Annotated in this window: 230 protein-coding genes and 9 tRNA genes (2 of these 239 running past the window's edge); 119 read left to right on the top strand and 120 right to left on the bottom strand. The window is 67.1% G+C overall.

Annotated features, from left to right (window positions below; translation table 11 throughout):
* Positions 1-487: the end of a DNA topoisomerase I gene (locus ACSR87_RS11025; protein ID WP_498530495.1), read on the top strand. Its footprint begins 2,036 nt before the window's first position; the window shows 487 of its 2,523 coding nt (coding positions 2,037-2,523); its start codon lies beyond the left edge, outside the window; its stop codon occupies positions 485-487.
* Here the strand turns inward: ACSR87_RS11025 and ACSR87_RS11020 are convergent.
* Positions 484-1,488: a restriction endonuclease gene (locus ACSR87_RS11020; protein WP_498530494.1), complete on the bottom strand. Its 1,005-nt coding sequence runs from the start codon at positions 1,486-1,488 to the stop codon at positions 484-486. The two genes, ACSR87_RS11025 and ACSR87_RS11020, sit on opposite strands and share 4 nt — an antisense overlap.
* 105 nt (positions 1,489-1,593) lie before the next feature.
* On the opposite strand from ACSR87_RS11020, the gene ACSR87_RS11015 reads away from it, so the two are divergent.
* Entirely contained in the window at positions 1,594-2,316 is a 723-nt protein-coding gene (locus ACSR87_RS11015; RefSeq protein WP_004044255.1) for a phosphoglycerol geranylgeranyltransferase, read from the top strand.
* Between the two features lie 23 nt (positions 2,317-2,339).
* Here the strand turns inward: ACSR87_RS11015 and ACSR87_RS11010 are convergent, their stop codons facing one another.
* Together ACSR87_RS11010 and ACSR87_RS11005 are read right to left on the bottom strand one after the other, a co-directional pair.
* Complete coding sequence (locus ACSR87_RS11010) at positions 2,340-3,107, bottom strand: DUF4013 domain-containing protein (RefSeq protein ID WP_498530493.1); 768 nt, start codon at positions 3,105-3,107, stop codon at positions 2,340-2,342.
* A gap of 76 nt (positions 3,108-3,183) precedes the next feature.
* The gene (locus ACSR87_RS11005) at positions 3,184-3,735 is read right to left on the bottom strand and encodes a cupin domain-containing protein (protein ID WP_498530492.1); all 552 of its coding nucleotides are present in this window, start codon (positions 3,733-3,735) and stop codon (positions 3,184-3,186) included.
* Positions 3,736-3,894: 159 nt separating this feature from the next.
* Here ACSR87_RS11005 and aspS point away from each other — a divergent pair, with 159 nt between their 5' ends.
* From aspS to ACSR87_RS10975, 6 genes are all read left to right on the top strand, one after another.
* Complete coding sequence (gene aspS, locus ACSR87_RS11000; protein WP_498530491.1) at positions 3,895-5,199, top strand: aspartate--tRNA(Asn) ligase; 1,305 nt, start codon at positions 3,895-3,897, stop codon at positions 5,197-5,199.
* 345 nt (positions 5,200-5,544) lie between these two features.
* Positions 5,545-5,994: an SHOCT domain-containing protein gene (locus ACSR87_RS10995; RefSeq protein ID WP_498530490.1), complete on the top strand. Its 450-nt coding sequence runs from the start codon at positions 5,545-5,547 to the stop codon at positions 5,992-5,994.
* A 54-nt stretch (positions 5,995-6,048) separates the two neighbouring features.
* A complete protein-coding gene (locus tag ACSR87_RS10990; RefSeq protein ID WP_498530489.1) occupies positions 6,049-6,882 on the top strand; it encodes a pantoate kinase in 834 nt (277 codons plus the stop codon).
* Between the two features lie 102 nt (positions 6,883-6,984).
* Positions 6,985-7,740, top strand: coding sequence for a 4-phosphopantoate--beta-alanine ligase (locus ACSR87_RS10985; protein WP_498530488.1), 756 nt, complete (start codon positions 6,985-6,987; stop codon positions 7,738-7,740).
* Positions 7,741-7,785: 45 nt separating this feature from the next.
* On the top strand, positions 7,786-8,286 hold the full coding sequence (locus tag ACSR87_RS10980; protein WP_008579589.1) for a hypothetical protein: 501 nt from the start codon (positions 7,786-7,788) through the stop codon (positions 8,284-8,286).
* 57 nt (positions 8,287-8,343) lie between these two features.
* Entirely contained in the window at positions 8,344-8,484 is a 141-nt protein-coding gene (locus ACSR87_RS10975) for a hypothetical protein (protein WP_008577467.1), read from the top strand.
* A gap of 9 nt (positions 8,485-8,493) precedes the next feature.
* On the opposite strand, the gene ACSR87_RS10970 is transcribed toward ACSR87_RS10975, so the two are convergent.
* A complete protein-coding gene (locus ACSR87_RS10970; RefSeq protein WP_498530487.1) occupies positions 8,494-9,567 on the bottom strand; it encodes a molybdopterin-dependent oxidoreductase in 1,074 nt (357 codons plus the stop codon).
* Positions 9,568-9,697: 130 nt separating this feature from the next.
* Entirely contained in the window at positions 9,698-10,678 is a 981-nt protein-coding gene (locus ACSR87_RS10965) for a glutathione S-transferase family protein (RefSeq protein WP_498530486.1), read from the bottom strand.
* A 249-nt stretch (positions 10,679-10,927) separates the two neighbouring features.
* Between ACSR87_RS10965 and ACSR87_RS10960 the strand changes: the two genes are divergently transcribed.
* Genes ACSR87_RS10960 through ACSR87_RS10950 form a run of 3 tightly spaced genes read left to right on the top strand, consistent with a single transcriptional unit; the run spans position 10,928 to position 14,019 of the window.
* Positions 10,928-11,962, top strand: coding sequence for a thiamine pyrophosphate-dependent dehydrogenase E1 component subunit alpha (locus ACSR87_RS10960; RefSeq protein WP_498530485.1), 1,035 nt, complete (start codon positions 10,928-10,930; stop codon positions 11,960-11,962).
* A complete protein-coding gene (locus tag ACSR87_RS10955) occupies positions 11,959-12,969 on the top strand; it encodes an alpha-ketoacid dehydrogenase subunit beta (protein WP_498530484.1) in 1,011 nt (336 codons plus the stop codon). The genes ACSR87_RS10960 and ACSR87_RS10955 overlap by 4 nt, the downstream gene beginning before the upstream one ends.
* On the top strand, positions 12,970-14,019 hold the full coding sequence (locus ACSR87_RS10950; protein ID WP_498530483.1) for an NAD(+)/NADH kinase: 1,050 nt from the start codon (positions 12,970-12,972) through the stop codon (positions 14,017-14,019).
* Positions 14,020-14,070: 51 nt separating this feature from the next.
* On the opposite strand, the gene ACSR87_RS10945 is transcribed toward ACSR87_RS10950, so the two are convergent.
* Positions 14,071-15,585 (bottom strand): dihydrolipoamide acetyltransferase family protein, encoded by a 1,515-nt coding sequence (locus tag ACSR87_RS10945; RefSeq protein WP_498530482.1) that lies wholly within the window; start codon positions 15,583-15,585, stop codon positions 14,071-14,073.
* A gap of 90 nt (positions 15,586-15,675) precedes the next feature.
* On the opposite strand from ACSR87_RS10945, the gene ACSR87_RS10940 reads away from it, so the two are divergent.
* Positions 15,676-16,599, top strand: coding sequence for a sulfide-dependent adenosine diphosphate thiazole synthase (locus ACSR87_RS10940; RefSeq protein WP_498530481.1), 924 nt, complete (start codon positions 15,676-15,678; stop codon positions 16,597-16,599).
* Positions 16,600-16,728: 129 nt separating this feature from the next.
* On the opposite strand, the gene ACSR87_RS10935 is transcribed toward ACSR87_RS10940, so the two are convergent.
* The 4 genes from ACSR87_RS10935 to ACSR87_RS10920 all read right to left on the bottom strand — a co-directional run bounded on the left by ACSR87_RS10935 (position 16,729) and on the right by ACSR87_RS10920 (position 19,818).
* The gene (locus ACSR87_RS10935) at positions 16,729-17,454 is read right to left on the bottom strand and encodes a class I SAM-dependent methyltransferase (protein ID WP_498530480.1); all 726 of its coding nucleotides are present in this window, start codon (positions 17,452-17,454) and stop codon (positions 16,729-16,731) included.
* Between the two features lie 10 nt (positions 17,455-17,464).
* Entirely contained in the window at positions 17,465-18,364 is a 900-nt protein-coding gene (locus ACSR87_RS10930; protein WP_498530479.1) for a thiamine-phosphate synthase family protein, read from the bottom strand.
* A complete protein-coding gene (dcd, locus tag ACSR87_RS10925) occupies positions 18,361-18,948 on the bottom strand; it encodes a dCTP deaminase (RefSeq protein WP_004065038.1) in 588 nt (195 codons plus the stop codon). Before dcd ends, ACSR87_RS10930 begins: the two co-directional genes overlap by 4 nt.
* Positions 18,949-19,077: 129 nt before the next feature.
* Positions 19,078-19,818: a Yip1 family protein gene (locus ACSR87_RS10920; RefSeq protein WP_498530478.1), complete on the bottom strand. Its 741-nt coding sequence runs from the start codon at positions 19,816-19,818 to the stop codon at positions 19,078-19,080.
* Between the two features lie 95 nt (positions 19,819-19,913).
* Between ACSR87_RS10920 and pth2 the strand changes: the two genes are divergently transcribed.
* Positions 19,914-20,252, top strand: coding sequence for a peptidyl-tRNA hydrolase Pth2 (gene pth2, locus ACSR87_RS10915; RefSeq protein WP_498530477.1), 339 nt, complete (start codon positions 19,914-19,916; stop codon positions 20,250-20,252).
* Entirely contained in the window at positions 20,252-21,646 is a 1,395-nt protein-coding gene (gene truD, locus ACSR87_RS10910) for a tRNA pseudouridine(13) synthase TruD (protein ID WP_498530476.1), read from the top strand. The genes pth2 and truD overlap by 1 nt, the downstream gene beginning before the upstream one ends.
* 20 nt (positions 21,647-21,666) lie before the next feature.
* On the opposite strand, the gene ACSR87_RS10905 is transcribed toward truD, so the two are convergent.
* Positions 21,667-22,479: a hypothetical protein gene (locus tag ACSR87_RS10905; protein ID WP_498530475.1), complete on the bottom strand. Its 813-nt coding sequence runs from the start codon at positions 22,477-22,479 to the stop codon at positions 21,667-21,669.
* 125 nt (positions 22,480-22,604) lie between these two features.
* Here ACSR87_RS10905 and ACSR87_RS10900 point away from each other — a divergent pair, with 125 nt between their 5' ends.
* Positions 22,605-23,330 (top strand): DUF2103 domain-containing protein, encoded by a 726-nt coding sequence (locus tag ACSR87_RS10900; protein WP_498530474.1) that lies wholly within the window; start codon positions 22,605-22,607, stop codon positions 23,328-23,330.
* 37 nt (positions 23,331-23,367) lie between these two features.
* On the opposite strand, the gene ACSR87_RS10895 is transcribed toward ACSR87_RS10900, so the two are convergent.
* A complete protein-coding gene (locus tag ACSR87_RS10895; RefSeq protein WP_498530473.1) occupies positions 23,368-24,372 on the bottom strand; it encodes an NAD-dependent epimerase/dehydratase family protein in 1,005 nt (334 codons plus the stop codon).
* A 102-nt stretch (positions 24,373-24,474) separates the two neighbouring features.
* On the opposite strand from ACSR87_RS10895, the gene ACSR87_RS10890 reads away from it, so the two are divergent.
* From ACSR87_RS10890 to ACSR87_RS10865, 6 genes are all read left to right on the top strand, one after another.
* Entirely contained in the window at positions 24,475-24,744 is a 270-nt protein-coding gene (locus tag ACSR87_RS10890; RefSeq protein WP_089779151.1) for an eL43 family ribosomal protein, read from the top strand.
* Between the two features lie 33 nt (positions 24,745-24,777).
* Entirely contained in the window at positions 24,778-24,912 is a 135-nt protein-coding gene (locus tag ACSR87_RS10885) for a DNA-directed RNA polymerase subunit P (RefSeq protein WP_004044283.1), read from the top strand.
* 1 nt (position 24,913) lies between these two features.
* Positions 24,914-25,183 (top strand): KEOPS complex subunit Pcc1, encoded by a 270-nt coding sequence (locus ACSR87_RS10880; RefSeq protein WP_498530472.1) that lies wholly within the window; start codon positions 24,914-24,916, stop codon positions 25,181-25,183.
* A gap of 43 nt (positions 25,184-25,226) precedes the next feature.
* Positions 25,227-25,610, top strand: a complete 384-nt coding sequence (locus ACSR87_RS10875; protein ID WP_008577429.1) for a prefoldin subunit beta — start codon at positions 25,227-25,229, stop codon at positions 25,608-25,610.
* On the top strand, positions 25,611-25,865 hold the full coding sequence (locus ACSR87_RS10870; RefSeq protein WP_006600635.1) for a DUF3194 domain-containing protein: 255 nt from the start codon (positions 25,611-25,613) through the stop codon (positions 25,863-25,865).
* 180 nt (positions 25,866-26,045) lie between these two features.
* Positions 26,046-26,252 (top strand): HVO_0649 family zinc finger protein, encoded by a 207-nt coding sequence (locus ACSR87_RS10865; protein WP_144860029.1) that lies wholly within the window; start codon positions 26,046-26,048, stop codon positions 26,250-26,252.
* A gap of 107 nt (positions 26,253-26,359) precedes the next feature.
* On the opposite strand, the gene ACSR87_RS10860 is transcribed toward ACSR87_RS10865, so the two are convergent.
* The 3 genes from ACSR87_RS10860 to ACSR87_RS10850 all read right to left on the bottom strand — a co-directional run bounded on the left by ACSR87_RS10860 (position 26,360) and on the right by ACSR87_RS10850 (position 29,644).
* On the bottom strand, positions 26,360-28,273 hold the full coding sequence (locus ACSR87_RS10860) for a DUF2070 family protein (protein ID WP_498530471.1): 1,914 nt from the start codon (positions 28,271-28,273) through the stop codon (positions 26,360-26,362).
* A 176-nt stretch (positions 28,274-28,449) separates the two neighbouring features.
* Entirely contained in the window at positions 28,450-29,001 is a 552-nt protein-coding gene (locus ACSR87_RS10855; RefSeq protein WP_008577421.1) for a GMP synthase subunit A, read from the bottom strand.
* 100 nt (positions 29,002-29,101) lie between these two features.
* Positions 29,102-29,644: a DUF7097 family protein gene (locus ACSR87_RS10850; RefSeq protein ID WP_498530470.1), complete on the bottom strand. Its 543-nt coding sequence runs from the start codon at positions 29,642-29,644 to the stop codon at positions 29,102-29,104.
* 102 nt (positions 29,645-29,746) lie between these two features.
* On the opposite strand from ACSR87_RS10850, the gene ACSR87_RS10845 reads away from it, so the two are divergent.
* Positions 29,747-30,094, top strand: a complete 348-nt coding sequence (locus tag ACSR87_RS10845) for a DUF192 domain-containing protein (RefSeq protein ID WP_008577418.1) — start codon at positions 29,747-29,749, stop codon at positions 30,092-30,094.
* A 207-nt stretch (positions 30,095-30,301) separates the two neighbouring features.
* On the top strand, positions 30,302-31,840 hold the full coding sequence (locus tag ACSR87_RS10840; RefSeq protein ID WP_498530469.1) for a (R)-citramalate synthase: 1,539 nt from the start codon (positions 30,302-30,304) through the stop codon (positions 31,838-31,840).
* A 69-nt stretch (positions 31,841-31,909) separates the two neighbouring features.
* On the opposite strand, the gene ACSR87_RS10835 is transcribed toward ACSR87_RS10840, so the two are convergent.
* On the bottom strand, positions 31,910-32,089 hold the full coding sequence (locus ACSR87_RS10835; protein WP_498530468.1) for a hypothetical protein: 180 nt from the start codon (positions 32,087-32,089) through the stop codon (positions 31,910-31,912).
* A 135-nt stretch (positions 32,090-32,224) separates the two neighbouring features.
* Positions 32,225-32,374, bottom strand: a complete 150-nt coding sequence (locus ACSR87_RS10830; protein WP_167344132.1) for a hypothetical protein — start codon at positions 32,372-32,374, stop codon at positions 32,225-32,227.
* Between the two features lie 102 nt (positions 32,375-32,476).
* Between ACSR87_RS10830 and bluB the strand changes: the two genes are divergently transcribed.
* Complete coding sequence (gene bluB, locus ACSR87_RS10825) at positions 32,477-33,154, top strand: 5,6-dimethylbenzimidazole synthase (RefSeq protein WP_498530467.1); 678 nt, start codon at positions 32,477-32,479, stop codon at positions 33,152-33,154.
* A gap of 311 nt (positions 33,155-33,465) precedes the next feature.
* Here bluB and ACSR87_RS10820 read toward each other — a convergent pair.
* A tRNA-Ser gene (locus ACSR87_RS10820) sits at positions 33,466-33,550 on the bottom strand.
* 210 nt (positions 33,551-33,760) lie between these two features.
* On the opposite strand from ACSR87_RS10820, the gene ACSR87_RS10815 reads away from it, so the two are divergent.
* Complete coding sequence (locus ACSR87_RS10815) at positions 33,761-34,711, top strand: AAA family ATPase (RefSeq protein WP_008577408.1); 951 nt, start codon at positions 33,761-33,763, stop codon at positions 34,709-34,711.
* Positions 34,712-34,753: 42 nt separating this feature from the next.
* On the opposite strand, the gene ACSR87_RS10810 is transcribed toward ACSR87_RS10815, so the two are convergent.
* Genes ACSR87_RS10810 through ACSR87_RS10795 form a run of 4 tightly spaced genes read right to left on the bottom strand, consistent with a single transcriptional unit; the run spans position 34,754 to position 38,044 of the window.
* A complete protein-coding gene (locus ACSR87_RS10810) occupies positions 34,754-35,260 on the bottom strand; it encodes a DUF7519 family protein (RefSeq protein WP_498530466.1) in 507 nt (168 codons plus the stop codon).
* The gene (locus ACSR87_RS10805) at positions 35,248-36,516 is read right to left on the bottom strand and encodes a DUF58 domain-containing protein (RefSeq protein WP_498530465.1); all 1,269 of its coding nucleotides are present in this window, start codon (positions 36,514-36,516) and stop codon (positions 35,248-35,250) included. Before ACSR87_RS10805 ends, ACSR87_RS10810 begins: the two co-directional genes overlap by 13 nt.
* A complete protein-coding gene (locus ACSR87_RS10800) occupies positions 36,513-37,085 on the bottom strand; it encodes a DUF7269 family protein (RefSeq protein WP_498530464.1) in 573 nt (190 codons plus the stop codon). The genes ACSR87_RS10805 and ACSR87_RS10800 overlap by 4 nt, the downstream gene beginning before the upstream one ends.
* Positions 37,082-38,044 (bottom strand): DUF4129 domain-containing protein, encoded by a 963-nt coding sequence (locus ACSR87_RS10795; protein WP_498530463.1) that lies wholly within the window; start codon positions 38,042-38,044, stop codon positions 37,082-37,084. The genes ACSR87_RS10800 and ACSR87_RS10795 overlap by 4 nt, the downstream gene beginning before the upstream one ends.
* A 214-nt stretch (positions 38,045-38,258) precedes the next feature.
* Here ACSR87_RS10795 and ACSR87_RS10790 point away from each other — a divergent pair, with 214 nt between their 5' ends.
* The 4 genes from ACSR87_RS10790 (at position 38,259) to ACSR87_RS10775 (ending at position 44,628) form a co-directional block, all read left to right on the top strand.
* Complete coding sequence (locus ACSR87_RS10790; protein ID WP_498530462.1) at positions 38,259-38,534, top strand: hypothetical protein; 276 nt, start codon at positions 38,259-38,261, stop codon at positions 38,532-38,534.
* Between the two features lie 610 nt (positions 38,535-39,144).
* Complete coding sequence (locus tag ACSR87_RS10785) at positions 39,145-40,371, top strand: orc1/cdc6 family replication initiation protein (protein WP_004065096.1); 1,227 nt, start codon at positions 39,145-39,147, stop codon at positions 40,369-40,371.
* A gap of 229 nt (positions 40,372-40,600) precedes the next feature.
* Positions 40,601-42,055, top strand: a complete 1,455-nt coding sequence (locus ACSR87_RS10780) for an ATPase domain-containing protein (protein ID WP_498530461.1) — start codon at positions 40,601-40,603, stop codon at positions 42,053-42,055.
* Complete coding sequence (locus ACSR87_RS10775) at positions 42,052-44,628, top strand: sensor histidine kinase (RefSeq protein WP_498530460.1); 2,577 nt, start codon at positions 42,052-42,054, stop codon at positions 44,626-44,628. The genes ACSR87_RS10780 and ACSR87_RS10775 overlap by 4 nt, the downstream gene beginning before the upstream one ends.
* 23 nt (positions 44,629-44,651) lie before the next feature.
* Here the strand turns inward: ACSR87_RS10775 and ACSR87_RS10770 are convergent, their stop codons facing one another.
* The 5 genes from ACSR87_RS10770 to ACSR87_RS10750 form a co-directional block, all read right to left on the bottom strand.
* Entirely contained in the window at positions 44,652-45,047 is a 396-nt protein-coding gene (locus ACSR87_RS10770; RefSeq protein ID WP_498530459.1) for a DUF7268 family protein, read from the bottom strand.
* 6 nt (positions 45,048-45,053) lie between these two features.
* Complete coding sequence (locus ACSR87_RS10765; RefSeq protein ID WP_004065104.1) at positions 45,054-45,989, bottom strand: ABC transporter permease; 936 nt, start codon at positions 45,987-45,989, stop codon at positions 45,054-45,056.
* Positions 45,986-47,005 carry an ABC transporter permease gene (locus ACSR87_RS10760; RefSeq protein ID WP_405309456.1) on the bottom strand — a complete coding sequence of 340 codons (1,020 nt, stop codon included), beginning with the start codon at positions 47,003-47,005 and terminating at the stop codon, positions 45,986-45,988. The genes ACSR87_RS10765 and ACSR87_RS10760 overlap by 4 nt, the downstream gene beginning before the upstream one ends.
* 25 nt (positions 47,006-47,030) lie before the next feature.
* The gene (locus ACSR87_RS10755) at positions 47,031-48,761 is read right to left on the bottom strand and encodes an ABC transporter substrate-binding protein (protein ID WP_498530458.1); all 1,731 of its coding nucleotides are present in this window, start codon (positions 48,759-48,761) and stop codon (positions 47,031-47,033) included.
* Positions 48,762-48,909: 148 nt separating this feature from the next.
* Positions 48,910-51,612, bottom strand: a complete 2,703-nt coding sequence (locus ACSR87_RS10750; protein ID WP_405309453.1) for an ABC transporter ATP-binding protein — start codon at positions 51,610-51,612, stop codon at positions 48,910-48,912.
* A 168-nt stretch (positions 51,613-51,780) separates the two neighbouring features.
* On the opposite strand from ACSR87_RS10750, the gene ACSR87_RS10745 reads away from it, so the two are divergent.
* Positions 51,781-52,290 (top strand): DUF7529 family protein, encoded by a 510-nt coding sequence (locus ACSR87_RS10745; protein WP_008577387.1) that lies wholly within the window; start codon positions 51,781-51,783, stop codon positions 52,288-52,290.
* A gap of 108 nt (positions 52,291-52,398) precedes the next feature.
* Entirely contained in the window at positions 52,399-52,824 is a 426-nt protein-coding gene (locus ACSR87_RS10740) for an EamA family transporter (protein WP_498530457.1), read from the top strand.
* Positions 52,825-52,859: 35 nt separating this feature from the next.
* Here ACSR87_RS10740 and ACSR87_RS10735 read toward each other — a convergent pair whose 3' ends face one another.
* Entirely contained in the window at positions 52,860-53,357 is a 498-nt protein-coding gene (locus tag ACSR87_RS10735) for a zinc ribbon domain-containing protein (protein ID WP_498530456.1), read from the bottom strand.
* A 99-nt stretch (positions 53,358-53,456) separates the two neighbouring features.
* Entirely contained in the window at positions 53,457-53,867 is a 411-nt protein-coding gene (locus tag ACSR87_RS10730; RefSeq protein WP_008577381.1) for a MoaD/ThiS family protein, read from the bottom strand.
* Positions 53,868-53,993: 126 nt separating this feature from the next.
* Here ACSR87_RS10730 and ACSR87_RS10725 point away from each other — a divergent pair, with 126 nt between their 5' ends.
* From ACSR87_RS10725 to ACSR87_RS10685, 9 genes are all read left to right on the top strand, one after another.
* Positions 53,994-54,887, top strand: coding sequence for a UbiA family prenyltransferase (locus ACSR87_RS10725; RefSeq protein WP_405309447.1), 894 nt, complete (start codon positions 53,994-53,996; stop codon positions 54,885-54,887).
* A 114-nt stretch (positions 54,888-55,001) separates the two neighbouring features.
* Positions 55,002-56,783, top strand: coding sequence for a sensor histidine kinase (locus tag ACSR87_RS10720; RefSeq protein WP_498530455.1), 1,782 nt, complete (start codon positions 55,002-55,004; stop codon positions 56,781-56,783).
* A 221-nt stretch (positions 56,784-57,004) separates the two neighbouring features.
* Positions 57,005-59,371, top strand: coding sequence for a type II/IV secretion system ATPase subunit (locus tag ACSR87_RS10715; RefSeq protein WP_498530454.1), 2,367 nt, complete (start codon positions 57,005-57,007; stop codon positions 59,369-59,371).
* A complete protein-coding gene (locus ACSR87_RS10710) occupies positions 59,368-61,287 on the top strand; it encodes a type II secretion system F family protein (RefSeq protein ID WP_498530453.1) in 1,920 nt (639 codons plus the stop codon). Before ACSR87_RS10715 ends, ACSR87_RS10710 begins: the two co-directional genes overlap by 4 nt.
* Positions 61,284-61,997 carry a DUF7289 family protein gene (locus ACSR87_RS10705; protein ID WP_008577372.1) on the top strand — a complete coding sequence of 238 codons (714 nt, stop codon included), beginning with the start codon at positions 61,284-61,286 and terminating at the stop codon, positions 61,995-61,997. Before ACSR87_RS10710 ends, ACSR87_RS10705 begins: the two co-directional genes overlap by 4 nt.
* Entirely contained in the window at positions 61,990-62,562 is a 573-nt protein-coding gene (locus tag ACSR87_RS10700; protein WP_498530452.1) for a DUF7266 family protein, read from the top strand. The genes ACSR87_RS10705 and ACSR87_RS10700 overlap by 8 nt, the downstream gene beginning before the upstream one ends.
* Positions 62,555-63,250 (top strand): DUF7263 family protein, encoded by a 696-nt coding sequence (locus ACSR87_RS10695; protein WP_498530451.1) that lies wholly within the window; start codon positions 62,555-62,557, stop codon positions 63,248-63,250. Before ACSR87_RS10700 ends, ACSR87_RS10695 begins: the two co-directional genes overlap by 8 nt.
* Positions 63,243-63,716 carry a DUF7262 family protein gene (locus tag ACSR87_RS10690; protein WP_498530450.1) on the top strand — a complete coding sequence of 158 codons (474 nt, stop codon included), beginning with the start codon at positions 63,243-63,245 and terminating at the stop codon, positions 63,714-63,716. Before ACSR87_RS10695 ends, ACSR87_RS10690 begins: the two co-directional genes overlap by 8 nt.
* Positions 63,713-64,255: a DUF7261 family protein gene (locus tag ACSR87_RS10685; protein WP_008577365.1), complete on the top strand. Its 543-nt coding sequence runs from the start codon at positions 63,713-63,715 to the stop codon at positions 64,253-64,255. Before ACSR87_RS10690 ends, ACSR87_RS10685 begins: the two co-directional genes overlap by 4 nt.
* Before the next feature lie 435 nt (positions 64,256-64,690).
* Here the strand turns inward: ACSR87_RS10685 and ACSR87_RS10680 are convergent, their stop codons facing one another.
* From ACSR87_RS10680 to ACSR87_RS10665, 4 genes are all read right to left on the bottom strand, one after another.
* The gene (locus ACSR87_RS10680) at positions 64,691-65,338 is read right to left on the bottom strand and encodes an MBL fold metallo-hydrolase (RefSeq protein WP_498530449.1); all 648 of its coding nucleotides are present in this window, start codon (positions 65,336-65,338) and stop codon (positions 64,691-64,693) included.
* A 134-nt stretch (positions 65,339-65,472) separates the two neighbouring features.
* The gene (locus ACSR87_RS10675; RefSeq protein WP_498530448.1) at positions 65,473-65,904 is read right to left on the bottom strand and encodes a universal stress protein; all 432 of its coding nucleotides are present in this window, start codon (positions 65,902-65,904) and stop codon (positions 65,473-65,475) included.
* A 534-nt stretch (positions 65,905-66,438) separates the two neighbouring features.
* The gene (locus ACSR87_RS10670; protein WP_006600663.1) at positions 66,439-67,926 is read right to left on the bottom strand and encodes a tripartite tricarboxylate transporter permease; all 1,488 of its coding nucleotides are present in this window, start codon (positions 67,924-67,926) and stop codon (positions 66,439-66,441) included.
* Entirely contained in the window at positions 67,926-68,441 is a 516-nt protein-coding gene (locus tag ACSR87_RS10665) for a tripartite tricarboxylate transporter TctB family protein (protein ID WP_008577359.1), read from the bottom strand. Before ACSR87_RS10665 ends, ACSR87_RS10670 begins: the two co-directional genes overlap by 1 nt.
* A 293-nt stretch (positions 68,442-68,734) precedes the next feature.
* Between ACSR87_RS10665 and ACSR87_RS10660 the strand changes: the two genes are divergently transcribed.
* On the top strand, positions 68,735-69,382 hold the full coding sequence (locus ACSR87_RS10660) for an MBL fold metallo-hydrolase (protein WP_008577357.1): 648 nt from the start codon (positions 68,735-68,737) through the stop codon (positions 69,380-69,382).
* Positions 69,383-69,611: 229 nt separating this feature from the next.
* Here ACSR87_RS10660 and ACSR87_RS10655 read toward each other — a convergent pair whose 3' ends face one another.
* On the bottom strand, positions 69,612-70,655 hold the full coding sequence (locus ACSR87_RS10655) for a zinc-dependent alcohol dehydrogenase (RefSeq protein WP_498530447.1): 1,044 nt from the start codon (positions 70,653-70,655) through the stop codon (positions 69,612-69,614).
* A gap of 246 nt (positions 70,656-70,901) precedes the next feature.
* On the opposite strand from ACSR87_RS10655, the gene ACSR87_RS10650 reads away from it, so the two are divergent.
* The 3 genes from ACSR87_RS10650 to ACSR87_RS10640 all read left to right on the top strand — a co-directional run bounded on the left by ACSR87_RS10650 (position 70,902) and on the right by ACSR87_RS10640 (position 73,792).
* A complete protein-coding gene (locus ACSR87_RS10650) occupies positions 70,902-71,912 on the top strand; it encodes a Bug family tripartite tricarboxylate transporter substrate binding protein (protein ID WP_004044327.1) in 1,011 nt (336 codons plus the stop codon).
* 197 nt (positions 71,913-72,109) lie between these two features.
* Entirely contained in the window at positions 72,110-72,799 is a 690-nt protein-coding gene (locus tag ACSR87_RS10645; protein WP_004065137.1) for a 4-carboxy-4-hydroxy-2-oxoadipate aldolase/oxaloacetate decarboxylase, read from the top strand.
* A gap of 219 nt (positions 72,800-73,018) precedes the next feature.
* Positions 73,019-73,792 carry an IclR family transcriptional regulator gene (locus ACSR87_RS10640; RefSeq protein WP_498530446.1) on the top strand — a complete coding sequence of 258 codons (774 nt, stop codon included), beginning with the start codon at positions 73,019-73,021 and terminating at the stop codon, positions 73,790-73,792.
* Between the two features lie 60 nt (positions 73,793-73,852).
* Here ACSR87_RS10640 and ACSR87_RS10635 read toward each other — a convergent pair whose 3' ends face one another.
* A complete protein-coding gene (locus ACSR87_RS10635) occupies positions 73,853-74,749 on the bottom strand; it encodes an NAD-dependent epimerase/dehydratase family protein (RefSeq protein WP_498530445.1) in 897 nt (298 codons plus the stop codon).
* A 328-nt stretch (positions 74,750-75,077) separates the two neighbouring features.
* Between ACSR87_RS10635 and ACSR87_RS10630 the strand changes: the two genes are divergently transcribed.
* Positions 75,078-75,746, top strand: a complete 669-nt coding sequence (locus ACSR87_RS10630) for a type I 3-dehydroquinate dehydratase (RefSeq protein ID WP_498530444.1) — start codon at positions 75,078-75,080, stop codon at positions 75,744-75,746.
* Positions 75,747-76,287: 541 nt separating this feature from the next.
* Complete coding sequence (locus ACSR87_RS10625) at positions 76,288-77,031, top strand: type I 3-dehydroquinate dehydratase (protein WP_498530443.1); 744 nt, start codon at positions 76,288-76,290, stop codon at positions 77,029-77,031.
* An 80-nt stretch (positions 77,032-77,111) separates the two neighbouring features.
* Here the strand turns inward: ACSR87_RS10625 and ACSR87_RS10620 are convergent, their stop codons facing one another.
* Together ACSR87_RS10620 and ACSR87_RS10615 are read right to left on the bottom strand one after the other, a co-directional pair.
* A complete protein-coding gene (locus ACSR87_RS10620) occupies positions 77,112-78,062 on the bottom strand; it encodes a homoserine dehydrogenase (RefSeq protein ID WP_498530442.1) in 951 nt (316 codons plus the stop codon).
* Positions 78,059-78,592: an amino acid-binding protein gene (locus ACSR87_RS10615; RefSeq protein WP_008577349.1), complete on the bottom strand. Its 534-nt coding sequence runs from the start codon at positions 78,590-78,592 to the stop codon at positions 78,059-78,061. Before ACSR87_RS10615 ends, ACSR87_RS10620 begins: the two co-directional genes overlap by 4 nt.
* Before the next feature lie 570 nt (positions 78,593-79,162).
* On the opposite strand from ACSR87_RS10615, the gene ACSR87_RS10610 reads away from it, so the two are divergent.
* Positions 79,163-79,609: an ester cyclase gene (locus ACSR87_RS10610; protein ID WP_498530441.1), complete on the top strand. Its 447-nt coding sequence runs from the start codon at positions 79,163-79,165 to the stop codon at positions 79,607-79,609.
* 240 nt (positions 79,610-79,849) lie between these two features.
* Here ACSR87_RS10610 and ACSR87_RS10605 read toward each other — a convergent pair whose 3' ends face one another.
* The 14 genes from ACSR87_RS10605 to ACSR87_RS10540 form a co-directional block, all read right to left on the bottom strand.
* Entirely contained in the window at positions 79,850-80,581 is a 732-nt protein-coding gene (locus tag ACSR87_RS10605; protein ID WP_498530440.1) for a DUF8116 family protein, read from the bottom strand.
* Between the two features lie 62 nt (positions 80,582-80,643).
* Positions 80,644-81,111 carry an OsmC family protein gene (locus ACSR87_RS10600; protein ID WP_498530439.1) on the bottom strand — a complete coding sequence of 156 codons (468 nt, stop codon included), beginning with the start codon at positions 81,109-81,111 and terminating at the stop codon, positions 80,644-80,646.
* Positions 81,112-81,175: 64 nt separating this feature from the next.
* Positions 81,176-81,760, bottom strand: a complete 585-nt coding sequence (locus ACSR87_RS10595) for a DUF8054 family protein (protein ID WP_498530438.1) — start codon at positions 81,758-81,760, stop codon at positions 81,176-81,178.
* On the bottom strand, positions 81,757-82,530 hold the full coding sequence (locus ACSR87_RS10590) for a nucleotide-binding protein (protein ID WP_498530437.1): 774 nt from the start codon (positions 82,528-82,530) through the stop codon (positions 81,757-81,759). Before ACSR87_RS10590 ends, ACSR87_RS10595 begins: the two co-directional genes overlap by 4 nt.
* Before the next feature lie 379 nt (positions 82,531-82,909).
* Positions 82,910-83,923, bottom strand: a complete 1,014-nt coding sequence (locus ACSR87_RS10585) for a pyridoxal phosphate-dependent aminotransferase (RefSeq protein WP_498530436.1) — start codon at positions 83,921-83,923, stop codon at positions 82,910-82,912.
* A gap of 99 nt (positions 83,924-84,022) precedes the next feature.
* Positions 84,023-84,751, bottom strand: a complete 729-nt coding sequence (locus ACSR87_RS10580; RefSeq protein WP_498530435.1) for an adenosylcobinamide amidohydrolase — start codon at positions 84,749-84,751, stop codon at positions 84,023-84,025.
* Complete coding sequence (gene cobD, locus ACSR87_RS10575; RefSeq protein ID WP_498530434.1) at positions 84,744-85,766, bottom strand: threonine-phosphate decarboxylase CobD; 1,023 nt, start codon at positions 85,764-85,766, stop codon at positions 84,744-84,746. The genes ACSR87_RS10580 and cobD overlap by 8 nt, the downstream gene beginning before the upstream one ends.
* Positions 85,756-86,835 carry a nicotinate-nucleotide--dimethylbenzimidazole phosphoribosyltransferase gene (locus tag ACSR87_RS10570; RefSeq protein WP_498530433.1) on the bottom strand — a complete coding sequence of 360 codons (1,080 nt, stop codon included), beginning with the start codon at positions 86,833-86,835 and terminating at the stop codon, positions 85,756-85,758. The genes cobD and ACSR87_RS10570 overlap by 11 nt, the downstream gene beginning before the upstream one ends.
* Entirely contained in the window at positions 86,826-87,425 is a 600-nt protein-coding gene (locus tag ACSR87_RS10565; protein ID WP_498531057.1) for an NTP transferase domain-containing protein, read from the bottom strand. Before ACSR87_RS10565 ends, ACSR87_RS10570 begins: the two co-directional genes overlap by 10 nt.
* Positions 87,425-88,189 (bottom strand): adenosylcobinamide-GDP ribazoletransferase, encoded by a 765-nt coding sequence (gene cobS / locus ACSR87_RS10560; RefSeq protein WP_498530432.1) that lies wholly within the window; start codon positions 88,187-88,189, stop codon positions 87,425-87,427. Before cobS ends, ACSR87_RS10565 begins: the two co-directional genes overlap by 1 nt.
* Positions 88,180-89,088, bottom strand: coding sequence for a CobD/CbiB family cobalamin biosynthesis protein (locus tag ACSR87_RS10555; protein WP_405309411.1), 909 nt, complete (start codon positions 89,086-89,088; stop codon positions 88,180-88,182). Before ACSR87_RS10555 ends, cobS begins: the two co-directional genes overlap by 10 nt.
* Positions 89,079-89,714 (bottom strand): HAD family hydrolase, encoded by a 636-nt coding sequence (locus tag ACSR87_RS10550; protein WP_008577329.1) that lies wholly within the window; start codon positions 89,712-89,714, stop codon positions 89,079-89,081. Before ACSR87_RS10550 ends, ACSR87_RS10555 begins: the two co-directional genes overlap by 10 nt.
* 64 nt (positions 89,715-89,778) lie before the next feature.
* On the bottom strand, positions 89,779-90,762 hold the full coding sequence (locus tag ACSR87_RS10545) for an aldo/keto reductase (protein WP_008577328.1): 984 nt from the start codon (positions 90,760-90,762) through the stop codon (positions 89,779-89,781).
* Positions 90,763-90,968: 206 nt separating this feature from the next.
* Positions 90,969-91,042, bottom strand: a tRNA-Tyr gene (locus tag ACSR87_RS10540).
* A gap of 112 nt (positions 91,043-91,154) precedes the next feature.
* Between ACSR87_RS10540 and ACSR87_RS10535 the strand changes: the two genes are divergently transcribed.
* The 3 genes from ACSR87_RS10535 to ftsZ all read left to right on the top strand — a co-directional run bounded on the left by ACSR87_RS10535 (position 91,155) and on the right by ftsZ (position 93,351).
* Entirely contained in the window at positions 91,155-91,748 is a 594-nt protein-coding gene (locus tag ACSR87_RS10535) for a double zinc ribbon domain-containing protein (RefSeq protein WP_498530431.1), read from the top strand.
* 212 nt (positions 91,749-91,960) lie between these two features.
* On the top strand, positions 91,961-92,146 hold the full coding sequence (gene cdrS / locus ACSR87_RS10530; protein WP_004973176.1) for a transcriptional regulator CdrS: 186 nt from the start codon (positions 91,961-91,963) through the stop codon (positions 92,144-92,146).
* Positions 92,147-92,148: 2 nt separating this feature from the next.
* Positions 92,149-93,351 (top strand): cell division protein FtsZ, encoded by a 1,203-nt coding sequence (ftsZ, locus tag ACSR87_RS10525; protein WP_004044352.1) that lies wholly within the window; start codon positions 92,149-92,151, stop codon positions 93,349-93,351.
* Between the two features lie 179 nt (positions 93,352-93,530).
* Here ftsZ and ncsA read toward each other — a convergent pair whose 3' ends face one another.
* Positions 93,531-94,496, bottom strand: a complete 966-nt coding sequence (gene ncsA, locus ACSR87_RS10520; RefSeq protein ID WP_498530430.1) for a tRNA 2-thiolation protein NcsA — start codon at positions 94,494-94,496, stop codon at positions 93,531-93,533.
* Positions 94,497-94,636: 140 nt separating this feature from the next.
* Between ncsA and ACSR87_RS10515 the strand changes: the two genes are divergently transcribed.
* Positions 94,637-95,284, top strand: a complete 648-nt coding sequence (locus ACSR87_RS10515) for a DUF7095 family protein (protein ID WP_498530429.1) — start codon at positions 94,637-94,639, stop codon at positions 95,282-95,284.
* Between the two features lie 60 nt (positions 95,285-95,344).
* Here ACSR87_RS10515 and ACSR87_RS10510 read toward each other — a convergent pair whose 3' ends face one another.
* Positions 95,345-95,626: a DUF8143 family protein gene (locus tag ACSR87_RS10510; protein ID WP_498530428.1), complete on the bottom strand. Its 282-nt coding sequence runs from the start codon at positions 95,624-95,626 to the stop codon at positions 95,345-95,347.
* Between the two features lie 75 nt (positions 95,627-95,701).
* Here ACSR87_RS10510 and ACSR87_RS10505 point away from each other — a divergent pair, with 75 nt between their 5' ends.
* Entirely contained in the window at positions 95,702-95,917 is a 216-nt protein-coding gene (locus tag ACSR87_RS10505) for a zinc ribbon domain-containing protein (protein WP_004044356.1), read from the top strand.
* A gap of 18 nt (positions 95,918-95,935) precedes the next feature.
* Here the strand turns inward: ACSR87_RS10505 and ACSR87_RS10500 are convergent, their stop codons facing one another.
* Positions 95,936-96,283, bottom strand: coding sequence for a winged helix-turn-helix transcriptional regulator (locus tag ACSR87_RS10500; protein ID WP_498530427.1), 348 nt, complete (start codon positions 96,281-96,283; stop codon positions 95,936-95,938).
* 150 nt (positions 96,284-96,433) lie between these two features.
* Between ACSR87_RS10500 and ACSR87_RS10495 the strand changes: the two genes are divergently transcribed.
* On the top strand, positions 96,434-97,072 hold the full coding sequence (locus ACSR87_RS10495) for an NAD(P)-dependent oxidoreductase (RefSeq protein WP_008577315.1): 639 nt from the start codon (positions 96,434-96,436) through the stop codon (positions 97,070-97,072).
* Between the two features lie 62 nt (positions 97,073-97,134).
* Here ACSR87_RS10495 and ACSR87_RS10490 read toward each other — a convergent pair whose 3' ends face one another.
* The 3 genes from ACSR87_RS10490 to ACSR87_RS10480 all read right to left on the bottom strand — a co-directional run bounded on the left by ACSR87_RS10490 (position 97,135) and on the right by ACSR87_RS10480 (position 99,790).
* Entirely contained in the window at positions 97,135-97,932 is a 798-nt protein-coding gene (locus tag ACSR87_RS10490; RefSeq protein ID WP_008577313.1) for a class I SAM-dependent methyltransferase, read from the bottom strand.
* A 94-nt stretch (positions 97,933-98,026) separates the two neighbouring features.
* Positions 98,027-98,908: a deoxyribonuclease IV gene (locus ACSR87_RS10485; protein ID WP_008577310.1), complete on the bottom strand. Its 882-nt coding sequence runs from the start codon at positions 98,906-98,908 to the stop codon at positions 98,027-98,029.
* 54 nt (positions 98,909-98,962) lie between these two features.
* Complete coding sequence (locus ACSR87_RS10480) at positions 98,963-99,790, bottom strand: lipoate--protein ligase family protein (RefSeq protein ID WP_008577309.1); 828 nt, start codon at positions 99,788-99,790, stop codon at positions 98,963-98,965.
* A 162-nt stretch (positions 99,791-99,952) separates the two neighbouring features.
* Between ACSR87_RS10480 and ACSR87_RS10475 the strand changes: the two genes are divergently transcribed.
* The 6 genes from ACSR87_RS10475 (at position 99,953) to ACSR87_RS10450 (ending at position 106,793) form a co-directional block, all read left to right on the top strand.
* On the top strand, positions 99,953-100,603 hold the full coding sequence (locus ACSR87_RS10475) for a VOC family protein (RefSeq protein WP_498530426.1): 651 nt from the start codon (positions 99,953-99,955) through the stop codon (positions 100,601-100,603).
* Between the two features lie 48 nt (positions 100,604-100,651).
* Positions 100,652-101,707, top strand: a complete 1,056-nt coding sequence (locus tag ACSR87_RS10470) for a sensor histidine kinase (RefSeq protein ID WP_498530425.1) — start codon at positions 100,652-100,654, stop codon at positions 101,705-101,707.
* Between the two features lie 146 nt (positions 101,708-101,853).
* A complete protein-coding gene (locus tag ACSR87_RS10465) occupies positions 101,854-102,621 on the top strand; it encodes a helix-turn-helix domain-containing protein (RefSeq protein ID WP_498530424.1) in 768 nt (255 codons plus the stop codon).
* A gap of 79 nt (positions 102,622-102,700) precedes the next feature.
* Positions 102,701-103,462, top strand: coding sequence for an MBL fold metallo-hydrolase (locus ACSR87_RS10460; protein ID WP_498530423.1), 762 nt, complete (start codon positions 102,701-102,703; stop codon positions 103,460-103,462).
* Between the two features lie 210 nt (positions 103,463-103,672).
* Positions 103,673-104,581 carry a serine/threonine-protein kinase RIO2 gene (locus tag ACSR87_RS10455; protein WP_498530422.1) on the top strand — a complete coding sequence of 303 codons (909 nt, stop codon included), beginning with the start codon at positions 103,673-103,675 and terminating at the stop codon, positions 104,579-104,581.
* A gap of 955 nt (positions 104,582-105,536) precedes the next feature.
* The gene (locus ACSR87_RS10450) at positions 105,537-106,793 is read left to right on the top strand and encodes an MFS transporter (protein WP_498530421.1); all 1,257 of its coding nucleotides are present in this window, start codon (positions 105,537-105,539) and stop codon (positions 106,791-106,793) included.
* 44 nt (positions 106,794-106,837) lie between these two features.
* Here ACSR87_RS10450 and ACSR87_RS10445 read toward each other — a convergent pair whose 3' ends face one another.
* From ACSR87_RS10445 to ACSR87_RS10435, 3 genes are all read right to left on the bottom strand, one after another.
* Complete coding sequence (locus ACSR87_RS10445; RefSeq protein WP_498530420.1) at positions 106,838-107,695, bottom strand: SAM-dependent methyltransferase; 858 nt, start codon at positions 107,693-107,695, stop codon at positions 106,838-106,840.
* A gap of 151 nt (positions 107,696-107,846) precedes the next feature.
* Positions 107,847-108,917, bottom strand: a complete 1,071-nt coding sequence (locus ACSR87_RS10440) for a TrmB family transcriptional regulator (protein ID WP_498530419.1) — start codon at positions 108,915-108,917, stop codon at positions 107,847-107,849.
* A 5-nt stretch (positions 108,918-108,922) separates the two neighbouring features.
* On the bottom strand, positions 108,923-111,154 hold the full coding sequence (locus ACSR87_RS10435; RefSeq protein ID WP_498530418.1) for an alpha-amylase family glycosyl hydrolase: 2,232 nt from the start codon (positions 111,152-111,154) through the stop codon (positions 108,923-108,925).
* 104 nt (positions 111,155-111,258) lie between these two features.
* On the opposite strand from ACSR87_RS10435, the gene ACSR87_RS10430 reads away from it, so the two are divergent.
* Positions 111,259-113,265: a DUF7997 domain-containing protein gene (locus tag ACSR87_RS10430; RefSeq protein ID WP_498530417.1), complete on the top strand. Its 2,007-nt coding sequence runs from the start codon at positions 111,259-111,261 to the stop codon at positions 113,263-113,265.
* Positions 113,266-113,329: 64 nt separating this feature from the next.
* Here ACSR87_RS10430 and ACSR87_RS10425 read toward each other — a convergent pair whose 3' ends face one another.
* Entirely contained in the window at positions 113,330-114,469 is a 1,140-nt protein-coding gene (locus tag ACSR87_RS10425; RefSeq protein WP_498530416.1) for an ABC transporter ATP-binding protein, read from the bottom strand.
* A gap of 228 nt (positions 114,470-114,697) precedes the next feature.
* Between ACSR87_RS10425 and ACSR87_RS10420 the strand changes: the two genes are divergently transcribed.
* From ACSR87_RS10420 to ACSR87_RS10405, 4 genes are all read left to right on the top strand, one after another.
* Positions 114,698-115,990: a substrate-binding domain-containing protein gene (locus tag ACSR87_RS10420; RefSeq protein ID WP_498530415.1), complete on the top strand. Its 1,293-nt coding sequence runs from the start codon at positions 114,698-114,700 to the stop codon at positions 115,988-115,990.
* 5 nt (positions 115,991-115,995) lie between these two features.
* Positions 115,996-116,931, top strand: a complete 936-nt coding sequence (locus ACSR87_RS10415) for a carbohydrate ABC transporter permease (protein WP_115802184.1) — start codon at positions 115,996-115,998, stop codon at positions 116,929-116,931.
* Positions 116,928-118,004 (top strand): sugar ABC transporter permease, encoded by a 1,077-nt coding sequence (locus ACSR87_RS10410; RefSeq protein ID WP_498530414.1) that lies wholly within the window; start codon positions 116,928-116,930, stop codon positions 118,002-118,004. Before ACSR87_RS10415 ends, ACSR87_RS10410 begins: the two co-directional genes overlap by 4 nt.
* Positions 118,005-118,231: 227 nt before the next feature.
* The gene (locus tag ACSR87_RS10405) at positions 118,232-118,822 is read left to right on the top strand and encodes a 50S ribosomal protein L15e (RefSeq protein WP_498530413.1); all 591 of its coding nucleotides are present in this window, start codon (positions 118,232-118,234) and stop codon (positions 118,820-118,822) included.
* A 30-nt stretch (positions 118,823-118,852) separates the two neighbouring features.
* Here ACSR87_RS10405 and ACSR87_RS10400 read toward each other — a convergent pair whose 3' ends face one another.
* Together ACSR87_RS10400 and ubaB are read right to left on the bottom strand one after the other, a co-directional pair.
* On the bottom strand, positions 118,853-119,440 hold the full coding sequence (locus ACSR87_RS10400; protein ID WP_498530412.1) for a hypothetical protein: 588 nt from the start codon (positions 119,438-119,440) through the stop codon (positions 118,853-118,855).
* A gap of 36 nt (positions 119,441-119,476) precedes the next feature.
* Positions 119,477-119,833 carry a rhodanese-like domain-containing protein UbaB gene (gene ubaB, locus ACSR87_RS10395; RefSeq protein ID WP_498530411.1) on the bottom strand — a complete coding sequence of 119 codons (357 nt, stop codon included), beginning with the start codon at positions 119,831-119,833 and terminating at the stop codon, positions 119,477-119,479.
* Between the two features lie 136 nt (positions 119,834-119,969).
* Here ubaB and ubaA point away from each other — a divergent pair, with 136 nt between their 5' ends.
* Positions 119,970-120,782: an SAMP-activating enzyme E1 gene (ubaA, locus tag ACSR87_RS10390; protein WP_498530410.1), complete on the top strand. Its 813-nt coding sequence runs from the start codon at positions 119,970-119,972 to the stop codon at positions 120,780-120,782.
* A 45-nt stretch (positions 120,783-120,827) separates the two neighbouring features.
* Here ubaA and ACSR87_RS10385 read toward each other — a convergent pair whose 3' ends face one another.
* The 3 genes from ACSR87_RS10385 to ACSR87_RS10375 all read right to left on the bottom strand — a co-directional run bounded on the left by ACSR87_RS10385 (position 120,828) and on the right by ACSR87_RS10375 (position 126,375).
* On the bottom strand, positions 120,828-122,498 hold the full coding sequence (locus tag ACSR87_RS10385) for a methyl-accepting chemotaxis protein (protein WP_498530409.1): 1,671 nt from the start codon (positions 122,496-122,498) through the stop codon (positions 120,828-120,830).
* Between the two features lie 206 nt (positions 122,499-122,704).
* Entirely contained in the window at positions 122,705-125,200 is a 2,496-nt protein-coding gene (locus ACSR87_RS10380) for a methyl-accepting chemotaxis protein (RefSeq protein WP_498530408.1), read from the bottom strand.
* Positions 125,197-126,375, bottom strand: coding sequence for an ABC transporter substrate-binding protein (locus ACSR87_RS10375; protein WP_498531056.1), 1,179 nt, complete (start codon positions 126,373-126,375; stop codon positions 125,197-125,199). Before ACSR87_RS10375 ends, ACSR87_RS10380 begins: the two co-directional genes overlap by 4 nt.
* 284 nt (positions 126,376-126,659) lie before the next feature.
* Here ACSR87_RS10375 and mutS point away from each other — a divergent pair, with 284 nt between their 5' ends.
* The 6 genes from mutS (at position 126,660) to ACSR87_RS10345 (ending at position 135,504) form a co-directional block, all read left to right on the top strand.
* Positions 126,660-129,434 carry a DNA mismatch repair protein MutS gene (gene mutS / locus ACSR87_RS10370; protein ID WP_498530407.1) on the top strand — a complete coding sequence of 925 codons (2,775 nt, stop codon included), beginning with the start codon at positions 126,660-126,662 and terminating at the stop codon, positions 129,432-129,434.
* Positions 129,431-131,659, top strand: coding sequence for a DNA mismatch repair endonuclease MutL (gene mutL, locus ACSR87_RS10365; protein WP_498530406.1), 2,229 nt, complete (start codon positions 129,431-129,433; stop codon positions 131,657-131,659). The genes mutS and mutL overlap by 4 nt, the downstream gene beginning before the upstream one ends.
* Before the next feature lie 117 nt (positions 131,660-131,776).
* The gene (locus ACSR87_RS10360; protein ID WP_004044381.1) at positions 131,777-132,079 is read left to right on the top strand and encodes a hypothetical protein; all 303 of its coding nucleotides are present in this window, start codon (positions 131,777-131,779) and stop codon (positions 132,077-132,079) included.
* Between the two features lie 88 nt (positions 132,080-132,167).
* The gene (kdgK1, locus tag ACSR87_RS10355; RefSeq protein ID WP_498530405.1) at positions 132,168-133,130 is read left to right on the top strand and encodes a bifunctional 2-dehydro-3-deoxygluconokinase/2-dehydro-3-deoxygalactonokinase; all 963 of its coding nucleotides are present in this window, start codon (positions 132,168-132,170) and stop codon (positions 133,128-133,130) included.
* A 107-nt stretch (positions 133,131-133,237) separates the two neighbouring features.
* Entirely contained in the window at positions 133,238-134,719 is a 1,482-nt protein-coding gene (arcD, locus tag ACSR87_RS10350) for an arginine/ornithine antiporter ArcD (protein ID WP_498530404.1), read from the top strand.
* Between the two features lie 140 nt (positions 134,720-134,859).
* On the top strand, positions 134,860-135,504 hold the full coding sequence (locus ACSR87_RS10345) for a DUF6663 family protein (protein WP_498530403.1): 645 nt from the start codon (positions 134,860-134,862) through the stop codon (positions 135,502-135,504).
* Between the two features lie 48 nt (positions 135,505-135,552).
* Here the strand turns inward: ACSR87_RS10345 and ACSR87_RS10340 are convergent, their stop codons facing one another.
* The 3 genes from ACSR87_RS10340 to ACSR87_RS10330 all read right to left on the bottom strand — a co-directional run bounded on the left by ACSR87_RS10340 (position 135,553) and on the right by ACSR87_RS10330 (position 138,048).
* Positions 135,553-135,711 carry a hypothetical protein gene (locus ACSR87_RS10340; RefSeq protein WP_498530402.1) on the bottom strand — a complete coding sequence of 53 codons (159 nt, stop codon included), beginning with the start codon at positions 135,709-135,711 and terminating at the stop codon, positions 135,553-135,555.
* Positions 135,712-135,821: 110 nt separating this feature from the next.
* On the bottom strand, positions 135,822-136,319 hold the full coding sequence (locus ACSR87_RS10335) for a DUF7344 domain-containing protein (RefSeq protein ID WP_498530401.1): 498 nt from the start codon (positions 136,317-136,319) through the stop codon (positions 135,822-135,824).
* A gap of 313 nt (positions 136,320-136,632) precedes the next feature.
* Positions 136,633-138,048: a sugar porter family MFS transporter gene (locus ACSR87_RS10330; protein ID WP_498530400.1), complete on the bottom strand. Its 1,416-nt coding sequence runs from the start codon at positions 138,046-138,048 to the stop codon at positions 136,633-136,635.
* Between the two features lie 252 nt (positions 138,049-138,300).
* Between ACSR87_RS10330 and ACSR87_RS10325 the strand changes: the two genes are divergently transcribed.
* The 7 genes from ACSR87_RS10325 (at position 138,301) to ACSR87_RS10295 (ending at position 144,377) form a co-directional block, all read left to right on the top strand.
* Positions 138,301-138,567, top strand: coding sequence for a glutaredoxin family protein (locus ACSR87_RS10325; RefSeq protein WP_498530399.1), 267 nt, complete (start codon positions 138,301-138,303; stop codon positions 138,565-138,567).
* Between the two features lie 70 nt (positions 138,568-138,637).
* Positions 138,638-139,057, top strand: coding sequence for a DUF7539 family protein (locus ACSR87_RS10320; RefSeq protein ID WP_498530398.1), 420 nt, complete (start codon positions 138,638-138,640; stop codon positions 139,055-139,057).
* Positions 139,058-139,187: 130 nt separating this feature from the next.
* Positions 139,188-141,995 carry an aconitate hydratase gene (locus ACSR87_RS10315; protein WP_498530397.1) on the top strand — a complete coding sequence of 936 codons (2,808 nt, stop codon included), beginning with the start codon at positions 139,188-139,190 and terminating at the stop codon, positions 141,993-141,995.
* Between the two features lie 157 nt (positions 141,996-142,152).
* Complete coding sequence (locus tag ACSR87_RS10310) at positions 142,153-142,602, top strand: DUF6069 family protein (protein ID WP_498530396.1); 450 nt, start codon at positions 142,153-142,155, stop codon at positions 142,600-142,602.
* A 237-nt stretch (positions 142,603-142,839) separates the two neighbouring features.
* Complete coding sequence (locus tag ACSR87_RS10305) at positions 142,840-143,670, top strand: DUF7260 family protein (RefSeq protein ID WP_498530395.1); 831 nt, start codon at positions 142,840-142,842, stop codon at positions 143,668-143,670.
* Positions 143,667-144,101: a metal-dependent transcriptional regulator gene (locus ACSR87_RS10300; RefSeq protein WP_004065233.1), complete on the top strand. Its 435-nt coding sequence runs from the start codon at positions 143,667-143,669 to the stop codon at positions 144,099-144,101. Before ACSR87_RS10305 ends, ACSR87_RS10300 begins: the two co-directional genes overlap by 4 nt.
* A gap of 108 nt (positions 144,102-144,209) precedes the next feature.
* The gene (locus ACSR87_RS10295) at positions 144,210-144,377 is read left to right on the top strand and encodes a hypothetical protein (protein WP_004065234.1); all 168 of its coding nucleotides are present in this window, start codon (positions 144,210-144,212) and stop codon (positions 144,375-144,377) included.
* 132 nt (positions 144,378-144,509) lie between these two features.
* Here ACSR87_RS10295 and dpsA read toward each other — a convergent pair whose 3' ends face one another.
* Positions 144,510-145,040, bottom strand: coding sequence for a DNA starvation/stationary phase protection protein DpsA (gene dpsA, locus ACSR87_RS10290; RefSeq protein WP_498530394.1), 531 nt, complete (start codon positions 145,038-145,040; stop codon positions 144,510-144,512).
* A 466-nt stretch (positions 145,041-145,506) separates the two neighbouring features.
* Here dpsA and ACSR87_RS10285 point away from each other — a divergent pair, with 466 nt between their 5' ends.
* Positions 145,507-146,196, top strand: coding sequence for a hypothetical protein (locus ACSR87_RS10285; protein ID WP_498530393.1), 690 nt, complete (start codon positions 145,507-145,509; stop codon positions 146,194-146,196).
* 45 nt (positions 146,197-146,241) lie between these two features.
* Here the strand turns inward: ACSR87_RS10285 and ACSR87_RS10280 are convergent, their stop codons facing one another.
* From ACSR87_RS10280 to ACSR87_RS10255, 6 genes are all read right to left on the bottom strand, one after another.
* The gene (locus tag ACSR87_RS10280) at positions 146,242-147,393 is read right to left on the bottom strand and encodes an ABC transporter ATP-binding protein (protein WP_498530392.1); all 1,152 of its coding nucleotides are present in this window, start codon (positions 147,391-147,393) and stop codon (positions 146,242-146,244) included.
* Between the two features lie 120 nt (positions 147,394-147,513).
* A complete protein-coding gene (locus ACSR87_RS10275) occupies positions 147,514-148,458 on the bottom strand; it encodes a carbohydrate ABC transporter permease (RefSeq protein ID WP_008577224.1) in 945 nt (314 codons plus the stop codon).
* Entirely contained in the window at positions 148,455-149,498 is a 1,044-nt protein-coding gene (locus ACSR87_RS10270) for a carbohydrate ABC transporter permease (RefSeq protein WP_498530391.1), read from the bottom strand. The genes ACSR87_RS10275 and ACSR87_RS10270 overlap by 4 nt, the downstream gene beginning before the upstream one ends.
* A 31-nt stretch (positions 149,499-149,529) precedes the next feature.
* Positions 149,530-150,687 carry an ABC transporter substrate-binding protein gene (locus ACSR87_RS10265; protein WP_004044400.1) on the bottom strand — a complete coding sequence of 386 codons (1,158 nt, stop codon included), beginning with the start codon at positions 150,685-150,687 and terminating at the stop codon, positions 149,530-149,532.
* A gap of 883 nt (positions 150,688-151,570) precedes the next feature.
* A complete protein-coding gene (locus ACSR87_RS10260; protein WP_498530390.1) occupies positions 151,571-152,623 on the bottom strand; it encodes a tyrosine-type recombinase/integrase in 1,053 nt (350 codons plus the stop codon).
* Entirely contained in the window at positions 152,620-152,742 is a 123-nt protein-coding gene (locus tag ACSR87_RS10255; RefSeq protein WP_498530389.1) for a hypothetical protein, read from the bottom strand. Before ACSR87_RS10255 ends, ACSR87_RS10260 begins: the two co-directional genes overlap by 4 nt.
* Positions 152,743-153,277: 535 nt before the next feature.
* Between ACSR87_RS10255 and ACSR87_RS10250 the strand changes: the two genes are divergently transcribed.
* A complete protein-coding gene (locus ACSR87_RS10250) occupies positions 153,278-153,538 on the top strand; it encodes a winged helix-turn-helix domain-containing protein (RefSeq protein WP_498530388.1) in 261 nt (86 codons plus the stop codon).
* Positions 153,539-153,595: 57 nt separating this feature from the next.
* Here the strand turns inward: ACSR87_RS10250 and ACSR87_RS10245 are convergent, their stop codons facing one another.
* The 11 genes from ACSR87_RS10245 to ACSR87_RS10195 all read right to left on the bottom strand — a co-directional run bounded on the left by ACSR87_RS10245 (position 153,596) and on the right by ACSR87_RS10195 (position 162,600).
* A complete protein-coding gene (locus ACSR87_RS10245; protein ID WP_498530387.1) occupies positions 153,596-154,513 on the bottom strand; it encodes a DUF7961 domain-containing protein in 918 nt (305 codons plus the stop codon).
* A complete protein-coding gene (locus ACSR87_RS10240) occupies positions 154,431-155,423 on the bottom strand; it encodes a hypothetical protein (protein ID WP_498530386.1) in 993 nt (330 codons plus the stop codon). Before ACSR87_RS10240 ends, ACSR87_RS10245 begins: the two co-directional genes overlap by 83 nt.
* On the bottom strand, positions 155,416-156,207 hold the full coding sequence (locus ACSR87_RS10235) for a DUF8125 domain-containing protein (protein WP_498530385.1): 792 nt from the start codon (positions 156,205-156,207) through the stop codon (positions 155,416-155,418). The genes ACSR87_RS10240 and ACSR87_RS10235 overlap by 8 nt, the downstream gene beginning before the upstream one ends.
* A 56-nt stretch (positions 156,208-156,263) precedes the next feature.
* Complete coding sequence (locus tag ACSR87_RS10230) at positions 156,264-156,857, bottom strand: DUF8063 family protein (protein WP_498530384.1); 594 nt, start codon at positions 156,855-156,857, stop codon at positions 156,264-156,266.
* Positions 156,858-156,889: 32 nt separating this feature from the next.
* Positions 156,890-157,063: a hypothetical protein gene (locus ACSR87_RS10225; protein WP_498530383.1), complete on the bottom strand. Its 174-nt coding sequence runs from the start codon at positions 157,061-157,063 to the stop codon at positions 156,890-156,892.
* Between the two features lies 1 nt (position 157,064).
* The gene (locus ACSR87_RS10220) at positions 157,065-158,573 is read right to left on the bottom strand and encodes an Env/VP5 family phage fusion protein (RefSeq protein ID WP_498530382.1); all 1,509 of its coding nucleotides are present in this window, start codon (positions 158,571-158,573) and stop codon (positions 157,065-157,067) included.
* 111 nt (positions 158,574-158,684) lie between these two features.
* Positions 158,685-159,092, bottom strand: a complete 408-nt coding sequence (locus ACSR87_RS10215; RefSeq protein ID WP_498530381.1) for a DUF8023 family protein — start codon at positions 159,090-159,092, stop codon at positions 158,685-158,687.
* Complete coding sequence (locus ACSR87_RS10210; RefSeq protein ID WP_236995487.1) at positions 159,092-159,460, bottom strand: hypothetical protein; 369 nt, start codon at positions 159,458-159,460, stop codon at positions 159,092-159,094. Before ACSR87_RS10210 ends, ACSR87_RS10215 begins: the two co-directional genes overlap by 1 nt.
* A 424-nt stretch (positions 159,461-159,884) precedes the next feature.
* Complete coding sequence (locus ACSR87_RS10205; RefSeq protein ID WP_498530380.1) at positions 159,885-161,564, bottom strand: hypothetical protein; 1,680 nt, start codon at positions 161,562-161,564, stop codon at positions 159,885-159,887.
* 791 nt (positions 161,565-162,355) lie between these two features.
* Positions 162,356-162,430 (bottom strand) — tRNA-Ile (locus ACSR87_RS10200).
* A gap of 97 nt (positions 162,431-162,527) precedes the next feature.
* A tRNA-Asn gene (locus ACSR87_RS10195) sits at positions 162,528-162,600 on the bottom strand.
* A gap of 136 nt (positions 162,601-162,736) precedes the next feature.
* Between ACSR87_RS10195 and cca the strand changes: the two genes are divergently transcribed.
* On the top strand, positions 162,737-164,122 hold the full coding sequence (gene cca, locus ACSR87_RS10190; RefSeq protein ID WP_498530379.1) for a CCA tRNA nucleotidyltransferase: 1,386 nt from the start codon (positions 162,737-162,739) through the stop codon (positions 164,120-164,122).
* Here cca and ACSR87_RS10185 read toward each other — a convergent pair.
* The 4 genes from ACSR87_RS10185 to ACSR87_RS10170 all read right to left on the bottom strand — a co-directional run bounded on the left by ACSR87_RS10185 (position 164,101) and on the right by ACSR87_RS10170 (position 167,919).
* Entirely contained in the window at positions 164,101-165,114 is a 1,014-nt protein-coding gene (locus ACSR87_RS10185; RefSeq protein ID WP_498530378.1) for a histone deacetylase family protein, read from the bottom strand. The genes cca and ACSR87_RS10185 overlap by 22 nt on opposite strands.
* The gene (locus ACSR87_RS10180; RefSeq protein WP_004044404.1) at positions 165,114-165,545 is read right to left on the bottom strand and encodes a histone; all 432 of its coding nucleotides are present in this window, start codon (positions 165,543-165,545) and stop codon (positions 165,114-165,116) included. The genes ACSR87_RS10185 and ACSR87_RS10180 overlap by 1 nt, the downstream gene beginning before the upstream one ends.
* 199 nt (positions 165,546-165,744) lie before the next feature.
* Positions 165,745-167,217 carry a single-stranded DNA binding protein gene (locus tag ACSR87_RS10175; RefSeq protein ID WP_498530377.1) on the bottom strand — a complete coding sequence of 491 codons (1,473 nt, stop codon included), beginning with the start codon at positions 167,215-167,217 and terminating at the stop codon, positions 165,745-165,747.
* Positions 167,218-167,409: 192 nt separating this feature from the next.
* Complete coding sequence (locus tag ACSR87_RS10170) at positions 167,410-167,919, bottom strand: hypothetical protein (RefSeq protein WP_498530376.1); 510 nt, start codon at positions 167,917-167,919, stop codon at positions 167,410-167,412.
* A gap of 147 nt (positions 167,920-168,066) precedes the next feature.
* Here ACSR87_RS10170 and ACSR87_RS10165 point away from each other — a divergent pair.
* Positions 168,067-168,139: transfer RNA gene (locus ACSR87_RS10165), tRNA-Arg, on the top strand.
* A gap of 132 nt (positions 168,140-168,271) precedes the next feature.
* On the opposite strand, the gene ACSR87_RS10160 is transcribed toward ACSR87_RS10165, so the two are convergent.
* Positions 168,272-168,955 carry a rhamnogalacturonan acetylesterase gene (locus ACSR87_RS10160; RefSeq protein ID WP_498530375.1) on the bottom strand — a complete coding sequence of 228 codons (684 nt, stop codon included), beginning with the start codon at positions 168,953-168,955 and terminating at the stop codon, positions 168,272-168,274.
* 164 nt (positions 168,956-169,119) lie between these two features.
* Positions 169,120-169,344: a DUF7564 family protein gene (locus ACSR87_RS10155; protein WP_498530374.1), complete on the bottom strand. Its 225-nt coding sequence runs from the start codon at positions 169,342-169,344 to the stop codon at positions 169,120-169,122.
* Between the two features lie 144 nt (positions 169,345-169,488).
* Here ACSR87_RS10155 and ACSR87_RS10150 point away from each other — a divergent pair, with 144 nt between their 5' ends.
* On the top strand, positions 169,489-170,100 hold the full coding sequence (locus ACSR87_RS10150; protein ID WP_498530373.1) for a DUF309 domain-containing protein: 612 nt from the start codon (positions 169,489-169,491) through the stop codon (positions 170,098-170,100).
* A 43-nt stretch (positions 170,101-170,143) separates the two neighbouring features.
* On the opposite strand, the gene ACSR87_RS10145 is transcribed toward ACSR87_RS10150, so the two are convergent.
* The gene (locus tag ACSR87_RS10145; protein ID WP_405309319.1) at positions 170,144-170,353 is read right to left on the bottom strand and encodes a hypothetical protein; all 210 of its coding nucleotides are present in this window, start codon (positions 170,351-170,353) and stop codon (positions 170,144-170,146) included.
* A gap of 137 nt (positions 170,354-170,490) precedes the next feature.
* Positions 170,491-171,279 carry an NAD-dependent glucose-6-phosphate dehydrogenase gene (gene azf, locus ACSR87_RS10140; protein WP_498530372.1) on the bottom strand — a complete coding sequence of 263 codons (789 nt, stop codon included), beginning with the start codon at positions 171,277-171,279 and terminating at the stop codon, positions 170,491-170,493.
* A 101-nt stretch (positions 171,280-171,380) separates the two neighbouring features.
* Here azf and ACSR87_RS10135 point away from each other — a divergent pair, with 101 nt between their 5' ends.
* The 3 genes from ACSR87_RS10135 to ACSR87_RS10125 all read left to right on the top strand — a co-directional run bounded on the left by ACSR87_RS10135 (position 171,381) and on the right by ACSR87_RS10125 (position 172,718).
* Complete coding sequence (locus tag ACSR87_RS10135) at positions 171,381-171,722, top strand: dihydroneopterin aldolase family protein (protein WP_008577201.1); 342 nt, start codon at positions 171,381-171,383, stop codon at positions 171,720-171,722.
* The gene (locus tag ACSR87_RS10130; protein WP_498530371.1) at positions 171,719-172,189 is read left to right on the top strand and encodes an NUDIX domain-containing protein; all 471 of its coding nucleotides are present in this window, start codon (positions 171,719-171,721) and stop codon (positions 172,187-172,189) included. The genes ACSR87_RS10135 and ACSR87_RS10130 overlap by 4 nt, the downstream gene beginning before the upstream one ends.
* Before the next feature lie 88 nt (positions 172,190-172,277).
* On the top strand, positions 172,278-172,718 hold the full coding sequence (locus tag ACSR87_RS10125) for a DUF5790 family protein (RefSeq protein WP_498530370.1): 441 nt from the start codon (positions 172,278-172,280) through the stop codon (positions 172,716-172,718).
* Between the two features lie 35 nt (positions 172,719-172,753).
* Here the strand turns inward: ACSR87_RS10125 and ACSR87_RS10120 are convergent, their stop codons facing one another.
* From ACSR87_RS10120 to ACSR87_RS10100, 5 genes are all read right to left on the bottom strand, one after another.
* Complete coding sequence (locus ACSR87_RS10120) at positions 172,754-173,476, bottom strand: creatininase family protein (RefSeq protein ID WP_498530369.1); 723 nt, start codon at positions 173,474-173,476, stop codon at positions 172,754-172,756.
* A gap of 44 nt (positions 173,477-173,520) precedes the next feature.
* Positions 173,521-175,458 (bottom strand): ABC transporter ATP-binding protein, encoded by a 1,938-nt coding sequence (locus ACSR87_RS10115; RefSeq protein WP_498530368.1) that lies wholly within the window; start codon positions 175,456-175,458, stop codon positions 173,521-173,523.
* A 62-nt stretch (positions 175,459-175,520) separates the two neighbouring features.
* Entirely contained in the window at positions 175,521-176,405 is an 885-nt protein-coding gene (locus ACSR87_RS10110; RefSeq protein WP_498530367.1) for a NosD domain-containing protein, read from the bottom strand.
* Between the two features lie 128 nt (positions 176,406-176,533).
* Positions 176,534-176,803 (bottom strand): DUF7538 family protein, encoded by a 270-nt coding sequence (locus ACSR87_RS10105; RefSeq protein ID WP_007274880.1) that lies wholly within the window; start codon positions 176,801-176,803, stop codon positions 176,534-176,536.
* Between the two features lie 40 nt (positions 176,804-176,843).
* On the bottom strand, positions 176,844-177,341 hold the full coding sequence (locus ACSR87_RS10100) for a DUF192 domain-containing protein (protein ID WP_498530366.1): 498 nt from the start codon (positions 177,339-177,341) through the stop codon (positions 176,844-176,846).
* Positions 177,342-177,434: 93 nt separating this feature from the next.
* Here ACSR87_RS10100 and ACSR87_RS10095 point away from each other — a divergent pair.
* Positions 177,435-177,508 (top strand) — tRNA-Val (locus tag ACSR87_RS10095).
* Between the two features lie 234 nt (positions 177,509-177,742).
* Here the strand turns inward: ACSR87_RS10095 and ACSR87_RS10090 are convergent.
* The gene (locus ACSR87_RS10090; RefSeq protein WP_004044421.1) at positions 177,743-177,946 is read right to left on the bottom strand and encodes a DUF8141 family membrane protein; all 204 of its coding nucleotides are present in this window, start codon (positions 177,944-177,946) and stop codon (positions 177,743-177,745) included.
* Between the two features lie 104 nt (positions 177,947-178,050).
* On the opposite strand from ACSR87_RS10090, the gene ACSR87_RS10085 reads away from it, so the two are divergent.
* The 7 genes from ACSR87_RS10085 to ACSR87_RS10055 all read left to right on the top strand — a co-directional run bounded on the left by ACSR87_RS10085 (position 178,051) and on the right by ACSR87_RS10055 (position 181,283).
* Entirely contained in the window at positions 178,051-178,449 is a 399-nt protein-coding gene (locus ACSR87_RS10085; RefSeq protein WP_498530365.1) for a VanZ family protein, read from the top strand.
* A 44-nt stretch (positions 178,450-178,493) separates the two neighbouring features.
* A complete protein-coding gene (locus tag ACSR87_RS10080; RefSeq protein WP_498530364.1) occupies positions 178,494-179,162 on the top strand; it encodes a hypothetical protein in 669 nt (222 codons plus the stop codon).
* A 61-nt stretch (positions 179,163-179,223) separates the two neighbouring features.
* Positions 179,224-179,297 (top strand) — tRNA-Phe (locus tag ACSR87_RS10075).
* Between the two features lie 420 nt (positions 179,298-179,717).
* Complete coding sequence (locus tag ACSR87_RS10070; RefSeq protein ID WP_004057907.1) at positions 179,718-179,912, top strand: cold-shock protein; 195 nt, start codon at positions 179,718-179,720, stop codon at positions 179,910-179,912.
* 158 nt (positions 179,913-180,070) lie between these two features.
* A complete protein-coding gene (locus ACSR87_RS10065) occupies positions 180,071-180,265 on the top strand; it encodes a cold-shock protein (RefSeq protein WP_004057909.1) in 195 nt (64 codons plus the stop codon).
* A gap of 169 nt (positions 180,266-180,434) precedes the next feature.
* Entirely contained in the window at positions 180,435-181,160 is a 726-nt protein-coding gene (locus ACSR87_RS10060) for a DUF2270 domain-containing protein (RefSeq protein WP_008577190.1), read from the top strand.
* A gap of 49 nt (positions 181,161-181,209) precedes the next feature.
* Positions 181,210-181,283: transfer RNA gene (locus ACSR87_RS10055), tRNA-Phe, on the top strand.
* 146 nt (positions 181,284-181,429) lie between these two features.
* On the opposite strand, the gene ACSR87_RS10050 is transcribed toward ACSR87_RS10055, so the two are convergent.
* From ACSR87_RS10050 to ACSR87_RS10015, 8 genes are all read right to left on the bottom strand, one after another.
* Positions 181,430-182,239: a DUF7537 family lipoprotein gene (locus ACSR87_RS10050; protein ID WP_498530363.1), complete on the bottom strand. Its 810-nt coding sequence runs from the start codon at positions 182,237-182,239 to the stop codon at positions 181,430-181,432.
* Between the two features lie 117 nt (positions 182,240-182,356).
* Complete coding sequence (locus ACSR87_RS10045) at positions 182,357-182,749, bottom strand: winged helix-turn-helix domain-containing protein (RefSeq protein WP_004044428.1); 393 nt, start codon at positions 182,747-182,749, stop codon at positions 182,357-182,359.
* A 116-nt stretch (positions 182,750-182,865) separates the two neighbouring features.
* Positions 182,866-183,513 (bottom strand): helix-turn-helix domain-containing protein, encoded by a 648-nt coding sequence (locus ACSR87_RS10040; RefSeq protein WP_004044429.1) that lies wholly within the window; start codon positions 183,511-183,513, stop codon positions 182,866-182,868.
* Positions 183,514-183,630: 117 nt separating this feature from the next.
* Complete coding sequence (locus tag ACSR87_RS10035) at positions 183,631-184,092, bottom strand: pyridoxamine 5'-phosphate oxidase family protein (RefSeq protein ID WP_008577183.1); 462 nt, start codon at positions 184,090-184,092, stop codon at positions 183,631-183,633.
* A 117-nt stretch (positions 184,093-184,209) separates the two neighbouring features.
* Entirely contained in the window at positions 184,210-184,356 is a 147-nt protein-coding gene (locus ACSR87_RS10030) for a DUF7560 family zinc ribbon protein (RefSeq protein WP_498530362.1), read from the bottom strand.
* A 124-nt stretch (positions 184,357-184,480) separates the two neighbouring features.
* Positions 184,481-184,642: a DUF7560 family zinc ribbon protein gene (locus tag ACSR87_RS10025; protein ID WP_008577179.1), complete on the bottom strand. Its 162-nt coding sequence runs from the start codon at positions 184,640-184,642 to the stop codon at positions 184,481-184,483.
* Positions 184,643-184,712: 70 nt separating this feature from the next.
* Positions 184,713-185,111, bottom strand: a complete 399-nt coding sequence (locus ACSR87_RS10020) for a winged helix-turn-helix domain-containing protein (RefSeq protein ID WP_004065264.1) — start codon at positions 185,109-185,111, stop codon at positions 184,713-184,715.
* Between the two features lie 128 nt (positions 185,112-185,239).
* Positions 185,240-185,695, bottom strand: a complete 456-nt coding sequence (locus ACSR87_RS10015; RefSeq protein ID WP_498530361.1) for a pyridoxamine 5'-phosphate oxidase family protein — start codon at positions 185,693-185,695, stop codon at positions 185,240-185,242.
* A 122-nt stretch (positions 185,696-185,817) separates the two neighbouring features.
* Between ACSR87_RS10015 and nucS the strand changes: the two genes are divergently transcribed.
* Positions 185,818-186,582, top strand: a complete 765-nt coding sequence (nucS, locus tag ACSR87_RS10010) for an endonuclease NucS (protein WP_498530360.1) — start codon at positions 185,818-185,820, stop codon at positions 186,580-186,582.
* On the opposite strand, the gene ACSR87_RS10005 is transcribed toward nucS, so the two are convergent.
* The gene (locus ACSR87_RS10005; protein WP_498530359.1) at positions 186,583-187,233 is read right to left on the bottom strand and encodes a type 1 glutamine amidotransferase; all 651 of its coding nucleotides are present in this window, start codon (positions 187,231-187,233) and stop codon (positions 186,583-186,585) included.
* Positions 187,234-187,393: 160 nt separating this feature from the next.
* On the opposite strand from ACSR87_RS10005, the gene ACSR87_RS10000 reads away from it, so the two are divergent.
* Together ACSR87_RS10000 and ACSR87_RS09995 are read left to right on the top strand one after the other, a co-directional pair.
* Entirely contained in the window at positions 187,394-187,924 is a 531-nt protein-coding gene (locus ACSR87_RS10000) for a 50S ribosomal protein L16 (RefSeq protein WP_004044437.1), read from the top strand.
* An 85-nt stretch (positions 187,925-188,009) separates the two neighbouring features.
* On the top strand, positions 188,010-188,882 hold the full coding sequence (locus tag ACSR87_RS09995; RefSeq protein WP_498530358.1) for an ATP-grasp domain-containing protein: 873 nt from the start codon (positions 188,010-188,012) through the stop codon (positions 188,880-188,882).
* Between the two features lie 24 nt (positions 188,883-188,906).
* Here the strand turns inward: ACSR87_RS09995 and ACSR87_RS09990 are convergent, their stop codons facing one another.
* Positions 188,907-189,269: an Hsp20/alpha crystallin family protein gene (locus ACSR87_RS09990; protein ID WP_004970480.1), complete on the bottom strand. Its 363-nt coding sequence runs from the start codon at positions 189,267-189,269 to the stop codon at positions 188,907-188,909.
* Positions 189,270-189,536: 267 nt separating this feature from the next.
* Here ACSR87_RS09990 and gap point away from each other — a divergent pair, with 267 nt between their 5' ends.
* Together gap and ACSR87_RS09980 are read left to right on the top strand one after the other, a co-directional pair.
* Entirely contained in the window at positions 189,537-190,589 is a 1,053-nt protein-coding gene (gene gap, locus ACSR87_RS09985; protein ID WP_498530357.1) for a type I glyceraldehyde-3-phosphate dehydrogenase, read from the top strand.
* Between the two features lie 75 nt (positions 190,590-190,664).
* Positions 190,665-191,870, top strand: a complete 1,206-nt coding sequence (locus tag ACSR87_RS09980) for a phosphoglycerate kinase (protein ID WP_498530356.1) — start codon at positions 190,665-190,667, stop codon at positions 191,868-191,870.
* 12 nt (positions 191,871-191,882) lie between these two features.
* Here the strand turns inward: ACSR87_RS09980 and ACSR87_RS09975 are convergent, their stop codons facing one another.
* Positions 191,883-192,197, bottom strand: coding sequence for a hypothetical protein (locus ACSR87_RS09975; protein ID WP_498530355.1), 315 nt, complete (start codon positions 192,195-192,197; stop codon positions 191,883-191,885).
* A 72-nt stretch (positions 192,198-192,269) separates the two neighbouring features.
* Here ACSR87_RS09975 and ACSR87_RS09970 point away from each other — a divergent pair, with 72 nt between their 5' ends.
* Complete coding sequence (locus ACSR87_RS09970) at positions 192,270-192,758, top strand: metallophosphoesterase (protein WP_498530354.1); 489 nt, start codon at positions 192,270-192,272, stop codon at positions 192,756-192,758.
* Positions 192,759-192,833: 75 nt separating this feature from the next.
* Here the strand turns inward: ACSR87_RS09970 and ACSR87_RS09965 are convergent, their stop codons facing one another.
* On the bottom strand, positions 192,834-193,901 hold the full coding sequence (locus ACSR87_RS09965) for a type II glyceraldehyde-3-phosphate dehydrogenase (RefSeq protein WP_115802147.1): 1,068 nt from the start codon (positions 193,899-193,901) through the stop codon (positions 192,834-192,836).
* A gap of 189 nt (positions 193,902-194,090) precedes the next feature.
* Here ACSR87_RS09965 and ACSR87_RS09960 point away from each other — a divergent pair, with 189 nt between their 5' ends.
* The 6 genes from ACSR87_RS09960 (at position 194,091) to ACSR87_RS09935 (ending at position 199,489) form a co-directional block, all read left to right on the top strand.
* Positions 194,091-195,050 (top strand): aminopeptidase, encoded by a 960-nt coding sequence (locus ACSR87_RS09960; protein ID WP_498531055.1) that lies wholly within the window; start codon positions 194,091-194,093, stop codon positions 195,048-195,050.
* Positions 195,051-195,179: 129 nt separating this feature from the next.
* Positions 195,180-195,836 carry an HVO_0476 family zinc finger protein gene (locus ACSR87_RS09955; protein WP_004065274.1) on the top strand — a complete coding sequence of 219 codons (657 nt, stop codon included), beginning with the start codon at positions 195,180-195,182 and terminating at the stop codon, positions 195,834-195,836.
* 96 nt (positions 195,837-195,932) lie between these two features.
* Complete coding sequence (locus ACSR87_RS09950) at positions 195,933-196,871, top strand: class I SAM-dependent methyltransferase (RefSeq protein ID WP_498530353.1); 939 nt, start codon at positions 195,933-195,935, stop codon at positions 196,869-196,871.
* Positions 196,872-196,892: 21 nt separating this feature from the next.
* Positions 196,893-197,627, top strand: a complete 735-nt coding sequence (locus ACSR87_RS09945; protein ID WP_008577155.1) for a protein-L-isoaspartate O-methyltransferase family protein — start codon at positions 196,893-196,895, stop codon at positions 197,625-197,627.
* Between the two features lie 119 nt (positions 197,628-197,746).
* On the top strand, positions 197,747-198,022 hold the full coding sequence (locus ACSR87_RS09940) for a YgaP family membrane protein (protein ID WP_498530352.1): 276 nt from the start codon (positions 197,747-197,749) through the stop codon (positions 198,020-198,022).
* A 126-nt stretch (positions 198,023-198,148) separates the two neighbouring features.
* Entirely contained in the window at positions 198,149-199,489 is a 1,341-nt protein-coding gene (locus tag ACSR87_RS09935) for a phage NrS-1 polymerase family protein (protein WP_498530351.1), read from the top strand.
* 17 nt (positions 199,490-199,506) lie between these two features.
* Here the strand turns inward: ACSR87_RS09935 and ACSR87_RS09930 are convergent, their stop codons facing one another.
* Together ACSR87_RS09930 and ACSR87_RS09925 are read right to left on the bottom strand one after the other, a co-directional pair.
* Positions 199,507-200,610: a pyridoxal-phosphate dependent enzyme gene (locus tag ACSR87_RS09930; protein ID WP_498530350.1), complete on the bottom strand. Its 1,104-nt coding sequence runs from the start codon at positions 200,608-200,610 to the stop codon at positions 199,507-199,509.
* Between the two features lie 78 nt (positions 200,611-200,688).
* A complete protein-coding gene (locus ACSR87_RS09925) occupies positions 200,689-201,645 on the bottom strand; it encodes a succinylglutamate desuccinylase/aspartoacylase family protein (RefSeq protein ID WP_006600716.1) in 957 nt (318 codons plus the stop codon).
* A gap of 70 nt (positions 201,646-201,715) precedes the next feature.
* On the opposite strand from ACSR87_RS09925, the gene ACSR87_RS09920 reads away from it, so the two are divergent.
* Positions 201,716-202,033 carry a DUF7536 family protein gene (locus tag ACSR87_RS09920; RefSeq protein ID WP_498530349.1) on the top strand — a complete coding sequence of 106 codons (318 nt, stop codon included), beginning with the start codon at positions 201,716-201,718 and terminating at the stop codon, positions 202,031-202,033.
* A gap of 50 nt (positions 202,034-202,083) precedes the next feature.
* On the opposite strand, the gene ACSR87_RS09915 is transcribed toward ACSR87_RS09920, so the two are convergent.
* Positions 202,084-203,292 (bottom strand): potassium channel family protein, encoded by a 1,209-nt coding sequence (locus ACSR87_RS09915; protein ID WP_008577144.1) that lies wholly within the window; start codon positions 203,290-203,292, stop codon positions 202,084-202,086.
* A gap of 297 nt (positions 203,293-203,589) precedes the next feature.
* Between ACSR87_RS09915 and citZ the strand changes: the two genes are divergently transcribed.
* On the top strand, positions 203,590-204,729 hold the full coding sequence (gene citZ, locus ACSR87_RS09910; RefSeq protein ID WP_498530348.1) for a citrate synthase: 1,140 nt from the start codon (positions 203,590-203,592) through the stop codon (positions 204,727-204,729).
* 111 nt (positions 204,730-204,840) lie between these two features.
* On the opposite strand, the gene ACSR87_RS09905 is transcribed toward citZ, so the two are convergent.
* Positions 204,841-206,232, bottom strand: coding sequence for an MATE family efflux transporter (locus ACSR87_RS09905; protein ID WP_498530347.1), 1,392 nt, complete (start codon positions 206,230-206,232; stop codon positions 204,841-204,843).
* 356 nt (positions 206,233-206,588) lie between these two features.
* On the opposite strand from ACSR87_RS09905, the gene ilvA reads away from it, so the two are divergent.
* The gene (gene ilvA, locus ACSR87_RS09900) at positions 206,589-207,800 is read left to right on the top strand and encodes a threonine ammonia-lyase (RefSeq protein WP_498530346.1); all 1,212 of its coding nucleotides are present in this window, start codon (positions 206,589-206,591) and stop codon (positions 207,798-207,800) included.
* Positions 207,801-207,845: 45 nt separating this feature from the next.
* Here the strand turns inward: ilvA and ACSR87_RS09895 are convergent, their stop codons facing one another.
* On the bottom strand, positions 207,846-208,052 hold the full coding sequence (locus tag ACSR87_RS09895; protein ID WP_498530345.1) for a hypothetical protein: 207 nt from the start codon (positions 208,050-208,052) through the stop codon (positions 207,846-207,848).
* 352 nt (positions 208,053-208,404) lie between these two features.
* Between ACSR87_RS09895 and ACSR87_RS09890 the strand changes: the two genes are divergently transcribed.
* The 10 genes from ACSR87_RS09890 (at position 208,405) to ACSR87_RS09845 (ending at position 216,122) form a co-directional block, all read left to right on the top strand.
* Positions 208,405-209,829, top strand: a complete 1,425-nt coding sequence (locus ACSR87_RS09890; protein WP_498530344.1) for a cytochrome ubiquinol oxidase subunit I — start codon at positions 208,405-208,407, stop codon at positions 209,827-209,829.
* The gene (locus ACSR87_RS09885; protein ID WP_498530343.1) at positions 209,822-210,820 is read left to right on the top strand and encodes a cytochrome d ubiquinol oxidase subunit II; all 999 of its coding nucleotides are present in this window, start codon (positions 209,822-209,824) and stop codon (positions 210,818-210,820) included. The genes ACSR87_RS09890 and ACSR87_RS09885 overlap by 8 nt, the downstream gene beginning before the upstream one ends.
* 39 nt (positions 210,821-210,859) lie before the next feature.
* Complete coding sequence (locus ACSR87_RS09880; RefSeq protein WP_004044462.1) at positions 210,860-211,066, top strand: hypothetical protein; 207 nt, start codon at positions 210,860-210,862, stop codon at positions 211,064-211,066.
* 84 nt (positions 211,067-211,150) lie between these two features.
* Entirely contained in the window at positions 211,151-211,537 is a 387-nt protein-coding gene (locus ACSR87_RS09875) for a Rid family detoxifying hydrolase (RefSeq protein ID WP_004970500.1), read from the top strand.
* A gap of 1 nt (position 211,538) precedes the next feature.
* Positions 211,539-211,745, top strand: a complete 207-nt coding sequence (locus ACSR87_RS09870) for a DUF7981 family protein (RefSeq protein ID WP_008577134.1) — start codon at positions 211,539-211,541, stop codon at positions 211,743-211,745.
* 29 nt (positions 211,746-211,774) lie between these two features.
* Positions 211,775-211,855, top strand: a tRNA-Ser gene (locus ACSR87_RS09865).
* A 476-nt stretch (positions 211,856-212,331) separates the two neighbouring features.
* Positions 212,332-212,514: a hypothetical protein gene (locus ACSR87_RS09860; RefSeq protein ID WP_498530342.1), complete on the top strand. Its 183-nt coding sequence runs from the start codon at positions 212,332-212,334 to the stop codon at positions 212,512-212,514.
* Between the two features lie 63 nt (positions 212,515-212,577).
* Positions 212,578-212,970 (top strand): DUF7383 domain-containing protein, encoded by a 393-nt coding sequence (locus tag ACSR87_RS09855; protein ID WP_405309274.1) that lies wholly within the window; start codon positions 212,578-212,580, stop codon positions 212,968-212,970.
* 215 nt (positions 212,971-213,185) lie between these two features.
* A complete protein-coding gene (thsB, locus tag ACSR87_RS09850) occupies positions 213,186-214,829 on the top strand; it encodes a thermosome subunit beta (protein WP_008577130.1) in 1,644 nt (547 codons plus the stop codon).
* 297 nt (positions 214,830-215,126) lie between these two features.
* A complete protein-coding gene (locus ACSR87_RS09845; protein WP_498530341.1) occupies positions 215,127-216,122 on the top strand; it encodes an ornithine cyclodeaminase family protein in 996 nt (331 codons plus the stop codon).
* A 57-nt stretch (positions 216,123-216,179) separates the two neighbouring features.
* Here the strand turns inward: ACSR87_RS09845 and ACSR87_RS09840 are convergent, their stop codons facing one another.
* The gene (locus ACSR87_RS09840) at positions 216,180-216,398 is read right to left on the bottom strand and encodes a DUF7535 family protein (RefSeq protein WP_004044470.1); all 219 of its coding nucleotides are present in this window, start codon (positions 216,396-216,398) and stop codon (positions 216,180-216,182) included.
* Positions 216,399-216,521: 123 nt separating this feature from the next.
* On the bottom strand, positions 216,522-218,924 hold the 3' portion of the coding sequence (gene leuS, locus ACSR87_RS09835; protein ID WP_498530340.1) for a leucine--tRNA ligase. 474 nt of this gene lie beyond the right edge of the window; only the last 2,403 of its 2,877 coding nucleotides appear in the window; its start codon lies off the right edge, out of view; it ends in the stop codon at positions 216,522-216,524.

The raw sequence follows: 218,924 nt of genomic DNA, 5'->3' as shown, positions 1-218,924 counted from the left end.
GGCCGAGGAGGCCGACGAGGAAGACGACCTCGTCATCGGGACGTGTCCCGAGTGCGGCGAAGAACACGACGGCGAACTCGCCATCAAGCGCCTCCGCTCCGGCTCCCGACTCGTCGGCTGTATCCGCTACCCCGACTGCGACTACTCGCTGCCGTTACCCCGCCGCGGCGACATCGAGGTCACCGACGAGTCCTGCGAGGAACACGACCTGCCCGAACTCCGGATTACCTACGAGGGCGACCGCGAGCCGTGGGAACTCGGCTGTCCCATCTGCAACTACCGCGAGTACCAAGCCCAGCAGAACGGCGAGGGCGGCTCCGAGTTAGAGAGCATCAATGGTATCGGCGCGAAGACCGCCGAGAAACTGAAAGACGCCGGTATCGAGGACGTGAAGGCGCTGAAGGCGTCCGAACCCGACGACATCGCGGCGAAAGTCGAGGGCGTGGGTGCGGATACGGTTCGGAAGTGGCAGACGGCTGCTGACTAAGTATCGTTCCAAACGTATCGTTTTTCGCGTCCGTTTTCGACCGAGACTTCGGGGAGTCGGGCGAGCCAAACGCCGACCGAACTGCCCCTGCGTTTCGCGCTACTCCGCGATAGCTCCGACTCGGACGCGATGAAGTCGACGAGCACGCCGTGTCCGAATGACCTCTCCTTCGAGAGCGAGTTTACGAGCCGTTCGATTATCTCGGCGTTTCGAATTCCATCGAGAAAGAGGGTTTCGGCCTCGTCGTCGAGGCCCGCCGCTCGATAGGCGACGTACCGAGCGCCGCTTCGGGTGAGCGACCAGCGGCGCTGTCTGTGGGACTCCTCGTCGGGCCACTCTTGGTGAACGAACCCGAGAATCCAGCCCGCAATCGCGTACAGGTCCGCGTGGCGGGCCGAAACACTCGCCGACTCAACGATGTCGTCTTTCGCGCCACGAGTGTCGCCGATAGCCGAGAGAACAGCGTCGAGGGTTTCGAACGAGTTGGCGAGTGGGATTCGCTTCGACGGAATCGGACCCGTCTCGGCGGTGTCCCCGAACAGGCTCCAGAACTCTTCGTCGGGTTCGAACCGAGTACTCTGCCGGCGAACGCCGACGCGAAGGTCGACCATCGAGTCGAACAGTTCGGAACCGTTCACCAAGTGAATCCCAGCTCGTTCGGCGCTCTCAACGGCGGGGTTCGTGAACGAACTCGTCGTGATTACCGTCCCGGTGTCGCACCCCGTGTCGGCCAGCGCGCCCTGAAATCGCTGTATCGCGGGCGAACCGACCGTGTTGCTTGAGCCGTACTGCTTCGCCTGGACCCCGAGCGAAACGTCCAGAAGCGGATTACTGACGCGACCATCGATGTCGATGCCGCCGTCCTGTCGGAACGCGGTTACCGAGAACCGCGCCGGGGGAAGTGACTCCGTGAGCACCGACTCGCAGAGTAGTTCAAACTCCTCCGCGGACAGGGACATCGCTCTGTGTTCGACGTATTCGGTCGCGGCGGCAGCGTCCATCGTACACCGGGTTTGGTGACAGGTGGGTTAAAATTCACTCCCGGCTATGCGTGTGACCCATTCCATCCGCACGCTTTTTACGCCCCCTCAAGCATAGAGCGACCAATGAGCTATCCGTGGGAAGACTGGGATCATATCACCAAAATCGACCCGGACAAGGACCTCGTCGACGGCGAGACGTTCGAAGACGTGTGTGAGACGGGCACCGACGCCCTCGAAATCGGCGGCACGCTCGACATCACAGAGGAGAAGATGGAGCGCGTCATCGAGGCGACCTCGAAGTACGACGTGCCAATCTACCAGGAGCCGTCGAACCCCGGCGTCGTCATCGACGACGACGCGCTGGACGGCTACCTCATCCCGACGGTGTTCAACGCGAGCGACTCGTTTTGGATCACCGGCGCGCACAAGGAGTGGGTCCGCATCGAAGACGGCCTCGACTGGGACCGCACCCACACCGAGGCGTACATCGTGTTGAACCCCGAGTCGTCGGTCGCCGAGTACACCGACGCCGACACCGACCAGTCCGCCGAGGACGTGGCATCGTTCGCCCGCGTCGCCGAGAAGATGTTCGGCCAGAAAATCATCTACGTCGAGTACTCCGGCACCTACGGCGACCCCGAGAAGGTCGGCGCGGCGCACGACGCGCTCGACGACGCGACGCTGTTCTACGGCGGTGGCATCCACGACTACGAGTCGGCCTACGAGATGGGCCAGCACGCGGACGCGGTCGTCGTCGGCAACCTCCTGCACGACGAGGGCGTCGACGCGGTGCGCGAGACGGTCGAGGGCGCGAAGGACGCGACGGCCGAACTCGTCGCAGAGTAATCCCACGGGCGCGGTTTCTGTTTCTACGCCGACGCTACCGACTCCGCTGACTCCACCGACTCCGCGTTCACGCCGTCGGCGTGCGACTCGCGGGTCGCGTCGGCACCGGGCGACGACACAGCCGGTGCGCCGCGACCGAGGAGCGTCGCTGACACGACCAAAAGGAGGAACGACGCGGTCGCGGCGAGAAGGGTTCCGGCGACCGGAACCGCGGCGCAGAGAGCGACGAACAGACGGGCGACGAAGACGACGAGCGCGACGGCCGAGGCGACGCGGACGAACGAGCGGTCGGACGCGAGGTCGCGCGTGGCCGGAATCGCCGCGGCGAGCGACGCTTCGCGGGCGAGAGCGACGGTCGCCACCAGCGAGAGATACGACCCCAAAAGCGAGGCGAGGCCGGCCGCGACGAGGCCGGCGGTGTCGAGCGCGGTGACGCCGAAAGACCCGAGCATCACGGGGTTGGTCGCGTACGAGAGCATCGCAATCGACGGCCTGGAACCCGGAAGGGCGACGGTCGCGAGGCCGACTGCGGGGAGTTGGAGTGCGACAAGCGCGGCCGAGAGACGAGCGCCGTCGACGGCCATACCGGTGAGATCGTCGAACGAGGGGAGCGCGGCCGCCTCGCGGTCGCCGGCGCGAACGAGGCGGACGACGTAGCCCGCAAGCAAGATGCCCGCAAGCGGCGTGGCGAGCGACGCGAGCGTCGAGAGGACGCCGACGAGGGTCGTATCGACCGAGGTGTCTTCGGCGAGCGGGAGTGCGAACGCGGCTTCGAGGTCTGAAACGTCCATGTCCGAGGCGAGATGGTCGCGGGTTCGTATATAAATCTCAGCGTCGGGGCCGTCGCCGCGACCGCGCGCGGCCGGCTCACTCCTCGGTCGTCGGTTCGCCGTCCCAGTAGTCTACGGCGGCGTCCCGCGGGAAGTAACCGTGGAGCGTTCGGGCGGTCTCGTCACCACCGGGCGGCGCGCCGCAGAACACGCCGACTTTGTCGGAGTCGGGATAGACGGTCACGTCGGGGTGGTTCATCGTCGAGAGCGCGAGATACCGGAGCGGTTCGTCGCCGTCGTTCTCGATTTGCCTGGCGTAGTCGGCCCCCGCGGGGAGCGCGACGTAGGTGTCCGGTTCGAGGTCGAGGTCGGCCGCGCCCTCGCGCGTCCGGAGCGTGCCCGACCCCGAAAGGACGTACAGCGCCTCCTCGTTGCCCTCGTGGTAGTGCGTCGGCCACGGGCGCGTTCCGGGCGGCACTTCATAGAGCGAACAGCCGAGGTCGCGGCCGCCGGCGCGGTCCGCGAGTCGCTTCCGGCGGAACGCAAAGCGGTCCCCGCGCCCGCGTTCGGTCCAGTCGAGGTCGGCAGCGCGAACGGCGGTTGGTGCCGGGTCGGGCGTCGATTCTGCGTCGGGTGGGTCGGGAGCCATACCGGAGCGACGTACGCCTCGGACTAAGTACCGCGGTGCCGACTACCACGCGAACTCGTGGCTCGATTTCGCCCCGACGCGCGTGAGACTGGACGGACGAACGCGTCCGAACGAGGCGAAGACACGATGTTTAAGACGAACGGTCGGGAACCACGTCGTATGCGAAACCGAACGTACACGGCCGACGCCGAGCCCGGTGACACGGTCACCGTCGCCGGCTGGGTCCACGAAATCCGTGACCTCGGCGGCATCGCGTTTCTGATTCTCCGGGACACCTCCGGCAAGATTCAGGTCAAGTTCGAGAAAGACGAGATGGACGACGACCTCGTCGAGACGGGGCTTGGCGTCCACCGCGAGAGCGTCATCTCCGTGACCGGCGAGGTCGCAGAAGAGCCGCGCGCGCCGACGGGCGTCGAAGTCACGCCCGAGAGCCTCGACGTCATCGCCGAGGCCGAGGCGCAGCTCCCGCTCGACCCCTCCGGCAAGGTCGACGCCGAGCTCTCGACGCGCCTCGACAACCGCACGCTCGACCTCCGCAAGGACGAAGTGAAGGCAATCTTCGAGATTCGCGCCGAGGTCCAGCGCGCCGTCCGCGACAAGTTCCGAGACCTCCGCGCGACCGAAATCAACACGCCGAAAATCGTCGCCACGGGGACCGAGGGCGGCACCGAGCTGTTCCCCATCACCTACTTCGGCCAGGAAGCGTTCATGAACCAGTCGCCGCAGCTGTTCAAGCAGCTGATGGTCGGCTCCGGACTCGAACGCGTCTTCGAGGTCGGCCCCATCTTCCGCGCCGAAGAGCACAACACGCCCCGCCACCTCAACGAGGCGACTTCCATCGACTTCGAGTCGGCGTTCATCGACCACACGGAAGCGATGGACGTCTGTGAGGCCGTCGTCACGGCCGCCTACGAGGCCGTCGAGGAGAACTGTCAGGACGAACTCGAAGCGCTCGGTCTCGAAGACGAGTTCGAAGCGCCGTCCGGCGAGTTCCCGCGGCTCACCTACGAGGAGGCCATCCAGCGCATCAACGCCACGGGCAAACTCGACGAACAGCTCGTCTGGGGCGACGACCTCCCCACCGAGGGCGAGAAGGCGCTCGGCGAGGACGTCGGCGAGCACTACTTCATCACCGACTGGCCCAGCGAAATCAAGCCGTTCTACATCAAGGACCACGACGACGACGAGACGCTCTCGACGGGCTTCGACATGATGCACCCGAACATGGAGCTCGTCTCGGGCGGCCAGCGTGAACACCGCTTCGACCACCTCGTCGCCGGCTTCGAACAGCAGGGTCTCGACCCCGACGCGTTCGAGTACTACACGAAGATGTTCAAGTACGGCATGCCCCCGCACGCCGGCTTCGGACTCGGCGGCGAGCGACTCATCATGACGATGCTCGGGCTGGAGAACATCCGAGAAGCTGTTCTGTTCCCACGAGACAGACAGCGTCTCTCTCCGTAGAGACGCTCCGAGCGAGCGGGAACACCGAGCAAATCTTCGATTTGCGAGTGGGTTCCCGCGCGACCGCCAGCGCCTGTCGCCCTAGGCGACGGCGCAACACGAGCGCGGGAGCCGGGAGCGGCTTTGCCGCGACCGAGTTCCCGCGCGACCGTCGGCGTCTGAGCCCGTAAGGGCGAAGACCTGGCGAGCCAACGAGACGAGCACACGCGAGTCTCGTCAGCCCGCCAGCGCCTGTCGCTCGAGGCGACGGCGCATCCCGCCGACGCGACTCCATTTTTGCGAAACAGTGGTTATCTTTCGGACACGTTAGCCCACCATGCACGAACGTCGTCGCGGGGAAGACCAATGACCGACGGGAACCGAATCGTCGATGATGCCGTCGAAGACGACGAGGACTCGCCGCTCGAGGAGCTGGTCGCCGGCGTCGTCATGGGGCTCATCTTTCTGGTCGGCTTCGGCCTGCTCGCGCTCGGAGAGTGGTGGTTCTGGATCGTCTTTCCGGTCGGCTTCGCGGGCGTGCTCCCCGCCGCGGTAGCCCTCGTCCGCATCTACGAGTCCCGCCGCGGCGACGACACCGAGGTGTCGGGGACGACCGAGACCGAAGACGCACTCGAAACGCTCCGGCGGCGCTACGCGACCGGCGAACTCTCCGAGGAGGAGTTCGAGGCGAAAGTCGAGCGGCTGTTGGAGACGGAGACGGTCGCGGACGCTCACAAAACGGCGGCGTCGCGGCGGACGGCCCGCGAGGGAGAACCACGCGAGGCGGAGCGGGAGACTGCGGTCGACCGCGACTGATGCGGACGCGACGAAACGCAACACCGTTAACCGACCCCCGTCGTAGAAAGACCGATGAGCGACGACGCGACGGCGTTCGTGCCCGGGCACGTGACGGGGTTTTTCAGCGCCCACCCCGCCGACGACCCGGCGGTCGCCGGCTCTCGCGGGGCGGGGCTGACACTCTCCCACGGCGTCACCGTGACGGTCGAACCGGCGCAGGAGACGACCGTCAGCCTCGACGGCGAGGCGGTCGAGATGCCGCCCGTCGCGGACGTACTTCGGTCGCTCGGCGTGACAGCCGCCGTCGACGCCGAAAGCGACCTCCCGCTCGGCGCGGGGTTCGGCGTCTCGGGGGCGATGGCGCTCGGGACGGCGCTCGCGGCGAACGCGGTGTTCGCCTGCGGCCGGTCGGAAAACGAACTCGTCACGCTCGCGCACGCGGCCGAGGTCCGCGCGGGGACCGGCCTCGGCGACGTGGTCGCGCAGGCCCGCGGCGGGATGCCGATTCGGGTCGACCCCGGCGCGCCGGCCCACGGCCGGATTGACGGCATCCCCGCGCGCCCCGAAATCGAGTACGTGGCGTTCGGCGGTCTCTCGACGGCCGACGTGCTGTCCGGGGACACGACCGCACTCACGGCGGCCGGAGAGACGGCCCTCGAAGCGCTCCGCGCCGAACCGACGCTCGACCGCTTCGTCGCCGAGGCGCGACGGTTCGCCCGCGACGCCGGCCTCCTGACCGACCGGGTCGAGGCCGCCATCGACGACGTGTGCGCGGCCGGCGGCGACGGCGCGATGGCGATGCTCGGCGAGACGGTGTTTGCGGTCGGGACGGGACTGTCTGACGCCGGTTACGACCCAGAGCGCTGCCGCGTCCACCCCGCGGGCGCGACGCTGCTGAGCGACTGACGGCCGCGAGGCCCCCGGAGACCGACCGGGGCGTTTCAGGCACAGGTTCCCGGCCGTCCCGATGAGAAAACGTGTTACTGCCGCGGCGACGACCCACCACCAATGAGCGACATCGAGATTCCCGAGAGCCACCCGAGATACCAGTCGCTTCTCACCCGCCACCGCATCGAGGAGGGCGTCGAGAAGGGTATCACGAGCCGGCAGGGACTCATCGCGCAGGGGCGCGGCGAGGCGTTCGACTACCTGCTCGGTGAGCGGACGATTCCGAGCGCGGACGAGGCGGCGCGGGCGGCCGCGGCGCACCTTCTGCTCGCCGACCAGCCGGTCATCTCGGTCAACGGGAACGTCGCGGCGCTCTGCCCCGACGAAGTCGTCGAACTCGCCGCCGCCGTCGACGCCGACATCGAGGTGAACCTGTTCAACCGCACCGACGAACGCATGCGGGCCATCGTGGCCCACCTGCGCGACCACGGCGCGGACGAGGTGAAGGGGCTCACCGCCGACGGGCGGATTCCGGGCATCGACCACGAGCGCGCGAAGGTCGACGCCGACGGCATCGGGAGCGCCGACGTGGTCGTCGTCCCGCTGGAGGACGGCGACCGGGCCGAGGCGCTCGGCGCGATGGACAAAGTCGAAATCGTCGTCGACCTCAACCCGATGTCGCGGTCGGCGCAGGTCGCCACGGTCCCCATCGTGGACAACATCGTTCGCGCGGTTCCGAACATCGCGGCGCACGCCCGCGACCTACGGGACACCGGCGCGACGCGCGAGGAACTGGAAGCTATCGTCGCTGACTTCGACGCCGACGACGCCCTCGAAGCGGCCGAGCGGGCGATTCGAAGCGGAAGCGACGAGTGAAGACTGGGAGCAAGGTTATTTCTGAGCGATACGAAATATGTCGATATGGACCGTCAGCGAGCCCTCGCAGTCGTGATGGCGGTCGTCGGTTTCGGAGCCGTCGTCGCCGGCATCCATCAGGAACTGCTCCACGTCGCACCCGGATACGACGGGACGATAACGACGGGATGGGGCGGCCGACTCAACCACGAGGAGTACCTGCTGGCGCGGCTCGGGGGCGTCGGCGTCGTCGGGACGCTGGCCGCATTCCGGTGGAAGTACGCCGCGGTCCTTCCTGTCGCGGTCGGCGGGGTCGAAGTCGGCTATTCGCTCGTGGCCGTGTCTCGCTACGTCCGGGAGCCGGGACTCTACACCACGGTCCAGACGTTCGACGGGACGACGCGACTCGTCCTCGGCGCGGAGCCGTTCTTGCTCGTCGCCGGCGGCCTCCTGCTTTTCGGTGCCGGCTTCGTCGCGTGGCGAACTCACGGCGAACGCGCCGCGGCCGTACGAGAGTTCACCGACGCGGGACGCGAACAGCATCTCGCGGGATTCCGCGATGAGTGAGAATCAGCGACCCCGTCCACAGAAAACATTTCCACGTTGACAGGCATAGTGACCAGTATGCCCTCCACCGATTCGAGCGCGCCCGACGAAGGCGAGGCGACGAACGCTTCGACCGACGACACGGCGGACGACGACCACGAAGGAGAAAAGACGATTCTGGACCGCCTCGTCGACGTGCTGTGGATTCTCCCGTGGTGAGGTGAGCCGCTATCCGAACCCGCTCACCAGCACTGCGAGCCACTGCGCCGAGTCGCGTCGCCGCCGCACCTCGACCGTATCGACCCACTTGACCCACTGGAAGCCGCGGCGGTTCGGCGCGACCAGTCGGAGCGGCGCGCCGTGACCGTGCGAGAGCGGGTCGCCGCCGACGTGCGTCGCAAGCAGCATCTCGCGGGCCTCCGCGATGGGAAACGACCACCGAAAGCCCGTCACCGACCGGACCGTCACCCACCGCGCCGACGAGTGAACACCCGCGGAATCGAGCGCGCCGCCGAGTCTGACGCCGGTCCAGTGTTGCTCGGTGTACCATCCGCTCGTGCAGTCCAAGAGGGCCGACCGCGTCTCGTCGGGCGCGAGGTCCGACCGGTCGAGTTCGAGCGGGCGGTCGACCAGTCCCGCGACCGAAAGCGACCACGAGTCGGGGTCGACGGGGTCGGGGTCGTCGGCGACCCAACTCGTCACCGGGAAGGCGTCGTTGCCCTCGCCGGGCGGGAGCGGCCGCGACCCGGTGAACCGACGGCCCACACCCCGGAGCGCCCCGACCGTCTCGGTCGCCCGGTAGGTCGCCGCGCCGAAAACGAGTATCGCGCCGTACTGGAGTGCTCGGCGACGCTCCGCGAAGTCGACCCGGCGGGGCGGCCGGAAGCGCGCCCGGAGGTGGAAAAACAGCACCGGGAGGACGAGCAGGCCGAAGCCGATGTGGACGTTGAGCAGCGTCCAGAAGGCGATTCGGACCTCGACGCCGAGCACCCACGCGACGCCGGTGCCGAGGGCCGCGAGCGCGACGACCGCGAGGAGGACCGAGAGCGTGGTGTGGCGGTCGCGGAGCCGCGCGTCGAGGACGCGGCGGCGGACCCGGTAGAGCTTGAAGCCGACGAGAACGACCAGCGAGAGGCCGGCGACACCGTGGGCGACGAACAGGAGGCCGTTGGCCGGGTGGCCGGCCCCGAGGCTCAGCACGCCCGAGAGCGTCTCGAAGACGACGAGCGCGAAGATGGACCAGTCGACCGCCCGCGGCGGCGGTTCGAACCGCCGGAGCGCGCGGGTCGCGCGGCTTGCCATGAGAAGTGATAGCGTTTCGAACGGGAATAGGGTGTCGAGAGAGACGGCGAGAACGGAGCCGGGCGCGAAACGAAGATGGGGACGGAGACGGGGACGGGGACGAAGACGAGCGCGAAAACCGAGCGGCGGTTCAGTCCTCGGCCGTCAGCGCCGCCGGGAGGTCCGCCGGGAGGCGGTCGCGGTCGTGTGCCGCCTCGAAGTCGAGGTCGGGGCCGACGCCGTAGATGCGCTTGGGGTTGATGTCGCCGTGGCTGACGAAGTAGTGCCGGACGATGTGGTCCATGTTGACCGTCTTTGCGACCCCCGGAAGCTGGTAGAGCTCCTTCGTGTAGTTCCAGAGGTTATCGTACTCGTGGACGGCCTTCTTGTTGCACTTGAAGTGCGTGTGGTAGACGTGGTCGAAGCGAATCAGCGTCGCGAACATCGCGATGTCGGCCTCGGTGAGCACGTCGCCCGCGAGGAACCGCTGGTCGTCGAGCACCTCGTCCCAGTGGTCGAGCGCGTCGAACAGTTCCTCGACGGCCTCCTCGTAGGCCTCTTGGGTGGTTGCGAACCCGGCGCGGTAGACGCCGTTGTTGACCGGCTCGTAAATCTCGTCGATGAGACGGTCGACCTCTTCTTCGTAGCCGTCGGGGTTGAGGTCCACGTCACGCTCGGCGAGGGGGTCGAACGCCTCGTCGAGCATCCGCATAATCTCGCGGGACTCGTTGTTGACGATGGTCTCGCGCTGTTTGTCCCACAGCACGGGAACGGTGACGCGCCCGGTGAACTCGTCGTCGGCGCGGAGGTAGATGTCGCGGAGGAACTCCTCACCGTACAGCGGGTCCGGGAGGTCCTCGGAGAACTCCCAGCCGTCGTCGATGCGGACGGGTTCGACGAGCGACAGCGAAATCGCGTCTTCGAGACCCTTCAGCGCGCGCGTCATCGCGGTACGGTGGGCCCACGGACACGCGCGACAGATGTAGAGGTGGTATCGACCCGACTCGACCGGGAACCGCTCGTCCTCACCGACCCAGTTGCGGAAGTCGGTCGTCTGGCGCTCGAACTCGCCGTCTTCGTTGTTGGCGACGAACTTGTCGGTTCGCCACTCGCCTTCGTAGAGCATGTTCATGCGACCACGACCTGGAGTGCTTGCATAGCCGTCTGTTGGGACGTGACCACCAAAAGTAGGGAGGCGACATCGGTGTAACCGGCCGGCGAACTGGGCCGCCATCGCGCGGTCCGAGGCCGTGTAAGAAATCTATCACAAACGAGACACGGCAGCGTTACTCGATTACACAGTCACAGCCGCGAGACAGACTCGATAACTGCCACGTTGAGAAAAAGTCATCATAGATTATGGCAATTGTTGGTACGTCGCATGGTGGTACTAGACATCGAGACGGAGGATGGACAGCGCGAGGCGCTTCGCCGGATGCTCACGATTCGGGCGTTCGACACGAAGGCGGCCGACCTATTCAGCGACGGCGAGCTCCCCGGGTTCGTCCACCTCTACGTCGGTGAGGAAGCGGTCGGGGTCGGCGCGTGTTCGGCCCTCGAATCGGACGACTACATCACGAGCACCCACAGGGGACACGGCCACTGCATCGCGAAGGGCCTCGACCCGGACCTGATGATGGCCGAACTGTTCGGGAAGGCAAACGGCTACTGCAACGGCAAAGGCGGGTCGATGCACATCGCGGACGTCGACGCGGGGATGCTCGGGGCGAACGGCATCGTCGGCGCGGGACCGCCGCTGGCGACGGGTGCCGCGCTTACCTCGCACCTGAAGGGCGAAGACACCGTCGCGCTGGCGTTCTTCGGCGACGGCGCGGTCGCGCAGGGACAGGTCCACGAAGCCATCAACCTCGCGGCGACGTGGGACCTCCCGGCGGTGTTCCTCGTCGAGAACAACCAGTACGGCGAGGCGACGCCCGTCGAGAAACAGCACAACGTCCAGAACCTCAGCGAGACCGCGGAGGCGTACAACATCCCCGGCTTCACCGTCGACGGGATGGACATCACCGCGGTCTACGAGGCGGTCAAGGAGGCGCGCAAGCGGGCCGCTGACGGCGAGGGACCGACGTTCATCGAGGCGGAGACGTACCGATACCACGGCCACTTCGAGGGCGACCAACAGCCGTATCGAACCGAGGAGGACGTGGCGATTTGGAAGGACCGCGACGCCATCGAGACGTTCAAGCGACGGCTCGTGGACGCGGGAACGATAACCGAAGCCGAGTTCGACGAGATGAAAGCCGAAATCAACCAGCAGATCGAGGACGCCGTCGGGAAGGCGAAAGACGCGGCGTACCCGGACCCCAGCGAGGCGTACGAAGACATGTTCAACGCGGCCGTCCCGGAGATTAGCGACTTCTCCAGCGGGATGCGGGCCGACGGGGGTGAGGACCGATGAGCACCGAGACGAAAAGCGGGACCGGCCCGGACCAGACGAAGGAGATGACCATCCGAGAGGCGATTCGGCTCGCCCTCCGCGAGGAACTCGAACGCGACGACGACGTGTTCGTCATGGGCGAGGACGTCGGCGCGTTCGGCGGCGTCTACGAGGTCACGGGCGACCTCGTCGAGCAGTTCGGCGAGGAGCGCGTCCGCGACACGCCCATCAGCGAGGCCGGCTTCATGGGCGCGGCGGTCGGCGCGGCGGCGACCGGGACGCGGCCGGTCGTCGAAATCATGTTCTCGGACTTCATGGGCGTCTGCTCCGAGCAGATAATCAACCAGATGGCGAAGAACCGCTATATGTTCGGCGGCAAGACGGAGATGCCCGTCACCGTCCGAACGACAGAAGGCGGCGGGAGCGGCGCGGCCAGCCAGCACTCCGGGACGATTCACACGTGGTTCGCCCACTTCCCCGGCGTGATGGCCGTCGCGCCCGCGACGCCGGCGTCCGCAAAGGGCCTCCTGAAGTCGGCCATCCGGTCGGACGACCCGGTCATCGTCTTCGAGAACAAGCAGATATACGAGCAGAAGGGCGAGGTTCCGCTCGACGAGGACTTCACTATCCCAATCGGCACCGCGAGCGTCGAGCGCGAGGGCGAGGACGTGACCGTCGTCGCCACCCAGCGCATGGTCGGTGAGTCGGTCGAACTCGCCGAGGAACTCGCGGGACAGACGAGCGTCGAGGTCATCGACCTCCGGTCGCTCTACCCGATGGACACCGAGACGCTGGTCGAGAGCGTGAAAAAGACCGGCCGCCTCGTCATCGCTGACGAGAGCCCGCTGTCGTACGGGACCCACGCCGAGGTGGCGACGCGCGTCATGGAGAACGCGTTTTACAGCCTCGACGCGCCCATCCAGCGGGTCGGCGTCGCAGACGTTCACATCCCCTTCAGCCCCGCGCTCGAAGAAGAGGTGCTCCCCCACGGCTCCGACGTGGAAGCCGCAATCAACCGCATCGTGTAAGTGACGACCACTATCGGGCTCGTCGTCAACCCCGCCGCCGGCCGCGACATCCGCCGACTCACCGGCGGCGCGAGCGTCAGTAACAACTACGCGAAACGCCGCACCGCAGGCTGCGTCCTCGCGGGGCTGACGCTCGTCGACGACGCGGAGGTGCTCGTCATGCCCGACAACACGGGGCTCGCCGGCCGTATCGTCGACGACGCGCCCGACGGAGTCGGAACCGAGTTCGTGGACATGACGGTCACCGCGTCGGGTCAAGACAGCCGAACGGCCGCGGCCCACTTCGCGGAGCACGCCGACGCCGTCGTCGTCCTCGGCGGCGACGGCACGACGCGGGACGTGGCCCAGACCGTCGACGACGTGCCGGTCGTGAGCATCTCGACGGGGACGAACAACGTCGTCCCGACGCCCGTCGACGGCACCGTCGCGGGCGCGGCCGCCGGGCTCGTCGGGAGCGGAGCCGTCTCCGCAGCGGAGACGACGACGCGACACGGAACCATCGAGGTCGACGTGGTCCGGTCCGAGGAGACGACGGTCATCCGCGGCCTCGCCACCGTCGGCGTCCTCGACCGCCCCTTCGTCGGCACGCGGGCGATTCTCGACCCGAGCGACATCGTCGGCGGCGTCGTCTCGCGCTCGTCGCCCGCGGAAATCGGCCTGTCGGGTATCGCCGGCGGTCTCGTCACGCACCGACCGGACGACCCCGGCGGCGTCGGCTTCCGACTGGCCCGTGACGGGGATGACGGGGGTGACGGGACAGACGCGGCGGGGGCGGGGGACGCGACGACCGGGCCGGCAACGACGGTCAGAGCGATTACCGTCCCCGGACGCCTCTCGGCGGTCGACGTGGCCGAACACCGCGTCCTCGACGACGGCGAGGACTACGCGTTCGAGGTCGACCGCGGGGTCATAAGCGTCGACGGCGAGCGGGAACACGAGGTGCGAAACGGAACCGTCCGCCTCCGTCCGGTAAGCGACGGCCCGCGACTGGTCGACGTCGAGGCGGTCCTCGAACGGGCGGCCGACGACGGGCGCTTCAGGCTCGGGTGAGCCGGCGGGGACGGGCCGGTCGACCCGCCCGACCAGTTCGACCCCCTTTTTTCACCGCCCGCCGGCGGCGATGACGAGCGGCCACGGGTTCTCGACGTGTTCGACGAGCGTGCCGAGCATGCGGGCGGCGTCCGCCCCGTCGACGATGCGGTGGTCGAACGACAGCGAAAACGAGATGACCCGCCGGACGGCCACGTCGCCGTCATCGGTCGGTACGGCCTCCCGGCGAATCGTGTTGACGCCGAGGATGGCGACCTGCGGTGGGTTGATTATCGGGTCGAACGACTCGACGCCGAGGACGCCGAGGTTCGAGACGGTGAACGTCCCCCCCGAGAGGTCGTCCATCGTGAAGTCGCCCGACAGCGCCCGCTGAGTGGTCTCGGCGCGAGTCTCAGCGAGTTCGGCCAGCGACAGCGAGGCCACGTCGCGGACGACCGGTGCGATGAGCCCCTCGTCGACGTCGACCGCGATGCAGATGTTGTGTTCCCCGTGGAGCCGGTGGACGCCGTCTTCGAAGGTCGCGTTGAACTCGGGGTGTTCGTCGAGCGACGCCGAGAGCGCGAGGAGCAGGACATCCGTTATCGACACGTCCGCGCCGAGAGCGTCGTCGGCGGCGTTCGCCGCGGCCAACAGTTCCTCCGCGTCGGCGCGGCGGTCGACCGTGACGTGGACCGCCTCGCGGTAGCTCTCTCCGAGGCGGTCAGCGATGGTGCGGCGCATCCCGGATAGCGGCCGCTCCGTTTCGGCCGGTTCGCTCGCGGCAGTCGTGTCAGTCGCAGCGGTCGTGGCGGCTCCGGCGGCCGCCGAGTCGGTCGCCGCCGCAGTCGCGCCGCCCGCCGCCCGCACGTCGGACTCGGTGATGCGGCCGTTCTGTCCCGTCCCCTCGACGGCCTCGATGTCGACGCCGAGTTCGCGGGCGAGGCGGCGGGCGCTCGGCGGGGCGAACACGCGTTTTTCGGCCGCAGCGGCGGTCGACCCGGCGTCGTCGGCCTCGGCAGGCGTCGCGGATTCGGCCGCGGTTTCCACGTCGCTCTCGGTGATAGCGCCCTGCGGCCCGGTGCCCTCGACGGTCGTGAGGTCGACGCCGAGGTCCTCCGCGAGTCGCTTCGCGCGCGGCGACGCCCGGACCTCGCCGTTCCCCGACGCCCCGTCCGACCCGCGCGAGCGCGACTGCGCGACCGACGAATCGTCCCCGCCGCCGGTCGCCGCCGCCGTCGTCTCGGTCGCCTCGGTCGGGGACGAGTCGTCCGCGGAGTCGTCGGTCGCGGCGGGTTCGCTCCCGCCCTCACCGACGCCCGCGTCAGCTTCCAACCCGGTGATATCCTCGTCCGCGCCGGCGACGATTGCCAGCGCGCCGCCGGGCGCTGTCGACTCGCCTTCCGCGAGAACGACGCGCCGCAGAACGCCGTCTTCCTTGGCGTCGATTTCCGCGGTCGTCTTCTCCGACTCGATTTCAGCGATTGGCTCGCCCTCGGTGACCTCGTCGCCCTCCGCGACGAGCCACGCCGAAAGCTCGCCGGACTTCATCTCTAACCCCAGTTTGGGCATTTTGACTACGTACGCCATGGCAGTAACATACACAATAGAATGTGATATAGCTAGGTCGGCCGAGGCGCGACCACCAGATTTTACTACTAGGTGGTATCACTAGGTAGTATGTCGTTCGACGGCTTCACCGACGCGACGGAAGCACAGGTCACGCGCGCGATTTCGGACTCGTGGATGGAGGAGTTCCGCGAGCGCACCGACACCGAAGTCATCGTCGTCGGCGGCGGCCCCTCCGGGCTCGTCGCGGCCAAGGAACTCGCCGAGCGCGGCGTCGACGTGACAATCGTCGAGAAGAACAACTACCTCGGCGGCGGCTTCTGGCTGGGCGGCTTCCTCATGAACAAGGTGACCGTCCGCGACCCGGCCCAGCGCGTCCTCGACGAACTCGGCGTCCCCTACGAGGAGAGCGACGAGGCCGAGGGGTTGTACGTCGCCGACGGCCCGCACGCCTGTTCCGCGCTCATCAAGGCCGCCTGCGACGCCGGCGCGAAGATACAGAACATGACGGAGTTCACCGACGTCGTCCTCCGCGAGGAGGACCGCGTCGGCGGCATCGTCATGAACTGGACGCCGGTCCACGCGCTCCCGCGCGAACTCACCTGCGTCGACCCCATCGCGGTCGAGTCCGACCTCGTCCTCGACGCGACGGGCCACGACGCGGTCGTCCTCTCGAAGCTCTCCGAGCGCGGCGTCCTCGACGTCAACGGCATCGAACACGCCAAGGAACACAACACGGGCATGGACAAGACCGCCGACGGCGAGTACGGCGCGCCCGGCCACGACTCGCCCGGCCACGACTCGATGTGGGTCTCCGAGAGCGAAGACAGCATCGTGGACGCGACGGGCGTCGTCCACCCCGGCGTCGTCGCCTCCGGCATGGCCGTCGCCACCGCCCACCACCTGCCGCGGATGGGCCCGACGTTCGGTGCCATGCTGCTCTCCGGGCGACAGGCGGCGCAGTCCTGTCTCGACGAACTCGGCCGCGACGCGCCCGACGTGAGCATCTCCGGTCCCGCGCCGGCCGACGACTGACCGCTTCCCGGCGGTCCGATTGTCGGTTCCCCCGACGCCTCTGACACTTGTTCTGGGTCGTTCCCGACCCGTTTTCGTCCGTGTCGCAGACGACCTAGAAGTGACGACAGCGCGGCGCTTCTGAATCAGCTACTCCACGACGCCCGCACGGACCCGCGCGAAGCCGAGGGCGTGGGTCGTCTCGTGGGTCACCCGACACCGCGATTCGAGCGCCCGGTGGGCCGCGACGAGCCGCCGGTTCAGCAGCTTCGTCGGCGACGCGCGCATCGTGCGCGACCCCGGCGGCGCGGTGACGCGGACGAGCGCCCGAAACGCCGGGTTAAGCGGTCGCCAGCGCGGGGCGGTCGTCTCCGCGAGGTCGACGAGACAAAGCCGGCCGCCGGGGCCGACGAGGTCCGCCCACGACGAGACCGCGGCCGCGGGGTCGTCGAACATCCCCGAGACGAACGTGCCGAGGACGGCGTCCGGCGATGCATCGAGGTCGCCCGCGACCGGCGGCCGGGTCGCGTCGGCGCGGACGAGGTGGACCTGCGGGAACTCGCGGGTTCGCTCGCGGGCCACGTCGATGACGCCGGGTGAGAAATCGACGCCGACGACGGTCCCCTCGGAGCCGACGCGCTCCGCGAGATACGGGAGGTTCGCGCCCGTTCCGCAGCCCATCTCGACGACCGTCTCGCCCGGGTCGAGCGCGAGCGCGTCGGCGGCTTCGGTTCTGACGCTCCCGACGCCGGGCGCGCGGCGGGCGAGCGCGTCGTAGAGCGTCGCCCAGCGGGTGTAGAACGACTGGGCGACAGCGGAGGGAGAACGGGAACGGGAGCGAGCGCGAGAACGAGAACCGGACTGTTCGGCTGTCATGGGACGGAGCTCAGAGCAGGGCGCGGACCACGTCGGCGACGGCGGGCGCGTCGGGGCCGAGGATGTACGTGATTGGTTCGATGCCGTAGCCGCCGCTCTGGTAGACGACGAACGTCTCCGGGAGGTCGCGGGCTGTGAGGAGTTCGCGGACCGGGTCGGTCGGCGCGTCGGGGTCGAACTCGATGCACTCGTAGCCCGCGGCTTCGAGGTCCTCGATGACGCCCGCGTCGTAGACGATGTTGAGCGCGGCGTTCACGTCGGCCCCGGCGGCGCGGGCCGAAAGCAGGACGCCGGCGACGTGGCCGCTGACGCCGAACTCGGGTTCGCCGGGGACGGTCGCCTGCCCCTTCACGTCGAAGATGCGGCCGGGGATGGCGGCCACGTCGTCCACGCTGTCGGCGTCCGGCAGCGACTCCACGAGGTTGGAGCCGACGTTCGGGATGAGCCCCGCGAAGCCGGAGGTGTTCGTGAGCATGCGGAGGCCGCGTCGGACCGACGAGCGGACCTGCTCGACGGTTCGGAGCCGCCCCTCGGGGTCGTGGATGCTCCGGAAGCCGTCGTGGGAGGCGAGTTCGGGCATCTCCTCCTCGTGGAGGTCCGAAAGCAGGTCGCCCTCCTCCAGTTGGCGGATGAGAACCTCGGCCTCGACGAGCGCCTGCACGGGCGTCATGTCGCCGGTGGCGAGGCCGTCGCCGACGCGGGAGACGAGGTCGACCACGCGGGGGTCGGTGGCGACCCGCTCGTTCGTGGCGACCTCGCCGTGGGCGTACTTCGAGACGGCACTCTGGCTGATGCCGAGCGCCTCAGCGACCTCCGACTGGGTGAACCCGCGGTCGCGGAGGTCCTCCGCGAGGAGCGCGCGGAACGTCGGGAGGAACGCGTCGACGACGATTTCTTCGATGAACTTCATTCGTCACCACCGAACTCGGGGTCCGAACTGAGCCGCGACGCCTGCGGCCCGCGCTGGCCTTGATACTTCGAGCCGCGTTCGACCCCGTAGGGGCGGTCCGCGGGCGACTTCATCTCCGTGAACACGAGCTGCGAGATGCGCATGCCGGGGGTGAGCGCGACCGGGGCGGTGCCGAGGTTCGACAGTTCAAGCGTGATTTGACCCTCGTAGCCGGGGTCGACGATGCCAGCGGTCGCGTGGATGACGACCGCGAGGCGGCCGAGCGAGGAGCGGCCCTCGACGGTCGCAAGGAGGTCGGCGGGAATCTCCACGCGCTCTTTGGTCGTGCCGAGGACGAAGTCGCCGGGGTGGAGGATGAAGTCGTCGCCCTCCGGGACGTGCGTCTCGCGGACGTACTCCGAAACCTCGCTCTCGCGGTTCGGGTGGATACAGGAGATGTTGGTGCGCTGGAACTCCAGGAATTCGGTGCCGAGACGGAGGTCGACACTCGCGGGCTGGACCTGCATGTCCACGTCGTCTATCGGGTCGACCACGAGGTCACCCTCGGCGAGGCGGGAGAGGATGTCCGAGTCGGAGAGTATCATACTCGAAGGGAGCGCGACGCGGACAAGTAAATCCACCTTTCGACCGGAGACAACACCCCGTCTCGGCGGGGCGACAGCGCCCCCGACGCAACGGAGCGACGCCGGAGCGACGCACCCACCCGACGCGGCTCAGAGGAGTTCGAACAGGAGGCCGACGAGGCTCAGGCCGACGGTGACGACCGCGGCCGACTCCACGTCGAGGTCGCGGGCGCGAGCCATCCCGTAGGTGCGGACGTACGTCGCCCACGCGACCGTGACGACCACGACGGCCCCGCTGACGAGGCCGAAGCCGGACAGCGCCGACTGCATCGCGGCGACCGCGGCGTCGGGCGTCGACGGGAGGTCGATTCGCGGGAGGGCGTAGGCGAGGTAGCCGGCGAGCGCGAGGGCGCGGGCCGCGCTCGGGACCATCCCCCACGCGGCGACCGTCAGCGACTCCGCGAAGCCGCCCTCGCCGCCGACGAGCGACGTGCCGAGGTGGAGCACCGCCCCCTCGAACAGCCAGAACAGCGGCACGCCGAGGAGCATCGCCCACGGGACCCACGAGATTTCCTGCCAGACGAGGTCACCGAGGCGCTCGTCGAGCTGTTCGGGCACCGACGGGTCACAGCCCGCCGGCGCGTCCATGTCGTCGAAGGGACCGCCTTCCTCGTAGTTCTCGCACATGAACTCGGGGGCGTGTTGGGGGTTGTCGACGCTGACCCGCTGGTCGAGCTGTTGGGTGAACGTGACGAGGATAGCGCCGGTGGCGGCCGCGACGACGAGCGTCACGAGCGCGACGACGGCGAGCGCGCGCCGGGTGTCGAGCGGTCGCGGCCGCGACGCGAAGTACTCGCGCGGCTTGCGGAGGGGCGTTCGGGGACCTGCCATCGGTCGCACCACGGAGATGTCTGTGAAATGTTTTTTGCTCGTGCGCGACGCCCGCGATGGGAGGACATTTACCGCGTCGGCGGGGAGTAGCGGGCATGAAACAGGCCATCGTCGCACGCGCCGACCTCGGCATGGGCCGGGGAAAGCTCGCCGCGCAGGTCGCCCACGCCTCGCTGTCCGCCTACGAGGACACCGACTCGCAGACCCGGAAGCGCTGGAAGGGCGGCGGACAGAAGAAGGTCGTCCTCAAGGCCAACGGCGAGTCCGAACTGTTCACGCTCGCGGACAAGGCCGAGCGGGCGGGCATTCCCCACGCCATCATCCGCGACGCGGGACACACGCAGCTCGACCCCGGCACGGTGACGGCGCTCGCCGTCGGCCCCGCCGAGGACGACGACATCGACCGCGTGACCGGCGACCTCTCGCTGTACTGATGCGCGAGGCACACCCGCTTGAGCGCGCGGTCGGCATCGACAGCTACGTGAGCGACGCCGACGGCGTCGGCGGCCGCCTCCGCGTCGCCCCCGAGGATTTCCGCGTGCGCGAACTCGAACTCGACTCGCTGAACGTCCGCCCGCCGGACGCGCCGACCGGCGACTTCCCGAACCTCGTCCTCCGCGTCACGCTCCGCGGCTGGGACACCAACGACTTCGCGGGCCGGCTCTCGGACGAACTCGACGCGAGCAGAGAGCGCGTCTCGTGGGCCGGCACGAAGGACAAACACGCCGTGACCACCCAGCTGTTCACCGTCAACGGCGGAGACGCCGCCGACGTGCCCGAGATTCCGAACGCCGACATCGAGGTCGTCGGCCGCCTCGGCCGGACACTGAACTTCGGTGACCTCGCGGGCAACGGCTTCCGCATCCGCGTCCGCGACCCCGAGACCCCCGACAACGCCGCGGCCGTCACCGACGCCCTCGCCGAGTTCGGCGGCCGCGAGGGCCGTGTGGGCGTTCCGAACTTCTTCGGCCACCAGCGGTTCGGCAGCATCCGCCCCGTCACCCACACAGTCGGCCTGCACGTCGTCCGCGGCGAGTGGCGCGAGGCCGTGTTGGCGTACTGCGGCGGGCCGACCGAGGACGAACCCGAGGAGACACAGGCGGGTCGCGCCGTCGTCGACGAGGAAGCCGCGTCGGCCGACCCCGACTGGCACCGCGCGCTCGACCGGATTCCGGGCTACCTCGGCTACGAGCGCGGGATGCTCCACCGACTCGCGGAGGACGGCGCGGAGACCGACGCGGACTGGCGCAACGCGCTCGAATCGGTCCCGTCGAACCTCCAGCGCCTGTTCGTCAACGCCGCGCAGTCCTACGCGTTCAACCGGATGCTCTCGGAGCGCCTCGACCGCGGCCTCCCGTTCGACGAACCCGTCGAGGGCGACGTGGTCTGCTTCGCTGACCGCGACGCGCCCGAGGGACTGGAACTCCCCGACGTGAGCCGCCTCCAGACCGCGACGGGCCGCCGCGTCGATGTCATGAGCCGCCACATCGAGCGGGGTCGCGCGTTCGTCACGGCCCCGCTCGTCGGCACCGACACCGAACTCGCGGAGGGCGAACAGGGCGACATCGAGCGGGCCGTCCTCGACGACCTCGACCTCGAACCGGGCGACTTCGACCTCCCCGGCAACTTCCGGTCGACCGGGACGCGCCGGGCGATTCTCGTCCGCACCGACCTCGACGTAGAACGCGAGAGCGGCGACGACGACGGCGACGCCGACGGTGCTGAGGGCGCTGGCGACGACCTCGTGTTCGACTTCGCGCTCCCCCACGGCTCGTACGCGACGGCCGTGATGCGCGAGTATCTGAAGGCCGGCCCGCTGGACCTCTGAAAACGAATCGAGACGCGAACTTACTGTTCTACGGCGCTCGCGGCGGGGCTGGCTCCCGCCCGACGCGCCGCGTCCGCGGTGCGCGTGGTCGCGTAGCCGATGGCCGCGAACGGAAGCGAGAGAAGCGTCGCGGCGACCGCAAAGCCGACCGCGAGGCCGACGGTTCCCGGCTGGAAGCCGGCGGCCTCCGCGGCCGGCGGGAAGTACGACCACGCGGGGACGGCGAACGCGAGCGCCGAGACCGCCGCGCCGAGGCGGAGTCGGCCGCGGGCGCTAGCGACGCCGAGCGCGTAGCCGACGGCCAGCGGGAGCGCCAGCGTGGCGGTTCGGGCGACCGCGGCCCCGGCGACGAGGGACGCGACGACGACGGCGACGGCGACGGGAGCCACCGCGTACAGCGACCCGGTGACGACGCCCCTGGCGTTCGAGCGGCCGGCGAAGACGGCTCCCGCGCCGGCGAGGAGCGCGACGCCCGCGCCGGCGACGACGGCCGGCCGGTCGCGGGCGAAGATGGCCACGAGCGGGACGGTCGCCGAGGCGACGAGCGCGAACGCGTGTTCGGCGGTCGTCCGCGTGTCGGAGGGGTCGCGGTGGGCGACGAAGGCGCGGAAGCCCCCGGCGGCGACCCACGCGAGGACGGCGAACAGCGCCGTCGAAAGCGGCGCGGCCCGACCGAGATACGAGGCGACCCCCCGGCCCGTGTCGAGCGCCGACTGGCCAAGTTGCGTGGCGAGACGGACGGTCGTCTCGGGATCGAGCGCGAGCGCGACCAGTCCGGCGAGACCGGCGAGCGCGAGCGGCGACAGCGACGCGAGAAGGGCTCGGCGGCGCATACGAAGTGGAGTCTCGGACACGGGAACGAATATGTTTCGCCGGACGAGTCCGCGGCGGGAGTCGCGGCGCGTCCGCCTCGAACCGTATAAACGGCCTTTTGTACGCGCACGACCGACACGTCGATATGCACTGTCGGCGGTGTGGAAATCCGTTAGAGAAGCCGGGAGACTACTGTCTCACCTGCAACACCGCCAACTGCGACGCCGTCGTGGCCGTCTTCGCGGCCGACCGCGCGACGCTGACGTTCCTCGACGACGAAGACGTGCTCGGCGAGACGACGGTCACGACGATTCCCGAGTCGAACGACGAGACGAAGGTCGTTCAACTCCGTAACTTCGCCGGCCTCGTCGCCGACGAGATTCGGCGCAAGCGCCCCGAGACGGTGTACGCCGCGGGCGAGCGCGCTCCGCTCCGCGAGACGCGTGCCCAACTCCACCACGAGTTCTACCGCGTCTCCGACGACGACCCCGTCCAGCGCGTCCTCGACACTCGCGGCGAGCGGGCGCTGGAGGTCGTCGATATCCCGCCCGCCGAAAAGTTGGGCGGGAGCCACAGCACGCTCATCGGCGGACGACGGGGCCGCCGGGCAATCGGCGTCGTCGCCGGCCACCCGCACGTCAAGAAAGTCATCCCCGGCCCCATCGACGCCGGCGGCACCGGGTCGCGGACGGGCCTCCGGGCGAAAGTCACCCGCGCCGACGGCAACGGGAACGTCAGACTCCTCCTGCGAGACGGGTCGAGCGTCCAAGAGAACCGCATCGTCACGACGGCGATGAACCGCGAGACGGGCGAGCGCGTCCGCGACGACCTGAACGAGGCGCTGCGCGAAGACGGGCTCCAAGACGAGTAGCGGGTGAGCGCGTCGAGGCCGGAATCGAGTGAGCGACTCAGGCCGACTCGGTCGCGCCCTCCGGGGCCGTCTCGATGTGAATCGGCTCCGTCTCGTCGGCCTCGCGCTGTGATTCGAACCACGCGACCGTCTCGGCGATGGCGTCCTCCAGCGGCGTCGGTTCGACCGCGTCACCGAACGCCTCGCGGAACTTCGCGTCGCGGACGACGTACGGCTCCTCGAAGGCGTAGCGCATCTCCGAAAGCTCCTTCAGCGGCGCGCTCAGGTAGCCGCCGAGCGTCAGCGCGACCCCCGGCGCGGCGATGATGTGTGGGAAGCCGGGGTCGATGTCGGCGGCCTCGTAGACGAGGTTGACGAAGCGGCGCGTCGAGACCGTCTCGGGGTTCGGGACGTGCCAGACCTCGCCGAGCGCCTCGTCGCGCTCACCGAGGAGGACGAGCGCCCGCGCGAAGTCGGGGACGTAGGTGTAGGTGTGGGCGAGTCGCGGGTCGCCGAACACCTTCGCGCGCTTGCCGGCGACGGCGGCCCCGAACACCTGCTCGCCGACGACCGACTCGCGGACGCGCGGGCCGAAGAAGTCGCTGGCGCGGCCGATGGTCGCCTCGATGCGACCCGCCTCGTGGGCGTCGAGGACGATATCGGCGCACTCGGCTCTGGCCTGACCTTTCGGGCCGGTGGCGGCGTACGGGAGGTCTTCGGAGAGACGAGCCTGCACCGGGCCGTACATGGAGAGGTTCTCGGCGACGACGAGGCGCGCGCCGGCGGCTTCGACTCCCGCGACGATGCCGCGGGTGAGGTCGGGGAACAGTTCGGGCCACTGGTCGTACGGCGGTTTGGCGCAGTGGTAGACGACATCCGCGTCCGCGAACGCGGCGACGGCGCGGTCGGGATAGAGCACGTCGGCGAGGCGGCTCTCGACGCCCTCGGGGAGAAAGTCGGGTTCGTGGCGGGTCACCGCGACCACGTCCTCCCCGCGTTCTCGGAGCGGTTCCATCACCGCGAGTCCGACGGGACCGGCACCCACCACCACGTGTTGTGTCATAGCCTCCCGTACGCGCGCCGGCGACAAAGCCGTGTCTAGGCCCGTCAGGTCCCGAGACGACTCGTAGGGTTTATCCATACCGGCGAGGTAGTTCGCGGTACTATGGCCGAGAAGAAGGCACGATCCGTCGGTAGTTCCGGGCGCTTCGGCGCACGGTACGGCCGCGTCGCTCGACGCCGCGTCAAGGAAATCGAAGCAGAGATGCGCAACTCCAAGGTCGACGGCGACGACGTCACTCGCGTCGAAACCGGCGTCTGGAAGAACGAGAAGACCGGTGAGGTCTTCACCGGCGGCACCTACCGCCCGCAGACCCCCGCCGGCAAGCAGGTCCGTCGTTCCATCCGCGCCGCGCTCACCGGCGAGGACGAATAACCCACAAGTAGCCTCGACGCTTTACATCTCACAATGAGCTACAAGTGTTCCCGGTGCAAGCGCGATGTCGAACTGGACGAGTTCGGTGGCGTCCGCTGTCCGTACTGCGGGCACCGCGTCCTGCTGAAAGAGCGGTCGCCCAACGTCAAAGAAGTCGCCGTCGAGTAGCGTGCGCCCCGCGCACAGCGCTTCGCTCGAATTCGACTACCCCGACGAGCGGCGCGCTCGTGTCGTCGAGCGGAGCGTCGCCGTCGAGGAAGGCGAGATAGACGACGCCCGGTCCGGCGCGCGCGTCGCCCGCGAGGGACGGACCGTCGTCGTCACCGTCGAGGCCGACGACCTCGTCGCGCTCCGCGCGGGCGTGAACTCGTGGATACGCCTCGTAGAGACCGCAGAGCGCGTCGCTTCGGCGGGGAGCGCGCTGTCGGAGTCCGCGTAGGAGACCGCGGGTGTTTTAGGGCCGGCGTCCCGTCGGTTCGGGTATGCAGGGAAGCCTACCGCCGGAAGCCCAAGAGAAGCTCGAAGAACTGCAGAACCTTCAGGAGACCGCCCAGAACGTCTCCGAGCAGAAGCAGTCCTCCGAGAGCGCGCTCAACGAGGCGCAGACGGCGCTCACGACGCTCGAAGAGATCGACGGTGACTCGAAGATGTACCGCGAGGTCGGCGAACTCCTCATCGAGACCGACTACGAATCGGCCAAGGACGACCTCGAAGAGAAGGTCGAGAGCCTCGAAGTGCGCGTCGAGCAGCTCACGAAGCAGGAGACGCGCGTGCAGGAGAAGTTCGAGAGCCTGCAAGAAGAGCTCCAGCAGATGCTTCAGGGCGGCGCGGGCGGCGCGGGTCCGATGGGCCCCGGCGGCGCGTAAATGTCACAGCCGACGGACGAAGAAGTGGTCGAAACCGCCGCGGAGGCGGCTGAAGGCCTCATCTTCGCCCGCTTCAAGCAGTCGCGCGTCAAGGACTTCGACGTCACCGTGACGTTCGAAGACGGCGTCCTCGACGTTGACGTGTACGTCAACGCGCCCGACGACGCCGACGACGCGGAGGCGGTCGCCGAGGAGGCGGCGCTGACGGCCCAAGAGGCCGTCGACGAACTGTTCGCGGCCGCCGACGAGGAGTAAGGGACGTTCTCGCGGGCACCCCCCGCACTCGATTTTGTCCGGTGAGCGGCGGCGCTGTGCCGGTCGGCGCGCGACCGAACGAGAGAGTCGGACGATTCGTTTCGGATTCCGCAAGTACCACCGCGATTCGGTGCGGAACCGCCCGACACAATTAAACGTGATAGTGGTGTATGGTACCGTATGTCAATCAGAAGGACGCCGAGAGGAACGACCGCGTTGGACCGGTTGCGGGAGCGATACAGCGACGCCGACCTCACCTGTTCGAAATGTGGCTTCACCGACGACGACGGCGAGTGGTCGGCCAAGACGACCGGGTCGAGCGTGTTCTACCGGCGGGTCTGTCCGAGTTGCGGCGCTATCGAGACGCGGACGCTCTCGCTGAAGTAGTGCGGCGGGCAGTTGCTCGTCGCTGGAATCGACTCGCGAGTGGCGACGCCGGAGCCGGAACGAGAGGAAGGAGGGAGCGCCGGGCGGCGACGAGCCGCCGGCGTCGCCTACGCGAGGAAGAACACCAGCAGGCTGACGGCCATCGCCGCGAGGATGAGCGCGAGCGCGAGCGCCCCGCCCATCGAGACGACGACGTTGGCGTGGCTGGCGAGCGTCTCGGTGCGGTCGTTGCCGAAGATGGTCACCTCGGCGCGTTCGGTCGCCATGCCGGCGACGACCGGTTCGGTGTCCGCGAGCGCCTCGTCGACGAGGCGGTCGATGGTCTCGTGGAGTTCGTCGGGGTCGATGGCCGCGCCGACCTGATTTTCCGCCTCGACGGTGTTGACGATGTGGGTGTCCGTCGTCATCACCTCGGCCACGTCGGCTTTCGCGTTCGGCCCGGTCGTGAGCTCCTCGACGATTCGGTCGCGCAGGCCCGGTTCCATGTTGTTGCCGTCGATGAGGACGTACGCGGTCGTCTGGTCGCCGACGGTCGTCGCGGCCACGCGGATGCCCAGCGGGCCGATACCCTCCCGCGGCGTCCAGTCGGTCGGGTCGAACGCCGTTCCCAACGACAGCGACCCGCGCGACGAGGCGGAGAGTTCTTCGCCCGCGAGCCCGGCGGCGGTAATCATGTCGAACGAGCGCTTGCTCCCCGGCGTGACGTGACCGAGGTCGGGGCCCTGAAGCCCGTTGTTGCAGTTGTGGGCGTCGACGAGAAGCACGTCCCGCAGGCCCGTGGTGCGAGCCTCGGCGGACGCCGAGAGGCCGACCGCGTACTCCACGTCGTCGGCGAACTGCGGGGCGTACGTCGAGACGAGGAGCGCGTCGTCACCGAAACGCTGGCCGAGCATCTTCGCGTCGCCGGACTGGACGCGGACGCTTTCGGTCACGTCGGGGCTGTACTCGATGCGCTCGTAGGCGTCGTCGGCCGCGTCGAGGACCACGTCGACCTCGCGTTCGGTCACGAGGTTGAAGTCGTGGCCCGCGGTCGCGTGGGGCGGGAACACGAGGCCCTCCGCCCGGCGGGCGACGCGCTCGGGGAAGTTGCCGCCGCCGATTTCGCCCATCGGACCGGGGTGAATCATCGGCAGGACGAACCGGGCTTTCTCGGTTCCGTCGTCGCGTTCGAACGAGAGCACGGTGACGGGGACGATTGCCTCCTGGCCGAGCTGTTCGAAGAAGTCCTCCAGTTCGCGGGTGCCCTCGGCGATGTGGCCGATGAAGCCGCGGATGAAGTCGAGGACCGACACGCCGAGGCCGCGACGCCACGGGCGGTCGACGATGCGGAGGAAGACGTAGACCCCGAGGGCGTACATCACGCAGGTAATCGCGAGGAGCTGGAAGTGGCTCAGCGCGATGGCCGACAGCTCCGGCGGTGCCCGGTCGGGGCGGGCGAGATACGGCATCAGATAGGCGTCGAGGATGGGACCGCCGACCTCGAAGAATCGGAGCGTGCCGCTGTAAACGAACAGGAGCGCGGCTGACGTGAGCGTCTGGATGCTCGCCGGGACCGCCGCGATGAGCAGCGACGACCGCGAGACGGCCATCACGATGAGCAGGCGGAAGGCGAACACCGACGCGAGAGCGATTACGAGCGCGTCGAAGATGAACGTCTGGCCGAGGCCCGTGAAGACGGAGACGATGGCGGCCCCGGTGAGGAACGTGACGATAATCACCTCGCCGGCGAGCGCGAGGAGCGACGAGCGGTTGTGCGTCAGCTTCCCGCCGACGAACCGGTCGACGCCGGTGGTACCGAACGCCGCGACGACGGTCGGAATCCCGATGAAGAAGATGCCTTCCCAAGCGTCTCTCCCGAGGAAGAAGATGCCCCGCCACGAGCCGGCGAGGTCCCCGGAGTCGAACGCGCCGATACCCGCCATCGCGGCGACGAGCAGGGCGAACCCGAGACTCGTGTACCAGCTGGGCGCGCGGAAGATGAACCGCGAGAGCCCGGCGAGGTCGCTCTGGGTGGAGGTCATTTCCCGAACAGACAGAACGGAGGCCGGTAAATGTCTCGGCTTGCTTCCGAGGAACGACTGTGAGAGACTTCATCGTGTCGCAGGATTGCGGTTTTCCGCCGCGGCGACGGAGAAAAAAGCCAGTCGTCGCGGAGCACCCGGTCGCGGTCGAAGGCGACCGACCGCTCAGCTACCGGTTACCGCTCGCAGACCTCGATGAAGTTCTCGAACACTTCCTCGCCCTCGGCGGTGTGGGCGACCTCGGGATGCCACTGGACGCCGTAGAGGTCGCGGTCGGCGTCGCTCATGGCCTCGATGGTACACACGTCGCTCGTGGCGGTGTGGGTGAAGCCCTCGGGAACCTCCTTGACCTCGTCGGCGTGGCTGGCCCAGACGCGGGTCTCGGGGGCGAGCGAGCCGATAAGGGGGTCGTCCTCGTCGAGGATTTCAACGTCCACGTCGGCGTAGCCGCCGTAGTCGCCGGAACCGACGCGCCCGTCGAGTTCCTCGGCGAGAATCTGCATGCCGAGACAGATGCCCAAGACGGGCACGTCGAGGTCGAGATAGTCGGCACTGCGGCCGATGCGGTCCATGTCGGGGCCGCCGGAGAGGACGATGCCGTCCGCGTCGATGTCCGCGGGGTCGGTGTCGTTGTCGACGAGTTCGGTGTCGACGCCGAGGTCGCGGAGCGCGCGCCGTTCGAGGTGGGTGAACTGCCCGTGGTTGTCGATGACGACGATGCGGGTCATGTGCCGGATTGGACCAGCGTGCCTAAAAGTCAATCGAAGAACGGCCGAGATGCGCGTATCCGTGCATCAGATTGGCGCGTCGGGGCGGTCGAGTCGCGACTCACTCGTCGCCGGCGCGGTCCCGCGCCGTCTGGAACCCGAGTTCGTCGAGTTCCTTCGTCCGGCGGCCCTCCCGCTCGGCAATGGCTTCGACATCCGGGGAGGCGTCGTCGTCGATGCGGGCGAACGACTTGTGGACCTTCGTGTGACACCACCGACACAGCGCGACCGTGATTTCGTGAGAGGGTTCGCTGCCGTCACCGTCGCCATCACCGCCGCGGCCGCCGTACGAGAGGTGGTGTGCTTCGAGTAACGGGCGGGCGGCCGAATCGTGGGCCATGCGGACCTCTTCGAGGCCGCAGCGGACGCACTCGCGGCCGTTCGTCGTCGAGGCGTAGTGCGGGCAGTCGCGGAAGTCACAGCCCTCCGCGGCGGCGACGCACTCGTAATCGGCTCGGGCGCGCTCGCGGGTGAACGCCGGGTCGCGGTCGGCGTACTCGCGGGCGAGGCGACACGCGCCGTCGCTCGTGAGGTGGTCGCAGCGGCCGGCGTGGTCGTAGGGGTCGTCGACTCCCACGGGCGTCCCTGTCGGCGTCCGCTCCATGAGGCGCGTTCGGGGCGGGGCGGGCCTAAACGTTGCTCTCGAGGGCGGACGGCCCGCCGTCCCGGCGGTGGATTCATCACGCCCGCCGTCGAAGCCGGCGTCGTGAGACTCGTTCACCGACAGAACGGAGCCCAATCGACCCTCGCGTCGGACGTCGAGACGGCCGACTCGTTTCTCTCGCAGGCGCGCGGGCTGATGTTCCGCGGCTCCGTCCCGGACGACTACGCCCTCGTCTTCCGGTTCGACGACGCCGACCGCCACAGCCTCCACATGGTGTTCGTCCCGTTCGACATCGACGCGCTCTGGCTCGTCGGCGACGAGGTGACGAAGAAAAAGCGGCTGTCGGCGTGGACGGGCATCGGCTTCGGGATGGCCGACACCGTCGTCGAACTCCCCGCGGGCGCGGCCGACGGCGTCGAACCCGGCGACTTAGTCGAGATTACGGAGTGACTCGACGGTCTCGAAGCAACGCTCGTCCAGCGCGGTCCCCGGAGAGACACCAATTTCTGTCGGAACCATCTCTTTTATCCCTTCATCGACAGTTGTCTTCAACTACTATGTCGGGACCTACCACACCGACGGAGGATAGAGTAAGTCGTCGCGAGACGGCTGGCTGTGAAATTCGACGGTTCTAACCCACAAGGACACGATTCTACCGTGAACGAACGATTCGGGAAGACCCCCGAGCTACGCACTTCTGATTCAGTACAGCTCTTAGACACCACGCTCCGCGACGGCGAGCAGGCCCCCGGCGTCTCGCTGACCCCGGCCGAGAAGGCCGACATCGCCCGCGCGCTCGACCGCGCCGAAGTCGATTACATCGAAGCCGGCAGCGCCTGTACCGGCCCCGGCGAGCGCGAGACGATAAAGCGCGTCACGTCGCTCGGCCTCGACGCGACGGTGACGAGTTTCGCCCGCGGCGTCAAGAACGACGTCGACCTCGCGCTCGACTGCGACGTGGACGGCGTCACGCTCGTCGTGCCGGCGAGCGACCGACACGTCGAGTCGAAAGTCGGGACGACCCGCGAGGATGTCGTCGAGACGACCGACGAGCTCGTCGCCTACGCCAAGGACCACGGCCTCTGGGTCGAGGTCATCGGCGAGGACGGCTCGCGGGCCGCCCCGGAGTTCCTCGAATCGCTCGCGCGCGCCAGCCACGACGCCGGCGCCGACCGCTTCTGTTTCGCCGACACGGTCGGCCACACGAGCCCCGAACACACCTACGAGGTCGTCTCCCGGCTCGCTGAGCTTGGCCCGACCTCGACGCACACCCACGACGACCTCGGCCTCGCGATGGCGAACGTCCACGCCAGCCTCGCCGCGGGCGCGGACCTCGTCCACACCACGGTCAACGGCATCGGCGAGCGCGCCGGCAACGTCGCGCTCGAAGAGGTCGCCATCGCGCTCGACCACTGCTACGACGTGGAGTCGGTGAAGCTCGACGAACTGTACGCGCTCGCCCAGAAGGTCGCGCAGGCCACGGGCGTCGCGCTCCCGCCGAACAAGGCGGTCGTCGGCCAGAACGCCTTCACCCACGAGAGCGGCATCCACACCGACGGGACGCTCAAGGACGACGCGATGTACGAGCCGTACCCGCCGGAGACGGTCGGCCGCGAGCGCCGCCTCGTCCTCGGGAAGCACGCCGGTCGCGCCGGCGTCAAGGCCGCGCTGGACGAACACGGCGTCGACGCCACCGACGAGGAAGTCGCCGCCGTCGTCGAGCGCGTGAAGGAACTCGGCGACCGCGGCAAGCGCGTCACCGACGCCGACCTCCTCGCGTTCGCAGAGGACGTACAGGGCCGCGAGCGCGCCCGACAGGTCGAACTGCTCGACCTCACGGCCGCCTCGGGCGGCGGCACGCCGACCGCGAGCGTCCGCCTCCGCGTCGACGGCGAAGAACGCGTCGCCTCCGGTACCGGGTCCGGCCCGGTCGACGCCGCGGTGAAAGCCGTCCGCGAGGCGCTCGGACCCGACGCCGACGCCCAACTCGACGAGTACCACGTCGACGCCATCACCGGCGGCACCGACGCCGTCGTGACCGTCGAGGTGACGATGTCGCTCGGCGACCGGAGTGTCACCGTCGCGGCGTCGCACGCCGACATCACGCGGGCGAGCGTCCAGGCGATGGTGAACGCGCTGGACCGACTGCTCGCGCCGAATCACACGTCGCCGACGCCCGCGTCGGCCGACGACTGAGAAAACGACCCTGTCGCGTCGCGGCCGCGTTTTTCTCCCGCTCCCGGGGCGACTGAATCCGAACCCGGACTACTGCGTCTCTTTGGCGACGAGGTAGGTCCAGCCGCCGCGGCGCTCGAACCCGATAGCGTCGTCGCCGAGTTCCGTCTCGGCGAAGTCGGCGACGCGGCCGGTCCGGACCGTCGTCACGTCGATGCGTCGCATCCCGTCCCGTTCGCTCGTGTCCGCGCTTGCTGCGTTCGCACTCATACTTGCGCTGACGCGGGCAGGGGATATGTATCGCATCCTAGTAGAGTGAAAGTGAAATCGAGGGACTGCACGGCCCCGTGCGGAAGCCTCACTAATCACGTGTAACGGCGGCACTCGATTCAAATGTCGAAGCGGTTACTCCGGACGAATGACGACGACGATGATAGTAACGATGACGACGAACGCGGCACCAAAGTAGCCGGCCACTCGGTAGCTCTCGATGAGCAGGAGCAAATACAGGAGGGCGATGACCGTGTCGAGTTTGTATTCGAGCGCGGCGTCCATGCAGTCGCCATTCGTGTCTGGTTATTAACTATTTTGGAGACGGAGTCCGCTCCGTCGGGCGTATCAGAACCGATTTGCAAGCCAGTCTGGACTATCGAAACGATGGTTGCCTTCACCGAGCGCGAGCGGTCGGGAGTGTACAAGTCGATATACGCGCGGCGGGATATCAGGCGGTTCGGCGACGACCCGGTGTCCGAAGAGACGCTGGCGCGACTGCTCGACGCCGCGCATCACGCCCCGAGCGTCGGCTTCTCGCAACCGTGGGACTTCGTCGTCGTCGAGGACGACGAGACGAAAGCGGAGATTGCGTCCATCGCGGAGCGGGCGATTGCGGCGGCCCGCGAGGGCTATCGAGAGCCTCGAAAGTCGGAGTTCGGTCGGTTGAAGTTGGAGGGCATCACCGACGCGCCGGTGAACATCTGCGTCACCTGCGACCCGACCCGCGACGCGCCGCACGTCCTCGGGCGCAACACGATGCAGGCGATGGACGCCTACTCGACGTGTCTCGCCGTGCAGAACCTCTGGCTGGCCGCGCGGGCCGAGGGCGTCGGCGTCGGCTGGGTGTCGTTTCTCTACCCGCACGAGCTCCGCGAAGTGCTGGGCATTCCGCACCACGTCGAGCCGATTGCGTATCTCTGCGTCGGCTATCCCGAGGACGGCTTTCCCGAGGAGCCGGTCCTCCAGCAGGAAGGGTGGCGCGAGCGTCTCGACACGAGCGAACTCGTCCATCGGGAGCGGTGGAAGTCCGGGTCGGAGAAGGAAACGGGAATCGAGGAATAAAGCGCGACGAGACGCGCCGCTCGAAATGTTGTGGCCGCAAGAAGCGCCGAGGGTGAGGGTTGAACCTCGCTCGCTCACTGCGTTCGCTCGCTGGTTCAAATCTCGGGTCGTCGCACATCCTCGTCACGCGGGGCGAGAGACACCAACGTCTCTCGCGAGGTGACGTTCGGAAGAAGCGCCGAGGGTGAGATTTGAACCGCAGTCGCTCCCATGCGGTCGCTCCTTGATTCAGATCTCAGGACGTTGCACACGCGGCCACGGAGTCACGACGCGACGAGACGCGCCGCTCAGAACGTTGTGGCCGCGAGAAGCGCCGAGGGTGAGATTTGAACTCACGTGTCCGAATGGACAGTAGATTTCGAATCTACCGCCTTGGCCGGGCTAGGCTACCTCGGCTTCCATCGTTGTCTCTCTCGCGGATAGTTTAATCCGTTTCGATTTCCGAGGGCCGCGGCGGAGAGTCACACGGATGCGGTCGGCGGGTCTACGCCGGAAGGAACGGAGGCGGGTGGGCGAGGTCAGCGACGGACGACGGGCGGCGAGGGACCGGCCGACCCGAATCCCGCCAACCAACGGGCATAAGTCGCACGCAGACGCGGGAAGTGTATGGACATCGACACGGCTAGCGAGACGTGCGCCGAGGTGCTCGACGCCATCTCGGAGGCCGTCATCGCCGACCGAGCCTTCCTCGAAACCGTCCTGACGGGCGTCCTCGCCCGCGGCCACGTCCTCCTCGAAGACGTTCCGGGAACCGGAAAGACACTCACCGCGCGGAGCGTCGCCACCGCGCTCGGGCTGTCGTTTTCCCGCGTGCAGTTCACCCCGGACCTGCTTCCCGCCGACGTGACCGGGACGAACATCTACGACGAACGCGAGCGGACCTTCGAGTTCTCGCCGGGACCAATCTTCGCCAACGTCGTCCTCGCCGACGAAATCAACCGCGCGCCGCCGAAGACGCAGGCCGCCCTCCTCGAAGCGATGGAAGAGGGACAGGTGACCGTCGACGGCGAAACCCACCAGCTTCCGAGCCCCTTCTTCGTCATCGCCACCCAGAACCCCGTCGAACAGGAAGGGACGTTCACTCTCCCCGAGGCGCAGGTCGACCGATTCGTCGTGAAGTCGGCCATCGGCTACCCCGACCTCGACGGCGAGGTCGAACTCCTCCACCGGCGCGCGGGCCGAAGCGATCAGAGCCCGAGCGTCGAGCGCGTCCTCGACCGCGACGCCGTCGCCGCCATCCGCCGCGCGCCCGAGTCGGTCCGCGTCGAGGACGACCTGCTCGAATACATGGCGAAGCTCGCGCGGGAAACGCGCACCGACCGCCGGGTCCGTATCGGCGTCTCCCCCCGCGGGACCCAACGGCTGTTCGAGGCGACTCGCGCCCGCGCCGTCATCGAGGGCCGCGAGTTCGTCACGCCCGACGACGTAAAGCGCGTCGCGCAGTCCGTGCTCGCTCACCGCCTCGTCCTGACGCCGGACGCGCGGGTCGAAGACGTGCGGAAATCGGACGTCGTCGACGACGTGCTCGGTCGAGTGACCGTGCCGACGCTGGAGTAAGGCGGGAGACGTGAGGCGTGAGGCGTGGAGCGGACACGCCGCTCAGCGCGCCACGACCGCCACGAGCGCGACGACGCCGACCAGCAGTAAGACGACGGCCGTGATGGGCTGGCCGCCGGCGGCCGCCCGGTCAGCGCCGTAGACGACGGCCGCGCCGACCGCGAGCACGACGAGCGTCGCCGCCGCGTGGACGAGTTCGATCCGGAGCGTGTCGGTCTCGCGGCCGAGGTGTGCGCCGACGGAACGCGCGTTGTCCGCGAGGTCCCACGCGAGTATCGACCCGACCGCGGCGAGCAGAAGCGCCTCCGTCCCGGCCCCGCTCGCGCCCGCGAAGAGAAGCGAGAGGAAGAACAGCCCGCCCGCGGCGTCGACGATGCGCCGCGAGCCCCGAACCAGTCCGGCAGCGAGCGCGACCGTCGCGGCGAGGCCGCCGACCGCCGCCGTCGAGGTGGTGAAGCCGAGCGCGAGGATGGCGAATCCGGCGGCCGACAGCGCCAGTGCGGTCCCCGTCCGGGTCGGCTGGCGGGTGATTTCGCTCACCGCGACCACCCCGCTTCGGCCCGCGCGAGCGCGACACCGAGGGATTCGTCACCCCAGTCGACGACGCGGACGCCGCTCCCCCGGAGTTCGCGGAGCCGCAGGTCGCGCTCGATGCGCGCGAGTCGCGCGCCGACGGTCGATGTCGTCGTCGGGTCCGGCGAGACGACCGTCACGGCGTGGCCGTAGGCCTCCAAGCGGCGGGCGACCGAGACGCCGTAGTCGTCCACGAGCGGCGAGCAGAAGATGACCTGGGCGTCGCTGGCGAGTCGACGCCGGAGTCGGCGCACGGCCACGGAGGGGAAAAAGGCCCCGTCCGGCGGCGTCGGTGCGAACGCCGGGTGGGTCGCGAACAGCCGGCGGGCGCGGGCGCGGTGGTCGACGCCCGACGAGGGGGCGAGCCAGCACTCGTCGGGGCCGAACGCGGCGACGCCGACGCTGTCGCCGCCGTCGAGGAGTGCTGAGAAGGCGACGCTCGCGGCGTCCACGGAGCGCTCGACCGCGGTCTCCCCCTCGTCGTCGGGGGCGACGTGCGCCTCAGACCGGGTGTCGACGACGAGGACGACGGACGCCGCGCGCTCCTCTCTGAACTCCACCGTGGCGAGTTCGCCCGTGCGGGCGCGGCGGTTCCAGTCGATGCGTCGAATCGGGTCGCCGTGGCGGTACTCGCGGATGGAAGCGAACTCCAGTCCCGACCCCGGCACGTCGGTCTCGACGCGGCCGGCGTACTTCGAGGTGAGGCCCCGAAGCGGCAGGTCGGCGGTCGCGGCGAGTTCGGGCTCACACCGGAGCGTCGTCTCGGCGTCGACCGTCTCGCGGGACTCGACGGCCCCGCTCGGGTCGCGGACGACGACGACCGTCTCGTCCCACGCGTGCTCGCCGCGGACGGCCGTGACCGTGTACGTCGCGGTCGCGGTCGCGCCCGGTCGAAGCGCCGTCCCCAGTCGGGCGGAGCCGTCGGCCACGCCGAGCGCCGGCGGTACGCCGTCGACGACGCGGAGGTCGAACAGCGTGCTGGACCCCTCGTTGGTGACGCGGAGCGTGACTTCGACCTCGTCGTCGGGGTCGGGCGTCGCGTCCGAGAGGTCGCGCTCGATTCGGAGCGACACCTCGGGAATCGCCGCGACCCGGACGTAACCGAGGACGACGACGCCGAGGCCGGCCGCGAGGAGCAGCGACGATTCGCGGGTGAATACGCCCGCGGCGGCCGCCACGAGGACGAGGCCGTCGAGGCCGGTCCAGCGTTCGGTGTCGAACCCGCGGCTCATCGGTGCTCACCCGCGGGGCCGTCGGTAGTGCCGACTCGCTCTATCGCGGCGACGGCTCGTTCGGCGCGGTCGGTGAGCGACGACCGGCCGGACAGAAACAGGCGGACGCGCTGTCGGAGCGGAATCGAGACGGACGCGCCGAGAAAGCGCGCGGCGACCGGGTCGTCGGTCCACCCGCCGGTTTTGAGGAGTGCGGCCGCTTCTTCGGGAGCGTGACCGCCGCGGGCGACGAGCGCCTCCTTGGCCCGCGTTTCGAGGCGGTCGACGACGCGCTCGCGGGCGGCCCAGCGGGTGCCCTGACCCATCGCAGACACGAGGTCGTCGTCGAAGTCGGCTCCGGGCACCGGGACCGAAATCCGCGCTTCCGGGTCGTCGGTGACCGTAGTGTTCGAGGGCGTATCGCGGCGGCGCTGGACGTACCGAAGCCCCTGGAGCGCCGCGAGCGCCGCGACGAGTCCGAGGAAGATATCCGTCAGTTCGAGGCCGAAGGAGACGCCTGCGACGACCGCAAGTCCGGCGGTCGTGGCGACGACGCCGACGAGCAAGAACAGCCGACGCGTCAGCGTCATCGGTCGCCCTCCGGTGAGTCGGCGTAGGCGCGTTCGATGCTCCTGAGCGCGTCGACCGCGCGGCGCTCGCGCTCCGGCGTCGCCTCGAAGCCGCCGTAGCGGACTTCCTCGAACAGCGTCGTCAGGTCGTCCACGTCGTCGCGGTCCATGCCCGCGTCGACGGCCGAGTGGGCGAACTCGGCGGGCGTCGCAGCGCGACGGTTCGGCACGTCGAGGAGCGCGGTCATCTCACCCCACGCGCGGAACACTTCGTTTTCCACGTCGGCGTCGCCGTCTTCGATGCGCTGGGCCGCGGCCCCGGCGGCCCGTCCGACGGCGGCGACGTTCGACCCCTCATCCTCGTCGGCGGGGTTGACTTCGTCGTCGGCCGCGGGCGAGTCGCCGGTCCCGGTGACGAGCATGAAGGCCGCGACGGCGAGGGCGACTGCGAGCAAGAGGCCGAACAGCACCGTGGGCGGTGAGACGCTCTGCGCCGCGTTCCCGCCGTGGCCGAGACTACCACCGCCGCCGGCGGGGAGAAACGACACGTTTCGCGCGGCGGCCGCGGCACGAGACGAAAACGAGAACTCGCGGCGACATCCCGTGAGGAGGGCGAAAAGCAGGACGACCGGCGGCCCGACCGCCGCGAAGATTGCGAGGGGCGGAAGCAGAGAGCCGGTCTCCCGGTAGGCGTACGCGCCGAGGAGGACGAAGACGAGGGCGACGACCGCGAGGACTCCGGGTGAGAGCAACCACGGGAAACACGGCGTCGGGATGCTGAGACTGCCGGACGAATCACCGGACGGTTGGGTGCCGGTCTCGTCCGTGTCTCCAGCGACCGCGCCGCCGGTCTCGCCGCCACCGAAGCCGGCTGGGCCGCCGCTTGAGACGACGGTCGAATCGATGGTGGCGGCGACGACCGAGAGGGCGACGACCGCGAGGAGGGCCAGTGCGAGCGCGCGGAGGGCGGAACGGTCCACGGGAGTAGGTAACAGCATCCGAGGTAAAGACATTTCGAGGGGCGGTGCGGTCGTCGGTGGGGCGAACGGCGTCACCTCGGTACCCGACCGGACCGATGATGCTGCTGAACTCCTCAACCGCTGCTAGCTTGTCGAGGCCGTGCTGAATACAGCGCGCGAGTCGGTCACACACTCGGCCTCGTGATTTATGTTAATTTACCATCACTACTGCAGCATGGAACGATTTTACATATTTAACGCACTCCTGGCGATATACGGTGCAGCCTTCGCAATCGAATCACTCTCCGCTCTCGCCGACGGGAGCACAAGCCTGCCAATCATTTTGGGTAGCATCGCTGGAATAGGACTGGCGAGTGCATCCGTATACGAGATGACTACTGGCTCTCCATCCGACTTCGAGATTGGCGACATAGGGTTCTGGGCTGTCGTTTTGGGTGTTGTGGCACTTCTCTCACTTCAGGTTCTTGAGATCACTCAGATTGTGGGATAGTAACCATTCGAAAGAGACGAGACAGACCATCCCTGCAAGTGAACCAGCCGCGGGTACGGCGGACGAGAGTCGCGGCTCGACACCCACACACCACGTTTGCAAGTGAATTGGCGGTGGGAAGGAGGGGGTGGGGAGACACACAGACACCACCGTTGCACGTGAAGCGTGGTGATGCCGAGAGGGGGTGCCATCGGCGGGCACTCGGAGAGAGTACCGGTGCAAGTGAACCTCGGTCGCGACTCGAACGTCGTCACCCACCACCGTTGCAGGTGATTTCTCCCGAGCTGGACCGTTTACGGGACGTTCACGACAGAAACGTTCGACTGCAAACTGCACCGTGAGCACCGAAACATGTCAACGCTTTAGTTGAACTCGCGCTCTGTTGTTCTACTAGCTACTCTCGTATCCTCCTATTCACTTGCAAAAGTGGTGTGTGTCTGTTCAAACGAGTTCACACGTCCCACGGTATGCGGTACCGAGGGCCAGTTAGAAGGCGACGGTTCCGACCCGAACACGTCGCCCGTCCCCCGATGACGCCGCCGTCGCAATTCACATGAATCAGATGAAATCGGGGTTTTAAATAAGGGGACGCCACAACGGACCGACGCTAATGCGCCGGTTCGAGCGAAAACAAAACGTCTTCACCAACAAGGACGCCCTCGGGGAGTCCTACAAGCCCGAGCGCATCGAGGAGCGCGACGACGAAATTTCGGAGTACATGGACGCGCTCCAACCGGTCGTCGACGGCTGGGAGCCGAACAACGTCTTCCTGTACGGAAACACCGGCGTGGGGAAGACCGCGGTCACCGAGTTCCTCCTCGAGATGCTCCTCGAAGACGTCTCGCAGTACGACGACGTTGACCTCAGCGTCATCTCCATCAACTGCAAGACGCTCAACTCCTCGTACCAGGTGGCGGTCGAACTCGTCAACGAGCTTCGGCCGCCGGGCGCGGAGATTAGCTCGACCGGCTACCCCCAACAGACCGTCTTCAAGAAGCTGTTTCAGGAGTTGGACGACGTGGGCGGGACGGTGCTCATCGTCCTCGACGAGGTGGACTCCATCGGCGACCGCGACGAACTCCTCTACGAACTCCCGCGGGCCCGCTCGAACGGCAAGCTCGAAGACGCCAAGGTCGGCCTCATCGGCATCTCGAACGACTTCAAGTTCCACGACCAACTCGACCCGCGCGTACAGGACACCCTCTGCGAGCGCGAACTTCACTTCCCGCCGTACCAAGCGCCCGAACTCCAGAACATCCTCGAATCGCGCGCTGAGGTCGCCATCGCAGAAGACGCCTGCGAGGAGGGCGTGCTCAACCTCTGTGCGGCGCTCGCCGCCCGCGACAGCGGGAGCGCGAGACAGGCGCTCGACCTCCTGCGGCTGGCGGGCGAACACGCCGAGAACAAAGACGACGAGCGAATCACGCTCGACCACGTCGATATCGCCCGGCAGAAACTCGAACAGGAACGCGTCGTCGAGGGGATGCGCGAACTCACCGAGAACGGCCACTTCGCCCTCCTCGCGGTCGTCTCGAAGGCCGCCCACGACGAGACGCCGTGTCGGATGCGCGACCTCTATCAGGAGTACCTCCGGCTGTGTAACTCCGCCGGCATCGACCCGCTCGCCCAGCGGTCGGTCCACAACCACCTCTCGGACCTCCGGATGCTCGGCATCCTCTCGGCCGAGGAGAACCGAACCGGCTCGCGCGGGAACTATTACAGCTACGCGCTCGACGTGCCGTTCTCCAGCGCGATGGAGGCGCTGTCCGACGTGCTCGCCCTCGACTCGGTCCTCGACGAGATTCGGAAGACCGCGACGCAGGCCGAGGCCGCCTGACCCCACGACGACGCGGTTCCTTCCAAATCGGCGTTCCGAGGTGGTGTGTCACGGGATGTGATACACCGGGCGTGGTGTCTCGGGGTGTGGTACTCCGGGCGTGGTGTCTCGGGATATGATGTTTCGGGGGGCGGTGTGCTGGACTGTGGCGCTCTGAGACGTAGCGTTCCGAGACGTGGCAGTTCGAGGCGGTGGTAGTTTCTTGGTGCGCCGGACAGATGTGTACGGTATGACGAATTTCCCCCCGCGACTCTCCACGGGAATCTCCGGACTCGACGCGGTACTAGACGGCGGGCTAGTGCCGAACCGAACGTACATGGTCCGCGGAGAATCCGGGGCGGGAAAGACCATCGCCGGCTACCACTTCTTGACCGCCGGACGCGAAAACGACGAGGACGTACTGTTCATCTCCTTCGAGGAGTCGAACGCCGACCTCCGGGCGAACGCCGGGACGCTCGGGTTCGACCTCTCCGAGGTGCCGATTCTCGACCTGAGCCCGTCGCCCGAGGCGTTCCTCGACGACGAGGCCTACACGATGCTGTCGCCGGGCGAGGTGGAGGGGAAATCCACGACGACCGAACTGAAAGAGGCAATCGAAGAACACGACCCCGACAGAGTCGTCATCGACCCGCTGAGCCAACTCGGTCGGCTCTCATCGGACGGATACCAGTTCCGACGGCTCGTCTCGTCGCTTCTGAGCTATCTCAAGCGGTCGGGTGCGACGACGCTGTTCACGAGCCAGCCGTCGAGCGGCGGCACCGACGAGACGCTCGCGTACCTCTGTGACGGTTCGATATCGCTGTCTCGGTCCGATTGGGGGCGGTCGGTCCGCATCGAGAAGTTCCGCGGGTCGGACTCGCAGACGGGGCCGCACGCCATGCGAATCGACGGCGGTCACGGGATGCGCGTCTTCCCGCGGCTCGTCCCCGACTCGCACCACCGCGAGTTCACTATCGAGCCGCTCTCGTCGGGCATCGACGACCTCGACACCCTGCTCGGCGGCGGCATCGAGCGGGGGAGCATCACGCTCGTCAGCGGCCCGAGCGGCGTCGGCAAGTCCACCACCGGAGCCGCGTTCGCGCGGGCGACCGCCGAACGCGGCGAGCGCGCCGCGGCCTATCTGTTCGAGGAAAGCAAACGGAGCTTCCGACACCGCTCGGAGTCCGTCGGCATCCCGATTGACGACCTCGTCGAGGCGGGAGACCTCCGGGTCGACGCCGTCGAACCGCTCTCGCTTTCGACCGACGAGTTCGCCCAGCGGGTGCGCGCCGAGGTCGAGGCCAACGACACCAGATTCGTGCTGATAGACGGCACGGCCGGCTACGAACTCAGCCTCACCGACGAGCGCAGCGACATCCGCCGCGAACTCCACGCGCTGGCGCGGTACCTCAAGAACATGGGCGTCACCGTCGTGCTGACCGAGGAGGTACAGCAGGTCACCGGCGCGTTCCACGCCTCGGATAACCACGTAAGCTACCTCGCGGACAACATCCTGTTCATCCGCTACATCGAGGTGCGCGGCGAGATTCGCAAGGCCGTCGGCGTCCTCAAAAAGCGGTTCGGCGGCTTCGAGCCGACGCTCCGGTCGTTCGAAATCGGGAGGGACGGCATCACCGTCGGCGAACCGCTCGACGAGCTACGGGGCATCCTCACGGGGACGCCGACGTGGAACGAGGCCGAGTGACCGTGAGCGAAGACGCGTCCCGGAACGGAGCACGTTCCGCGCGCGGCGCGTCCGACGAGGAACGGATACTCCTCGCGGTTCGCGGCGCTCGGGACCGCGAGCTACTGGTAGGCCTCCTCGACGCGTACGAAGTCGTCGTCTGGGAACGCGGCCACGAGGACGAAGCCCAACTTCCGGAGTTCGATCTCTGTATCGTCGACATGCCGACCTACTCGACGGTTGCCGACGCGCTCGACGAGCGCAAAGCCGACGCCGGCGACCGCTTCGTTCCGGTGCTGTTGACGGTCACGCAAGACGAACAGCACGTCGCGGCACGGCGACTCGACGACGTGCCGGACGACGTGCTCGCGGTCCCCGCACCGAGCGCAGTCATCAGGTCGCGAGTCGAGTCGCTCCTCCAGACCCGACGGCAGTCGCTCCAACTCGCGCTGTACCGCCGCGCGATGGACAGCGCGACGGTCGGCATCACCATCACCGAAGCCGGCGACGACCAACCGCTCACGTACGTCAACGACGCCTTCGAGGAGATAACCGGCTACGACAGCTCGGAGGTCATCGGCCGGAACTGCCGATTCCTCCAAGGGGACGACACCGACCCTGAGGCGGTCGAGACGCTCCGCGAGGCGGTCGACGCTGGCGAGAGCGCCGCCGTCGGCCTCACCAACTACCGGAAGGACGGGACGCCGTTCTGGAACGACCTGAAGATATCGCCGGTCTACGACGACGGGGAGCTCACCCACTTCGTCGGGTTCCAGACCGACGCGACCGTCCGCCACGCGCTCAGGGACCAACTCGTCAACGAGACGCAAACGCTCAAACAGCTCTTCGAGACGAGTCCGGTCGGTATCGTGGTCCTCAACGAAGACGAGATAATCATGCGCGCCAACGAGTCGGCCCAAGAGATTCTCGGTCTGGGCCGGTCAGTCGTGCTCGGACAGCCGTACGACGCCCCCGAGTGGGACCTCGTCGACGAGCGCGGAGAGCCACTCGACCGCGGTGGGCTCCCCTTCGAACGGGCGAGAGAGGCCGGTGAGACCGTCAAGGGCTTCGAACACGGCATCGAAGTCGGCGGCGACCGCCGGTGGCTCGTCGTCAACGTCGCGCCCTTGACCGGGAGCAGCGGGGAGCGCATCGGCGTGATTGCCGTCATCGAGGACGTGACCGAACTGAAGCGACAGCAGCGCGACCGCGAGCGACTGCTCGACCTGTTCGACCAGAGTCAGAAAATCGCCTCGGTCGGCGCGTGGGAATTCAACGCACGGACCGGGGAAGTCCTGTTCACGAGCGGACTCGCGGAACTCGTCGGCGTCGATCCGCGGGAGACTTTCGACCTCGAAGAGGCGTTTTCGTTCTACCATCCCGAGGACGAACCCGAGGTCCGAGCGGCGTTCGAACGTCTCGTTGCGACCGGCGAAGAGCAGTCAGTCGAGTGCCGACTGGAGACGATGGACAGCGAGACGCGCTGGGTGAACGTCCGCGGCGTCGCGGCGCGGGAGACCGACGCCGCCGTCTACCGCGGAACCGTCCAAGACATCACCGAGCGAAAGGCCCGCTCCGAGGAGTTAGAGCGTTACGAGCGCATCGTCGAGACGACGGCCGACCCGATTTACACGCTCGACGACAATCTCCGGTTCGTCCTCGCGAACAGCGCGACCGCCGACCTGCTGGACTGTGACCCCGGCGAACTCACGGGCGAACACGTCTCGGCGGTGTTCGGCGAGCGACACGCCCAGGAGCTCTTAGAGGCTATCGCGTCGCTTCTCTCGGGGGATAGCGCCGAGGAAACCATCGAGACGGTCGTCGTCGACCGAGGCGGCGCTGAGCGACAGTTCCAGACGACTATCGCGGCGAAGTCGTCGGGCGGCGAGTTCGACGGCATCGTCTGCGTCGGCCGCGACGTGACCGAACTCCGGGAGCGCGAGCGGCGGCTTTCGGTCCTCGACCGCGTCATCAGACACAACCTCCGGAACAAGATGAACATCGCGCAGGCGCACGCGGCGATGCTGCTCGAAGCCACCGACGACGCCGACGTGCGCGAGTCGGCGGCGGCCATCGAGCGGGCGGCCGACGAACTCCTCTCAATCGCCGAGACGGCACGGAAGTTCAGCTCCGCGCTCGACCCCGACGTGACCGAGCGAGTGCAACCGCAGAACGTTGCCGACCGCGTCCGCAGCGTGGTCGAAGGTGCTCAGTTCAGCTACCCCGGGGCGACCATCACCGTCGACGCGCCGGAGAACGTGCGAGCGTTGGCGCACGCGACGTTCGAACTCGCGGTGAACGAACTCGTCGACAACGCCGTCGCCTACGGCGGTGACGACGTCGAAATCGAACTCTCTGTCGCCGAGGCCGACGGTGCGGAGCAAGTAACGGTTCGAATCGCGGACAACGGGCCGGGGCTCCCCGCGCTCGAACGCGAATCGCTCATGTCCGGGCGGGAGTCGCCGCTTCGGCACACGAACGGGCTCGGTCTCTGGTTCGTCCGCTGGACGGTGACGAACAGCAACGGCACGATGGAAATCAGAGACAACGAACCGAGCGGGACGATTATCGAGCTTCGCCTGCCGAAAGCCTGAGTCCGAGTCTGCGTTCGGCCGGCTCAGGCGGCGGCGAAAACAGAGGCGACCGAACCGACCGCCGTCGACCCGAGCATCACGCCGAGTCCGAACCCGAGAATCCGGGCCATCGCCCGGCGAGCGTCCGCTTCCGTCCAGCCCGTCCCGGTGTCGAGGTGCGCCTGCATCGACTCGATACCGCGGCCGAGCGCGACCGCCCCGGACCAGCCGAGGAGCCCGAACCCGAAGGCGAGCGAGCCGAGCGCGAACGTCGTCTCGACGCCCGCCGAGAAGTCACCGACGACCAGCCGAGCGACCAGCCAGACGGCGGCGACGAGCGCGCCCGCGAGGGCCGCCGTGCCGACGAGTCGGAGCCGAGTCGCCGCCCGTTCGAGCACGGGAGGCGACGCCGCGTCCGTCGGGTCCGGTGGCGCGGACACGGTCGGTTAGTCGACCGCTTCGCGCATCCGCGGGTCCAGCGCGTCGCGCATGCCGTCCCCGAGGAGGTTGAACCCCAGCACGGTGAGCGCGAGGAAGAACCCGGGGAAGAACGACCACCACCAGACGCCGGTGAGCAGGCCCTGACTCACGCCGTTCGAGAGCATGAGCCCCCACGAGGGCGTGCCGGCCGCGGCACCGAAGCCGAGGAACGACAGCGCCGCGAGGTCGATGATAGCCAGCCCGAAGTTGAGCGTGCTCTGGACCGTGATGGGCGCGAGGCAGTTCGGCAGGACGTGTCGAACCAGCACGCGCGGGTCGGCCGCGCCGAGCGCGACCGTCGCGTCGATGTACTCGTTTTCGAGCACGGTCAGCGCGGCACCGCGGACGACGCGGGCGAACCGCGGCGTGTAGACGAGCGTCAGCGCGGCGACCGCCCGCCACAGTCCAAGGTCGTCGGGGAAGATGGCGACGAGCGCCAGCGCTAAGAGGAGCGACGGGAACGCGAGCAGCACGTCCATCGTCCGCATGATGACGTTGTCGGTCACGTCGCCGTAGTAGGCCGCGACGATGCCGAGCCCGACGCCGAGGACGGTCGAGGCGGCGACCGTGACGGTGCCGAACAGCATCGCGTACCACGCGCCGTACGCCACCCGCGGCAGGAGGCTCCGCGCCTGTCCGTCGGTGCCGAACGGGTAGTCGAGACTCGGCGGGGCGCGGTTCGGGTTCGTCCCGAGCTGCGACTGCGTGATGACTTCGAGGTCCAAGAACAGCCGCGCGTACAGCGCGATGACCACCATCGCGACGATGATGGCGATACCGGCGAGTGCGAGGCGGTTCGACAGCAGTCGGGAGACGAACGGCGACGCCGTGAGGCGGTCGACGAGCCCGCGCTGGTCGACGTCGGTCGCCGTCTCGTTCGTGGTCGTGGTTTCCGTGCTCATTGTTCGATCCGCGGGTCAAGGATGGAGTAGGTGATGTCGACGCCGAGGTTGACCAGCGTGAACAGGAACGCGAAGGTCAGGACCGTTCCCTGCACGATGGGGTAGTCACCGACCTTGATGGCCTCGACCAGGAGCGTCCCGATGCCGCCGATAGCGAACACCGTCTCCGTGAGTACTGCGCCGCCGAGCAGGCCACCGAACTGGATGCCGATGACCGTGATGACGGGAATCATCGCGTTGCGGAAGCCGTGTTTCAGGACCGTAATCTTCGCGCCTTGGCCCTTCGCGCGGGCGGTCCGCATGTAGTCCTGCCGGATGACCTCCAGCATCGACGAGCGCATCATCCGGGAGATGAGCGCCATCGAGTAGACGCCGATGACCGACGCCGGGAGAATCATGTGGCGGACCGCGGAGATGAACATATCCCAGTTGCCCGCGAGGAACGTGTCGACCGTGACGAGGCCCGTCACCCGGATGGCCTCGACGTTGTACAGCACCGAGATGCGACCGCTCGTCGGGAGCAACCCGAGCACCTGCGCGAACAGCAAGATGAGAAGCGGGCCGCTCCAGAAAATCGGCACGCTGATACCGGCGAGCGCACCGATGCGAGTCAGGTGGTCCGTGATGCTGTCCTGTTTGACGGCGCTCAGGATGCCGAGCGGGATGCCCAGCGAGATGCCGATGAGCTGCCCGTAGAGAGCGAGTTCGAGCGTGACCGGCAGCTTGTTGCCGAGCACTTCGCGGACCGGGGTGTTCCGCTGGATGATGAAGGACTCGCCGAACTGGAACTGCGCGGCGTCGGCGAGGAAGCGCCCGTACTGCACCCAGATGGGGTCGTTCAGGCCGAGGCTCTCTTCGACCTGCCGGACGAACTCCTCGCTGGCGCGTTCGCCCGCGATGGTGAGCGCCGGGTCGCCCGGCGAGAGATGCAGGATGGAGAAGACGAGCGACGCCACTCCCACCAACACCGGGACGAGCAACAGCAGCCGCTTGAGTACGAATCGTGTGGAAATCATGAAAGTCGAAGGCGCGGTCAGTTCCTCAGTTCAGGCTGACCAGATTGAGGTACGGACCGCTGATGGCGGCGACCTGGAACCCGCTGACGCGACTGGAGACGCCGCGAAGCTCGTCCGCGTAGTCGAGGTAGACCCACGGGGCCTCGTCGTGTGCAATCTGGTTCGCCTCGTTGTACAGCGACTCGCGCTCGGCCTCGTCGTAGGTGCTCTGACCCTGTTCGACGAGGTCCATGTACTCGCGGTTCGCCCACGCCGCGCGGTTACTGGTGTTGTAGCCTTCGGCGTCGAAGCTGACCCAGTCCTGTCCCTCCGTGAGTTCGCCCTCCTCTACCTGCGGGTGCAGGAGGACGTACATGAAGTTGTCCGGGTCGGCGTTGTCGGTGTACCAGCCGAGGAAACACGCGTCGTGGCGGCCCTGAGCGGTGTATTCGAGGAACGGACCGAACGACTGCTGGTTGATGTCGACTTCGATGCCGATTTCGCCGAGGTTGGACGCGACGGTCTCGGCGGTCTGAATCGGCGACGGGTTGTAGCCGCGGGGGTTCTGGAACGTCGCCAGTTCGAACGAGAAGCCGTCACCGTAGCCGGCCTCTTCGAGGAGGCGCTGGGCCTCCTCGGGGTCGTACGGGTACGGGTCGATGTCGTCGTTGTGGCCGAGGACGTTCGGCGGGAGCGGCTGGCTCGCCTGCGTCGCGAAGCCCGAGTAAATCTCGTTGACGATGGCTTCGGTGTTGATGGCGTGACTGACGGCCTGCCGGACGCGGCGGTCGCGGAACTCCTCGCGGCTCGCCATGTTGAACGCCATGTAACCGATATTGATGCCCTCGGTGCGGACGAGGTTCGCGTTGCTGGCGTTTTCGACCTGGACGGACGACTGCGCACCGAGCCCGTCGATGATGTCGAGTTCGCCCGACGCGAGCGACTGCGCGCGCGTCGAGTTCTGGCCGATGGTGACGAAGACGACCTCGTCCACGTTCGGCCCGTCGCCCCAGTACTCGGAGTTGGCTTCGAGGCGGATGATTTCGTTCGCGTCGTCGAGGTTACTCAGCTGGAACGGCCCCGTCCCGACGGGGTTCGAACTGAGTTCCGTCCCGTACTCCTCGATGGCGGCGAGGGAGTGCACCGACGCCGCGAACATCGCCAGATTACGCAGGAACGGCGCGTACGACTGGGTCAGCTGAATCGTCATCGAGTAGTCGCCGTCGACCTGAATCTCGTCGATCCACGAGCCGAGGGTGAACGGCCCGTAGGCGGAGACGTAGTCGTCGCCGGCGTAGTACTCGTAGTCGCTGTCGACGAAGCGGCGATAGGTCGCCACGAAGTCCTCGGCCGTGAACTCCTCGCCGTTGTGGAACATCACGCCCTCGCGGAGCGTGATGGAGGCCGTCTCGCCCTCCAGGGAGTACTCGGTGGCGAGCCCCTGGGTCAGCGTGGACTGGCCCGGCTCGAAGTTGATGAGCGTGTCGTAGAGCTGTTCGGTCACCTTGGCGACCTCTCCGCTCGTGCTGTTCTGGAAGTCGAGCGTCGGCGAGTGACTGCCGCGACCGTAGCGCAGGACCGAGTTCGAACCGTCATCTTCGGTCTGTTCGGTCTGTTCGGTCTGGTCCGTCTCTCCCTCGGTGGTCCCCTCACCGGATTCGGTGGTGGTTTCCTCGCCGCCGCCGCCGGAACAACCCGCCAGCGCGGCCGTCGCCGCAGCGGTTCCCGCGGCCGTCAGGAACCGACGCCGCGAGACGTTATTGCCATCTTGTGACATACGTGTACCTATTGATGTGCCCCTATAAAAATAACGAAGAATCGTCCACGGGAACGAATGACACCACCGACCTGTTCCGGTAAAAATACGAGCCAATCAAAAAACGTCTGACAGCTGACGAGACCCCGTATCGGGGCCTGCTCGTCGTCTATTCGTCGACGAGGTGACACGCCGCGGGGTGCGTCTGTTCACCCAGTTCGGGCGCGTCGCGCTCGCAGACGCTCTCGAATCGCTCGCGGAGGATTTCGCCCGCTTCGTCCCAGTCGTCGGCGACGACGCGTTCGAGCGCGCGGTCGACGACGCCGCGGAGTTCCGGCGACAGCGAGTGCGACAAGTGCGACTCGCGGAGTTCGTCCACGACGGCGTCGGCGTCGGCGGTGCCGCCGTCGGCGCTCACCGCTGCTTCGGCGCTCGGGTCGCCCGCATCGAGTGCGGCGTCGCGGGCGGTCTCGACGTCCAGCGCCTCGCGCTCGACGCGCTGGCGGAGGTCCATCACCTCGCGGTAGGCCGCCTGCTCGATGTCGAGGTCGGCCGGCGGGATGACCTGCGGACACCGCGTCCGGAAGTGACAGCCCGACGGTGGATTGATGGGACTCGGCACGTCGCCTTCGAGGATGATGCGGTCGTCGGTCTCGGCGGCCGGGTCGGGCTCCGGAATCGCCGACAGCAACGCCTGCGTGTAGGGGTGTCTCGGGTCGTCGAACAGCTCGTCGGTCGCCGCGACCTCGACGATTTCACCGAGGTACATCACGGCGACGCGGTCGGAGATGTGCCGGACGACGGAGAGGTCGTGCGCGATGAACAGATACGTCAGCCCGAAGCGCTCCTGGAGGTCTTCGAGCAGGTTGAGAATCTGCGCCTGCACGGACACGTCGAGCGCGGAAACGGGCTCGTCAGCGACGATGAAGTCCGGGTCGACCGCGAGCGCGCGGGCGATGCCGACGCGCTGGCGCTGGCCGCCGGAGAGTTCGTGCGGGTAGCGGTCGTACTGGCCGGTTTCGAGGCCGACCGCGTCGAGCAGTTGGTGGACCCGACGACGCCGGCGCTCGCTGGTGGAGTCGCCCGGCGTGACGCGGACGGTGACGCCCGAGACGACATCACCCTCGCGCTCGACTTCGACCTCGGTCCGGAGGCGCTCTTCGACGGCCACGTCGACCTCGCCGTCCGCTACGGTGACGGTCACGGCGGCGGTGGCGACGCCGTTCGAGGAGCCGACGATGGCGTCGATTTCGTCGCTCGCGGTGACCGAGACGCGCTCGGCGTCGATGCCCGTCACGGTCACGTCGGCCTCGCCGCGCACGTTCGGGTCCGACTCGGGGAGGTCGTGGACGTCGAGCGGCTCGCGGATGGTCTGGCCGACCGTCATCCGGGGGTCGAGCGACGACATCGGGTCTTGGAAAATCATCTGCATGTCGCGGCGCATCGCGCGGAGTTCGTCGCTGTCGAGCCCCGAGAGGTCCGTCCCCGAGAAGACGACGCGCCCGCCGGTCGGCGGCGTCAGATGCAGGAGGCTCCGCCCGGCGGTTGACTTCCCGCAGCCGGACTCTCCGACCAACCCGAGCGTCTCGCCCTCGTACACCGTGAAGTCGATGCCGTCGACCGCCTTCACGCTCCGGTCGTCCGCCCCGAGGAATCGGTCGAGGATGCCGTCGGCCTGTTCGTAGTACTTCTGCATGCCGTCGACTTCGAGCAGCGGCGTGTCGGAGGGCTCGGTGCCCGTCGAGGCCTCGATGGCGTCACCGCCGTACTCGCTGGTGTCGAAGTCGTCGAGGACGCATTTCGAGCGGTGGTCGACCCCGTCGTCGCCGTGTTGCTTGTAGGGTATCTCACCGGAGGTGCACTCCGGCTGGGCCCACGGACATCGGGGGGCGAAGTGACACCCTTCGGGCATATCGATGAGGTCCGGCACGTTGCCCTCGATGGGCGTCAGGCGCTCTTTGTCCTCGCTCGGGAGCGATTCGAGAAGCGTGTACGTGTAGGGGTGCGAGGGGTTGTGGAAGATTTCCTCGACCGGCCCCTCCTCGACGATTTCGCCGGCGTACATGACCGCGACCCGGTCGCACGTCTCCGCGACGACGCCGAGGTCGTGGGTAATCATGAGCACCGACATGCCGAGGTCCTCCTGCAGGTCGTCGATGAGGTCGAGAATCTGCGCCTGAATGGTCACGTCGAGCGCGGTGGTCGGCTCGTCGGCGACGAGCACGCGCGGCTGGCAGGCGAGCGCGATGGCGATGAGGACGCGCTGGCGCATCCCGCCGGAGAACTCGTGGGGGAACTCGTCGACCCGCGCACCGGGTTCGGGGATACCGACCGATTCGAGCACCTCGATGGTCCGCTCGACGATTTCGTCGTCGATGTCGCGGCTGATTCGGGGGAGCAGTTCGCGGACCGCGTTGAACCACGAGTCCTTGCGACGCCCGCCGTACTGGTGGAGTCGCAGGCTCTCTGCGACCTGCTCGCCCACCGTCAGCGAGGGGTTCAGCGAGGTCATCGGGTCCTGGAAAATCATGCCGAGCTCGCGCCCGCGAACGGCCCGAAGCGCCTCCTCGGGGGCGTCGACGAGATTGACCACGTCGCCGTCGACGAAAGCGGGGTTGTTGTACTCCTCACGGAACTCCTCGGCGAGCCGTGCGCTTTCGAGTTCGACCGACCCCGAGACGATTTCGCCGGGGTCGTCGACGAGGCCCATCGCCGAAAGTGCCGTCACGCTCTTTCCGGACCCGGACTCACCGACCAGTCCGACCGTCTCGCCCTCACCGACCGTGAGGTCGAGGCCGTCGACGGCCTTGACCTGACCGCGGCCGGTCGAGAACTGAGTTCGGAGGTCCGAAAGAGAGAGTAGATTCCTCATTGAATGAGAATGACCTGCATGGAGTGAAATACCTTTTCAATTTTTGCCAGTTGATGCACGGCTGTTGACAACACTCACCATCCAGCAATCGCCAGCGTGACGCGCGAACGCGAGCGGCAGCGGCGAGAGAAGCCAAAGTTTAGGTAGCGGACTCCGACACCATGCCGCATGGAAGAACATCCGCTCTCGGACGAGTCGGGCACGTGGGAGACGGTGGTCGCAGAGTGCGAGTCGCTCGCCGACGACTATCGGGAGCGAGACTGGACCGTCGTCGTCGCCCTCCCGGGGGACGTGGTTCCGGTCCCCGCCGCGGGCGACGAAGTGGTCGAACACGTCGGGCTCGACGTGGTCGTCGGCGACGACGTGTACCCCGACCTGGAAGCCGCCGTCGAGGGCGCGACGTTCGACGAGTACGAGGCGTTCCGCGCGGTCTCCGGCGGCCTCGTCTACCTCGCGCTCGTCGTCCGCGCCACCGACGACGAAGTCGCCGTCTGTCTCCCCCTGTACTACCGGCTCGCGGAGTCTGAACGCATGTTCTCGCTCCTCGACGCCGGCGAGACGATGCACACGAAGGTCCACCCGCTCGACCCCGACAAGGGCGTCGAGTTCGTCCACGAGGACCCCGACCCGCTGCTCCCGCCGGACTGGGACGCCGACCTCTCGGACGAGTTCGCGTAGTCGTCGGCTCGCTGAACCGAGTTCCGAACGCGGTTAGCCGCCCCCGCATAGACACCGCTTATACTGGAGGTCCGGTTTCTTTCGGATAGCGACGCGAGGCGCTATCCGATGGAACTCGCAGAGGTGGACTCGGCTGTCCTGTTCGGTTTGATTACGATGGTGACGTGGGGGATTTGGATCGTCGTGGGCAACGCCGCCTCCGAGTCCATGGACCCGCGGACCGCCGCCGCCATCTCGTATCTCGTCGCGGCGCTGCTCGCGTTCGGCTTCATCGTCGTGTCGGACGCGTCGCTCGTCGTCACCGCGAGAGGGGGACTGCTCGCCGGGGTGGCCGGGCTGTGTACCGGCGTCGGCCTCATCTCGATGTACATCGGCTTCACTCACGGGTCGACGACCGTCGTCTCGACGCTCGGTGCCATGTACTTCGTCGTCGCGGCCGTCATCGGCGTCGTCGTTCTCGGAGAGAGCCTCACCGTAACGAAACTCACGGGCATCGCGTTCGCCGTTCTCGGTATCGTCTTGGTCACCCGTTGAGTCGCGCCTCGGCCCGTGGCCCTGCGGCCCCGCGTCTATTCCTCGCGCTCGTCGTCGGTCTCCTCGTCGTCAATCCCCTCGTTGTCCGCCGCCTCGCTCACCGAAATCTCCGTCTCGCGGTCCCGCCCCGACTCCCGCTGTAACTCCTCGGCCCGGAGTTCGGCGCGGGTGTAGGCGTCGTACACCGCGTAGAGCCACACCGCGGGCGCGAGGAGGAAGCCGATGAGGACCATCACCGAGGCGGTGGCGACGATGAAGCCGACCGCGAAGACGAGGCCGCGTTCGAGTTCGCGGTTGTACAGCTGTCCGAGGCCGGGGAAAACCGCAGACAACACCGCCGCGACGAAGGGATTGCCGCCCTCGAACAGGTCGTCGAGCGCCGAGTCGACCGACGACTTCGGCGGATCGCGCTGCCGGACCCCGCACTCGGGGCAGATTTCGGCGCGCGCGTCGATGACCGCGCCGCAGTCGCGGCAGAACGCCTCGTCCGGGCCGCGTTCGCGAGTCGGGTCGTCCGTGGAGGGCGGTGTCATACCGGCTATCTGTCGGCCGCGAACGTCAGTCCTGCGGCGGTCAAGCGTCGGGGCGACTCGCGACCGCAGCCGAGGGGGGAGTCCCCTCGGGGACCCCGCTCACAGGCAGAACAGAAACGGCTTCATCAGCGCGACGCGGTCGCCGTCTTCGAGTCGCGTGTCGAAGCCGTCGAGGTTCTCGTTGAACACGCCGTTGACGAGCACGCGGGCGTAGGGTTGCGTCTGCTCGCCTTCGGGGTTCTTCCGCCACGTCCCCGGCGGCCGGTCCACCCGCGCCCACCCCCGCGTCGTCGCGTCCGCCTCGCGCTCGGCGATGACGAGGTCGCGCACGTCGTACGCCGCGAAGAACGCCTCAAGGAACGCCCGGAGCGTCTCGCCCTCGAAGGTGAACTCCGTCCGGTGGGTGCCCGCGGCCGACCTGACGTGGCCGGTCAGTTTGACCTCGACGGTCGTCTCCACTCGCTCGGCTGTCGCCGCCGTCTCCGCCCGCTCGGCTGTCGGTATCTTCATGCGTCCTCATACGCGCCGGGAGAGAATGAGCGAGCCCCCGAACACGTTCGACCGCGAAACGAACACCCGGGGAGAACTGTTGCCTGCCGCACATCTAATTCGTCGGCGGGACGATTCAAAGGCGCAATGCGAATCGTTCCAACTCGCCTGTACGGTGCGGTCGTGCATAGCTCAGTGTTCCTCGGTGCGTCCACCATCGCCGAGGTGTTCGTCGCGTCCGCGCTCGCCGGTATCGGGCCGAACGTCGCCCTCGCCGTCGGCTTTCTCATCACCGTCGGTATCTACAACTTCGACAAACTAGCGGACCTCGACGCCGACGAAGAGAACTACGCGGAGCGGACCGCGTTCGTCGCCGCCCACCCGCGGCTGTACGCCGGCTTCTCGGCGCTCGCAGTCGTCGGCGCGCTCTGGCTCGCCGTCCGGCACGGCGGCGTCTACGGGCTCGGGCTGACGCTGTTTCCGGGCGTCGTCGCGGTGTTTTACAGCGCCCCGGTCGTCCCGCTTCCGTCCGTCGACCGGCTCAAGGATATCTTCCTCGTCAACACGGCGTCGGTGTCGCTCGCGTGGGCGGTCCTCGTCGGCTTCGCCCCGCTCGCGGTCGCCGCGACCGCGCCCGAGTACGCCGCGGGCGCGGCCGTCGCGGCGGTCTGGTTCTTCCTCCGCTCGGCCATCTCGGTCGAGGTCCACAACGTCCGAGACGTGGCGGGCGACGCGCAAAACGGCGTCGAGACCCTGCCAACGGTCATCGGCGTCCGCCGGACGCAACTGACCCTCTACGCGCTGGAACTGGTCTCGGTCGGGCTCGTGTGGGCCGCGGCGCGGGTCGGTGTGGTCCCCGCGTGGGCCCCGTTCGCGCTCTTGCCCGCCGTCGCCTACTCGACGTGGATTACGTACGCGCTCACCGAAACGGACCGGTCGGTCGAGCGGCTCTGTACGCTCCGCGACGCGGAGGGTGTGCTGATGGCCGTCGGCGTCGCGGTCGTCGCCGCGGCCGTCGGAACCGGCGGTACGCTCGCGTAACGCGTCGGTCGGAGACGGGACGCTCGAAACCGGCGCGGAGTCGGACCCGGACCGGGACAGCCGGACCCGGTTCTTGAATACTCTTTTGACATATGGTGTATAATTACCGTGGTAGTGACTCCGAACATCGAGTGGAGGGCCGTCGAACAGTTGGTGTTCGGAGGTGCGGTCGGTCCCCAACTACTCACGCAGCCGGTCTCCCTCGTGGTCATCATCATCGGGCTGATGGTCACGTCCGGCGTCGTAAGCGGCTACGTCGCCCTGTTTGCGTGGCAACGGCGGTCGATGCCCGGAGCTATCGGGCTGGGCGTGCTCGCCCTCGCCAGCGGGTGGTGGTCGTCGGGCTACCTCCTCGAACTCGTCGTCGCGGACGTGACACTCAAGCTCACGCTCGCTGACCTCCAGTGGGTCGGCGTGCTCGTGGCACCCATCGCCTGGTTCTTCTTCGCGTTCTCCTACGCCGGCCGGGACCGATTCACCGCTCGACCGTCGCTTTGCGTCCTCTCGGTGCTCCCGGTAATCGGCCTCGTCGCCGTCTGGACCAACTCCATCCACCACCTGATGTGGACGTCGGTCACCGTCGTTCCCGCCGTCGGCCGGGCCATCACCATCCTCCAGATGGAGTGGGGACCGCTGTACTGGATCGTACTGGGATACAGCTATCTGCTGTGGCTCGCTGGCGCGGTCGTCATCCTCCGAACGGCGCTCGATATGCCGGACATCTACCGGTTGCAGGCGACCACGCTCGTCCTCGGGACGCTGATGCCCGTGCTCGGGAACTTCGCCACGACGCTCCTCGAACTGTACGGCGCGGCAATCGACATGACGCCCGCGGCGTTCACGTTTGCGGGGCTCGCCTGCACCGTCGCTATCAGTCGCTACGAGCTCCTCGAATCCCGACCGGTCCCCCGCTGGGTCGCCCGCGAGCGCGTCGTCGAGACGATGGCCGACGCGGTGGTCGTCACCGATACCAAGTGGCGCGTCACCGACGTGAACCGGGCGGCCGCGCGGGTTCTGAACGACACCGCGGACGAGCTCAAAGGCCGCCCCGTCGGCGACGTTATCGATGAGTTCTCACCCGACCAGCGGGACACGGACCAAGTCACGGTCAGACTCGGGTCGAGCCAGCGGTACTTCGAACTCCGGACGAGCGCCTTCTGCGACCACCACGGCCGCGACATCGGCCACGCGCTCGTCTTCCGCGACGTGACCGACCGCCGGCTGAACCTCCAACAGCTCGAAGTGATGAACCGCGTCCTCCGCCACAATCTTCGGACCGAAGCGAACCTCCTCGAAGGCTACGCCAACCTCGTCTTGGACGACATCGATGGCGGCGAGTTCGACGACGCGCGGGACCACGCAAAGACGCTCCAAGACCACGCGAAAACGCTCGTCAACATCAGCCAGAAAGCGCGAAAGCTCGGTGCGACCCGCGGGAACGACGGGAACGGCGACGTTCAACTGCATCCCGCGGCCGTCCAGATACGCGCTGCCGCGGACGCCGTCCGCACCGACTTCACCTGTGCGAACGTCCGGCTCGTCGAACTCCCCGACCGCGACGTGGTCTGTGCGCCCACGCTCGAACCGATCGTCCGCGAGCTCGTCGAAAACGGTGTCCAACACAACGGGTCGTCGACGCCGGTCGTCTCCGTGACGGCGGGCTGGGAGGACGACGAACTCGTGATTCGAATCGAGGACAACGGCCCCGGCATCAACGCGAGCGAACTCGCCGCCATCGACGCCCACGGCGAGACGCAACTTCGACACGCGAGCGGCCTCGGCCTCTGGCTGGTGAAGTGGGGCGTTGACCAGCTCGGCGGGACGGTCGTGTTCCATCGCCGCGAGGAGGGCGGGACCGAAGTGGTGCTTCGCATCCAGGCGGTTCGAAGCGAGTGACCCGAGTCCGAGAGCACCCGGACACCACTCGACCGAGATTCCAATTTTGATAACCACACCCGCGAAGAAAAGTCAATTAATCAACTAGTATCGCGGGATTCGAAACGCCGAAATCGACTGAGAGCGCCGGAAACCGCCGATATATTCGATTCCAGAAAACTTCATCTCTGTGCCACGACGCAGTAAATTCTTAAATACGAATACTCAGCAAAGCACGGTATATGCCTACCCAAGGCGATAACGCCGGGTCGGAGTCGCCCACCCCGACTCTCGAATTCGGTGCATCCCCGACTTCCGGGGCGGCAGGTGCAGTCCCAGCACCCGTCCCCCCGGACGACCCTCGCGCGTGGTACGCGCCGACCGTCCGTTCGCAGTACGAAGTCGCCCCCGATACCGTCGTCACCATCAGCAACGCGGACCACGGCTTCGACTACGCGGTGCGAGAAGCGACGCTCGGCGCGCGCGAGACCGACGCGCTGGAGACCGTCCGCGACCACTTTTCGACGGTCGTCCGCCGGCGACCGCTCACCCGCGAGGGCGCGGTCAGCCGCGCAGAGACCGGACTCTCACCGAAATATCGCCGTATCTTCGACCGGCTGCTCGACCTGACGCCGACCGCTCGGAGACGCGTCGAGCGCCACGCGCTGTCCGAACTTCGGCTCCTCGGAGCGGTCACGCCGCTGGCGCTCGACGATAGAATCGAAGTCGTCGACGCCGGCCGCGGCGACGGCTCCGAGCGACTCGTCGTCCACACCGAGGACTTCGCACCGGCGACGACGACGTTCGACTCCGACGTGCCGTTCGCCGACCGCATCGCCGCCGAGCGAATCGACCACTACACCGTCCCCTTCGCCGGCTACGACGTGGACGTGGTAATCTACCGCGACCGACTCCTCGGCGACGACCGCTTCGCCACGAAGTACGCCGTCCTCGAACCGGACCTGGTGCCCGGCGACGCCGAACTCATCGAGGAGTGCAAAGAGCGAATCTGGGAGGCGAACGTCAACGACGTGGTCGCCGACCGCATCGAGTTCGTCCGCGACCGGGCCCGCGAGTTCCTCTCGCGGCGGCTCACCGCCCGCAACACCCGAGCGTGGGTCGACGCCACGAGCTTCCGGGTCCGCGCCGCGCTCTCGGAGTACGGCCTCGCGCTCCCGCCGGTCGACCGTCGGTTCGCCGAGGACCGTCTCGACGACCTCGTCTACTACGTCCTCCGCGACTACGTCGGCGAGGGCGTCCTCACCGTTCCCATCCGTGACCCCCACCTCGAAGACGTGGAAGCGAACCGCGTCGGCGAACGAATCAAAGTCATTCCGCGGGCGGACGTGACCGGCCACGGCGGCCTGCGGGTGCCGACGAACCTCGTCTTCGAAGACGAGACCGAGTTCACGAACGTCGTGACCCAACTCGCCGCCGCCGACGGCGTGGAGCTGAACGCCTCGAACCCGAGCGCGAAGGTGAACCTCCGACCCGGCGCGGTCGGCGGCGACCCCGCGTCGGCCGACACCGACGAGACGATTCGCTGCGCCGTCGCCCTCCCCGTCATCTCCGAGGGCGGCCCGCACGTCTCGATTCGCAAGCAGACCGGCGACGTGCTCACGCCGGTCGACCTCGTCGAAAGCGGGTCGGTCTCGACCGAACTCGTCACGCTGCTGTGGCTCTGTTACGAACACCACCGCGTCGTCCTCTTTTCCGGCGCGACCGGCGTCGGCAAAACCACGCTGATGAACGCGCACATGCCGTTCGTCCCCTACGACCACCGGCCCATCAGCATCGACGAGGGCTCCCGGGAGGTCCATCTCCCCCACGAGACGGGCGTTTCGTTGACGACCCGCGACCACGAGTCCGAGTTCAAGCGCGTCACGATGGCCGACCTGATGACGGAGGCGAACTACCTCAACCCCGACGTGGAGGTCATCGCCGAAATCAACACGCCCGAGTCGTTCGCCACCTTCGCCGAGACGCTCAACACCGGCCACGGCGTCATCGGCACGACCCACGCCGCCGACATCGAGACGCTCGTCAACCGCGTCATCGAACAGGGGCTCCCGCCGTACCTCCTCCGCGAACTCGACCTCGTCGTCTTCCCGCACAAAGTCGACGGCGAGCGGTACGTCTCCGAAGTCGTCGAACTCGTCCCTGAGTCCGAGTACGACGAAACGTGGGGTCGACGCGGCGTCATCGAGAAGGACGGGCGCACGCTCCACTGGAACACGGTCGGCCGCCGGACCCCGGACGGCTCGTTCGACCTCTCGTACGAACACCCGCAGCTGGGCGACGACCACCGGCGCGTCGGCGTCCGACTGTTCCACCGCATCGCCGAGGCCACCGACCGCAACGTGGAGGCCGTCGAGCGCGAGTTCCACCGAAAACACCGCTACGTGGAGTACCTCGTCCGCGAGCAGATAACCGACGTGGACCGGCTGTTCGGCTTCCTCTCGGACCTCCGGACCGACGAGGCCGCGACGGTCGAGCGCGTCCGCCGACGGATGGCCGAGCGGGATTCGGCCGACGGAGACAGCGCCGCCCGAGGCGGGGCGGACGACCACACCCACCACCGCGACCGCGACGACGAGGCCGACCCGTGACCGAGTTCGACGCCGGAGCCGACGAGCGACGGGTCGGCCGCGTCCGCTCGCTTTCGGTCCTCGACAGGGCGCTGTACGCGCTGTTCGCCCGCCACGTCGACGCCGGGCGACACGACCGGGACCGCCGCCGCTACCGCGGCACCGACATGCGGATGAGCTTCGACCTCTATCTCGCCCGCGCCTACGGCCTCGCGTGGGCGACCGGTCTGTTCGTCGCGTTCCCGACGGCGCTCGTCGCGCTCGCGGTTCCGGATTCGACGGTCGACGCCGTACTCGACGTTCTTCGGGCGGCGCTCCCGCTTTTCGAACACGTCCCGATACCCGTGGTTCCGCGGCTTCCGGTGGTCGGGGCGTTCGCACTCGCGGTCGCGGTCGCGACGCGGCGTGTCGTCCTCGCCGTCGCCGGGCAGTACCTCGGCTGGCTGGCGACCGCGCGGCGAGAGAACATCGAGCGAACGCTGCCCGGCGCGGTCCGCTACCTGCACGTCCTCTCGTCGGGGAGCGACGGCCCCCGCGGGATGCTCCGCCGCGTCGCTGAAACCGACGCTTACGGCGAGACGGCAATCGCCTTCCGGAGCGTTCTCAACACCGCCTCGCTGACCGGTAACGTGAACGAGGGCCTGCGGCGCGTCGCCCGCGACACGCCCTCCGAGGGGATGCTCGCGCCGTTTCTCCTGAAGTTCCGCGAACACGCCGGACAGGGCAGCGACGCGCTCCGGAACTACCTGCGGATGGAGAGCCGGATGCTCGGCCACCGACAGGACCGCGCCCGCGAGCGCGCCGAGGGCTTCCTCGAACTGCTCGCCGAACTGTTCATCGTCCTGCTCGTCCTCCCCTCGTTGCTCGTCATCGTCCTCACGGTGATGAGCGTCATCGCGCCCGGCCTCTCCGCGCCGGTTGCCACGCCGCTGGGCCAGACGACCACGCACGGCGTCGTCGTCTATTCGAGCGCCGCGTTCATCATCGGCGTCGGGCTGGGCGCGAGCGTGCTCGTCGCCGGACTTCGACCCCCGGACCAGTCCGTCGAGTACGACCGGCCGGCCGGCGCGTTCCGCGTCGTCGACTCGGCGCTGTCGAATCCGGCCAGCGCGGCCGTCGTCTTCGTCTTCTCGGGGCTCGTCGTGGCCGGCGTCGCCGCGTTCGTCGGTGCCGACGCCGTGGGTGTCGCACTCGCCGGCTACGTCGCCTACGCGGCCCCGGTCGGACTCGTCGGCGTCCGTCGCGCCCGTCTGGACGACGCGAAGGACCGCGAACTGAAGGATTTCGTCCACGCCGTCTCCGGCCACGTCAACCTCGGTCGACCCTTCGGTGAGGCGGTCGAGCGCGTCGGCCGCGACGTGGACCTCGGCCCGCTCGATGCGGACGTGGCCGACCTCGCGCTCAACCTCCGCTTTACCGCGCCGAGCTCCGGCACCGACGTGAACCTCCGGACGGCCGCGTTGTCGCGGTTCGTCGACCGCGTCGGGACGCCCATGGCCGAACAGACCATCGGCCTCGTCGTCGGCGCGCTCGACGGCGGCAGCGATACCGGGACCGTCTTCGACACGCTCCAGACCGAAATCGGCCGCCTCTACCACGAAAAGCGCGCGCTCCGCTCGGGGCTGCTCGTCTACGTCGCGGTCGGCTGGACGACCGCGCTCCTCGTCGTCGGCATCACCGTCGCCGTCAACGTCCACGTCTTCGACGGCTTCGCCCAGCTTTCGACGCTCTCGACCGGCAGGTCGTTCGCCATCAACGCCGGCGCGGTCGACCTCGAACGCGACCGCTACCGGATGTACGTCGTCACGCAGGCGACGATGCTCGCCTCCGGCTGGTTCGCCGGCACGGCGAGCCGCGGTCGGTACGAGGCGTTGCTTCACTCCGCCGCGCTCGTCGTCGCGTGCTACCTCGTCTACGCCGGGGTGGGCCTGATATGAGCGCCACCCGCGGCCAGGCGAACGTCGTCGGCGTCGCGCTCCTGCTCGGCGTCGGCGTCGTCGCCATCGGCCTCCTGACCGCCAGCGTCGGCGGGCTCGTGGACGCCCAGATAGCGAGTGCGGACGCTGACGCCGCCGCGGACGGCTTCTCGTCGTTCCGAGACGGCGTCGTCGCCGCCGCGAACGACAGCTACCCGGTTCGCGTCACCGACGGCGACCTCTCGCGGGTGAACAGGACGGTCCGAATCATCTCGGAGACGAGGCCGACCAGGACCTACGACGCCGACGGGTACGTCGCCGACCTCGGCGGCCATCGGGTCGCGTTCGTCGGCGGCGCGGTCGTCCGCGGCACCGGCGATTCCGCCGCGCTCGTCACGCCCGTTCCGGTGGCGTTCGCGGGCGACGCGGCGTTTCTCACGGTTCCCGTCCTGACCGCCGATGCCACCGACGGCGGTGGGCTCGGGTCGGGCGCGGCGCTCCGAACGCAGACGACACGAACCGTGACCGACCTCCCGGCAGACGGGTACGCCGTCGCCGTCGAGACGGCGACCCCCGACGCGTGGGAGCGAGCGTTCGAGCGCCGCAGTTTCAACACGACTCGAACCGACTTCGACGGCGACGGCACCGAGAGCGTCGTCGCCACCGTCCCCGACGAGCGGACGCTCACGGTCGCCCGATACGACGTTTCGGTGGTGATTGACCGTGGCTGACGCGTCCGAGCCGTCGTCGGTCGCCCCCGACGACTCCGGACCGGTGACGCCCGCGACCGGCGGTCGAGCCGCCGAGCGCGCCGTGGTCCCCGTCGTCGGCAAGGCGCTCGAAGCCGCAATCGTCGTGCTGTTCGTCGGACTCTTGACGACGGTGCTGTTCGGCGGCGTCGTCCCCGACCACCGCGCCGCGGTCGGTCACGAACTCGCCGACCGAACGCTCGCGGCGGCGACGGAGCAGGTCGAGACGACCGCCGTCGTCCCCGAGTCGGCGGTCCGCGGGTCCAGACGAGTCGACGCGGAGCTCCCGCGAGCGATTCGCGGGAGTTCCTACCGAATCGCGTACGTCCCGAACGCCACGCTCGCGACCGACCCGAACGTGACCGCGCCGGCGCTCGTCCTCGACCATCCGAACGACGCGTTCGACCGGCGACTCCCGGTGACGCTCCCCGACTCCGTGAGCGTCTCGGGCGCGTGGGACAGCGGCAACGACTGCGTGGTGCGCGTCGTGGTCGATGACGACGACGGGACGACGCTCGAACTCGCGAACGGGAGGGCGGATGCGTAGTCACGGCGCGGCGCGCGCACAGACGACGCTCGCCGGACTCGCAGTGGCGCTCGTGCTCGTGACCGCGGTCACGGTCGGGGCCGTCGCCGCCGCCGACCGAGTCCTCGCGGACGCGGCCGGCGAGTCGCTCGAACAGCACCGCGCCGAGAGCGCCGCGGACGCGCTCCTCACGGAATCCCCGATTACGTGGTCCGACAACGGAAGCGACGCCGTCGACCTCACGCTCGCGAACGAGACGAACGCGACCGTGCTCGCCGCCGCCGTCCCGCCGCTCCGCGGCGCCGCGTTCCGCGTCCGAGTCGACGGGCGGACCGTCGCCGAGCGGGGTGACCCGTCGAGCGGCTACACGGTCAGCCGCGGCGCGGTCGGCGTCGACCGGCGGACCGTCCGCAGGTCGATTAACCTCTCGGCGGAGCCCAACACGACGCTCACCGGGCGGACGAACCGCATTCGACTCGACGTGAATCCCGCGCCGAACACGACGGTGCAGACGATTTGGGTCGACGACAGGGTCGCACTCCACCAACCGGCCGGAATCGAGGGGCAACACGTCGTCGGGGTATCGTCCCGCCCCGACCACGAGGTCCGCGTCGAAACCACCGGCGACGAGCCGTCCGGGAGCGTCGACGTGTCGGCGACGGCGTTCGACGCGACGGTCGTTCGAATCGAGGTGACCGTGGATGCGTGACCGATGCGGAGAGCGCTCGCGGCGGTTGCGTCGGCACTGCGCGGCCGCCGACAGCACCCGAACGGACGACCGCGGACAGCTCTCGCTGACGGTCGTCGAAGCGGCCGTCGCGACGCTGTTCGTCCTCGCCGTTGCGGCGGGGTTCGCGCTCGCGCCGTCCGCGCCGACCGCCGAGTCGGACGCGCTGGCGCGGCAGGCGACGGACGCCGCGTCGCTGGTGGGGTCGGTCCCCGCCGAGGGCCCGGGAACGCTTCTCGGCGTGGCCTGTGGGTCGCCGGCGGAGTTCGACGACCGAGCGGCGCGGCTTCACGAGGTCGCCGCGGCGGGGCTCCCGAACGGCGCGTTCGTCTCGCTCCGAACCGAAGTCGGGTCGGTCGGGAGACCGCCGCCGGAGACCGCGCGGGTGAGAACCGCGACCGCCGTGGTCCCGCGTTGTACCGCGACGCTGGAGGTGTGGTACCCGTGAGCCGATTCAGCCGCGGTTCGAGCGACGCCGCCGCCTCGGGCGACGACCGTGGCCAGTTGGTGCTCGTCTCCGGAGCCGTCGTCGTCGTCGCGCTACTCACGCTCCTCGTCGTCCACGCGCAACTCGGGTTCGCCGGGGTAACCGAAACGGCCGAGGCACCGCCGCTGGACGATATCGTCGAGACGACCGAAGACGCAGTCGAACTGGCGACCGCGGGCGTCGCGGGTCGATACGACTGGGCGGAGCGAGACGCCGCAGTCGCGGACTTTCGGTCGCGGCTCAACCCCGCGCTGACGAACGTCGAACGCGCGCGTCCCGGCGGCGTAGCGTTGACGACGAACGACTCGGCGGCTTCCGGGTGGGCGCTCAGGAACTGCCCCGACGGTCCGTCTCGGGAGTTCGGACCCTGCGTCGCCGACGACGGCGTCGTGGTCCAAGAGCGCGCGGGCGAGACGACTGTCGTCGCCGTCCTCGTGGACGTTCGCATCGCCACGCCGCGGTCGCGGACGGACCTGACGGTCGCCGCGCGCCCGAACTGAACCCCATCGGCTCGGGTCGTCGCGCACCCCGATGGAGACCGGTCTATCGGGGCCGTACGTTGACGGTCAATAGTCCGTCTAATTCTAAAAAGTATATAGAAATAGACTGTTCAAAAGGAAACACCGAACAGACACAAACCGGGCGTGACACATCCATGAGAAGCCACTGAACGCCCATTCTCGCGGACTCAATAGAGGATACTAGTTTCCTACGCATTGATGGCGTATCGAAATTCAGTTAGCCGAATATCGGCGTTTCGTGGGCTACATATCGGGTTTTTTGCCTTTTCACCCCTCCGACAGAGTCGTGTTCCCGACCCAAAATTATCAATTTTCACTACATCAAAGAAATTCGGTAAGTATTGTTCTGGCTCGGGTGTGGAGCGACTCCGCGGACGTGTCGGTCGGGTGTGCCTCCGGCCGACTCGAAGCGACTCAGTACGACAGCGTCCACTGGCGGTCGATGAGCCAGTCGTCCAACTTCCCGAGCGGGTCGTCGTCGACGTGCGTGCCGTGGCTCACGAGCACCGTCTCGATATCGTAGTCGAACAGTTTGACGAGGTTCCGCTCGGCTTCCTCGTGGCTCAGGTCGTTGAACTGCGCCGCCGGCGGGACGAGGAACCCCGGCGGGAGGCCGCGGCGGTCCGACCCCTCGACCACGTCGCCGGCGATGAACACGCCGTCGTCCTCCAACAGCAGGCCGCTGTTTGCGACCGTGTGGCCCGGCACCTGCACGATTCGAATTCCGCCGTCGAGCACGTCGTCGTGGCGGAAGTGGCGGTCGGCCTCGATGTCGAGCGCGTCGTAGAAGCCCTTCGCGCCGCCGGGGACGAGCAGTTCGGGGTCGAACGCATCCAACACGGCGGGCGTCCCGCCGAAGTGTCCCTCGTCGCCGTGGGTGATGACGAGTCGGTCGACACCGCCGAACTTCGACTCCAGCACGGACACTAACTCGTCGCCGTCGTCGGGGAATGCCGCGTCGACGAGCGTGGTCGTTCCGGCCGGTCGGTCTTCGATGATGAACACCCGGACGTGGTCGAACTGTATCGTGTACACTCCGTCTGCGACATCTGTCACTGTCATGCGCGGTCGAGACTACGGCGAGTCGCGATAAAAAGGGAGACGCGCGTTCTCACGCGCGTGCAACGCGGCGTTCCGAAGCCGAGCCGACGAGCCTGCGCGGCGGCGCTCCGGGCAGGCTCGCCCCCCGACGGGCGCTACTCCCCGTCGGCGAGGGTCGACACCACCGGGCACGACGCGTTCAGGAGAATCGACTGAGCGACGCTTCCGAACAGCATCTTTCCGGTGCGCGAGCGGCGTCGCGGACTCACCACGATGTAGCTCGCGTCCTGTTCGTCGGCGTACTCGATGACTTCGTCGGCCGGGTTGCCGACGAGTCCCACCGTCTCGTACGGAACGTCCAGTCCCGACACGGAGTCTTCGGCCATCTCGGCGGCGGCCGAGCGAATCTCGTCCATATCCTTCGGCTCCTCGGCCTGCGCGCTCGTCAGCCCGAGGTCGATGAACTCCGAGCGGGTCAGCGCGTGGACGACGTGGACCGCTTCGTCGAACGCCGCCGCCAGCGATGCGGCTTCCGAGACAACGTGTGCTGATCGACCTGACCGGTCGACTGCTGCAACAACGACCATACCAGCGTGTACCACGGTGGGATATAATATCGTTTCGCCGAATCCCATTCGGAGCGACCGCCGAGCGCCGCGTCGGCGCGATTCGCGGTTTCGGTTCGCGGTCTCGACAGCCAACGCGACACGTGAATTCGACCGTCGAACCGGGTGCATTTCAACAGTATCGTAACTAAACCGAAATCGACCGAATTCCATTACAGCACTACGTCCGTAATTCCGGTCCGAGTGGAACGAAAAATACCCCTGTCTTTCAACATCCTCGAAACAGAGCCGATCAGTTCAAGCGGGTCGCCCGCGACATCGACGCCGTCGCGTGGGGTGTGAGAGACCGGAGTGAACAGAATGGAACCGGGAGCCGACAACGCTCCGCCAGCCGTCGTGAGCCGTCTCGGTGTTAGCCTCGGGCGCGCGCCTTGCCGGCTGTCGAAGCACCGCACGCGTCGCGAGCACCGAGCGGTGCGCCGCTCGGGTGCGACCCACGGGAGAAATCAGACGGGGAACGAACGCGGCGTGAGAAAAGCGTCGAGGGTGGCGGCGTTACGCGTTCGCGCGAATCGAGCGCACCGCGGGGAGCGCAATCGCACCCAGACCGAGCAGGATGATGACGAGGGCGATGGGACTCGTGAGGAAGATGGTCGGCGACCCGCCCGAGAGGACGAGCGACCGGCGGAGGTTCTCCTCCGCGATGGGCGCGAGGATGAGCCCGAGCACCATCGGTGCCAGCGGGTAGCCCCGGAGCCGCATCGCGTACCCCAACACGCCCGCGCCGAGCATAATCCACGCGTCGAAGACGTTGCCGCGGAGCGCGATGGCTCCGATGACACACAGCACGAGGATGACGGGCCAGATGTGGGACTTCGGGATGTTGATGAGGCGCGCCCAGTAGTTCGCGCCGAGCATGCCGAAGATGAGGATGAACACGTAGATGAGGAGGAACCCGACGAAGATGGTGTACAGCAACACCGGCTCCTCTTGGTACAGGCCCGGACCGGGGTTCACGTCGTGGACCAACAGCGCGCCGATGAGGATGGCGGAGACGGAGTCGCCCGGGATGCCGAGCGTCAGCGTCGGAATCAGTGCGCCGCCGGTGCTCGCGTTGTTCCCGGACTCGGCGGCCGCGACGCCGCGAACGTTCCCTTCACCGAACGACGGGACGCTGTCTTTGAGCCAGCGGGTGGCCTCGTTGTACGTGATGAACGCGGCGATGTCGCCGCCCGCGCCGGGAATCGCGCCGATGAACGACCCGAGGATGCCCGACCCGACGCTGACCGGCGCGATGGACCGCAGGTCGGAAAGCGAGGGGAACACGCCGGTTATCTCCTGGTCGACGCGGTCGTTCCCGCTGTTGATGCCCTGGGAGTACTTGCGAAGCCCCTCGGCGATGCCGAAGAGGCCGATCATGACGGCGATGAACTCGACGCCGGTGAGCAGTTCGGGGATGTCGAACGTAAACCGGTGGAAGCCGGTCACGGGGTCGATACCGACCGTCGCAACGAGCATCCCGAGCAGACCCGAGACCATCCCCTTGGTGAGCGAGTCGCCGCTCACGCTGGCGATGATGGTCAGCCCGAAGAAGGCGAGCGCGAAGAACTCCGGCGAGCGGAACCGGAGGGCGGCGTCGGCGATGACCGGCGAGAAGAACATCAGCGCGAAGACGCTGATGACGCCGCCGACGAACGACGCGATGGTGCTCACGCGAATCGCGCGACCCGCCTCGCCCTTCTGGGAGAGCGGGTGGCCGTCGAAGATGGTCGCCGCCGCCGACGGGGTACCCGGCGTGCGGATGAGAATCGCCGGAATCGACCCCGCGTACACCGCGCCGCCGTAGATACCCAACAGGAGAATCATCCCCTGACTCGGCTCCATCGTGAAGGTAAACGACAGCAGGACCGCGATGGTCATCGTCGCGGTCATCCCCGGAATCGACCCCATGAGGATGCCGAGGAAGATACCGCCGACCATCAACAGGAGGATAAACGGGTCAGCGAGGTTGACGAGCGCCTGCCCGATGTATTCGACGACCATCAGAAGGTCACCACCAGCGGGAGCTGCGGCAGCAGTCGAGACACCGGGACGATACCCTCAGGGAGGCGAACGAGGAAGATGCGGCCAAAGATGTAGAACAGCGCGATGGGGAACCCAATCGACAGCACTGCGAGCAGCAGCTTCGAGTGGATGTTCGAGTAGTAGAGGACGACCGGCATGAACACCATGGTCGACACGAGGAACCCGAGGAGTGGCATCACGAGTACGTACGCGACGAGGAACCCCGCGACGACGGCCGCGGGCTTGAAGTCGAACTCCGAGATTTCGAGCTCCGTCTCGGACCCCGTCAGCACGTCGATGCCGGCGAAGAAGATGATGCCGACCGACACCGCAATCGGGAAGAACGACGGCCCGACGCCGTCACCCGACGGGAACTGGCTCGCAAAGAAGATGACGACGGCCGAAAACAGGATGAAGAAGACTGACAGCGGACTTGAACGAACGCTCTCCAAGCCGATTCTATCCAGGACGGCCCCGACTTTCTGAATCACCATTATTTGTTCTGCCTCGTGGTATGATACCAAGCAATCGTATGTAATAAACATATTGGTCTTTACCCGCCCGTTCGGGGCTGAAAGTCACGATTTCGACACGAGGACTATGTACGGTCGAGACTATCGTCCAGTCACCGTCGGAGACCGCCAGCGAGACTGGACAACCGCACACTGAAGCGTGGCTCGGCGGGCGGGCGGTACGGTAGCGAAGCCGACATGTTCGCGGGCGACAACGCCGGGTTTCGCGCCCATCGATAGAATTAACCAGCGCTGCGAACTACCGTTCCATCGGAATGAGTGTCAGCAACGTCACCGAGGGTATCGACCAGATTCAGTTCGAACACGTCCGGGTCCTCGTCCTGAAGGACACGCCGACGGGGAAGACGACGCTCGTGGACACCGGCTTCGACGAGGACGGCGAGGAGCTCGTCGAGATTCTGGAGCGGGAGTACGGCGGCGTCGACCGCGTCATCATCACCCACGGCGACCACGGCCACCACGGCGGCCTCCCGTCGGTGATGGAGGCGTTCGACCCCGAACTCGTCGCGTCGGCCAACGAGTCGAAGCTCCACGAGGCCATCGACTACGAGCCGGACGTGACGTTCACCGACGGCGACCTGCTCGACGGGAACATCCGCGTCATCGAGGTGCCGGGCCACACGAAGGCGACCTCGGCGCTCCTGCTCGAAGACCGCGGCATCCTCATCTCCGGAGACAGCCTCGACGGGGCCGACCGCGCGGGCCTCCCGGCCGGTTATCTGCTCCCGCCGCCGGCGCTGTTCAACGACGACCACAAGGCCGCCGAAATCAACCTCTACGACCTGCTCCAGTACGACTTCGAGACGCTGCTCGTCTTCCACGGTTCGCACGTCTTCGAGGACCCCAAGGGCAAGCTCGACGACTTCCTCGTCGAGCGCGAGTGGGACCCCCGGCCGGAGTGACCCCGTCCCGTCGAACCGAGCGGCACCGGCGGTGTCACGATTCCCGATAGCCCACTTCGCGGCATGCTTTTCTGACGACCGACTGCGAAGCGGTCTCTCTGGACCCGGTCCGGCAGAGACAGGCGAGTGGTGAACGAGCCGTGGTGTGAAACGAGCCGTGGCTGAGAACTGAACGGCGGCTATGAAACGATGGCTGAGGGTGACTGCGAACCAGACGGTATCGGTCGCGTCAGTCCCGAAGGACCGAAACGTCGAACACCGGCTTGCAGGTCTCGCCGGCGAGGAACGCCTCGAAGGCGTCTTCGGACTCGGTGAGTCGGAAGCGGTCGTCGAGGAACGTGGCGTGGTCCACGTCGCCCGAGCCGATGAGTCGGAACGCCCGCTCGAAGTCCTCGAACGTCGCGCCGTAGGTACACTGGAGGTCGACCTCTGCGCGGACGAGCGGCGTGAACTCCATCGTGGTCTCGCCGGTCTGGCCGACGAGAACTATCTGGCCGCCCTTGCGGACCTGCTCGGCCGCCATCGGCAGGCCCGACGGGTGGCCGGTCGTGTCGAACACCACGTCGAAGCCGGCGCCGCCGGTCAGCTCGCGCTGGGTCGCGCTCAAGTCGTCTTCTTCGATGTTGACCGCGGGATAGCCGAGTTCCTCCGCCAGCGGCAGTCGGTAGTTCGTGTCCCGACCGACGCCCGCGACGACGACTTCAGCGCCCTGCGAAGCGGCTACCTGCGCGCAGAGTAGCCCGATGGGACCGGGACCGGCGACGAGCACTCGGTCGCCGGCTTTGACCCGGGAGTTTTGAATGACCGCACGCGTGCAGATTGCCGTCGGTTCGACGAGCGCCGCGTGCTTCGGTTCGACGTTCGACGGGACCGACTGGAGCGCCGACTCGGGGACGGCGATGTAGCCGGCGTACGCCCCGTCGAGGTCGATGCCGGTCAGGACCGCGTCCTGACAGATACTCTCCTCACCGATTTGGCATTGGAAACACTCGCCGCAGCCACGAATCGGTCGCTCGACCACGCGCTCACCGACGGAAAATCGGGTGGCGTCGTCGCCGCGTTCGACCACGCGGCCCGTGTACTCGTGGCCGATGATGGTCGGCATGTTCATCCGCTCGAAGGCGGACTTGAACTTGTAGATTCCCGCGTCGCTCCCGCAGAGTCCGGCGTAGTCGACTTCGATGAGGACCTCGTTGGACGCCGGTTCGGGTGTCTCGACGTCGACGAGTTCCATAGCTCCGGGCTCTCGGCTCGTTTTGGCTAACCCGCGCATACATCTCCTTGAATACCGCCGGGGTATAAATCTACGCTCTTGGGGGAGAAGCTTGCGGGCAACGGTCGACACGAACGCGAGCAGTCAAGCGATGTCGCGAGCGCGAGTCCCCGCGAACCCTCCCGTTTCGGCCGGCGCTCGCGGGCGCGCGAAATCGTTCAGAACTGCACCGCGGTATCGACCGTCGCGCCATATTCGGAGCGACCACAATGCTTATTGTATGGATTGTTCAAACATTCGGGTACAATGGGAGACGACACCATTAGCAATCGGAGTGGACGGAGCGCGCTGAACAGACGGAACTTCATCAAGGCCGCCGGCGTCGGCGGGGTTGCGCTCTCGGCCGGCTGTCTCGGCAGCCTCTCAGGAGAGCAAGAGTGGCCCTCCCGTCCGGTCGAGGTTATCTCGCCGTGGTCCGCCGGGGGCGGAGCCGACCGAACGAGCCGCGCGGTCGCAGACGCGGCTGAGAACCACACCGATGTCTCGTGGAACGTCAGCAACCAGACCGGTGGCTCCGGCTCGGTCGGGATGAACGCGGCGGCCAACGCCGAGCCCGACGGGCACACCATCGGCTGTACTGCCCCCGAGATTGCGCTGTTCGAGCACCTCGGTATCGCCGACCTCAGCCCCGACGACATCACGCCCATCATGCAGTACACCGAGTTCCCCGCGGCGCTCGTCGTCAGCGAGGACGCCGAGTTCTCCACGCTCGACGAGTGGATCAGCTACGGGCAGGACAACACCCTGCAAATGGCGAACTCCGGGTTCGGGTCGTCGTGGCACATGGCGGCGGCCGGCATCGCCAGCGAGGCCGGCGTCAACGTGGAGCACATCTCCTACGAGGGTGCCGCCCCGGCTATGACGGCCGTCGTGAACGGCGAGGTCGACTGTACCGCGGTCGGCGCGGCCGAGGTCGCCCCACAGGTCCAAGACGGCGGACTGTCCGCCCTCGGCGTGGCGTTCGACCAGCAGGTCGAAGCGCTCCCGAACACGCCGACGCTCCAGGACCAGGGTCTCGACATCTCCATCGGCTCGTGGCTCGCGCACTTCGCGCCCGCCGGCATCGACGACGAACTGAAGCAACAGCTCGCCGACGTGTACAGCGCCGTCTACGAGGACGACTCGTTCGTGGAGTTCATGGAGAACAACAACTTCATCCGCGTCGAACGCGGCCCCGACGAGCTTCAGGACTTCCTCGACCAGCAGTACGAGTTCTACGGCAACCTCGTCGACGAACTCGGCATCGAAGAGCAGTAACGTCGCCACCGTCGCCATCGAATCCCGTTCCCCGCGACAGAGGTACCCGACCCGACACGTACCTGCGCCCTTCTCTTTTCGTCGGCTCCACACCGCGAGCGGCGGCGGCCCTCACAGCGCGCCCGCGACCCGCGACGCGGACCGCAAGCGTTCGACCGACCGATAGTTTAACGTGAATCGTCCGCATCGGGTCGAGTATGCACACGATAGAGCCCGACGTAGAGCGACCGGACCGCGAACTCGTCGAGGCGTTCGAGGAGATTCCGAGCACCATCGTCTCCGACGTGACCGGCAACATCGGTCTGACCATGGACGCCGGCCTCCGGCCCGCCTACGACGGCGTCGAGATGGCCGGGACCGCAGTCACGGTGAAGGCCGCGCCCGGCGACAACCTCATCATTCACAAGGCGATTACGCTGACCGAGCCGGGCGACGTGCTCATCATCGACTGCGACGGCTACACCGACACCGGCCACGTCGGCGAACTGATGTGCACCTCGTGTCAGGCGAACGGGCTCGCCGGACTGGTCATCGACGGCGCGTACCGCGACAGCCGCGAAATCGCCGAGATGGAGTTCCCGGTGTACGGCCGCGGCGTCAACCCCCAAGGGCCGCTCAAGCAGGACCCCGGCTCCATCAACGTCACCGTCTCCGTCGGCGGCGTCAGCGTCGACCCCGGCGACATCGTCATCGGCGACGACGACGGACTCGCGGTCATTCCCCGCGAGGGAGCCGAGGAAGTCCTCGAACGCGCACACGAGAAGCTCAGCGCCGAAGATTCCGTCCGCGAGGAAGTCCTCGAGGGCGAGTACCTCTACGAACTCAACGGCTACGACGAACTGTTCGAGAACCTGACCATCGTCGGTCCCGAAGACTCGATTCAGTAACGTCACCGAAGACGCGGCGAGCCGCGGCGACGACCGACTCGAACAGTCCGCACGTCGACTGTCATGCCACCCGCGCGACCCGCGTTTTTCCCGAGACCTGACCAGTCGCGAGCGACGCGTCGGCCACGCGACGCCGGGTCAGGACGTTCGACCCGCCGAGTTCCAACATCGTTGAAACGAATCGGTGCTATTAGGGACGCGGTGGCCCATCGTCAAGTCATGACGAACTCCACCGGGTCGGGCTCGCGGCGGATACAGAGCGTCGAACAGGCGTTCGACATCATCCGATATCTCCGCGAAGTCGACGGCGCGACGCTGTCGGAGACCGCCGAGGACATGGGGCTGCCGGTCAGCACGGCGCACATCCATCTGGCGACGCTCGTGGACACCGACTACGTCGTCAAGGTCGGAAGCGAGTACCGTTGCAGCCTGCGGTTCCTCGAGATGGGCGGGGCGATGCGCGACGGGATGGCGCTATACCGGGTCGCCAAGCCGGAACTCGACGAACTGAAAGAACAGACCGGCGAGCACACCAACGTGACGGTCGAGCAAAACGGGTTCGCCGTCCAGCTCTACAAGGCCCAGAGCCCGGAGTCCATCGACGACGACGCGCCGCTCGGCGACCACCTCTACCTCCACTCGACGGCGACGGGGAAGGCGATGCTCGCGGAGCACTCGCGGGACGAGGTCGACCGCATCGTCGACCGCCGCGGCCTCCCAGCCCTGACCGACGACACCATCACCGACCGCGAGGCGCTCCACGAGGAACTCGAAGCGATTCGCGACCGCGGCTACTCCATCAACCGTGGGGAACACTACCCCGGCGTCTGCGCGGTCGGCACCGCCATCGTCTCCGAGCCGGACGACGCCGTCGGCGCGATAAGCATCAGCGGCCCGATGAGCCGCATCGAGGACGGCCGCATCGAAGAAGAACTCGCCCCGGCGCTCCTGAACAAGAAGAACATCATCGAGCTGAAAATCAAGCAGTACTGAGCGGGCGACCGAAGCGCCGTCGGCCGCGGTCGCTGCGCTCGGCGGCGGTCTCCCGTCGTCTCACTCGGGCGGGCTGTCCCACTCGGAGCCGTCGTCGGCCGGTTCGTAGTCGAGGACCGCCTTCGCGTGGTCGATATCGAACCAGCGAGCCTTGTTGCCGCTCACCGCGTAGAACGTGTCGTAGGTGACCGAGTCGTCTTCGAGACAGCATTCGAGCAGGTGCGCGAAGTCACGCTGCGAGGTCCACGTCGCCTTGAGCCGCTTGACCATCTCCTCGTACTCGTCGCTCCCGCGCTCCCACGAGCCCGTCTGTGACTGGTCCCACACCTCGCCGTCCTCGACTTTGTGCTCGTCGTCGCGGTCGACGCCGCGCTCAGCGTCGCCGTAGGGGTGGTCGTACTGCTCGGTCCGCACGCTGGAGATGCGAATCGAGTAGACCTGGCTCGGCGCGCCGTCGCGGCGGGCGTGCGTCCGGCAGATGTGCTCGCCGAACATCTTCGAGGCTCCGTAGTAGCCGTCGGGCTTCGGGAGCGTCTCGTGGGTGAGCCGGAAGGGGTCGTACTTGCTGGGGTAGTCCTCCTCGTAGAGGTCGGGCGCGAGGTCCTCCTCGTACAGCCCCATCACGCGCTGGGAGGAGGCGTAGATGAGCTTCTCGACGCCGGCGTCCTCCATCGCCTTGAGGACGTTGTACGTGCCCGTGATGTTCGGCTCGACGATATCCTCGAAGGCCGCGCCCGCGTCGGACTGCGCGGCGAGGTGGATGACGGCGTCCTGCCCATCGAACGCCGGGCGGATAGCCTCGTACTCCGCGATGTCCGCGACGAACGTCTCGTACTCCGGGTGTTCGGTCCGGTCGAGATACGTGAACTCGTACTCGTCGCGTTCCGCGAGGTGGTTGAGAATCGCTTCGCCCGCCTCACCGAACGGACCCGTGACTAGGACTTGCTGCGTAACCATCGATACTGAGGGATACGGAACTCCCCGATTTAAATCTTGGTGGCGGCGGTAAGTTCGTCTCGCTCGGAAACGCGCCGCTTCGACCGTCCGTATTTCGACATCGTTGAAACAAATATGGTCTGTAAGACCATGATAATTACAGGATTAAGATTGTCATAGTTATCCGCGAAACGCCGTCGTCGACCGAGATTCGTGACTCTCGGAGGGTTCCAACATTGTCAAAACGGCGGCGTGCGTGACTGTGTGTCGGGTTTCGAGGGACTGACAGGTGACGGCGAAACGCGCCCGGCGGGGAACTATTTTATACGAGTGCTTGGTATCAAGTTCCATGGCTGCGGACGCATACGCGTTGGCCGGAGTGACCGAGACGCTGACCGAAGCGGCGGCCGCGGAGGGCATCGCGGACTACGTCGAGTTCCGGATGGACGGGGCGTCCACCCCGCTCGACGCGCTCGACGAGTACGACGGGTCGGTCCCGCTCATCGTCTCGAACCGGCCGGAGTGGGCCGGTGGAACCGCCGCCGAGTCCGACCGGCTGGAGACCCTCGCGGCCGCCGCCGCGTTCGACGCCGTCGAGCTGGTCGACGTGGAACTGCGGACGATTCGTGAGTGTGGATGGCTCCGAGACGAACTGCGCGAGCAGGGCGTCGAACTCATCGTCTCCCATTACGACCGCCATGAGAAACCTCATAAATCAGAGCTTTTACAGATAGTATCAGAGTGCAATAACTACGGCGACGTGGCGAAACTCGTCGTCACCGCCGAGGAGAAAACCGACTCGCTCGCGCTGTTGCAGTCGTTCAACACCGCCTCCGAACGGGGGATACGAGTCACCGGCTACGCGCTGGGCGAAATCGGCCGCCACACCCGAGTTATCGGCGTGTTCTACGGTGTGTCCATCGCCTATGCACCCATCGTCAGCGACGAGTGCGCTCCGGACGACATCGACCTCGGAACGCTGTCGAACCTCGTCGAGTGGGTCTCTTCGGCCCGATAAGCTCGTCGAGTCGGGGACGACGAATCGGCGGGTCGACCGCGCCGAACCGGGCGGTTCGTCCGCGGAACCGTCCGCGACTGTCGGTGTTTCGGACCGACCCGACGCGGGAGTGTTGTGCCGACGAGACGTTAATAATATCAGAAATAGAGTAATCAAAGGAATCGGAAAAAACTCGACCGGATAGGGCCGACTCGTCCGGGCGAGACGCTGCTCGAGTCGGGGTGGTCGAACAGTCGGGCGACCGAACGACTCGACTGGACGGCTCACCGACTGCGCGCGCCCACGTCGGTCGCCGGCAGACGCCGACTGCCGGTATCCGGTCGCCTCGTCGGAGAACAGATAGCCGAGCGTTGACGCCGAACGCCGAAGGTTTCTCGGCAGTGTTCAAGTTAGTACCTCATAATCGTCGGCTCATAGCCGATATCTTCGATGAACATTCCGGAGAAACCGCCGAAAACGGCGTCTCTCACCGCCTACGAGGTGGTGAGAACTCTTGCGTCGACAGCTAAGATTTATACGCGACGGGATGATAGGCGTTCACATGAAACTCGACGAGTCTGCACTGGCGGCAACAACAAACGACCTCACACGAGAGGTAGACGCACGAGGGGTGGCAGACCTCATCGAATTCCGAATGGACCAAGCGGACGACCCGCTCGAACAACTCGCCGCGTACGACGGCGAACTCCCGATAATCGCGACCAATCGCGCACGGTGGTTCGGGGGAAAGGCAAGCGACACCGGACGATTGGACGACCTGTTTTCCGCATCTCGGTACGACGCCGTGGAGTTCGTCGACATCGAACTCGAAACCGTCCGCGCCAAGGAGTGGCTGGCCCACGAGTTCCGCGAGAACGACGTGCAGCTCATCATCTCGCATCACGACTTCGATGAGACGCCCGACCGCGAGGTGCTCGACGCCATCATCGAGCAGTGCGCGGAGTTCGGTGACGTTGCGAAGGTGGCCGTCTTCCCCCAGAATCAAGCTGACACGCTCACGCTCTTGGAGGCCGTCAACGACGCGACCAACCGCGGCATCGACGTGGCCGGTATCTCGATGGGCGAACTCGGAAGTCACACCCGCGTCATCGGCCATCTCTACGGGTCGAAGCTCGGCTACGCGCCCCTCCTCGCGGACGACAACGACTACGCGCCGGGACAGATTCCGCTCGAAAAGCTCGCCTCGCTCATCGAACTCACGAAAAACGAGCGCGCCGACGGACAGGTCATCGACACGATTCGGAGCGAGGTGTCGGTGCCGAAGGAACTGACGCTCTCGGACTGACGACCCCGACTGTCGGCCGCTCGCCGTCAGCAGACTCGTTTCATCTCTTCTCGCCGCGGACTCGTACTCGTCGCCCGGCGTCAGTCGGCAAGTCGCTCGATATCCGTCAGGACCGCGCTCGCCGTTTCTGGACCGCCGGCCCCGCGCCCGGTGATGCCCAGTCGGCCGCAGTAGTCGGCTTCGATTTGGACGGCGTTTTCGGTCCCCGACGGGGCGACCGCCCCGTTTGCGGACACCAGTCGCGGGCCGACGCGGACCGAACCGTCCGCGACTTCGACGATGAGTCGAATCGTCTGGCCGTCTTCCTGCGCGAGGTCGAGCATCCCCCCCGAGAGCTCCTGAATACCATCGACCGCGGCGTCGTCGAGCGTGAACTCCGTCTCGCCGTCGGCGAGGACGTTGGCGACGATGACGCCCTTGAGCGCCGTGTCCGTGCCGTCGACGTCGAAGGTCGGGTCGGCCTCCGCGACGCCGAGGTCCTGCGCCTCCGCGAGGACGTGTTCGTAATCGAGTCCCTCGGCGGCCATCCGCGAGAGGACGAAGTTCGCCGTCCCGTTCAGCACGCCGTACACCGCCGACACGCGCGACGGGCCCACGTCCTCGATAGTCGAGAGGATGGGGAGCGCGCCGCCGACGGTCGCGCCGAAGCGGACGGTCCCCTCGCTTTCGGCTTCGAGCGCACGCACGTCGGCGTAGCGTTCTGCGACCGGGCCTTTGTTCGCGAGCACGACGTGGCGGTCGTCGGCCAGCGCCCGCTCGACGTGCGAAAAGCCGGGTTCGGCGTCGCCGAGCGTCGTCGGCGTCGCCTCCACTAACACGTCGTAGTCGGCGTCGAACACCGCTCCGGGGTCCGCTCCGCCGACCACGCCGTCTTCTCGCTTCTTCGACAGCACCGCGTCGGCGTCGATGCCGTCGGCGTCGACGACGGCGCTGTCGGAGTCAGCGAACGCGGTCACGACGTGGCCGTGTTCGGCGGCGAGTTCGACGACGGAACTGCCGACCGCACCGGCACCGAGGACGCAGAGCCTCACGGGCGACCCCCCACAGTCAGCGGCTCGACGAGCTGGAGGTCCTTCTCGTCGGCGATGTCGCGCATGGCCGAGAGGACGTCTTCGGTCGACCCCGATTCGGCGGCCAGTTGGAAGCGGGCGCTTGAGACGTCGATAGAGCCGGCGGGTGCGGACAGCGAGATATCGGTGACGGTCGCGTTCCGCGTCGCCTCAATCTGCGTCAGCGTGTCCGAGAGGTCCGTCTCGATGAGGTGACCCGAGAGGATGATAGTCAGGCGCTCGCTGTACCGCTCGGTGCCGGCCTGGATGACGTTGATGCCGGCGTCGCTCAGTCCCTCGACGATGTTGTCGAAACGGTCGGGCGTCGCCTCGATGTCGACTTCCACCGGGATGTAGCCGCGCGGGGTGACGTTGCCGCGCTCGTGGAAAATCGAGAGGAGATTCCCCCCGTGTTCGGCGATGGGTTGCAGCGACCGCAGGAGTTCGCCGGGTTCGTCGACCAGTTCGAGTCGAAGCGTGTACGCCTGCACGTCGTTGTGGACCTCACTCATCTGTCCAACACCGTACTAACGCGTCGTTCATTGTCGAAGTTCGTGCGAGCACACCCATATACGTATTGCGTTCGAACGGGTCGAGCACCGGCCCCGGGCGCGGCCGTCGCCCCGTCTGCTGTGAGAGAGTCATCGCTGAGGGTTCGCCGTACGCGCGTCGGCCCGAAATGTGCACAGGTTCGCTACAAAGATTACCGCGCTGGGAGGTCGACCCGTGAATGGAGAGGTTCATATAATACACAATAGTATATCGGAGAAAATTCGGGAGGTGTTTTTGAGAAATCTAAGTTCGAAGATACCAGTCGCGAATTTCCACTGCTTATTTCGGTTACACAGTGTATTGGAGATCCGATAGAGCTTGTCCAAAACTCAATTCGAGAGAACCAAACGCCGCTCGTCTTCTGTCCCTTTGTTGTGTCTGTTTGGAGCAGTACTATCTGCTGGACTCTGAGACGATGCACAGACAATAGTTAACAGCTCACACAGCGTAGAGTTCGGTGCATCCGCCGCCGACGGTGGGCGAGCACGCTGCGGTCTGCGGACGGGTGCGACGGAGAGGAGAGAACAAGAATGGCATCAGCAAGCACACCGACACCGACGCCGACCGGGAACGAGCGACTCGCTCGACGCTTCCCGGAGGAAGTCGCGAGCGAGGGGAACATCGGTCTCATCGACGAGATTTGCGCCGCGGACGTTATCGACCACAGTCCGCTCGGGGAGGTCCGCGGACGCGACGAACTCAAAGCCCAGATTTCGGGACTCAAGGAGTCGTTCAGCGATTTCTCGGCGACGGTCGAAGACGCGATTACCGAGGGCGACACGGTCGCCATGCGCGTCACGCTCCGCGGGACCCACGACGGCGCATTCATGGGTATCGAACCGACCGGGAAGACCATCGAGGTCGGCAACATGGTGTTCACCCGCATCGAAGACGGCGTGATTGCCGAGCGGTGGGTCCAACCGGACATGCTCGGCATGCTCACGCAACTCGGCGCTGTCGAACCGCCTACGGCGTGAGACGCGCCGAGACCGATATGTTTTGCGCGGCGGCCGCGCGGCTCGACGGATGAGAAGGAAGAGCGCGGACGACCGGGCACCCGCCCGCACTCCACGGACACTGGGGAAAAACCTCCCCTGTATACGCAACCCAAGTGCAGGTATCTACCTGCAGTAGACGCATACTACGTCCTCCGTTAAAACATTTTTCAAATGTCATATGCTGCGTGTGTTCAGAACACACGCTGGGCGGCCGAACGGTCAGCCGTCGAACGTCGAAAGGCGGCGGCGCTCCCGTGCGAGGATTCGCTCCCAGTAGTCGAACAGGACGCTGTCGAGGTCGTACACGTCGGCGATGCGGCGGACCCACTCGTCGTCCGAAAACAGCAGTCGCTGGAAGCTCCGCACGTCGGGGTCGAGTTCCTCCCGCCGGCCGGCGTAGTAGGCGACGGTCTGCTCGCGGGTTCGCTCGACCAACAGCGGTGGGACGAAGATGCCCGACTCGCGGGCGACGTAGGTGAACCACTCCAGGTGGAGGACGGCGTCGGCGAGGACGAACCGCTCGGTGAAGCCGTCGACGCACGCCGTCGCGGGGCGGCCGTCGACGTACACGTCTTCGGGGCGGGAGAACCGCGGCACCGACAGGTGCGGGAGGTCGTCGGCGTACTGCTCGGCGACCCGCCGGAGTCGGTAGTCGGCGTAGGCGCACGGGGCCGCGAGGCCGAGTTCGTACCACAACGGCATCCACTGACAGAACGGGTCGCAGAACGCCGCGTCGGCCAGTAGGTCTGCGGCGACGGAGCGGGCGAGGTCCGGGGGCAGGTCGGTTCGCCCCGCGCGCATGGCGTCCGTCGCGCGGACCACCCGCGACTCGAAGTCGCCGACGCGAAAGCCCATGCCCGCGGCCACGTCGTGGACGTACTCGGCACCGATTCGGTACCAGTCTGCGAAGTCGGCGGGCCGGCGGAGTCGAAGGAGGCGCAAAACGGTCACAGGGGAGCTACGGGCGACGGCGGTTTGGCTCTATCCCCGCGTGGGCGAGGCGAGGACGACACCTACCGCCGGTCGAACGAGAGCGCGAGCGGCGTCGCGTTGGTCAGGTTGTCGCTGACCGGGCAGCGCGATTCCACGGCGGCGAGCCACGCGTCGATGGTCGCCTCGTCGGCGTCCACGTCGGCGGTGACCGCGACGCGAATCTCCTCGTAGCCGGCGCGGCCGTCGTCGCGCTTGCCCATGAACTTCGCGGGGTTCAGGTCGCCCTCGATGGAGATTTCGAGATCTCGTACGTCGAGGTCCATCTCGCGGGCGACGACGTGAGCCGTGACGTTCAGACAGCCGGCGAGCGCACCGAGGACGTACTCGACGGGGTTCGGGCCGGCGTTTGCCCCGCCCAGCGATTCGGGCTCGTCGACGACGAACTCGAAGTCGCGGACGGAGACGCGGGTCTCGGTCGGTGATTCGGCCGCCGCAGCGACGGCGAACGTCAGGGGTTGGTTCTGGGTCTGGAATTTCTCGGCGGACATACCTAGAGAGAGACACCGCAGAGCGATAGCCACAGAAGACGGTTCTCAACCGTCGAGAAGCGTGTCAGCGACTGTCCGGGCCGGCATCTATCGCGGCCGACTCGTCGGCGTCGTCTGCCAACACGTCGTCGAGCCCCCACTCCGACGCCCTCGCGCGGGCCTCCTCGCGGGCCTCGGACCGAATCTCCTCGATTGCGTCGGCGTCGGCGAGGAACGCTTCGACCGCGCTCTGGTCGCGGCTCTCCTCGCGGCGCGCGGCGGGGGCGGCGTCGAGGGTCTCTGTCGCCAACCGCTCGTCGCCGGCGAGGACGCGGGCCGGCTCGCCCGGCGGGACGCGGAACTCCTCGACCTCGTGGGCGTCCGCGAGCTCCGCGGCGTCGACGGCGTGGACCGCGGCGCGGGTCGGGCCGGTGACGGCGAACCCCTCCAGTCCGTCGCGGCCGCCGACCTCGCGTTCCGTGTCGTAGGCGAGGACGGGAACTCCGTCCTCGAACGTGACGACGCCGCGGGTGGTCTCGCCGAGCAAGAGCGCGTCCTGCGGCTCGAAGACGACGTAGCCGGTGAGTTCCTCGTCGAGCACCGTCCGAAGCACCGCCGCCGCGTCGTCGACGACGCGCGACCGACGGAGTTCGCCCCGCGGGATTCTCATATTCGCTCGGGGACGACGGCGCTTTTGAACCGCTCTGCGACCTCGCGGCCGTCGCCGTCGCGCACGTCGAGTCGGGCAGCCGCCTCGCGGAAGGCGTCGGCGGCCGGGTCGTCGGGGGCGTGCGCGAGGAGGGGTTTTCCCTCGCGGCGGGCCGCGCGGACCGCGTCGCTCTCGGGGACCGACGCGAGCGTCTGTCCCCCGAAGTAGCGGCCGGCCTGCTCGGCGATTGTCTCCACGTTCTCGTCGGGGCGCACGCGGTTGAACACCACGCCCGCGGTGTCTGTGCCGTAGGAGTGGGCGTACTCCTGGACTTTCAGCCCGTCGGACAGAGACGGCACAGTGGGCTGGAGAACGACGACGATGCGGTCCGCGAGGACGACGGGGAGCACCGCGCTCTTCGAGCCGAGCGCGGCGGGCGAATCGAGGAGCAACACGTCCGTGTCGGCCGCGAGCTCAGCGACCACGTCGCGGAGGCGACCCGGGTCCGCGGCCTCGAACGCCGCGAGACTCGTGCCGCAGGGGACGACCGACAGCCCGAACCGCTCGTACACCGCGTCGGACACCGCGGCGTCGCGCTCGTCGACGAGTAAGTCGTGGAGCGTCACGTCGGCGTCGTCCAACCCGGCGTGGAAAAGCAGGTTCGCCATGCCCGTGTCCGCGTCGATTACGGTCACGTCGTACTCCTCGGCGAGCGCCATCCCCAGCGCGAGCGTACTCGTCGTCTTCCCGGTGCCGCCCTTCCCGCTGGCGACGGCGAACGCCTCGACCATGCCCCCACGTGCCCGGCGATTTCGCATAAGTGTTCGGAACGGGGGTGGACGCGCGCCGATGGATATCGTGTCAACTAGTAACAAGCATTAATAGTGAGGCCAACAGTGTGCGAAACGACCACCGATGTTCAGAATTGTCATCCAATCGTTCGCTTTCGTAGTCGAGGACTCGACGTTCGCGGTGTACGCGACCCTCCTCACCATCGCGTTCATCGTGTACCTGAATCGGTGACGGCGGTTCGAATCGCGGCGTGCAACCGAGTTCCGCGGCCCCATCCGGGACGGAACTGCGACCGTCGGCTGGCGTCGGCTCGGCGGCGAGTCGTCGGTGAGTCGGCGTTCGCGTCCCGGCGAGCGCGTCGGCGGGTGACGCGGTTGCTCAGGTCGCCTCGGCGAGCGCGTCGAGCAGGCGGTCGTTCTCGTCCGGGCGGCGGACGCTGATTCTGACGTGTGAGTCGAGGCCCTGATAGTCGCGGGCGTCGCGGACGGCGAAGCCGCGCCGTCGGGTCTCGCGGAGCACGCGGTCGACATCGTCAGCGCAGAACAACACGAGCGCGCTGTCGGCGGGGTGCGGGTCGTAGCCGAGTCGGTCCAGCCCCGCAATCACCCTCGGGCGCTCCCGTTCGACCCGGTCGCGAGTCGCTTCGAGGAAAGCCTCCTGTTCGAGACAGAACGTCGCAACCTCCACCGCCGGAGCCGAAAGCACCCACGTACAGCGCGCCCGCGAGAGCCGGTCGCCGAGGTCGCCCGTCGCGGCCGCGAAGCCCGCGCGGAGCGAGGGGACGCCAAAGACGTTCGTCACCGAATGGAGCGCGATAACGCCGTCGAGGCCGGCCGTGCTCGGGAGGCGCGTGAAGCCGAGGTACGTCTCGTCGACGATGACGGGCGTGTCGGCCCGGCGGCAGTCGTCGATGAACGCCCGAAGCTCGTCTCGCGGGTACGCGGTCCCGACCGGGTCGGCGGGATAGCTGAGAATCACCGCCGCGTGCTCGGCGGGGTCGACGGTTTCGAGGAGGCGGTCGTGCGGAACGTGGACCGGTTCGCCCCCCTGGAGCCGGATTTCGCGGGCGTACTCGCCGCAGCAAGGGGCCGGAAGCGCCACGCTGTCGCCGGGCGAGACGGTCACGCCGGCGGCGAGTCGGAGCGCTTCGATGACGCCAGCGGCGGGGATGACCTCGTCGGGGTTGCAGCCGACGAACTCCGCGGCGGCGACGCGGAACCGCGAGTAGTCGTCCAGCGAGTCCCGCCGCGCCGTGGCGAGCGCCGATTCGTAGACGCCAGCGAGGCCGGACGGGTGTTCGGGGTTCGAGCCGGTGCTGAAATCGACCAGCGAGTGGTCGGCGGTCCCGCCGTGAGTCACGTGGTCGACGTCGGAAACGGAACCGGGGTCCATACCGACCTGCTAGCTACCAACCATAATCAAGGCTTCTCCGGGGACCACTTAGCTACCACCGTGGATTCCTCGGCCGGAAACGCGTTTCGCCGGCAGTTCTCAAACCGGAGCGACGGTCGCGCGGTCGTCGGCGACGACGCCGTAGTTCGCCTCATCGACGCCCCGCGGTATCGGCTCGGCGTCGTACCGCGAACCGAGGCTCGCGAGCACCGCGTCGCGGACGCAGACCCGCGCCGCGTTGCCGATTTCGGTCGCGCTCCCCGAGAACGTCGCCGGGTCGCCGGCGGGGTCGCACGCGGCGACCACCGCGTCGGTCGTCGTCCCCGGCGCGCCGCAGCGCGCGAGGAGCGTCGCCGCCTTCGCCTCGGCGGCCACGGCGACGAGGTTCGCGAGCGCGCCCGGCTCCAGCGACCGCGTCGTCCCGACGAAGACGTTGACCGTTCCGACCGGGCCGTCTCGGTCGTCGTCGGCCGCCGCGTCAGGCGCGTCCGACGCGTCGCCCCACTCGCGCGGGTCGTCGTCTATCGGGAGTTCCGCCGGATTCGACACGCCCGCGGTGGCGACGACTTCGACCGGGCCGAACCGGGCGCGTCGGGCGTGTTCCTGCCCGACGCCCGTCAGGAGCGTCGGCCCGCGGTCGTCGAAGCCGGCCGCCGAGCGTCGCCGTTCGACGTACGCGTCGAGGTCGGTCTCGGGCCAGCCCTCGGGGACGGTGACGTTGAACGCGGCGTCCGCCCGCGACTCGCCGCCGGCGTAGCCCGTCGAGAGCCAGCGCGTCTCCGGTCGGGCGAGTCGGCAGACGCCGTCGCGGCGCGCCGTCTCAAACATCCTCGGCGACGGCGGCGAGCGCCCGGAGCAGTTCGTCGTTCTCGTCGGGGCGTTTCACCGCGACGCGGACGTGCGAGTCGAGCGTCGGAAACGTGGTCGCGTCCCGGACGGCGACCCCGCGGTCGCGGGCGGTCTCGACCACCGCGTCGACGTCGCGGCCGCCGACGTCCACGAGGAGAAACGGGGCGTCCGACGGGGACACCGCAAAGGCCTCGGACAGCGTCTCGCGAAGTCGCTCGCGTTCGGTCGCGACGCGCGCTCGCGTTCGCGAGACGAACTCGGCGTCGTCCATGCAGTACGCGCCGACGGCGGCCGCGGGCGTCGAGAGCGACCACGCCCGCCGGGCGACGGCGAGTCGGTCACCGAGGTCGCCGGTGGCGACGGCGAACCCGGCGCGGATGCCCGGCAGTCCGAACATCTTCGTCAGCGACCGGGCGACGACGACGCCGGGTTCGCCCGCGAGGCTCGGTTCGTCGGTGAAGTCGAGGAACGCCTCGTCGACGACGAGAGCCGTGTCGGCCTCGCGGCAGCGCGCCGCGAACGCCCGGAGGTCGTCGTCGGGCGCGAGTTCGCCCGTCGGGTTGTTCGGCGTGCAGACGACCGCGACCGCGTGGTCCGCGGGGTCGGCGTCGAGAATCGCGTCGTGGGGGACCGCGACCGGCTCCGCCCCTTGCAGGCGAATCTCGCGGTCGTACTCCCCGAAGCTCGGTTCGGGGACGAGCGCGGTGTCGCCGGGCGAGAGCGTCACTTCGAACGCGAGTCGCAGGGCTTCGAGGCCGCCGGCGGTCGGCACGACCGCCTCGGGGACACAGCCGACGTAGTCGCCGGCGGCCGCCCGGAAGTCGGCGTAGTCGTCGTCGGGGTAGCGAGTCGAGGCGTCGAACGCCTCGCGGTACACCGCCTCGACGCCATCGGGACGCTCGGGGTTGGTGTTCGCGCTGAAGTCGAGGACGGTCGGGTCGGTGGTGCCGCCGTGGGGGACGCGGCTCCCCGCCCGGACGGACTCAGGGTCCATCGTCGATGTCTGCGTCGGCGTCGACGCCGCCAGCGTCGGCTCCGCCGGCGTCGGCCGCCGCGGTTCCGGTTCCGGTTCCAGTTCCGGCCTCGACGGCATCGGGGTCCAGCGTCGAGAGCACGTCGAGCGTGGCCGCCTCCACGTCGTCGAGGACGCCCATCCGGTCGGCGAGCATGAGCGCGCCGCCCATGCCCGCGCCCTCCTTGGCCTCGCCCGCGGCGTAGCGGTCCAGCGGGTGCGTCTCGAAGCCGGGGTCGGTGACGGTCAGTTCGAGGTCGAACGCCTCGGCGGCGTCGGCCAACTCGGGCACGTCCTCAGCGAGGTACGATGTCGTTGCGAGCGTCAGGCCGCCGTTCGCGCCGGCGTGGCGAGCGAGCGCGGCGGCCGCGAGCAGTTGGGTCCCGCCGCCGAGCGTCACGTCGATGCCGTTTTCGAGCGCGCCGACGGTGAGGCCGGCGACGACCGGAAGCACCGGGTCGCCGAGGTAGCGGGCGGCGCGCCGGGGTTTGTGAGCCGCGAAGCCGGGTTCGACGTCGCTGGCTTCGAACGCCTCGGCGACGACCTCCTCTTTCAGGCTCGTGGGGTTGTCCGGGAGCGACGACGAGACGGGGAACTCCTCGCCGAGCGCGCGGAACACGGCGAGCGCGGTGGTCGTCCCGCCGGGGACGGTCTCGCCGATGACGAGTTCGTCCTCGGGAAGCGCGAGGCCCATCCGCCGGGCCGCCTCGAACGCGCCGGGCGCGGTCGGGACCGGTTCGCTCTCGCGGATGTCGCGGCCGGGTCGCGCGCCCACGTCGATGGTCGGCGCGGCGCTCGGCTTCGCGAGGCCGGCGTCCACGGTGAGCACGTCGAAGCCGGTGAGCTGCATGACGGCGCGGGTGACGGCCGCGGGCGTCGGACAGCCCGTCGGGCTGACCGGCGTCACCGGAGAGCGGACCGGCTCGCCGTACTCGATGATTTCGGCGTCCGCGCTCGGCGTGTGGCCGACGAGCGACGGCTCCGCGCCGGCGGCGCTGATGCCGGGTATCTTCGCCGTCTCGGTCGTGCCGGCGACGAGGACTACTCGCATCGGTCCTCCGCGAGTTCGATGTCTGTCGGGCGGTTCACGTTGAGTGCCAGTCGGGTGTCTGTGGAGAGGTACATGGTCGAGTGCGTGTCGGTTTCGGTGTCGGTGTCAGTAGGGGTGCCCGCCTCAGCGTCCGCGGGGCCGACGACGCCCAGCCCTGTCGGGCAGACGGCGGTCCCCTCGTGGTCGAACACGAGCGCGTCGTCGACGCTGGCTCCGAGGTCGCGCTTCAGTTCGACGGGGACGCACGCGGTGGCGGCCCCGCCGTCTGCGGCCGAAACGACCGCGTCGACGTGTTCGGGGGCCACGAGCGGCAGGTCGGAGACGACGGTGACGACCGGCCGAGAGACGCGGTCCAGCGCGAAGCCGAGGTCGGAGACGTAGCCGTCGCCGGGGGCCTCGATGGGGTCGAGACCGAGGTCGGCGGCGCGGTCGCGGGTGTTCGGCGTGTGCGGCGAGGTGACGGCGCGGACGGTCCCGACGCTCGATTCACGGAGCGCCGCCGCGACCCGGTCGAGCATGGGCCGCCCGCAGATGTCCACGAGCGGCTTTTCGACCGGCGCGTCGAGGCGGGTGCCGCGGCCGCCGCACATCACGAGAGCGTCCACGTCACCACCCCCGCGTGGACGGCCGCGGCGCGAGCCAGTTCGTTCGTCGCGCCGAGCAGGTCGCCCGAGACGCCGCCGAGTCGAGCGCGCCCCCACGAGCGAACGAGGAGCGCGACGACCGGCCCGCAGCAGAGCGCCGCGACGACGGCGGGGCCGCCCGTGACCGGCGCGAGCGCGACGACCGGGAGGCAGGCCACGGCGACAGCGAGTAGCCCCGACGGGTTGTTCTCGCCGACGAGCGCCGCGCCGAGTCCCTCGTGGGCGGGCGCGCCGAGACAGACCAGCGTCGCCATGCCGGCTTTCGCGCCGACCTCGGCGGCGAGCGCGATTGCGACGGCGGCCGTGAGGCCGACGCGACCGCCCGCACCGGCGAGGCCGAACGCCCCGAGCGCGAGGACGACGAGCGTCAGCCCGAACGCGAGCAGGCCGCCGACGCCCGTCTGCGAGTCTTTCAGGACCGACAGCCGGCGGTCGGCGTCGCCGTGGACGACCGCGGCGTCGCCGAGGTCCGCGAGGCCGTCGGCGTGGGTGACGCCCGTCACGAGATACAGCGTCACGAGGTACAGCGCGGCCGCGGTCGGAATCGGCAAGGGGAGCAACAACGGGAGCGCGGCCAGCGCGCCGACGACGTAGCCGGCGAGCGGAAACGCCACGGGCGCGCGTCTGAAGGCGTCCCAGTTCGCCTCGTCGCCGCCGACGGGGAGGCGAGTGAGGAAGCCGAGCGCGCCGCGGAGGGCGGTCAGAACCACGCGACCACCCCCGCGGCGGCGAACGCGAGGAGGCCGGCCCGCGAAACGAGTCGGACGCCCCGCGCGGCGGTCGCCGCGTCGGGGGGCTCGGGACCCCCGTCGAGCAGGTAGTGCCCGGGCTTTTCCAGTCGCGTTTCCAGCAGGACCGCGAGGGTCGCCATCGGCCACCCCGAGTTGGGCGACGACGGTCGCCGCGCCAACTCACCGACCCGCGTCACCGTGGCCGGCGCGCCGGCGACGACGGCCAGCAAGACGGCCGAGACGCGCGCCGGAAGCCACATCACCGCGTCGTCGAGGCGGGCCGGGACGCGGCCGACCGGCTTGTGTCGGTAGCCGAGCATCGAATCGAGCGTGTTGACCCCCTTCACCCACGCGGCCGCGCCGACCGCGAGCGGGAGCGAGACGGGCGCGAAGAGCGTAAACGCGAGCAAGGGGGCGACGAGGCCGTCGGCGAGGTTCTCGGCGGCGCTCTCGACGGCGGCGCTCCGGATATCGGCCGCCGACAGCGACGACGGGTCGCGCCCGGCCAGCGCCCGGAGTTCGTACCGGGCGGTATCGAGGTCGGATTCGTCCGCCGTAGCCGAGACGACCGTGTCCGCCGCGTCGAGCAACATGCGAAGGCTCGTGGTCGAAAACAGCGCGACCGCGGCGACGGCCGCCCCGAACCACGGCGAGACGAGCGTCGCACCCCACGTCGCTCCCGCGGTGACGCCCGCGGCGAGCGCCGGAAGCGCGACGGCTGCGACCCCGCCGACGAGCGTCGGACGGGACCACTCGCGGTCGACGGGCGAGACGAGTCGACCGAGCAGCGCGACCGGGTGGACGCGCGCCGGCGGTTCGGCGAATCCTCGGTCCAGCGCCGCGGCGGCGACGACGGCGGCCGCGGCGGTCACGGGCACGGGTCCTCCCCGGCTCGCAGCCTCGCCGCGACCGATTCGAGCGTCGTCTCCCGGCGGTTCACGAACCGGCCGCCGACCGACTCGATGCCGCCGTCTGCGTCCGGGTCGTCGCCGACGTGGAGCAACTCGGCCGCGTCGACGCCGAGGCCGCGGGCCGCCGCCTCGAACGCCTGCGCGTGGGGCTTCCGCCAGCCGCAGGCGACGCTCGTCGTGATGTCGTCGAAGCCGCGTCTGTCGAGGTCCGAGCGGATGAGCGTCCGGGCGACGAGTTCGGGAACGGAACAGTTCGAGAGGAGGCCGACCGGGCCGGCCTCGCGGGCAGCCGCGACCGCTTCGACCGCGCCGGGACGGGTTGTCACCTCGGGGTCGAACGCCGTGATGACCGCGCGTCGGGCGGCGTTGTCCGGGGAGGCGACGCCCCGAGACCGGAGCGCCGCGGCGACGTGCGCCGGAAGCGGGACCTCCGCTCCCTCGGGCGCGTCGATGTGGACCTCGCGGTAGGCGTCGTCCCAGTCGTCGGGGACGGCGACGCCGTACTCGCGGAGCGCGTCCGCGACCGCCGAACCGGGGTCTGACGGGTACTCGGCGTCGACGAGCGTGCCGAAGAGGTCGAACGTGACTGCCACTAGAATTTCATTGGCGAAACTGTACTTGAATATAGCGAAGCGGGGGGTTCGCCCGCGGGGTCACTCACCACCGATGGTGGACGTGTTCTCGCGCGTACGCGTTGTATGCTTCTTCGACGCGCTCGAACTGGTCTGCCGACAGCGGTGGGAGCGACGCCGCGGCGACGTTGTCGCGGATGTGTTCCGGCGTCTTCGACCCGGGAATGACGGTGCTCACGGCGTCGAACGAGAGAATCCAGCGGAGCGTGAACTGCGCGAGCGAGACGCCCTCGGGAACGACCTCCTGTATCGAATCCGCGGCTTCGAGACCGTCTTCGAACGGGATTCCGGCGAACGTCTCGCCCACGTCGAACGCCTCGCCGTGTCGGTTGAAGTTCCGGTGGTCGTTCTCGGCAAACTCTGCGTCTGCGGATAGGGCTCCGGTGAGCAGCCCCGACGCGAGCGGGACGCGGACGATAACGCCGACGTTCCGGCGCTTCGCCTCCCGGAAGAACAGCTCCGCAGGTCGCTGTCGAAGCGGGTTGAAGATTATCTGCACCGTCTCCACGCCGTCGTATTCGATGGCCTTGAGCCCCTCTTCGACCTTCTCGACGCTCACGCCGTAGTGGTCGATTTTCCCGGCGTCGCGGAGGTCCGACAGGGCATCGAACACCTCGGGCTGGTAGTACACCTCTCGCGGCGGGCAATGAAGTTGGACGAGGTCGAGCGAGTCGACGCCGAGGTTGTCCCGGCTCCGGTCCACGAACCGTTCGAGGTTCTCGCGGTTGTAGCCGTCGGCCTCGTGGGGGTCGAGCCGCCGCCCCGCCTTGGTGGCGACGGTGACGTCGTCGTCGCGGTCCGCGAGCACGTCACCGATGCGGCGCTCGCTGTCGCCGTCGCCGTACACGTCCGCGGTGTCGAGGAAGTCGATGCCCGCGTCGAGCGCCGCCTCGATGGCGTCGTACGCCTCGTCGTCGGTCACCGAGCCCCAACTTCCGCCGAGCTGCCACGTCCCCAGCGCGATTTCGGAAACGTCGAATCCGGTCGTGCCGAGCGGTCGAGAATCCATGCCGTTTGCTTCCGAACAGACGGGGGTAAATCACGGGGTCGCGGCGAGATATACTCCGATTGTTCGTGTGGGATTCGGTGGCGGGAAATCGAAAACGAGCGTGGTGTCCCACCTCGACGACAGTCCGCGCTCCCCGATTTGAACTCACTCGCAACGCTGCGCGTGCTCGCTGCTCAAATCGGTTCGACGGATTTTGCAAGCAAAAGTCCGCTCTCCCCGATTTGAACGGGGGACAAGCCGATCTACAGTCGGCTGCTCTGCCAGGCTGAGCTAAGAGCGGTCACCGATTCGTATCCGGTCGACGCGTTTAACCATTATCATTCTCGCCGCCGCGTGTGCTGTGTGTCAGACAGGTGCGAACATTGATATGCCGCCGAGATAATTCCGGAGTAATGAGTAAAATCACGTTCCGCGCCGACGACGCCCTCGTCGAGCGCTTGGACCGCCTCGACACCTCGAAAAGCGAGGTGATGCGCGAGGCTCTCCGCCAGTATCTCGACGAACTGGAACGTGACGACGACGCGGACGATGCGGACGACACCGCCGGTCTCGACGGCGCGCTCTCCGCGCGGGTCGAGGAACTCGTCGACGAGCGACTGGACGAACGGCTCCCGTCGCTCGTCGAGGAAGCCGCGGCGGCCCGCGAGTCCGAGCGTCCGACGCCCTCGGACCTGAACGTTAACATCAACGTCGATGGTTCGAACGGCGAATCTCGCGTAAACGCGGGTGTCGACACCGAATCGACCCCGAGTACGGTTCGTAAGACACGGGACGAACTGGTGTCCGGCGACGCGGACGACCCTGACACGACCTGTGACCAATGTGGCGAATCCATGGGTCCAGACCATGTTTACTGCCCGAACTGCGGTGAAAAGACGTCCCACCGTGTGTTCTGCGAGTGTGGCGACGAGCTCCGCTCCGACTGGGCGTTCTGCCCCGACTGCGGCCGCCGGACGCCCGCGGCCGACGTTCTGGAACAGGCATAACCGGCGATTAAAGCCCCCTATACGGGATATTCAGCCGCTGTCTTACAACCGCCGTTACATTTATATTCTATCCCTCTGTGGTGATTATCGCGTAAGACGGTTGTCTTACAGCCACCCAACGGCGGCCCGTATCCCGGCGTCGTCCGTCGGTTTTCGGGTGTAAGACACTCGCACACGAGTGCGGCGCGCCGTCTTACCGGGGGAATGTAAACATGGAGCGTGTGACACTACGAATTCCGAAGCAGCAAATCGAGGAGGTCGAGCGGATGGTCGAGACGGGAGAGTTCCCGAACCGATCCGAAGCCATCCGTTCCGCCGTTCGCGATATGCTCAATGAACAGACGACCGACAAGCGACAGCGCGAATCTACCAGCAAGCGCGGCTGGGCAAAGGTGTAACTATGCAGGATATCGTTCGCGAGGCGATGGAACGGGACGAGGCCGAGCGTCAGACGCAGTCGTCGCTCGAAGACAGCGACGACCAGTTCGGTGACCCGCGAATCGTCATCGTCGGTGCCGGTGGTGCTGGCAACAACACCATCAACCGCCTGTACAACATCGGTGTCGAGGGGGCCGACACGGTCGCCATCAACACCGACAAGCAGCACCTGAAGATGATCGAAGCGGACACGAAAATCCTCGTCGGGAAGTCCCTGACGCAGGGTCTCGGCGCCGGTGGTGACCCGTCGATGGGTGAGCGCGCGACCGAGATGGCACAGGGCACGATCAAAGACGTGCTCGGCGACGCCGACCTCGTGTTCGTCACCGCGGGGATGGGTGGTGGTACCGGGACCGGTGCGGCCCCCGTCGTCGCGAAGATCGCAAAGGAGCAGGGCGCAATCGTCGTGGGCATGGTCTCGACCCCGTTCAACGTCGAGCGCGCCCGCACGGTCAAGGCCGAGGAGGGACTCGAAAACCTCCGCAACGAGGCCGACTCCATCATCGTGCTGGACAACAACCGCCTCCTCGATTACGTCCCGAACCTGCCCATCGGCAAGGCGTTCTCGGTCATGGACCAGATTATCGCCGAGACCGTCAAGGGCATCTCGGAGACCATCACGCAGCCGTCCCTCATCAACCTCGACTACGCCGACATGTCGACCATCATGAATCAGGGCGGCGTCGCGGTGATGCTCGTCGGCGAGACCCAAGACAAAAACAAGACCCAAGAGGTGGTCAACGACGCGATGAACCACCCGCTTCTCGACGTGGACTACCGCGGTGCGTCCGGTGGCCTCGTCCACATCACGGGCGGCCCCGACCTCACGCTGAAGGAGGCCGAGGGAATCGCGAGCAACATCACCGAACGGCTGGAAGCCGCCGCGAACGTCATCTGGGGCGCTCGCATCCAGGACGAGTACAAGGGGAAAGTCCGCGTCATGGCCATCATGACGGGCGTCCAGTCCGCGCAGGTGCTCGGCCCCTCGACCCAGAAGCAGGCCGACAAATCGCGTCAGAGCATCCAGTCCCGAGAGTCACAACAGCAGCACTCGGGTTCGGAGTTCGATAGCTCGGAGCGAGCCCAGACGGCCCAGAGCGGCACGTGGTCCGACGGCGGCCGCGACGAAGTCGAGAAGAACAACGGTCTCGACGTCATCCGGTAACGCCCTGTCTGACCCGCGCGGACGCCGCCGCGCCCGTCGGGTTTCGTGGGTTCTTTTTCGCTGACGTGGATTTCTTCGACCGCGAGCGTCGCCGCCGATTCGGTCGACGCGACCGCACCCGGTTCTGTCCGACCCGTAAGACGCGTCAGAAAACGAGTTCCGTGTCGTTCCGTAGCCGCTCAGACCGCTTCTATCGACTCGATGAGCCGGCACTTCCGACAGACGTCGCCGGCGGTTTTCGACCCGCAGCGCTCGCAGTCGTTGAGGTCGACGCGACCCTCGCCGCGGTACTCGCGGGCGGTCAGTTCGGCCAACTCCTCGTAGCCCGCCATGATGGAATGTCGGGTGCCGGGGTGGTTCTCTTCGAGTTTCAACAGCAACTGCTGAATCTCGCCGCGGTAGGCCTCAGAAGAGTGCGGACACTCGGTGATGTGTGCGGGCAGGTCCTTCAGGTGGGCGTAGAGCGCGACTTCCTTTTCGGGCACGTCGCGCAGCGGCTTGGCCCGCGGGATGAACTCGCCGGCGTCGCGACGCTTTTCGAAGTCGCCGATGCTGGCGTCGAAATGCTTTGCGACCTGCTTGAGGTCGCCCTCGAAGAAGTTCATGAGCGCCGTCTGCGCCTCGTCGTCGAGGTTGTGGCCCGTGAGCAGTTTGTCCGCGCCGAGCTCGTCGGCGAAGCGTTCGAGCAGGTCGCGGCGGAACACCCCGCAGTAGGCGCAGGCGGCCATGTTCTCGGGGTCCTTCTCGACCACGTCGTCCATCTGGACGCCGAACTCGTCCTCGTAGGTGACCAGTTCGTGGTGGATGTCGAGGTCCTCCGCGAGTTCGACGCAGGCGTCGACGGACTTGTCGCGGTAGCCCTCGATGCCCTCGTGGATGGTGAGGGCGACGAGTTCGATGCGCGGGTCGCGCCCGAACGTGTCGTCGAGGATGTGTGTGAGGACGACGCTGTCTTTGCCGCCGGACAGCCCGATAACCCACGTCTGTGGGTTCTCGGGACTGGCCTCTCGGGGGAGCATGTTGTCCTCGCGGATGCGGCGGCGCACGCGTTTCTCGACCGAGGCGCAGAAGTGGTCGTCGCAGAGGTGGGCCCCGGAGTAGGCCGCGTGCATCACCGCGTCGCGGCCGCACTTGTCGCACTCCATTGCCGGTCGCTTGCCCGGCGGAAGGGATACGGGTTTCGCCTCGGGGCGACCGCGGCGTCGCTCGCGCGCCCGGCGGCTCGACCGCACTCGGTCACGCTCGGTCGCAATCGGTTTGACCCTCCAACCCTCACGGACAGTCGATGGACAGAGACGCCGCCCTCGACCGCGTCGACGCCGTCGTCGACGCCGCCGAGTCCGAGACGCTCCCCGTCCCGGTCCGCGAGGTGTGGGTCTACGGCGACGTGGCGCTCGGCCTCGACCCCCTCGACCGGCTCGACGTGTACGTGACGAAAGACATCCTCCTCCGCGGCGACCCCGATGCGGCCGAGTCGTTCGAGCGGTCTCACGGCGTGAAGGGCGTCGGCAAGAGCGTCCGCGCCGAGTGGGCGCGCGAGCACCCCGACCTGCTGCGGGCGAACTCGAACGGCTACGCCGCCCCCGAGAAGTGTCTCGCCGCCCACCTGCTCCCCGACGACGACGAGCCGGTCCACCTCGAAGTGTGCAACGCCTCCTTCGAGGACAACGTCACCCAGCGGCTGAAAGGTGCGGTCGAACGCGAGGCCTACGAGCAGATTCTCGACCCCCGCGGCGTCTGCCTCTACGCCGACGGCCAGCGCTCGCCGGACGCGATGTCGAAACTCCGAAACGGCGAGTTCGCCTTCCCGACGCTCTCGGGCGCGCTGGAGATGCTCGGTCTGGAGGGCGACGAGGCCGAGACGGCCGTCGAGGCGATGCGAGCCTACCGGGCCGAACAGACCGGCACGTCGGTCCGCGGCGACGTGGTCTGAGGCCGGAGTCGAGTCGAGGCCGCGGCGACTCGAAGTCGAAACCGAGTCAGAGCCGACCGGCTACCAGTCGCGGTCGCCGTCGCGACTGCGGCCGCGGTCGTCGGTGCGGTCGGCTTCGCGGCCGAACTCGTCGTCGCGGCCGCCTCCGCTCGGGCGTCGGTCGGTCCCTCGGCCGCGTTGTTCGTTGTAGCGCCGCCCCTCGTCGCGGGCGCGACGCTCCGCCTCCTCGCGGCTCATCGTCGGCGGGTCGCGCGTCTCGTCTCGAATCGCGGCGTAGAGGGCGATTGCGGCACCGATGCTGAGGATGACGAAGAGGAAGACGACGAGACCACCGGCGGGCATACGTTCACTCGCGGGCGCGAAAACCGAAGTCGTTTCGGAGGTACACTTTTCATCGAGGTAGTTCAACGGTTCAACATGAGCCCTCCACCAAGCGCCGACCGCGACGGCTGTCCGAAATGCGGCCACTCCGAGACCGAAATCGACTCAATCGCTACCACGGGAGGCGGCCTCTCGAAGATGTTCGACATCCAGAACCGACAGTTCACCGTCGTCTCGTGTGCAAACTGCGGCTACTCCGAACTCTACCGCGGTCAGTCGAGCGGGAACTTCGTCGACCTGTTTCTCGGCTGAGCGCCCGCGCGCAGTCGGTTACGACTCCGCGCCGCCGTCTTCCGACATCCATTTTTCGCCCCACTCGGAGATGTCGTCGAACGCCGGGAGCAGTTCCGCGCCTTTCTGCGTGAGCGAGTAGTACACCGCGATTGGACTGCCGTCTTCGACCTCCCGCTCGACGTAGCCCAACTCTTGGAGGTCGTCCAGCACGCGCGAGAGCGTCTGCGAGTTCGCGCCCGTCGCGCGCTTGAGTTCGTTGAATCGGAGGTCGCCCTCGCGCAGTACGTGGATGACCGTCATCCGCCACCGCGAGCCGATCTCTTCGAGCGTCTTGATGACCGGACACTGTTCGTACTTCGCTTCGAGGTTCTGGTGCGGTGACATCGACGTGACCTACTCACACCGAGGTTCGCTTAGCTATATTAAACTCACTCTCGTTGACCAAGTATGACGATGTGACCGCATCGTCGCGGCGAATCGAGCGGCGAACACACTCACGACACGACCGACAACACGCCCCACAACACACCCATCATGAACGTACTCCTCCTCGGTGCGAGCGGCCGAATCGGCACGCGAATCGCCAACGAACTCCTGAACCGCGGCCACGCGGTGACCGGCGTCTCCCGAAGCGGCGAAATCGACGGCGTCGACGACCCCGACTTCTCGGCGGTCGCCGGCGACGCGACCGACGCCGACCAACTCGCGCGACTCGCCGCGGGCCACGACGCGGTCGCCTCCGCGCTCGGCCCGAGCGACGACGAGTCGCCCGATGTCCTCGTCGAGATGCTCGACGCCGTGGTCGACGGGATGCGCCGCGCCTCGGTCGACCGCCTCGTCTGGACCGGTGGCGCGGGCATCCTGAACGTCGGCCCCGACACCCGACTCATCGACTCGCCGGAGTTCCCCGACGAGTGGAAGCCCGTCGCCAGCGCCGCCATCGAGGCGTACGGCCTGCTCGAAGACGCCGACGACCTGCGATGGACCTACGTCGCGCCCGCGGCGCTCATCGAACCCGGCGAGCGGACCGGCGAGTTCCGGACCGCCCGCGGCGAACTCGTCGCCGACGAGGACGGCGAGAGCCGCATCTCCATGGAGGACTTCGCAATCGCCTTCGCGGACGAACTGGAGAGCGGCGACGCGGTTCACGAGCAGCTCGCGGTCGGCTACTGAACGGACGGTCTCGTTTTTCGGCCGGCAACTCGGCCATCGATTCAGCCCGTCGGCGACCCGAACTACACCCGCCCAGTCGTCACATCGAACGGGACGACCTCGGCCCGACGGTACTCGCCGTCTCGAATCTGCTGGACGACCTCGCGGCCCATCTCGCGCCACTCGCGGCGGACGGACTCGTAGGAGTCGTCGTCGAGTCCCCGGCGGAGGTCGGCCTCGTGGCGGTCCAACCCCTCGCCGGTCGCTTTCTTGGCCGCGTTCCGCACGTCGTGGTCGTCGTACGGCGGCTCGGTCAGTTTGCGGTGGTGGTATCGGCGGGTCCCGACGACCGACAGGCCGGCGTCGTCGAACAGCCCACGGACGCGGGCGCCGAGCGCCACGTCGGTCGCCACGCCGTCGCGGAAGGCGTCTCTGACGCGGCGGTCGAGCGCGGCCTCGGATTCGACGGTCGAGTCGACGCCGACGGCGGCGTTGTCGGGTTCGACCGTCGCCACGAGGTCCGACGAGACGCGGGCGAACTCGCTGAGCGCGGCCGTCGGCTCGGGGAGGTTCACGAGGAGCGCCTGACAGACGACCAAATCGAAGCTGTCGTCCGCGAAGGGAAGTCGGGTCGCGTCGCCGGCGACCGTCTCGATGCCGGCGCGGTCGGCGGCGACAGAAAGCAGGTCGGTGTCGGCGTCGACGCCGACGACGCGGGCGTCGGCGGCCTCCGCGAGGACGCGCGTGAACTCGCCGGTCCCGCAGCCCACGTCGAGGATGCGGGTCCGCCCGCCGAGGTCGAGGTCCGCGAGGGCCGCGCGGGAGTCGTCCCACATGCCGTCTCGCGTCCGCCGGAGGTACGATTCGGAGAAACGTCGCACACGCGGAGTCGGGCGCGGCGACCCAAAAAACAGTCGAAACGGTCGATGCGGGGGCTTAGCGACGGCCGCTGGGTCCCGACCCCCGTTCGGCGTCTTACTCCGCGTCGGCGCGGAGTTCGCGGACGCGGTCGATGTTCCACGCGAAGCCCTTGCCGTCCTCGGTGGGCGTCTCCAAGACGAGCGGCACGTCGTCGTCGACGACGGCGTCGTGGTTGATGAACGCGCGCATGCCTTCCTCGCCGATGAGGCCCTCGCCGATGAGGGCGTGTTCGTCCTTGTTCGTCCCGCACTCGTGTTTCGAGTCGTTGAGGTGGACGCACTTGAGGTGCTCCAGACCGACCTCGGCGTCGAGTTCCTCGAACGTCTCGTCGACGCCCGCCGCCGTCGAGAGGTCGTAGCCCGCGGCGAACGCGTGGGCGGTGTCGAGACAGACGTCGAGGTCCTGTTCGGACTCCTCGAGGACGTAGCCGAGGTGGGCGAAGTCGTCGCCCATCTTCGTGCCCGACCCCGCGTCGGACTCGATGAGGACGGTGACGCCGTCGGGGATGTCGAGGTCGTCGAGGACGGAGACGGCGTTGTCGAGACCCCGCTGTTCGCCCGCGCCGGTGTGGGCTCCGAGGTGGACGTTCACGTACTCGATGCCGAGTTTGTCGGCCATGTCGACCTCCGTCTGCATCGAGTCCAGCGACTTCTGCCGGAGGCCGTCTTTGGGCGTACAGAGGTTGACGAGGTACGACGAGTGGATGACCCACGGCCCCGACAGTTCGTCGGCGGTCTGCTCGCGGAACAGTTCGGCCTCCTCGTCGGAGATGTCGGGGTCGCGCCACACCTGCGGCGAGGTGGTGAAAATCTGCCCGCAGTTGCCGCCGAAGGCGACCTGCCGGAAGACGGCGTTGGCGACGTTACCGTGCGGTGGCGTCTCGTCGTCGGACGAGACCTTCGAACTGGACATCGAGACGTGTGCGCCGACGTGCATGCGGAGTCCGACGGGGTACCCGAACAAAGGGACTTCGGAGTTGTCGGCGGCCGCTCAGTCGGACCGCGACCCCGGCCGGCGGCGCACCCAGTCGTCGGCGCGGTACTTCTCGTCGACTTTCTCGCGCGCGCGGTCGAGTTCGCCGCCGGTCCACGCGCCCTCCTCGGCGTCGACGAACTCCGAGAGCGACTCGGTCAGCGCCGCGACGAACGCCTCGCGGGAGGCGTCTGCGAGTTCGTCGATGCCGACGACGCGCTCGCGGAACGCCTCGGGCGTCACGTCGTGGCCCTCGAACACGCCGAGGTGGGTCTCGGCGTCGACCGAGTAGGTGAGCGAGCCGTGTTGGACGACGGCGTCGCGGCGGCGGTACTGGGCGTTGCCCGCGACCTTCCGACCCGCGGCGACCATGTCGTGGGCGGGGTGGAGCGCCCGCAGATAGCACGCGGGGTGCCAGATGACGGGCACGTCGTCGTCGACGAAGTTCACGTCCACGCCGACCGCGCGAATCGCGTCCAGAATCGGCTCGCACAGCAGGTGATAGCAGTCCATGAGGTCGCCCGGGAGCTCCGATTTCGGCGCGGCGATGGAGTAGGCCACGTCGCCGCGGCGGTCGTGGTAGATGCCGCCGCCGCCGGTCTGTCGGCGGGTCACGTCGATTCCCTCGCGGTCGCAGTAGTCCCAATCGACCGTCTCGGGGTCCTGTCCGTAGCCCAGCGAGAGGCAACTCGGCTCCCACGAGTAGACGCGGACGGTCCGAGGGCCGCCCGCCGCGGCCGTCTCGCCCGCGACCTCGTCGAGCGCCATCTGCATCGGCCCCGGTCGGACCTCCTCGCGAATCACCCGCCACTCGCGGTCGGCAATCGACCCCTGCGCGTCGTTCATACGTCGGCTTCGTCCATCCGGGGGAAAGCGATTTCGACGCTCGGCCGCCGCGCGTCACCCGGCGTCGCCGCGACGGTCCTCCGCCGAGCGCCCGCCCGCCGACGCGGCCGGCGCGGCCGACGCGAGCGATTCCGTTAAACCGCGCCGCGATGACGTGGGACCATGAAGTTCACCCGCGTCGCCCTCGCCGCGACAGACCCCATCTCGCTGTGTGAGTTCTACGTCGAGACGCTCGGCTTCGCGGCCGTTCCCGGGTCGCAGCGCGCTGCGACCGCCGGGGAGACGACCCTGTGGTTCGAACTCGGCGACGCCGACCCCGGCCACCTCGCGTTCACCGTCGCCGCCGCGGTTGACTCCGTGGTCGCGTGGCTGGACGACCAAGCGGGCGTGGACGTGCTCGACACCGACGAGGGGCCGAGCGTCCGGTTCGACTTCCTCGGCTGTGACTCCGTCTACGTCGAGGATCCGGAGGGCAACGTCATCGAGTACGTCTGTTACGACGGCGACGCGACCGGGGAGTTCGACCCGGCGACCGACCTCCGCGGCGCGACCGAGGTCGGGATGGCCGTCCCCGACGTGGCGTCGTTCGTGGCGTCTCTGACCGAGGCGCTCGGCATCGAACCGCTGGAGTCGTTCGAGGGCGGCGACCTCGTGTTCGTCGGCGACCGAGACGCCCGATTCGTCGTCTCGCCGGTCGGCCGCCCGTGGTATCCGACCGACAGCGAGGCGACCGTCGGTCCGGTGTCCGCGCAGTGCGACGCCGACGGCGTTTTCGACCCCGAGGGGCTTCCCTACCGCGTCAACGCCGAGTGACAACTCGTTTCAGAGAAGCGTTATTAGTATTAGGAGAGTCAACGAACCGTGAACGTCTCTCGTCTCGTCAGCGCGGGGTCGCTCAGTCTCACCGGGGTAGCCCTGTTCGCCGTCGTCTCGAACAGCGTCGCCTCGGTCGCATCCGACCTCGCCGGCCTCGTCGCCGCGGCCTTCGGCCTCATCATCTCCGTGCTCTTCGTCGCCGGCGGCCCCGTCGTCTACCGAAGCGACCTCAAGACCGATCACGTCGCCCGCGTCGCCGGCTGGAACCTCCTCGGCGTCGTCGTCACCGTGTTCGTCCTCGCGCTCATCGGGAGCTACCAGCGGGCCGCGGGCGGGACGGTCAGCGAGCCGCTTTTCAGCGCCGCCGTGGTCGTCGGCGTGAGCGCCGTCGCGCACGTCCTCATCGGCCTCAACGACGTGCGCCGGATTCGGACCCGCGAGCTCTCGGAGCAGTACAAACGCTCCGCGGTCATCAACCGCCTCGTCCGCCACAACCTCCGGCACACCGCGCAGTTGCTCCTCGGCTGGGGTGACCGACTCGCCACCGACGGCGGCGACGACGAGACCGTCCGCATCGGCCAGCGGCTGAAAGCGACCGGCGACGACCTCGGAACGATGAGCGACCAAGTGAAGACCGTCGCCCAACTCGTCGACAACGACCCCGAAGGCGAGACGGTCGACCTGCGCGAACTCCTCGACCCGCTCGTCGACGACCGCTCGGCGGCCAACCCGGAGGCGACAATCACCGTCCGCGGCGACGGTTCCGCGGCGGTCGTCGGCGGGAAGAAGCTGCAAATCGCGTTCCGCGAAATCGTCGATAACGCCCTCGAACACGCCGGGAGTGCCCCGACGGTCGAAATCGCGTACGAGCGCGTCGGAAACGAGGTCGTCGTGCGAATCGCGGACGACGGCCCCGGCATCCCCGACCACCAGCGCGAACTCATCGAGCAGAACGTCGAAGAGAGCGACCTCGCCCACGGCAACGGGCTGGGCCTCTGGCTCTCGAAGTGGATCGCGGAGGCCTACGGCGGCGAACTCCGACTCCCGGAGACCGACGACGGGGAGGGCGCAGTCGTCGAGTTCCACCTCGACGCGGCCTGAGCCCACAGCCTCAGAGGCGGGGAGATAGTGATTTTTCGCGCGGTTTCGCCGATTGAACCGGGCGCTCGGAGACGGACTCCCAATCTGGAGCGCGTTTCTGGGATAGGAGCCGAGCGGTTATACCCACCGAGCGGAATTATCCCACAATGCGCGAGGTCGTGTTCACCATCGAGTACGAGCGAGGGGCCGACCCACTGATGGACGTCTTCATCGAGTCACCCGATTTGTACGCGCGGTCGATGCAGGTGCAAGCGACCAGCGAGGCGGTATGGGGCGTCGAGAAGCTCGTCGGCACACCGTCCGTCCTCGACGAATACGACGAGCGCCTCCAACGGGTCGCCCAAGAGTCGAGTTTGGTCGGGATGTGCGGCGCACCGGTCACCAAGTACAGGTACGAGATGCTCTCGTCGAACCCGGAATCACGGAAAATCTACTCGCTCCAGCGGGAAGGTGACGGCCCGCGGTCACTCCCGATCGCCGCCGCGAACCACCTCGGTGAGGGTGTGATAATGCGGTCGGAACGCCACGGAGACCAGTTCCGCTGGCACCTCCTCGTCGACGGCTCGCTCGGAACCTTACACGACGACGTTCGAGCGAATCTCCGCGACGGACTTTCGCTGACTGTTGAACGACTCGGCGAACCCCCCTGTCTGCTCGAAGATGGACGGACACAGCACGACCTTACGACAGCGCAAAAGACAGCACTGGAAGCCGCGCTCACTCGCGGCTACTACGAAGAACCTCGGAAGGCCTCGGTCAGCGAGATCGCCGAGGAGATCGACGTGCCGAGTTCCACGCTCCAGTACCGACTCAACCGGGCCGAGGCGTGGCTTGCCGAACAGTTCGCCGCCGACTCGATGACCGTCGATATCGACACGTCCCTCGACCTCGGGGACGTTGAGTTCATCGAGTAGTTGCCACCACGCCCGAATCGAGGGAGTTGGAATATTTCAGAACAAATCGTAACCGGTCAACTCCCCAAGCAAGGTGCGTATGACAAACGACTCCGAGATTCGCGTACGACTCGTGCGAAACGCGACGGTGCTTGCGACGGTCGATGACACCACGTTCCTCGTTGACCCCATGTTCACGCCGCAGGGCGAGATGCCGACGGTGACGGACAATCCGGCGGTGCCCGAGTTCCTCACGACGGCGAACCAGAAGCGAAATCCGTTAGTGCCGCTCCCGGACGTCGAACTCGACTACGACGCCGTGGTCGTCACGCATCGCCACCCCGACCACTGGGACGAGGCAGCCAGAGAGAAACTCGATGCGGACGTGCCGCTGTTCTGTCAACCCGAGGACGCAGACGCGTTCAGCGACGAGGGCTTCACCGACGTGCGACCCGTCGAGGACGAGACGTCGTTCGACGGGGTGACGATCCACCGGACGCCGGGACAGCACGGCCACGGCGAACTCGCCGAAGGGATGGGTCCAGTCTCCGGGTTCGTCTTCGAGGGCGAGAAATCGCTGTACGTCGCCGGGGACACCATCTGGTACGACCCAGTAGCGGAAGTGCTCGACCGGTTCGAACCCGAGATGGTCGTCCTCAACGGTGGGGAAGCACAGTTCGACCAGGGCGAACCAATCACGATGGGCGTCGAAGACATCGCGGCCGTCCGGGAGGCCACGGCTGCGACCGTGGCAGTCGTCCATATGGAAGCCATCAACCACTGTCTGCTCTCCCGTGAGGAACTGCGAGCGGAAACCGAGAACGTCCTCGTCCCCGAAGACGGTGAGCAGGTATCTCTGTAACGGCAGCTCCACGGGGCGACTACGGAACGGTAGGTAGGCACTGTGCGTAGCAACTCCTCCAGTCAGTTCTGACGGGGGCTCCGGCGTCCACACCGCCCTCCGAAACTGCGTGAGTCGTCACGCCCGATTTCGTATCGTCACATGCAATTTATCATGGGCGACGTGCGCCGACTCGCGGGCCTTTTACGCCTCGCCGACGCACGGACGTGCATGGTACGGAACGTCGCCGGCGTCATGGCCGAACTCGAACCCGAGGACTTCTATCTCCTCTCGGGCGTCGAGCAGGGCATGCGCTTCAGCGAGTGGGTCAACCGGGGGAAGCTCCCGAAGAACTCGGGGCTGACCGCCGAGGAGGTCGACTACCGCATCGACCGCTGTATGACCCGCGAGCTCATCGAGCGCAAGACCATCCAGTACGAGGGGTACAAGCTCACGGTCGAGGGGTACGACGCGCTCGCCCTCCGGACGTTCGCCCAGCGAGACACCATTCAGGGGTTCGGCGCGCCCCTCGGCGTCGGCAAGGAAAGCGACGTGTTCGAGGTGCAGTCGTTCAAACCGCTCGCGCTGAAGTTCCACCGCGAGGGGTACACCAACTTTCGCGAGGTGCGCCGCGAGCGCGACTACACCTCCGAGAACCACCACGTCTCGTGGCTCTACACCGCGCGCAAGGCGGCCGAACGCGAGTACGAAGCGCTCGAAACCCTCTTTCCGGAGGTGTCGGTGCCGCGTCCCGTCGACCACAACCGCCACGCGATTATCATGGCGAAACTCGACGGCGTCGAACTCGCCAAGGCGAAGCTCGAATCCGAGCAGGTGACGGGCGTCCTCGATTTGATTCTCTCCGAGATGGCCGACGCCTACGCGGCCGGCTACGTCCACGCCGACATGTCCGAGTACAACGTCGCGGTCGGCGAGCGCGGCGTCACGGTCTTCGACTGGCCGCAGGCCGTCCCGACCGACCACGACAACGCCCGCGAACTCCTCGCGCGCGACGCGAAGAACATCGTCGGCTACTTCCGCCGCAAGTACCCCGGCGAGATGCCCGACGACGTGGATATCGACGCGCTGTCGGCCGCCATCGCCGAGGGCGAATTCGAGCGCGTCACTACCTACGCCTGAGGGCCTTTCGTCGGCGACTCTACGTTTTCACCCGTGCGAGCGTCAGCGACCGGTCTCGCTCGCTGGGGCACCGCTCGGTAGGAGAGATAAATGGCATACTACGATATGAAATTCGGAAGCCGGCGTCTCAGTCTCGGAGGTCCTCCGGAACTGACTCGATGAGCAGAGAGTCTCGACGAGCGCATCTGTCCCCCGTCTGAGTCGCTCGGAGAGAGATTCACCGGGGCACTTCGAAGTAGCCCCCCCGCGCCACTCTCGATTATACGTTCGGAAGTGCCGAGAGCGTGTGGCCTAACGCGAATTCGGACGGAATCGCTCCCCGTACGATAGTTGTACAGCGGTGGATAGGAGCGCGGTACAGTTGTCTGCGGTCGACCATCGCCCAGCGAGCGGTCCGTTCCGGTCCGGAGCACACGCAAGCCCGCCGGGTATACTGCTGCGGATGCTCGTTCAGAACGTGATTCGACGCCAACTGCTACCGTCGCGGTCCATGGCGTCCAAGGAGAGTCCACAATAACTCGGGGACGGCCACGTGACGGACCTCGGCGACGCTGGCGCTAATGGAGGGACTCACTCGGCAATCTACTGGTTGCTGTCCGGGCCACGGGTTCTCGACTACGACCGCCATGCGACTATCATGGCGAGACTCGACGGCGTCGAACTCGCCAAGACGAGATGTGACAAAGCTAGCTCGTCTGGTAGTTCGGAGGTGAGGTACCTCTCCACACTCAGAAGTATCACTATTATGCCACAGATACGAACGCCCGGCACGGTGCGCAGTAAGGTCGACCCGTTCGTCGATTCGGCACCCAACCGTGTCTCGAGTCGTATTCACGGCGAACCGTCCGTGTTGTTCGGAAAGCTATCCGACATCGTACCGCCGGACGGCGATTCACTACGATGAACCGCGGCAGAGAAAGGAATAATTTAAATACTAGTCAACTGGTTGTCACTTATGGGTGTCATAGACAGGCGAATCCTCGTCCTCGCACTCGCGCGGTTTGCCGACACCATCGGAAACGGCATCCTCGTCGTCTTGATACCGGCATATCTGACGAGTGGATTCGTCTCACTCTCGTTCAATATCTTCGAATTCGGATTTACTGAAGCAACTCTCGTCGGCGTCAGCGTCTCGACGTACGCACTCGTAAGCGCCGGAACCCAACGGCACGCCGGTCGGCTCTCGGACTGGTTCGCCTACCGGAAAGGGTTTGTCGCACTCGGATTAGCGCTGATCGGTGGTGCCGACTTCCTCTATCCGTTCGTCGGTGGGTTCCCCGGTATCGTTCTACTGCGGGCGGTTCAGGGGCTCGGTGCTGCGCTCTCGCTCCCAGCGTCGATGGCCATCGTCAACGAGTTCACCAAGGCGGGCGACCGCGGCGGCGACATCGGCCTGTTCAACGCGGTTCGGCTCTCCGGGTACGTCGTCGGTCCACTCATCGCGGGGGGCATCCTCTCCGGCGGGCCATACGCCGTCCCGCTCTCCGATGGGGCGATTTCGGTCTCTCGATTCGCGGTCGCGTTCGTCGTCGCCGGGTCGGTAGTGGCGGTGAGTATTCTGCTCGTCGCTCTTTTCGTTCCCGAACCCGACGAACAGATGTCGAGAGAGCGGAGTTCGCTCTCGCTGCACGTGTTCGGACAACAGCAGTTGTTCCACCCGGTGTTTGCCCTCGGTGCGACGACGTTCCTGCTCTCTGTCACCGTCGACCTGTTCGTTCCGATTCAACGGCTGGTCAACCAGCGACTCGGGCAGAGCCAAGCGATGTTCAGCGCAGAGTACGCGGCACTCATGATTGCGGTCATCGTCCTACTGGTTCCCGCTGGAAAAGCGAGTGACCGCTTCGGACGGCGTGTGTTTATTCTCGCGGGCGCGGCGGCGCTCACCCCTGCCGTATTCGTTCAGGCGTACATCACCTCACCGGTGCTGATGGTCGCCGCGAGATTCCTACAGGGGGGTGCGCTCGCAATCGCGTTCTCACCCTCGCTGGCGTTTGCAGGAGACCTCGCGAACGCGGGCGAGTCGGGCAGTTGGCTCGCGATTATCACCACGACGTACGGACTCGGTCGGGCGTGCGGCCCACTCGTTGGGGGAGTACTCGGCGACATCTCGTACCAACTCCCGTTCTTCGTCGGGAGCGGATTGGCGCTCGTGGCGCTCGGTCTCGTCGTCACGCAAGTCAAGAAACCGGCCAACGCGGCCGACGCCGCCTAATCCACCATCGAAGTGAGGGACAGCCAAATCCGCACGACCGCCGCTCAGACTGTCCCGTGGACGATGTTGTACGACCAGAGACCCTTACGCAACGTCCGGTACTGATAGTGGCAGGCGATGACGTGGGCCACCTCCGTTGGGGTTCCCCGACCCAACTGCTCGCGGAGTTTCACGAGCACGTACCGTGGGAAACTCGACATGAACGTCCCCCTCGAAAACGGGAGGACGTTCTCGTCGATATTGTCTGCAGTAACCTCCTCAAACCCGATATCCTCCATGTGCGCCCGAAAGTCATCGACGTGAGCGAGGTCTGGGACCTTCCACCCGTCGAGCCACTTACGCATGAGCTGTTCGTCCCGTTCGCGAAGGTCACGTTCGCTCCGATAGCCGTCGGCGACGACGATTCGACCGCCGTCGTCGAGGACGCGGTACGCCTCTTCCAAGAAGTCCCGTTTATTCTCGGCGTAGCAGATGGCTTCGAGCCCCCAGACGACATCGAACGCGCTGTCGTCGACCGTCTCCATCGCGGTGAAGTCGTCGTACCGGAACGCTGCGCGGTCGGAGACGTCCCGCGTCTTTGCGAGCGACCGGGCGTGTTCGAGTTGGCTTTCGGTGATGTTGAGTCCGACCACCTCCGCACCGCGATGTTTCGCAATCCACGTGGCCGGACCGCCGATTCCGCAACCGCAGTGGAGAACCCTGTCGTCGGCGTCGATATCGACTGTCTCGGCGAGAACTCTCGTCATGTTCTCGACCGCCGAATCTCGACTCGTGTGTTCGTCGTCGAAGTATCCGTAGTGGATAGACCGGTGGTCGTACTCGTCCATCGACTCCTGATACAGTTCGTGGACGGTCGAGTAGTACTGGCTGACTGCTTCGTTCGTGTCAATCGATTGTGGCATAAATCTGCCATATTATGCCTATTAGCTAAATGTTTCGATATGTTCAACTCAATAGACTGTATAGATGGATTGAATTAACTGATGGGGTACACATCTCTGTGTTCGGAACGTCGGTCAGTACAGCACACAAAAACAGGTCGAACGTACCGGTCTACTCGGCCGCCGTGAACTCCACCGCGTCGGCCTCGAAATCCTCGACGAACGCGCCCTGTCCGCCGATGCTGTAGGTTCCCTCGTCTGTCTCGACGACGAAGGCGTTCTCCACCGGGAAGGAGTTATTCGCGGGTTCGAGGAGGCCCTGCCGAATATCGACCACGCGGCCGTGAAGTTCGGTCGGCCCGTCGGTGTGAACCATCCGTCCGATGACGGTCACGTCGAGGTCGATGCCCGCGCGCTCGCAGAGGGCGGCCTGCAGGACGGCGTGGCGGAAGTTGTGGTACGTCGCCGGGAGCGGGTCGGGGTCGGTCGTGTACGCCTCGGCGGCCATCGGCCAGTAGTTCCCGAAGAAGGAGCCGACGATGACCGGACCGAGGTGTGGCTGTGCGAAGACGATGGCCTGCGACTCGGAGTTCGACCGGGCGACCATCTCGCCGGGGGAGATGAGGCCCGTTCGCGAATCGACGGTGAGCATCGTGGGCATGAGTTCGTGCCAAACGCGCACCAGCGAGGCCACGCCGTCGAGCGCGAGGTCGTCGTGCGGTTCGACGCCGCTGACGACGAGCGAGACGAGGACGCCGCGCTCGCGGGCCGCCCGGAGTTCGTCTTCGACCTCGTCGAGCACGTCGTAGGGGAGCGACAGCGTGATTTCGGACTCGGCGCGGCCGACGAGTTCCCCGATGCGCTTGAGCACCGTCACGCGGGACTTGATGACCTCGAAGCGCTCTTGGTCGCGGGCGGTGGCCGTGTAGCGCTCCTCCAGCGCGGGGCGCATGGATTCGACGCTCTCGGAGAGCGATTCGATGACCTCCATCGGCGGCAGGGGCCGAATCGTCGTCGGCACGACGTGGTCGTTAACCTCCACGAAGCCGCGCGATTCTAGTTCCTTGCTCACGCTGTAGACGTAGCGCTTGGAGACGCCCGCCGCGTCGGCGATCTGGCTCGCCTTCGCCTCCCCGAGTTCGAGCAGAGTCAGATACGTGTCGACGACCTTCTCTGAGAGCCCGAACTGCTCCAGGAGGTCGGCGAGTTCCCGGTCGTCCATGCTCGGACTGTCATCGACCATGATACTTAATGGCTCGAATCACCGACGGCGCGGAGCACGACCGCGTCGGCGACGGTGACGCGGACGCCCCCATCGCCCGCGGCCGCGTCGCTCGCGCCGACTCGCTCGCCCGTCAGGAGGTCGGTCCCCTCGACTTCCGCGCCGAGTTCGACGGTTGTCGGCTCCCCGCCGAAGTTCAGGACGACGACGAGCCGGTCGGTGCCGTCGTCGCGGGCGAACGCGACCACGCGGTCGGCCTCGACACCATCGTCTCCGGTGGGGGCAACGCCGGCAGAGACGGGTTCGACATCGCCGACGCGGAGCGCCTCGTGCGCGTCGCGGAGGCGGGAGAGTCGCCGGTGGAACGCCACGAGGTCGGTGTCGGCGTCGTACCAGCGCATCGTCCCGCGCTGGTCCGCGACGCCGGTCTCCTGCCCGTAGTACATCATCGGCGCGCCGGGGAGCGTGAACGTCGCGGCCGCGGCCGCCCGGAGCGCGTCCTCACCGACTTCGCTCCGGTAGCGCTCCTCGTCGTGGTTCTCGATGTAGCGAAGTTGTACGGCGTCGTCGGGGAAGCCGTGCCAGCGGGCGTCGGCGACGGCGTCGAGGAGGGCCGTCGCCGGTTTCTCGCCCGCGCCGATGGCTCGGAGCGCCCCGTACAGCGTCGTGTCGTAGTGGGCGTCGAACTCGTTTTCGTGGTACGCGGGGTCCCGCGGGATGGTCTCGTCGAGGAGCAGGAAGTCGGAGTCGTCGGCTTTCACCCGCTCGCGGACCTCCTTCCAGAATCCGTGGGGGACGCCCCACGCCACGTCGCAGCGGAAGCCGTCGACGACCGCCGCCCACTCGACGACCACGTCGAGCATCCACGACCGGACCGCCGGCGAGTCGTAGTTGAGGTTCGGAATGCGCGTCCAGTTGAAGTAGTGTTCCGCCGCGCCGGGGCCGCCCCAGTCGATGTCGGAGGGGTCCTCGCGGCCGGGAACGCGGGCGTAGTGGTCCTCGTAGCCGGGGACGCCGGTCGAATGGAACTGGAAGGCCGGGTGGTCCCGCGACGTGTGGTTGATGACGAGGTCGAAGACGACGCGGATGCCGGCGCCGTGACATCGCTCGACGAGCGCCTCGAAATCCTCGCGCGAACCGAGGTCCGACGCGGTGTCGAAGTAGTCGGTGACGTGGTAGCCGTGGGTCGTGTGGCTCTCCAGTATCGGCGTGAGCCACAGGCAGTCCACGCCGAGCGATTCGAGGTAGGGAACCCGCCGGGCGAGTTCGTCGAACGTCGGGTCGGGCGTCTCGCCGGCGAACGACCGGATGAACACCTCGTAGACGGTCGCGTGGTGCGCCCACTCGGGCGCGTCGCCGGGGCGCGAGACGGCGAGGCCGGAACCGGGTTCGTCGCCCGCAACCCCTGCTTCCACGACCAGCGTATCGAGAACCGAATGTCGGACGTACGGTTCGCCCGACTCGGTCGTCGTCTGGACGGCGACGGCGTGGACCCGGACCGGCCCCGACGAGTCGACCCCGCGGAGCGTGTCAACCGGGACGCGCAGACTGTCGCCGTCGACCTCGCAGTCGCCCGGTTCGAGCGCGTCGCGGCCGTCGAACAGGAACTCGACGGCGAGCGTCGCCTCCTCGGCGTCGGGCGCGGTCTCCGCGTCCGCGACGACGACGAGTTCGGTTTCGTCGTCTCCGTTGTCTCCGACGCCACCGTCGTCTCCATCGCCGCCGTCGCTTCCACTCTCACTCTCCTCGATTCGCGCGTCGAGTCGAACCCGCGGGCGGCCCAGTCCGGGGACTTCGACGTCGCCGCGAACCTGCTCCGCGAGGTCGTCGTGCGGGGCGAACCCGTACGGATGCGACCCCGGCGGGAGCGCCACGTCGAGGGCGTAGTCGTCGCCGGCGCGGCGCGGCCGGTCGCGGCCGACGAGGCGGTCGTTGAACGGGCCGATGACGGCGACCTCGTCCGGCGAGGCGGGTTCGAGGGCGGCCGCGGGGACCGCCATCGTCGCCGGGCGGCGGTCGTCGGGGAAGGCGCGAACGGTCTGTTCGTGGCGGCCGTCGGGCGCGTCGAGTTCGAGGCGGTACGTGCCGGGAACGTCGGGGGCGAGGTGGACGACCGGCCCGGTGCCGACCGTCGCCGCGCTCTCCGCGGGCGCGTCGAGGACGCGCCACCGGTACGTTGCGTCTCGTTCGGGGGCTCTCGGAGCGAGTTCGACGGGGCGGCCGACCGTCGTGACTCGCGGCGGACCGGGGTGATGCATACCCCACCTCGGGTGAGGGGGACCCTTATCGTTTCGAAACCGTATGAAAGTTTGAAGGAACATTACACCAAGATTATTATCTGCGGAGGTCCCACGACTCAGCAATGCAACTACGCGACGCGCTGGCCGACTACAAGCGGCACGCAGACCACCCGACTCGGTTCCCGGGCGAGCGACGGACGACGAGCGGCCTGTTTTCGGGCCTCGGAAGCCGGTTAGTCCACGTCGAGACCGACGGCTCGCTCCGCGACTTCGGCTACCCGCTGTCCGGGCGCTGGGGCGTCGAGCGCTCCCGGTTCGGCGTTCGCCCCGTCGGCGACGACGCCGGCGTCTACTGGTTCGACGAGGGCGCGAACCAGTCGTACGCGGGCGACGGCGCGCTCGTCGTCACCGAACACGAGACGCCTCACGGTGGCGTGACCCAGTACGACCTCGCAATCGACGACGGCCACGTCAGCCGGTTCGAGACCGACGCCGACGTGGAACTCGTCGCCTTCGTCCACTTCCAGCCGGACGGCCGCGACACGCTCGTCGGGCAACTGACCCACGGCGACGCCGTGGAAGCGTACCACGCCGAGGAACACGACTTCCTCGCGTCGTCGCCCGGGTTCGACCACGTCGAAGGTCGGGTTCCCGAGGGCTTCGACGAACTGCTCTCGGAGGGCGAGGTCGAACTGCCGCGCCCCCGCACCGACGACTGCTACGAGGAGGGCCAACTGAGCGGCGCGGTCGTCGGGACCGTCCCGTTCGAGGCGGGCGCGGCCGCGGTCGGCCACCTGCTCACCGACGACACCGAGACGAGCCGGGAGGACGCGCTGGACCGCGTCCGCGACCTCGTCGCGCGCGACCTCGACGACCTCCGCGAGCGCACCGCGGGGCAGGTCGAAGGCGCGGTTCCCGACCACCGCGAATCGGCCGCGATGCGCGCTGACATCCGCGTGCTCTCGCTTCTGTCCGGGGCGCTCGGCCTCCGCATCGCCGGCCCGGACTTCGACCCCTACTACGCCTACTCCGGCGGCTACGGCTACACGTGGTTCCGCGACGACGCCGAAATCTCGACGTTCCTCTTCGAGTCCGACGAGCGACTCGACCTCGGCCTCGACGCGTGGCACGAGCGCAGCGCCCGCGCCTACTGCCGCACCCAGCGCGAGGACGGCTCGTGGCCCCACCGCGTCTGGCCCTTCGACGGGTCGCTCGCGCCCGGGTGGGCGAACGCCCGCCTCGAATCCGGCGACGACGCCGACTATCAGGCCGACCAGACGGGGAGCGTCATCGCCTTCCTCGCGGCCTACCACGACCGCTGTGCCGACGACGACCTCCGCACCGACATCGAGGAGACGCTGGCGCGCGCCCTCAACAGCCTCGACGACACCCTCGGCGACGACGGCCTCCCCGTCGACTGCCAGAACGCGTGGGAGAACATGACCGGCCGGTTCAGCCACACCGCGGCGACGTTCCTCGAAGCCTACGCCGCGCTCGCGCTATCCGACCTCGACTCGGCGCTGACCGACCGCGCCGCGGCGCGCGCCCGCGAGGTGTACGAGGGCATCGACCGCCTCTGGAGCGAGGGCCGCGGCTGTTACGCGCTCCGCGTCGCCGACGGCGAACTCGACGACCGCTACGACTCCGCCGCGCTCGCGCTCGCGTCGGCCCACCGGACCTACGACCGACTCGAAGCCGTCGACGACGACCGACTGGACCGACTCGTCCGCCACGTCGAGTCCGTCTTCGACGGCCTCTGGCACGACCCCGACGACAGCGACGTAAAGGGGCTGGTCCGCTTCGAGGGCGACGACTGGCGGACGCGCGAGCAGTCCTCGGAGAAGATTTGGACCGTCTCGACCGCGTGGGGCGCGAACGCCGGCGTCGAACTCGCCGCCCTGCTGGCCGCCCACGGCGACGACCGGGCTGAGAAGTTCGCCGACGAGGGCCGCGCGCTCCTCGACCTCGTCCTCCCCGACGGCCCGCTCTGTACCGACGAGGGCTACCTCGCGGAGCAGTTCTTCGACGACGGCACGCCCGACAGCGCGACGCCGCTCGGCTGGCCGCACGCGCTTCGGCTGGCGACGCTGGCGACGCTCGACGCCGACGACGCGTTCGGCGGGGCGTAAGCCGGCGGCACGGCTCTCGCACGGCGCACAGCGAGGGTCCGCGAGAAAACAGCGAACTACGTCTTCACACCTGCTGGGTCGGGGCCGCGCGCCGCTCGGATTCGCGGTAGAGCAGCGACTCGCCGGTCCGCGGATGGAAGACGTGGAGGTCCGACTCGTCGAAGGTGACGCCGACCGTCTCGCCCGTCTCGGGTTCGATGTCCGAGTCGACGCGAGCGATGAAGTCCGGGCCGATGTCGAGGTGGAGGTAGTTGTCCGAGCCGATGGGCTCGACGACGCCGACGGTCGAGTCGACGACGTTCTCGCCGGAGGAGGCAGTCACCACGTCCTCCGGGCGGACGCCGACGCGGAGTTCGGTCGCGTCGGTCGACTCGCGGAGCGTCGCCGAGAACGATTCGGACAGGCGGTACGAGAACGCCCCGTCGCCGACGAGGACGAGGCGGTCGCCCTCGCGTTCGACCGACACATCGAGGAAGTTCATCGACGGCGAGCCGACGAAGCCGCCGACGAACTCGTTGGCGGGATTCTCGTACACGTCCTTCGGGCGGCCGACCTGCTGGAGTTTTCCGTCGTTGAGGATGACGATTTTGTCGCCCATCGTCATCGCCTCCTCCTGGTCGTGGGTGACGTACAGCGAGGTGATGCCGAGTTCGTTCTGGAGACGCTGAATCTCGGTCCGCATCGTGGTGCGGAGCTTCGCGTCGAGGTTCGAAAGCGGCTCGTCGAACAGGAACACGTCGGGCTCGCGGACGATAGCGCGCCCGAGCGCGACGCGCTGTTTCTGCCCGCCCGACAGCTCGTCGGGCTTGTCGTCGAGGAGGTCCTCGATGCCCATCATCGCCGCCGTCTCGCGGACGCGCTCGCGGCGCTCGTCCTTCGAGAGGTCGGTGCTCATCCGCAGGCCGAACGCCATGTTCTGCATGACGGTCTTGTGCGGGTACAGCGCGTAGTTCTGGAACACCATCGCCACGTCGCGCTTGCGGGCGTGCTGGTCCGTGACGTCCTCGTCCCCGATTCGAATCGTGCCGCCGGAGGGCGATTCGAGCCCCGCAACCATGCGGAGCGTCGTCGACTTCCCGCAGCCTGACGGGCCGACGACGGTGATGAACTCGCCGTCCTCGACGTCGAGCGAGAGGTCCTCGACGGCGACGACGCGACCCCGGTCGTACTCCTTGCGAAGCGCTTCGAGCGTGAGACGTGCCATTACTCCCCGTCTGTCCCCATCGTCCATAATCGTTTTCCTATTTTCTGAATTTGTGATGCAATAGTTCGTATTATATTTTGAACCTCGATAACCGAGTGTAGAAGCCTTCTAGCGTCGTTTGAATGAATTCCCGATGGCATCGTATTGGCGAGTTCCTCCGCGAATGCGGGCGTCATTCCGAACAATTAAATATATGAACACATAGTTCATCATAGATTCGTTATGCCAATGAACCGCCGCACAATCCTGAAGCAACTGGCAGGCACGACGGCCGTCGGCGCACTCGCGGGGTGCGTTGGCGTGTCGGAGACCGATTCGACGCAGACGCCCGAACAGAGCAGTGCGGAGGGCGACGACGGTGACGAGGAGACCACCGCCGGAGCGGAGACCGAGTCCGCGGGGCCGAGCGGGACGTTCACGCTCTGGCACCAGCGCGCGGAAGCCGAGAAGAAGGCGCTCGAAGCCAACGCCGAGACGTTCACCTCGGAGACGGCCCACACAGCGAAGCCCGCCGAAATCGCCGACCTCCGGAAGAAGACGACCTCCGCCATCCCGGCCGGACAGGGCGCGGGTATGTTCGACTGGGCCCACGACTGGACCGGCGAGTACTACCAGAACGGCTTCCTCTCGGACCAGAGCGACCAGTTGAACGTTGACCTCTCGGTCTACACCCGACCCGCACAGGAGGCGGTCCAGTTCGACGGCGCGACCGTCGCGCTCCCCTACGCCGCCGAGACCGTCGGCCTCATCTACAACAAGGAGATGGTGGACGAAGCGCCCGAGACCGTCGCCGACATGACGGCCACCATGGAGGAGTACCACGACCCCGAAAACGGGATGTACGGCCTCAGCTACCCGTTGGACGCCTACTTCATGAGCGCGTGGGCGCACGCTTTCGGCGGCTACTACTTCGACGAGTCGAACGTCGAACTCGGCCTGTCGAACGAGGCGACGCTCGACGGGTTCCAGTTCATCCTCGACAACTTCGTCCCGTACCAGCCAAAGGACACGGGTTACGACCCGCAGGCGGCCGTCTTCCTCGAGGGCAACGCGCCCTTCGCCATCAACGGGCCGTGGTTCCTCGGCGACGTTCGCTCCAACGACATCGACGCCGACATCACCCGGCTTCCCTCCCCCGAGGGCGACGCCGAGCCCAAGCCGTACACGACGGTCAAGCAGCTCTACTTCACCTCGACGCTGGAGGGCGACGAGGCGACGGCGGCCGCATCCCGCGCGTTCGCTGAGTGGTACACCACGAACACCGACGTGCTCTCAGCGAACGCCGAGGAGTTCGGCTACATTCCGGTCCACAAGGAACTCGCTTCGAGCAGCGACCTCCCCGAGGCCGTCCAGGGCTTCTCGGAGTCCGTCTCGCTCGGCACCCCCATCCCGACGCACCCGAACATGGGCGACGTGTGGGGGCCGCTCGAAGACGCCTTCAACAGCGTGAAAAACGGCGACGCGGAGCTCGAATCCGCGTTCACGAAGGCCGAAGAAAACATCCGGTCTAACTGGGAGTAAGGACGATGAGCGTCGTCGACAGCGCCGTCGAGCGCGTCGCGGACAGCCCGGTGGTGAGCAAGGACGACCTGCCCTTGCTGTTGGTACTGCCGGGGCTGTTCGTCTTCCTCGCGTTCATGCTCTTTCCCGTCCTGTACCTAGTGTATCTCTCGTTCACCAACGCGGAGCCGGCCACCCTGTTCCAGGGCAAAGAGCAGTGGGTCGGCCTCGCCAACTACGTGACGGTCCTCTCGGACGGCCAGTTCTGGAACTCGATGGGCGTGACGTGGCTGTTCGTCGCCACGTCGGTCGCGCTCAAGGTGCTCGTCGGCCTCGGCATCGGGCTCGTGGTGACGGGCGAGCGCGTCCGCGGCAAGCGGTTCATGCGCGCGCTCATCATCATCCCGCTCGGCCTCCCGGGCATCTTCACCATCACCATCTGGCGCGGCATCTTCAGTTCGGCCGAGTTCGGCCTCGCCAACCAGTTCCTCCAGATGGCCGGCCTCGACTCCATCGCCTGGCTCTCCGAGCGCTGGATGGCCTTCCTCGCCTACAACGTCACCGAGGCGTGGCTGGCGTACCCGTTCATGGTCATCATCACCGTGAGCGCCCTGCAGGACGTTTCGGAGGAACTCCACGAGGCGGCGATGATAGACGGCGCGGGCTTCTTCGCCCGCTTCCTGCACGTGACGCTTCCCTCTATCAAGCGCCCCGTGCTGTTCGCCTCGATTCTCACGGCCGCGGCGTCGTTCCAGCAGTTCCTCATCCCGTACGTGTTCAATCAGGGCGGGCCGTCGCGGACGAACGAACTGCTCATCGTCTACGGCTACCGCGAGGCGTTCCGCTTCCAGAAGTACGGTGAGGGCGCGGCCATCATGCTGGTCGCCGTGGCCGTTATCGGCGTCTTCATGATGCTGAACGTCAAGAAAGGACAGCTCGCCGACGGGGTGGACGACGCATGAGCGTCATCTCCGACATCGCGGCCGAACTCGCCGACGACGCGCGGGCCGCCGCGATGGCCCCCGTCGAGTCGGTCAAGGACGCCAAGTACACCCTCGAAGGCATCCGCGAGGGGCGCGTCAGCCCCGCGACGGTGCTGAAGACCGCCGGCATCACCCTCGGTGCCGCGGTCGTCGTCGCGCTCCTGTTGTTCCCGCTGTACTGGGTCGCCGTCGGGGCCTTCTCGGGCACCGGCGCGTCGCTGTACTCGTCGAGCGGGATTCGCCTGTGGCCGGCCGACCCGACCATCGAGCCGTTCCTGTGGGTCATCGGCGACCTCATCGTCCCGAGCTACCGCATCAGCCTCGGCCTCGGCGGCTACGAGGTGTTCCTGCAGACGCCCGAACTGACGTTCCTCGACGTGTCGCAGTACGGGGTCACGGAGACCTCCGAGTTCAAGCGGTTCTTCGCGAACAGCCTCACCGTGGCGATTCCGACGGTGATACTGGCGATGTGTCTCATCGTCCCCAGCGCCTACGCGCTGTCGCGCCGGCAGTTCATCGGCCGCTCGAAGGTGCTGTACGGCTACGTGCTGTTCACCCAAATCGGCGGCGGGCTCGGCGTCGCGCTCCTCATCGCGCTGTACGCCCTGTTCGTCCAGTTCGGGTTCAACGACAGCAAACTCGCGCTGTCGGCGTACTACGCCGCCACCGCGGTCCCGTTCAACACGTGGCTCCTGAAGACGTACATGGACGGGATTCCCGTCTCCTACGAGGAGGCCGCGATGATTGACGGCGCGCCGTCGTGGAAAATCGTCACCGAAATCATCCTCCCGCTGTCGAAGGCGGGGCTGGCGACGGTGTTCATCTTCACCTTCCTCACCGGATGGACCGAATTCGTCGTCGCCCAGACGCTGCTCTCGACGGACAACTACACCCTGCCGGTCGGGCTGTACTCGCTCGTCGGCCGGTACTCCATCCCGTGGGCCCGGTTCTCGGCGTTCGCGCTGACGTTCGCCGCGCCCATCATGCTCATCTACCTGTTCGCACAGCGCTACATCGAAGGCGGCCTGTCGTTCGGCGGGATGGAAGGCTGAGCGCGTCGGGCGCACCCTCGATACCGCTTTTTTCGGCCGTCTCTCCGCGTGAATCGGTGGCACGCGCGTCGCTCGAATCCGAAGTCCTTAACCCTCCCCTGTTGGTAGTTCCGCCAACTCGCTGGCAACGCGGGCACGCCAGAGGGCACCCGTCACGCACGGGACGAAATGTGGTCTCAGGGGATTTCCCCGACGGACTGAATCGCAAGCGCCCGCGGTGATACACAATGGCACGAAGCTTCTATTCCCACATCAAGGAAGCGTGGAAGACCCCGAAGGAAGGCAAGCTGGCCGAACTCCAGTGGCAGCGAAAACAGGAGTGGCGCAACCAGGGCGCTATCGAGCGCATCGAGCGCCCCACCCGCCTCGACAAGGCCCGTGAGCTCGGCTACAAGGCCAAGCAGGGCATCATCGTGGTCCGCGTCTCCGTCCGCAAGGGCGGCGCGCGCAAACAGCGCCACAAGGCCGGCCGCCGCACGAAGCGCCAGGGCGTCAACCGCATCGGCCGCCGCAAGTCCATCCCGCGCATCGCGGAGGAGCGCGCCTCCCGCAAGCACCCCAACCTGCGCGTGCTGAACTCCTACGGCGTCGGACAGGACGGCTCCCAGAAGTGGCAGGAAGTCATCCTCGTCGACCCCGAGCACCCGGCCATCCAGAGCGACGACGACCTCAACTGGATCTGCGACGACACCCACGAGGGCCGCGCCTTCCGCGGTCTCACCAACGCGGGCAAGAAGAACCGCGGTCTCCAGAACCGCGGTAAGGGCACGGAACACAACCGTCCCTCCATCCGCGCCGGCAACGGCCGCGGCAAGTAACGCCCCGCGCCACCGCGCCGATTTCTCTCTTTATCGACCGTCGAGCGATAGCGCGTCCCATCGAGTGGCGTACAGTCCCGCACCGACGAGACCCGGTCCCACGAGTGCGACGACGACTTGGAGAACGACGACGGCGACGACGGCGCGGCTAACGCCACAGAATCCGACGAGACACATCTGCGGACCGCCGAGAGAAAAGAGGTGGCCGTCGGTGAGTCCACCGGGTGCGACGAAGAGCGTGGCGACGACCAACATCGCAATCGGCCACCCGTAGGTCGCAAACCGAAGGGCAGTCTCCGAGTCGAGCTGTTGGAACCGGGCGACGAGTCGCTGTCCTACGAGAAGCGGCAGCGTCCACAACACGACGGCGGCGGCGACGACCGCGACGAGAATCGTCGCCGCGACTTCCCACATCGAACTGCCGCCGGCGACGACCCACACGACGACGGTCACGCCGAGGTAGAACACACCCGCCGCGAAGAACGCGCGCTGGAGGGCGAACTGAAACGGGCGGTCCCACCCGCGCCACAACAGGTGTGCGCCGAGCGTCACGACTGTGGCGACACCGACGGTCAGCGCGAGGACGAAGACGGGGAGCAATCCGAGAGGGAGAGCCATACGCCGGGCTCCGACGCGACTCTTGATAAAGTTTTGTCAGAACGGCGACGTGGGACCGAGGTCCGCTTCGCCCTCGTCCGCGGAGCCGTCTTCGACCGCGCCGTCCCACGCGTCGAAGCCGCCGCGGAGGCTGGACACGTCGGCGTCGACGTTGTCGTCGAGCACCGAGGCGACCTGCTTCGAACTCTTGCCGACGTAACACGAGACGACGACCTCGGCGGGCCACTCGCGGTCGAACACCTCGGGGCCGAGCGTCGCCGCCGGGAGGTTCTCCGACCCGGGGATGTGACCGGACGTGTACGACGAGGGGTCTCGGATATCGACGACGGCGAGCTCATCGTCGTCGTCGGCCAGTTTCTCGCGTAGTTCGTCGGGCGTCGTCTCGGCGACCATACCCCACATGAACAGGCGGAGCGCCAAAGGCGCGTCGCTTCCGGCGATGTCGTCGCCAGCGGCGGCGGTTCGGGGGTCGGAGGAAGGGGCACGCCCGTGCCGCGGCTTTATTCGGGGGCGACGCCAACCTCGGGATATGACGCTCTCACTCGACGCCACCCAGTTGGACCGCTACTCGCGGCACATCATCATGGACGAGGTCGGCCCGGAGGGCCAAGGGCGACTGCTCTCGTCGCGGGTCGTCGTCGTCGGCGCGGGCGGGTTGGGCGCGCCGGCCATCCAGTACCTCGCGGCGGTCGGCGTCGGCGAACTCGTCGTCGTCGACGACGACGTGGTCGAGCGGAGCAACCTCCAGCGGCAGGTCGTCCACCGCGACGACGACGTGGGGACGCCGAAGGCCGAGAGCGCCGCCGCGTTCGTCCGCGGGCTCAACCCCGACGTGTCGGTCGAACCGGTCGAGGCCCGCGTGGACAAGTCGAACGTCCACGAGGTCGTCGCGGGCGCTGACGTGGTGGTCGACGCCTCGGACAACTTCCCGACGCGCTACCTCCTCAACGATGTCTGCCGCTTCGAGGAAATCCCGCTGGTCCACGGCGCGATATACAAGTTCGAGGGGCAGGCGACGACGCTCGTCCCCGACGGACCCTGCTATCGATGTCTGTTCCCCGAAGCGCCCGAACCGGGGACCGTCCCCGACTGCGCGACCACGGGCGTCCTCGGCGTCCTCCCCGGGACGGTCGGCTGTATTCAGGCGACGGAAGCGATGAAGCTCCTCCTCGACGAGGGCGAGGTGCTCGACGGGCGGCTCATGTTTTACGACGCGATGGACATGACGTTCGAGACGGTCCCGTATCGGAAGAACCCGGACTGCCCCGTCTGCGGCGAGGGCGGCGTCGACTCCATCGAGGACATCGACTACGTCGAGAGCTGTGCAATCAGCCTCGACTGAGGAGAGAACCCAACTCGGGTCGTCGAACGCTCCGAGTCGGTCGCACTACCGGTCGAACTGGAATCCGCCGAACTCGTCGTCCGAGCCGCCGTCGGTCGCTGCGCGAACCGAGTCGGCATCCGCGTCGGCGTCCGCGCTGTCGGCCGCGTCGTCGAGGTCCATCGCGTCCAGTTCCTCGACCGCCGCGGCGTCGCCGCCGACGAGGGCGTCCACCCGGTCAGCGAGCGCGTCGAGCGCGACCGTCTGGTCGGCCGTCGCGTCGGTGATGTCGGTCGTCGACGATTCGGCGGCGGTCGCGTGCTCTTGGGCCATCTGAATCGTACTCGTGACCTCCTCGATGTTCGTCGCCTGCGAGTCGGTCGCGCGAGCGACCTCGGTGATGCCGTTGGCCGCGGAATCCGCGGCGTCGGCGATTTCCGAGAGCGAGCCGAGCACGTCCTCGATTTCGCCGGAGGCGACCTGAATCTGCTCGTGTGACTGCTCGGAGGCCGTCACGGTCTCGTCGGCCTGTTCCTGAATCTCGGTGATGCTGTCGGCGATTTCCTCGGTGTGCTCGTGGGTCTGGTTCGCGAGCTGTTTGACCTCGTCGGCGACGACCGAGAAGCCCTCGCCCGCCTCGCCCGCCCGGGCGGCCTCGATGTTCGCGTTGAGCGCGAGCAGGTTCGTCCGGTCTGCGACCTCCGCGATGACCTCGACGACCTCCTCGATGACGCCCATGCGCTGTTGGAGTTCGGTCACGCTGTCGAGCAGTTCGTCGGAGATATCGATGACTTGGTCTGTCGCGGTCCGGATGCTCTGGCCGGCCTCATGGCCGTTTTCGGCGGCCGCGCGGGCCTGATTCGCCGCCGACGCGACCTCGTCGGAGGTGGCCGCTATCTCCTCCATGCTGGCCGACAGCTCCTGCATCTCCTCTGCGCCCGTCGAGAGCAGGTCCGCCTGCTCCGTGACCTGCGATTCGATGTCGGTCGCGGCGGTCGCCGCCCGCTGAATCGCCCCGCCGAGGTCGGCGGTCGTGGCGTCGACCTCGCTGGCGAGGCGGTCGAACCGGGTCGCCATCTCGTTGAGGTCCGAGACGACCGCCAGCGTCTCGTCGTTGAGGACGCCGCGGTCGTCCGTGAACGACGCCCGGGCTGAGAGGTCGCCGGCGGTGAGGCTCCCGATGGTGGTCGAGACCTCCTCGACGAGCGCCTCGGACGCCCGCTGTTTCTCCACCGCGTCGGTCCGGTCGTGGACCGCCTCGACGACGCCGACCAGTTCGTCGCCCTCGAACAGCGGTTGGGCGGTGAAGGAGATATGGCGCTTCGCGCCGTGCCGGTCCGTCATCGTGCTGGTGTCGCGGTAGAGCCGACTGGCCTCGTCGACCACGTCGAGGCCGTGGACCACGTCGGCACCCCGCGGGTCGTCGAGCACCTTGTCGGCGAGCGTCTTCGCCCGCCGGCCGTCCGGGTAGAACAGTTCGCTCACGTGCTCCGACCCGAGCGCCTCCGCCGCGGGGACGCCCGTGAGCGTCGTAATCGGGTCGTTCCACGCGATGACCCGTCCGTCGGCGTCGAGGACGAACACCGGCATCCCCACGCCGTCGAGCAGGGCACCGGTGTGCAACTGCTCGGCCGCCGCCGCGACCGTCCCTCGTTCGTCAGCCTGTGCGCCGCCGTCGGTCCGCGTCCGAGCCCCGACCCCCGGGACCAGCGCCGCGAGTCGCGAAAGCAGGTCCATATGTCTCCCCCCACGCAGATTGCCGGTATAACGCTACGCTCCGAGTTATCAACTGTGAGACTGAGGTGGTACGAAAACGGTCACAGCCGACAGCCGACTGCGGAACGCGAAACAGTCGAGAAAAACGGTGGTCGCGTGGGAGGGCCGAATCGGGAACCGACGGTTCGGACGGCCGCGAGGCCGCACTTCGGCGGCGGGTCGCGGCGTCAGTCGAGTCGGTCGGAACGGTCGTCGGCAGAGCGGTCGGGGCCGTCGTCGTCGATGCCATCGTCATCGGGTCCGTCGCCGTCGAGGCCGCCGTCGGTCGTCGGCGCGTCGAGTTCGGCGGACGGAGTGGTGTCAGCGCCGGTGCGCGCACCGTCGCGGTCCGCGGCGTCGTGGTCGACGGTGAACTCGGAGACGAGCGACATCAGCCGCTCGGACTGGGTGGCGAGGCGGTCCGCGCCGTCGGAAACCTCGCTGAGCGAGGCGGTCTGTTCCTCGGCCGCGGCCGCGACCGACTCGGCTCGCTCGGCGGTCTCGTCGCTGATATCGGACACGCGGTCCATCATCGACGCGACCTCCTCGGTCGAGGCGGCCTGCTCGTCGGTGGTCCGGCTGATTTCGTCGACGCCGTCGGTCGTCTCGCGGACGTTCTCGACGATGGTGTCGAGCGAGTCGCGGGCGGTCTGGACCGCGTCGACGCCGGAATCGACGGCGTCGCGCGTCTCGCGCATCTCGGAGACGGACGCCGCGGACTTCGCTTGGACCTCCTCGATGGTCGCCTCGATTTCCTCGGCGGAGGCCTTGGTCTCGCCGGCGAGCTCCTTGACCTCGTTGGCGACGACCGAGAAGCCCTCGCCCGCCTCGCCCGCCCGGGCGGCCTCGATGTTCGCGTTGAGCGCGAGGATGTTCGTCTGCTCCGCGATGTCGGTGATGAGTTCGACGATGTCACCGATTTCGGCCATGTCGCCTTCGAGGTCCTCGATGCGGTCGACCGTCCGGCGGGTCTGCGTCTCGACGGTCTCGATGGTGTCGATGGCGTTGGCGGCCGCCTCGTGGCCGTCCTCGCTCGCTTCGAGGGTGTGTTGGGCCGTGCGTTCGAGTTCGCTCGCCGAGGAGGCGACCTCCTCGATGGTCGCAGAGAGGTTGCTCGTCTCGCTCGTCGTCTGCCGGAGGTTCTCGCGCTGTTCGTGCGCGCCCTCGGCCATGACCTGCGTGGACTCGCTGACCTGCCGGCTCGCGCGCTCTATCTCCTGGGAACTCGCGGTGACTTCCTGGCTGGCCGCGGCGACGGTCTCGGCGAACTCGACGACCTCAGCGACGGTCGCTTCGAGTTCGTCGGCCATGTCGTTGAACGACCGCGCCATCTCGTTCATCGCGTCGTTGTCGGCGTCTTCGGACATCCGGCGCGTGAGGTCGCCGTCGGCGGCGTCCGCCATCGTCTCGCTGAACTCGGCGGCCGTCGCTTCGAGTTCGGTGATGAGGGCTTCGAGCTCCGTGTGCGTCTGCCCCATCGACTCACCGAACGACCCCGGAATGTCCTCGTCGAGGACGGGGTCGTCGAAGCGCTTGTCCGCGAGCGCCTCGGCCTGCCCGGCGACGGTCGTCAGATACGCCTGCATCGACTCGAAGGAGTCGTACAGCCGGCCCATCTCGTCGATGCGGGCGGTGTTCGGGAGGTCGCCGTCGACCTCGCCGTTGGCGATGTCGTCTGCGTTGCGGGCGACGACCGAGAGGGACCGCGCGGTGCCGCGACCGATGGTCGCCCCGACGAGGAACAGCGCGCCGACGGCGAACGCGACGAGGAACATCACGTTCGTCGTCACGTGCGACTGGAGCGCGAACGCCCGCTCGGCCGGGACGTGGTAGGTGAGCACCCAGTCGGTGCCGGTGATGGGCGCGTACGCCATCGCGTACTCGCCGGACTCCATGCCCGTGCGGGCGGAGACGACCTCGTAGCCGGTCTGGCCGGACAGCGCCGCGTCGATGGCCTCGATTGACGAGCCGTCGGCGGCCGCGTACTCGTCGAGGATGGACGCCTTGCGGTTGTCGAACAGGATGGTCCCGGACTCGGTGACGACCTTGGTGTCACCGGTCGCGTAGGGCGACTCGAACTGGTGGGAGCCGGCTTCGAGCGACGCCGTCAGGACGACCGCGCCGTCGGCCCCGGAGACGGGCGCGGCGAACGCGACGACCGGCTCGCCGCCGGATTCGTAGGGCGCGGAGACGGTCACGGACTGGCCCGACGCCAGCGCCGCGGCGTCGTCGGTCCACGGCGCGGACAGCGAGTCGAGCGACTGCCCGGTCGCGCTGTCGGTCGTGCTGGCGACGACCGCGCCGGTGTCGGCGTCGACGTAGTGGAGCGAGCGAACGTCGCCGGAGAGCTGGATGAGTTTCCCTTCGAGCCACCGCTGGTGGTCGGCCGCCGAGGTGCCCGCCGGCTGGTCGGCGAGCGATTCAGCGAGGAACGAGACGGTCGACTCCTTCGAGGTCACCCAGTCGGAGACCGACTTGGCCTCCGTCGACGCCGCGCCGCGAATCTGCGATTCGGTCTGCGACTCGACGACCGACTTCGTGTCGAAGTGGATGTACGCGCCCGCGCCGCCCATGACGACCGCGATGAGGAGGAGCACGACCCCGAACTTCGCCGCGTAGCGCCGGCGAATCACGTTCGGAAGCGCCCGTTCGAGCAGGCTCGTCAGCCGCGAAAACGGGTTCATTGTCCGCCTCCGGACTCGAAGAACTGGCGCTGGAGGAGTTCGACCTGCTCGACCGAGCCGTTGCGGACGCGCTCGACGAGGTACGAACTCAGCGGTTCGAGCGCTTCCGTGAGGTCGACCCCGCTCGACGCGCCCTGATAGTTCAGTTCGCGGCCGGCGTCGACGAGCGTCCGAACCCGGTCGAACTCGCCGACTGAGACGGTGTGGCCGGTCCCGCCGGAGACGGTCTGGAGAGCGTCGGCGATGGCCGGACCCGACGCCTCACCGGCGTACTCCGCCGCCGTCGCCATGAGGAACAGGGCGTCGTAGGCGTTCGCCGCGTAGGGCTGGAGCGGCGCGATGTCGGAGAGCCGCTGGGTGAGATGGAAGTAGCCGTCGGTCCGAACCGACGACAGCGAGGCGCTGTAAAACCCCTCGTAGTAGGGCGGAATCTCGCCGTCGAACAGGCCCGCCGAGAAGACCCACGGGGCCTCGTGGTCGGACGCGCCGTAGGCGTCGAGGACGCCCCGTTCCTGTCCGGGGACGCTGACGAAGCCGACCGCGTCGGGCGAGTCAGCGAACACCTCGTCTATGACGCCGCCGAAGGCCTCCGCGCTCGGGTCGTAGCTGACCTCAGTGACGACTTCCGCGTCGAGTTGGTCGCCGAGCGCGGTGCCGAGGTCGGAGCCGAAGGCCCCGTCGACGGTGAGGAGGGCGACCCGGTCGGCGTCGGCGTACTGCGGCGCGTCGAGAATCTTCGCCATCGCGGTCGCCTGGAGGCTGTCGCTCGGGACGGTCCGACCGAAGAACTTCCGACCGTCGGCGCGCCCGGCGTCCGAGAGGCGCGGATTCGTGCTCGCCGGCGACAGCTCCATGACGGCGTCGTCGGCCGCCTTCGGAGCGAGCGCGAGCGATACGTCGCTGACGAGGCCGCCGACGAAGCCGACGACGCCCGCGTCGGCCAGCGAGGCGTAGCCATCGGTCGCGACCGACGGGGACCCCTCGGTGTCCACGGTGGTCAGTTCGACCGGCCGCCCGAGCACGCCGCCGGCCCGGTTGATATCCTCGACCGCCTGCTCGGCGGCGCGCTTGCCGTGCGTTCCCACCTGCTCCAGCGACCCGCTGACGGGCAACATCGCCCCGAATCGAACGGGCTCCCCGGACTCCGTTCCGAACGTTCCCACGCACCCGGACAGCGAGCCGAGACCCACCGCGCCGGCGGCAGTGCGGAGAAACGTTCGTCTATCGTGCCTGACTGTCACAGATTCCCCGAAACAACTCCCGTATATAATTTTGGGGCGCCGATTATCATACGCGGTATCGTTAGAAGTATCGTCCAACATTAGACGTGAAGTATGGACGTAGTATCACACACCACGTCGAGTCGCCGCCGCGTCGGGCCGCCGCGAGTCGGGGCGGCGGCGACCCCGTCGGCCGAGGCATCGTAGCGTTTTATCCGCCGGCCCGCCCACGTGCGGACATGACTACTCAGGGAATCGTCGGACAGTTCCTCTCGTTGAAAGAGGAGACCGACGCCGACCTGCTCGCCATGCAGTGCGGCGACTTCTACGAGTTCTTCGCCGACGACGCCGAGACGGTCGGCCGCGAACTCGACCTCAAAGTCTCCCAGAAGTCCTCGCACGGGTCGTCGTACCCGATGGCGGGCGTGCCGCTGAACGACCTGACGCCCTACCTCAAGGCGCTCGTCGAGCGCGGCTACCGGGTCGCCGTCGCCGACCAGTACGAAACTGAGTCCGGCGACCTCCGCCGGGAGATAAAGCGCGTCGTCACGCCGGGCACGCTCCTCGAAACCTCCCGCGCCGACGCGCAGTTCCTCGCGGCCGTCGTGGCCGACGGCGACGGCGTCGGCCTCGCGTTCTCCGACATCACGACCGGCCAGTTCCTCGTCACCGAGGCCGCGACCGTCGACGACGCCGCGGCCGAACTCTACCGCTTTGCGCCCGTCGAAGTCCTCCCCGGCCCGGAACTGCGGAGCGACGACGAGACGCTCTCGCGCCTGCGCGAGGCCACCGACGCCTCCTTCTCGCTGTTCTCCACCGAGGCGTTCGCGCCGGGTCGCGCCCGCCACGCCGTCCGCGAGCAGTTCGGCGCGTCCACCGTCGACAGCGTCGGCCTCGACTCCGACCTCGCGACCCGCGCCGCCGGCGGCGTCCTCGCCTACGTCGAGGAGACGGGCGCGGGCGTCCTCCGGTCGATGACGCGCCTCCAAGTCTACCACCCGTCGGACCTGCTCGAACTCGACGCGACCACCCAGCGCAATCTCGAACTCATCGAGACGATGCACGGCGACCGCTCGGGGTCGCTGTTCGACACGATAGACCACACCGTCACCTCGCCCGGCGGCCGCCTCCTCCGCGAGTGGCTGACCCGCCCCCGGCGCGACCGCGACGAACTCGCCCGCCGACTCGACGCCGTGGGGTCCCTCGCGTCTGCCGCGCTCGCCCGCGAGCGCGTCCGCGAGGTGCTCGACGGAGCGTACGACCTCGAACGGCTCGCCTCCCGGTCGGCGTCCGGGAGCGCCGGCGCGTCAGAGCTGCTTTCGGTGCGCGACACGCTCTCGGTGCTTCCCGCCCTCGCCGACGCCATCGAGGGAACCGAACTCGCGGACTCCCCGCTCGCGGAAGTCGTCTCGCGGCCCGACCGAGACGCCGCGGCAGACCTCCGGACGGATCTCGCCGACGCGCTCGCCGAGGACCCGCCGAAGACGGTCACGCAAGGTGGGTTGTTCCAGACGGGCTACGACGACGAACTCGACGACCTCATCGAGCGCCACGAGTCGGCAAAGTCGTGGCTCGACACGCTCGCTGACCGCGAAAAGCGGGACCACGGCCTCTCGCACGTCACCGTCGACCGCAACAAGACCGACGGCTACTACATCCAGGTCGGCAAGTCGGTCGCGGACCAAGTGCCGGACCACTACCGGCAGATAAAGACGCTCAAGAACTCCAAGCGCTTCGTCACCGAGGAGCTAGAGGAGAAAGAACGCGAGATTCTCCGGCTCGAAGAGGCCCGCGGCGACCTCGAATACGAACTGTTCGAGGACCTCCGCGAGCGCGTGGCCCGGCACGCCGAACTCTTGCAGGACGTGGGCCGGACCATCGCCGAAGTGGACGCGCTGGCGTCGCTCGCGACCCACGCCGCCGGCAACGGGTGGACGCGCCCCGAACTCACCGAGGCCGGGGCGCTCGACATCGAGGCCGGTCGCCACCCGGTCGTGGAGACGACGACCGACTTCGTCCCGAACGACCTCCGCATGGACGACGACCGCGGCTTTCTCATCGTCACCGGGCCGAACATGTCCGGCAAATCGACGTACATGCGGCAGGCGGCGCTCATCACGCTCCTCGCGCAGGTCGGCAGTTTCGTGCCCGCTCGCTCCGCGACCGTCGGCGTCGTCGACGGCATCTACACCCGCGTCGGCGCGCTGGACGAACTCGCGCAGGGCCGCTCGACGTTCATGGTCGAGATGCAAGAGCTCTCGAACATTCTCCACTCGGCCACCGAGGACTCGCTCGTCATCCTCGACGAGGTGGGCCGCGGAACCGCGACCTACGACGGCATCTCCATCGCGTGGGCGGCCACCGAGTACCTCCACAACGAGGTGCGCGCGAAGACGCTGTTCGCCACGCACTACCACGAACTGACGAGCCTCGCGGACCACCTCGACCGCGTCGCCAACGTCCACGTCGCTGCCGACGAGCGCGACGGCGACGTGACGTTCCTCAGAACCGTCGTCGACGGCCCGACCGACCGAAGCTACGGGATTCACGTCGCCGATTTGGCGGGAGTTCCGCGCCCGGTGGTCGACCGCGCCGGCGACGTGCTGGACCGACTCCGCGAGGAGAAGGCAATCGAGGCGAAGGGCTCCGGCACCTCGGAGCCCGTGCAGGCCGTCTTCGACGTGGGGAGCGGCCGGATGAAGGTTGCCGAAGCCGGCGACGCTGGCGGCTCCGGCGGCGATTCGGCTGGCTCCGGCGCGCCCGCGAACGGCGCGACTGGACCGGGTGCGGCCGGAAACGGCTCGGTGGACGCGGCCGCGGCCGTCGAAGGGAGTTCTGAAGCGGACCGCGCCGGGACCGGGTCCGACTCCGAGGCCGAGGCCGCGCTGGACCCGGAGACGGAAGCCGTCCTCGACGAACTGCAATCGACCGACGTGAACGACACGTCGCCGCTGGACCTGATGGCGAAGGTGCAGGCGTGGCAGTCGAAGCTCGACGGCGGTGACGACGAATGAGCGACATCAAACAGCTCGACGAGAAGACCGTCCAGCGCATCGCCGCCGGCGAGGTGGTCGAGCGACCGGCCTCGGTCGTCAAAGAGCTGTTCGAAAACAGCCTCGACGCGGACGCGACGCGCATCTCCGTGGCCGTCGACGCCGGCGGGGTTGAGGGCGTCCGCATCCGCGACGACGGCGTCGGCATGAGCGAGGACGACCTCGAACTCGCCGTCCGCGAGCACACGACGAGCAAAATCGGTGACATCGAGGACCTCGAAGCCGGCGTCGGCACCCTCGGCTTCCGCGGCGAGGCGCTCCACACCATCGGCGCGGTGTCGCGGCTGACCATCCGGTCGAAGCCCCGCGGCGGCGACGTGGGCACCGAGTTGCAGTACGAGGGCGGCGAGGTCGAGTCGATTCGACCCGCCGGCTGTCCCGAGGGAACGGTCGTCGAAGTCGACGACCTGTTTTACAACACGCCCGCCCGCCGGAAGTTCCTCAAGACGACGGCGACCGAGTTCGACCACGTCAACGCGGTCGTCACGCACTACGCCCTCGCCAACCCGGACGTGGCCGTCTCGCTCGAACACGACGACCGCGAGGTGTTCGCCACCGAGGGCCGCGGCGACCTCCAGTCGACCGTGCTCTCGGTGTACGGCCGCGAGGTCGCGGAATCGATGGTTCCCGTGGACCACGACGCCCCCGGCGTCTCCGTCTCGGGCCTCGTGAGCCACCCCGAGACGACCCGGAGCACCCGCGACTACCTCTCGACGTTCGTCAACGACCGCTACGTCACCGACCGCGTGCTCCGCGAGGCCGTCCTCGACGCCTACGGCGGCCAACTCGACGCCGACCGCTACCCCTTCGCGGTGCTGTTCGTCGAGGTCGCGCCCGACGCCGTGGACGTGAACGTCCACCCGCGGAAGATGGAGGTCCGCTGGGACGACGAAGCCGGCGTCAAACGCGAGGTGACCGAAGCGGTCGAAGACGCCCTGTTAAGCCACGGTCTCGTCCGGTCGTCGGCCCCGCGAGGCCGGTCGAAAGCCGACGAAGCGGCCATCGAACCCGGTTCGTCGAGCGGCGACGCCGACGCGGCGCAACTGGACTCTCACGAGGTCCGCGACTCGGAGTCGGGTGACGAATCGGAGGATGGCGACGCCCCGTCCGCGCGGGACGTGCAGTCGGCGCGGGAGGCCCGCGAATCGGGCGCTCGGGCGGACTCGACCGCGACCGACGGCCCGGAGGCGACCGACGACGCCGACCCGGACACCACACCTGCAACTGAACGACACTCGGGCGTCGAGTCCGGCGACCCCGCTGCCGGCGACGGCTCCGATGCGTCCGCCGAGGCTACGGAGTCGTCCGGCCCGACCTCGGTGCCGTCGTCCGCGCCGCCGACGCCACCCCGCGAGTACGACCTCGCGCCGGGGCCGGAGACGACCGAGCAGTCGTCGCTTTCGACCGACGACGGGAGCGAATCGAGGTCGGCACCGGACGAGGCGTCGTCGGCCGACTCGGGGGCGGACGACAACGCGCCCCGAAGCAGCCCCTCGCGCATCGCCGCGCCGACGACCCAGCGCGACCTCTCGGGCGAGGAAGCGGACCTCTCGCCGGAGTTCGACTCGCTGCCGCCGATGCGAATCATCGGCCAACTCGCGGACACCTACATCGTCGCCGAGACCGACGAGGGGCTGGTGCTCGTCGACCAGCACGCCGCCGACGAGCGCGTGAACTACGAGCGCCTGCGAGGCGAGGTCGAAGGCGACACGCCGACGCAGGCGCTGGCCGAGCCGGTCGACCTCGAACTCACCGCGCGGGAGGCGACGCTGTTCGAGGAGTACCGCGAGGCGCTGGCGCAGGTGGGTTTCCACGCCGGGCGGACCGGCGAGCGGACCGTCTCGGTGCGCACCGTCCCGGCGGTGTTCGACGCCGCGCTCGACCCCGAACTGCTCCGGGACGCGCTGACGGCGTTCGTCCGCGAGGAGGTCGACGGCGGCCGGAAGACCGTCGACGCCGTCGCCGACGAACTGCTGTCGGACCTCGCGTGTTACCCCTCGATTACGGGCAACACGTCGCTGCGGGAGGGCTCCGTGCTCGACCTGCTCGCGGCGCTCGACGACTGCGAGAACCCCTACGCCTGCCCCCACGGTCGCCCGGTCATCGTCGAGTTCGACCGCGACGAAATCGCCTCCCGATTCGAGCGCGACTACCCCGGTCACGGCGGGCGGCGACGCGAGGAGTAGCCCGAGTGGGTCAGTCGACGTGGCCGTCTGGTCACGCTGGTCTCGCCACCTATCCCGATTCTCGGAACCGATAGCCGCGGCGAGGATTCAAGTCCGGGCACCGAGACGGTGGAGGCGATGAACCCGCTGGTCGTTCTGGGCGTCTGCTTCGGGCCGCTGGTGCTCGTCGTCTCGTATCTCTTCACCGCGGCGACGGGGCCGAGCGTCCCCCCGTGGGCCGACGCGGCCGGGCAGGCGATTCGGCTCTACGGGACGGTGGCCGCCGTGGTCGTCGGCCCGCTAGCGCTGCACGCCGACCGACTGGACCTCGCCCGCGAGAGCGACTGGGTTCCCTCGCCCGTCTACTACCTGATTGCGGTTCCGTTCTTGAGCATCCCCATCGCGTTCATCTATCTCGTCCGGCGGCTGACGGCCGCGTGAGCCGGCCGCAAGGGCGGCCGAATCAACCGCGGGCGCGAACCTCGTCGGCAACGCCGGACGTTTATATCGCGCCCGCGAACGGCCGTCCATGACAGCACTCGTGACCTTCGGCGAGACGATGCTTCGGCTGTCGCCGCCGCGTGGCGAGCGACTCGAAACCGCCCGCGAACTCGAAGTACAGGCGGGCGGCGCGGAGTCGAACGTCGCCGTCGCCGCCGCCCGACTCGGCCGGGACGCCGCGTGGTTCTCGAAGCTCCCGGACTCGCCGCTCGGCCGGCGAATCGTCAGCGAACTCCGGAGCCACGGCGTCGACACCGACGGCGTCGCCTGGACCGACGACGCGGACGCCCGACAGGGCGTCTACTACCTCGAACACGGGGCGTCACCGCGCCCGACGAACGTCGTCTACGACCGCGCCGACGCGGCCGTGACGACGCTGGGGACGGGCGAGTTCGACCTCGACGCCGTCCGCGACGCCGAGGTGTGTTTCACGAGCGGCATCACGCCCGCGCTCTCCGAGACGCTCTCCGAGACCACCGCCGACGTGCTCGACGCGGCGCAGGACTCCGGGACGACGACCGCCTTCGACCTGAACTACCGGACGAAACTCTGGTCGCCCGACGAGGCGGCCGAAGTCTACCGCGACCTGCTCGACTCGGTCGACCTGCTTTTCGCCGCCGAACGCGACGCGGCGACCGTCCTCGGGCGCGACGGCGACGCCGAGTCGGTCGCCCGCGGGCTCGCCGAAGACTACGACATCGAAACCGTCGTCGTCACCCGCGGCGAGGAAGGGTCGCTCGCGGTGTCCGACGGCGCGGTGTCCGAACAGGGCGTCTACGAGGCGGAGACGTACGACGCCATCGGCACCGGCGACGCCTTCGTCGGCGGCTATCTCGCAAAGCACCTCGACGGGGGAAGCGTGGCCGAGTCGCTGGAGTGGGCCTCGGCGACGGCGTCGTTCAAGCGGACCGTCGAGGGCGACATCGCCGTCGTCACCCCCGAGGACATCGAGCGCGTCGTCGCGGAGGAGGGCGACGGAATCTCGCGGTAGGGCCGCCGAGCCGTCAACGAAATCGGACGACTGACCGACGATAACGATTCTCCGTCACAGTCGAAGGGTCAGATTCAAACCCGCCACGAAGATAATCGATTTCGGTAATGGCAACACTCTCGTTCGAACCGCTGACGTACGACGACATCCCGGAGGCCGAGCGGCCGTCGCTCGCGCAGGCGCTCGTCCCCGTCGTCGGGATGCTCGTCTTCCTGAGCGTCGGCGTCATCTGGCTCGGACTCGACCCGCAGTTGCCGCTTCTGTGGGGCATCATCCTCACCGGCGCGGTGGGTCGCTACTGGCTGGGGCTACCGTGGACCCGGCTCTCGGCGGGCATCCGCGACGGCATCAACATGGGGCTGTCGGCGCTTCTCATCCTGCTCGTCGTCTACATGCTCATCTCGACGTGGACCGCCGCGGGGACGATTCCCGCGCTCATCTACTACGGCCTCGACTTCCTGTCGCCGGCGGTGTTCCTCCCCGTGGCGACGCTGCTTTCGGCCGTGGTCACCTTCGCCATCGGCTCGTCGTGGACGACCGCCGCGACGCTGGGCGTCGCCTTCATCGGCATCGGCTCGGGGCTGGGGATGCCCGACGCGATGACCGCCGGCGCGGTTCTGACGGGCGCGTACACCGGCGACAAGGTGTCGCCGTTTTCCGACACGACGAACCTCGCGGCCGCCGTCACGAACACCGAACTCCTGACTCACGTCCGGACGATGCGCGTCGGGACGGCCATCGCGCTGGCAATCTCGCTCGTCGCCTACGCCGCCCTCGGCCTCACGGCGAGCGGGAGCATCCCGGCCGGGCGCGTCGCAGAAATGCAGGCGGCCATCGCCGGGACGTACGCCGTGACGCCGCTCGTGTTCGCGCCGCTCGTCGTGACGTTCGTCCTCGCGCTCCGGGGGTATCCCGCCTTACCGTCTATCGTCGCGGGCGTTGTCGCCGGGACGTTCACCCAACTGTTCGTCCAAGGCCCCGTCGCGGTCGACACCTTCGTCGGCGCGTGGAACGTCGCTTTCGCGGGCACCGCGCCCTCGACGGGCGTCGAGACGGTCGACTCGCTGCTCGCCTCCGACGGCCTGCTCGGGTCGGCGTGGACGATGACGGTCATCCTCGCGTCGCTGTCGCTCGGCGGGATTCTCGAACGAACCGGCTCCATCGCCGTCCTCGCACACCACCTGCGACGGGTGCTCACCTCGGTCGCCTCGCTGACGGTCGGGACGGCCGCTTCGTCGCTGGCGATGAACGCCATCGCGGCCGACCAGTACATGAGCATCGTCGTCCCCGGGATGAGCTTCCGCGGCCTCTACGACGACTTCGACCTCGAAAGCCGGAACCTCTCGCGGGCCATCGAGTCCGCGGGGACGACCACGAGCGCGCTCATCCCGTGGGGGACCGGCGGCGCGTACATGGCCGACGTGCTCGGCGTGCCGACGCTCCAGTACGCGCCCTACTACTTCCTCGGCTTCCTCTCGCCGCTCATCCTCGTGGCGATGGGGCTGTCGGGATGGCGAGTCACGGAACAGGGCTCCGACACCGACGCCGGTCTCCGCGGTGCGGTCGCGTCCTTCGGCGGCGACGACTGAGCGAGCGCCGAGATGCGCGGGCGACGACCCGCTGGCAGCGACCTCCGGCGGCGACCTCCCCCGGCGACCCACCGACGACGACCCCCCGCGGTCGCCGGGCGACCGGCAGGCGTATTTCCGTTCGTCCAGTAGCCGCGGACATGGAGGTCACGACGGCCGGCCGATTTCGGGTCTATCGCAGTCCGCGCGACGGAGACGAACTCCTCTTGCTCGAACTCCCCGACGAGCGCGTCGACTGGACCGACCCGGCCGTCGAGACCGACGCCGACGACGCCTACTCTCCGACCTACGTCCCGCGAACGGGCTACGACGGCGACCTCGCAGCGCGCGTTTCGGCGCTCGAACCCGGCAACGAAATCGAGGCCACGCTGCGCTGGGACGACGGCGACCCGCAGTTCGACGAACTGTCGGTCCGCGACCGGACCCGGTTCCGGTTCGTCGGGGCCGCGACGGGGCTGTTCGAGGCCGCCCGCGAGACGTGGCGGGCGACCGGCGACGGCGAGGCCATCGGGTCGCGCGTCACCTACGGGACCGACGGCGACCCCAACGCCGTGCTCTACGTCTTCGCGAAACAGCCCGGCGCGCGCGACCTGTTCGACGAGTTCGGCGACGGCGTCGTCCCCGTGGACCCGCTTTTGGACCGCCTCGACGACGAGACCGACGCGCCGGACGCGCCCCGCGAGGTGTTCGTTCTGCGCCCCCTCGACGAGGAGTTCGTCCTCGTCGCCATCGCGCTCGACCGCGAAGGGCTGTTCGCGCGGACGATGCGCGATACCTACTGCTGACGCCGCAGAGTCGCGGGCGGCGACGCCGACCCGCCGCGGTCCACTCGGTCACTCGTCACCGTCGCTCGACGCGCGGGAACCGCACTCCGAACACCGATAGACGGTTCGCCAGCCGCCGCCGGTGACGAACCGCCGTCGAAACGAGTGTCTCGCGCCGCAGTCGTCGCAGACCGTCGGCGGTCCGGCCGGGTCGGAAGAGTCGCGCATACGCCGAATCGTGGCGGCTGCGACCTAAATCTCACCGCCGACCGATATCGACGGGAGAGTGGCCGGTCGAGTTCGAAGGGCTCGGCAGAAAAGCCGGGCGACGAGGCGCGTCAGTCCTCTTGGGTCCAGCGCTGGTAGATCGCGGAGCCGCCGAGGACGGCGAAGACGAGCGAGCCGAGACCGGGCGCGCCAACGGCCGAGATGACGGGGACGCCGACGGCGACGGCAATCATGAGGACGATGCCGAGCGCGGCGAGGGCGGCGTAGTACTCGCTCCACGAGAGTTCGCCCTCGGGGACGACCTCCATGTAGACCGTCACGTCGCCCGCCTCGGCCAGCGAGACGACTTTCGACTCCTCGTCGTAGTTCACGATGTCCAGTTCAGCGAGTTTCGGGATGTGGGTCTGTTGCAGCGAGACGTAGGCGCTCTGCCGGATGTTCCGCGGGGGCGGCGACTCCCCGGTCTCGGCTTCCGCGATGCGCTCCGAGAGTTCGCGGAGCGTCAGGTCGCCGCCTTGGAGGAACTCGATAGCCATCCGACGGCGGTCGTTACTCAGTACCTCGTGAATACGCGTCTCGGAGAGTCCGGGTTCGGATGTTGTCGCCATACGAGGATTCGATCGGTTTGTGACTGGTCGCTTCTCCTATATCAACGGTTCGCCTCCGGTATCGAAATCAAAAACGTCGACGGCGACCGAATCACCCGACAGGACTCCCGTCAGCCGCGTTTCGGGTCGGATTGGCGACAGCTGTCAGCCGGGCGTCGGCCACAAGAACCATCTACTGGGAGATTCGCACGCCCCGCGAGCGTCGACGACTCGGTGCTGCGGGCGACGACGTTACGGGCATCGTCGAGGGTGAGGACGGACCGCGGCGCGCCGCCCAGCGCGCGAGAAGTCGGGCCGCGCGGCCGGCGTCCCCTCAGTCGTCGTCAGAGACGGTACCGGCCGACGACCCGTCCGGCGACCCGCCGAGCATATTCTCCCGGAGGTCGGATTCGATGGCCTCCAGCGACCGCCCCTTCGTCTCGGGGACGAACCGATAGGTGAACGCGAGCGCGACGGCGCTCAGCGCCGCGAACACCCAGAACGTCCCCGCGGTCGTGATTTCTGCGACCATGACGGGGAAGGCGAGCGACACCGCGAGGTTCGCCACCCAGTTGAACACCGTGACGACGCCCATGGCCGTCCCGCGGACCTTCAACGGGTAAATCTCGGAGATGAGAAGCCAGAACACCGGGCCGAGACCGACGGCGAAAAAGGCCACGTAGAGCATGAGGCTCCCGGTGGCGACCGTGCCGACGAATCCCGAAAAGCCCGGCAGGTAGAACGCCGCGCCGAGCGCGACGAGCGTGAGCGTCATCCCCGCGAGGCCGACCGAAAGCAGCGGGCGGCGGCCCCGACGGTCGATGAGAACGACCGCGACGACGGTCATGACGACGTTGACGACGCCGATGCCGACCGTGGCGAGGATGGACGCCGAGGACTCGAAGCCGGTCGATTCGAGAATCGTCGGCGCGTAGTAGATGACCGTGTTGATGCCGGTGACCTGCTGGAGGACGGCGAGGCCGACGCCGACGACGAGCGCCGGGCGCATCCACGGTTCGAGGAGGTCGAGCAGGCCGCCGTCTTCCGCCTCGATGGTCTCGTTAATCTCTGCGAGTTCGGCCCGAATCTGGTCGTCGGTGCGGGTCCGCGAGAGCACGTCGCGGGCCTTCGACTCCCGGTCGTGTTCGACCAGCCAGCGGGGGCTCTCGGGCATGAACACCATCCCGGCCGCGAGGATAACGGCGGGCACCATGCCGGTGCCGAGCATCCAGCGCCACTGCCCGCCGTCGGCGAAGGCGTAGTTGACGAAGTACGACGAGAGGATGCCGACCGTGACCGCGAGCTGGTTCAGCGAGACCAGCGAACCGCGAATCTTCGGCGGCGCAATTTCGGAGAGATACAGCGGGCCGACGATGGAAGCGAAGCCGATGGCGACGCCGTCGATGAGTCGCCCGACGACGAGCACCTCGACGGTCGGCGCGATAGCCATCACCAGCGAGCCGACGAAGAAGACGACAGCGCTGACGAGGATGAGCCGCCTGCGACCCCAGCGGTCGGCGAGGTAGCCGCCGAGCGCCGCGCCGAGTGCCGCGCCCGCCAGCGCGCCGCTGACGACGATACCCTCGACCAGCGGCGTCATCGTGAACGCGTCTCTGATGTAGAGGAACGCGCCGGAGATGATGCCCGTGTCGAACCCGAACAGGAGTCCGTTGAGGGCGGCGAGCGCGGCCGTCACGTAGACGAACCGGTTTCGACTGTCCGCCCCGGGTGCGTCAGTATCGACTGTCATAAATTGTACTCGTTCGTTACATATTCGACACCGAGTTAGAAATTCTTCGACATATTACCAATAGTTGAACATTAACAAAAGCAGTTTAACGTTAAGATTTGCGGCGCGTAACGACCTGTCGCATCGAAATGCCGACCACTCTCGAGCATATATCAATAATGATTATTATTTTTTGTTCCGTTTATCCTCTCCGGTCTTCCTGACACGTCTCCGACGAGAAGACTCAACAGGTCGCGGCGACGACATCGGACGATGAGCGACGCCGTCCCCATCGTCATCTACACGCGCACGGAGTGCCACCTCTGCGACGAGGCCGAAGCGACCGTCCGCGAGGTCGCAGACGAGGTGGATGTCACGGTCGATATCGACCTCGTGAACGTCGATACCGACGAGGAACTCCGCGAGAAGTACGGAGAGCGCGTCCCCTACGTCTACGTCGACGGCCGACCGGCGTTCAAGTTCCGAGTCGATGCCGACCGACTCGGGGAGAAGCTGACCGCGGCGCGGTCGCTCGACTGAATCAACGGGACGGAAGGAGACGGGGCGAAACGGGCCTACGCCTATCACCTCGGCGCACCTTTTGGTACACATGGAAGCTGATAGACAACTCCTCGGACAGGCGCGGGAGCGACTCGACGGATGGACGTACACGGCCCGCGACCGGGCGTACCGCGAGCTGTTCGCCGGTGACGACGCCGCCGTCACGGCCGAGGAACGGCAGCTTCTCGACGAGGTGGACGCGGAACTCGCGGGCGACGGCGACGACGGGCTCTGGGGAGCCGACGAGTACGCCGTCGTCATGGGCCATCCGAAGAACCACCCGATTTCGGTCGTCTGCACCCGCCACCCGGAGATTCCGTCGTCGTGGTCGCGGGGCGGCGAGAGCCTGACCGAGCCGGAGCGCGAGCAGTTCAACGACCTCCTGTGGGACTACTGCGAGCGCGTCCGCCGGTACGTCCAAGACGAGGTCAACGAGTTCGTCGGCGTCGCGGGCGTCCTCGAGGAGTAGCCGGCGTCGCGGCGGCCGATGCCCGGCGTCGAAACGGTTCCGGGAGCCGCGACGCCCCGCGTTCACCCCGATTCCGACGGTGTGAGAACGAATCCCGCATTCAAGCCCGCGGAGACCCTATCAGTCGACCATGAGCGATAACGAACCGTTGGACGCCATCCGTGAGTTCGAACACGACGGAACCACGTACAAGATGGCGGACCTGACCGTACTCGAAGAACAGGGCCTCTGCGAACTCGACAGGCTCCCGGTGAGCATCCGCATCCTCCTGGAGTCCGTCCTGCGAAACGTCGACGGCGACATCGTCACCGAAGACGACGTGCGAAACGCCGCCTCGTGGGAACCGGACGTGCCGAACGTCGAAGTCCCGTTCACGCCGTCTCGCGTGGTGTTGCAGGACCTCACGGGCGTGCCAGCGGTCGTCGACCTCGCGGCGCTCCGGTCGGCCGCCGACCGCGCCGGTAAGGACCCGAAACTCGTCGAACCCGAGGTTCCCTGCGACCTCGTCATCGACCACAGCGTGCAGGTGGACTTCTTCGGCTCGTCCGACGCCTACGAGAAGAACGTCGAGTTGGAGTACGAGCGCAACGCCGAGCGCTACAAGGCGCTCAAGTGGGCGCAGAACGCCTTCGACAACTTCAGCGTCGTCCCGCCGGGCACGGGCATCGTCCACCAAGTGAACCTCGAACATCTCGGGCGGGTCGTCCACGACCGCGAGTGGCGCGGCGACCGCTGGCTCCTCCCCGACACGCTCGTCGGCACCGACAGCCACACGCCCATGATAGGCGGTATCGGCGTCGTCGGCTGGGGCGTCGGCGGCATCGAGGCCGAGGCGGCGATGCTCGGCCAGCCCATCACGATGAAGCTCCCCGAGGTCGTCGGTGTCAGACTCGACGGCGAACTGCCGGAGGGCGCGACCGCGACCGACCTCGTGTTGCACGTCACCGAACAGCTCCGCGAGGTCGGCGTCGTCGACCGCTTCGTCGAGTTCTTCGGCCCCGGCGTGGGGAACCTGTCTGTTCCCGACCGGGCGACTATCTCCAACATGGCCCCCGAACAGGGCTCGACTATCAGCGTCTTCCCGGTGGACGAGTCGACGCTGGACTACCTCGAACTGACGGGCCGCGAGCCCGAACACATCGAACTCGTCCGCAAGTACCTCGAATCGCAGGGGCTCTTCGGTGAGCAACACCCCGAGTACACGGAGACAGTCGAGGTGGACCTCTCGGCGGTCGAACCGAGCCTCGCCGGGCCGAAGCGCCCGCAGGACCGCGTCGCCATGGGCGACATGAAGACGCACTTCCGCGAACTCCTCTACGGCGAGTTCGAGGAGGTCGTCGACGACGTGGACGAGGAGGCAATCACTCGCTGGCTCGGTGAGGGAGGCGACGGCGGCGAGCTCGCGGGCGACGGCGGGACGCTGACCGAGACGCCCGAGGCGGCCCCGGAAGAACCCGACCTCGGTGAGCTAACCAAGCGCGTCGAAGTCGACCTCGGCGGCGAGACGGTCGAAATCGGCCACGGGAGCGTCGTCGTCAGCGCCATCACGTCCTGTACGAACACCTCGAACCCCTCGGTCATGGTCGCCGCGGGCCTCCTCGCGCGTAACGCGCTGGAGAAGGGCCTCGACGTGCCCGAGTACGTGAAGACGAGCCTCGCGCCGGGGAGTCGCGTCGTCACGGAGTACCTGAAGAAGGCCGACCTGCTCCCGCATCTCGAAGCGCTCGGCTACGACGTGGTCGGCTACGGCTGTACGACCTGCATCGGCAACGCCGGGCCGCTGCCCGAACCCATCGAGAACGCCATCGACGAACACGGCCTGTGGACGACGAGCGTCCTCAGCGGCAACCGCAACTTCGAGGCGCGCATCCACCCGAAGATTCGCGCGAACTACCTCGCCAGCCCGCCGCTGGTCGTCGCCTACGGCCTCGCCGGGCGGATGGACATCGACCTCGAAACCGACCCGCTCGGCACCGACGACGACGGCAACGCCGTCTACCTCGCGGACATCTGGCCGGACGCCGACGAGATTCGGGAGACCATCCACGACAGCGTCGACCCCTCGATGTTCCGCGAGAAGTACGCCGAGGTGTTCGAGGGCGACGAGCGCTGGGAAGCGCTCGAAGCGCCGACCGGCGACGTGTACGACTGGGACGACGAGTCGACCTACATCCGCGAGCCGCCGTTCTTCACGGACTTCCCGCTGGAGAAACCCGGCGTCTCCGACATCGAAGACGCTCGCTGTCTGCTGACGCTCGGCGACACGGTGACGACCGACCACATCAGCCCGGCCGGGCCGTTCGGGTCGAAGCTCCCGGCCGGCCAGTGGCTCATGGACCACGGCGTCGACCCCGTGGACTTCAACACCTACGGCTCCCGCCGCGGCAACCACGAGGTGATGATGCGCGGGACGTTCGCCAACGTCCGCATCGAAAACCGGATGCTCGACGACGTGGAGGGCGGCTACACGATTCACCACCCGACGGGCGAGGAGACGACCGTCTTCGAGGCCAGCCAGCGCTACCGCGAGGAGGGGACCCCGCTCGTCGTCCTCTCGGGCGTCGAGTTCGGGACCGGCTCCAGCCGCGACTGGGCGGCGAAGGGCACCGACCTCCTCGGCGTGCGCGCGACCATCGCCGAGAGCTACGAGCGCATCTACCGCGACAATCTCGTCGGCATGGGCGTCCTCCCGCTCCAGTTCGAAGCCGGCGACTCGTGGGAGTCGCTCGGCCTCGACGGCTCCGAGCAGTTCGACATCCGCGGCCTCGACGACGGCCTCGAAGTCAACGACGAACTGACGGTTATCGCCACGAAAGACGACGGAACCGAAATCGAGTTCGACGTGACCGCGCAGGTCGGTACGCCCGCCGCGGTGACGTACGTCGAACACGGCGGCATCCTCCACTACGTGCTCCGTCGCCTCCTGACCGAGAACTGACGCCGGGAGGCGGTCAGCGGCTGCACCGGAGAGCCGAATCGGGGGACTGAGTCGGGGTGCCACCCCGACCGCGTTCGACCCACGCGTCGGACTTGCGGAGCGTCACGAGTCACCGAAGACGCGTAGATTCATCACCCGTGGCGTGCTACATCATAGCATGGCAACCGTGACACCCTCGGTCCGCCCGACGTGGACGGCCCTCGCGCGTCGCGGGCTGGCGACCGCGGCGGTCGCGAGCGTCGCGAACGCGCTCTTATTGACGCTCGTCCTCGGAATGGGGCTCGTCGAGCCGTTCGTACCGCTTTCGTACCCGCCGGTCGTGTTCCTCTCGGCCGCCGGCGCGGTCGCGGCGACGCTCGTCTACGGACTGCTCACGGGCCGCGTCACCGACGCGGACCGGACGTTTTTCAGGGTCGCGGTCGCGGTGCTCGTGGCGTCGTTCCTCCCCGACATCGGGCTCCTGTACGTCGACCCCGGAGCGACCGTGCCGGGCGTCCTCGTGTTGATGGTGATGCACGTCGTCGTCGCGGCGGTCTGCGTGGCGTCGCTCACCGAACTCGGGTGGGGCGTCCCGAGGGGGAACCGACCGAACGGGTCCGAGGAGTGACCGCGCGACCGCCGTGCGACCTCTGTTTAGGATGGCCTAAAAACCGAAGACACTATGTTGTTTTAGGTTGGCCTAAATGGTATGGCCGACAAGGAGTCGCAACGGTCGTCGAGACCGAACCGACGCGGCGCGCTCGCGTGCGGCGGCGGAACCGTCGCGGGTGAGTGTTGACCATGCGCGAGTGCCTCGGCGTCGAAACCGCCGGTCCGAGCGTACTGTCGCGGTCGGACGCGCCGGATGTTCGGAGGTGCAGACGTGGTTGCTGACTGCGCCGCGGGCGTCCGAGACGCGCTTGACTGCGTCGCGAGCGAGCGCGAACAGGTGCTGGCGAAGCGACGGGCCGTCGAGCGGTTCGAACGCCGCGTGCGAAAGCTCGCCGCGCAGTCGGCGCGCCCCCCAGCCGGGACCACCCGGGCGACCGCGTGCGGGACCGCGTCGGTGGCGGCGGCGACCCGACGAGACGACGCCGCCGACGAGGGGCGGCGACGAGTCCGCGAGCTGTTCGCGGAGACGATACGCCCGCACAGCGTCTCCGACGTGAGCGAGTCCGAACCGCTCGCGGTGACGATACGCGAGGAGTTCGGCCCGGAGGTCGCGACGGCGCTCTCCCCGGACGCCGGGAGCCGGTTCACGCCGGCGGTCAAAGAGGCGGTCGTGTCGGCGGCGACGGAGCGACAGCGAGCTCTCGACGGGATGTGCCGGGCGCTCGACGGCGAAGAGCGGTCGCTTCGGGCGGCGCTCGCCGTGCTGGACGAGTGGGAAGGCTGGGTGGCACGGGCGGACGAGACGCCGCTTTCGGAGCTGGGGTTCGACGCTCTCCGGCGGCGTCACGAGACGCTCGCCGCCCACCGCGAGGCGTGCGACCGACTGGTCCGCGAGCGACAGCGACACCTCAACGGGGCGACCCACCACACCGCGGCGGTCGAAGTTGACCACCGATTCCTCGCGACGTACCTCTACGAGGACCGCGCGACCGACCACCCGGTCTTGGCGGCCGCGACCCGCGTGGACGACAGCTGCGCGGACTGTCAGCGAGCCGTGCGCGACCACCTCGTCCGCCGCGTATGATCGGCGCGCCGCAGTATCTCCTCACGCTGTACATCGCCGAGCGGGAGGACGACGAGGAGTCACCGATTTCGCCGGGGTACGTCGCCGACGCGCTCGACCGCTCGCCGCCCGCGGCGACAGAGCGCCTCCAGAACCTCGATGCCAAGGGACTCGTGGACTACGAGCCCTACGAGGGCGCGACGCTCACTGCCGAGGGCCGCGACGCCGCCGCGGACCTCTACGACACCTACCAAATCCTCTCGCGGTTCTGCCGGGACGTGCTCGGCGTCAACGACCACGAAGACGAGGCGATGCAACTAGTCGGAAACGTCAGCCCGACGGTCGCCGAGCGCCTCTCGGCGACGCTGCTTCGCGGCGACGGCGACCGCGACGGAGCACGTCAGGCGGCTGGGTCGGAATCGACGTCGTCCCCGGACAACCCCGCGAGCTGAACGCATCGGCGTAAATCCGAACGACTCTTGTCTCTTGTCAACAAATAGCACGGATTTGTCGCCACGGAACCGCACCCTTTTTGTTTTAGGTTCCCCTAAAGCATCGCAATGGCCGCTGGTACGCAGTCGAACTCTGAATCCGTGTCGGAGCCCGACCGACCCGACTCCCCCGAGATATCCGTCTGCAAAGGTGGACCGGGGAAGTCGGTGTTCATGGAGTCGGGCAACAGCGACGGCTGGATTTCGAGCGACGTGACTATCGACGTGACGCGATAGTCCCGTTCGAACGGGCGCGCTCGGGACGCGAGCGCGACGAGTACGGGAGCTACGCGTCGCGGGAATCTCCGCGGGAAAAAGCGTCGAACGTCGGAACGAAAACGGCGTCCTCCGACGCGTCGGCGGCGGTACTTACTGAACGAGCGTGTCGTCTTCGAGGTAGTGGTCGATGACGTGGGCGTGTTCTTCGATTTCGATGAGTTGCTCGCGGAGCATGTGCGCCGTCGCGTGGTCCCCGAGACCCGCGGCGAGTTCGATGTGTTCGCGGTAGCTCTCGATGATGTCGCCGTACATTTCGAGGTCGTTCGACAGCGAGGTGCGGATGTCGTAGACGTCCTCGTCTTCGGGGTCGACCGTCGCGGCCTCGCTCAGCGCGGGCATGCTGGCGTGGGGGACGCCGCCGATGGACTGGAGGCGCTCCGCGATTTCGTCGGCGGCCTCCTCGACTTCCTCGTAGGCCTCCTGGAGGAACTCGTGGATGCGGAGGTGCTCGGCACCTTCGACGTTCCAGTGGTGCTTGTGGAGCTGGTGGTAGAGGACGTACGCGTCCGCGAGGTCGGTGTTCAGCGCTTCGATTATCTGCTCGGCTTTCTCGGTGTCGAGTCGAACCGGGTTGTCGCCGACGCTGCCTGCTTCCTTGAGGACTGACTTCTGTGTGCTCATCTCGACTGGTAGTTGGGACTGCGAGCACTTAATACTTATCCGAGAACGAACAATTTTTCGTGTGGCCTAAAATATCGTTTGTCGATATCGGATTATCGCTTCTAAAACGGTGACTGAAGCGTGTGAGGTGGCAGCACGGACTCGGGCGGATAGCCGTGAGACGGCGACCGTGTCGCAGTAACTATCACATTTATTATGATACTGTCTGTCGGCCGGGAGCTGTCTCGTGGAAGCCTGTCAGAAGAGGGGTGCACTCGCACGCGGGCGCGGTCACCGCGAACGGAGTCCCAGTCTCGCGGGACCGTTCCGCCCTCGTCGCGCATCGTGAGCGCGACGGCGTCGGATGCGCTCAGGCGTGCGATCAACACCCTTTTGCGCGGTGCCGTCGAGCGAATAGCCGTGTTCCGACCTGTGTTCAGCCCGGCCGACGACTCGCCGGCGCGCGGCGTCACCGACCGCGCGCGGAGTGAGTGACGTGTTCGTCGACGCCCTCCGGTACCCGTTCGCGGACCGGGCGCGAGTGGACGGCACCGCGACGTGTCTCGTCGCGCTGCTGGTCGGTGGGACGCTCCTCCGACTCGCAGCGCGACTCTGGCCAGACCTCACGTTTCTGGCCCCCGCGCTCGCCGCGGTCGTCCCCCTCGTCGTCTTCCTCGGCCTCGTCGGCGGCGTGCTCGCCGGCGACGGCTTTCCCCCGCTGGCGACGACCGAGACGCTCAGACTCGCCGGGCGAGTGGTCGGCGTCGCCGCCGTCTACCTCCTCCCGGCCGCGGTCACCGTCGTCGCCGTCGGCTACGTGACCGCGACCGGCTCGATTCCGGCCGTGCTGACCGGCGTGACGACGGCGATGCTCGCGACCGTCGCGCTGCTCGTCACGGTCGTCTGCGCGTATCTCCTTCCGGCCGCGACCGCCGTGAGCGTTCACGAGGGACTCCGCGCGGGGCTCCGGCGAGACGCCCTTCGCGGGGCGGCCTCGGGGACGTACTTCTTCGCGTGGGTGGGCGCGACCGTCCTCGTCGTCCTCGCGTGGAGCGCGCTCGCGGCGACGATTTCGCGGAGCGTCGCCGCCCTCCTGGCGCTCGGCTGGTGTGCGTACGCTCACGTCGCCGCCGCGGCGCTCGTCGCTGAAGGCGTCGGCCGGACCACCCCCTGGTGAGAAGAGAAACGGCGCGGGGTCGAACGACCGAAAAAGACGGGGCGGTTAGCCGAGGTCGATCTGCTGTGCGGCTTCTTCCATCGACCGATTGTGGAGCGCTTCGCCCGTCCTGCCGTCGAAGAGGTGGATTGCCTCCTCCGGAATCTGCGCGACGACCGTCTCGCCCGGACTGATGCGCGTGAGGCCGTCCGTGGTCGCGACCAGCGTCTCTTCGGTCTCGGGGTCCGCGTCGGGCTCGAAATACAGGTACAGCGTGTTCTCGTCGCCCATCGGCTCGACGACGTCGACCGTCATCTCGAAGTCGTGGTCGCCGCTCGCGGCCTCGACGAGTTCGACGGACTCGGGTCGAATCCCGAGGACGAGGTCGGTCACGTCGCCGATGTCGTCGCGTATCTCCGCGCCGACCGGGTACTCGAAGGAGTCACCGACCAGGCGGTCGCCCTCGCGAGTCACGTCGAAGAAGTTCATCGACGGCTCGCCGAGGAAGCTCGCGACGAACTGGTTTGCGGGCTCGTGGTAACACTCCAACGGCGTCGCAATCTGCTGGAGCTCCCCGCCGTCGAGGATGGCGATGCGGTCGCCCATCGTCATCGCTTCCGTCTGGTCGTGGGTGACGTAGACGGTCGTGACGCCGAGGTCGTCTTGGAGCCGCTGGAGCTCAGTCCGCATCTGCGCGCGGAGCTTCGCGTCCAGGTTGCTGAGCGGTTCGTCCATCAGGAACACCTCGGGGTCGCGCACGATGGCGCGGCCGAGTGCGACGCGCTGCTGTTGGCCGCCCGAGAGGTCGCTCGGCTTCCGGTCCAACAGGCTCGGGATGTCGAGCAGGTCGGCCGTCTCCGAGACCATCCGACCGATTTCGTCGTTCGGGAGGTCGGTCGATTCCTCCAGACCGAACGACATGTTCTGGCGGACGGTCATGTGCGGGTACAGCGCGTACGACTGGAACACCATCGCGATGTCCCGGTCCTGAGAGGCCACGTCGTTGATGACCCGGTCGCCGAGCGAAATCGTGCCCGACGTAATCGTCTCAAGGCCCGCAATCATCCGGAGCGTCGTCGACTTGCCACAGCCCGACGGACCGACGACGACGAGGAACTCCCCGTCGTCAATCGACATCGAGATGTCGTCGACAGCGACGATTTCGTCGTCGCCGTCCTGGAACGTCTTCGTTATCGAATCGAGTTCAAGCGTTGCCATATCTCTGAGTAGGTATCGTTGGTGAGCTGTCGGTTCCGCGCCGCGCCGGGAGTCGCCGCCGGTGGCCGCGGTCGCCGTGCGAGACGGTCTCGACGGCGGTCGCGTCGCCGTGACGACGCGTCACGCCGCCACCCCCTCGGCGAACTCGTCGCCGAAGAAGATGTACACCGCGAGCGTCGGGAGCGCCGCGAAGAACGCCCCGGCCATCCGGAGCGCGAAGTCCTGTCCCTCAAGCGAGGTGCCGAGCCCCGCGAGAATCAACACGACGGGGGCCGCCGGACTCGACTCCGTCGAGACGAGCACCAGCGTGAACAGGAGGTCGTTCCAGATCTGGGTGAACTGGTAGATGAGGACCACGGCGAACATCGGTCCCGAAAGCGGGAAGACGATCCGCCGGTACACCCGCCGGAGCGTCGCCCCATCGAGACGCGCGGACTCGATCATCTCCTCGCTCATCGTCTTGTAGTACGTCCGGAACAGGAGCGTACAGATCGGAATCCCGTAGGCGACGTGGGTCACCACGAGTTCGACGATGCCGACGTAGTCGTTCGGGATGCCGAGTGCCCAGACGAACGACAGCAGGTCGGTGAGCTGGGCCCACTGCGACCAGAACTGCGTCAGCGGCACCAACACGGCCTGGTACGGGATGAAGATGCCCGCGATGATGAGCGCCAAGACCAGCGCCTTGTACGACTGCTTCCAGTCGGGAATCGTCAGCCCGTAGGCCGTGATGCTGCCGACGAACGCCGAAATGACCGTCGCGGGCACGGCGTACAGCATGCTGTTGCCCATCCCGCGTAGCAGGGCTTCGACCGCCGCCTGCCACTTCTCCAGCGTGAACCCGGACGGTCCGGGCGGGGCGAACGGAGCGGTCTCGACGATTGCGGTCCCGGTCTTGATCGACGTGACCAGCCCGGACTCGATGGGGACGAGATAGAACCCCGCCGCCAACAGCAGGACGACGTACAGACCGGCGTCCTCTATCGTCATCTGCTCGACGTTCCGGCGTAGCCGGGCCGTGAACGTCGCCGTTCCGCCGTCCGTTCGAAGCGTGTCGTCTGTCATAGGTTGTTCCTCCGGTACTCGTAGACGAGGTACGGGCCGATAACGCCGAGCGCCATCGCAAACAGGACGATAGCAATCGCCGCGCCGTACGCCCAGTTGAGGTTCGCGTACGCCTCGCGGACCATCTTCGTCGCTAAGATGTCGGCACCGTTCGGCGGCCGATAGCCGCCGACCAGCGAGTAAAGGAAGTCGAACGCCTTCATGCCGAACACCATCAGCACGACGGCGGCGCTTATCGTCGCACCCTTCAACTGCGGGATGATGACCCGCCAGTACATCTTCAGCGTCGACGCGCCGTCGACTTGCGCCGCCTCGTAGTGTTCGTCCGGAATCGCGCGGAGTCCGGCGAGGTACACGACCATCGCGTACCCGGAGAACTGCCACATCAACGCGAAGATGACCGCCCAGAGGACGATGGCCTGATTACCGAGCCAGCTAATCGGGCCGACGCCGACGAGACCGATGACGCGATTGGCGATGCCGTTGTTGTAGTTGTAAATCCACAGCCAGAACTGCGCCGTCACGACGAACGAGAGGCTCATCGGCAACAGATAGATCGTCCGGAACGAGTTCTCGAATCGGATTCCGCGGTCGATGAGAATCGCCAGTATGAGACCGACCGCAAGCGTCCCCGCCGTGAACGCGACGAGCAGTATGAACGTGTTGACCGCGGCGTCGATGAATCCCGAGTCCGCGAGCGCCCGCGTGTACATCTCGAAGTCGAGGTTCGAGTAGTCCGGCGCGTTCGCGAACCGCTGGTAGTCGGTCAGCGAGATGAGGAAGTTCCAGATGACCGCGCCGTAGACGAAAAGCCCCATCAGCAGGAACGGCGGGACCCAGAAAATCGACGATTCGAGGAAGTCGCTCCCGAGCCGTCCGTCGATTCCCGCGGCGAGGCGGTCCAACACGCCCGACTCAGACCCCGAACTCCGGGAGTCCTCGTTCACGACGCCGCCGTCGGTGCGGACCCCGTCGCGCTCGCCTTCGTCACCGTCGACCCGCTGCTCGTCGCCAGAGCTGGGGGTGATCGCGCGGCGCACTCGTTGGTAAAAATTCGACATTTCTTGGGGCTCAGTTCGAAACCGCGTCCAGGAACCCCTGCGTCGCGGCGTCGACGTTGTACGGGCCGGTGAACTCCGAGGAGATGACTTCGTTGAGCGCCGTCATCGTCTCGGAGGGGACACCGAGGCCGTGCTGGAGGTTCGGCGGACGGTACTCCGCGTTGGCGAAGTCTTCGGCGGTCTCCTGGAGGTACGGTCCGAACTCTTCCATGCTCACGTCGGTTCGCGTCGGAATCGAGCCCTTGTACTGGTTGAACGCGATCTGCGCTTCGGGGCTGCCGACGAACGCCGCCCAAGTCTTCGACGCCTCCGGCGTCGGGTTGTCGGCCGGGTAGAGGAACGAGTCCATGTGGAGCGTGTACATGCCCTCCGTGCCGGGGAACGTCTTGAAGCCCCAGTCTTCGTCGTACGCGAAGTTCTCGGCGTTCCGGAACGCACCAGCCGCCCAGTTACCCTGATGGATGAAGGCGGCGTTGCCGTTGATGATGTTCTGGTTCGACGCGGTGAGGTTGAGCGACGCCGCGTCGTCGGAGATGTAGTTTTCGAGCATCTCCGCGGTCGTCTCGAAGGCCGAGCGAACCGCGCTCTCGGAGCCCTCTCCGTTGAGGAAGTCCATGTACGGCTGGTAGCCGTTCACGGCGAGCATCACGGCGCCCCACAGCTGCGTCGTCGTCCACGTCCCGGACATCGCGTGGGTCATCGGAACCGCGTCGGTCTCGCTTTGGACCGTCTCGAACGCGTCGATGAGCGCCGAGGGACTGTTCAGCGAGTCGACGTCGATGCCCGCCTCGTCGACGACCGAGACGTTGTAGAACAGGCAGTTCAGGCGGTGCGAACCGAGCGGAACGGCTCGATAGCTGCCGCCCTGCTGGTGAAGCTCGACCGCCTCGTCGATCATTACTTCCTCGAAGTTGTTCTCCTCCCAGACGTCGTCGACGCTGCCGAGGACGCCCTCGTAGCGGAGGAGGTTCGGACCCGGCCAGTTGGCGAACGCGCCCGGCGGGTCGTCGCTCTGAAGCCGGTTCGCCACGACGGCGTCGAGGTTCTGATTCCCGCCGCCGCCGATGGGGTTCATGTCGAGGCCGACATCGGGATAGGCCTCGTTGAACGCCGCTTCGAGCGCTTCAGCTGCCGCGGCGCCGTCGCCGCCGGTCCAGCCGTGAAGCACCTCAACCGGGGCGCTGCTTCCCCCGTCACCGCCGTCGCCACCCGCTTCAGTGGTACTACCGTCACCGCCCGCTTCAGTAGTACTACCGTCGCCGCCGTCATTGGAACCGCCGCCACCGGAGCAGCCGGCGAGCCCCATCGTCGCAAGCGCTCCCGCCCCAGCGACGTATTGACGCCGACTGAGCCGATTGTCGTTAGACTGGCTATCGCGTGACATACATAGACAGTGTCGAACGCACCATACTTAACGATTGATATTCATTTACTCGGTATAATAATAAAAATTCTCAGTCGAGGATAGTCACCGAATTCCGGCGATAGATACCTTCTAGCTCCAGTTTCAGAACTAGCCTGGTCGTCGTCTTCGCACCGTCTGGCTCGTCGTCGCCGAGTCAACTCCGAACTCAGCGCCAGTTAGACGAAGAACATGCACGGGGAACAACATAAACACTGTGAGGCAGCTAACCACGCCAGTCCGAGCCTTGACCGCCGAGAATCCGACCGAAAACGCTCCGTTCGGTATCTCGAATCGGAACTATCTCTCTCTCGGTACCGAACCGACCGTACGGCTATCGTCGCGGAATCCTTCTGCGGTCGGAGTGACTCCCGCTGGTCGAGCTGGCTCGGTCGCTTCCGAACCGCGACATTTCGCTCTCGCAGTCGATTCGACTCGAAGACACGATGCCTCCGCATGGTGAGTATCGGACCGGGCGTGCGAGAGGCGTCAGGACCGAGGCCGACCGACAGTCCGAAACGAGGGAGGAAGCCGTACTCTCCGGTGTAAACGGCTCAGAATCGTAACGAGACCGTATGGGCCCCATGGGTTTTGACATATTGGACTCTCGCCCGGCATACGTGGCCCGAAAGTGCGTATTTAAACATCCTTACAAATCGTCCGGGATGAAATCTTGTCGGCGGCGCATGCGCTGGCGAGACGAAGCACGGTCGTAGTGCTTCTCCAGAACCGTCTCGCTCACATCACCACGGTCGGACAGCACCTCCCGAGGAGTACCGGCATCGCGATACGCAGTAATCGAGCCAGCACGGAACGGGTGCGACGAAACCGAGAACGGACACGTACTCGCGTGTTCCAAGTACGTCGCGTCGCACTCCTCGATGTCGCGGTCGTCCGGGCAGCCCTCGCCGATCTCGCACGGACGCGTCCACTTGTAGCACCACATCCGAATCGTCGTCGTCGACGGCCGGCCGTGGCTCGTCGTAATCAGCGGAGCCCGACCGTGCTCGTCGGTCACCCGGTCGCGGTGCGGACCGTCGACGTACTCCTCAACGACCTTCGCGACGTGCGGCTTCAGCGATACGTCGCGTTCACCGTGGGTCCCGTTCTTCAGCCCAGTCCCAGTCGTCGGCCGGTGCCGGAAACACAGCGCGCCCTCCTCGCGGTCGAAGTCAGAGACATCGAGCGCCCGCAGTCCACCGAGCCGACACGACGTTCTCCAGAGAAGCAGCAGCGCGACGTGTTCCACGGTCGCGTACTCCCACCGATTGAGGTAATCGAGAATCGAGCGCGCACGCTCGGCCTCGAGCACAGCATCCGAAACTCCCTCGCCGTCGTCGATTCGTGGAATCCGGATGCGTTCGGCGAGTTCCTCCGAGACGCCGTCGATGTCAGCGATGAAGCTCAGGAACGTCCGAAGCGTCGAGACCTGCCCCTTCATCGTCACCGCGGCGCACGGTTCGTCGCCCTCGAAATTCTCCTCGCGCTTGAACACGCGGTACGCGTGAACCGTCCGCAGGTCCACGTCGTTCATGTTCATCACTTCGCCCGACCCGTGGTCCGGCGACTGGAGCCAGCGGACGAACGATTTCAGTCGGTACCGATGGGACTGGAGCGTGTCGTCCGAGAGGTCGTATCGACGAGCATCGAGGTAGTACGACATCGCCGACTCGGGGGTAATCGGGTCGAGCTCGTCGCTCATCGAACCACTTCCGTGAGGTAATCGCGGGTGAACCGAACGGATTCGAGATGTGCTCGGGCGTCGTCGGACCCGTCGAGTTCGTGAACGAGGTCGAGGAACCGACACCAGTCGAGGCTCATCGAATCACCTCCGAACCGGATTCACTTCCGGCCCATTCGCTACGCTTACAACCGGGGTGCGTTAACTCAATCATGGCTTCCATTGTGAGGCCGCGGTCCGGGTCGAGGACGCCAACCCTGCCAGAAGCAGCGTCCTCGAAAGGGACCGTCAGCCGGGTAATCCATTCGAGGGGGCTAGTTAAAGTACTGAGCCATGGCCGCGGAGTGAAAGTGTACGTTTGAGCGAAAGTGAAACCAATTTTTGTCAGTCTATCAACAGACATCTGTCGTGGGGCTTCAATAGCCCGAGTCATGTAGGTAAACATGCTTCCGTACCTTGGTTACGGGAGCCACCACGGACCGGTGTCACAGCACCGGGTCCGCTTTCTGACGCCGACTGAACAACAGTCAGCGTCGCGTGAACTTCCGTATGTGGTAGCGAATACAGTCAGAGGCCTTAGCTTTAACCCAACAATTCGTGTTCTATCAAGTTGTGATTAGTGTTTGATTGAGCACACATCGGCATTAGTTATATGACAAAGGCTGACGCAGAAGTATGCGCCCGCGCGTCGAGTGGATGAACCAAACCGACGACCGGGTACTAGAACTTTTAGACGAATCTGGTTTGATTCTCAGTCCAGCTGTTGTTGCCATGAATCTCGATTACACTCGAAACTGGGTTTCCAGACGAATGAGTAAACTCAGTAAAGCAGGACTAATCGAAGAAGTTGAACGCGGGTACTACCAAATTTCTTCAAAAGGGCAAGCCTACCTAACCGGAGAGGTCGACGCGAGTGAGTTAGAGAACAGCGGGTGAGCAGGCACCCACCACCCTTACCCGTAAAGGGGGCGGGTGGATGGGTGGGTTGAAACGTCAGTCTTCGTCGGCGAATTCGAGATTCGAGTGTTTGTACGTGTAGAGCCTGATATTCTGGTCGTAGCAGTACGAGGCATACAGCGCCGGGTGAATCGTTTCCCAGTTCCCCGGACCTTCGTCGAGGCTGGACGGGAACGCAACGCTGACCGCTTCGCCTTCCATCTCCACACCGTACGCGCCGGTGTTCTGTTCCGGCGGCAGCACTTCAACGACAATCGCAACCGATGCGTCCTTGTCGCCCTTCTTTTTCACGCGGTCACCGGGCGAGAACGGATTCTTCGGCTTCTGGTTCATGTACGCCGTGTTCGGTCCGAGGTCGATGAGCTCGTTCATCGGTCGAGCCGCGAGGTGATCCAGTTTCTCGGGTTCTTCGCCGGAATACTTCTCCTGCGAGGCGGCTTTGGATTTCAGTGTCTCGGTGCGCTCCCAGCCGAGCAGAATGAGACTGTCTTCGTTGTCTCGATGCCATACCATCACGATGATGTCGTCATCCGGGTCGTTGTCGAGGAGGGTTTCGGGGAGGAACGCAGACACGTCGCGCGAGGTCTTCACGTCGACCTCGTAGCCGAACACTTCGAAGTCGTACGACGAGAAACTCTCGGGGTTACAGCGTCGCATCGCTTCTTCGTTCTTCCACTCCCACAGCTCAACAGGGAGGTATTCGCGGCAGAACTGTTCGAACGCGAGCTCTCCAAGGTTCCCGATTCGCTTTACGTCGAGGTTCTTTCGGTCCTGAACTTTCGCTTGGTGGTTCGCGCGTTCGTAGTCGATTTCGTCCGGAGTATAGCGGTACACTACATACAGAGATATCTGACAAGAAATTATATCTTTCTCAGCGTTTCTCCACAGAATCAACGCGTTGCAGGAGATCGTGAAACTCCTCCCAGTCCTCGAACTGCTCCTGAAACAGGTCACTCGGTAGGTTCCACGACCACGGCGCGGCGTCGTCCGGATCGTACTTCTCTAACGTCGGTTCGAGGTTCACGAGCGAGCCGCCGAACAGCTCACCAGTGGGCGAGTCTGAATCGGCGTCCCAGTCGCGGTAGAACGTCACTTCGTCCTGCGCCTCTTTGTAGAACGACAGCGTCGAGAGCCGTTTCTGTTCGGGATGTACGTCCTTCCCCGTGTGACTCACTACGCCGACCGATTCGACGCCGAGCTTCGAGAACCGCTTAATCGCGGGCGTCCACTGGGACGCCACTTCGCGGCTGAACGTCCGGGCGTCGAAGTGCGTCGAGCCTTCGTCGATAGTGACGGTCTTCGGTCGCTCGCGGTGGGTCAGCAGAACGTCCATCAGGTCGTACATCGACCGCACCACGATGTCCGCGCCGTCCCACGTCCCCACGTTCGAGATGACCAACAGGTCATCGCCGAAGTGCGCCCGCGCGAGGTCGCCGTTCAAGAGGAACATCGTATTCGTCTTTCCTGTGTTCGGGTTCCCCGCGCCGGTGATCGTCGTGAGGCCACCGCCGTTTTCCAGCTCGTCGACGAGCCGAAGCGGGAGCGTCAGCGAACTGGCGTCGAGGTCCTGCTGGGTCACGCCGACGAGGTACGAAAGCGCGGTCGCGTGCGACGACTGCACCGCGCGGGTCGCGGCTTGCGTCCGAAGCGACGAATCGACGAGCCTGCCCAGCGAGGTCTCGGCGAACGAGTCCGCGAGTTCGTCGTCGTCGGTGAGGTCGAGCGAGTTCAGGAACGACAGGTTCGCGTGGTCGCCCTGCGAGACGGGCAGTCCCGCGTGGTCGAGCAGTCTGTGGTCGCCGTCGATGCGCCCGCGCACCTGTTCGTACAACTTCGCCGCCGTCAGCAGTCGTTCGTCAGTCATCGTTCATCGCTTCCTGTTGTTGGGAGAGTTTCGCCAGCGGGTCGGGTGCCGGGTCGCCGTCACCTGGAGCCCACTCGGTCGGGTCCTCGTCGAAGATGGAATCCGAGCCGTCCAGGTCGAAGTCTTCGAGCACGCTATCAATCTCCGAGTGAAGCGCCTCGCCGTCGTCCGGTAACGCGCCTTTCTCGAACGTCCGCACGACGTGTTTCACGGTCTTGACCGCCGCCGCCCGGACGATAGCGAAGGAGTTGATTTCGAGCGATTCGCCTTTCCGGGCCTTCGGTTCCAGCTGTTTCCGATTGTACCGGAGGTATTCGAGCGCCCGCGCCAGCACCGGGTCGGGTAGCGAGCCGACCCACGTCCCGGCGACTTCCCGGGCGTCGAGGTCGACGCCGCGGCCGAACGCGAGGTTCGGCGTCGCCCACCAGAGTTGTCCATCGACGACTGTCCACTCGGACCACCGCGGCGTCGGACAGGTGTAGACACCCGCGCCATCGCGGTCGAGCAGGTCGAGGTCAACGAGCCACATCATCTGCGGGCCGCCCATCAGGTCGACGGCCTGACCGCCGACCCAGCGCCCGGCGATGACCGCCGAGAGGCCAGCCGTGAGGCCGATGATTTGGAGCGAGCGAGGCACGCGCACATCGAAGACGAGTACGAGCCCGACGAGCAACAGCGAGCCAGCGACAGCGAGGTGAACGCCGTAGCGCATCACCCACACGAACGCCGTGACGAGCCGACCGGCGTCGCGGTCCGGCGCGACCGTCGTCGAGGCCGCGCTCATTTCGGGTTCGTCGGGAGTTTCCCGCTGAGCCTCAGCTGAGCTTTCGGCGTCGTCGCTCATGCGACACGCTCCATGCCACGGTGGAGGCCGAAGCGCCGCCGGACGATTATCAGGAGCGCACCGAACGACGTGCCGAACGCGCCGCCGATAGCCGCGTCTCGCACGTCCGTTCCGGTGAACGGTCCGGCGATGAGCGCCGAACCGTCCTCGAACCGGATTTCCGTGTATTGGCCGTTTCCGATGCTGGTCGGAGTCGTCAGCGTCACCCGCGGTTCGGGCGAGTCGACGCGAATCGTCGAGCGACCGTTCGGCACGGAGCGACGGACGATGTTCCCTGAGGCGACGCCGGCCGAGGTCGAGCCGGTCGGCGCGGTCACCGTGACCAGTCGCGGCGCGTCGGCTTCGAGCGTAATGATGGCGGTGCCATCGCGGTACTCCGCGTCGACGATGCGCAGTAGCGGGTCGCCGGCCACGTCGCCGAAGTACGTCGTCTCGTTTGTCGACGACTCCGAAGCCGTGGGCGGAGCCGCGGCTGTCGTCGTCTCTGTCGGAGCAGACGCGGTCGCGGTCTCTTGGGCGGCGACTGTGCCGGGGACGGCGAACAGCAGAGCGATACAACTGACGAGTATGATGGTGTGTATTCGAGTCATACGAAGGGGTGGGGCAGGAAGGTTGGCGAGCGTTACAACAGCGACCCGAACCAATCGCCCGACCAGTCGGGCACGCCGAGCAGGTCGAGCAGCAGGTCCGAACCCATCCCGAGGAGGTCGACGCCCGCGAGCTGCAGAGCAGCAGCGAGGACGACCGCGCCGGCGATGGTTCCGAGGGGCAACTGCTTCAGCAGGAAGACGAACATCCTACTCGTTGCCCTCCCGCTGGATGAGTAGCACCGCAGCAGCGCCGACCAGCAGCGCGATACCGAGCGTTTGGCTGTCGAAGCCACCACCGGACGACGACCCACCCGAACCGGCAGTCTCGTACTCCTGACGAAGTTGTTTGAGACGGCCGATTTCGGATTCGAGCGCACTCGCGTTCGTCGAGTCGTAAACGTACCGTTGCGGTGCGGTCGTGTTCAGCGTCTCGCCCGTGCGAGTGTTCACAGCCTCGGTAATGGTGAACTCGCTTCCGTAGTCGTCGAGGTCGACCACGGAACCGCTTCCGTCGTCGGCCTGAACGGCCATGTAGAACGTCCCGTTGTTGTCCGAGATGTTATAAGTCGTGCCAGTATCCCATCCGTCGACATCGTCGGCGGTGTAGAACAGCGTCCCGTTCAGAACGGTCGTGTTCGCCGTCGTGCCGTCACCGACTGCGATGGTGTGCGACGCATTGAGGTCACCGCTCGCGCCGATGCTCGCGAGCATGATTGCGGCCTGACCGTAGTAGCCGGTGGTTCCGAAGTCGGTCGAGGCCTCTGCGCCGATGACCGAGGGGTCCATCGTCGCGAGGTCCGTCGAATTGAGTTCTCCGGCAGCGTACTGCGCGTACACCTCATCGGCGTACGGGTCCATGTTGGCCTTCACCTGTGATGCTTGGTCGAGCGCATCAGCGCGGATTTGCTGGTACGCGGAGGCATCGACGATAGGCTTCCATCCGCCCGTTTCGGGGTCCTCGATGTAGATGCGGTCCGCTGAGCTACCCTCGATAAAGCCACTCACCGAGTAGTCGGCGGGCACACCGCCATACTCCGTTTGTCCTCCCGATGGGTCGTCAGGACCGTACACAAGCGATGTAACCTCAAACTGCGTGCCGTTGAGGGCAGTCGCGTTGATGGAGTGCACAACCCAGTCCGCATCGGACTGGGTGGAGTTGTGGGCCTCCGTCGAGTGTATCGAGCCCCCGCCCACACCGACCGCAAGGTTGGTGGTGTCGTCGTTGTAGCCAAGTTGCGTCCATTTGCGAGAGTAGTCGCGGGCGTTCTCCATCTCGATACGAGCATAGTAGTCCTCAATCGTCTCATTGACGCGCTGTTTGGCGACCGGCACACTCGTTCCGTTGTTGAGTTCGTTGATGAGCGTGATTTTGGCTTTAGACGTGGCAACGGTCCGGGCGTTAGCCATCATGTTACCCATTGAGGTCGTGTAGCTGTTTGCGGAGTCTCCGATGCCGAGAGCCTGTGCGTAGGCGTCAGTCTGCGAGATATTTTGATAGTCGATCTGGTCGCCTGCCTCCCAGCGGCAGTCGGTGTCTGCGCCGATGAGCGTGTTATAAGCGGCCCCGATGAGCGAGTCTCCGAGGTTACAGTCGACCCACTCCGCGCGGGCGTCACCAACAGGCGACGCGCCCGGCACGACGCCACTGGTGGACGCGGTCGCGACCAGCAGGAACGCGAAGACGAACGCGAGCCCGCGTCGAGCGAACTCGCGCATCAGAGGCCTCCGGTGATGATGAACGCAGTTGCACCGAGACACGCGGCGAGGTAGCCGAGCGTCGCAGTCGCTTGCAGTCTGGTGAGGCCGAAAGGAAGTGTCATGGTCGGGTTACCTCACGGCGACCGCCCAGCCGACGACCGTAATCAGGAACGCGACTTGCGCGCCCAGCGGGTCGCCCAGTCCGAGCAGGAGGTCCTTGATTTCAGTCACGTACTGCCAGCCGAGGATGACAGCAGGCGACGCCACGATGAACGCCATCTCCCAGTACTCGTAGTGTTCGAGCGACTTCGTCTCGCTCGACATGAACGCCACCGCGTACACGAGGATGCCGCCGAGCGTCGCGTGCTCGCTCGTCAGCGTGTAGTTCGACAGCCACGTGATGGTGATGTCGGAGATGCCACCGAAGGCGTACAGGCCCGTAGCGACGAACACGACCGACAGCAGTGCCGGGATAGTCCGTAGCATCGCGTAGTCCGACGCGAGGCCACTCAGCCCGTTCGAGTAGCGCGACGCCATTACTCGCCCCTCACGTCGAAGACGTGGTACTCGCGCTCTTCAGTCGAGCCGTCGTCATGCTCGATTTCGTACGTCCGCGTCTCGGCGGTCTTCTTGACAGCGAGCCAGCTCCCGTTGCCGAGACCCTTCTTGTCGATGGTCCGGCGAATCTGGCCGTTCGACCAGAACTTCACCCGGTCGCCGAGGTCGCCGCCGCGGGCGAGATGGATTACGTCGTTTTCGTTCGGTCCCACGTCGTGGTCGATGTCGACGATAACGCCGATGACCGGCTCGTCGACTTCGAACTTGATTTCCTCTACTCCGTCGTCGTAGTCGTCTTCGACTTGCGTTTCTTCGAAGTCGTCGAACGACATTGGTTCAGATGCCATACAAGAACAGGGTGGGTTCGAGGTACAGTAGTCCTAAAGGGAACTCTAGTGAAATTGGAAGGTACAGACTCAGAAAACGCAGATTACTGATTCAGCGAGCAGATTTCAATATAAGTCTGCTTATCAGCACCACCAATGGCACAGATTTTCATGAAAATTCTACACTAGTGTTGTATTGTCATCAATAATCCACTCGCTGCAGTACAGCTATCTAAAGCCAATGTATTTCTGAAAAGTTGGGAAAGGGGACCCCAACTAACCCTAAACCGGCCGGGCACCCGGATTAGGGATGTTGCCGGTGTTAACACAGAGGCACCCCGGCATTGTGGAGTCTACACATTTATTATTAAGTCTATTGGTTGGACAGATATCTCTATAACATCTGGAGAAAACCAAACACAGTTGCTCGATACGGTCTCTGTATTCAGTCTGACCTCGCAGGATGCCGCATGCACTCGCGGTCTTTGTCGAAGTAGTCCTCAACGTGCAACACGTGGTCGGCACTCTCTGGTCGGTCGAGGCCGTGCTGTTCGACCAAGTGCCGAGCCATCTGGTGTTTGTTGTAGATGCCGAAGTTACACTCCGTACAGCGCCACATCTCGCCCTTCTGTAGGTCGTGCTGGAGTCGCGTCTCTTGCAGCACCCGCCGGAGTGGTAGCTTCAGCGGGGCCATGTCGACGCCGCCGCCTCCGGGCAGGTGCTCCTCGCCGTCGCGGTCGATAATCGCTTCCAGTCGCCACTCAGACGAGAGCGATGCGCGGCGGAACGATTCTGGTTCGGAGTCGTCCTCCCCATTCATCACCGATTCGACGAACTCAGCGTGCTTCGGATCAATCATGTTCCGGCCGAGCATCGACGCCACCGAGGGCGTCTCGTCGCTGTACTTCAGCTCCGTTTCTACGCGCTTCCGTATCCGCGTCTTTGCCGGCGATTCACCGACACTCGCTGCTGCTTTGGCGCTCGGCCAGCGTTCAGCCAGCGAGCGTTCCGAACTTGAAGCGTCCGACTCGCCACCATCCGCGAGGGCTTCGGCGAGATCGTCATCAGGAACCGGTTCGTCGAGCCGTTCCTGGTCGATAGCCCAGCCGGAGTTACAGCACGCGCACACTACGTCGGGGCCGCGGCCGTCGTTCCACACGACCGCCTCGCCGTGCGCGTCGGTCTGGTTCGACTCGCTGGACTCCGCGCGCTGTTCGCACGCGTCCGCTTTGATGGCTTCCGTGACGATTTTCGACCGCGAGGTTCGGCGTCGAGCAGCCGACCAGTAGATTGCGCCCCACGCGAGGTATTCGACCGGCTTGTCCAGCAGCTCCTCGGTGTAGCCACCCATGTACGCCGCGAGGTACGAACCCATGTTTTCGACGCCGGCGTTCAGCGAGATGCAGCCGTCCGAGTCGTTCAGGTAGTCCGTGTTTCTGTAGTCGTGGGCGCTGAACGAGGCGTATTCGCACTCTTCGACGTGTTTGTCTATCACGCGTTCGAACTCCGGGCCGACCACTTCGAGGTCGAGGTCGGCCGCGTCGAAGTAGACGCCCACGTGCAGGTGCGAGTAGCACGCGTTCATCCCGCTGCCGTCGCCGCCCATACCGTGCGGTTCTGCTTGGAGCCAGTAGCCCCACTCGTCGGCCTCGAGGCCGAGATGGTATTCCATCGTGTTGCGGAGCGTGTCGCGCACGCCGTCGTACGAAAACGCGTCGTGGAGCGCGTCGGTGTGTTCGACCGGCGGAAGCCGCTCTCCGTTCGGCACGGACGAAGCGGTGAACGTGAGCATCGCGGTCGCGGGCGAGCCCCACGCCGCGACTGCTTCGCCGCCGGACGGTCGTTCGCCGCCGCCCATCTGTCGCTGGAGCGCGAGCGCGCGAGCGTATTGCTTGCGCGAGTACGTCTCGCCCCAGGCGTCAGTCAGCGGGAGTTCGAACTCATCGCCGTCGTCGTTCGCGAAGCGCGCGAGCAGCCCTTTGTAGTCTACGTGCGAGGTGAGAAACGCACTCAGTGCGTCCGCCCACGTCGCTGCACGGCGTTTCTCCAACTCCGTCACGTAGAACCCGTTTTCCATCGGGTCTTCTGCCTCTACGTACGTATCGCGCCAGTCCGCTTCGGTCACGATGCGCCGGAGTTTTCGACCGTGTGTTTCGCACACCGGCGTTTCGGCCAGTTCGGGGTATTTCTCGGTGAACTCCAGTACGCGTTCGTGGACTCGTTCGTCGTAGTTGTCCTCTGCTGGAGAACCGGTGGTAGAGGGCTCTACAGAGTTAGTCTCCTTGGAAGGCCGAGAGGCCACACCGTCGGCTGGTGAGTCGCGACCGCCGGCTGCGGGGGTGCCCTCGCTACTCACTGCTACCCCCGTCTGTGCGGATGAAATCGCTCAGACGGCACTGGGCCTTACCGCCGCTCGTTTTCGGCCGGCGGCCGCCGGCCTCATGCGGACCGCCTTCCGGGTCAGGGGCAAGCCCCTGCTTCCGGCCGCTCCGGGCGGACTGGGACCCGCCCTCCGCTGTTCCGGTCCTTGCGGTGGTTTCCTCGGCCAGCTGGTGCGCCCACAGGAGCGAGGTGAGACGATGGTCTCGGGTCTCGTCCTCGATGGCGGGGATGCGCGCGCAGTACTTGCACTCGCGCATCTTCGCCGCGCGCGTCGAGTGATCGACGAGGCACCATTCGTGGCAGCTCCGACATCGGTACTCGACGTACCGCCACAGGTTCGTCGCTCGACGAGCCTGCGACATCTACCGAACACCCCCGGCTAAAGTCATCGCCCGACCGCGGGCCGGTCCGTAAGCAGAGCTTATGGAATTGGGATTTTTGGGCGTTCTGAGATTTCGCGGAAACGGCGAATTTAGGCGCGAGAGGGTCCGTAGAGTGCCTTTTTCATCAGCAACAAACCGACTAAAATTATTATGGGCCCCATGGGGTTCGAACCCATGACCACCCGGTTATGAGCCGAGCGCTCTGACCAGACTGAGCTAGGGGCCCTCGGCCGATTCTTTCCCGTCGTCCCTCTTATGTCTTATCAGAAGCCGTCGCCGACGAACCGGAGACGAACCGCTCGTCGGGATGAGAAATGGAGAAGCGCCACCGCCAGGACTCGAACCTGGGACAACCTCGTTAACAGCGAGGTGCTCTACCAACTGAGCTACGGCGGCTTTCGTCTGCACTCTCTCGTATTCGATGTTTCTTGATAGGGCTTTCGTTTTTAACCGACGGCTGGCGGATGCCACCGCCTGACGCGGTCACGAGCGCACCGTCACGCTTTCGCCCGCCCGCGGGAAACCAGCGAGCATGACGAACTCGGACCTCGCCGCGGTCGTCGCTGCGGTCCGCGAGCGCATCGACCCCGACGAGGCGGAGCGTCGGGCGCTCGCTGACGCCGCGGCGGCCCTCGAATCCCGCGTGTACGACGCCCTCGCGGACCTGCCGGTGGACGCCGACGCGCTGCAAGTCGGCAGCACCGCCCGCGGCACGTGGCTCTCGGGCGACCGCGACATCGACCTGTTCGTGCGCTTTCCGGCCGACCTCGACCGCGAGGAACTCGAAGCGTACGGCCTCGAAGTCGGCCACGCCGTCCTCCCCGACGGCCACGAGGAGTACGCCGAACACCCCTACGTGAAAGGCGACTACGACGGCTTCGACGTGGACCTCGTCCCCTGTTACGACGTGCCGTCCGCCTCGGACATCCGCTCGGCGGTCGACCGGACGCCGTTTCACAACGCCTACCTGACCGAGCGCCTCGACGACGACCTCGCGGCGGACGTGCGCGTCTTCAAGCGCTTCCTGAAGGGCATCGATGCCTATGGGAGCGATCTCCGAACCGAGGGGTTCTCGGGCTATCTCGCCGAACTCCTCGTCGTCGGACACGGCGGCTTCGAACCGTTGCTCCGGGCGGCCGCCGACTGGAGCCCGCAGGTCGAGTTCGACCCGGAAGACCACGGAGCGCGGCGTTTCTCCGACCCGCTCGTCGTCATCGACCCGACCGACCCCGAGCGGAACGTCGCGGCGGTCTGCTCGGCGGAGAACGTCGCCCGACTCCAGCACTACGCCCGCGACCTGCTTTCCGACCCGCGGGAATCGCTGTTCTTCCGGCCCGACCCGCCGGCGCTCGACGCCGAAGGCGTTCGGAGCCATCTCGACCGCCGCGGCACCACGGCCGTCGCCGTCGTCTTCGACTGCCCGGACCTCGTGGACGACCAGCTCTACCCGCAGCTCAGGAAGTCGCTGACCGGCGTCGCCGACGGCCTCGACAGACGCGGCTTCGACGTGTTCCGTCGGGCGACGTTCGCCGACACCGACACCGACGGCGAGGGGCAGGGCGAAGCCGTCCTGTTCGCGGAACTCTCGGTGGCCGAGCGCCCGGCGGTCGAGCGCCACGAGGGGCCACCAGTTCACGTCCGCCAGCACGCAGAAGGGTTCTACGGCGCGTACGAGGACCGCGAGGACCACTACGGGCCGTTCCTCGACGGCGACCGCTACGTGGTCGAGCGCGAGCGCGAGTTCACCACGGCGACCGGCTTCCTCGAAAGCGACGCGCTGTTCGACGTGGCCCTCGGAAAACACGTGGAATCGACGCTCAGAGAGGACGGGTACGACGTGCTCGTCGGTGGCGACGTGACCGCGCTCGCGGAGTCGTTCGGTGCCGAGTTGGGTCGCTACTTCGCGCCGAGGCCGTGAGCGGCGCGCACGTCGTCGACTAGCTCGACGTTCTTCTCGTCGGGGTCTTCCTCGGGGTCCATGGCGATGCGGCCGTCGAACGTCTCGTGGACGGTCGCGACGCCCTCGGAGAGCGTGTCGAGGCCGTAGCCGCCTTCGAGGACGAAGGCGATGGCGGCGTCGGTCGCCTCACAGAGGTCCTGGACGCACTCGGTGAGCATCGCGTAGCCCTCGGTCGAGACGCGCATCCGCGAGATGGGGTCGTGGCGGTGGGCGTCGAAGCCGGCGCTCACGATGAACAGGTCGGGGTCGAACCGCTCGACTGCGGGGGCGACCGCCTCGTCGAACGAGTAGACGTAGTCGGCGTCGCCCGCGCCGGCGTGGAGCGGCACGTTGAGGGTGGTCTCCTCGCCATCACCCTCGCCGGTCTCTTCGACCTCGCCAGTGCCGGGGTAGAGACCGTCCTCGTGGATGGACGTGTAGAACACGTCGCCGCGGTCGTAGAAGATGTCTTGCGTGCCGTTGCCGTGGTGGACGTCCCAGTCGAAGATGGCGACGCGTTCGGCGAGGCCGTCGTCGATGACCGCCTGCGCGGCGACGGCGGCGTTGTTGAAGAAACAAAAGCCCATGGCGTCGTCCTCGACGGCGTGGTGGCCCGGCGGGCGACCGAGCGAAAACGGCGTGTCGCGGCCGTCGTCGCCGTCGAGGGCGGCGCGGGCGGCCCACTCCGCGAGGCCGGCGGAGGTGAGCGCGGCGTCCCACGACGCCTCGACGGCGACGGTGTCGGGGTCCCAGTTGCCGCCGCCGTCGAGACAGAACTCGTGGAACTCGTCGACGTAGCCGTCGTCGTGGACGGCCGCGACGGTGGATTTCTCGGCGGGCGAGGCGTCGACGTACTCGACGCCGTGGCGCTTCGCCAGCCCGCGCCGAATGGCTCGGAGTCGGTCGGCCGTCTCGGGGTGCCGCGGCCCGGTGTCGTGGTCGAGACACGTTTCGCTGTAGCCGAATTGCATTATTCGAAGAGGGAGAAGTAGGTCTCGATGTCCTCGGATTGGACCGTCCGCCGGTCGGCGTGGTGGGCGAGTTTGACGGCGGCGTCCGCCACGTTGACGGCGTAGTCTTCGAGGATATCGGCCAGGGCGATTCGAGCGTCCATCGCGACGCGGTAGCGGTCGTCGATTCGGAGGCGGGCGATGCGGTCGATGGGGGCGATAGGAAGGGAGAGTTCGTCGCGGTCGACGACCTGTTGAACGCCGAAGTCCTCGGCCATCAACGTCTTGCGACCGTCCGCCGTCGCCCGGTCGGCGGCGTCTATCGCGAGTTCCGCGCCGCGGTCCTGAATCCGGCGGGCGAGCGCCTCGGCGGCGCCGGCGCTCACTCGCAACTCACCTGCGTTCTGCCGGATAATCGCGTCTACCGGGGCGAACGGTAGCTCGACACTCATACCCACATATCGGGTCCGTGCGGCGTATAATCCTTTCCGTCGCGGCCCCTTCTGTATTTTATCGCACGGAGCGTTCCCGAGCGGTCGAATTTCGCGCCGAGGAGCCGCGAAAACCGGGCGAACGATAAGTCAGGTTCGACGGTCCGACGACGGCGGGGCGGTGGGTGACCGGCAACCGGCGACCGGCGGCCTATCCGTCCTACTGCTGTGCGCCAGTGTGGACTTCGACCGACTCGGCGCTGATGCGGCCGTCGGTCTCCGTCCCGGAGACGGTCACCTCGTCGCCGAGGCCGAGGTCGGCGTCGGTATCGACGGTCTTGGTCTGCGTGCCGTCGTCGAGGATGACCGGCGTCCCGGCCTGTACGACCGTCCCGGTGAACTCGACCGCCTCGCCGGCGGACTCGGCCGCGGACGCGTCGGACGAGGACCCGCCGGTCGCGGCGGACGTACCGTCGGACGATCCGGACGAGCCATCGGACGACCCGCCGCCGGAGAACGCGCCGAGGCCTTGGTCGCTGGGCGGCGTCAGTGCCGAATCGCCGGCGTCGGTGCCGGCCGCGCCCTCGGGTGCCTCGTCCATCACGGCGACGGACGACCGCCAGCCGGCGGAGGCTTCGAGGTCCTCCTGCCAGCCCTCTTTTATCTCCGCGTCGGTGATGACGACGTAGTCCGCGAGGTCGACGTCGGCGTCGGCTTTCTCGCCCCAGAGGGCGACCCGGATGTCGCCGGTGCCGTCCTTGACGCGGATGTTTCGGACCTGTCCCTCCGAGCCGTCGTCGCGGTCGAAGGTGCGCTTGCCGTCGGCCTCGATGACGCCGCCGGCGATGTCCACCGTCTGGCCGAGTTCCAGCGTCTCGATGTCCGTCGTCTCGGGGACGTACTCGATGTCCTCGTCGATGACCTCGACCGCGCCGCGGGAACCGACGTGGAGTTCGAGCGAGCCGTCGCGCTCGCGGACGTAGCCGTCGACGACCTCGACCGACTGGCCGGGTTCGAGCTCCTCGGCGAGGTCCGCCCGCTCGTCCCAGAGCGTGACGCGGACGCGACCAGTCGGGTCCCCGACCGAGAGGTTCGAGACGCGGCCCTCGGTGCCGTCGTCGCGGTCGAACGTCCGGACGGTGCCGGCGTCGAGAATCTTGCCTTCGAGGTTCACGTCCGAGAGGCCGAGCGCGAGGTCCTCGACGCGGTAGGTGTCGAGCACCTGCACGTCCACCTCGGCGTCGAGGTCCTCTTCGACCTTGCTCGCGCTGACTTCGACGCCGTTGTAGCCGTCCTTCGGGCGACCGCCGATGCGGAGGACGGTGCCGACTTCGAGGTTCTCCTTCGCGCCGGTGGCCATCTCGTCCCACAGCGAGACGCGGATGCGGCCGGTCTCGTCGGCGACCTCGATGTTGACGACCCGCCCGTCTTCGTCCTCGCCGTCGCGCTCGAACGTCCGCACCTCACCGATGCTGACGACCTTGGCGAGGAACTTCACGTCCTCCATGCCGGGTTCGATGTCGGCGATGCCGTTGACCTCCTCGTCGCGCAGTTCGTGGGCGATGAGCATCGCCGCCGTCTCCTCGTCGGCGAGGCCGCCCATCTGTTCGACCTTGTCGTTGACCGCCGCTTCGAACTTTTCGAACTCGACATCGGTGTCGAGGTCGTCGTAGACCTCCCGAATGACGCCCATCAGGCGTCACCTCCCGGAACGAAGCGCGCGCGTCGCGGCAGACCGAGCGTCGTACTCATACTATGGACGAACAGGGAAGGGCGGCGCTTAAGCGTTGTTTTCCTCCGGATTGGAACGCGCGAGTGACGGCACAAATCGAGCGACATAGCGGGGGTGGCCGCGCCCTCGGCTTTGAACGTTCGGACGCGACCGTCAGGGGGCCACGTCGATGCGAGCGACCTCCCGGCGGCCGTCCGCGTCGTCGTGGACGACGACCGCCCGGCCGGGGAGCCCGCTTTCGAATCTGAGCGTCGCCTCGTAGCCGCGGACGACCGGCGATTCGGCGCAGTTCTCCGCGTCGGCTCGCTCGACGGTCTCGACGACGAGCGTGGCCGTGTTCGACCCCGCGTCGTAGTCGGCGCGCGCGAGTCGGGCGATAGTGCAGTCGGTCGCCCCCGAGACGCACCCGACCACGGAGACGCCGGTTTCAGTCTCGGACGCGAGCGCCCCGCCGTCCGCCGGGCAGGCGTCGGCGCGGACGGGCGTGAACGACCGCCCGACGAGTCGCGGACGGCGGGGCGTCTCCGTCGCCGTCGGCGACGCGGTCCCGGTCTCGTCGCCGGTGCCCGCCGGTGACTGCTCCGCCGCGTCACCGCCGCTCGAACACCCGGCGAGCGAGGCGCACAGCCCGGCTGTTCCGAGGAGGAGCGCGCGTCGATTCACGTGCGGAACTAGGCCCGCTCGCGAAAAAGTCCTTGCGTGCGACACACACACCGACGCCCGCCTCGTGCCGTGGTCCCGCGGTTCACTGGGAGTTCACATCGTAACCGTCTTAAGTAACCGTCGAGTACCGAAGGATGCAGCAAGACAGTCCTGATAGGGTAGTGGACTATCCTCCTGGCTTGCGGAGCCAGGGACCGGAGTTCAAATCTCCGTCAGGACGTTTTCCTTTAGAGCACTACTCTCCGAGAGCCCTCTGTGGCTCTCGGTCCGTCTGCGGTGAGCGGCCACCGAGGAGATTTGAACAGGGAGCGTAGCGAACGTAGTGAGCGAAGTGAGTGGGTTCAACTCTCCGTCAGGACTCGACGTGGGCGGCCAGTCCGAGGTCCAGTTCTGCGACCCCGTCGAGCACCATGTCGGCCATGCGGCGCGCCCCGTACTCGCTGAAATGCGTGTCGTCGGCGATTCCCACCGGATAGTTCGGGTGTTCGCCGGGTTCGAGGTGGTTGTAGAGCGCCGTCGACTCTGTGGGGCCGAGTTCTTCCAAGAGCGACCGCGTTCGCTCGTCCATGTCGATGAGTGGAACGTCGCGGTCGCGCGCGACGGTTCTCGTCAGGTCGGCGTACTCGCGGTGAGTGTCTTTCGGGACGCCGTCGTCGTCGAACTGGCGGCGCGCGATGGGCGTGAGCAACACGGGTGTCGCCCCCTGTTCGCGCGTCTCGCCGACGAACTTCCGAAGGTTGTCGACGAACGCCGCCTCGGTCGTGTGCTGTTCTTTCGACGGCACCTCGTCGTTGTGGCCGAACTGGACGAACACGTAGTCGGTCTCGGTCAACTGGCGGGCGACGGGACGCCAGCGACCCTCTTCCAGAAACGTGCGGGTGCTGCGACCGTTTCGGGCGTGGTTCGCCACCGTGACGGGGTCGTCGAAGCGGTCGGCAAAGGGCATTCCCCACCCGGTCTCCGGGCGTTCGTGCGCTTCCTTATCGGCCATGGTGGAATCCCCGACGAGATGGACGGTAATCGACTCGGACGACATTTCGATAGCGCTCGTCCGGGCGACGTATAGTGACACCGGTCGGGTCAATCGACGGAAAAATCAGCCCCTAACCGTCGCTAGCGGGTTCCTACCCGTCGGGACGTGGCGTTCGACCGACCGACGGAGCGCCGACCGCACTCGGCAGTCCGGACCGAAAAGTGAGCTTACGCCTCGTCGTACGGCGGTTCGAGGCCGGGCGACCGCTCGTCGTCCTCGCGGCGGCGGACCGACGAGGTCGTGCGCGACCGCTGTGGACGGGGGCGAGGCGGCTCCTCTGACCGGGGCTTCGCGGCCCACGACCCGTGGCAGTCCCGACAGTAGTTGCCTTTGTACGCCCGCGTGAACAGATACTGCTCACCGCAGCGGATACAAACCGGGGACTGGGTCATCGTTCGACACCTCGGACGAGGGTTTCGAGGGCATTCATGTGCTATCATACCTCATATGTTCCCGAGAGGGATAAGTATGCAAGCCCTACGCCGCGGGAGTGCGCCCTTCGCGGAATCTTTACTCGTGGACGGCGAACGGTTCGCATGGACGATTCGCTTCGCGCAGGCGTCGCCATCTACAACGCGGGCGCGTACCGGGCGGCCCACGGCGCGTGGGAGTCGAAGTGGCTGTCGCTCGACCGCGGCAGCGACGACGAACGGTTCCTCCACGGCCTCATCCAGTTCACCGCCGCGGTCCACCACGCCCGCGACGGCAACGACTCCGGCGCGGGCGGCCTCGCTCGGAGCGCGCGGGAGTACCTCGACGGCCTCGCAGACGACTACCGCGGCGTCGACCTCGCCGGCGTTCGAGAATCTCTCGCGCGGCTCGAAGCCGACCCCGGCGTCGCCGCCGACCCGCCCGCGCTCCGACTCGACGGCCGGGTCGTCACGTACGACGACCTCGATTTCGACGCCGTCGCGGTCGCGGCCGAGACGCTCGCGGAGGAACTGGACGGCTACGACGAGTCGGTCGTCGCCGACGCGGTCGAGTACGCCCGCGAGGAAATCGGCGACGGGGAGCAGACGCAGTTCACGGCGATGGTGTTCGACTTCGTGCGGAACGAAGCCCAGCGCGGACTGGTGTTTCAGCGATTGAGCGAGCACGTCCGCCGGCGGCGACGCCGCGAAGACGACGTGAGCGGCCTGTTCGAGTGAGCAAAGAGGGGAGTCGTCGAACGTCGCTGGAGGCGAGACCGTCTCAGAAGTACGCCTTTCTGATGACGAACGAGAGCCAGACGACCGGGGCGAGGGCGAGGAGCAAGCCGACGATGCCTATCAGATACTCCCCTTCGACGAGTCCGCGCGCCCATCCTCGACCGAGGTGGAAGACGAACAGGGAGCAGACGAGTAACACCGCGTCGCGGAGCGAGAGTCCCGAGTTCTCCGCAGTGGAACCAAGTAATGACATTACGCTCCCATTCGTGTCGAATTTCTATAAAAATTTTCCCGGCACGTTCGAGCGTCTATGCCCGGCCGTGTCACGCGACGGTCTAGCCGAAGAATCGGGGTTCGACGGGGCCAAACGTCGGAGTTCCGACGCCGCAATCAGGCCTCGTCCAGCGGTTCGCCCTCGAAGGTGAACTCGGCGGAGTTGTCCTGCGGGTCGTAGCCGAGCACCGCCCGAGCGCGGTCGATGGAGTAGTACTTACGGTCGTTGTCGGAGATGCCGTAGACGATTTCGTAGTCGTAGTCGGCCTCGATACAGCACTCGAAGAGATGCCCGCAATCGCGGTACGACAGCCACATCGCCTGCCCGCGTTCGTACTCCTTCGGCGGGTGGTGCTGGGTGAGGTTGCCGATGCGGACGTTCACGACCGAGATATCGTGGTGGTCGTGGTAGTAACGACCGAGCGTCTCGCCGGCGGCCTTGCTCACGCCGTAGAGGTTACTTGGGCGCGGTAGTTCCGTCCCGTCGAGTCGGAACTCGTGGTGTGGGCGGTACATGTCGGGCGTCCGGTCCGTCGTTTCGTACGCCCCGACCGCGTGGTTCGAGGAGGCGAACGCGAACTTCTCGACGCCGGCGTCGACCGCGGCGTCGAACATCTGTTGGGTGCCGTCGATGTTGTTCCGCAGGACGCTGTCCCACGGCGCTTCGGGACGCGGGTCGCCCGCGAGGTGGATGACAGCGTGGACGCCGTCCATGGCGTTTCGCACGGCGGTCTCGTCGGTGACGTCGGCGACGTACACCTCCGTGGAGTCGACCGAGTCGGGAATCTTCTCGTCGGAGAGTGGCTCGCGGTCCAACAGCCGCCAGTCGTAGGCGTCGCCGATGTACCCTAGTATCGCCTGGCCGACGCGCCCGCCAGCCCCCGTCAGCAAAACCGGCTGGTCCATTCGGTGTAACCTCCGACGAGGGAGGCTAAGTAAGGACCGATTCGCGCTCGCTGGACCCTTCGGACCGCCGAACTTTAACCCGGAGCGACGGTGTTCCCGGTATGGTCACAGACCCGCAGACGGCCTGCTTCGAGGCGGGCATCAAGTTCGGGACGCTCTATCACCAGTTCGCCGGCACGCCGGTTTCGCCCGACAGCGCCCGGAGCCTCGAACGGGCCATGGCCGAGGCCATCGAGAACCAACCGCACTGCGAGTCGGTCTCCGTCCACATTCTCGACGACGCGCTGGACGCCGAACTCGCCGAGTCGACCGCCGACTACACGGAACTCACGGGGCGGTTCATGGAAGTCGAGATGGAAATCGACTACGAGGGCGTCCGCGTCCGGACCGAAATGGAGATGGAAGACGGCTACCCGCTGATGAAACTCGTGTCGGTCGAATGACCCGCCCGCGAAGCGCCGCCCGCGGACTCCTCGTCCGCGACGGCGAACTCCTCACGATTCAGTACCGCACCGACGGCGAGGACTGGTACGTCGCGCCCGGCGGCGGCCAGCAGCGCGGCGAGTCGCTCGCGGAGACGGTCCGCCGGGAAGTGTACGAGGAAACCGGCTACGAGGTCGCCGTCGGGGCGATCGCGTACGTCAGGGATTTCGTGCCCTCGACGCATTACGAAGATAGAGACGACGACGGCCATCAAGTAGACCACTTCTTCTGGTGCGAGCGAGTGGGAGACGAGCCGGACGACCCGACAGAGCGCGATTCGGTCCAGGTCGGCGTTCGGTGGCTCCCGCTCGACGAACTCGACGAGGTCCGGTTCTTCCCCGGTCCGCTCGGTGACCGACTCCGGAACGGCGACCCCGACGAGATGGGCGACGCGCGCGGCGCGGTCTACCTCGGCGACGTGGACTGAGAATCCGCCGGCGACGACTCCGGAGTCGTTCGATTTCACTTTCACTTTCGGGGTCGTTTTTAAACCCCCGCGTGCCGAACGTGTGAGCATGAGTCAAAGTACGCTCGGCGACGACGACCTGTTCGGAGAGGCGGCGGCGGAGATGCGCGCCGACGTCGAAGAGCACCTCGGCGAGGCCCGGTCGGCGCTTCCCGACCCGGACGACGTGTGGGAGGCCGAGGCAGACAACGTCCTCGGCGTCCTCAACGGCCTCCGCTCCTCGCTCGACGTCGAGGGCGCGGCCGAGCACGTCCGACAGGCCAAGAAGTGGTACGTCATCGGCCAGCGCGCCGAGGCGTTCGACGACCCCGAGGACCTCGAAGCGGCCATCGAAGAGCTCGAAGCACTCATCGAGATGGTCGAGGAGGCCCACGAACTCGTCGGGGAACTCACCAACACGATGCCGCAGCTTCGCGGCGCGCTCACCGACGCGGCGGAAGCGGCGGAAGCGGCCGACGCGGACGACGAGGACGAGGAAGAAGAGGAGTAACAGTAGCGCTCCCCCGGCCCGCCGTTGCGAGCCGCTCAGTCGAGTTGCCGGCTTTCGACCGCGTCGAGGAGCGACGCGAGCGAGTCGGCCGCGAGCGATTCCAGTTCCGCGCCGCGTTCGGCGTCACCCTCGGCAGGGTCGCCGACGACGCCGTTATCGGTGAACTCGTCGGAGTCGTGGGCGAGGTTGACGCCCGAGACCCACTCGCCCCAGCGGTCGGACCCGCCCGCGCGGGCCTCGTCGATTCGGTCCTCGCGGACCAGTTCCGGATGCGTGTGGCGGAGGAGTGCGGTTTCTAACGGGCCGCCGTGGCCCATGTCCGAGGAGTGGTTACCGACGGCGTCGAACCACGTGAACGCGACCGCGTAAACGTCGCCCGTCCGCGAGACGCGCCGACAGAGTTCCGCGAGCGCGTCGATGTTGCCGCCGTGGCCGTTGACGACGACGACGCGGTCGAAGCCGTGGTGGGCGAGCGATTCGATGGTCTCGCGGACGTACGCGCGGAAGGTGTCCGGCGAGACCCACAGCGTACCGTCGAAGGCGCGGTGTTCCTCTGCGACGCCGACCGGGATGGTCGGGCCGACGACGGCCTCGCCGTCGAACGCCTCGATACCGGCCTCAGCGACCGATTCGGCGTTGAGCGCGTCGGTGCCGAGCGGCGCGTGCGGGCCGTGCTGTTCCGTGCTTCCGACCGGGAGGAGCGCGAGGTCGGCGTCGAGGTCCGCGATTTCGGTCCAGGTGGCCTCGGAGAGTCGCATGGCGACAGAAGGGACGGCCCCACCCTTAGTGGTGGGCGCTTCGCTCAGTCGTTGCCGGCGTCGACCTCGGCCTGCCGGCGGGCGGCGCGCTCGACGAACTCGTCGGGGAGTTGGTCGATTTCGCCGGCCTGCACACCCCAGAGGTGGGCGTAGAGGCCGTCTTCCGACAGGAGGTCGTCGTGGGTGCCGCGCTCGACGATGCGGCCGTCTTCGAGGACGAGTATCTGTTCTGCGTCCTTGATGGTCGACAGGCGGTGGGCGATGCTGAACGTCGTCCGGTCGGCCGTGAGTTCGTCAAGCGAGCGCTGGATGAGCATCTCCGTCTCGGTGTCCACGTCCGAAGTCGCCTCGTCGAGGACGAGGATATCCGGGTCTTTCAGGATGGCGCGAGCGATGGAGACGCGCTGGCGCTGGCCGCCAGAGAGCTTCACGCCGCGCTCTCCGACTTTGGTGTCGTAGCCGTCGGGGAGGTTCGAGATGAACTCGTGGGCCTCGGCGGCCTTGGCGGCCGCGACGACCGCCTCGTCGTCGGCGTCGAACGTCCCGTAGGTGATGTTGTCGCGGACGGTCCCGTAGAACAGGAACGTCTCTTGGCTGACGTAGGCGATGGACTCCCGGAGGCTGGCGATGGTCACGTCGCGCACGTCTTGGCCGTCGACGCTGACGCGCCCCGCGTCGGGGTCGTACATCCGCATCAGGAGCTTGAGAATCGTCGATTTCCCCGCGCCGGTGGGCCCGACGAGCGCGAGCGTCTCGCCGCCGTCGACCTCGAAGGAGATGTCCTCGACGACGGTCTCGCCGTCGCCGTAGCCGAAGGTCACGTCGTCGTACTCGACGCGGCCCTCGGAGACGGCGAGGTCGGGGGCGTCGGGCTGTTCAGCCAGCCGCGCGGGCTCGTCCATCAGGCCGAAGATGCGGGCGCTGGAGGCGTGGGCGCGCTGGTACATGTTGATAATCTGCCCGAACTGAGCCAGCGGCCAGACAAACTGCTGGGTGAGCAGGATGAACGTGACGAACTCCCCGATTTCGAGGTCGCCGGTGAAGGGGCCGGGGCCCTGCCCGTTGATGACCCACAGGCCGCCGACGACGAAGGTGAGCGAAAAGCCGATACCGGCGAGGATACGGAGCGCGGGGAAGAACTTGATGCGGGTGTTGATGGCGTCCCAGTTGGCGTCGAAGTAGTCCATCGAGACGCCGTCGACGCGGTCGGACTCGTGGGACTCGGCGTTGAACGTCTTGATGACCTGAATGCCGCCGAGGTTGTTCTCCAGCCGGGAGTTGAGTTTGCCGACCGACGAGCGAACGTCGGCGTACTTCGGCTGGATGATGTCCACGAACTTCCACGTGAACAGCGCGATGAGCGGCACCGGCAACAGCGCGACGAGCGCGAGCTGCCAGTTGTACGAGAGGAGGACCACCGCGATGGCGACGACCATCACGAACAGGCGGAAAAAGGAGTTCATCCCGTCGTTGAGGAACCGTTCGAGGCGGTTCACGTCGTTCGAGAGGATGGACATCATCTCGCCGGTCTGCTTGTCAGCGAAGAAGTCCATGTTGAGCAGCTGCATCCGGTCGTAGGTGTCGGTCCGAACGTCGTGTTGAATCTGCTGGGCGTAGGCGTTCCATCCCCAGTTGCGGAGCCAGTGGAACACCGCGCCGGCGGTGAAACTGAACACGATGATGCCGACCGCCAAGAGGAACTGGCCGTCTCTGGTCGTGGGGACGTACGGGGCGATCCACGCCTCGGGGAGGACGGGAAAGCCGGCCGCGAACGACGTCTCCTGCCGGATGATGGCGTCGATGGCGAGGCCGAGGATGACCGGCGGCATGAGGTCGAGCACGCGGGCGGCGACGCTCGCGAGGACGCCCACGACGAACTCGAAGGTGTTCTCGCGGCCGTACTCGGCAAACAACCGCCGCATCGGGTTGTCGACCCGCTCGCGTTGGTCTTCGAACGGGTCGTCGTCGGTTTCAGGGGACACGACAACCGTTCAGGGGGCGCTCGCAGTAAAGTACTCGGGTGCGGGAGGGGTCAGCCGGTAGATTAGCACCGGGCGTTCCGGACCGTATTGCCGCTAGAGCCACCGGATTCGACGACCGGTTGTTGGCTGACGCCGCAGAGGTCGTTCTGGATGAGTCGATTGCGGTGAGAGTCCTCCAGCGTGACGCCGTGGGCCAAGAGGCCGGTCGTCACGACGTTCCTGTGAATCGCGTTACGGTCGCTTCCGACGAGTTCGAAGCCGGCGATGATGATATCGACCTCGTTCTCGACGAAGCGGTTTCGGTGGCTGTCGCGGAGGTTGAACCCGGGGCCCTCCCCGTCGACGAGGTTTCGTTGGAAGCTGTTTTGGGTACTCCCGTACAGCAAGACCTGGATGGTGTCGGTTTTGAACTCGCAGTCGACGAACTCGTTTCGGTGCGAATCCGTGAGCGTGAGCACGACCGGACTAACGAGCGTACACGACTCGAATCGGGTTCGTTCAACCCGGTCGAGAATCACACCATGGACGCTCGGCGTGAAGAAATTCGTGTTCGTCACCGCACAGCGTGAGGAGTCCGCGACAACGAACTGTGGCCTCCAATCGTCCGGATGGCCAACGACTTGCGAGTCCGCTATCCACACCCGGCTCGAATCGGTGATTCGACCGCCCTTCGTCAGCACGATGTCGGTTATCGAGACGCGACTGCCCGAAATCGTCGTCTCACCGACGACTGCGTACCCCCGGCCGTCGATGCGGACGTCGTCGGCGAGAACCTCCAGACAGTCGAGGTTGCCGTCGAGGACGTACCGCCCCGGTTCGGTAACGCTCGCGCATCCCGAAAGCACCACCTCGCCAGTTCTCAGTTGCAACACGCCCGGCGCGAGCGCCGGCAGCGCGGCGAGGCCCAGCCCCCGAAGCGCTCTTCTCCTCGTGAGTCGAGTCGACATGACACCTTCTCAACTACAACACGTCGGCACAAATACAGATATTGTGAAATACATACCAATTACGTATCAGGATTCGTGACGTACTGTCATTCCGACTGGCGGGGTTGAGTGGGGTTTGGACTCGGCGCTCAGACGACTCGGTCTTCGACCTCGGGGTCGATACCGGCCTCGACGAGGTCCTGTCGGACGCGCTCGCGCAGCGGGTCGGGAACCGTGTCGCGGCCGACGGGGACCGCGACCTCGCCGTCGCCTTTCACCTTCCAGTAGAGGACGCAGTCGGACGGTTCGTAGTACTCGATGCTGTAAGCGTCGTCAGCCCCGCGGTAGTGGACTCGCGCGGCGAACTCCTCGGCGCGCCAGCCTTCGAGTTCGGAGAGCGCCGCGACGTGTGCTGTCATGGTCGGGTCAACGGTCGCCGGCCCTTCGGGCGTTTCGCTTCTACTCGACTTCGACCCGGTCGCCCGACTCGATGCCAGTCTCGTTCGTGTAGCCGTAGGGGAGTTCGAGGACGTACCTCCCGGTTCCGCGGTAGCGGGTGCGGTCGGACTCGCTCGTCCCCTCGGGGTCGAGTTCGGCGTGGTGGATGCGCGTGATGGTGCCGTTTTCGGCGACGAAGACGATGTCCAGCGGGAAGTCCATGTCGCGCATCACGTAGGCGTAGGTGCCAGGCGAGTCGTGGACGAACCACATCCCCTCGTTTTCGGCGAGCGATTCGGTGTCGCTCAGGCCGGTAAAGCGCTTGGCGCGGGTGTCGGCGACGCGGGCGTCCACGGTCGCCAGCGTCTCGCCGCTCTCGTCGTCGACGACGGTGAGCGTGGTCCGTTCGTAGCCGTCGGTCGAGCCGGGGACGACCGCGGGGTTGGTGAGATACGCGATGCTCGCGACCGCGACGACGACCGCGACGACGAGCAGGGCGGTCCGCGCACGAGAGGTCATTGCCGGACGTGACGGCCGCCGCGCGTCTAAGGATTCCGGGGACCGGTCGAAACGAAAACCGTTATGAGCGCGAACCGGTTCGATTGAGGTGCAGGGCTCGTGGTCTAGTTGGTTATGACGCGGCCTTTACAAGGCTGAGGTCGGTGGTTCGAATCCGCCCGAGCCCATCAGATTTTGTGACGAACCGAACGGTGAGTCACAAATCTGTTCCGTGAGGGCGGGAGAACCTTACGGCAACCGAGCGGAGCGAAGTTGACGGAGTGGTTCGAATCCGCCCGAGCCCACTAATTCTGTGCGAGCGACAGCGAGCACGAATTCGTGAACCGAGGGCGATTCGAATCAGGGAACGAACGGAGTGAGCGACCGAGGTTCGAATCCGCCCGGGCAACCAAGCCGCCGACTCACACGCTCCGTTGCATCACGAGCAGCGACATCGGGACGCTGGCGGCGACGAGACCGAACGCGCCGCCGACGAGCGGGTCGACGCCCAGCGACGGGCCGAGGAGGTAGCCGCCGACGAACCCGACCGGGTCGAGCACCAACGCGAGGATGACGAGCTGTACTGCGAAGTTCTTCGACGTGAACCAGCGGGGGAGTAGTGACACGGTAGTCGAAACGTGTCTTCCACCTGCTATTTAGTTCCGTGTGGTCGCAGTCGAGCCACGAGGACACGAACCCTTTTAGGCCGAGTCGCGCCCACCACCGAGTAGTGAACCCAATCGCGCGACTCCGCGAGAATCCGCGGCGGGCGGCCGTCGCCCTCGGGTACGCGCTCGTCGTCCTCGCGGTGTCGGTCGTTCCGACGCCACCGGGGAGCCTCGCACCGATGGGACCGCTCGGAGTCGTCGGCCTCGACAAATGGGTCCACGCGGCCGGGTACGCTGGTCTCGGATTCGCCTTCGCGTCAGCGGTGCGCGCGACAGGACGCGACGAGGTCGCGGCGGCCGTCCTCGCCGCCGGCGCGTTCGGAGCGGGTATCGAACTCGTGCAGGCGGTGCTCCCGTATCGGTCGTTCGGCGTCGCTGACGCGGGGGCGAACCTCGTCGGCGCGGTCCTCGGCGGGGTCGTCTGGGTCGCGGCCGTTCGGGTCGCGGGCGCTCGGGGGTAGGGTTATCTCACCCCCTCGCCAAGGGGGCACGGACGGTGAAGGCAATGGGCACGAGACGACTCATCCGGGCACTCGGTCTCGCGGGAATCGGCGTCGTCGGGACGTACCTCCTCGCGGTTCGGCCGTGGCACAGACGCTGGGGGACGACCGACGACGAGGCGACGGGCTGGCTCCCCGGCGACGACTTCGTCGGCGACGCGGACGTTTCTTCGACGCGGGCGATTACGATTACGGCCCCCACGCGGGCGGTCTGGCCGTGGCTCGTCCAGTTGGGGCAGGGCCGCGGCGGTTTTTACAGCTACGAGCGACTGGAGAACCTGTTCGGCTTGCAGATTCATAACGCGGACCGAATCCTCCCGCAACACCAACGGCTCGACGCGGGCGACGAGATACGGCTCGGCCCGCCGGGGTCGGGCGCGCCGTCGTTCCGGGTCGCCTTCGTGGACACCGAGCGCTGCCTCGTGTTGAGCGCGCCGGGGTGGGAGACCGGCGAGAGCCGGGCGACGTGGAGCTTCGCGCTGCACGAGGTGGCACCCGGTGCGACGCGGCTGGTCGTCAGATTCCGCGGGCGGTCGGAGACGCTCCGCGAGCGCGTCGTGAATCGGTTAGTCGTCGAGCCGGTCCAGTTCGCCATGGAGCGGAAGATGCTCAAAGGGATTCGTTTGCGGGCGGAGCGGGCGCGGGCGAGCGCGACGGGCGGTCGGCACCGCTGACCCAGCGCCGACGGGCGATTCGAAAGTCTTTTTGATGCGGTCCGGCTTCGGGAGAGTGCGAGCCGCCTTAGCTCAGACTGGGAGAGCACTCGACTGAAGATCGAGCTGTCCCCGGTTCAAATCCGGGAGGCGGCATATTCTGAGATTCTAAGCGGAGCGAAGAATCGAAGAAACGACGCCGGACTGATTTGAACCCAAGAAGTCGAACGGAGTGAGTCTTCTTTCGGTTCAAATCCGGGAGGCGGCATTTTTCTGTACCTGACCACCGAGCGAAGCGAGCGTGGCAGGTACTGTAACTGCGACCCGACCGGATTCTGAACCAGCGAGCAACTCGGAGAGTTGCGAGTGAGGTTCAAATCCGGGAGGCGGGGAGCGAAATAGAACGTCGGGGCCGAGAGTCACCTCCGAAAAACGACAACCAAATTCCCAACGACGCAATACGAACGACGCGGAATCTGGACGTTTCAACCACGGAGAGTCGTCTATACCGCACTACGGGAAGCCGAGGCGTGCTTCAGAAGACTTATCAGCGTGAGGTCGTTGGATTCAAAGGCAATGGCGAAAGGTAAGGTCGACTTCTTCAACGACACTGGCGGCTACGGTTTCATCTCTACTGACGACGCGGACGACGACGTGTTCTTCCACATGGAAGATGTTGGCGGTCCGGACCTCGAAGAGGGTCAGGAAATCGAGTTCGACATCGAGCAGGCCCCCAAGGGCCCGCGCGCGACGAACGTCACCCGCCTCTAAGCAGGCTTCCGTTCACCGCAGTACATTCACAGACTGACGAACTTCCTCCGTTTTTCACGACCGCGAGCGGCGGCGCTCGGTGGCGAGTCGTCGACTGAGCGAGCGATACCCACACATGCGGAAAGGTTATCCGTCCGCAGGGTCGTTGTACAGTCGCAATGGCGAAAGGTAAGGTCGACTTCTTCAACGACACTGGCGGCTACGGTTTCATCTCTACTGACGACGCGGACGACGACGTGTTCTTCCACATGGAAGATGTTGGCGGTCCGGACCTCGAAGAGGGTCAGGAAGTGGAGTTCGACATCGAACAGGCCCCCAAGGGCCCGCGCGCGACGAACGTCACGCGCCTGTAATTCGGTTTCCGAATTCAGTACCGGACGAATCGATTTCTGAGCGTTTTTTCACCCCCCTGAGCTACGGGACCGTCCGGTGCGAAGCCGGCCGGAGCGCAGGAGACACCGTCCTCGGTTCGTAACCCAGAAGGCTCTTATCCCCCGGCGGTTGTGCATCAAACGAACAACAATGTCTGACGACGGGGAGCTAAAACCTCCCGCGGGAATGGACGACACCCACATCGGCGCGGGCGTCTTTGACGAGACGATGGGGCCGGGGTCGTCGTTTGCGCACCTTTATCGGGGTGAGATACACCGGATGAAATCGTGGCGGGAGCGGCTGGACCGGACCAGTAACTGGGCGATCACGCTGATGGCCGGGATTCTGACGTGGTCGTTTTCCGCACAAACGCATCCGCACTACATCATCCTGCTCGGAGTGGTGACGCTGAGCATCTTCCTCAGTATCGAGGCGCGTCGCTTCCGCGCGTACGACATCTGGCGCTCTCGGGTTCGGCTGATTCAGCAGAACGTCTGGGCGTACGCGCTCGACCCGGACGGCGGCGTCCTCGACGAGAACTGGCGGGAGAAACTCGGGGAGGACTACCGCACACCGAACATGAAAATCCCCTTCGAGGAGGCGCTGGCTCACCGGCTCCGGCGGGTGTACCTGCCGCTGTTCCTCGTGATGCTCGCCGCGTGGGTCATCCAGTTGACGACGTACACGGACGGGACGACCCTCGTCGGGAGCGCCGGCATCGGCGGCGTCCCCGGAAACATCATCGTCGCGTTCGTCGCCGGGTTCTACGCGACGCTACTCGGCATCTCGTTCCGCCCGCGGGAGTGGCACGTCAACGGCGAACTCATCCCGAGCGACGTGACGGGGTGGGAGGAGTCGGAGTACGGCGGGTCGTAGCGCCGCAATTCGAAATGGTTTTTTCGCTCCTGCGCGTCTGTCGAATCGCGCCGCCTTAGCTCAGACTGGGAGAGCACTCGACTGAAGATCGAGCTGTCCCCGGTTCAAATCCGGGAGGCGGCATATTCTGAGATTCTGAGCGGAGCGAAGAATCGAAGAAACGACGCCGGACTGATTTGAACCAGCGAGCAACTCGGAGAGTTGCGAGCGAGGTTCAAATCCGGGAGGCGACTCTATTTTCAGACCGAAGGTGAGAGCCGAAACACCACCTACGCCCGCGCTTCGTCGAGCCACGCGGGTTCTTCGACGGTCGTCGAGCCGACGCCCGTGAGCGAGTACTCCCACGACCCGCTCACCTCGGACCCGTCGTCCATCCGCCCCGAGAACGACCACGATTCGTGGCGCGAGAGGCCGTCTTCGTCGACGAGGGCGACGTACTCGAAGCTCGTGACCTCCAGATTTCCGGGCTCGCCCTGCGCCGCGGCCGACCCGGCGAGAATCAGCGCCTCGTTCGCGGCCGACAGTTCGTAGCGTTCGACGGACGCGCCGTCGAACGTCTCGGTGCCGGCGAACGTCAGGTCGTCGTCAGCGCCGTACGCGCGGGCCTGCGAGAGCGCGATGGCGGTGGCGAGAACCTCCGTCGACCCCTCGTACGAGGTGTACGTGGCCTCGTCGTCGCCGCCGACGCGGACGTACGTCACGCCGTCGGCGACGTACTGCTCGACGCCGCCCGCGTCGGACTGGCCGTCGGTCGTCGAGGTCGTGCGACTGTACGACCGTTCGGCGTCGAGGTCGGCGGCAAACTCGCGGGTGACCGCGGTTTCGACGCCGTCCGCGTCGACGCCGGTGTACGACCAACTGACGGTGAAACTCCCGGCGTCGCGGAGCAGGCGCTCGGGGTCGCTCAGTTCGAAGTCGTCGCCGTCGCTCGACGCGCCGGTGTCCGCGCTGCCGCCGCCGTCGGTGGGGGTATCGGTGTCGTCGGCGTCGGCGGCCGGGGCGACATCCGCGCCGCCGGCGCACCCGGCGAGAAGCACGAGGACTGCGATAAGTAAGACGGGTATGCGGTTGGAGTACACGACGACGATACGACGAGGAGAATCTTAAGTAGGCACAGCGAACCGCGTCGTTCGGCGCTGTCGACGGCGGGTACGGGACAAGAGCCGCGCGAGCGCGGCGCTCAGACGGGGTGACGCTCAGGCGGTCACCGACGCCGACTGCGCCACGTCGCGGTGCGAGACGCGGACCTCGACGCCCGACGGGGTGACGGAGACGGTCACGTCGTCGACGGTGCGTTCGTATTCGGCGGTGTGAGTTCCGGACCGAGAGATGCGCAGGCGCTTCGAGAGGAGGCCGGCGTCCACAAGCGGGTCGAGCTTTCGGTAGGTGGTCGAAAGCGGGAGGTCGCACGCCTCGGAGAGTTCGCTCGCAGAGCGGGCGATACCGTCGGTCGCGTCGAGGATGCGCCGGCAGTCGTCGTCTTCGAGAAGCGAAAACAGCGCGTCGACCTCGTCGTGGTCGTCGACGACGCGGGGTTCGGAGGCGGCCGTTGCAGAGCGGAAATCGAACGGGAGCGAAGCCTGACTCATACTGTTGTAGAACCGGCGAACGGGGACCAACTGACAACCCCGATAGCGTGGGACGTTTATATACTCCCCCGGCGGACTCGGGTGGCGAGGGGGCCGGCGGCGACGGCGGCGGGTCGCTATCCTTCTTCGAGCACGTCGCCGAGCAGTTTCGTCAGGGCGGCGGCGAGATGTTCCGAGAACGTCGATTGGTTGATGTCGAGTTCGGCGGCGACCTCGGTCGCGTTGGCCCCGCGCGGGCGCTCGAAGTAACCCATGTCGTAGGCGGTCTGGAGGACTTCGAGTTGGCGGGTGGTGAGCTTCCCGCGGTCGACGAAGACGCTATCGCCGGGGGCGTCGCCGGTGGGCGAGCGCACGAGGCGCTTGATGTCGAGGCCGGGGAAGCGGTCGCGAAGCTCACCGATGACGGCCTGTAACTGCTCGTAGTCGGCGGCGTGGAAGACGAGCGTCAGACTGCCGCGCTGGGCGAAGTAGCGGTCGACCGGACAGCCGAACTCCCCGAGGCACTCGCAGGGACAGTCGGCGCTCCCGTCGTGAGTGTAGCGGTAGAGGTGCTTCGAACCGTAGGAGAAGATGGGTTCGAGCGCGGACGCGTCCGGCGGGTCGTCGGCCTCAAGGACGAACTCGGAGACGCTCACCTCGCCGGGGGTGGAGACGACGCTGGTCGAGACGGAATCGACGACGGAGTCCGTCGAGTGGGCGACCGAGGCGACGGGGCAGACCGACGGCGAGTCGAACTCGACCGTGGCGCGAATACCGGCGGGCATGAGGTTACGAGCGGGCGAGTCGCGGTTCGCCGCGGGACGCGCTGACCGCCGCAGCGACGACCGCCGCAGCGACGACCGTCGCGACAGGGGCCGCCTCGGAGGCGACGACCGCGGACATTACTGGTCGGACTCCGCGGCGTCCAGTTCGACGGCGCGCCCGCCCAGCGTCTCGGGGTCGAGTTCGAACAGTTGGATGTCGAGGTCGCGCTTCGTCTCGCCCCAGATTTCGAACAGCGGACGCTTTGCCTTGCCGTACTGGACGATTCGTTCGACGGTCAGCTCGTCGGGGTCGACGCGTTCGAGCGTCCCCTCGGCGATGATGCTCCGATAGCTCCCGTCGTTCGACTCGTGGACGACGAGTCGGGCCCGCGGCGACGACGTGAGGAACTGCCGTTTTTCGCTTTCGGGTGTGGAGACGAGTCGGAGATAGAACCGACCGCTCTCGCCGTCGTAGCCGTAGGAGATGGGAATCGCGTATGGTTCGTCCGCCTTCGCGAGCGAGAGGACGCCCGTCTCGTGACGGGACAGGACCTCGCGTATCTCGTCGGGCGAGAGTTCGGTCTGTTGGTCCAGAGACATCGGTTCGTACCACCAGACTCGCGGCCGACGTAATTACTGTTACTTCTCGGCACGCCCGAGAGAGTCGAGTCGGGTGATATCGGCGGACTCGGTCGCGACTCGGTCACGGGCGCGCGCTCAGGTAGTCGAGAAGGCGTCGGCCGTGAGCGCGGCGCTGCAGACGACACAGCCGTTTTCGAGGAGGGCGTCGCGCATGGAGTCGTTGACCAGCATGGACTCCGCACACTCCGGGCAGACGAATGTGTAGTCCGCGCTGTCGCTCATGTGGTTCGTAGTACGCGTGGCACACGTATATGTAGCCTACTGTTTTTCGGGTGCCGGGGACGCGGCGAGGCGAGCGCCCCGACCGAGCGCGGGTTCGGTCGCGGGTGCGACCGAAAAGCGAGACTCACGCGGGACATGGGTCGAAGGCGTCATCCGAGACGGGGCTTCCGCAGATGGGACAGCCGCGTTCGAGGACCGCGGCGCGCATCCCGCCGTTGACGGCGAAGCCCTCGCCGCACTGCGAACACGTGAACTCGTAGTCGTCCGTCGTCGTCGTCGCGCTCATCAGTCCACCTCCGGCGAGGCGAGCGCCGTCTCGGTTCGCTCCGTCCGCCGCGCGGCGGTGCGCGTCGCGGTCATCGCGACCGGCCCTCCGCGCCGTCTTCGCCGCCGTCGGTGGCGACCTGCCGGAACGCGAGCGACACGCCGGCGTCGTCGAACGAAAACGAGAGCGTGTCGAAGTTGGTCGCGAACTCCCGCGGGTGGTGCGTCGCCGTCTGGACCCGCAGTCGCTCGTCGAGGAGCGACGCCTCGGTCAGCAGGTCGAGCTTCCGGTAGACCGTCGACAGCGGCACGTCACAGAGTTCGGCGCACTCCTGTGCGGTTCTCGGAGCCTCGTCGCAGGCGGCGAGGATTCGCCGGCTGTCGCCGTCGCTGAGCGCCGAGAGGGCACTCGACGGGTCAGAGAGGACGTGGCTGCGGCGCGAGTTTCGGGTCAACGACTGTTCGACGGCGGAGACAGATGACGTGTTCATACTTCGATAGACGACCGACAGCGGGAGGTATCTCCGCCCGCGCTATCCGGGGAGGTTTAAGTACTCGACCCGTCGCAGGCTTCGAGTCGGGCCAGTCTGCGGCGCACCGCGGGGTTCGAACTCAGCGCTCACGCGCGCCGGCGCTGAAGCCCTGTCCGGGAGTCGATGCGAAGCTCCCAGCCGAGGATATCCTGCATCGGCTCCGTCTCCGAGAACAGGGTCGGATACCACGCGTTGTCTTCGAGCGCGTCGCGGACGCGGTCCCAGTCGCCGTCGTCGACCTGGTGGAGTTCGCCGTCGACGACGACGCTCTCCCACTGGTCCCGCGACGGGGCGTTCCAGACGGTGAAGCTCGCGCGGGCGGTCCGCTCCGCGAACTCGGCCTTCTTCGAGGACTCGCCGGGGCGGAGGAAGACGAAGTAGAGCCGCCCTCGGTCGGCGTCGTAGCCGAACGAGAGGGGAATCCCGTAGGCGACGCCGTCGTCCGCGAGCGAGAGGACGCCGACGCCCTCCTCGCGGAGCAGGCGGTCTATCTCCTCGGCAGGCATCTCGATGCGGTTGTGTTGGGCGAAGTCAGGGGCCATGGGAGATATACGCACGGAGAGACCATAAGCCTGCCAGCGAACTGACCCGTCTAACCAGCGTCCCCCGACGCGGCGACGCGGGGCTTATCCCCGGCGACGACGAACCGCGGGACGACACCCGGATGACGGTGAACACACTCCACCGGCCGACGCACCGCGACGCCCTCGTCCACCTCGAAGCCGCCTTCGAGCGCGGCGACATGGTGACGATATTCGGGCGGTGCACGGTCGATTACGACGGCCGCGCGACGAGCGAACTCGGCCCCGGCGACCGGCTCGTCGTCCTGAAGCCGGACGGCTCGATTCTGGTCCACACCGACGAAAAGCGGACGCCTGTCAACTGGCAGCCGCCGGGCTGTACCCACTCCGCGAGCGTCCGCGACGGCCGGCTTCGGGTCAGAAGCACGCGCACGACCCCCGACGAGCGCCTCGACGTACAGTTCGAGCGCGTCGAGCAGTGTTCGGCCTACGCCGTGAACGACCGGAGCGACCTCGAACTCGTCGGCAGCGAGGAGGACCTACGTCAGCACATCCTCACGGACCCCGATGTCCTCGAACCGGGGTTCGAGCCGCTCGAAACCGAGCGACAGAGCGACGCGGGCGCTATCGACATCTTCGGCGAGGACGCAGAGGGCGTTCCGGTCGTCGTGGAGTTGAAACGGCGGCGCGTCGGTCCCTCGGCGGCGAGTCAGCTTCGCCGGTACGTCGACGCGCTCCACCGCGAGTTCGGTGACGACGAGCCGATTCGCGGCGTCCTCGTCGCGCCCTCGGTGACCGAGCGAGCGGGCGATATGCTCGACCGCGAGGGGCTCGAGTTCGTCGCGCTCGACCCCGAGACGGGCGAACCGCCGGTCGATGACGAGAAAGCCGACGGCGACGACGCCTAATCAGTCCAGCCCGGCGGCGGCGACGAAGTTCTCGACGGTTCGAGCGGCCGTCACGCCGCTGAAGTCGCGGTCGGCGTCGGCGTCGGGCCAGCCGAAGTCGTCGACGATGCGGTCGAGGAGGGCGGCCGTGAACTCGGGGTGGTACTGGACCGTCCAGACGGGCGCGTCCTCGTGGCGGGTGGCGAGGTGGTCGTAGTAGTCCGCGGAGGCGACGGTCTCCATGCGGTCGCCGGGGGCGACGACGTAGTCGCCGTGAACCATCGGGATGCGTCCGGAGACGCCGTCGAACAGCGGGTCGTCGTCGAGGGTCACATCGGTGATACCGCGGCGTTGGTCGCCGGCTTCGACCGTGCCGCCGAGGGCGTCGTTGACGAGTTGGTGGCCGAAACAGACGCCGAGCGTGGGCAGTTCGCGGGCGACGAGGTCGCGGGCGAGCAGGCGCGCGTCGTCGAGCCACGGTCGCTCGTCGGCCTCGTAAACGCCCGCGGTGCTCCCGGTGAGAACGACGGCGTCGACGTTCGAGAGCGTCGGGAGGCCGTCGTCGGGAAGCGAGTGAACGGTCCCCTCGCGGCCGTCGAGGGCGAGGTCAGCGAGCGCGTCGGTGAAGTACGCGGGGCCGTCCGCAGGCATACAGTCGCAGACGAGCAGCATGGGCAGAACCGTGGCGGCGGCGGCGCATAAGACTGTCTCCCGGCCGGGACGAGCGGTCCCTGCGACGAACCGGCGTGCGAGGGGCTGACACGACTGCGGCGGGCGAATGAAGCTTCGAAGCGTTTTTAGCCCGCCTGACCCTTCGGTTTCACAAGTAACCATGTCAGACAAACCCGCCTCTATGTACCGGGAGATTACGAACCCGGCGTACACCCGACGCGAGTACATCACGGGTATCCCCGGTTCGAAGATTGCACAGCACAACATGGGCGACCTGCAGGCCGACCCCGAGGACTACCCCGTCCAGATCAGCCTGAAGGTCGAAGAGGAAGTGCAGATTCGTCACGGGTCGCTCGAATCCGCGCGTCTGTCTGCCAACCGCCTCATGCTCAAGCACGCGGGCGAAAAGCAGTACAAGATGATTCTGCGCAAGTTCCCGCACCACGTCATCCGCGAGAACAAGCAGGCGACCGGCGCGGGTGCGGACCGTGTCTCCGACGGGATGCGCCAGTCGTTCGGGAAGGTCGTCGGGACCGCCGCTCGCATCCCCAAGGGCGAGACGGTGTTCACCATCTACTGCGACGTCGAGGACGCCGAAACGGCGAAGGACGCCTTCCGCCGCGCGTACAACAAGATGTCGCCGCCGTGCCGCATCGTCGTCGACCGCGGCGAAGAGCTGCTCGTCGCGTAAGTTCGCGTCGGCGCGTCGGCGCGTGCTCGGAACGTGCCTCGCCTCGAACCCACCATTTTTGCCCCGGGACCCCGCCTCGTAGCGTATGCTTCGGTTGGCGGTCACCACCTCCAGCGAGACGTTCGAGCGAATGCGCGACCCGCTCGGGGACCGCGGCATCGACGTGGCACACCTCCGCGCCAAGGAGTTCGCGCTCGACCTCTCGACGCCGCCGGCCGAGTCGTTCGACGTGGGCTTCGTCTATCCCACGCGGCCGATGGAAGGCGGCGTCGTCACCGCCAGACACGACATCCCGTGGGTGAACACGCGCGAGGACGTGCTCACCTCGCGGAACAAGGCGGGCGTCATCGCGGCGCTCGAACGCGCCGGCCTACCGGTCCCGCAGAGCGTCTGCGTCTCGAACCCGGCGGACGAGTCGGACCTGCTCGACGCCGTCGAGTCGGCGGGCCTCGACTACCCCGTCGTCGTCAAGCCGAACTCCACGACGCGGGGTGTCGGCATCGCCAAGGCCCACGACCCGGACTCCCTTTCGGGCCACGCGGACGTGCTGAGCCTCGTCCACGACTTCCGAGCGACCGGCGACAAGTCGTTCCTGATTCAGGAGTGGCTCCCGGACGCGCGGGACTACCGGGCGATGGTGCTCGACGGCGAGGTCGTCGGCGCGGTCGAGCGCCGCCTGTCCGACGGCGCGCGCGACGGCGGGCGCTGGAAGCACAACGTCCACCGCGGCGCGGAGGCGGTCGGGGTGACCCTCCCGAAACGCCACCGCGAACTCGTCGAGTCGGTCGCCGACGAACTGGGCATCCGCTATCTCGGAGTCGACCTGCTCGAATCCGACGGGCGGGTCGTCGTCTCGGAGACGAACGCCCGGCCGACCATCGACGACGACGCGAAGTACGACGCCGACTTTTTTGACCGACTGGCGGCGCTCATAGAGCGGGTCGCAAAGAAGTCCTGAACGGGCCGTAGCGAAGCCGAGTCGTTACTCGACGTCGATGGCGGCGGAGTCCTCGGCGCGGTCGAACGTGACCTGCAGGACGCCGTTGTTGAAGGTGGCCGACGCGGAGTGTTCGTCGACGCGGGCCGGGAGGCGGATACGTTCGTCGTACTCGCGGCGGTCACCGGCGGCGCTGATAGTCAGCGTCTCACCGTCGCACTTGAGGTCGATGGCGTCTTTGTCGACGCCCGGGAGGTCCGCGACGAGTCGGAGTGTAGAGCCCTCATCGTACACGTCGATGTGGGTCTCGGAGGCGAATCCGGCGTCGCCTCCGGTCATGTCGTTCATCATCCGTTCGATTTCGTCGAAGATGTTGTCGAACGGGTCGTCGCGGTCGTCTCTGACCATGAAGGCCGCTATGAAATCGGAGGATAAAACGTTTCTGCCTGTGACAGCCATCTGCCAGCGAATCGCCAGGATTCGGCCGCGAGCGACCGTCTACAACCTGACCACTCGCCCCCGAGCGGGCGTGTCAATCGCCGCCCGAGTCTGACCGGTTATGTTCGTTTCTGTCTGGATTGTGATTGTGAATGAAAGGTAACGTTCGATTAGACCGTATTCACCGAAACAGATATACACCTGCAACTGGGATATTGATATGGATACTACTCGAACATGAGTGAAAAATCCTACCTCAGCGCGGGCGAGAACGTGGACGAATCGGACGTGGTGCGGGTGGCACTCAACGGCTTCGGCCGCATCGGCCGGAACATCTTCCGTGCCGTCCTCGACAACCCGAAGGTCGAACTGGTCGCCATCAACGACGTCATGGACTTCGACGACATGGCGTACCTCGCGAAGTACGACTCCGTCATGGGCCGACTCGACGGCGTCGAGCGCGACGGCGACTCGCTGTCCATCGGCGGTACCTCGGTGAGCCTCTACAACGTCCAGTCCCCCGCGGAGCTTCCGTGGGGCGAACTCGACGTGGACGTGGCGCTCGAATGTACGGGCATCTTCCGCACGAAGGAAGACGCCTCCGCACACCTCGAAGCGGGCGCGGAGAAGGTCGTCATCTCCGCGCCGCCGAAGGGCGACGAGCCGGTCAAGCAGATCGTCTACGGCGTCAACCACGACGAGTATGACGGCGAGGACATCATCTCGAACGCCTCCTGTACGACCAACTCCGTCACGCCGGTCGCGAAGGTGCTCGACGAGGAGTTCGGCATCGAAAACGGTCTCCTGACGACCGTTCACGCCTACACGGGCAGCCAGAACCTCATCGACAGCCCCCACGCGAAGCAGCGCCGCGGGCGCGCCGCCGCCGAGAACATCGTCCCGACGACGACCGGCGCGGCGCAGGCGGCCACCCAGATTCTGCCCCAGCTCGACGGCAAGCTCGACGGCATGGCGATTCGCGTCCCCGTGCCGAACGGCTCGCTCACCGAGCTCGTCGTCCGCCTCGAAGACAAGCCCTCCGTCGAGGAGATTAACGACGCCTTCCGCGCCGCGGCCGACTCCGGCCCGCTCGCGGGCGTCCTCGGCTACACCGACGACGAGGTCACCTCGCGTGACATCCTCGGTCTGCCGTTCTCCAGCACCGTCGACCTCAACACGACGAACCAGGTCAACGACGGCGGCCTCTACAAGATTCTGACGTGGTACGACAACGAGTACGGCTTCTCCAACCGGATGCTCGACGTCGCCCACTTCGTCACGCACCAGTAGACGCCGCCGCGAATCGCCCGCGGTTTCAGCGCGAGCTACCCACCACTAAGTACTCCCTCCACGTTCTTCCACCCGATGTTCAAGACCCTCGACGACCTCGACCCGGAGCAGCGCGTACTCGTCCGACTCGACCTCAATTCGCCGGTCGAAGACGGCGAGGTCCAAGACAACCGACGGTTCGACCGCCACGCGGAGACCGTCCGCGAACTCGCCGAGGCCGGCCACCGCGTCGTCCTCATGGCCCATCAGGGCCGCCCCGGCGGCGACGACTTCGTCTCGCTCGAACAGCACGCGGACATCCTCGCCTCGCACATCGACCGCGACGTGGGGTTCGTCGCTGACACCTACGGCGACGACGCCATCGCCGCCATCGACGCGCTCGAAGCCGGCGACGTGCTCCTCCTCGAAAACACGCGGATGTGCGACGAGGAGCTTCCCGAAGAGGACCCGGAAATTAAGGCCGACACCGAGTTCGTCCGGACCCTCGCCGAGCACGTCGACGCCTACGTCAACGACGCCTACTCGGCGGCCCACCGCTCGCACGCCTCGCTGGTCGGCTTCCCGCTCGTACTCCCCGCCTACGCGGGCCGCGTGATGCAGACCGAGTACGAGGCGAACTCCTCCATCGCCACCCGCGAGTTCGACGGGCAGGTGACGATGGTCGTCGGCGGGACGAAAGCCACCGACGTCATCGACGTGATGAACAACCTCGGCGACAAGGTCGACCAGTTCCTGCTCGGCGGCATCGCGGGTGAGCTGTTCCTCCGCGCGGCCGGCAACGACGTGGGCTTCGACCTCGAAGGGATGGACTTCTTCGACGACCAGTGGGAGGAAAACCGCGAGACCATCGAGTCGCTTCTCGACGAGCGCGGCGACCAGATTAAACTCGCCGTCGACCTCGCCTACGAGGACGAAACCGACGACCGCGGCGAAATCGCGGTCGCCAACATCACCGAGAAGGACCGCGCCTACCTCGACGTGGGCTCGATGACGGTCGACGAGTACGACCCCATCATCCGCGACTCCGAGGCCGTCTTCGTGAAGGGCGCGCTCGGCCTGTTCGAAGACGAGCGCTTCGCGGTCGGTACGACCGGCGTCCTCCGCGCCATCGCCGAGACCGACTGCTTCTCCGTCGTCGGCGGCGGCGACACCTCCCGCGCCATCGAGATGTACGGCATGGACGAAGGCGACTTCGGCCACGTCTCCATCGCCGGCGGCGCGTACATCCGCGCGCTGACCGGCGCGCCGCTGGCCGGCGTCGAGGCGCTGAAGCAGGACTGAAGCCGCGTAGCGTCACCCGTCCCTCTTCTCGGCGAACACGCCGGCCGCGCCATCGACGAGAATCGCGACGCCGCCCGCGAAGACCAACAGCGTGAGGAGTCCGCCGACGGCGTTGTCGTCGGGGAAATTCCCCGAGGCGCGAACCGCCAGCGTCCACCCGGCGCTGAACGCCGCGTAACCCGCCATCGCCGCGCCGATGACGACGTTCGTTCCGCCGCCGAGCGTCACGCTGAGCGCCGGCGACCCGACTTCCCCGGCGTCGTCGGCGGTCTCGTCGGAGCCGTCCGTCTCGCTCGCGTCGCCGTCGGAGCCGTCTCGTTCTGACACGCCCCGAACGGGGACCGCGCGGGACATAAGTGTCACCCAACGTTGATAGCCGACGCCGCCGAACCGACTCCCATGAAACTCGGCGTCGTCTCCGACACGCACGACAACCTCGACCACGTCGAAGCCGCGGTCTCGCACTTCGAATCGGAGGGCGTTGACGCGGTCGTCCACTGCGGCGACATCGTCGCGCCCTTCTCGGCCGCGCCGTTCGACGCGGACTTCGACTTCCACGCCGTCCGCGGCAACAACGACGGCGAGTGGGCGCTCCGCGAGGCGGTCGAGTCGTTCGGTACCTACCACGGCGACTTCGCGCACCTGACGCTCGACGGCCAAGAGATAGCGGTGTACCACGGCACGGAAGCCGGACTGGTGGACGCGCTCGTCGACTCGGGGACGTACGACTTCGTCCTGCGCGGCCACACCCACGAGCGGGTGGTCGAACACCGCGGGAAGACGACGCACATCAATCCCGGCGGCCTGCCGATTCCCGGCGCGGACGACGCGTTCCACGTCGCAATCGTTGACCTCGACACCGGGAACGTGGCGTCGCGGTCGCTCTGAGGGAGCGAAGCGAGTGGGTGAAAAACCGCAGCCGCACCGAACCACACCGCACCGAACTGAACAGACGATTCGCCGTTAGTCGTCGGCGAACTCCGCGCGCGCCTGCTCAGAGAACCCAGAAGGGTCGCCGGAGATGCCGATGCCGAGCGTCCGGTCGGTGAGCGCCATGCTGTCCTGTTGGTCTTCGAGGTCGAACATCGCGCGGATGGCGTCGACGTTCTCGGGAATCACGTCGGACTGCTGGTGGATGGCCTGGAACAGGTAGAGGTCGCGGCCGTTGACGCCGATGGACTCGCCCCACACGCAGTTTTCCCACATGTCGCCGCGCGGGCGGCCCGCGTCGAGCGCGAAGTCCATGAGCTTGCCCGCGCCGTCGATGCCCATCCCCTCCGGGATGACGTAGACGCGGTTCTCGCCTTCGAGCAGTTGGCGGACGTGCGCGCCGGTCACGTCGTCTTCGAGCGTGACGTTGAGCGCGTGGACGTGCATCAGCGTCGCCGGCACCTTCAGACCGAGCGTGTCGATTTCGAGGCCGGGGAAGATGGTCTTCACGTCGGGGCCGTGGTGCGACGGAATCTCGATTGGGTTCGGCAGGATGTCGTTTATCGGCCCGCGGGAGTTCTGGCCGGGGTCGCCGCCGCGGCGGACGAGCGTCGCCCGAACCTTCTCGACGCCGTACTCGGCTTCGAGCGGCGCGATGATGCGCGAGAGGCCGGTCGTGTTACAGGAGACGACGCGGACGTAGTCGGCGTCGCGGGCGGCGTCGAAGTTGGCCCGCGCGTTGAAGCTCACGTCGGCCACGTCGGCGTCTTCGCCGCCCTGGAAGATGGCGGGCGTGTGGTGCGTCTCGTACAGTTCGCGGTTCTCCGCGCCGATGCCGGACGGCGTGCAGTCGACGATAACGTCGGCCTCGGCGACCAGTTCGTCAACCTCGCCGGCGAGGTCGACGCCGGCCTCGGAAAACAGCGGCGAGCGTTCCGGAATCGCGGCGTACATCGGGTAGCCGCGTTCGCCCGCGGTGTGCGCTTCGAAGTTGGGCTGGGTCTTGGCCACGCCGATGAGTTCCATGTCGGGCTGCGCGTGGACCGCGTCGGCGACGCGCTTTCCGATTGTGCCGTAGCCGTTGACACCCACTCGTATCATGGGAGACAAACGACCGGGCCCGACCATAGTTATTTCGATGGTTAATACTTAGAAATTAACTCTCGGGCGAGTGAGTCCCTCGATTACCTCCGAGGCGAGTGAAACCCCCGATTCGGGGCGACGGGGCGGAAACCGAACGCGAGGGGGCAGATGGGAACGCCTAACAGCGCCGGCGGCGCAGGTGTCCACATGACCGAAGCCGACGCCGACCTCCGCGCCGCCAGCGAGACGGCGGTCCGTCAGTGTCTCGACCTTCAGCCCGACGAGTCGCTCGTCGTCGTCACCGACGACAAGCGCGAGCGCATCGGCGAGGCGCTCTACGAGGTCGCAAGCGAAGTGACCGACGACGCGACCATCGTCCGCTACCCGCCGGGGAACCAACACGGCGAGGAGCCGCCCGCGCCGGTCGCCGCCGCGATGCGGTCCTGCGACGCCTTCCTCGCGCCGACGACGAAGAGCCTGAGCCACACCCGCGCCCGCGGCGACGCCTGCGACGCCGGCGCTCGCGGCGCGACCCTTCCCGGAATCACCGAGGAGGTGTTCGTCACCGGCCTCGACGCCGACTACGACGCCATCTACGACCACAGCGCGGCGATGCTCGACGCCGTCGGCGACGCCGACGAACTCCGCGTCACGACCGAGAAAGGCACGGACATCACGTTCGTCCGCGGGGACCGCGAGTGGCTCGCAGACACCGGCGCAATCGCGGCGTCCGGCTCGTTTTCGAACCTCCCCGCGGGCGAAATCTTCCTCAGCCCCGCGTCCGCGACGGGCACCTACGTCGTCGACGGGACGATGATGCCCCACGGCCGCCTCGACGAGGGCGAGGAACTCCGCTTCGAGGTCGAAGACGGCTACGTCACCGAGATTTCCGACGATGACATCCGCGAGCAGGTCGAGGCCGCGGCGGCGGAAGTCGGGCAGGACGCCTACAACCTCGCCGAAATCGGCATCGGCACCAACGTCGGCGTCACCGACCTCGTCGGCTCCGTCCTGCTCGACGAGAAGGCCGCGGGCACGGTCCACATCGCCATCGGCGACGACGCCGGCATCGGCGGCGACACCGACGCGCCGCTCCACCTCGACGGTATCATCCGCGAGCCGGCGGTGTACGCCGACGGCGAAGAAGTCGACCTGCCGCGGCCCTAAACGGGTGCACGCCGAGACCGCGGCCGGTCGGTCGGCTCGCCCCGTTCGTTGAGCGAGCGTCCTGCCATCGACTCCCACGCCGAGACGGAGAAAGGCGGCTTTTTACGGCCTGATGGGCTAGCGACCCGTATGAGCCTACCCGACGCCGGCGAGCGCGTCCCCCTCTCCTGTCCGACGTGTTCGCCCGACGAACCCACCGTCCACGAGGTGCTGAAGCCCGGCGGTCACTCGACCGTCCGGTGTACCGAATGCAGCCACGTCCACAAGGAGAAAGTCGAGATTCCCGACGAGACCGAGATGAACGTCGTCGTCTCGCAGGACGGCGACTCCGTCTCGACCGAGGTGCCCGTGCCGGTCGGCACGACCATCGAGGTCGGCGACGAGTTCATCGTCGACACGCCGGAAGCGATTCAGCTCGTGCGCATCACGGGCATCGAAGTCGGCCCCGAACAGCGCGCCGACGAGGCCGCGGTCGCGGACGTGAAGACCGTCTGGACCCGCGTCGTCGACAACGTCGCGGTCAACGTCACCATCCACCCGAAGGACGGTAAGCGCGAGGACACCCGGAGCGTCACCGTCAACGTCCCCGGCGACTACGAGTTCGTCGTCGGCGAGACGGAGGCGTTCGGTGACGAAGAGGTCGAAATCGAAGGCCTCGTCGTCCGCTCGGACGCCCCCGAGTACCGCCACGGCAAGCTCGACCACCCCGGCGACATGGTGTACGCGAAGGACGCGAAGCGCGTCTACGCCCGCGACCAGACCTCGACCGCGTGGTCGGCCTGGTAAGGGAACTCCGACGCCGAAACGCCCCGCCCCGCCGACGCCGGACGATACCGCCCGTCCAACGCACGACCTTTTGTCTCCCGACCCGTCGGTGCGACCATGCCTACCCGCGACCGGTCGCAGTCGTCGGTCGAATCGCTCGCGCTCCTGTGGGCCGCCCGCGAGAGCGGCGTCATCGACGCGCTCACGACGAGCGCCGGCACCGCCGAGGCCGTGGCCGACACCGCCGGTATCGACCGCCGAGCCGCCCGCATCGCGGTCGAGGCGCTGGCCGCGATGGGCTTCATCAAGCGCGTCGGCGACGAGTACGAGATAACGAACCGCGCGCTCGGCTTCCTCGCCAAGCGCGACGTGCGCTCCATCGGTCGCCTCCCGCACGCGCTGGACCGATTCTCGCTCTACGCCGACCTCCCGGAGACGATGGCGACCGGCGAGACCCCCGCGTTCCCGGACGACTGGCTCCGGAACCGCCTCGGCGCGCACGACGCCACCGAGGAGTCGGTCGTCCGGGCCTGCGTGACCGCCGCGGTCCGCGCGGCTCCCGACGCGACGCGCGTCCTCGACCTCGGCGGCGCGTCGGGCGTCTTCGCCCGCGAGTTCGTCGCCCGCGGCCGCGACGTGACCCTCGTCGACGACGCGGAAACCGTGGAAGTCGTCCGGCCGCTCCTCTCCCGGGCCGGCGTGGACCTCGTCGCGGGCGACCCGACCGACCCGCCGGTATCGGGGTTCGAACTGGTCTTCGCCGGCGACGCCTTCGCCGGGCGCGACCCGGACGACGCGCGGGCCCTCGTCGCGGGCGCGTTCGACGCCCTCGAACCCGGCGGCGCGGCGGTGTTCGTCGATAGCCTGTACGGCCGGTGTTCGACCGAGGCGACGGCCGAGCGAGCGGTGGACGCGCTCGCGGCCGGTCGCGGCGACCTCCACGACGAGACGACGGTTCGCTCGTGGGTCGAATCGGCCGGATTCGACGGCTGTACGGTCCGAGACGTGCCGGGGACCGACCTCCAGGCGGTCGTTGGCGAGCGTGCGGTTGATTAGGACCGACCTCCGAGGTCGACTATGGACAACTCGGTGCTGCGCGACGACATGGTCGACGGCTTGGAGCACTCGCTCGAGTCGCTCCCGGAGGCCGTCTCCATCGCCATGCGCAGCGTCCCGCGACACGAGTTCGTCACCGACTCGCCGTATCAGAACCGCCCGACCGAGCACCGCGACACGAACACGACCATCCTCGCGCCGACGACGGTCGCGCGCCTGCTCGCCGCGCTCGACCCCCACCCGGACGACGAGGTGCTCGTCGTCGGCGCGGGCGTCGGCTACACCGCCGCGGTCCTCGCTGAAATCGTCGGCGACGCCCGCGTCCACGCGGTCGACATCACGCGCTCGCTCGTCTACGAGGCGCGCGAGAACCTCCAGCGCGCCGGCTACGGCGGCGTCCTCGTGGACTGCCGCGACGGCGCGGAGGGGCTTGCCGACTACGCACCCTTCGACCGCATCCTCGTCGAGGCCTCGGCGGTCCGCCCGCCCGCGCGACTCCTCGCACAGCTCGCTGACGGCGGCCGACTCGTCATGCCGAAGGGCGTCGGCGAGCAGACGCTCGTCGCCGTCGAGGACGGCGAAGTGGCCGAGTCGTTCGGTCCGCTGTCGTTCAAGCCGCTGCTCGTCGACGGCGAACAGACCGGAAGCATCGTCAGAAACCGGACGCGCCGCGAGGACCCCGAGTACGAGGGTCGCGGCTGGCACGCCGGCCACGGCTGGGAACAGGACTGGATAGACTGGGGCGGCAGCGGGTAGACGAGTCGGGCCGAGCTCCCGACGTATCGGCCGACGCGACAGTCACGCTTCTCCGGGGCCGAGAACCGACGGTGCACGATTTAGCCGCCGAACGCGTAGTTAGCACCGGTGAATCAACCATGGAGAAGAACGTCGGCGGCTACGACCGTATCGCGCGCGCCGTCCTCGGACCGGTACTCGTCGTCGTCGGGACGGCGGGTCTCGCGGGCTTCCTGACCATCGCGGCCGGCACCCTCGGACTCGTCATCGCGGTCGCGGCGCTCCTCGTCGGAGCGGTCCTCGCGACCACGGCGGTTACCCAGAAGTGCCCGCTCAACGACCTGCTGGGCGTCAACACCTACGAGGGCGCGACGGCGACCGAGACCGAATCCGCGGGGAAACCCCGCGCGCAGTAAGCTTTTCTTCGACTCGACACTCGAACCCGGCCGGACCGACGAGTGCGGCGAGACCGGTCGCTAGGTATCAAATATGATATCTTGCGGGAAACAGCTTTTGCATCGCTCCAGAGACCGGCGGTAGCGATGACGCCACCACTCCCGACGCGGGAACAGCTCCCGGACGACCTGCTCGAACGGGCCAACTGGGTCGGGTGGCGAACGCAACTGTGCGACGGCGAGGAGACAGTTGTGCCCCGAAGCGCGACCGACGGCGGGCCCGCATCGGCAACTGACGACTCGACGTGGGCGACATTCGACGAGGCGCTCGCGTGTGCTCGGGAGAGGCGCGTCGACGGCGTGGGGTTCGCGTTCACCGACGACGACCCGTTCGTCGGTATCGAACTCGAAAACTGCCGCGACGCCGAGACCGGCGCGACCGACGAGTGGGCGCGGGCGCTCGTCGACCGACTCGACTCCTACACGGAAGTGACTCCCTCGGGAACGGGGTTCCGCGTTATCGTCCGCGGGACGCTCCCGTCAGGGAGCGCCCGAGCCGGCGGCCTCGAACTCTCGGACGCCACGCGGTTCCGCCCCGTGACCGGCGACTGCGCCGACGGCGCGCCCGCGGCGGTCGCAGAACGGAGCGACGCGCTCGCGACGGTTCACGGTGCGTACTTCGAAACCGACCCGGAGCCGTCGCCGTCGGTCGCCCCCGTCGCCCCGACCGCCTCAATCGACTCGGTCAACCCAGACGCTCCGAACTCGGACCGAGCGCCCGCCGACGCACGACTCGACGAGATAAGCGGCCCGGGCAACGACCTCACGGACGACGAGGTCGTCCGCCGCGCCTCGAACGCCGTCAACGGGGTGGCGTTCACCCGCCTGTGGCGGGGTGACGCGAGCGGCTACGACGACCGCGACGAGGCTGACGCGGCGCTGTGTTCGATGCTCGCGTTCTGGACGGCCGGCGACGCCCGACAGATGTGCCGCCTGTTTCGGGACTCCGGACTCTTTCGGCCGGCGTGGGACGAAGTCGTCCACGCCGACGGCTCGACCTACGGCGCGAAGACGGTCCGGCGAGCGATTCGGGAGACCAGCGAGTTCTACGACCCGTCCGGTTGGTCGAGCGCGGTGCGGCGGTCAGCGACGCAATCGGACGACGACCGACACCGACGCCTGAACCGGAATCGGCGCGACGACGACGCGGTGGCCGACCCGGCGCGACGGCCGGGTTCACCCGGCGCGTCACCGGGCGACGGTCGCGGGGGGTTCGACCGACTCGACGAACTCCGGGCGCGGCTCGACGAGGTCGTCGACGAGAACGAGCGACTCCGCGACGAACTCGACGCGGAGCGCGAGCGGCGACGCGACCTCGAAGCCCGAGCGGGCGACCGCACGGGAGCCGAAGCGAGAGCCGGCGTCGAAAACGCGGGACGCGGCTGGTCGTTGGTCGGCTGGCTTCGGTCGTGGAGAGCGCTACGGTAGCTGTGTTCTGAGCCGGTTCACGATTTGAGACCGCTTCCGGTGAGCGGCACGACCACGTCGGCGTCGCGGTCGAGGACGCCCGAGAGTCGCAGTTCGCGGAGCGCCGCGGGCGCGACGGCGCAGGTCGGCTCCGTGTAGAAGCCGTGGCGGTGGAGCCGGTCGAGTTCGTCTTCGACCGCGTCGGCCGACAGGGCGATGGCGTCGCCGCCGGTGTCGTCGAGCGCCTCGTGAATCTCGGCCTCGCGGACGGGGTCGAGAATCTGGATACCGTCGGCCACGTCGTTGGTCTCGTCGGCCGTGTGGTGGCGGGCGTCGGCGATGGGCGAGTAGCCGGCGGCCTGCGCGCCGTACAGTTCGGGCATCCGGTCGGTCCAGCCCGCCTCGTAGAGCGCGCGGAAGCCGCGGTACGCGCCGAGGAAGAGCGTCCCGTGGCCCAGCGGCGTGACGACCGCGTCGGGGACCGACCAGTCGCGCTGGGCGGCGATTTCGTAGGCGACGGTGGCCGTGCCCGCGAAGAACGCGGGGTTCCACGCGTGGCTCGCGTACCACGCGTCGTCGGCCTCGACGGCCTCGACGCAGGCGTCGGTCACGGCCTGTCTGGAACCCTCGATGCGGACCGGCTTCGCCCCGGCGCGCTCGATGGCGCGGACCTTCGAGGGCTTGACCGACGCGGGCACGTAGATTTCGGCGTCGATACCGGCGCGGGCGGCGTAGGTCGCGACGGCGGCCCCCGCGTTGCCCGAGGAGTCCTCGACGACGCGCTCGACGCCGAGTTCGGACGCGAGCGAGAGCATCGTCGTCGCGCCGCGGTCCTTGAACGAGCCGGAGGGGAAGACGTACTCCAGTTTGAACGAGGCCTCCCACTCCGCGGCGTCGACGAGGGGCGTCATCCCCTCGCCGAGGCTGGCGCGCGGCTCAGTCGGGAGAAAGTCGTCGAACGCCCAGAGGCCGTCGCGGTAGTCGAGGTCGGCGTCGTCGGGGGTCGCTGCCGGCGGCGTCGGGTCGGCCGCGAAATCCAGCGGCTCGCCGCAGGCACAGCGCCAGCGCCACGCGTCGTACGTCTCGCCGCAACTGTCGCACGCGAGTCGGAGCCGAGCGGGGAGGTCGGGTGGTGTCGTCATGGGAAGTGAGTGGGGTGAATCGGGTGAGGTGGTGCCGAGTCGAGTGAAGTGGTCGAATCGGGTGGAATGGAGTCGGAATCAGTACGTGTCGAGGTCGATGCCGACGGAACAGACGTACTCGCCGGAGGCGACCTGCGGGAGGCGGCGCGCCCGCCAGAAGATGCCGTCGTGGTCGGCGGTGACGCGGGCTTTGAGCGTGCCGAACACGTCGGTCACCTCGAACACCACGTCGCCGGCGGAGACGCGCTCACCGAGGTCGCGCTTGAACCGGACGAGGCCCCCGACCGGCGAGCCGTACTGGTCGAAGCCGCGGGCGCGGGTCTGGGCTTTCAGCTCCACGTCGCCGTCGAGGAAGTCGTAGCCGCGGAGGACGTTGTGGACGCCGCGAACGCCCTTCTCGATGCTCTCTTCGTCCCAACCGACGCAGCCGCCGAGTTCGGGGTCGATAGTCGGAATCCCGGCGTCGGGGCCGGCGCGGGCGAGTTGGCCGTCCGGACCCTTCTGGTCGAGGACGTAGCCGCAGCCGAACGTCTTGGCGAGTCGAAGACATTTCGCGTGCATCCGGTGGTGGCGACCGCAGCGGACGCGGACCTCGTCTATCATCCGGCTCGTCGAGCCCTGATGGAGGTCGACGATGAGGTCGGCGTCGCGGGCGGCGGCGAACGTCGCGGCCGCGATGCGCTCCGAGGAGGTTCCGCGCTCGTCGCCGGGGTACGCCCGGTTCATCTTCGTGTCGTCTATCGGATTGCGGTGTTGTGCGACCTGAAACGCGTGGTAGTTGACGATGCCGACGACGAGAATCGCCCCGGAGATATCCGCGGGGTCGAGCTGCGGGACGACCCGCTGAATGACGCCGACGCCGTTGAGTTCGTCTCCGTCCGACGCCGCCTGCATGTAGAGCGTCTTGCCCGACGACGCGCCGTTGATGACGGCGACCGGCAGGCCGACGCTCCCGCCGTCGCGGGACTCGCCGACTTCGAGGCGGCCCACGTCCATCTCCCCGGGGGCCGCGCTCGCCGTTCCCAAGGTAATCATACCGCCAACCTCGGACCCGCCTCCCTTTAGGGGTTCGGTCCGCTGAGCCCCCGAGGAAAGCGTTGCCGCTATGGTCTCGCAGCCGCTACCGGCGACCGTGACAGACGACGTTCCCGAACGGCCGCCGACGGGGGGACTGGTGCAGGCGCTGGACGTGCCGCGAAACGCCGCTATCGGGGCGGCCGTCGGTCTCGCCTTGGCCGTCGTCGCCTACCTGTTTCGGGTGCTCGAGCTGTTCGGCCCCTTTGCCGGCACCCGCGAGTACCCGATACTCGGCCCCGAGGGCTGGTTTCTTCTCCTCGCGTTCGTCCTCGCGTCCGCGACGGCGCTCCTCGTCGCGACGGTGCTGACGCTCGTCTCGGCGTATCGGCTGAGTAAGACGCTCTGAGTCGGCGGTTTCGGCAGTTCGGTTTCGGGATGGGTCAGGTCGGGGTCGGCCTACTCGTCGAACTCGCGTTCGTCGCCGACGAGTTCGCCCAGTCGCTCCGCGCCGGCTCTGGTCCCTTTCGCGATGATGAGGTCGCCGCCGTGGAGCCGCGTTTCCGACCCCGGCGAGACGACCCACTCGCGGCCGCCGGCCCGTCGAACCGCGATGACGCGCATCCCCGTCTCGGACTTGACGCGCCGGTCCCCGAGGGTCGCTTCCGCGAGGTCGCTTGTGGGGGCGACCCGCAGGCGGATGATGACCTCGTCGGACTCCTTGACCGCGGCGGCGACGACCGGGTGGGCGTCGATGCCGCGGAGGACGCCTTCGGCGATTTCGAGCGCGGCGTCGGAAATCATCTCCGTCGCGCCCGCGAGTTGGACGAGACCGCGGAGCGACACGGGGTCTTCGACGCGACTCGCCGCGCGGAGCGTCCACGCCTCGAACCGGGACTTGAGCGCGTCCACCTCGGCTTCGAGCTCCTCGACCTCTTCGGCGACGCCCTCGCTGTCGAACAGCACCGCGCCGTAGGCGAGGTCGACGGCGAGTTCGCTCATATCCTTCATCAGGACGATGGAGTCGACGGCGCGTTCGAGGTCCTCGATGGTCGGCTCGGGCACGTCCGGCGGGTCGTACCGGAGGCCGGTGGCGGCCTCGTGGACGGTGTGGAGGCCGTCGTCGCGGCCGCGGAGGAGGAGCACGTCGCCGGCGCGGAGCGTCGTCTCGTGGTCGGGGTTCGTCACCCACTCGCCGGCGCGGTGGATGGCGACGACGCGGACGCCCGTCTCGGTCTCCATGTTGATGTCACCGAGGTCCCGGCCCGCGTACGGCGACTCGTCGGTGAGCTCGCACCGAATCGTCGTCTCGACGGCCTCGGGGAGCGCCGCGCGGATGGCGTCCGGGAGGCCGATGTCCTCGATGACGACCTTGGCGATGTCGCCCGCGGCGTCCGAAATCTTCTCGGCCGCGCCGACGACCCCGAGGACGGGCGCGAGTTCCTCCGCGTCCTCGGGGCTGCGGGCGGCCATCATCAGGCTCATGCGCGCCTGCAGTTGGAGGATGTCCATCCGCTCTTCGAGGTCGAGGACCTCGGCCGCGAGGTCGTCGTTGGCGTGGAGGACGGCGGAGTACGAGAGGTCGATGAGTAACTCCGCGGTGTCTTTCATCTCGGCGAGGACGGCCTTGACGCTGACAGGCTCGTACTCGATGTCCTCCGGATTCATGCGCCCGCCTTCACGACGGGACGGCAAAAGGCTTGCCAGGAGTAGTGGTGCCACCGTGGTTCGAGAGAACTACGCCGTCGGGGGATATGAGTTTGCAGGTCGTCCGAGCAGCGCGCGCGGCCCGCTCGGGAACTCCGTATAAGTGCCCCGAAAATAACGACAATCGTCGAACACTATTTTAGACACCGACTATCCGCGAAACCGACAGACGGGGCTGCCACTGTATGTGTATGGCGGTCGGTAACAGATGAGTGAAAACGATAACGCTTTTTTGATATGGTAGGCAACGTTCTGGGTATGTCAGGCGAACTGAAGCGGGGGCTGGAAGGTGTGCTGGTCGCCGAATCGAAACTCAGTTTCATCGACGGCGACGCGGGACAACTCGTTTACTGCGGGTACGATATCGAAGACCTCGCACGGGACGCAAGCTACGAGGAAGTGCTCTATCTCCTGTGGCACGGGGAGCTTCCGACGAGCGAGGAACTCGGCGCGTTCAGCGACGAACTCGCGGCTCACCGCGGGCTCGACGACGGCGTGCTCGACGTGACACGCGAACTCGCTGAACAGGACGAGTCACCGATGGCGGCGCTCCGAACGCTCGTCTCGTCGATGTCGGCGTACGACGAAAGCGCCGACTTCGAAGACGTGACCGACCGCGAGGTCAACCTCGAAAAGGCAAAGCGCATCACGGCGAAGATGCCGTCGGTGCTCGCGGCGTACGCTCGTTTCCGCCGCGGCGACGACTACGTCGAACCCGACGAGAGCCTGAATCACGCGGCGAACTTCCTCTACATGCTCAACGGCGAGGAGCCGAACGAGGTGCTCGCCGAGACGTTCGACATGGCGCTCGTGCTCCACGCCGACCACGGCCTGAACGCCTCGACGTTCTCCGCGATGGTCACGTCGTCGACGCTCTCTGACCTCTACAGCGCGGTCACGTCGGCCATCGGCACGCTGTCGGGGTCGCTCCACGGCGGCGCGAACGCGAACGTCATGCGGATGCTGAAGGACGTCGACGACAGCGACATGGACCCGACCGAGTGGGTCAAAGACGCCCTCGACCGCGGCGAGCGCGTCGCCGGATTCGGCCACCGCGTCTACAACGTCAAGGACCCCCGCGCGAAGATTCTCGGCGCGAAGTCCGAGGCGCTCGGCGAGGCCGCCGGCGACATGAAGTGGTACGAGATGTCGGTCGCCATCGAGGAGTACATCGGCGAGGAGAAGGGTCTCGCGCCGAACGTGGACTTCTACTCCGCGTCGACGTACTACCAGATGGGCATCCCCATCGACCTCTACACCCCCATCTTCGCCGTCTCGCGCGTCGGCGGCTGGATTGCGCACGTCCTCGAACAGTACGAGGACAACCGCCTCATCCGCCCCCGCGCCCGCTACACCGGCGAGAAAGACCTCGACTTCACGCCGGTCGACGAGCGATAGGCGACGAACCGCACGCGACTTTTTTCCGTCTGCTGCCCCCGGAGCGACGCGTCGTCGCCTTCACTCTCTGCCTCCCGCTCCCGCGTTCGCCTTCCGCCGCACGCGCCGCCCTCAGTCGTCTTCGCCCACGTCGTCGACGCCGACGCTCCCGCGTTCGACCATGAGCGAGTCGGCGTGGCCCGCCCAGTCGGCGTGGTAGAACGCCACGAGCGCGAACAGCCCCATCCACGTAAACGACAGGACGATGCCGATTCGCGCGCCGAGCGGGCCGTAGCCGAACCCCTCGACGAGCAGGTACGACAGGCCGACGAAGAAGCCGAACACCCCGGTCAGCCGGGCGACGAAGGGAATCCGCGTCGCGCCCGCACCCTGTAACGACCCGGAGAGGCCGACGAACAGCGCCAGCCCCGGCGCGGCGAGACCGTAGGCGACGGCGAACTTCGCGGCCCAGTCGAGGTCCGCGCCGCCGCCGGAGCCGACGAGGCCGACGATGGGTTCGGTGAACGCCGCGAGCAGGAGTCCGATACCGCCGACCGTGACGACCGAAAGCAACGCCACCGCGCCGCCCTGATACCGCGCGGTCTCGCTGTCGCCCGCGCCGAGCGCCTGCCCGACGAGGACGCTGGCGGCGACGTTGTAGCCGCGCGCCAGCGGGCTTGCGACCTGCTGGTACACCCGGCGGCCGATTTGGAAGCCGGCGTTGACGGCGTCACCGAAGCCGAGGAGCAGGGCGTTGAACGGGAACTCCGCGAGTTCGGCGGCGATACCCTCGCCGACCCGCGGGGTGGCGATACGGACGAGTTGGCCGGCGACCGTCCGGTCGCGGGGCCGAACCAGCGAGGTCGGCGACGCAGGTCGGGCGAGCGCGGCGAGGAGCAGTCCCGCCGAGAGGACGTTGGCGGTCGAAGTGGCGAGCCCCACGCCCAGCACGCCGAGCGCCGGCAGGCCGACGAGGCCGAAGCCGAGACCGACCGACAGCCCGATGTTGACGACGTTGGCGAAGACGTTGACCAGCATCGGCGTCCGGGTGTCGCCGACGCCTTGCAGCGACCGCGAGCCGACGAGCGAGACCAACCGCGCGGGCGAGGTGGCGAAGATGACCGCGAGATACGTCGTGCCCAAGGCGACGGCCCGGTCGCTCGCCGGGAACGCGTCGATGGCCGCTCCGCCGAGCGTGAAGCCGAAAATCAGGAACGGAATCCCCGCGAGGAACGCGAGGAGGAGCGCCGTCGAGATGGCCTCGCTCCGGTTGGCGTCCGCGCCGCTGCCCGTGTCCTGACTGGAGAGCGCAATCGCGCCGCCGCCGAGTCCGAGACCGATTCGGAGGGGAAACCGGGCGTAGAGGTCGGCGAGGCCGATAGCGACGACCGCGGCGGGAGAGAGCGCGGCGGTGACGGCCACGTCCACGGTCCGCATCGCCGTCTGGGCGGTCTGTTCGGCCATCACCGGCCACGCGAGCGAGAAGATACGCTTCCAGACCCGCCGGAGGCGACCGAGGTTCATGCCGAGGCCACGGCCCTCTCGCAGTTGACGGTACCGGAAGCGGCGACCGGCCGACCGCGCTCGATGCGACGCACGAATGCCGAGCGTCAGACGCGAGCGACTGGTCGCCGCAGTCCCCCGATTTCACTTTCACTCCGGGTGGGGGACGTTTATATGTGCGGGGACCAGAAAGACAGTTGCACGTCACACGCGTGCATTCCCCCTTTCCCCTTTCACCGACCGGCGAGCGACCGCGACGGCGTCCGTCGGCGGGCGCGAACCAGAGTCCTCAACCGACGACCATGAGGGTTGACATCACGCCCCTGATACCGATACATTCCCGAACGATTAAACGCAGACACGGGTGATTTCCGACCATGCTCACGCTTGACGACGTACGCGCCGCCCGCGAGCGCGTCGAAGCGGTCGCCCGACGGACACCGCTGGAGTACTCCCACACCTTCTCGGAGATGACGGGTGCCGAGGTGTACCTGAAACTCGAAAACTCCCAGCGCACGGGGTCGTTCAAGATTCGCGGCGCGACGAACCGCATCACGACGCTCTCCGAGGAGGAGAAGGACGCGGGCGTCGTGACCGCGAGCGCCGGCAACCACGCGCAGGGCGTCGCGCTCGCGGCGTCGCGAGCGGGCGTGAACTCGAAAATCGTCATGCCGGAGTACGCGCCGATTTCCAAGGTGAAAGCGACCGAGCGCTACGGCGGCGACGTGGTGCTCTACGGCAACGACTACGACGAGGCGCAGACCAAGGCCCACGAAATCGAGGAGTCCGAGGGCCGGACCTACGTCCACGCCTTCGACGACGAGTACGTCATGGCCGGACAGGGGACCATCGGCCTCGAAATCGCGGAGGACTGCCCCGACCTCGACACCGTGGTCGTCCCCATCGGCGGCGGCGGCCTCATCTCCGGCATCTCGACGGCCATCAAAGCACAGTTCCCCGACGCCCGGGTCATCGGCGTGCAGGCGGAACAGGCCTCCAGCGCCGCGGACTCGCTGAACAAGGGCTCGATTCAGACCATCGACGAGGTGGACACCATCGCCGACGGCATCGCCGTCCGCAGAATCGGTGACAAGCCCTTCGAGGTCATCCGCGAGCGCGTGGACGAGGTCGTCACCGTCTCCGACGAGGAAATCGCCGTGGCGCTGACCTACCTGCTCGAACGTTCGAAGACGCTGGTCGAGGGCGCGGGGGCCGTCGCGCTCGCGGCGCTCGTCTTCCAGAAGTTCGACTACGAGGAGGGCGAGGTCGTCGTCCCCGCGCTGTGCGGCGGCAACATCGACATGAACACGCTGACGACAGTGGTGATGCGCGGCCTCGTCGAGACGGGTCGGTACCTCAAGATTCGGACCGAGCTGAAGGACCGCCCCGGCTCGCTCGAACAGCTCATCGAAATCATCGCCGAGGAGAAGGCGAACATCTACGCCGTCAGGCACGACCGCACCTCCCGGAAAATCGCGCTGAACGCGACGGAAGTCGAAATCGACCTCGAAATGCGCGGTCCCGACCACGTCGAGTCGCTCCTCGGGGAGCTCCGCGACGCGGGCTACGACGTGGAAGTCCTCGACTGACCCGCGTCGCCGGGACCGGCCGGGTACCGGGTTTGAGACCGGCGCTCAGACGAATCCCGTGACCCCGATAAACACGAGGAGCGCGCCGATACCCCGGTAGAGCCAGACGGGCGCGGCGGACTCCCCGGACTCCTCCGAGGGCGAGCGGCGGAGGAACTCGAACCCGAACGCGTAGACTCGCGCGGGGAACGCGAGGTATACGACGCCGAGAACCCCAATTCCGACGTAGACAGCCTGCCACAGGAGGTTCATGTGCTACATCCGAACGGTTCCGGCCTATGCTTGTCGGTCGGGCAGTCGGGGCAGTTGGGGCGGTCGGGGCGGTTGAGGCGGCGCAGTCGGTGCGTTGGCGACCCGAACCCACCCGAGACGGGCGCGTTGCGAGCGTGTGAGCGCGTTTCTGGCCCGCCGAGCTCCGACGAGCGTTCGACTTTTAACCCGGACGATTATGTCGAATTCGGGCGGGAGACACCGTCTACGATGATTTTCACTTCGTGGGAAGCATGCAGGGATTGACCCTCCCCCAATACGAAGGCGTTTAAGAGGGAAGCCCCGTCCCCCGCGCCCCGGTTCGCCCCGTCGTCAGCGACCCCGCACCCCAACCATGCTCGACCCAGTCATCGCCAGCCGGCTGCAGTTCGCGCTCACGACCATCGTCCACATCATCTTCCCCGTGATGAGCATGGGCCTCGCGCCCTTCCTCATCTACTTCACGTGGAAGGACATCCGCACCGACGACCCGGTGTACGAGCAGCTCAGGCGGTTCTGGACGAAGATTTTCGCCGTCTCGTTCGTCGTCGGCACCGTGACGGGCATCGTCCTCGAATTCGAGTTCGGGACGAACTTCGCGGCGTTCTCGACGGCGGCCGGCGAACTGTTCGGCGGCCCGCTGGCCACCGAGGGGATGATGGCGTTCATGCTCGAAGCGACGTTCCTCGGGGTGTTCGTCTTCGGCCGCGAGAAGGTCTCCGACGCGCTCTACATGGTTTCGGCCGTCGCCGTCGGCCTCGGGACGTGGCTCTCGGCGGTGTGGATTCTCGTCGCCAACTCGTGGATGCAGACGCCGCGGGGGTACGAACTCGCGCGCGAGAGCGGCCAGCTCGTCGTCTCGCTCGTCGACCCAATCGCGGCGTACGCCAACCCGCGGTTCCCGTGGATGTTCGTCCACATGCAGAACGCCGCGGTGCTGTCGGTCGCGCTGTTCATGGCCGGCGTCGCGGCGTACCACGTCTGGCAGCGCGGCATCACCGCCGACGACGACCGCGAGGGCGCGCGCTTCTGGCGGAAGACGCTCAAAATCGCGCTCGTCGTCCTGCTCGTGACCGCGCCGTTTCAGGCGATTCACGGCGACGCCTACGGCCGCCACGTCTACGAGACCCAGCCGCAGAAGTTCGCCGCCATGGAGGCAGTCTGGGAGACCGACAGCTACGTCCCCGAGTACATCTTCGCCATCCCGACGAGCCTCGACGGCATCACCGACCCGCGCGCGAAAGAGCTGTTCGGCATCGGCATCCCCGGCGGGGCCTCGTGGCTGGCCAGCGGCGGCGACCCGCAGGCCGAAATCACCGGCCTGAACGAGTTCGACACGGAGGCCCCGCCGGTCGCAATCGTCTTCTGGTCGTTCCGGCTCATGGTCGCCGCGGGGTTCTGGTTCATCCTCTTGGCGTTCTGGGCGGGCTACCGCTGGTGGGCCGACGAGTTGTACGAGGACGACCTGTTGCACAAGGCGTTCGTCGGGTCGTCGCTCCTCGGCATCTTCGCCGTCGAGGTCGGCTGGATAGTCACCGAGGTGGGCCGACAGCCGTGGGTCATTCAGGGCGTCCTCAGGACGAGCGAGGGCGTCTCGCCGGGACTCACCGGCTTCGAGGCGACGCTCACGCTCGTCGGCTTCGCCGTCGTGTACACCGGCCTGCTCGCGCTCTACACCTACGTGATTCGCCGCATCATCCGCGAGGGGCCGCCGAGCATCGACGAGACCGAGGCGGGTGCGGAGGCCGCCTCCCCCGCGGGGGTGACCGGCGATGACTGACTACGGCGCGTTCGCCACCGACCCGCTTTTCGGCCTGCCGTTGCAGGAGTTGTGGTTCGGGCTCGTCTTCTTCATCCTCGGGATGTTCCTGTTCCTCGACGGGTTCGACTTCGGCGTCGGGGCCATCTTCGCGACTCGCGACGACGAGGAGGAACGCGAGACGCTCTTGGCCGCAATCGGCCCCTTCTGGGACGGTAACGAGGTGTGGCTCGTCGTGTTCGGCGGCGCGCTGTTCGCCGCGTTCCCGGCGGTGTACGCGAACCTCTTCAGCCGCCACTACCTGCTCATGTTCGCCATCCTCGGGGCGCTCATCCTCCGCGGGCTCGCCCCCGAGATGTACGAACAGCGCCACGACGAGGCGTGGCAGACGTGGTGGGGCCGGGCGTTCGTCGTCGGCAGCGTGAGCGCGCCCTTCTTCCTCGGCGTGTTCGCCGCCCACTGGCTCCTCGGCGTCGAGTCGCTCCTGTCGCTGCCCGGCGTCGTCGTCGGCCTCGCGGTCGTCGCGCTCACCGTCGTCGCCGGCGTCGGCTTCCTCGCCATGAAGACCCGCGGGAGCCTCCAGCGCGACGTGGCCGACTACGGCCCGCGGGCCATGGCCGCCTACCTCGCGCTCGTCGTCGTCACGCTCGGCTACCTCGTCGCCGTCCGCCCCGACCTCGGCGTTCTCGCACCGATTCCGCTGGCGCTCGTCGTCGCCAGCCTCGCCGCCGCTGCGGGCTACCTGCTCGCGCTCCGCGAGGGGCGCTACACGCTCGCGTTCGGGGCCGTGCCGGTGCTCGTGTTCGCGTTCGTCGCGCTCGTGGCGACGCTCATGTTCCCGTTGGCCGACCCCGCGACCGGGCTGACCGTCTCGGACGCCATCATCTCCGTGCTCCCGCTGAACATCATGAGCGTCGCGTCGGCGCTCCTCCTGCCGCTCGTGTTTACCTACTTCGGTATCCTCTACTCGACGTTCAGCGGCCCCATCGAAACCGGAGAATCGTACTCCTGACCGACCGCAATCGACCCTTCCCCCACAACCAATCCACCCATGGCTACGCTCCCCAACACCGAACCCACCGCCGAATCGCTCACCAAACCGCTGACCCTCCTCGGCCTCGGACTGGTCGTCGTCAGCGTCGCCGTCGCGGGGTTCGCGCTCCGAGACGGCGATGTCGTGACCGCCCTCGGGATGGGGCTGTTGTTCGCCTCGGGCGTGCTCACGACCGGCATCAGCCTCTCCGGGAAATCGGTGTAGCCCGGCTGACCGCGGCGGGGACGCTCCGCCGCGGACCCGGTCGTTCCACCCTATTTTATCACGTCGTGGCGAAATCCACCGCGTATGAAGCGCGTCATCGAAACCGACGAAGCGCCGGCCGCGGTCGGTGCGTACAGTCAGGCGACGACCAACGGCTCGCTGCTCTACACGGCGGGACAGATTCCGCTGACGCCGGACGGCGACCTCCTCGACGACGAGGACATCGCGACGCAGACGACGCAGTCGCTCGACAACGTGATGGCCATCCTCGCGGAGGCCGGCGCGGACGCGACCGACGTGCTGAAGACGACGGTGTTCCTCGCCGACATCGACGACTTCGACGAGATGAACGAGACGTACGCGACCTACTTCGACGAGGAGCCGCCGGCCCGCTCGGCGGTCGAGGTCGGCAACCTGCCGAAGGGCGTCGGCGTCGAAATCGAGGCCGTCGCCGTCGTCGACGAGGAGTAACGTGGCCCGCCGCGTCCGATCCGCGCTCGCGTGGGGCGCAGCGAGCCTCCTCCTCGTGGGCGTCCTCGCGCAGGGCGCGGTCCTCCTCGGACTCGGTATCGACGCGTCGTTCGGGGCGGTCGCCGCGGTGGCGGTCGCGTCCGGCGTCGCGGTCGCGTCCGTGACATACGTCATCGAGCCGCGGCTCGAACGGAAAGGAAGGGCTTAAATTATCCAGGCGGGAACGTTGCGTTGTAAGCCAGGATGGCCGAGCGGTAAGGCGCACGCCTGGAAAGCGTGTTCCCTCTGGGATCGGGGGTTCAAATCCCTCTCCTGGCGCTTCTTCCGAACTCAACTCTCGTAGCAGCGCGTCTCGTCGCGCTGCGGGCGGCGAGTTCGGGAGAACGCCGCCGGAGGATTTGAACCAAGGAGCGAAGCGAACAGAGTGAGCAATGTGCGACACGAAGTGTCGCAGTGAGACGAACGGCGGAGCCGTGAGTCGTGAGCGACCGAGGTTCAAATCCCGCTTCTGACGGTCTCTAAAAAGCCACATCTGCGACCTCAGCGCATGTCCAAAAACACCAACTCGAACTCCCGCCCTTCGCGCCCGAAGCACATAGTTTCTCCCTCAATCGCCGGACGGCGGGAACCGTCGGCGGAGTCTATCGCCTCGCCAACGAAGGAGTAACTACGTCGAAACTGGAAGGGCACCCCCAGTTCGACGCGACCCAATTCAGGGCACCACCACGGACCCGACCGTATCAACTGTTCGGACAAAACATTCATCCCCATGGGATACGATACCACGACTGACAATGCCTGACACCAAGACCGGCCGCGAGAAGAAGGGCCTCAACAAGCGGACCCAACTCACCGAGCGGCTGTACGAACGCGAGTTATCGGTGTTAGACGGAGACGACGACGAGCCCCCGCTTGACGCCGCGAGCGACGACGCCGACGGCGAGTTCCTCGCTGACGAACTCCCCGACGACGACTGACGGCGCGGCCGACACGACCTCCGACCACGCGAATTTTTATCGGGCGCAGCAGAACGTGTGAGCGTGCACCACCGCGCGAACTACGCGACCGTGTTCATCGGCTCGCACCTCCACCCCGAAGGCGAGACGCTGGACCTCGACTGGGCGGACGACGCCGGAGACGAGACGGAGACGTTCGAATTCGACGTGCCGACCGACGACCCCAGAGAGCCGTATCTCGGCATCCAGGCGTTCGACGTGGGCGAGTACGGCCACGAGATTCGAATCAACGGCGACCCGCTTTCGGGGTTCGATATCCCGCCGGGCGACGGCTGGCAGTACTGGGTCGACACCGTCACGGGCGCGAGCCTCGTCGAAGGGACGAACACCATCCGAGTCGTCCGCGACGACGAGGGCGACGACGCGTTCGCCGTCGGAACGGTGACGGTCCACTGGAAAGAGCCGGTCGAGGAGTAGCGTATAAAGCGGTTCGACCGGGCACAAATTATGGTGTGAAATAGCGTACCATACTTTGCCCTCGAACATATCGAAGACGGGCTCAGTCGCGCGATTATCGGGAGTACACGGCGAGCGCTCGGATTCCGTCCTTCGATTCGGCGGCGAAGCTTTTTTATAGAATCACAAACAATCAAGGCCTGTCTATGAGCCAGCGAATGCAGCAGGGTCAGCCGATGATCATCATGGGCGAGGATGCACAGCGCGTCAAGGACCGCGACGCGCAGGAGTACAACATCCGCGCCGCACGAGCAGTCGCCGAGGCGGTACGTTCCACACTCGGCCCCAAAGGGATGGACAAGATGCTCGTCGATTCGATGGGCGACGTCACCATCACGAACGACGGCGTCACCATCCTCAAGGAGATGGACATCGACAACCCGACGGCCGAGATGATCGTCGAAGTCGCCGAGACGCAGGAGGACGAAGCCGGCGACGGAACGACGACGGCGGTCGCCATCGCGGGTGAACTCCTGAAGAACGCCGAGGACCTCCTCGAACAGGACATCCACCCGACGGCCATCATCCGCGGCTTCAACCTCGCCTCCGAGAAGGCGCGCGAGGAAATCGACGACATCGCGGAGCGCGTCGACCCCGACGACGAGGAACTCCTGAAGAAGGTCGCCGAGACTTCCATGACGGGCAAGAGCTCCGAACTCAACAAGGAGCTTCTCGCGGACCTCATCGTCCGCGCCGTCCGGCAGGTCACCGTGGAAGCCAACGACGGCTCCCACGTCGTCGACCTCGAAAACGTCTCCATCGAGACGCAGACCGGCCGCTCGGCGTCCGAGTCCGAACTCCTCACCGGCGCCGTCATCGACAAGGACCCCGTCCACGACGACATGCCGGTCCAGTTCGACGAGGCCGACGTGCTGCTGCTCAACGAGCCCGTCGAGGTCGAGGAGACCGACATCGACACGAACGTCTCCATCGAGAGCCCCGACCAGCTCCAGAAGTTCCTCGACCAGGAGGAGGCCCAGCTGAAGCAGAAGGTCGACCAGATCGTCGACTCCGGCGCTGACGTGGTCTTCTGCCAGAAGGGCATCGACGACCTCGCCCAGCACTACCTCGCGAAGCAGGGCATCCTCGCGGTCCGCCGGACGAAGAAGTCCGACATCCGCTTCCTCAAGAACATCACCGGTGCGGCGGTCGTCTCCGACCTCGACTCCATCGAGGCCGCCGACCTCGGTCGCGCCTCCGTCCGCCGCGACGAGGCCGACGAGCTGTTCTACGTCGAGGGCATCGGCGACGACGTCCACGGCGTCACGCTCCTGCTCCGCGGCTCCACCGACCACGTGGTCGACGAGCTCGAACGCGGCGTTCAGGACGCCCTCGACGTCGTCGCCTCGACGGTCGCTGACGGCCGCGTGCTCGCCGGCGGCGGCGCTATCGAGGTCGAACTCGCCTCGCGCCTCCGCAACTACGCCGACTCCGTCTCCGGGCGCGAGCAGCTCGCCGTCGAGGCGTTCGCTGATGCGCTCGAACTCGTCCCGCGCGTGCTCGCCGAGAACGCCGGCCTCGACTCCATCGACACGCTCGTCGACCTCCGCGCGGCCCACGAAGAGGGTCAGGTCCGCGCCGGTCTGAACGTCTTCACCGGCGAGGTCGAAGACGCCTTCGACGCCGGCGTCGTCGAGACGGCCCACGCCAAAGAGCAGGCCGTCGCCTCCGCCTCCGAAGCCGCGAACCTCGTCCTCAAAATCGACGACATCATCGCGGCCGGTGACCTCTCCACCGGCGGCGACGACGACGAAGAGGGCGGCGCACCCGGCGGCATGGGTGGCATGGGTGGCATGGGCGGCATGGGGGGCGCGATGTAAAAATCGGCTAACGCCTTCACACCCATCCCCCGACGCCTGCACCGCGCGACAGACCACGTTATTTTGGCGAGCGTCCCAGACGGCCGGAGAGCCGCGGCTACGGCGTCTGAACGGCGGCGCGCGACGGAGTGGCAGCCGACTCGCGCCGACTACGATCTCCCGACAGTCCGAAGGAAGCCGACCGTTCCGACTCACCCGCCGCTCAGAAGTTGGATAATTCTCTCACTTTCTCAGATACACTTGCAGTTGTGTTCAGAAATAGAACGAACTAAGTAGCAGGTACGGCAACGTGTCTCCATGCGCAAGACGCTGCTGTTGAACAAGGACGACGTTCACGAGAACGTCCAGATGCCGGAGCTCATCTCGGCCATCGAGGACGCCTTCGCCGCCTACGAGTCCGGCGACGCCCAGATGCCGCCGAAGTCCTACATCGACCTGCCGCAGTACAACGGCGACTTCCGGTCGATGCCCGCCTATCTGGACGCGGGCGACTGGGACGCCGCGGGCATCAAGTGGGTCAACGTCCACCCCGACAACGGCGACAAGTACGACCTGCCCACCGTCATGGGCACGATGATTTACTCCGACCCCGAGAACGCCTTCCCGCTGGCGCTGCTCGACGGGACGGAGCTCACGATGCTCCGCACCGGCGCGGCCGCGGCCGTCGCCACCGACCACCTCGCCGTCGAGGACGCGTCCTCGATGGGCATCGTCGGCGCGGGCGTCCAGTCGTACACGCAGCTTCGCGCCATCAGCGAGGTCCGCGACATCGAGGAGGTCGTCATCTCCGACCTCGACGAAGAACGCGTCGCCGACTTCATCGACGCCTTCGAAGACGAGTTCGACATCCGCGCCGGCTCCATCGAGGAGGCCGCGAGCTGTGACGTGCTGTCGACCGTGACCCCCGTCGAGTCGCCCATCGTCCCGCGCGAGGCGGTCGGTGACCACACCCACATCAACGCGATGGGGGCCGACGCCGAGGGCAAACACGAACTCGCCGACGAGGTGCTGTTGGACGCCAAGCTCGTCATCGACGACCACGCCCAGACCACCCACTCCGGCGAAATCAACGTCCCGTACCACGAGGGCGTTCTCACCGACGACGACATCTACGGCGCAATCGGTGACATCGTCCTCGGCAACCTCGACGGCCGCACCGACGCCGACGGCATCAGCGTCTTCGACTCGACGGGACTCGCGATTCAGGACGTGGCGGCGGCGCACGTCGCCTACGAGCACGCCTTCGAAAACGACAACGGCTACGCGTTCGACCTCCTCGGCCTCGCCGAGTGAGGCCGCCCGACGCGACGCGGCTGGCATTCATCTTTCTTTTCGGCCCGAGTTCCCGGGCTACGGGCTCGGCCCGCGCTGCGCGTTGAGGTAGCCGAACACCTTCGAGAGGACGTAGACGATGGCGATGAAGGGCAGAAACGGAACTAACAGGACGACGAGGATGAGAAACATCGTCCACCCGATGGAGTCCATCTCGCTGTCGGGTCGCATGTGCGACCCCGGCGTGACGGTGTGGTAGGCCTTCCGTGCGAGGCTCGACGAGTCGTCTTCGCTCATACGATACTGTTCGTTCGGCTAGAGGATAAATCGAGCGACGGAGAGGAGCGGTCGCCCCGAAAGCCGCGTCGCGGGGCGGGCGAATCGTGGCGTTTCGGTCGCGGCGCGCCGAGACGCGCCGGACTATTCGAGGTGGACCGCGGGGCGGAACGGAATCGCCTTCGAGGCGCGGTCGCCCGGGTCGACGATGTCGTCGTCGTCTTCCGCGAACACCTCGACCGCGGCGTCGAACTCGCGGGCGAGGAAGTCGGCGGCGCGCTCGTAGGTACCGGCCTCGTCCAGTTCGAGCTGGGCGCGGAGCGTCGATTCGTCGCGGCCGCGGGTCTGGTCGACGAGGTCCTGAACGAGGTCGTTCACGTCGTTACCCCGCTCGCGCAGGTCGGGGTCCTGCATGACCTGTCCCATGATTGCGCCGACGTTGTCGCCGTTGTCGACGACCGTCTCGAACACGTCGCGCTTCCAGTCGGCGGCGACGTACACCCGGATGGTGTCGGGGTCCGAATCGGTCACGTCGATGATGTCGCGGACGTCCTCGGTCAGGCGCTCGACCTGTCGCTCTTCGAGTTCGACCGACTCGTCCTCGAAGCTCTCGTCCGGCTCGGGCCACGGCGCGTCCTCGGCGGGCGTGCCGGTCAACTGCTCGTGCAGTTCGTTCGTCATGAACGGGATAAAGGGCGCGAGCAGGCGCAGGCGGGTTTCGAGGACCGTCCGGAGCGTCCACTTGGCGGCCGGGCGGTCGAGGTCGGTCCGGCGGCGGTACCACCGCAGCGACTCCTCGAAGTTGTAGAACGCCGCCTGACTGGCCGAGCGCGTCTCGGCTTCGTCCATCGCGGTCGTCACGTCGCGGACGGTGTCTTGCAGCTTCGACAGGAGCCAGCGGTCGACCGTCTCCAGGTCGGGCTGGTCGTCCGGACCGGGGTCGGTGATAATCTCCTGCGCGCGGTTCCAGAAGCGTTCCAGTTGGTCGTGGACCGAGCCGACGAGGTCGTCGCGCCAGTCGTAGTCCTGCCACGGTTCGGCGGAGTTGAGCAGGAAGAAGCGGACGGTGTCCGCGCCGTACTCGCCGATGGCCTCGCCGGGGAGGACGACGTGGCCCTTCGACGACGACATCTTCTCGCCTTCGAGCAGACCCATGCCCATGATGACGATACCCTGCGGCCACTGCGGCTCGTCGAACAGTTCGCCGTGGTGGAACTGGTAGAACGTCAGGTGGTTCGTGATGAGGTCGTTACCGGAGAACCGGTAGTCGACGGGGTACCAGTAGTCCCACTCCTCGCGGAGTTCGAGCGCTTTCTCGGGAGCGTCGTCGACCGCGTCGGGGCCGTAGAACAGCGCGTCGAAGAACTCCTGCGTGAGTTCCTCGGTCGGAATCTCTTGCAGCCGGTGGGCGATGGTGTAGTACGCCATGTAGATAGTCGAGTCCGAGAGGGGCTCGATGACGAACTGGTCGTCCCACGGCAGGCGGGTGCCGAGGCCGTAGTTGCGGATACACGGCCACCCGTTGAGCCAGTCGATGGTGTGGTGGTACTCGTCGCGGGTGTTCTCGGGGATAGCGTCCAGCCCGTCGGCCACGTCGTGGGCGAGTTCCTTCCAGTCCTCGTCGTCGTACGAGAGGAACCAGGTGTCCTGTTCCGCGACGACGACGTCGCCGCCGCAGCGACAGACGACCTCCTCGGAGAACTCCTGCATCACGTCGAACTGGCCGGCCTCGACGCCGTCGGCCTTGAAGTCGTCGCGGACCTCCTCGACGAGGCCGCCGGCGTAGTCGCCGTAGAACTCCTTGAGCCGACCCGCGTGGAACTCCTTGTTGTAGAGGTCCTTCGTCGCCTTTTCGAGCGCGGGGTCGTCGGAGGACTCGATACCGCGGTTCTCGACGGCCGACTTCGCGGGAATCTCGCCGTAGGAGTCGTCCTCGGAGTCGATGTCGAGAATCGGAATCGGTTCGATGGCGGCCACGTCGGCGGGGTCGATGCCGAACGATTCGAGGTAGTCGGTGTCGGCTTTGGCCTCCTGGAGCGCCACGTAGTCGTCGGGGCTGTGGGCCGGGACGGACATGACGACGCCCGTCGCGTTGTCGGCGTCGACGAAGTCGGCGGGCAGGACGAGCACGTCGTCGCCGGTGACGGGGTTTTCGACCGTCTGGCCGACGAGTTCGGCACCCTCGACGGTTTCGATAATCTCCACGTCTCGGGCCTGATATTCGAGTTTGTCGGCCGCGTAGTCGGAGACGAACCACGTCTCGCCGTCGACTTCAGCGACCACGTAAGTCGCTTCGGGGTCGATGTAGGCGTTGGTCACGCCGTGGACCGTCTCGGGGCGCAGGGTCGCCATCGGGACGACCACGTCGCCGCCGTCTCGCTCCCAGCCGAAGCGGACCAGCGTGTACTCCTGGAACTCCGCGTTCTCGCCTTCCAGCAGGTCGTGGGTCGTGACCGGCTGTTCCTCGTTCGTGCAGAACTTGACGGGGTGGAGACCCTTCTCCAGTCGCCCGCGCTCGCGGAGCGTCCGGTACTGCCACTCGACGAA

The organism is Haloferax sp. SDI50, assembly GCF_059802635.1.
This window is presented reverse-complemented; position numbering and strand designations above follow the sequence as displayed.

Excerpts from the sequence above, each read along its gene's own strand:
- ACSR87_RS09920 (WP_498530349.1), top strand. The coding sequence starts at position 201,716 with ATGGTCTCGCAGCCGCTACCGGCGACCGTGACAGACGACGTTCCCGAA.
- ACSR87_RS10045 (WP_004044428.1), bottom strand. The coding sequence starts at position 182,749 with ATGAGTCAGGCTTCGCTCCCGTTCGATTTCCGCTCTGCAACGGCCGCC.
- ACSR87_RS10210 (WP_236995487.1), bottom strand. The coding sequence starts at position 159,460 with ATGGCATCTGAACCAATGTCGTTCGACGACTTCGAAGAAACGCAAGTC.
- ACSR87_RS10675 (WP_498530448.1), bottom strand. The coding sequence starts at position 65,904 with ATGGTCGTTGTTGCAGCAGTCGACCGGTCAGGTCGATCAGCACACGTT.
- ACSR87_RS10570 (WP_498530433.1), bottom strand. The coding sequence starts at position 86,835 with ATGCGAGTAGTCCTCGTCGCCGGCACGACCGAGACGGCGAAGATACCC.
- ACSR87_RS10955 (WP_498530484.1), top strand. The coding sequence starts at position 11,959 with ATGAGCACCGAGACGAAAAGCGGGACCGGCCCGGACCAGACGAAGGAG.
- ACSR87_RS10965 (WP_498530486.1), bottom strand. The coding sequence starts at position 10,678 with ATGAACATGCTCTACGAAGGCGAGTGGCGAACCGACAAGTTCGTCGCC.
- ACSR87_RS10185 (WP_498530378.1), bottom strand. The coding sequence starts at position 165,114 with ATGCAATTCGGCTACAGCGAAACGTGTCTCGACCACGACACCGGGCCG.
- ACSR87_RS09955 (WP_004065274.1), top strand. The coding sequence starts at position 195,180 with ATGAGCCTACCCGACGCCGGCGAGCGCGTCCCCCTCTCCTGTCCGACG.
- ACSR87_RS09990 (WP_004970480.1), bottom strand. The coding sequence starts at position 189,269 with ATGGTCAGAGACGACCGCGACGACCCGTTCGACAACATCTTCGACGAA.
- ACSR87_RS10310 (WP_498530396.1), top strand. The coding sequence starts at position 142,153 with ATGGCAACCGTGACACCCTCGGTCCGCCCGACGTGGACGGCCCTCGCG.
- ACSR87_RS10535 (WP_498530431.1), top strand. The coding sequence starts at position 91,155 with ATGAGTAAAATCACGTTCCGCGCCGACGACGCCCTCGTCGAGCGCTTG.
- ACSR87_RS09915 (WP_008577144.1), bottom strand. The coding sequence starts at position 203,292 with ATGAATCCGGAGGACATCGAGTACGAGCCTGTCAGCGTCAAGGCCGTC.
- ACSR87_RS10160 (WP_498530375.1), bottom strand. The coding sequence starts at position 168,955 with ATGTCGTCCGAGTCGATTACCGTCCATCTCGTCGGGGATTCCACCATG.
- ACSR87_RS10755 (WP_498530458.1), bottom strand. The coding sequence starts at position 48,761 with ATGTCACAAGATGGCAATAACGTCTCGCGGCGTCGGTTCCTGACGGCC.
- ACSR87_RS10715 (WP_498530454.1), top strand. The coding sequence starts at position 57,005 with ATGCCTACCCAAGGCGATAACGCCGGGTCGGAGTCGCCCACCCCGACT.
- cdrS (WP_004973176.1), top strand. The coding sequence starts at position 91,961 with ATGGAGCGTGTGACACTACGAATTCCGAAGCAGCAAATCGAGGAGGTC.
- ACSR87_RS10025 (WP_008577179.1), bottom strand. The coding sequence starts at position 184,642 with ATGAGCGCGACGACGACGACGGACGACTACGAGTTCACGTGTTCGCAG.
- cobD (WP_498530434.1), bottom strand. The coding sequence starts at position 85,766 with ATGGACCCTGAGTCCGTCCGGGCGGGGAGCCGCGTCCCCCACGGCGGC.
- ACSR87_RS10650 (WP_004044327.1), top strand. The coding sequence starts at position 70,902 with ATGGGAGACGACACCATTAGCAATCGGAGTGGACGGAGCGCGCTGAAC.
- ACSR87_RS10640 (WP_498530446.1), top strand. The coding sequence starts at position 73,019 with ATGACGAACTCCACCGGGTCGGGCTCGCGGCGGATACAGAGCGTCGAA.
- ACSR87_RS10340 (WP_498530402.1), bottom strand. The coding sequence starts at position 135,711 with ATGCGCGACTCTTCCGACCCGGCCGGACCGCCGACGGTCTGCGACGAC.
- ACSR87_RS10110 (WP_498530367.1), bottom strand. The coding sequence starts at position 176,405 with ATGTCGACTCGACTCACGAGGAGAAGAGCGCTTCGGGGGCTGGGCCTC.
- ACSR87_RS10665 (WP_008577359.1), bottom strand. The coding sequence starts at position 68,441 with ATGGTGATTCAGAAAGTCGGGGCCGTCCTGGATAGAATCGGCTTGGAG.
- mutL (WP_498530406.1), top strand. The coding sequence starts at position 129,431 with ATGAGCGACATCAAACAGCTCGACGAGAAGACCGTCCAGCGCATCGCC.
- ACSR87_RS10425 (WP_498530416.1), bottom strand. The coding sequence starts at position 114,469 with ATGGCACGTCTCACGCTCGAAGCGCTTCGCAAGGAGTACGACCGGGGT.
- cca (WP_498530379.1), top strand. The coding sequence starts at position 162,737 with ATGACGAACTCGGACCTCGCCGCGGTCGTCGCTGCGGTCCGCGAGCGC.
- ACSR87_RS10645 (WP_004065137.1), top strand. The coding sequence starts at position 72,110 with ATGCACACGATAGAGCCCGACGTAGAGCGACCGGACCGCGAACTCGTC.
- ACSR87_RS10705 (WP_008577372.1), top strand. The coding sequence starts at position 61,284 with ATGAGCGCCACCCGCGGCCAGGCGAACGTCGTCGGCGTCGCGCTCCTG.
- ACSR87_RS10275 (WP_008577224.1), bottom strand. The coding sequence starts at position 148,458 with ATGACAGACGACACGCTTCGAACGGACGGCGGAACGGCGACGTTCACG.
- ACSR87_RS10330 (WP_498530400.1), bottom strand. The coding sequence starts at position 138,048 with ATGACAGTCGATACTGACGCACCCGGGGCGGACAGTCGAAACCGGTTC.
- ACSR87_RS10920 (WP_498530478.1), bottom strand. The coding sequence starts at position 19,818 with ATGGCAGGTCCCCGAACGCCCCTCCGCAAGCCGCGCGAGTACTTCGCG.
- ACSR87_RS10960 (WP_498530485.1), top strand. The coding sequence starts at position 10,928 with ATGGTGGTACTAGACATCGAGACGGAGGATGGACAGCGCGAGGCGCTT.
- ACSR87_RS10930 (WP_498530479.1), bottom strand. The coding sequence starts at position 18,364 with ATGAAGTTCATCGAAGAAATCGTCGTCGACGCGTTCCTCCCGACGTTC.
- ACSR87_RS10660 (WP_008577357.1), top strand. The coding sequence starts at position 68,735 with ATGAGTGTCAGCAACGTCACCGAGGGTATCGACCAGATTCAGTTCGAA.
- thsB (WP_008577130.1), top strand. The coding sequence starts at position 213,186 with ATGATCATCATGGGCGAGGATGCACAGCGCGTCAAGGACCGCGACGCG.
- bluB (WP_498530467.1), top strand. The coding sequence starts at position 32,477 with ATGGTTGCCTTCACCGAGCGCGAGCGGTCGGGAGTGTACAAGTCGATA.
- ACSR87_RS09925 (WP_006600716.1), bottom strand. The coding sequence starts at position 201,645 with ATGATTACCTTGGGAACGGCGAGCGCGGCCCCCGGGGAGATGGACGTG.
- ACSR87_RS10980 (WP_008579589.1), top strand. The coding sequence starts at position 7,786 with ATGGACCGTCAGCGAGCCCTCGCAGTCGTGATGGCGGTCGTCGGTTTC.
- ACSR87_RS10235 (WP_498530385.1), bottom strand. The coding sequence starts at position 156,207 with ATGAGCGCGGCCTCGACGACGGTCGCGCCGGACCGCGACGCCGGTCGG.
- ACSR87_RS10015 (WP_498530361.1), bottom strand. The coding sequence starts at position 185,695 with ATGGCCCCTGACTTCGCCCAACACAACCGCATCGAGATGCCTGCCGAG.
- aspS (WP_498530491.1), top strand. The coding sequence starts at position 3,895 with ATGCGAAACCGAACGTACACGGCCGACGCCGAGCCCGGTGACACGGTC.
- ACSR87_RS10900 (WP_498530474.1), top strand. The coding sequence starts at position 22,605 with ATGCACTGTCGGCGGTGTGGAAATCCGTTAGAGAAGCCGGGAGACTAC.
- ACSR87_RS10400 (WP_498530412.1), bottom strand. The coding sequence starts at position 119,440 with ATGGCTCTCCCTCTCGGATTGCTCCCCGTCTTCGTCCTCGCGCTGACC.
- ACSR87_RS10835 (WP_498530468.1), bottom strand. The coding sequence starts at position 32,089 with ATGAGTGCGAACGCAGCAAGCGCGGACACGAGCGAACGGGACGGGATG.
- ACSR87_RS10730 (WP_008577381.1), bottom strand. The coding sequence starts at position 53,867 with ATGAAGATACCGACAGCCGAGCGGGCGGAGACGGCGGCGACAGCCGAG.
- truD (WP_498530476.1), top strand. The coding sequence starts at position 20,252 with ATGCGCGAGGCACACCCGCTTGAGCGCGCGGTCGGCATCGACAGCTAC.
- ACSR87_RS10420 (WP_498530415.1), top strand. The coding sequence starts at position 114,698 with ATGAACCGCCGCACAATCCTGAAGCAACTGGCAGGCACGACGGCCGTC.
- ACSR87_RS09840 (WP_004044470.1), bottom strand. The coding sequence starts at position 216,398 with ATGAGCGAAGACGACTCGTCGAGCCTCGCACGGAAGGCCTACCACACC.
- ACSR87_RS09970 (WP_498530354.1), top strand. The coding sequence starts at position 192,270 with ATGAAACTCGGCGTCGTCTCCGACACGCACGACAACCTCGACCACGTC.
- azf (WP_498530372.1), bottom strand. The coding sequence starts at position 171,279 with ATGGACCAGCCGGTTTTGCTGACGGGGGCTGGCGGGCGCGTCGGCCAG.
- ACSR87_RS10780 (WP_498530461.1), top strand. The coding sequence starts at position 40,601 with ATGACGAATTTCCCCCCGCGACTCTCCACGGGAATCTCCGGACTCGAC.
- ACSR87_RS10800 (WP_498530464.1), bottom strand. The coding sequence starts at position 37,085 with ATGACGCTGACGCGTCGGCTGTTCTTGCTCGTCGGCGTCGTCGCCACG.
- ACSR87_RS09880 (WP_004044462.1), top strand. The coding sequence starts at position 210,860 with ATGGCTACGCTCCCCAACACCGAACCCACCGCCGAATCGCTCACCAAA.
- ACSR87_RS10990 (WP_498530489.1), top strand. The coding sequence starts at position 6,049 with ATGAGCGACGACGCGACGGCGTTCGTGCCCGGGCACGTGACGGGGTTT.
- ACSR87_RS10320 (WP_498530398.1), top strand. The coding sequence starts at position 138,638 with ATGGAAGCTGATAGACAACTCCTCGGACAGGCGCGGGAGCGACTCGAC.
- ACSR87_RS10750 (WP_405309453.1), bottom strand. The coding sequence starts at position 51,612 with ATGAGGAATCTACTCTCTCTTTCGGACCTCCGAACTCAGTTCTCGACC.
- ACSR87_RS10005 (WP_498530359.1), bottom strand. The coding sequence starts at position 187,233 with ATGCTGCTCGTCTGCGACTGTATGCCTGCGGACGGCCCCGCGTACTTC.
- ACSR87_RS10125 (WP_498530370.1), top strand. The coding sequence starts at position 172,278 with ATGAGTCAAAGTACGCTCGGCGACGACGACCTGTTCGGAGAGGCGGCG.
- ACSR87_RS09890 (WP_498530344.1), top strand. The coding sequence starts at position 208,405 with ATGCTCGACCCAGTCATCGCCAGCCGGCTGCAGTTCGCGCTCACGACC.
- mutS (WP_498530407.1), top strand. The coding sequence starts at position 126,660 with ATGACTACTCAGGGAATCGTCGGACAGTTCCTCTCGTTGAAAGAGGAG.
- ACSR87_RS09935 (WP_498530351.1), top strand. The coding sequence starts at position 198,149 with ATGACGCCACCACTCCCGACGCGGGAACAGCTCCCGGACGACCTGCTC.
- ACSR87_RS10150 (WP_498530373.1), top strand. The coding sequence starts at position 169,489 with ATGGACGATTCGCTTCGCGCAGGCGTCGCCATCTACAACGCGGGCGCG.
- ACSR87_RS10240 (WP_498530386.1), bottom strand. The coding sequence starts at position 155,423 with ATGACTGACGAACGACTGCTGACGGCGGCGAAGTTGTACGAACAGGTG.
- ACSR87_RS10080 (WP_498530364.1), top strand. The coding sequence starts at position 178,494 with ATGGGCACGAGACGACTCATCCGGGCACTCGGTCTCGCGGGAATCGGC.
- ACSR87_RS10105 (WP_007274880.1), bottom strand. The coding sequence starts at position 176,803 with ATGACAGCACACGTCGCGGCGCTCTCCGAACTCGAAGGCTGGCGCGCC.
- ACSR87_RS10255 (WP_498530389.1), bottom strand. The coding sequence starts at position 152,742 with ATGAGCCTCGACTGGTGTCGGTTCCTCGACCTCGTTCACGAACTCGAC.
- ACSR87_RS10280 (WP_498530392.1), bottom strand. The coding sequence starts at position 147,393 with ATGGCAACGCTTGAACTCGATTCGATAACGAAGACGTTCCAGGACGGC.
- ACSR87_RS09965 (WP_115802147.1), bottom strand. The coding sequence starts at position 193,901 with ATGATACGAGTGGGTGTCAACGGCTACGGCACAATCGGAAAGCGCGTC.
- ACSR87_RS10465 (WP_498530424.1), top strand. The coding sequence starts at position 101,854 with ATGCGCGAGGTCGTGTTCACCATCGAGTACGAGCGAGGGGCCGACCCA.
- ACSR87_RS10410 (WP_498530414.1), top strand. The coding sequence starts at position 116,928 with ATGAGCGTCATCTCCGACATCGCGGCCGAACTCGCCGACGACGCGCGG.
- ACSR87_RS10785 (WP_004065096.1), top strand. The coding sequence starts at position 39,145 with ATGCGCCGGTTCGAGCGAAAACAAAACGTCTTCACCAACAAGGACGCC.
- ACSR87_RS10585 (WP_498530436.1), bottom strand. The coding sequence starts at position 83,923 with ATGGACCCCGGTTCCGTTTCCGACGTCGACCACGTGACTCACGGCGGG.
- ACSR87_RS09875 (WP_004970500.1), top strand. The coding sequence starts at position 211,151 with ATGAAGCGCGTCATCGAAACCGACGAAGCGCCGGCCGCGGTCGGTGCG.
- ACSR87_RS10735 (WP_498530456.1), bottom strand. The coding sequence starts at position 53,357 with ATGACACCGCCCTCCACGGACGACCCGACTCGCGAACGCGGCCCGGAC.
- ACSR87_RS10695 (WP_498530451.1), top strand. The coding sequence starts at position 62,555 with ATGCGTAGTCACGGCGCGGCGCGCGCACAGACGACGCTCGCCGGACTC.
- ACSR87_RS10445 (WP_498530420.1), bottom strand. The coding sequence starts at position 107,695 with ATGCCACAATCGATTGACACGAACGAAGCAGTCAGCCAGTACTACTCG.
- ACSR87_RS10655 (WP_498530447.1), bottom strand. The coding sequence starts at position 70,655 with ATGCGCGGGTTAGCCAAAACGAGCCGAGAGCCCGGAGCTATGGAACTC.
- ACSR87_RS10940 (WP_498530481.1), top strand. The coding sequence starts at position 15,676 with ATGTCGTTCGACGGCTTCACCGACGCGACGGAAGCACAGGTCACGCGC.
- ACSR87_RS10860 (WP_498530471.1), bottom strand. The coding sequence starts at position 28,273 with ATGACCTCCACCCAGAGCGACCTCGCCGGGCTCTCGCGGTTCATCTTC.
- ACSR87_RS10220 (WP_498530382.1), bottom strand. The coding sequence starts at position 158,573 with ATGCGCGAGTTCGCTCGACGCGGGCTCGCGTTCGTCTTCGCGTTCCTG.
- ACSR87_RS10745 (WP_008577387.1), top strand. The coding sequence starts at position 51,781 with ATGGAAGAACATCCGCTCTCGGACGAGTCGGGCACGTGGGAGACGGTG.
- ACSR87_RS10385 (WP_498530409.1), bottom strand. The coding sequence starts at position 122,498 with ATGGACCTGCTTTCGCGACTCGCGGCGCTGGTCCCGGGGGTCGGGGCT.
- ACSR87_RS11015 (WP_004044255.1), top strand. The coding sequence starts at position 1,594 with ATGAGCTATCCGTGGGAAGACTGGGATCATATCACCAAAATCGACCCG.
- ACSR87_RS10325 (WP_498530399.1), top strand. The coding sequence starts at position 138,301 with ATGAGCGACGCCGTCCCCATCGTCATCTACACGCGCACGGAGTGCCAC.
- ACSR87_RS10335 (WP_498530401.1), bottom strand. The coding sequence starts at position 136,319 with ATGGCGACAACATCCGAACCCGGACTCTCCGAGACGCGTATTCACGAG.
- ACSR87_RS09860 (WP_498530342.1), top strand. The coding sequence starts at position 212,332 with ATGCCTGACACCAAGACCGGCCGCGAGAAGAAGGGCCTCAACAAGCGG.
- ACSR87_RS10630 (WP_498530444.1), top strand. The coding sequence starts at position 75,078 with ATGGCTGCGGACGCATACGCGTTGGCCGGAGTGACCGAGACGCTGACC.
- kdgK1 (WP_498530405.1), top strand. The coding sequence starts at position 132,168 with ATGACAGCACTCGTGACCTTCGGCGAGACGATGCTTCGGCTGTCGCCG.
- ACSR87_RS09845 (WP_498530341.1), top strand. The coding sequence starts at position 215,127 with ATGCGCAAGACGCTGCTGTTGAACAAGGACGACGTTCACGAGAACGTC.
- ACSR87_RS10230 (WP_498530384.1), bottom strand. The coding sequence starts at position 156,857 with ATGACTCGAATACACACCATCATACTCGTCAGTTGTATCGCTCTGCTG.
- ACSR87_RS09945 (WP_008577155.1), top strand. The coding sequence starts at position 196,893 with ATGGACAACTCGGTGCTGCGCGACGACATGGTCGACGGCTTGGAGCAC.
- ACSR87_RS10345 (WP_498530403.1), top strand. The coding sequence starts at position 134,860 with ATGGAGGTCACGACGGCCGGCCGATTTCGGGTCTATCGCAGTCCGCGC.
- ACSR87_RS10175 (WP_498530377.1), bottom strand. The coding sequence starts at position 167,217 with ATGGGCGTCATTCGGGAGGTCTACGACGACCTCGACACCGATGTCGAG.
- nucS (WP_498530360.1), top strand. The coding sequence starts at position 185,818 with ATGACGGTGAACACACTCCACCGGCCGACGCACCGCGACGCCCTCGTC.
- ACSR87_RS10580 (WP_498530435.1), bottom strand. The coding sequence starts at position 84,751 with ATGTTTGAGACGGCGCGCCGCGACGGCGTCTGCCGACTCGCCCGACCG.
- ACSR87_RS09930 (WP_498530350.1), bottom strand. The coding sequence starts at position 200,610 with ATGACGACACCACCCGACCTCCCCGCTCGGCTCCGACTCGCGTGCGAC.
- ACSR87_RS10030 (WP_498530362.1), bottom strand. The coding sequence starts at position 184,356 with ATGAGCGACAGCGCGGACTACACATTCGTCTGCCCGGAGTGTGCGGAG.
- ACSR87_RS10615 (WP_008577349.1), bottom strand. The coding sequence starts at position 78,592 with ATGAGTGAGGTCCACAACGACGTGCAGGCGTACACGCTTCGACTCGAA.
- ACSR87_RS10300 (WP_004065233.1), top strand. The coding sequence starts at position 143,667 with ATGATCGGCGCGCCGCAGTATCTCCTCACGCTGTACATCGCCGAGCGG.
- arcD (WP_498530404.1), top strand. The coding sequence starts at position 133,238 with ATGGCAACACTCTCGTTCGAACCGCTGACGTACGACGACATCCCGGAG.
- ACSR87_RS10495 (WP_008577315.1), top strand. The coding sequence starts at position 96,434 with ATGAACGTACTCCTCCTCGGTGCGAGCGGCCGAATCGGCACGCGAATC.
- pth2 (WP_498530477.1), top strand. The coding sequence starts at position 19,914 with ATGAAACAGGCCATCGTCGCACGCGCCGACCTCGGCATGGGCCGGGGA.
- ACSR87_RS10895 (WP_498530473.1), bottom strand. The coding sequence starts at position 24,372 with ATGACACAACACGTGGTGGTGGGTGCCGGTCCCGTCGGACTCGCGGTG.
- ACSR87_RS10455 (WP_498530422.1), top strand. The coding sequence starts at position 103,673 with ATGGTACGGAACGTCGCCGGCGTCATGGCCGAACTCGAACCCGAGGAC.
- ACSR87_RS10305 (WP_498530395.1), top strand. The coding sequence starts at position 142,840 with ATGTTCGGAGGTGCAGACGTGGTTGCTGACTGCGCCGCGGGCGTCCGA.
- ACSR87_RS10135 (WP_008577201.1), top strand. The coding sequence starts at position 171,381 with ATGGTCACAGACCCGCAGACGGCCTGCTTCGAGGCGGGCATCAAGTTC.
- ACSR87_RS10070 (WP_004057907.1), top strand. The coding sequence starts at position 179,718 with ATGGCGAAAGGTAAGGTCGACTTCTTCAACGACACTGGCGGCTACGGT.
- ACSR87_RS10435 (WP_498530418.1), bottom strand. The coding sequence starts at position 111,154 with ATGCATCACCCCGGTCCGCCGCGAGTCACGACGGTCGGCCGCCCCGTC.
- ACSR87_RS10485 (WP_008577310.1), bottom strand. The coding sequence starts at position 98,908 with ATGCACGTCGGCGCACACGTCTCGATGTCCAGTTCGAAGGTCTCGTCC.
- ACSR87_RS09885 (WP_498530343.1), top strand. The coding sequence starts at position 209,822 with ATGACTGACTACGGCGCGTTCGCCACCGACCCGCTTTTCGGCCTGCCG.
- ACSR87_RS10865 (WP_144860029.1), top strand. The coding sequence starts at position 26,046 with ATGTCAATCAGAAGGACGCCGAGAGGAACGACCGCGTTGGACCGGTTG.
- ACSR87_RS10680 (WP_498530449.1), bottom strand. The coding sequence starts at position 65,338 with ATGACAGTGACAGATGTCGCAGACGGAGTGTACACGATACAGTTCGAC.
- ACSR87_RS10905 (WP_498530475.1), bottom strand. The coding sequence starts at position 22,479 with ATGCGCCGCCGAGCCCTTCTCGCGTCGCTGTCGCCGCTCGCGCTCGCC.
- ACSR87_RS09940 (WP_498530352.1), top strand. The coding sequence starts at position 197,747 with ATGGAGAAGAACGTCGGCGGCTACGACCGTATCGCGCGCGCCGTCCTC.
- ACSR87_RS10155 (WP_498530374.1), bottom strand. The coding sequence starts at position 169,344 with ATGACCCAGTCCCCGGTTTGTATCCGCTGCGGTGAGCAGTATCTGTTC.
- ACSR87_RS10145 (WP_405309319.1), bottom strand. The coding sequence starts at position 170,353 with ATGTCATTACTTGGTTCCACTGCGGAGAACTCGGGACTCTCGCTCCGC.
- ACSR87_RS10315 (WP_498530397.1), top strand. The coding sequence starts at position 139,188 with ATGAGCGATAACGAACCGTTGGACGCCATCCGTGAGTTCGAACACGAC.
- ACSR87_RS10830 (WP_167344132.1), bottom strand. The coding sequence starts at position 32,374 with ATGGACGCCGCGCTCGAATACAAACTCGACACGGTCATCGCCCTCCTG.
- ACSR87_RS10225 (WP_498530383.1), bottom strand. The coding sequence starts at position 157,063 with ATGTTCGTCTTCCTGCTGAAGCAGTTGCCCCTCGGAACCATCGCCGGC.
- ubaA (WP_498530410.1), top strand. The coding sequence starts at position 119,970 with ATGACGCTCTCACTCGACGCCACCCAGTTGGACCGCTACTCGCGGCAC.
- ACSR87_RS10600 (WP_498530439.1), bottom strand. The coding sequence starts at position 81,111 with ATGTCCGCCGAGAAATTCCAGACCCAGAACCAACCCCTGACGTTCGCC.
- ACSR87_RS10440 (WP_498530419.1), bottom strand. The coding sequence starts at position 108,917 with ATGGTCGATGACAGTCCGAGCATGGACGACCGGGAACTCGCCGACCTC.
- dpsA (WP_498530394.1), bottom strand. The coding sequence starts at position 145,040 with ATGAGCACACAGAAGTCAGTCCTCAAGGAAGCAGGCAGCGTCGGCGAC.
- ACSR87_RS10740 (WP_498530457.1), top strand. The coding sequence starts at position 52,399 with ATGGAACTCGCAGAGGTGGACTCGGCTGTCCTGTTCGGTTTGATTACG.
- ACSR87_RS10475 (WP_498530426.1), top strand. The coding sequence starts at position 99,953 with ATGAAGTTCACCCGCGTCGCCCTCGCCGCGACAGACCCCATCTCGCTG.
- ACSR87_RS10670 (WP_006600663.1), bottom strand. The coding sequence starts at position 67,926 with ATGGTCGTCGAATACATCGGGCAGGCGCTCGTCAACCTCGCTGACCCG.
- ACSR87_RS10870 (WP_006600635.1), top strand. The coding sequence starts at position 25,611 with ATGTCACAGCCGACGGACGAAGAAGTGGTCGAAACCGCCGCGGAGGCG.
- ACSR87_RS10815 (WP_008577408.1), top strand. The coding sequence starts at position 33,761 with ATGGACATCGACACGGCTAGCGAGACGTGCGCCGAGGTGCTCGACGCC.
- ACSR87_RS10000 (WP_004044437.1), top strand. The coding sequence starts at position 187,394 with ATGTCAGACAAACCCGCCTCTATGTACCGGGAGATTACGAACCCGGCG.
- ACSR87_RS10595 (WP_498530438.1), bottom strand. The coding sequence starts at position 81,760 with ATGAGAATCCCGCGGGGCGAACTCCGTCGGTCGCGCGTCGTCGACGAC.
- ACSR87_RS10020 (WP_004065264.1), bottom strand. The coding sequence starts at position 185,111 with ATGAACACGTCATCTGTCTCCGCCGTCGAACAGTCGTTGACCCGAAAC.
- ACSR87_RS10040 (WP_004044429.1), bottom strand. The coding sequence starts at position 183,513 with ATGCCCGCCGGTATTCGCGCCACGGTCGAGTTCGACTCGCCGTCGGTC.
- ACSR87_RS10970 (WP_498530487.1), bottom strand. The coding sequence starts at position 9,567 with ATGGCAAGCCGCGCGACCCGCGCGCTCCGGCGGTTCGAACCGCCGCCG.
- ACSR87_RS10725 (WP_405309447.1), top strand. The coding sequence starts at position 53,994 with ATGCGAATCGTTCCAACTCGCCTGTACGGTGCGGTCGTGCATAGCTCA.
- ACSR87_RS10515 (WP_498530429.1), top strand. The coding sequence starts at position 94,637 with ATGGACAGAGACGCCGCCCTCGACCGCGTCGACGCCGTCGTCGACGCC.
- ACSR87_RS09905 (WP_498530347.1), bottom strand. The coding sequence starts at position 206,232 with ATGAACCTCGGTCGCCTCCGGCGGGTCTGGAAGCGTATCTTCTCGCTC.
- ACSR87_RS10765 (WP_004065104.1), bottom strand. The coding sequence starts at position 45,989 with ATGAGCACGGAAACCACGACCACGAACGAGACGGCGACCGACGTCGAC.
- ACSR87_RS10760 (WP_405309456.1), bottom strand. The coding sequence starts at position 47,005 with ATGATTTCCACACGATTCGTACTCAAGCGGCTGCTGTTGCTCGTCCCG.
- ACSR87_RS10890 (WP_089779151.1), top strand. The coding sequence starts at position 24,475 with ATGGCCGAGAAGAAGGCACGATCCGTCGGTAGTTCCGGGCGCTTCGGC.
- ACSR87_RS10885 (WP_004044283.1), top strand. The coding sequence starts at position 24,778 with ATGAGCTACAAGTGTTCCCGGTGCAAGCGCGATGTCGAACTGGACGAG.
- ACSR87_RS10690 (WP_498530450.1), top strand. The coding sequence starts at position 63,243 with ATGCGTGACCGATGCGGAGAGCGCTCGCGGCGGTTGCGTCGGCACTGC.
- ACSR87_RS10975 (WP_008577467.1), top strand. The coding sequence starts at position 8,344 with ATGCCCTCCACCGATTCGAGCGCGCCCGACGAAGGCGAGGCGACGAAC.
- ACSR87_RS10460 (WP_498530423.1), top strand. The coding sequence starts at position 102,701 with ATGACAAACGACTCCGAGATTCGCGTACGACTCGTGCGAAACGCGACG.
- ACSR87_RS10945 (WP_498530482.1), bottom strand. The coding sequence starts at position 15,585 with ATGGCGTACGTAGTCAAAATGCCCAAACTGGGGTTAGAGATGAAGTCC.
- ACSR87_RS09995 (WP_498530358.1), top strand. The coding sequence starts at position 188,010 with ATGCTTCGGTTGGCGGTCACCACCTCCAGCGAGACGTTCGAGCGAATG.
- ACSR87_RS10380 (WP_498530408.1), bottom strand. The coding sequence starts at position 125,200 with ATGAACCCGTTTTCGCGGCTGACGAGCCTGCTCGAACGGGCGCTTCCG.
- ACSR87_RS10360 (WP_004044381.1), top strand. The coding sequence starts at position 131,777 with ATGAACCCGCTGGTCGTTCTGGGCGTCTGCTTCGGGCCGCTGGTGCTC.
- ACSR87_RS10995 (WP_498530490.1), top strand. The coding sequence starts at position 5,545 with ATGACCGACGGGAACCGAATCGTCGATGATGCCGTCGAAGACGACGAG.
- gap (WP_498530357.1), top strand. The coding sequence starts at position 189,537 with ATGAGTGAAAAATCCTACCTCAGCGCGGGCGAGAACGTGGACGAATCG.
- ACSR87_RS10450 (WP_498530421.1), top strand. The coding sequence starts at position 105,537 with ATGGGTGTCATAGACAGGCGAATCCTCGTCCTCGCACTCGCGCGGTTT.
- citZ (WP_498530348.1), top strand. The coding sequence starts at position 203,590 with ATGTCAGGCGAACTGAAGCGGGGGCTGGAAGGTGTGCTGGTCGCCGAA.
- ACSR87_RS10790 (WP_498530462.1), top strand. The coding sequence starts at position 38,259 with ATGGAACGATTTTACATATTTAACGCACTCCTGGCGATATACGGTGCA.
- ACSR87_RS10505 (WP_004044356.1), top strand. The coding sequence starts at position 95,702 with ATGAGCCCTCCACCAAGCGCCGACCGCGACGGCTGTCCGAAATGCGGC.
- ACSR87_RS10545 (WP_008577328.1), bottom strand. The coding sequence starts at position 90,762 with ATGGATTCTCGACCGCTCGGCACGACCGGATTCGACGTTTCCGAAATC.
- ACSR87_RS09895 (WP_498530345.1), bottom strand. The coding sequence starts at position 208,052 with ATGAACCTCCTGTGGCAGGCTGTCTACGTCGGAATTGGGGTTCTCGGC.
- ACSR87_RS10850 (WP_498530470.1), bottom strand. The coding sequence starts at position 29,644 with ATGGAGCGGACGCCGACAGGGACGCCCGTGGGAGTCGACGACCCCTAC.
- ACSR87_RS10180 (WP_004044404.1), bottom strand. The coding sequence starts at position 165,545 with ATGAGTGTCGAGCTACCGTTCGCCCCGGTAGACGCGATTATCCGGCAG.
- ACSR87_RS10590 (WP_498530437.1), bottom strand. The coding sequence starts at position 82,530 with ATGGTCGAGGCGTTCGCCGTCGCCAGCGGGAAGGGCGGCACCGGGAAG.
- ACSR87_RS10065 (WP_004057909.1), top strand. The coding sequence starts at position 180,071 with ATGGCGAAAGGTAAGGTCGACTTCTTCAACGACACTGGCGGCTACGGT.
- ACSR87_RS10610 (WP_498530441.1), top strand. The coding sequence starts at position 79,163 with ATGGCATCAGCAAGCACACCGACACCGACGCCGACCGGGAACGAGCGA.
- ACSR87_RS10100 (WP_498530366.1), bottom strand. The coding sequence starts at position 177,341 with ATGACCTCTCGTGCGCGGACCGCCCTGCTCGTCGTCGCGGTCGTCGTC.
- ACSR87_RS10260 (WP_498530390.1), bottom strand. The coding sequence starts at position 152,623 with ATGAGCGACGAGCTCGACCCGATTACCCCCGAGTCGGCGATGTCGTAC.
- ftsZ (WP_004044352.1), top strand. The coding sequence starts at position 92,149 with ATGCAGGATATCGTTCGCGAGGCGATGGAACGGGACGAGGCCGAGCGT.
- ilvA (WP_498530346.1), top strand. The coding sequence starts at position 206,589 with ATGCTCACGCTTGACGACGTACGCGCCGCCCGCGAGCGCGTCGAAGCG.
- dcd (WP_004065038.1), bottom strand. The coding sequence starts at position 18,948 with ATGATACTCTCCGACTCGGACATCCTCTCCCGCCTCGCCGAGGGTGAC.
- ACSR87_RS10565 (WP_498531057.1), bottom strand. The coding sequence starts at position 87,425 with ATGTGCGGCGGCCGCGGCACCCGCCTCGACGCGCCGGTCGAAAAGCCG.
- ACSR87_RS10035 (WP_008577183.1), bottom strand. The coding sequence starts at position 184,092 with ATGTCTCTGGACCAACAGACCGAACTCTCGCCCGACGAGATACGCGAG.
- ACSR87_RS10405 (WP_498530413.1), top strand. The coding sequence starts at position 118,232 with ATGGCACGAAGCTTCTATTCCCACATCAAGGAAGCGTGGAAGACCCCG.
- ACSR87_RS09980 (WP_498530356.1), top strand. The coding sequence starts at position 190,665 with ATGTTCAAGACCCTCGACGACCTCGACCCGGAGCAGCGCGTACTCGTC.
- ACSR87_RS10250 (WP_498530388.1), top strand. The coding sequence starts at position 153,278 with ATGCGCCCGCGCGTCGAGTGGATGAACCAAACCGACGACCGGGTACTA.
- ACSR87_RS10120 (WP_498530369.1), bottom strand. The coding sequence starts at position 173,476 with ATGCGACTCTCCGAGGCCACCTGGACCGAAATCGCGGACCTCGACGCC.
- ncsA (WP_498530430.1), bottom strand. The coding sequence starts at position 94,496 with ATGGAGTGCGACAAGTGCGGCCGCGACGCGGTGATGCACGCGGCCTAC.
- ACSR87_RS09960 (WP_498531055.1), top strand. The coding sequence starts at position 194,091 with ATGACCGAAGCCGACGCCGACCTCCGCGCCGCCAGCGAGACGGCGGTC.
- ACSR87_RS10130 (WP_498530371.1), top strand. The coding sequence starts at position 171,719 with ATGACCCGCCCGCGAAGCGCCGCCCGCGGACTCCTCGTCCGCGACGGC.
- ACSR87_RS11010 (WP_498530493.1), bottom strand. The coding sequence starts at position 3,107 with ATGGACGTTTCAGACCTCGAAGCCGCGTTCGCACTCCCGCTCGCCGAA.
- ubaB (WP_498530411.1), bottom strand. The coding sequence starts at position 119,833 with ATGGTCGCCGAGACGACGCCCGACGAACTACGCGAGAAACTGGCCGAC.
- ACSR87_RS11020 (WP_498530494.1), bottom strand. The coding sequence starts at position 1,488 with ATGGACGCTGCCGCCGCGACCGAATACGTCGAACACAGAGCGATGTCC.
- ACSR87_RS10985 (WP_498530488.1), top strand. The coding sequence starts at position 6,985 with ATGAGCGACATCGAGATTCCCGAGAGCCACCCGAGATACCAGTCGCTT.
- ACSR87_RS10215 (WP_498530381.1), bottom strand. The coding sequence starts at position 159,092 with ATGGCGTCGCGCTACTCGAACGGGCTGAGTGGCCTCGCGTCGGACTAC.
- ACSR87_RS10295 (WP_004065234.1), top strand. The coding sequence starts at position 144,210 with ATGGCCGCTGGTACGCAGTCGAACTCTGAATCCGTGTCGGAGCCCGAC.
- ACSR87_RS10430 (WP_498530417.1), top strand. The coding sequence starts at position 111,259 with ATGCAACTACGCGACGCGCTGGCCGACTACAAGCGGCACGCAGACCAC.
- ACSR87_RS10480 (WP_008577309.1), bottom strand. The coding sequence starts at position 99,790 with ATGAACGACGCGCAGGGGTCGATTGCCGACCGCGAGTGGCGGGTGATT.
- ACSR87_RS10510 (WP_498530428.1), bottom strand. The coding sequence starts at position 95,626 with ATGCCCGCCGGTGGTCTCGTCGTCTTCCTCTTCGTCATCCTCAGCATC.
- ACSR87_RS10805 (WP_498530465.1), bottom strand. The coding sequence starts at position 36,516 with ATGAGCCGCGGGTTCGACACCGAACGCTGGACCGGCCTCGACGGCCTC.
- ACSR87_RS10875 (WP_008577429.1), top strand. The coding sequence starts at position 25,227 with ATGCAGGGAAGCCTACCGCCGGAAGCCCAAGAGAAGCTCGAAGAACTG.
- ACSR87_RS10500 (WP_498530427.1), bottom strand. The coding sequence starts at position 96,283 with ATGTCACCGCACCAGAACCTCGAAGCGAAGTACGAACAGTGTCCGGTC.
- ACSR87_RS10415 (WP_115802184.1), top strand. The coding sequence starts at position 115,996 with ATGAGCGTCGTCGACAGCGCCGTCGAGCGCGTCGCGGACAGCCCGGTG.
- ACSR87_RS10935 (WP_498530480.1), bottom strand. The coding sequence starts at position 17,454 with ATGACAGCCGAACAGTCCGGTTCTCGTTCTCGCGCTCGCTCCCGTTCC.
- ACSR87_RS10635 (WP_498530445.1), bottom strand. The coding sequence starts at position 74,749 with ATGGTTACGCAGCAAGTCCTAGTCACGGGTCCGTTCGGTGAGGCGGGC.
- ACSR87_RS10060 (WP_008577190.1), top strand. The coding sequence starts at position 180,435 with ATGTCTGACGACGGGGAGCTAAAACCTCCCGCGGGAATGGACGACACC.
- ACSR87_RS11005 (WP_498530492.1), bottom strand. The coding sequence starts at position 3,735 with ATGGCTCCCGACCCACCCGACGCAGAATCGACGCCCGACCCGGCACCA.
- ACSR87_RS09950 (WP_498530353.1), top strand. The coding sequence starts at position 195,933 with ATGCCTACCCGCGACCGGTCGCAGTCGTCGGTCGAATCGCTCGCGCTC.
- ACSR87_RS10855 (WP_008577421.1), bottom strand. The coding sequence starts at position 29,001 with ATGACCCGCATCGTCGTCATCGACAACCACGGGCAGTTCACCCACCTC.
- ACSR87_RS10625 (WP_498530443.1), top strand. The coding sequence starts at position 76,288 with ATGAAACTCGACGAGTCTGCACTGGCGGCAACAACAAACGACCTCACA.